General features: G+C 73.1%; 204 protein-coding genes, 3 tRNA genes, 1 pseudogene and 1 riboswitch (1 of these 209 cut by a window edge). Of the genes and pseudogenes, 147 read left to right on the forward strand and 61 right to left on the reverse strand.

The annotated features are described in order from the left end of the window. Positions 1-107 precede the first annotated feature (107 nt). Positions 108-845: an aminoglycoside 3'-phosphotransferase gene (locus tag FS793_RS00005; RefSeq protein ID WP_144717328.1), complete on the reverse strand. Its 738-nt coding sequence runs from the start codon at positions 843-845 to the stop codon at positions 108-110. A 96-nt stretch (positions 846-941) separates the two neighbouring features. Here FS793_RS00005 and FS793_RS00010 point away from each other — a divergent pair, with 96 nt between their 5' ends. From FS793_RS00010 to xerD, 9 genes are all read left to right on the forward strand, one after another. Next, positions 942-1,910: an NAD-dependent epimerase/dehydratase family protein gene (locus FS793_RS00010; RefSeq protein ID WP_144717330.1), complete on the forward strand. Its 969-nt coding sequence runs from the start codon at positions 942-944 to the stop codon at positions 1,908-1,910. A gap of 71 nt (positions 1,911-1,981) precedes the next feature. After that, positions 1,982-2,758, forward strand: a complete 777-nt coding sequence (locus FS793_RS00015) for an isocitrate lyase/PEP mutase family protein (RefSeq protein WP_144717332.1) — start codon at positions 1,982-1,984, stop codon at positions 2,756-2,758. Between the two features lie 58 nt (positions 2,759-2,816). Beyond that, on the forward strand, positions 2,817-2,945 hold the full coding sequence (locus FS793_RS16485; RefSeq protein WP_260979943.1) for a hypothetical protein: 129 nt from the start codon (positions 2,817-2,819) through the stop codon (positions 2,943-2,945). Next, positions 2,942-3,754: a TlyA family RNA methyltransferase gene (locus FS793_RS00020; protein ID WP_144717334.1), complete on the forward strand. Its 813-nt coding sequence runs from the start codon at positions 2,942-2,944 to the stop codon at positions 3,752-3,754. Before FS793_RS16485 ends, FS793_RS00020 begins: the two co-directional genes overlap by 4 nt. Positions 3,755-3,783: 29 nt before the next feature. Continuing rightward, positions 3,784-4,695 carry an NAD kinase gene (locus FS793_RS00025; protein WP_144717336.1) on the forward strand — a complete coding sequence of 304 codons (912 nt, stop codon included), beginning with the start codon at positions 3,784-3,786 and terminating at the stop codon, positions 4,693-4,695. Next, on the forward strand, positions 4,692-6,386 hold the full coding sequence (gene recN / locus FS793_RS00030) for a DNA repair protein RecN (protein WP_313959356.1): 1,695 nt from the start codon (positions 4,692-4,694) through the stop codon (positions 6,384-6,386). The genes FS793_RS00025 and recN overlap by 4 nt, the downstream gene beginning before the upstream one ends. A 54-nt stretch (positions 6,387-6,440) precedes the next feature. Continuing rightward, a complete protein-coding gene (locus FS793_RS00035) occupies positions 6,441-8,111 on the forward strand; it encodes a CTP synthase (protein ID WP_186329246.1) in 1,671 nt (556 codons plus the stop codon). Beyond that, positions 8,108-8,731, forward strand: coding sequence for an NUDIX domain-containing protein (locus tag FS793_RS00040; RefSeq protein WP_144717341.1), 624 nt, complete (start codon positions 8,108-8,110; stop codon positions 8,729-8,731). Before FS793_RS00035 ends, FS793_RS00040 begins: the two co-directional genes overlap by 4 nt. Positions 8,732-8,738: 7 nt before the next feature. Beyond that, the gene (xerD, locus tag FS793_RS00045) at positions 8,739-9,632 is read left to right on the forward strand and encodes a site-specific tyrosine recombinase XerD (protein ID WP_144717343.1); all 894 of its coding nucleotides are present in this window, start codon (positions 8,739-8,741) and stop codon (positions 9,630-9,632) included. 1 nt (position 9,633) lies between these two features. On the opposite strand, the gene FS793_RS00050 is transcribed toward xerD, so the two are convergent. Continuing rightward, entirely contained in the window at positions 9,634-10,230 is a 597-nt protein-coding gene (locus tag FS793_RS00050; RefSeq protein WP_144717345.1) for a DedA family protein, read from the reverse strand. A gap of 67 nt (positions 10,231-10,297) precedes the next feature. Then, a complete protein-coding gene (locus FS793_RS00055) occupies positions 10,298-10,771 on the reverse strand; it encodes a GNAT family N-acetyltransferase (RefSeq protein WP_144717347.1) in 474 nt (157 codons plus the stop codon). 57 nt (positions 10,772-10,828) lie between these two features. Between FS793_RS00055 and FS793_RS00060 the strand changes: the two genes are divergently transcribed. Continuing rightward, positions 10,829-14,305, forward strand: coding sequence for a TM0106 family RecB-like putative nuclease (locus FS793_RS00060; RefSeq protein WP_144717349.1), 3,477 nt, complete (start codon positions 10,829-10,831; stop codon positions 14,303-14,305). Between the two features lie 195 nt (positions 14,306-14,500). Here the strand turns inward: FS793_RS00060 and FS793_RS00065 are convergent, their stop codons facing one another. Then, a complete protein-coding gene (locus FS793_RS00065) occupies positions 14,501-14,752 on the reverse strand; it encodes a DUF3253 domain-containing protein (RefSeq protein ID WP_260979944.1) in 252 nt (83 codons plus the stop codon). Between the two features lie 144 nt (positions 14,753-14,896). Here FS793_RS00065 and FS793_RS00070 point away from each other — a divergent pair, with 144 nt between their 5' ends. The 7 genes from FS793_RS00070 to der all read left to right on the forward strand — a co-directional run bounded on the left by FS793_RS00070 (position 14,897) and on the right by der (position 21,501). Continuing rightward, positions 14,897-15,784, forward strand: coding sequence for a ParA family protein (locus FS793_RS00070; protein WP_144717353.1), 888 nt, complete (start codon positions 14,897-14,899; stop codon positions 15,782-15,784). 20 nt (positions 15,785-15,804) lie between these two features. Next, a complete protein-coding gene (locus FS793_RS00075) occupies positions 15,805-16,674 on the forward strand; it encodes a segregation/condensation protein A (RefSeq protein ID WP_144719688.1) in 870 nt (289 codons plus the stop codon). Then, positions 16,664-17,296 (forward strand): SMC-Scp complex subunit ScpB, encoded by a 633-nt coding sequence (gene scpB, locus FS793_RS00080; protein WP_144717355.1) that lies wholly within the window; start codon positions 16,664-16,666, stop codon positions 17,294-17,296. Before FS793_RS00075 ends, scpB begins: the two co-directional genes overlap by 11 nt. Beyond that, positions 17,296-18,036 carry a pseudouridine synthase gene (locus FS793_RS00085; protein WP_144717357.1) on the forward strand — a complete coding sequence of 247 codons (741 nt, stop codon included), beginning with the start codon at positions 17,296-17,298 and terminating at the stop codon, positions 18,034-18,036. Before scpB ends, FS793_RS00085 begins: the two co-directional genes overlap by 1 nt. A gap of 269 nt (positions 18,037-18,305) precedes the next feature. Continuing rightward, complete coding sequence (locus FS793_RS00090; RefSeq protein WP_440130449.1) at positions 18,306-19,319, forward strand: prephenate dehydrogenase; 1,014 nt, start codon at positions 18,306-18,308, stop codon at positions 19,317-19,319. Beyond that, entirely contained in the window at positions 19,301-19,969 is a 669-nt protein-coding gene (cmk, locus tag FS793_RS00095; RefSeq protein ID WP_144717361.1) for a (d)CMP kinase, read from the forward strand. The genes FS793_RS00090 and cmk overlap by 19 nt, the downstream gene beginning before the upstream one ends. Positions 19,970-20,049: 80 nt before the next feature. After that, entirely contained in the window at positions 20,050-21,501 is a 1,452-nt protein-coding gene (der, locus tag FS793_RS00100) for a ribosome biogenesis GTPase Der (protein ID WP_144719689.1), read from the forward strand. Positions 21,502-21,505: 4 nt separating this feature from the next. On the opposite strand, the gene FS793_RS00105 is transcribed toward der, so the two are convergent. Genes FS793_RS00105 through pdxY form a run of 3 tightly spaced genes read right to left on the reverse strand, consistent with a single transcriptional unit; the run spans position 21,506 to position 24,129 of the window. Next, positions 21,506-22,300, reverse strand: a complete 795-nt coding sequence (locus FS793_RS00105) for a DNA/RNA non-specific endonuclease (protein ID WP_186329247.1) — start codon at positions 22,298-22,300, stop codon at positions 21,506-21,508. A gap of 43 nt (positions 22,301-22,343) precedes the next feature. Continuing rightward, positions 22,344-23,273 carry a GTP pyrophosphokinase gene (locus FS793_RS00110; protein WP_144717365.1) on the reverse strand — a complete coding sequence of 310 codons (930 nt, stop codon included), beginning with the start codon at positions 23,271-23,273 and terminating at the stop codon, positions 22,344-22,346. Positions 23,274-23,277: 4 nt separating this feature from the next. Beyond that, entirely contained in the window at positions 23,278-24,129 is an 852-nt protein-coding gene (gene pdxY / locus FS793_RS00115; protein WP_144717367.1) for a pyridoxal kinase PdxY, read from the reverse strand. 68 nt (positions 24,130-24,197) lie between these two features. On the opposite strand from pdxY, the gene FS793_RS00120 reads away from it, so the two are divergent. After that, complete coding sequence (locus FS793_RS00120) at positions 24,198-24,656, forward strand: VOC family protein (protein ID WP_144717369.1); 459 nt, start codon at positions 24,198-24,200, stop codon at positions 24,654-24,656. 2 nt (positions 24,657-24,658) lie between these two features. Here FS793_RS00120 and FS793_RS00125 read toward each other — a convergent pair whose 3' ends face one another. The 3 genes from FS793_RS00125 to FS793_RS00135 form a co-directional block, all read right to left on the reverse strand. After that, positions 24,659-25,159, reverse strand: coding sequence for a DUF2017 family protein (locus FS793_RS00125; RefSeq protein ID WP_144717371.1), 501 nt, complete (start codon positions 25,157-25,159; stop codon positions 24,659-24,661). After that, positions 25,156-25,449 carry an ATP-dependent Clp protease adapter ClpS gene (clpS, locus tag FS793_RS00130; protein ID WP_144717373.1) on the reverse strand — a complete coding sequence of 98 codons (294 nt, stop codon included), beginning with the start codon at positions 25,447-25,449 and terminating at the stop codon, positions 25,156-25,158. Before clpS ends, FS793_RS00125 begins: the two co-directional genes overlap by 4 nt. Before the next feature lie 82 nt (positions 25,450-25,531). Then, positions 25,532-26,779 (reverse strand): MFS transporter, encoded by a 1,248-nt coding sequence (locus tag FS793_RS00135; RefSeq protein ID WP_144717375.1) that lies wholly within the window; start codon positions 26,777-26,779, stop codon positions 25,532-25,534. 195 nt (positions 26,780-26,974) lie between these two features. On the opposite strand from FS793_RS00135, the gene FS793_RS00140 reads away from it, so the two are divergent. From FS793_RS00140 to FS793_RS00175, 8 genes are all read left to right on the forward strand, one after another. After that, positions 26,975-27,772 (forward strand): siderophore-interacting protein, encoded by a 798-nt coding sequence (locus tag FS793_RS00140; protein ID WP_144717377.1) that lies wholly within the window; start codon positions 26,975-26,977, stop codon positions 27,770-27,772. Positions 27,773-28,011: 239 nt separating this feature from the next. Then, positions 28,012-29,439: a glyceraldehyde-3-phosphate dehydrogenase gene (locus FS793_RS00145; RefSeq protein WP_440130450.1), complete on the forward strand. Its 1,428-nt coding sequence runs from the start codon at positions 28,012-28,014 to the stop codon at positions 29,437-29,439. 167 nt (positions 29,440-29,606) lie between these two features. Then, positions 29,607-29,831, forward strand: coding sequence for a hypothetical protein (locus FS793_RS00150; RefSeq protein WP_144717381.1), 225 nt, complete (start codon positions 29,607-29,609; stop codon positions 29,829-29,831). An 80-nt stretch (positions 29,832-29,911) separates the two neighbouring features. After that, complete coding sequence (locus FS793_RS00155) at positions 29,912-40,300, forward strand: non-ribosomal peptide synthetase (RefSeq protein ID WP_144717383.1); 10,389 nt, start codon at positions 29,912-29,914, stop codon at positions 40,298-40,300. A 93-nt stretch (positions 40,301-40,393) separates the two neighbouring features. Beyond that, on the forward strand, positions 40,394-40,603 hold the full coding sequence (locus FS793_RS00160; protein WP_144717385.1) for an MbtH family protein: 210 nt from the start codon (positions 40,394-40,396) through the stop codon (positions 40,601-40,603). Beyond that, a complete protein-coding gene (locus tag FS793_RS00165) occupies positions 40,600-41,598 on the forward strand; it encodes an ATP-binding cassette domain-containing protein (RefSeq protein WP_144717387.1) in 999 nt (332 codons plus the stop codon). The genes FS793_RS00160 and FS793_RS00165 overlap by 4 nt, the downstream gene beginning before the upstream one ends. Beyond that, positions 41,595-42,392: an ABC transporter permease gene (locus FS793_RS00170; protein ID WP_144717389.1), complete on the forward strand. Its 798-nt coding sequence runs from the start codon at positions 41,595-41,597 to the stop codon at positions 42,390-42,392. Before FS793_RS00165 ends, FS793_RS00170 begins: the two co-directional genes overlap by 4 nt. Continuing rightward, positions 42,389-43,174 (forward strand): 4'-phosphopantetheinyl transferase family protein, encoded by a 786-nt coding sequence (locus FS793_RS00175; RefSeq protein WP_144717391.1) that lies wholly within the window; start codon positions 42,389-42,391, stop codon positions 43,172-43,174. The genes FS793_RS00170 and FS793_RS00175 overlap by 4 nt, the downstream gene beginning before the upstream one ends. Positions 43,175-43,191: 17 nt before the next feature. On the opposite strand, the gene FS793_RS00180 is transcribed toward FS793_RS00175, so the two are convergent. After that, positions 43,192-43,755, reverse strand: coding sequence for a hypothetical protein (locus FS793_RS00180; protein ID WP_144717393.1), 564 nt, complete (start codon positions 43,753-43,755; stop codon positions 43,192-43,194). A 43-nt stretch (positions 43,756-43,798) separates the two neighbouring features. On the opposite strand from FS793_RS00180, the gene FS793_RS00185 reads away from it, so the two are divergent. The 4 genes from FS793_RS00185 (at position 43,799) to FS793_RS00200 (ending at position 47,287) form a co-directional block, all read left to right on the forward strand. Further along, positions 43,799-45,301, forward strand: a complete 1,503-nt coding sequence (locus FS793_RS00185; protein ID WP_144717395.1) for a S10 family peptidase — start codon at positions 43,799-43,801, stop codon at positions 45,299-45,301. Between the two features lie 205 nt (positions 45,302-45,506). After that, the gene (locus FS793_RS00190; RefSeq protein ID WP_144717397.1) at positions 45,507-46,019 is read left to right on the forward strand and encodes an NUDIX domain-containing protein; all 513 of its coding nucleotides are present in this window, start codon (positions 45,507-45,509) and stop codon (positions 46,017-46,019) included. Between the two features lie 158 nt (positions 46,020-46,177). Further along, positions 46,178-46,251 (forward strand) — tRNA-Pro (locus tag FS793_RS00195). A gap of 124 nt (positions 46,252-46,375) precedes the next feature. Continuing rightward, positions 46,376-47,287, forward strand: a complete 912-nt coding sequence (locus FS793_RS00200; RefSeq protein WP_144717399.1) for an oxygenase MpaB family protein — start codon at positions 46,376-46,378, stop codon at positions 47,285-47,287. 20 nt (positions 47,288-47,307) lie between these two features. Here the strand turns inward: FS793_RS00200 and FS793_RS00205 are convergent, their stop codons facing one another. The 8 genes from FS793_RS00205 to otnK all read right to left on the reverse strand — a co-directional run bounded on the left by FS793_RS00205 (position 47,308) and on the right by otnK (position 55,698). After that, positions 47,308-48,276, reverse strand: coding sequence for an NAD-dependent epimerase/dehydratase family protein (locus tag FS793_RS00205; protein WP_144717400.1), 969 nt, complete (start codon positions 48,274-48,276; stop codon positions 47,308-47,310). Further along, positions 48,273-50,948, reverse strand: coding sequence for an alpha/beta fold hydrolase (locus tag FS793_RS00210; RefSeq protein WP_144717403.1), 2,676 nt, complete (start codon positions 50,946-50,948; stop codon positions 48,273-48,275). Before FS793_RS00210 ends, FS793_RS00205 begins: the two co-directional genes overlap by 4 nt. Before the next feature lie 31 nt (positions 50,949-50,979). Continuing rightward, positions 50,980-52,002 carry a 3-oxoacyl-ACP synthase III gene (locus tag FS793_RS00215; protein WP_440130430.1) on the reverse strand — a complete coding sequence of 341 codons (1,023 nt, stop codon included), beginning with the start codon at positions 52,000-52,002 and terminating at the stop codon, positions 50,980-50,982. Between the two features lie 102 nt (positions 52,003-52,104). Continuing rightward, positions 52,105-52,434 carry a glutaredoxin family protein gene (locus FS793_RS00220; protein WP_144717407.1) on the reverse strand — a complete coding sequence of 110 codons (330 nt, stop codon included), beginning with the start codon at positions 52,432-52,434 and terminating at the stop codon, positions 52,105-52,107. Positions 52,435-52,472: 38 nt separating this feature from the next. Further along, the gene (locus FS793_RS00225) at positions 52,473-52,832 is read right to left on the reverse strand and encodes a DUF6804 family protein (RefSeq protein ID WP_144717409.1); all 360 of its coding nucleotides are present in this window, start codon (positions 52,830-52,832) and stop codon (positions 52,473-52,475) included. A 133-nt stretch (positions 52,833-52,965) separates the two neighbouring features. Continuing rightward, entirely contained in the window at positions 52,966-53,748 is a 783-nt protein-coding gene (locus FS793_RS00230) for a DeoR/GlpR family DNA-binding transcription regulator (RefSeq protein ID WP_144717411.1), read from the reverse strand. A gap of 37 nt (positions 53,749-53,785) precedes the next feature. Next, positions 53,786-54,466 (reverse strand): class II aldolase/adducin family protein, encoded by a 681-nt coding sequence (locus FS793_RS00235; protein WP_260979945.1) that lies wholly within the window; start codon positions 54,464-54,466, stop codon positions 53,786-53,788. Continuing rightward, on the reverse strand, positions 54,463-55,698 hold the full coding sequence (gene otnK / locus FS793_RS00240; protein WP_144717415.1) for a 3-oxo-tetronate kinase: 1,236 nt from the start codon (positions 55,696-55,698) through the stop codon (positions 54,463-54,465). The genes FS793_RS00235 and otnK overlap by 4 nt, the downstream gene beginning before the upstream one ends. A gap of 170 nt (positions 55,699-55,868) precedes the next feature. Here otnK and FS793_RS00245 point away from each other — a divergent pair, with 170 nt between their 5' ends. Both FS793_RS00245 and FS793_RS00250 read left to right on the forward strand, forming a co-directional pair. Then, positions 55,869-57,230 carry a homoserine dehydrogenase gene (locus tag FS793_RS00245; RefSeq protein WP_260979946.1) on the forward strand — a complete coding sequence of 454 codons (1,362 nt, stop codon included), beginning with the start codon at positions 55,869-55,871 and terminating at the stop codon, positions 57,228-57,230. A 102-nt stretch (positions 57,231-57,332) separates the two neighbouring features. After that, positions 57,333-58,649: an SLC13 family permease gene (locus tag FS793_RS00250; protein WP_144717419.1), complete on the forward strand. Its 1,317-nt coding sequence runs from the start codon at positions 57,333-57,335 to the stop codon at positions 58,647-58,649. A gap of 66 nt (positions 58,650-58,715) precedes the next feature. Here FS793_RS00250 and FS793_RS00255 read toward each other — a convergent pair whose 3' ends face one another. Next, complete coding sequence (locus tag FS793_RS00255; protein ID WP_144717421.1) at positions 58,716-59,240, reverse strand: hypothetical protein; 525 nt, start codon at positions 59,238-59,240, stop codon at positions 58,716-58,718. A 75-nt stretch (positions 59,241-59,315) separates the two neighbouring features. On the opposite strand from FS793_RS00255, the gene FS793_RS00260 reads away from it, so the two are divergent. Continuing rightward, the gene (locus FS793_RS00260; protein WP_144717422.1) at positions 59,316-59,774 is read left to right on the forward strand and encodes a GNAT family N-acetyltransferase; all 459 of its coding nucleotides are present in this window, start codon (positions 59,316-59,318) and stop codon (positions 59,772-59,774) included. A 183-nt stretch (positions 59,775-59,957) separates the two neighbouring features. Next, positions 59,958-60,584 carry a TetR/AcrR family transcriptional regulator gene (locus tag FS793_RS00265; protein WP_186329248.1) on the forward strand — a complete coding sequence of 209 codons (627 nt, stop codon included), beginning with the start codon at positions 59,958-59,960 and terminating at the stop codon, positions 60,582-60,584. Positions 60,585-60,663: 79 nt separating this feature from the next. Here the strand turns inward: FS793_RS00265 and FS793_RS00270 are convergent, their stop codons facing one another. Continuing rightward, positions 60,664-62,409, reverse strand: a complete 1,746-nt coding sequence (locus FS793_RS00270) for an ABC transporter ATP-binding protein (RefSeq protein WP_186329249.1) — start codon at positions 62,407-62,409, stop codon at positions 60,664-60,666. Then, positions 62,406-64,112, reverse strand: a complete 1,707-nt coding sequence (locus tag FS793_RS00275) for an ABC transporter transmembrane domain-containing protein (RefSeq protein ID WP_144717428.1) — start codon at positions 64,110-64,112, stop codon at positions 62,406-62,408. Before FS793_RS00275 ends, FS793_RS00270 begins: the two co-directional genes overlap by 4 nt. A gap of 102 nt (positions 64,113-64,214) precedes the next feature. After that, positions 64,215-64,309: riboswitch (TPP riboswitch) on the forward strand. On the opposite strand from FS793_RS00275, the gene thiM reads away from it, so the two are divergent. The 3 genes from thiM to thiD all read left to right on the forward strand — a co-directional run bounded on the left by thiM (position 64,292) and on the right by thiD (position 67,217). Then, positions 64,292-65,113, forward strand: coding sequence for a hydroxyethylthiazole kinase (gene thiM, locus FS793_RS00280; RefSeq protein ID WP_440130431.1), 822 nt, complete (start codon positions 64,292-64,294; stop codon positions 65,111-65,113). Its footprint overlaps the riboswitch before it by 18 nt. Continuing rightward, positions 65,110-65,766 (forward strand): thiamine phosphate synthase, encoded by a 657-nt coding sequence (thiE, locus tag FS793_RS00285; protein ID WP_144717432.1) that lies wholly within the window; start codon positions 65,110-65,112, stop codon positions 65,764-65,766. The genes thiM and thiE overlap by 4 nt, the downstream gene beginning before the upstream one ends. Beyond that, entirely contained in the window at positions 65,763-67,217 is a 1,455-nt protein-coding gene (thiD, locus tag FS793_RS00290) for a bifunctional hydroxymethylpyrimidine kinase/phosphomethylpyrimidine kinase (protein WP_144717434.1), read from the forward strand. Before thiE ends, thiD begins: the two co-directional genes overlap by 4 nt. A gap of 92 nt (positions 67,218-67,309) precedes the next feature. Here thiD and FS793_RS00295 read toward each other — a convergent pair whose 3' ends face one another. Together FS793_RS00295 and FS793_RS00300 are read right to left on the reverse strand one after the other, a co-directional pair. Continuing rightward, on the reverse strand, positions 67,310-69,343 hold the full coding sequence (locus tag FS793_RS00295; protein ID WP_144719690.1) for a 5'-nucleotidase C-terminal domain-containing protein: 2,034 nt from the start codon (positions 69,341-69,343) through the stop codon (positions 67,310-67,312). 126 nt (positions 69,344-69,469) lie between these two features. Continuing rightward, a complete protein-coding gene (locus FS793_RS00300; RefSeq protein WP_144717436.1) occupies positions 69,470-70,033 on the reverse strand; it encodes a helix-turn-helix domain-containing protein in 564 nt (187 codons plus the stop codon). Between the two features lie 88 nt (positions 70,034-70,121). Here FS793_RS00300 and FS793_RS00305 point away from each other — a divergent pair, with 88 nt between their 5' ends. Next, positions 70,122-71,690, forward strand: coding sequence for an FAD-dependent oxidoreductase (locus FS793_RS00305; protein WP_144717438.1), 1,569 nt, complete (start codon positions 70,122-70,124; stop codon positions 71,688-71,690). Between the two features lie 67 nt (positions 71,691-71,757). On the opposite strand, the gene FS793_RS00310 is transcribed toward FS793_RS00305, so the two are convergent. From FS793_RS00310 to FS793_RS00345, 8 genes are all read right to left on the reverse strand, one after another. Next, on the reverse strand, positions 71,758-71,961 hold the full coding sequence (locus FS793_RS00310; protein WP_144717440.1) for a cold-shock protein: 204 nt from the start codon (positions 71,959-71,961) through the stop codon (positions 71,758-71,760). A 254-nt stretch (positions 71,962-72,215) separates the two neighbouring features. After that, positions 72,216-73,097 carry an SDR family NAD(P)-dependent oxidoreductase gene (locus FS793_RS00315; RefSeq protein WP_144717442.1) on the reverse strand — a complete coding sequence of 294 codons (882 nt, stop codon included), beginning with the start codon at positions 73,095-73,097 and terminating at the stop codon, positions 72,216-72,218. Beyond that, positions 73,094-73,819, reverse strand: a complete 726-nt coding sequence (locus FS793_RS00320) for a response regulator (RefSeq protein ID WP_144717444.1) — start codon at positions 73,817-73,819, stop codon at positions 73,094-73,096. Before FS793_RS00320 ends, FS793_RS00315 begins: the two co-directional genes overlap by 4 nt. Next, positions 73,816-76,335 (reverse strand): sensor histidine kinase, encoded by a 2,520-nt coding sequence (locus FS793_RS00325; RefSeq protein ID WP_144717446.1) that lies wholly within the window; start codon positions 76,333-76,335, stop codon positions 73,816-73,818. Before FS793_RS00325 ends, FS793_RS00320 begins: the two co-directional genes overlap by 4 nt. Before the next feature lie 108 nt (positions 76,336-76,443). Further along, a complete protein-coding gene (gene kdpC, locus FS793_RS00330; protein WP_144717448.1) occupies positions 76,444-77,055 on the reverse strand; it encodes a potassium-transporting ATPase subunit KdpC in 612 nt (203 codons plus the stop codon). Between the two features lie 9 nt (positions 77,056-77,064). Further along, complete coding sequence (gene kdpB, locus FS793_RS00335) at positions 77,065-79,218, reverse strand: potassium-transporting ATPase subunit KdpB (RefSeq protein ID WP_144717450.1); 2,154 nt, start codon at positions 79,216-79,218, stop codon at positions 77,065-77,067. Beyond that, complete coding sequence (gene kdpA, locus FS793_RS00340; protein ID WP_144717452.1) at positions 79,215-80,906, reverse strand: potassium-transporting ATPase subunit KdpA; 1,692 nt, start codon at positions 80,904-80,906, stop codon at positions 79,215-79,217. The genes kdpB and kdpA overlap by 4 nt, the downstream gene beginning before the upstream one ends. Next, positions 80,906-80,995, reverse strand: coding sequence for a potassium-transporting ATPase subunit F (locus tag FS793_RS00345; RefSeq protein ID WP_144717453.1), 90 nt, complete (start codon positions 80,993-80,995; stop codon positions 80,906-80,908). The genes kdpA and FS793_RS00345 overlap by 1 nt, the downstream gene beginning before the upstream one ends. A gap of 247 nt (positions 80,996-81,242) precedes the next feature. Between FS793_RS00345 and FS793_RS00350 the strand changes: the two genes are divergently transcribed. The 5 genes from FS793_RS00350 (at position 81,243) to FS793_RS00370 (ending at position 85,385) form a co-directional block, all read left to right on the forward strand. Continuing rightward, on the forward strand, positions 81,243-82,601 hold the full coding sequence (locus FS793_RS00350) for a TrkH family potassium uptake protein (RefSeq protein WP_144717455.1): 1,359 nt from the start codon (positions 81,243-81,245) through the stop codon (positions 82,599-82,601). Next, positions 82,594-83,289, forward strand: coding sequence for a potassium channel family protein (locus tag FS793_RS00355; protein WP_144717457.1), 696 nt, complete (start codon positions 82,594-82,596; stop codon positions 83,287-83,289). The genes FS793_RS00350 and FS793_RS00355 overlap by 8 nt, the downstream gene beginning before the upstream one ends. A gap of 108 nt (positions 83,290-83,397) precedes the next feature. Continuing rightward, positions 83,398-84,699: a Na+/H+ antiporter NhaA gene (gene nhaA / locus FS793_RS00360; protein ID WP_144717459.1), complete on the forward strand. Its 1,302-nt coding sequence runs from the start codon at positions 83,398-83,400 to the stop codon at positions 84,697-84,699. 24 nt (positions 84,700-84,723) lie between these two features. After that, positions 84,724-85,008 (forward strand): hypothetical protein, encoded by a 285-nt coding sequence (locus FS793_RS00365; RefSeq protein ID WP_144717461.1) that lies wholly within the window; start codon positions 84,724-84,726, stop codon positions 85,006-85,008. Positions 85,009-85,049: 41 nt separating this feature from the next. Continuing rightward, on the forward strand, positions 85,050-85,385 hold the full coding sequence (locus FS793_RS00370; protein ID WP_144717463.1) for a DUF7882 family protein: 336 nt from the start codon (positions 85,050-85,052) through the stop codon (positions 85,383-85,385). Between the two features lie 31 nt (positions 85,386-85,416). Here FS793_RS00370 and FS793_RS00375 read toward each other — a convergent pair whose 3' ends face one another. Further along, positions 85,417-85,758: a GIY-YIG nuclease family protein gene (locus tag FS793_RS00375; RefSeq protein WP_144717465.1), complete on the reverse strand. Its 342-nt coding sequence runs from the start codon at positions 85,756-85,758 to the stop codon at positions 85,417-85,419. A gap of 634 nt (positions 85,759-86,392) precedes the next feature. On the opposite strand from FS793_RS00375, the gene FS793_RS00380 reads away from it, so the two are divergent. From FS793_RS00380 to FS793_RS00390, 3 genes are read left to right on the forward strand one after another with little or no spacing between them, the layout of a single operon-like run. Next, entirely contained in the window at positions 86,393-86,806 is a 414-nt protein-coding gene (locus tag FS793_RS00380; protein ID WP_144717467.1) for a VOC family protein, read from the forward strand. A gap of 43 nt (positions 86,807-86,849) precedes the next feature. Next, on the forward strand, positions 86,850-88,031 hold the full coding sequence (locus FS793_RS00385; protein ID WP_144717469.1) for an acetyl-CoA C-acyltransferase: 1,182 nt from the start codon (positions 86,850-86,852) through the stop codon (positions 88,029-88,031). A 21-nt stretch (positions 88,032-88,052) separates the two neighbouring features. Beyond that, positions 88,053-89,087 carry an LLM class flavin-dependent oxidoreductase gene (locus FS793_RS00390; protein WP_144717471.1) on the forward strand — a complete coding sequence of 345 codons (1,035 nt, stop codon included), beginning with the start codon at positions 88,053-88,055 and terminating at the stop codon, positions 89,085-89,087. On the opposite strand, the gene FS793_RS00395 is transcribed toward FS793_RS00390, so the two are convergent. Next, positions 89,084-89,614, reverse strand: a complete 531-nt coding sequence (locus FS793_RS00395) for a DUF4395 domain-containing protein (RefSeq protein ID WP_144717473.1) — start codon at positions 89,612-89,614, stop codon at positions 89,084-89,086. The genes FS793_RS00390 and FS793_RS00395 overlap by 4 nt on opposite strands. An 86-nt stretch (positions 89,615-89,700) precedes the next feature. After that, positions 89,701-90,291 carry a DNA-3-methyladenine glycosylase I gene (locus FS793_RS00400; protein ID WP_144717475.1) on the reverse strand — a complete coding sequence of 197 codons (591 nt, stop codon included), beginning with the start codon at positions 90,289-90,291 and terminating at the stop codon, positions 89,701-89,703. A gap of 40 nt (positions 90,292-90,331) precedes the next feature. Here FS793_RS00400 and FS793_RS00405 point away from each other — a divergent pair, with 40 nt between their 5' ends. From FS793_RS00405 to FS793_RS00425, 5 genes are all read left to right on the forward strand, one after another. After that, positions 90,332-91,069: an AzlC family ABC transporter permease gene (locus FS793_RS00405; protein WP_144717477.1), complete on the forward strand. Its 738-nt coding sequence runs from the start codon at positions 90,332-90,334 to the stop codon at positions 91,067-91,069. Beyond that, positions 91,066-91,380 (forward strand): AzlD domain-containing protein, encoded by a 315-nt coding sequence (locus tag FS793_RS00410; RefSeq protein WP_144717479.1) that lies wholly within the window; start codon positions 91,066-91,068, stop codon positions 91,378-91,380. Before FS793_RS00405 ends, FS793_RS00410 begins: the two co-directional genes overlap by 4 nt. A 172-nt stretch (positions 91,381-91,552) precedes the next feature. Further along, positions 91,553-92,002, forward strand: a complete 450-nt coding sequence (locus FS793_RS00415) for an FHA domain-containing protein (protein ID WP_144717480.1) — start codon at positions 91,553-91,555, stop codon at positions 92,000-92,002. Beyond that, positions 91,999-92,700, forward strand: a complete 702-nt coding sequence (gene ftsR / locus FS793_RS00420) for a transcriptional regulator FtsR (RefSeq protein WP_144717482.1) — start codon at positions 91,999-92,001, stop codon at positions 92,698-92,700. Before FS793_RS00415 ends, ftsR begins: the two co-directional genes overlap by 4 nt. 167 nt (positions 92,701-92,867) lie before the next feature. Further along, positions 92,868-93,416, forward strand: coding sequence for a MerR family transcriptional regulator (locus tag FS793_RS00425; protein WP_144717484.1), 549 nt, complete (start codon positions 92,868-92,870; stop codon positions 93,414-93,416). Between the two features lie 79 nt (positions 93,417-93,495). Here the strand turns inward: FS793_RS00425 and FS793_RS00430 are convergent, their stop codons facing one another. Further along, positions 93,496-94,413, reverse strand: a complete 918-nt coding sequence (locus FS793_RS00430; protein ID WP_144717486.1) for a ParA family protein — start codon at positions 94,411-94,413, stop codon at positions 93,496-93,498. Between the two features lie 75 nt (positions 94,414-94,488). On the opposite strand from FS793_RS00430, the gene FS793_RS00435 reads away from it, so the two are divergent. The 3 genes from FS793_RS00435 (at position 94,489) to FS793_RS00445 (ending at position 99,795) form a co-directional block, all read left to right on the forward strand. Continuing rightward, positions 94,489-97,887: a pyruvate carboxylase gene (locus FS793_RS00435; protein WP_144717488.1), complete on the forward strand. Its 3,399-nt coding sequence runs from the start codon at positions 94,489-94,491 to the stop codon at positions 97,885-97,887. Then, entirely contained in the window at positions 97,884-99,242 is a 1,359-nt protein-coding gene (locus FS793_RS00440; RefSeq protein ID WP_144717490.1) for an FAD-dependent oxidoreductase, read from the forward strand. Before FS793_RS00435 ends, FS793_RS00440 begins: the two co-directional genes overlap by 4 nt. A gap of 61 nt (positions 99,243-99,303) precedes the next feature. Beyond that, a complete protein-coding gene (locus FS793_RS00445) occupies positions 99,304-99,795 on the forward strand; it encodes a peptide deformylase (protein ID WP_144717492.1) in 492 nt (163 codons plus the stop codon). 68 nt (positions 99,796-99,863) lie between these two features. Here FS793_RS00445 and FS793_RS00450 read toward each other — a convergent pair whose 3' ends face one another. Then, positions 99,864-101,684 (reverse strand): AMP-dependent synthetase/ligase, encoded by a 1,821-nt coding sequence (locus tag FS793_RS00450; RefSeq protein WP_260979947.1) that lies wholly within the window; start codon positions 101,682-101,684, stop codon positions 99,864-99,866. A 159-nt stretch (positions 101,685-101,843) separates the two neighbouring features. On the opposite strand from FS793_RS00450, the gene FS793_RS00455 reads away from it, so the two are divergent. Beyond that, the gene (locus FS793_RS00455) at positions 101,844-102,581 is read left to right on the forward strand and encodes a lysophospholipid acyltransferase family protein (protein WP_144717495.1); all 738 of its coding nucleotides are present in this window, start codon (positions 101,844-101,846) and stop codon (positions 102,579-102,581) included. Then, positions 102,538-104,028 carry a class II 3-deoxy-7-phosphoheptulonate synthase gene (locus FS793_RS00460; protein ID WP_144717497.1) on the forward strand — a complete coding sequence of 497 codons (1,491 nt, stop codon included), beginning with the start codon at positions 102,538-102,540 and terminating at the stop codon, positions 104,026-104,028. Before FS793_RS00455 ends, FS793_RS00460 begins: the two co-directional genes overlap by 44 nt. A gap of 68 nt (positions 104,029-104,096) precedes the next feature. Here the strand turns inward: FS793_RS00460 and pknB are convergent, their stop codons facing one another. After that, complete coding sequence (gene pknB / locus FS793_RS00465; protein ID WP_186329250.1) at positions 104,097-106,046, reverse strand: Stk1 family PASTA domain-containing Ser/Thr kinase; 1,950 nt, start codon at positions 106,044-106,046, stop codon at positions 104,097-104,099. A gap of 68 nt (positions 106,047-106,114) precedes the next feature. Here pknB and FS793_RS00470 point away from each other — a divergent pair, with 68 nt between their 5' ends. After that, positions 106,115-106,441: an Rv2175c family DNA-binding protein gene (locus FS793_RS00470; RefSeq protein WP_369008502.1), complete on the forward strand. Its 327-nt coding sequence runs from the start codon at positions 106,115-106,117 to the stop codon at positions 106,439-106,441. A gap of 28 nt (positions 106,442-106,469) precedes the next feature. Here the strand turns inward: FS793_RS00470 and FS793_RS00475 are convergent, their stop codons facing one another. Then, positions 106,470-107,588, reverse strand: coding sequence for a polyprenyl synthetase family protein (locus FS793_RS00475; protein WP_260979949.1), 1,119 nt, complete (start codon positions 107,586-107,588; stop codon positions 106,470-106,472). 80 nt (positions 107,589-107,668) lie between these two features. Between FS793_RS00475 and FS793_RS00480 the strand changes: the two genes are divergently transcribed. The 24 genes from FS793_RS00480 (at position 107,669) to FS793_RS00595 (ending at position 134,073) form a co-directional block, all read left to right on the forward strand. Further along, on the forward strand, positions 107,669-108,049 hold the full coding sequence (locus FS793_RS00480; protein WP_144717503.1) for a DUF3040 domain-containing protein: 381 nt from the start codon (positions 107,669-107,671) through the stop codon (positions 108,047-108,049). A gap of 315 nt (positions 108,050-108,364) precedes the next feature. Continuing rightward, positions 108,365-108,796, forward strand: coding sequence for a division/cell wall cluster transcriptional repressor MraZ (gene mraZ, locus FS793_RS00485; RefSeq protein ID WP_144717505.1), 432 nt, complete (start codon positions 108,365-108,367; stop codon positions 108,794-108,796). Between the two features lie 94 nt (positions 108,797-108,890). Next, on the forward strand, positions 108,891-109,841 hold the full coding sequence (gene rsmH / locus FS793_RS00490; protein ID WP_144717507.1) for a 16S rRNA (cytosine(1402)-N(4))-methyltransferase RsmH: 951 nt from the start codon (positions 108,891-108,893) through the stop codon (positions 109,839-109,841). Further along, positions 109,838-110,419 carry a hypothetical protein gene (locus FS793_RS00495; RefSeq protein ID WP_144717509.1) on the forward strand — a complete coding sequence of 194 codons (582 nt, stop codon included), beginning with the start codon at positions 109,838-109,840 and terminating at the stop codon, positions 110,417-110,419. The genes rsmH and FS793_RS00495 overlap by 4 nt, the downstream gene beginning before the upstream one ends. Before the next feature lie 82 nt (positions 110,420-110,501). After that, the gene (locus tag FS793_RS00500; RefSeq protein ID WP_186329251.1) at positions 110,502-112,280 is read left to right on the forward strand and encodes a peptidoglycan D,D-transpeptidase FtsI family protein; all 1,779 of its coding nucleotides are present in this window, start codon (positions 110,502-110,504) and stop codon (positions 112,278-112,280) included. A 16-nt stretch (positions 112,281-112,296) separates the two neighbouring features. Further along, positions 112,297-113,835, forward strand: coding sequence for a Mur ligase family protein (locus FS793_RS00505; protein ID WP_260979950.1), 1,539 nt, complete (start codon positions 112,297-112,299; stop codon positions 113,833-113,835). Then, the gene (locus tag FS793_RS00510; protein ID WP_144717515.1) at positions 113,832-115,232 is read left to right on the forward strand and encodes a UDP-N-acetylmuramoyl-tripeptide--D-alanyl-D-alanine ligase; all 1,401 of its coding nucleotides are present in this window, start codon (positions 113,832-113,834) and stop codon (positions 115,230-115,232) included. The genes FS793_RS00505 and FS793_RS00510 overlap by 4 nt, the downstream gene beginning before the upstream one ends. Further along, entirely contained in the window at positions 115,229-116,374 is a 1,146-nt protein-coding gene (gene mraY, locus FS793_RS00515; protein WP_144717517.1) for a phospho-N-acetylmuramoyl-pentapeptide-transferase, read from the forward strand. The genes FS793_RS00510 and mraY overlap by 4 nt, the downstream gene beginning before the upstream one ends. After that, positions 116,364-117,899, forward strand: a complete 1,536-nt coding sequence (gene murD, locus FS793_RS00520) for a UDP-N-acetylmuramoyl-L-alanine--D-glutamate ligase (RefSeq protein ID WP_144717518.1) — start codon at positions 116,364-116,366, stop codon at positions 117,897-117,899. The genes mraY and murD overlap by 11 nt, the downstream gene beginning before the upstream one ends. Next, the gene (ftsW, locus tag FS793_RS00525; RefSeq protein ID WP_186329252.1) at positions 117,844-119,055 is read left to right on the forward strand and encodes a putative lipid II flippase FtsW; all 1,212 of its coding nucleotides are present in this window, start codon (positions 117,844-117,846) and stop codon (positions 119,053-119,055) included. The genes murD and ftsW overlap by 56 nt, the downstream gene beginning before the upstream one ends. Further along, a complete protein-coding gene (locus tag FS793_RS00530; protein ID WP_144717521.1) occupies positions 119,055-120,134 on the forward strand; it encodes a UDP-N-acetylglucosamine--N-acetylmuramyl-(pentapeptide) pyrophosphoryl-undecaprenol N-acetylglucosamine transferase in 1,080 nt (359 codons plus the stop codon). The genes ftsW and FS793_RS00530 overlap by 1 nt, the downstream gene beginning before the upstream one ends. After that, positions 120,131-121,537: a UDP-N-acetylmuramate--L-alanine ligase gene (murC, locus tag FS793_RS00535; protein WP_144717523.1), complete on the forward strand. Its 1,407-nt coding sequence runs from the start codon at positions 120,131-120,133 to the stop codon at positions 121,535-121,537. Before FS793_RS00530 ends, murC begins: the two co-directional genes overlap by 4 nt. Then, the gene (locus FS793_RS00540) at positions 121,534-122,541 is read left to right on the forward strand and encodes an FtsQ-type POTRA domain-containing protein (protein ID WP_144717525.1); all 1,008 of its coding nucleotides are present in this window, start codon (positions 121,534-121,536) and stop codon (positions 122,539-122,541) included. The genes murC and FS793_RS00540 overlap by 4 nt, the downstream gene beginning before the upstream one ends. Before the next feature lie 194 nt (positions 122,542-122,735). After that, positions 122,736-123,926: a cell division protein FtsZ gene (gene ftsZ / locus FS793_RS00545; protein ID WP_144717527.1), complete on the forward strand. Its 1,191-nt coding sequence runs from the start codon at positions 122,736-122,738 to the stop codon at positions 123,924-123,926. An 11-nt stretch (positions 123,927-123,937) separates the two neighbouring features. Next, the gene (locus FS793_RS00550) at positions 123,938-124,609 is read left to right on the forward strand and encodes a YggS family pyridoxal phosphate-dependent enzyme (RefSeq protein WP_144717529.1); all 672 of its coding nucleotides are present in this window, start codon (positions 123,938-123,940) and stop codon (positions 124,607-124,609) included. Positions 124,610-124,634: 25 nt separating this feature from the next. Next, positions 124,635-125,102 (forward strand): cell division protein SepF, encoded by a 468-nt coding sequence (locus FS793_RS00555; protein ID WP_144717531.1) that lies wholly within the window; start codon positions 124,635-124,637, stop codon positions 125,100-125,102. Position 125,103: 1 nt separating this feature from the next. Next, a complete protein-coding gene (locus FS793_RS00560) occupies positions 125,104-125,394 on the forward strand; it encodes a YggT family protein (RefSeq protein WP_144717533.1) in 291 nt (96 codons plus the stop codon). Between the two features lie 108 nt (positions 125,395-125,502). Continuing rightward, the gene (locus FS793_RS00565; protein ID WP_144717535.1) at positions 125,503-126,132 is read left to right on the forward strand and encodes a DivIVA domain-containing protein; all 630 of its coding nucleotides are present in this window, start codon (positions 125,503-125,505) and stop codon (positions 126,130-126,132) included. Next, entirely contained in the window at positions 126,133-126,717 is a 585-nt protein-coding gene (gene lspA, locus FS793_RS00570) for a signal peptidase II (protein ID WP_144717537.1), read from the forward strand. After that, the gene (locus tag FS793_RS00575) at positions 126,717-127,634 is read left to right on the forward strand and encodes an RluA family pseudouridine synthase (RefSeq protein ID WP_144717539.1); all 918 of its coding nucleotides are present in this window, start codon (positions 126,717-126,719) and stop codon (positions 127,632-127,634) included. The genes lspA and FS793_RS00575 overlap by 1 nt, the downstream gene beginning before the upstream one ends. Before the next feature lie 96 nt (positions 127,635-127,730). Further along, positions 127,731-131,231, forward strand: coding sequence for a DNA polymerase III subunit alpha (gene dnaE / locus FS793_RS00580; protein WP_144717541.1), 3,501 nt, complete (start codon positions 127,731-127,733; stop codon positions 131,229-131,231). 73 nt (positions 131,232-131,304) lie between these two features. Continuing rightward, positions 131,305-132,588: a histidinol dehydrogenase gene (hisD, locus tag FS793_RS00585; RefSeq protein ID WP_144717542.1), complete on the forward strand. Its 1,284-nt coding sequence runs from the start codon at positions 131,305-131,307 to the stop codon at positions 132,586-132,588. 1 nt (position 132,589) lies between these two features. Next, positions 132,590-133,057 carry a transcriptional regulator NrdR gene (gene nrdR / locus FS793_RS00590; RefSeq protein ID WP_144717544.1) on the forward strand — a complete coding sequence of 156 codons (468 nt, stop codon included), beginning with the start codon at positions 132,590-132,592 and terminating at the stop codon, positions 133,055-133,057. After that, positions 133,054-134,073, forward strand: coding sequence for a quinone-dependent dihydroorotate dehydrogenase (locus FS793_RS00595; RefSeq protein WP_144717546.1), 1,020 nt, complete (start codon positions 133,054-133,056; stop codon positions 134,071-134,073). The genes nrdR and FS793_RS00595 overlap by 4 nt, the downstream gene beginning before the upstream one ends. 28 nt (positions 134,074-134,101) lie before the next feature. Here FS793_RS00595 and FS793_RS16025 read toward each other — a convergent pair whose 3' ends face one another. The 4 genes from FS793_RS16025 to ku all read right to left on the reverse strand — a co-directional run bounded on the left by FS793_RS16025 (position 134,102) and on the right by ku (position 139,144). Continuing rightward, a complete protein-coding gene (locus FS793_RS16025) occupies positions 134,102-134,260 on the reverse strand; it encodes a hypothetical protein (protein WP_186329253.1) in 159 nt (52 codons plus the stop codon). Between the two features lie 26 nt (positions 134,261-134,286). Then, complete coding sequence (locus FS793_RS00600; protein WP_144717548.1) at positions 134,287-135,243, reverse strand: methyltransferase family protein; 957 nt, start codon at positions 135,241-135,243, stop codon at positions 134,287-134,289. A gap of 708 nt (positions 135,244-135,951) precedes the next feature. After that, a complete protein-coding gene (gene ligD / locus FS793_RS00610; protein ID WP_260979952.1) occupies positions 135,952-138,303 on the reverse strand; it encodes a non-homologous end-joining DNA ligase in 2,352 nt (783 codons plus the stop codon). A gap of 10 nt (positions 138,304-138,313) precedes the next feature. Then, positions 138,314-139,144 carry a non-homologous end joining protein Ku gene (ku, locus tag FS793_RS00615; RefSeq protein ID WP_144717550.1) on the reverse strand — a complete coding sequence of 277 codons (831 nt, stop codon included), beginning with the start codon at positions 139,142-139,144 and terminating at the stop codon, positions 138,314-138,316. A gap of 108 nt (positions 139,145-139,252) precedes the next feature. On the opposite strand from ku, the gene FS793_RS00620 reads away from it, so the two are divergent. Both FS793_RS00620 and FS793_RS00625 read left to right on the forward strand, forming a co-directional pair. Beyond that, positions 139,253-141,232 (forward strand): hypothetical protein, encoded by a 1,980-nt coding sequence (locus tag FS793_RS00620; protein WP_144717552.1) that lies wholly within the window; start codon positions 139,253-139,255, stop codon positions 141,230-141,232. Next, complete coding sequence (locus FS793_RS00625; protein WP_144717554.1) at positions 141,229-142,689, forward strand: MFS transporter; 1,461 nt, start codon at positions 141,229-141,231, stop codon at positions 142,687-142,689. The genes FS793_RS00620 and FS793_RS00625 overlap by 4 nt, the downstream gene beginning before the upstream one ends. Positions 142,690-142,708: 19 nt before the next feature. Here the strand turns inward: FS793_RS00625 and FS793_RS00630 are convergent, their stop codons facing one another. Together FS793_RS00630 and FS793_RS00635 are read right to left on the reverse strand one after the other, a co-directional pair. Further along, positions 142,709-142,966 (reverse strand): Rho termination factor N-terminal domain-containing protein, encoded by a 258-nt coding sequence (locus FS793_RS00630; protein WP_144717556.1) that lies wholly within the window; start codon positions 142,964-142,966, stop codon positions 142,709-142,711. Positions 142,967-143,031: 65 nt separating this feature from the next. Then, positions 143,032-143,946: a DMT family transporter gene (locus FS793_RS00635; RefSeq protein WP_144717558.1), complete on the reverse strand. Its 915-nt coding sequence runs from the start codon at positions 143,944-143,946 to the stop codon at positions 143,032-143,034. Between the two features lie 72 nt (positions 143,947-144,018). Here FS793_RS00635 and FS793_RS00640 point away from each other — a divergent pair, with 72 nt between their 5' ends. The 7 genes from FS793_RS00640 (at position 144,019) to FS793_RS00665 (ending at position 151,001) form a co-directional block, all read left to right on the forward strand. Continuing rightward, a complete protein-coding gene (locus tag FS793_RS00640; RefSeq protein WP_144717560.1) occupies positions 144,019-144,852 on the forward strand; it encodes an EI24 domain-containing protein in 834 nt (277 codons plus the stop codon). A gap of 10 nt (positions 144,853-144,862) precedes the next feature. After that, positions 144,863-145,918 carry a lipid II:glycine glycyltransferase FemX gene (locus FS793_RS00645; RefSeq protein ID WP_144717562.1) on the forward strand — a complete coding sequence of 352 codons (1,056 nt, stop codon included), beginning with the start codon at positions 144,863-144,865 and terminating at the stop codon, positions 145,916-145,918. After that, positions 145,915-146,976 carry a lipid II:glycine glycyltransferase FemX gene (locus FS793_RS16030; protein ID WP_186329254.1) on the forward strand — a complete coding sequence of 354 codons (1,062 nt, stop codon included), beginning with the start codon at positions 145,915-145,917 and terminating at the stop codon, positions 146,974-146,976. Before FS793_RS00645 ends, FS793_RS16030 begins: the two co-directional genes overlap by 4 nt. A gap of 17 nt (positions 146,977-146,993) precedes the next feature. Continuing rightward, a complete protein-coding gene (locus FS793_RS16035) occupies positions 146,994-148,064 on the forward strand; it encodes a lipid II:glycine glycyltransferase FemX (RefSeq protein WP_186329255.1) in 1,071 nt (356 codons plus the stop codon). A gap of 60 nt (positions 148,065-148,124) precedes the next feature. Further along, positions 148,125-149,210 (forward strand): lipid II:glycine glycyltransferase FemX, encoded by a 1,086-nt coding sequence (locus tag FS793_RS16040; RefSeq protein WP_186329256.1) that lies wholly within the window; start codon positions 148,125-148,127, stop codon positions 149,208-149,210. Positions 149,211-149,278: 68 nt separating this feature from the next. Then, positions 149,279-149,788: a hypothetical protein gene (locus FS793_RS00660; protein WP_144717564.1), complete on the forward strand. Its 510-nt coding sequence runs from the start codon at positions 149,279-149,281 to the stop codon at positions 149,786-149,788. A 19-nt stretch (positions 149,789-149,807) separates the two neighbouring features. Further along, the gene (locus tag FS793_RS00665) at positions 149,808-151,001 is read left to right on the forward strand and encodes a phosphotransferase family protein (RefSeq protein ID WP_186329257.1); all 1,194 of its coding nucleotides are present in this window, start codon (positions 149,808-149,810) and stop codon (positions 150,999-151,001) included. A gap of 40 nt (positions 151,002-151,041) precedes the next feature. Here the strand turns inward: FS793_RS00665 and FS793_RS00670 are convergent, their stop codons facing one another. Further along, positions 151,042-152,076, reverse strand: coding sequence for an App1 family protein (locus FS793_RS00670; protein WP_260979953.1), 1,035 nt, complete (start codon positions 152,074-152,076; stop codon positions 151,042-151,044). 23 nt (positions 152,077-152,099) lie between these two features. Beyond that, positions 152,100-152,843, reverse strand: a complete 744-nt coding sequence (locus FS793_RS00675) for an SOS response-associated peptidase (RefSeq protein ID WP_144717567.1) — start codon at positions 152,841-152,843, stop codon at positions 152,100-152,102. Between the two features lie 143 nt (positions 152,844-152,986). On the opposite strand from FS793_RS00675, the gene FS793_RS00680 reads away from it, so the two are divergent. From FS793_RS00680 to FS793_RS00725, 11 genes and pseudogenes are all read left to right on the forward strand, one after another. Beyond that, positions 152,987-153,628 carry a TetR/AcrR family transcriptional regulator gene (locus FS793_RS00680; protein ID WP_144717569.1) on the forward strand — a complete coding sequence of 214 codons (642 nt, stop codon included), beginning with the start codon at positions 152,987-152,989 and terminating at the stop codon, positions 153,626-153,628. Next, positions 153,625-154,437, forward strand: a complete 813-nt coding sequence (locus FS793_RS00685; protein WP_144717571.1) for an ABC transporter ATP-binding protein — start codon at positions 153,625-153,627, stop codon at positions 154,435-154,437. Before FS793_RS00680 ends, FS793_RS00685 begins: the two co-directional genes overlap by 4 nt. 11 nt (positions 154,438-154,448) lie before the next feature. Then, positions 154,449-155,078, forward strand: coding sequence for an ABC transporter permease (locus FS793_RS00690; RefSeq protein ID WP_144717573.1), 630 nt, complete (start codon positions 154,449-154,451; stop codon positions 155,076-155,078). After that, positions 155,078-155,677: pseudogene (locus tag FS793_RS16490) on the forward strand (ABC transporter permease); the annotation flags it as partial. The gene FS793_RS00690 and the pseudogene FS793_RS16490, both read left to right, overlap by 1 nt. A 212-nt stretch (positions 155,678-155,889) precedes the next feature. Next, positions 155,890-156,813 (forward strand): ABC transporter substrate-binding protein, encoded by a 924-nt coding sequence (locus FS793_RS16495; protein WP_144717575.1) that lies wholly within the window; start codon positions 155,890-155,892, stop codon positions 156,811-156,813. A 134-nt stretch (positions 156,814-156,947) separates the two neighbouring features. Then, positions 156,948-158,357, forward strand: coding sequence for a cytochrome ubiquinol oxidase subunit I (locus tag FS793_RS00705; RefSeq protein WP_260979954.1), 1,410 nt, complete (start codon positions 156,948-156,950; stop codon positions 158,355-158,357). Beyond that, positions 158,357-159,391 (forward strand): cytochrome d ubiquinol oxidase subunit II, encoded by a 1,035-nt coding sequence (cydB, locus tag FS793_RS00710; protein WP_144717579.1) that lies wholly within the window; start codon positions 158,357-158,359, stop codon positions 159,389-159,391. Before FS793_RS00705 ends, cydB begins: the two co-directional genes overlap by 1 nt. 97 nt (positions 159,392-159,488) lie before the next feature. Beyond that, the gene (locus FS793_RS16500) at positions 159,489-160,478 is read left to right on the forward strand and encodes a siderophore ABC transporter substrate-binding protein (protein ID WP_260979955.1); all 990 of its coding nucleotides are present in this window, start codon (positions 159,489-159,491) and stop codon (positions 160,476-160,478) included. 56 nt (positions 160,479-160,534) lie between these two features. Continuing rightward, positions 160,535-161,479, forward strand: coding sequence for an iron chelate uptake ABC transporter family permease subunit (locus FS793_RS16505; protein WP_260979956.1), 945 nt, complete (start codon positions 160,535-160,537; stop codon positions 161,477-161,479). Then, positions 161,472-162,479 carry an iron chelate uptake ABC transporter family permease subunit gene (locus tag FS793_RS00720; protein ID WP_260979957.1) on the forward strand — a complete coding sequence of 336 codons (1,008 nt, stop codon included), beginning with the start codon at positions 161,472-161,474 and terminating at the stop codon, positions 162,477-162,479. Before FS793_RS16505 ends, FS793_RS00720 begins: the two co-directional genes overlap by 8 nt. Continuing rightward, positions 162,476-163,273, forward strand: coding sequence for an iron ABC transporter ATP-binding protein (locus FS793_RS00725; RefSeq protein ID WP_144717581.1), 798 nt, complete (start codon positions 162,476-162,478; stop codon positions 163,271-163,273). Before FS793_RS00720 ends, FS793_RS00725 begins: the two co-directional genes overlap by 4 nt. On the opposite strand, the gene FS793_RS00730 is transcribed toward FS793_RS00725, so the two are convergent. Continuing rightward, positions 163,263-165,362: an acyltransferase family protein gene (locus FS793_RS00730; RefSeq protein WP_186329260.1), complete on the reverse strand. Its 2,100-nt coding sequence runs from the start codon at positions 165,360-165,362 to the stop codon at positions 163,263-163,265. The two genes, FS793_RS00725 and FS793_RS00730, sit on opposite strands and share 11 nt — an antisense overlap. A 173-nt stretch (positions 165,363-165,535) precedes the next feature. On the opposite strand from FS793_RS00730, the gene FS793_RS00735 reads away from it, so the two are divergent. Beyond that, complete coding sequence (locus FS793_RS00735; protein ID WP_186329261.1) at positions 165,536-167,131, forward strand: ABC transporter ATP-binding protein/permease; 1,596 nt, start codon at positions 165,536-165,538, stop codon at positions 167,129-167,131. After that, a complete protein-coding gene (cydC, locus tag FS793_RS00740) occupies positions 167,128-168,756 on the forward strand; it encodes a thiol reductant ABC exporter subunit CydC (RefSeq protein ID WP_144717586.1) in 1,629 nt (542 codons plus the stop codon). Before FS793_RS00735 ends, cydC begins: the two co-directional genes overlap by 4 nt. A 6-nt stretch (positions 168,757-168,762) precedes the next feature. Here cydC and FS793_RS00745 read toward each other — a convergent pair whose 3' ends face one another. Further along, a complete protein-coding gene (locus FS793_RS00745; RefSeq protein ID WP_144719699.1) occupies positions 168,763-169,401 on the reverse strand; it encodes a DedA family protein in 639 nt (212 codons plus the stop codon). Beyond that, positions 169,398-170,216, reverse strand: a complete 819-nt coding sequence (locus tag FS793_RS00750) for an aminotransferase class IV (protein ID WP_186329262.1) — start codon at positions 170,214-170,216, stop codon at positions 169,398-169,400. Before FS793_RS00750 ends, FS793_RS00745 begins: the two co-directional genes overlap by 4 nt. 12 nt (positions 170,217-170,228) lie before the next feature. Here FS793_RS00750 and FS793_RS00755 point away from each other — a divergent pair, with 12 nt between their 5' ends. Beyond that, positions 170,229-171,563 (forward strand): anthranilate synthase component I family protein, encoded by a 1,335-nt coding sequence (locus FS793_RS00755; protein ID WP_260979958.1) that lies wholly within the window; start codon positions 170,229-170,231, stop codon positions 171,561-171,563. Here FS793_RS00755 and FS793_RS00760 read toward each other — a convergent pair. After that, positions 171,539-172,009: an SRPBCC domain-containing protein gene (locus FS793_RS00760; RefSeq protein WP_186329263.1), complete on the reverse strand. Its 471-nt coding sequence runs from the start codon at positions 172,007-172,009 to the stop codon at positions 171,539-171,541. The genes FS793_RS00755 and FS793_RS00760 overlap by 25 nt on opposite strands. Before the next feature lie 80 nt (positions 172,010-172,089). Between FS793_RS00760 and leuS the strand changes: the two genes are divergently transcribed. From leuS to holA, 5 genes are all read left to right on the forward strand, one after another. Continuing rightward, the gene (gene leuS, locus FS793_RS00765) at positions 172,090-174,693 is read left to right on the forward strand and encodes a leucine--tRNA ligase (protein ID WP_144717594.1); all 2,604 of its coding nucleotides are present in this window, start codon (positions 172,090-172,092) and stop codon (positions 174,691-174,693) included. Between the two features lie 104 nt (positions 174,694-174,797). Then, the gene (locus tag FS793_RS00770; RefSeq protein WP_144717596.1) at positions 174,798-175,355 is read left to right on the forward strand and encodes a KH domain-containing protein; all 558 of its coding nucleotides are present in this window, start codon (positions 174,798-174,800) and stop codon (positions 175,353-175,355) included. 109 nt (positions 175,356-175,464) lie between these two features. Then, on the forward strand, positions 175,465-176,016 hold the full coding sequence (locus FS793_RS00775) for a ComEA family DNA-binding protein (RefSeq protein ID WP_144717598.1): 552 nt from the start codon (positions 175,465-175,467) through the stop codon (positions 176,014-176,016). A 3-nt stretch (positions 176,017-176,019) separates the two neighbouring features. Beyond that, complete coding sequence (locus tag FS793_RS00780) at positions 176,020-178,209, forward strand: ComEC/Rec2 family competence protein (protein WP_144717600.1); 2,190 nt, start codon at positions 176,020-176,022, stop codon at positions 178,207-178,209. A 35-nt stretch (positions 178,210-178,244) separates the two neighbouring features. After that, a complete protein-coding gene (holA, locus tag FS793_RS00785; RefSeq protein ID WP_144717602.1) occupies positions 178,245-179,210 on the forward strand; it encodes a DNA polymerase III subunit delta in 966 nt (321 codons plus the stop codon). Between the two features lie 67 nt (positions 179,211-179,277). Here holA and rpsT read toward each other — a convergent pair whose 3' ends face one another. Next, positions 179,278-179,538, reverse strand: coding sequence for a 30S ribosomal protein S20 (gene rpsT / locus FS793_RS00790; RefSeq protein WP_144717604.1), 261 nt, complete (start codon positions 179,536-179,538; stop codon positions 179,278-179,280). Between the two features lie 276 nt (positions 179,539-179,814). Here rpsT and lepA point away from each other — a divergent pair, with 276 nt between their 5' ends. From lepA to hemW, 3 genes are read left to right on the forward strand one after another with little or no spacing between them, the layout of a single operon-like run. Further along, positions 179,815-181,656, forward strand: coding sequence for a translation elongation factor 4 (lepA, locus tag FS793_RS00795; RefSeq protein ID WP_260979960.1), 1,842 nt, complete (start codon positions 179,815-179,817; stop codon positions 181,654-181,656). A 10-nt stretch (positions 181,657-181,666) separates the two neighbouring features. After that, on the forward strand, positions 181,667-182,302 hold the full coding sequence (locus tag FS793_RS00800; RefSeq protein ID WP_144717608.1) for a DUF1990 family protein: 636 nt from the start codon (positions 181,667-181,669) through the stop codon (positions 182,300-182,302). Further along, entirely contained in the window at positions 182,302-183,537 is a 1,236-nt protein-coding gene (gene hemW / locus FS793_RS00805) for a radical SAM family heme chaperone HemW (RefSeq protein WP_440130432.1), read from the forward strand. Before FS793_RS00800 ends, hemW begins: the two co-directional genes overlap by 1 nt. Before the next feature lie 48 nt (positions 183,538-183,585). Here hemW and FS793_RS16510 read toward each other — a convergent pair whose 3' ends face one another. Continuing rightward, positions 183,586-184,263 (reverse strand): DUF4870 domain-containing protein, encoded by a 678-nt coding sequence (locus FS793_RS16510; protein ID WP_144717610.1) that lies wholly within the window; start codon positions 184,261-184,263, stop codon positions 183,586-183,588. A 152-nt stretch (positions 184,264-184,415) separates the two neighbouring features. Between FS793_RS16510 and hrcA the strand changes: the two genes are divergently transcribed. The 24 genes from hrcA to FS793_RS00930 all read left to right on the forward strand — a co-directional run bounded on the left by hrcA (position 184,416) and on the right by FS793_RS00930 (position 210,786). Next, a complete protein-coding gene (gene hrcA / locus FS793_RS00815) occupies positions 184,416-185,441 on the forward strand; it encodes a heat-inducible transcriptional repressor HrcA (RefSeq protein WP_144717612.1) in 1,026 nt (341 codons plus the stop codon). Beyond that, on the forward strand, positions 185,438-186,523 hold the full coding sequence (locus tag FS793_RS00820) for a DnaJ C-terminal domain-containing protein (protein ID WP_144717614.1): 1,086 nt from the start codon (positions 185,438-185,440) through the stop codon (positions 186,521-186,523). The genes hrcA and FS793_RS00820 overlap by 4 nt, the downstream gene beginning before the upstream one ends. After that, positions 186,523-187,233, forward strand: a complete 711-nt coding sequence (locus FS793_RS00825; RefSeq protein ID WP_144717616.1) for a 16S rRNA (uracil(1498)-N(3))-methyltransferase — start codon at positions 186,523-186,525, stop codon at positions 187,231-187,233. Before FS793_RS00820 ends, FS793_RS00825 begins: the two co-directional genes overlap by 1 nt. 20 nt (positions 187,234-187,253) lie before the next feature. After that, positions 187,254-187,601, forward strand: a complete 348-nt coding sequence (locus FS793_RS00830) for a histidine triad nucleotide-binding protein (RefSeq protein ID WP_144717618.1) — start codon at positions 187,254-187,256, stop codon at positions 187,599-187,601. Further along, positions 187,552-188,613: a PhoH family protein gene (locus FS793_RS00835; RefSeq protein ID WP_144717620.1), complete on the forward strand. Its 1,062-nt coding sequence runs from the start codon at positions 187,552-187,554 to the stop codon at positions 188,611-188,613. Before FS793_RS00830 ends, FS793_RS00835 begins: the two co-directional genes overlap by 50 nt. Next, positions 188,610-189,065 (forward strand): rRNA maturation RNase YbeY, encoded by a 456-nt coding sequence (ybeY, locus tag FS793_RS00840; RefSeq protein WP_144717622.1) that lies wholly within the window; start codon positions 188,610-188,612, stop codon positions 189,063-189,065. Before FS793_RS00835 ends, ybeY begins: the two co-directional genes overlap by 4 nt. Then, a complete protein-coding gene (locus FS793_RS00845; protein WP_144717624.1) occupies positions 189,058-190,323 on the forward strand; it encodes a hemolysin family protein in 1,266 nt (421 codons plus the stop codon). The genes ybeY and FS793_RS00845 overlap by 8 nt, the downstream gene beginning before the upstream one ends. Then, positions 190,320-191,207, forward strand: a complete 888-nt coding sequence (gene era / locus FS793_RS00850) for a GTPase Era (RefSeq protein WP_144717627.1) — start codon at positions 190,320-190,322, stop codon at positions 191,205-191,207. Before FS793_RS00845 ends, era begins: the two co-directional genes overlap by 4 nt. 311 nt (positions 191,208-191,518) lie before the next feature. Continuing rightward, positions 191,519-192,457 carry a trypsin-like serine peptidase gene (locus tag FS793_RS00855; RefSeq protein ID WP_144717629.1) on the forward strand — a complete coding sequence of 313 codons (939 nt, stop codon included), beginning with the start codon at positions 191,519-191,521 and terminating at the stop codon, positions 192,455-192,457. A gap of 150 nt (positions 192,458-192,607) precedes the next feature. Beyond that, positions 192,608-193,756 (forward strand): sensor histidine kinase, encoded by a 1,149-nt coding sequence (locus tag FS793_RS00860; protein ID WP_144717631.1) that lies wholly within the window; start codon positions 192,608-192,610, stop codon positions 193,754-193,756. A 19-nt stretch (positions 193,757-193,775) separates the two neighbouring features. Continuing rightward, positions 193,776-194,411: a response regulator gene (locus FS793_RS00865; RefSeq protein ID WP_144717633.1), complete on the forward strand. Its 636-nt coding sequence runs from the start codon at positions 193,776-193,778 to the stop codon at positions 194,409-194,411. A gap of 79 nt (positions 194,412-194,490) precedes the next feature. Next, positions 194,491-195,231: an ABC transporter ATP-binding protein gene (locus FS793_RS00870; RefSeq protein WP_144717635.1), complete on the forward strand. Its 741-nt coding sequence runs from the start codon at positions 194,491-194,493 to the stop codon at positions 195,229-195,231. Next, a complete protein-coding gene (locus tag FS793_RS00875) occupies positions 195,228-196,592 on the forward strand; it encodes an ABC transporter permease (RefSeq protein WP_144717637.1) in 1,365 nt (454 codons plus the stop codon). Before FS793_RS00870 ends, FS793_RS00875 begins: the two co-directional genes overlap by 4 nt. A gap of 175 nt (positions 196,593-196,767) precedes the next feature. Further along, the gene (gene leuA, locus FS793_RS00880) at positions 196,768-198,537 is read left to right on the forward strand and encodes a 2-isopropylmalate synthase (protein WP_144717639.1); all 1,770 of its coding nucleotides are present in this window, start codon (positions 196,768-196,770) and stop codon (positions 198,535-198,537) included. Between the two features lie 11 nt (positions 198,538-198,548). Next, entirely contained in the window at positions 198,549-199,301 is a 753-nt protein-coding gene (gene recO, locus FS793_RS00885; protein ID WP_144717641.1) for a DNA repair protein RecO, read from the forward strand. An 11-nt stretch (positions 199,302-199,312) separates the two neighbouring features. Then, complete coding sequence (locus FS793_RS00890) at positions 199,313-200,119, forward strand: isoprenyl transferase (protein WP_144717643.1); 807 nt, start codon at positions 199,313-199,315, stop codon at positions 200,117-200,119. Positions 200,120-200,250: 131 nt separating this feature from the next. Continuing rightward, complete coding sequence (locus FS793_RS00895) at positions 200,251-201,648, forward strand: putative Ig domain-containing protein (RefSeq protein ID WP_144717645.1); 1,398 nt, start codon at positions 200,251-200,253, stop codon at positions 201,646-201,648. A 129-nt stretch (positions 201,649-201,777) separates the two neighbouring features. Continuing rightward, entirely contained in the window at positions 201,778-203,262 is a 1,485-nt protein-coding gene (locus FS793_RS00900; protein ID WP_144717647.1) for an LPXTG cell wall anchor domain-containing protein, read from the forward strand. Positions 203,263-203,357: 95 nt separating this feature from the next. After that, complete coding sequence (locus tag FS793_RS00905) at positions 203,358-204,194, forward strand: endo alpha-1,4 polygalactosaminidase (protein WP_144717649.1); 837 nt, start codon at positions 203,358-203,360, stop codon at positions 204,192-204,194. A 124-nt stretch (positions 204,195-204,318) separates the two neighbouring features. After that, on the forward strand, positions 204,319-205,701 hold the full coding sequence (locus tag FS793_RS00910; RefSeq protein WP_144717651.1) for a glycine--tRNA ligase: 1,383 nt from the start codon (positions 204,319-204,321) through the stop codon (positions 205,699-205,701). Between the two features lies 1 nt (position 205,702). Continuing rightward, positions 205,703-206,866 (forward strand): tRNA dihydrouridine synthase DusB, encoded by a 1,164-nt coding sequence (dusB, locus tag FS793_RS00915; protein WP_260979961.1) that lies wholly within the window; start codon positions 205,703-205,705, stop codon positions 206,864-206,866. After that, positions 206,856-208,088 (forward strand): deoxyguanosinetriphosphate triphosphohydrolase, encoded by a 1,233-nt coding sequence (locus FS793_RS00920; RefSeq protein ID WP_260979962.1) that lies wholly within the window; start codon positions 206,856-206,858, stop codon positions 208,086-208,088. Before dusB ends, FS793_RS00920 begins: the two co-directional genes overlap by 11 nt. Further along, positions 208,088-210,001, forward strand: a complete 1,914-nt coding sequence (gene dnaG, locus FS793_RS00925; protein WP_144717655.1) for a DNA primase — start codon at positions 208,088-208,090, stop codon at positions 209,999-210,001. Before FS793_RS00920 ends, dnaG begins: the two co-directional genes overlap by 1 nt. After that, positions 209,998-210,786, forward strand: a complete 789-nt coding sequence (locus tag FS793_RS00930; protein WP_144717657.1) for an ATP-binding cassette domain-containing protein — start codon at positions 209,998-210,000, stop codon at positions 210,784-210,786. The genes dnaG and FS793_RS00930 overlap by 4 nt, the downstream gene beginning before the upstream one ends. A 270-nt stretch (positions 210,787-211,056) precedes the next feature. Here the strand turns inward: FS793_RS00930 and FS793_RS00935 are convergent. Together FS793_RS00935 and def are read right to left on the reverse strand one after the other, a co-directional pair. Next, positions 211,057-211,129: transfer RNA gene (locus FS793_RS00935), tRNA-Asn, on the reverse strand. Positions 211,130-211,197: 68 nt separating this feature from the next. After that, positions 211,198-211,761, reverse strand: coding sequence for a peptide deformylase (gene def, locus FS793_RS00940; RefSeq protein WP_144717659.1), 564 nt, complete (start codon positions 211,759-211,761; stop codon positions 211,198-211,200). A gap of 43 nt (positions 211,762-211,804) precedes the next feature. On the opposite strand from def, the gene FS793_RS00945 reads away from it, so the two are divergent. The 3 genes from FS793_RS00945 to FS793_RS00955 all read left to right on the forward strand — a co-directional run bounded on the left by FS793_RS00945 (position 211,805) and on the right by FS793_RS00955 (position 214,090). Further along, complete coding sequence (locus FS793_RS00945) at positions 211,805-212,746, forward strand: multidrug DMT transporter permease (RefSeq protein WP_260979963.1); 942 nt, start codon at positions 211,805-211,807, stop codon at positions 212,744-212,746. Beyond that, on the forward strand, positions 212,743-213,993 hold the full coding sequence (locus FS793_RS00950) for a glycosyltransferase (protein WP_260979964.1): 1,251 nt from the start codon (positions 212,743-212,745) through the stop codon (positions 213,991-213,993). The genes FS793_RS00945 and FS793_RS00950 overlap by 4 nt, the downstream gene beginning before the upstream one ends. Before the next feature lie 23 nt (positions 213,994-214,016). Then, a tRNA-Ile gene (locus FS793_RS00955) sits at positions 214,017-214,090 on the forward strand. A gap of 549 nt (positions 214,091-214,639) precedes the next feature. Here FS793_RS00955 and FS793_RS16045 read toward each other — a convergent pair. Next, positions 214,640-214,825 carry a hypothetical protein gene (locus FS793_RS16045; protein WP_186329264.1) on the reverse strand — a complete coding sequence of 62 codons (186 nt, stop codon included), beginning with the start codon at positions 214,823-214,825 and terminating at the stop codon, positions 214,640-214,642. A 112-nt stretch (positions 214,826-214,937) separates the two neighbouring features. On the opposite strand from FS793_RS16045, the gene FS793_RS00965 reads away from it, so the two are divergent. Continuing rightward, on the forward strand, positions 214,938-215,510 hold the full coding sequence (locus FS793_RS00965; protein WP_144717665.1) for a hypothetical protein: 573 nt from the start codon (positions 214,938-214,940) through the stop codon (positions 215,508-215,510). A gap of 492 nt (positions 215,511-216,002) precedes the next feature. Here the strand turns inward: FS793_RS00965 and FS793_RS00970 are convergent, their stop codons facing one another. The 3 genes from FS793_RS00970 to FS793_RS00980 form a co-directional block, all read right to left on the reverse strand. Then, positions 216,003-217,175: a hypothetical protein gene (locus FS793_RS00970; RefSeq protein WP_144717667.1), complete on the reverse strand. Its 1,173-nt coding sequence runs from the start codon at positions 217,173-217,175 to the stop codon at positions 216,003-216,005. A gap of 61 nt (positions 217,176-217,236) precedes the next feature. Continuing rightward, on the reverse strand, positions 217,237-218,625 hold the full coding sequence (locus FS793_RS00975; protein ID WP_144717669.1) for a dihydrolipoyl dehydrogenase family protein: 1,389 nt from the start codon (positions 218,623-218,625) through the stop codon (positions 217,237-217,239). Positions 218,626-218,743: 118 nt separating this feature from the next. Next, positions 218,744-219,334 (reverse strand): hypothetical protein, encoded by a 591-nt coding sequence (locus tag FS793_RS00980; RefSeq protein ID WP_144717671.1) that lies wholly within the window; start codon positions 219,332-219,334, stop codon positions 218,744-218,746. A gap of 107 nt (positions 219,335-219,441) precedes the next feature. Here FS793_RS00980 and FS793_RS00985 point away from each other — a divergent pair, with 107 nt between their 5' ends. The 5 genes from FS793_RS00985 (at position 219,442) to FS793_RS01005 (ending at position 224,564) form a co-directional block, all read left to right on the forward strand. Further along, positions 219,442-219,954: a hypothetical protein gene (locus tag FS793_RS00985; protein ID WP_144717673.1), complete on the forward strand. Its 513-nt coding sequence runs from the start codon at positions 219,442-219,444 to the stop codon at positions 219,952-219,954. A gap of 19 nt (positions 219,955-219,973) precedes the next feature. After that, positions 219,974-220,591 carry a TetR/AcrR family transcriptional regulator gene (locus tag FS793_RS00990; RefSeq protein ID WP_144717675.1) on the forward strand — a complete coding sequence of 206 codons (618 nt, stop codon included), beginning with the start codon at positions 219,974-219,976 and terminating at the stop codon, positions 220,589-220,591. 76 nt (positions 220,592-220,667) lie between these two features. Continuing rightward, a complete protein-coding gene (locus FS793_RS00995; RefSeq protein ID WP_144717677.1) occupies positions 220,668-221,714 on the forward strand; it encodes an agmatine deiminase family protein in 1,047 nt (348 codons plus the stop codon). Further along, entirely contained in the window at positions 221,711-223,420 is a 1,710-nt protein-coding gene (locus FS793_RS01000; RefSeq protein ID WP_144717679.1) for an amidase, read from the forward strand. The genes FS793_RS00995 and FS793_RS01000 overlap by 4 nt, the downstream gene beginning before the upstream one ends. Positions 223,421-223,451: 31 nt before the next feature. After that, the gene (locus FS793_RS01005) at positions 223,452-224,564 is read left to right on the forward strand and encodes an alcohol dehydrogenase catalytic domain-containing protein (protein ID WP_144717681.1); all 1,113 of its coding nucleotides are present in this window, start codon (positions 223,452-223,454) and stop codon (positions 224,562-224,564) included. On the opposite strand, the gene FS793_RS01010 is transcribed toward FS793_RS01005, so the two are convergent. Together FS793_RS01010 and alr are read right to left on the reverse strand one after the other, a co-directional pair. Next, positions 224,561-225,499 carry a D-alanine--D-alanine ligase family protein gene (locus FS793_RS01010; protein ID WP_144717683.1) on the reverse strand — a complete coding sequence of 313 codons (939 nt, stop codon included), beginning with the start codon at positions 225,497-225,499 and terminating at the stop codon, positions 224,561-224,563. The genes FS793_RS01005 and FS793_RS01010 overlap by 4 nt on opposite strands. After that, positions 225,490-226,608 carry an alanine racemase gene (gene alr, locus FS793_RS01015; RefSeq protein WP_144717685.1) on the reverse strand — a complete coding sequence of 373 codons (1,119 nt, stop codon included), beginning with the start codon at positions 226,606-226,608 and terminating at the stop codon, positions 225,490-225,492. Before alr ends, FS793_RS01010 begins: the two co-directional genes overlap by 10 nt. Before the next feature lie 122 nt (positions 226,609-226,730). On the opposite strand from alr, the gene FS793_RS01020 reads away from it, so the two are divergent. Further along, on the forward strand, positions 226,731-227,207 hold the full coding sequence (locus FS793_RS01020) for a T6SS immunity protein Tdi1 domain-containing protein (protein ID WP_144717687.1): 477 nt from the start codon (positions 226,731-226,733) through the stop codon (positions 227,205-227,207). Positions 227,208-227,255: 48 nt separating this feature from the next. After that, positions 227,256-228,019, forward strand: the 5' portion of a protein-coding gene (locus FS793_RS01025) for a M24 family metallopeptidase (RefSeq protein WP_144717689.1). The gene runs 403 nt beyond the window's last position; the window shows 764 of its 1,167 coding nt (coding positions 1-764); it begins with the start codon at positions 227,256-227,258; the stop codon falls past the right edge of the window.

Consider the following 228,019-nt stretch of genomic DNA (forward strand, 5'->3'; position numbering starts at 1 on the left):
ACACCGCCGGACTTCTTTTCGAAAGGGGCCCCAGCCATGACGCTGGGGCCCCTTTTCGCTTTTCCCCGTAGAGACGTTTCTACGCGGACGCTCGCACGGATGCGGCATCAGTCGGCGACGTCCCAGAGCGCGCGGTAGTACGCGACGCGCTCGGCGTCGGGCTCGATGCCGTAGGAGTGCCAGAAGAGCGGCTCGTAGCCGCGGCCGTAGTTCCACTCGAGCGACATCGTCGCGACGGCGAGGTCCGACCATCGGTCTGCGAGTCCGAGCGAGCCGACGTCGACGGTCGCGAGGAACGCACCGGTGTCGCCGAGCAGGGTGTTCGGAGCGCACGCGTCGCCATGACCGACCACGAGGCGGTCGACGCTCGGCGCACGCTCGAGCGAGGGCGACACCACCCCGCCGAGCGCGCGAGCGGCTCGGATGCGGTCGGCGGGCAGCCAGGACCACGGGCAGTCGTCGACGGGCAGCGCATGCAGACGACGCAGGCCGTCGGCGATGGCGCGCACGGCCGTCTCGGGCTCGGCGAGCCACCGCTGCGAGACCGCTCCCTCGCCCAGGAGCGCCTCCATGACGAGCGCCTCGCCGTCGTCGTCGCGGGCATGCGCGCGCACGACGGGCACGGGATGGCGTGCTGCGAGCCACCGCATCCGCTCGGCCTCGTCGGCGAGGGCAGGACCACCGGGCGGACTCCACTTCACGACGAGCGGGTCGTCGCCGTCGATCGCGACGGTGAGGCCGCCGAGCTCGTTGCGCCACAGCATGCGCGTGGCACGCCCGCCGGCGATCTCGAGCACCGAGGCGGGCACGGGTGCGTCGTCGGGCGGTGCGCTCGCGAGCTCCATGGGTCGACGCTAGCTGGCGTCGACGCAGCGTAGGCCATCGGTTCGCCCGTCGCGAAGGCCGCGCGATCCTCGCCACAGCGGTGCCATGCTCGCAGCATGCGCGTCCTCGTCCTCGGTGGCACGGCCTGGCTCGGCCACGCGATCGCTGCCTCGCACCTCGCGGCCGGCCACGACGTCACGTGCGCGGCGCGGGGCACGCGCGTGCCCGACGGCGCGACGCTCGTGCAGGTCGATCGCGACGGGGGAGCGGATGCGCTCGCCGCGGTGTCGGGCGAGTGGGACGCGGTCGTCGACGTGACGCGCATCCCCGCGCACGCTGCCGCAGCGGCGCAGGCGCTCGCCGATCGAGCGCGGCACTGGACCCTGGTCTCGACCGTCTCGGTCTACCGCGACGTCGACCGCCCCGGCGACGACGAGTCGGCGCCGCTGCTCGAGCCCGCCTTCGATCCCGACGACTACGGCCGCGCCAAGGTGCACGTCGAGCAGACGATGCGGACGGCGCTCGGCGACCGTCTGCTCGTGCTGCGTCCCGGCCTCATCGTCGGCCCCGGCGACCCCAGCGACCGGTACGGGTCGTGGGCGGCGCGCGCCGCGCTCGCGGGCGATGGCCCCGTGCTCGTGCCCGAGCGCGACGTCGCAGCGCAGGTCGTCGACGTGCGCGACCTCGCCGCCGCGATCGTCGACCTCGGCGCTCGAGGCGTCGTCGGGGTGCGCGACGCCGTCGGCGACGTCACGACGATGCACGCGCTCGTCGACGAGATCCGGCGGGCCGCCGGGCACACCGGTCCCGTCGTGCTCGCGTCGGACGCCGACCTCGAGCGACTCGACGTGCAGCCGTGGGGTGGCCCGCGCTCGCTCGCGCTCTGGCTGCCCGTCGGCCACGACGGCCTCGGCGCTCGCGCGAACGCGGCGCTGCTCTCCGACGGCGTGCAGCTGCGCCCCAGCGCCGAGACTGCGCGCGACGTCGTCGCCGACGAGCGCGCGCGAGGGCTCGAACGCCCCCGAGCCAGCGGCATCTCGCGTGCCGACGAGTTGGCCGTGCTCGCGGCACTCGCCGACGACTGACCGATCCGACCCATCCGCTCGGCGTCGCGCATCCGGACGACGCCCGGCCCACCACGACAGAAGGAGCCACCATGAGCACCACCGCCGACCGCGCATCCGAGCTGCTGCGCCTGCACCGCGACCCCGCCCTGCTGAAGGTCGTCAACGTCTGGGACCCGATCTCGACGTCCGCCGTCGTCGGAGCCCAGGGCACCGTCGCGCTCGCCACGGCGAGCCACTCGATCGCCGCGACCCTCGGCTACGAGGACGGCGAGCAGATCCCCGTCGACGAGATGCTCGACATGATCCGCCGCATCCTCGCCGTCACCGACCTGCCCGTCTCGGCGGACCTCGAGGGCGGCTACGGCGACGCCCCCGAGACCGTGCGCCGTGCGATCGAGCTCGGCGTCGTCGGCGCCAACATCGAGGACCAGCTGAAGCCGCTCGACGAGGCGGCGAGCCAGGTCGAGGCCATCATGCGCGCCGCACGGGATGCGGGCGTGCCCGACTTCGTGCTCAACGCGCGCACCGACGCGTTCCCCGTCGGCGGCGACCGCGACCGCGACGTCGTGATCGCCGACGCGCTCGAGCGCGGCCGCGCCTACCTCGACGCCGGGGCGCCCGTCGTGTTCGTGCCGGGGCCGCTCACGAGCGACGAGGTGCGCACGCTCGTCGACGCCTTCGGGAAGCAGCGCCTCACGACCATCGCCCTGCCGGGGACGCCGTCGTTCGACGAGCTGCAGGAGCTCGGCGTCGCCCGTGTCTCGTTCGGGCCGATCTCGCAGCGCGTCGCGCTCACGGCGCTGCAGGAGCTCGCCGAGACCGCGCTCGCGCACGGCGAGCTGCCCGGCTTCCGTCCGCTGAACTGACCGTGATCGCGGCGTCGCCTCCGGCCGGAGGCGACGCCGCGGCGGTAGCGTGGATGCCGTGACCGACGACACCAGCGCAGGCCTCCTCGACGAGATCGAGGTCATCGAGGAGCAGCCGCTCGAGCGTCGCGCCGAGGCGTTCGCCGCGTTGCACGACCGCCTCGAGGCGGCGCTCGCCGGCTCGTGACCGATCCGTCGTCCGCGCGTCTCGACCAAGCGCTCGCCGCACGCGGCCTCGCGCGCAGCCGCACGCACGCCGCCCGACTCGTCGCCGCGGGCGCCGTGCGCATCGACGGCGTCGTCGCCACGAAGGCGTCCGCGCACGTGCCGCCGGATGCGCGCATCCAGGTCGACGACGACGGCTGGGTGTCGCGCGCGGCAGGCAAGCTGCTCGCGGCGCTCGACGCGTTCGGCGTCGACCCCGCGGGCCGCGACGCGCTCGACGTCGGCGCCTCGACGGGCGGCTTCACGCAGGTGCTCCTCGCGCGCGGCGCGCGCCACGTCACGGCGCTCGACGTCGGCCACGACCAGTTCCAGGTGCCCCTCGACGATCGCATCACGCTGCTCGAGGGCGTCAACGTGCGCGACCTGCGCCCGCCGATGCATCCGCAGCCGTCGCTCGTCGTCGCCGACGTCTCGTTCATCTCGCTCGCGCTCGTGCTGCCGCCCGTGCACGCCGTCGCGACCGCCGACGCCGACTGGCTCGTGCTCGTGAAGCCGCAGTTCGAGGTCGGCCGCGGTCGCGTGCGCGGCGGCATCGTCGACGACCCCGCCGCGCGCGCCGACGCCATCCGCCAGGTGCTCGACGCCGCGTGGGCGCTGGGCCTCGGCACCGCGGGCCTCGCCGCGAGCCCCGTCGTCGGCACCCACGGCAACCGCGAGTACCTCGCGCACCTGCAGGCGGGCGCCACGGATCCCGAACACCTCGGCGATCTGCCCGACATCCTCGCTCGCAGCGCAACCGCCGACGCCGACGGCACGCATCCGACAGAATGAGGATGCACGTGAGCGCGGACGGAGGGCGAATGAGCGAGCGCCGCTTCCTCGTGGTGTTCCACCCGGGTCGCGACGAGACGCTGCGCACCGCCTCGAGCGTGTGCCGTCGACTCGTCGAGGCCGGCGTCACGCCCGTGCTCGTGCCCGAGGAGCGCACGGCGCTCGTCGCGCACGCCGCCGAGGCCGAGGTCGTCGCGACGTTCGACGCCGACGCGCCCGGCGACATCGAGCTCGTCATCACGCTCGGCGGCGATGGCACGATCCTGCGCGCCGCCGAGCTGCAGCGCCTCACGGGCGCGCCCCTGCTCGGCATCAACATGGGCCACGTCGGCTTCCTCGCCGAGGCGGAGGTCGCCGACGTGCAGGCGGTCGTCGACCACGCCGTCGCCGGCGACTACGAGGTGGAGTCGCGCCTCACGCTCGACGTGCGCGTCTTCATCGACGAGGTCGAGGTCGCCGCGACGTGGGCCGTCAACGAGGCCGCGATCGAGAAGCACGGCGCCGGCCGCATGATCGAGGCGCTGCTCGAGGTTGACGAGCGCCCCATCTCGTCGTTCGGCACGGACGCGGTGCTGCTCGCGACCCCCACGGGCTCCACGGCCTACTCGTTCTCGGCGGGCGGCCCCATCGTGTGGCCCACCGCCCAGGTGATGCTCATGGTGCCGCTCGGCGCCCACGCGCTCTTCACGCGTCCGCTCGTCGTCGGTCCCGAGTCGACGATGTCGGTGACGATCTCGCCGCACTCGACGAGCGACGCCGTGCTGTGGTGCGACTCGCGCCGCTCGGTCGACCTGCCGCAGGGCGCTCGCGTCGAGGCGCGCCGCTCGGAGACGCCGCTGCGGCTCGCGCGCCTCACGCCCGCGCCGTTCGCCGATCGCCTCGTCGCCAAGCTCGACCTGCCCGTGCAGGGATGGCGCGACGCCGCCAGGAGCGCCTCGTGACCCGGACCCGCCTCGAGGAGCTCGCGATCCGCAGCCTCGGCGTCATCGACGACGCCGTGCTCGAGCTCGCGCCCGGCTTCACCGCCATCACCGGCGAGACCGGTGCGGGCAAGACCATGGTCGTGCAGGCCCTCTCGCTGCTGCGCGGCGCCCGCGCCGACGCCGGCCTCATCCGCGCCGGCGACGACCGCGCCGCCGTGCAGGGCGTGTGGATGCTCGACGACGCCACCGACCGCGAGCTCGTCGACGACGCCGGCGGCGTCGTCGAGGACGGCGAGCTGCTCGTCGCGCGCTCCGTGTCGCGCGAGGGCCGTAGCCGTGCCCAGATCGGCGGCGCCAACGTGCCCGCCGCATCGCTGCAGTCGCTCGCCGACTCGCTCGTCGCCGTGCACGGGCAGTCAGACCAGCAGCGGCTGCGCGGCGCGCAGGCGCAGCTCGCGGCGCTCGACCGCGCGGCCGGCGAGGCGCTCGCGGCGCTGCTCGTCGACTACCGCGCCCACCTGCACGCGTGGCGCGACGCCGAGCGCGAGCTCACCACGATCACGACCGAGCGCGATGCGCGCCGCCGCGAGGCCGACGACCTGCGCACCGAGCTCGAGGCGCTCGAGGCGATCGACCCGCAGCCGGGGGAGGACGCCGAGCTCGACGCCCTCGCGCATCGGCTCGAGCACGTCGAGTCGCTGCGCGCCATCGTGGCCGAGGCGCACACGGCCATCACGGGCGAGGACGGCCTCGACGCCACGACGCTCGTCGGCACCGCTCGCCGGCTCGTCGAGCGCGGCGAGCGCGACGACGCCGCGCTCGCGACCGCCCTGTCGCTGCTCGCCGACGCCGAGGCCGCCGTGCAGGAGGCCGCCGCCGAGCTCACGCGCTACGCCGACACGCTCGAGGCACCCGAGCGGCCCATCGACGAGATCCAGGAGCGCCGTGCCGCGCTCGCGCCCGTCGTGCGCCGCTACGACTCCATCGAGGCCGCGCTCGAGCACGGCAGGCTCGGCGCCCTGCGTCTCGTCGAGCTCGACGCCGACGACGAGCGCACGGTCGAGCTCGAGCAGCGCATCGCCGCCGAGCGCGACGCCGCCGACGCCCTCGCCGCACGCATCACCGAGGTGCGCACCGCATCCGCCGCGGAGCTCGAGGAGCGCGTGCAGCACGAGCTGCGTGCGCTCGCGATGCCCGACGCTCGCCTGCGCATCGCCGTGACGCCCGGCGACGAGCACCACGAGCACGGCCGCGACGACGTGGCGATCCTGCTCGCACCGCATCCCGGCGCCGAGCCCCGCCCCGTCGCGAAGGCGGCGTCGGGCGGCGAGCTCTCCCGCGTGATGCTCGCGCTCGAGGTCGCCCTCGCCGCCGACGACGTGCCGACGTTCGTGTTCGACGAGGTCGACGCCGGCGTCGGCGGCGCGTCCGCGATCGAGATCGGGCGCAGGCTCGCGGCGCTCGCCCAGCACGCGCAGGTCATCGTCGTGACGCACCTCGCGCAGGTCGCCGCGTTCGCCGACCGCCACATCACGGTCGTGAAGGCCACCGACGGCTCCGTGACGGCGTCGAGCGTGCACACCGTGCGCGACGACGCGCGGGTCGAGGAGCTCGCCCGCATGCTCGCCGGCACGGCCTCCGACACTGCCCTCGCGCACGCCGCCGAGCTGCTCGCGGATGCGCACGCCGCGCCGAGCACGACTGCCTGACGGCATGACGGCTCGGGTCGGATAGGGTTGGAGTCCGTGGCGAGCGATTCCCGGGTGACCAAGCAGATCTTCGTGACGGGCGGCGTCGTCTCGTCCCTGGGCAAGGGCCTCACGGCCGCTTCCCTCGGCAATCTCCTCACGGCTCGTGGCCTCCACGTCGTGATGCAGAAGCTCGATCCGTACCTCAACGTGGATCCGGGCACGATGAACCCGTTCCAGCACGGCGAGGTCTTCGTGACCGACGACGGTGCCGAGACGGACCTCGACATCGGCCACTACGAGCGCTTCCTCGACATCGAGCTGTCGCAGGCCGCCAACGTCACGACGGGCCAGATCTACTCGCGCGTCATCGAGCGCGAGCGCCGTGGCGAGTACCTCGGCGACACCGTGCAGGTCATCCCGCACATCTCCGACGAGATCAAGCGGCGCATGCGCCTGCAGGCCGACAACGTGCCGCAGCCCGACGTCATCATCACCGAGATCGGTGGCACCGTCGGCGACATCGAGAGCCAGCCGTTCATCGAGGCGGCCCGTCAGGTGCGCCACGAGCTCGGCCGCAAGAACGTGTTCTTCGTGCACGTCTCGCTCGTGCCGTTCCTCGGCGCCTCGGGCGAGCAGAAGACGAAGCCCACGCAGCACTCCGTCGCGACGCTGCGCTCGATCGGCATCCAGCCCGACGCGCTCGTGCTGCGCTCCGACCGCCCCGTGAGCGCGTCGAACCGCACGAAGATCGCGCTCATGTGCGACGTCGACGAGCGGGCCGTGGTCAACGCCATGGACGTCGCGTCGATCTACGAGATCCCCACGATGCTCACGGAGCAGGGGCTCGACGGCTACATCATCGAGCAGCTCGGCCTCGACGCCGGCGACGTGGACTGGAGCCGCTGGCAGCCCGTGCTCGACGCCGTGCAGCACCCGCGTCACGAGGTGACGATCGGCCTCGTCGGCAAGTACATCGACCTGCCCGACGCGTACCTCTCGGTCACCGAGGCGCTCAAGGCGGGCGGGTTCGCGAACCAGACGGCCGTGAAGATCCGCTGGGTCGCCTCCGACCTCTGCGAGACGCCCGAGGGCGCCGCGCAGCAGCTCTCCGACGTCGACGGCATCTGCGTGCCCGGCGGGTTCGGCGTGCGCGGCATCGAGGGCAAGCTCGGCGCCCTGCGCTTCGCGCGCGAGAACGACATCCCCACGCTCGGCCTGTGCCTCGGCCTGCAGTGCATGGTCATCGAGTACGCGCGCAACGTCGCCGGCATCGAGGGCGCGTCGTCGAGCGAGTTCGACGAGGACACCCCGCATCCCGTCATCGCGACGATGGCGGAGCAGGAGGCCCACGTGCACGGCGGCAACCTCGGCGGCACCATGCGGCTCGGCCTGTACGAGGCGGCGCTCGCCCCCGGCTCGCTCGCCGAGCGCGTGTACGGCGCACCCGTCTCGCACGAGCGCCACCGGCACCGCTACGAGGTCAACAACCAGTACCGCGACCAGCTGTCGGAGGCGGGCCTGTCGTTCTCGGGCACGTCGCCCGACGGCCACCTCGTGGAGTACGTCGAGGTGCCCGGCCACCCGTACTACATCGCCACGCAGGCGCACCCCGAGCTGCGCAGCCGTCCGAACCACGCGCATCCGCTGTTCCGCGGCCTCGTCGAGGCGTCGCTCGAGCGCCAGCGCGCGTCGAAGCTGTTCGACGTCGACGCCGAGCAGACGACCGAGGCTGCGACCGCATGATCGAGGACACGCTCGGCAGCCTGCCGGTGACGCACCGCGAGACGGTGTTCCACGGGCGCGTGTGGGACGTCGAGCGGCACACGGTCGACCTGCCCTCGGGCACGACGATCGTGCGCGACCTGCTCGACCATCCCGGCGCCGTCGCCGTGCTCGCCGTGAACGAGCGCGACGAGGTGCTGCTCGTGCATCAGTACCGGCATCCGGTCGGCGCGACGATGTGGGAGCTGCCGGCGGGCCTGCTCGACGTCGAGGGCGAGGATCCGCTCGTCGGCGCGCAGCGCGAGCTCGCCGAGGAGACCGACACCGTCGCCGCCACGTGGGGCGTGCTGTGCGACATCTCGACGTCGGGCGGCGGCTCGAGCGAGATGCTGCGCATCTACCTCGCGACCGATGTGGGTGACGCGCCCGAGACGTTCGCGCGCACCGACGAGGAGGCGGACATGGACGTGCGGTGGGTGCCGCGCGCCGAGGTCGTCGCCGCCGCGCTGTCGAACCGCCTGCACAACGCCACGATGCTCACGGCCGTGCTCGCCTACGAGGCGCTGCGCGCTCGCGACGGCGCGACGCAGCCCGCCGACGTGCCGTTCGACTGGCACCGCCCCGCGCGTCCCGAGCGCTGACGGGCGCATGCGCCCCGCGGATGCCGTCGCCCGCTACCTGCGGCAGCTGACGATCGAGCGCGGGCTCTCGAGGCACACGCTCGCGGCGTACCGCCGCGACCTCGACGGGTACCTCGCGGTGCTCGATGCGCGCGGTCGGGATGCAGTGGCCGCGATCGACGCATCCGACGTGCAGGCCTTCCACGCATCCCTCGCCGATCGCGGCCTCGCCGCGTCGAGCGTCGCGCGCCAGCTCTCGGCGGTGCGCGGGCTGCACCGGTTCCTCATCGACGAGCGCCTCGTCGAGCAGGACGTCGCGCGCGATCACCGGCCCCCCAAGCAGGGCATGCCGTTGCCGAAGGCCGTGACGATCGCGCAGATGCAGCGCATCCTCGAGCACGCGGGCGGCGACGACGCGACGGGCCTGCGCGATCGGGCGCTGCTCGAGCTGCTCTACGCGACGGGCGCGCGCATCTCGGAGGTGTGCGACCTCGACGTCGACGACGCGCACGAGGAGCTGCTGCGCCTCACGGGCAAGGGCGGCAAGCAGCGGCTCGTGCCCGTCGGCTCCTACGCGCGCGACGCGGTCGACGCCTACCTCGTGCGGGCGAGGCCGATGCTGGCGGTGCGCGGGCGCGGCGGGCCGGCGCTGCTGCTCGGTGCGCGCGGCGGCCGCCTCTCGCGGCAGGCGGCATGGTCGATCATCCAGCGCGTCGCCGCCGAGGCCGAGGTGGAGCACGTGTCGCCGCACACCTTCCGCCACTCGTTCGCGACGCATCTGCTCGAGGGCGGCGCCGACGTGCGCGTCGTGCAGGAGCTGCTGGGCCATGCGAGCGTCGCGACCACGCAGATCTACACCCGCGTCACGGCGGACACGCTGCGGGACATGTACACGACGGCGCATCCGCGGGCTCGGCGGTAGCTCACGTCGTCGACGTCACGCCGCGGCGGCGCAGGATCGCGTCGGCCGCGAGGCCCACGCCGAGCCCGACGATCGCGCCGGCGAGCGCGGCGAGCACGGGGGAGTCGCCGAGCGCCCACGCGGCGCCGAGGCCGATGAGCACCGTGATCGTGGCCCACAGCGTCGCGGCGGTCGCGACGAGCGGCACGAAGCGCCGCGCATCCATCCGCACCGCGCCCGCGGTGGCGTTGACCGCGACGCGCAGGCCCGGCACGAAGCGTGCGGCGACGACGATCGAGGCGCCGCGGAGGCGCAGCAGCGTCGACGCCTGGCGTGCGAGCGTGCGCACGCGCCGATGCCGCAGCCATCGCCGCGAGGCGATCGTGCGGCCGAGCACGTAGGCGAGCGAGTCGCCCAGCGTCGCGGCGACCGCGATCGTCGCCCCGATGGCGATGGGATGCGGGGCGTCGCCGGCCGCGCCGAGCGTCACGAGCGCGATGACGACGGCCTCGGTCGGCAGCGGCGGCACGATCGAGTCGACGACGCACAGCGCTGCGACGACGACGAGCGCCCACGGCGACGCTGCCATCGCGACGACCGCGTCGAGCACGCTGTCCATGGGCCTCCCGGCGCGAGGCTACGCGGCGCCGGTGACGGTGGGGTGGCCGGGTGGTGACGGTCGCGCGTCAGCGCTCGGCGACGGCGGCCTCTGCCCACAGCAGGCGCGCGCTGGGCCGGAAGCCGTTGCGCTCGTACATCGCGGGGGACGCGGCGCTCGTGTGCACCGTGACGTGCTCGGCGCCGCGCTCGGTCGCGGTCGCGAGCACCGCCTGCACGAGGCGACCGCCGATGCCCCGTCCGCGCAGCGCCGGCACGACGTAGCAGGACTGCAGGTCGCCGCTCGTGCGGTCGCGGCTGTGCACGGTCGCGACGCGCGGCGTGAGCGCGAGCCAGGCCATCCCCACGACCCTCCCGTCGGCGACGGCGACATGGGGGAGGTGCGAGCCGGCGTGCGCCCTCGCCCAGGCGGCCGCCTCGGCGACGAAGGTCGGCTCGTCGATCGCGACGTCGTCGCCGCGCTCGGCGGTCCACCGCCACCGCAGCGCGACGGTCGCCTCGAGCTCGTGGTCGCGGGCGATGCGGATGTCGACGTCGGTCATGCGGGCAGCCTAGGACGCACGGCGGATGCGTCGGTGGTCGCCGATAGCGTGACGGGCATGTTCGTGCGCGAGGGTCTGCTGCTGCACAGTGCGAGCGACCTCAAGGCCGCGAGCGAGTGCGAGTTCGCGATGCTGCGCGCCCTCGACGCGAAGCTCGGGCGCATCGCCAAGGTCGAGGACGTCGACGACCCCATGCTCGCGCGCGCCGGCCGGCTCGGCGACGCGCACGAGGAGCGCATCCTGCAGGCGTACCGCGATCGCGCGGTGCGCGAGCCCGGCTACCGCGTCGTCGAGATCGCCAGGCCCGAGCCCATGTCGATCGCGGGGCTGGCAGCGGCGCGCGACGCCTCGATGGCCGCGATGCGCGATGGCGTCGACGTCGTGTTCCAGGCGACGTTCCTCGACGAGGCGACCGGCTTCATGGGCTTCGCCGACTTCCTCGTGCGCGAGCAGCGTCGCGACGGATCGTGGGCGTACGCGGTGTACGACGCGAAGCTCGCTCGCAGCGCGAAGACCACCGCGCTGCTGCAGCTCGCCGCGTACGCGATCGAGCTGCAGCGCGAGGGCATCCCCGTGCACGACGACGTGCACCTCATGCTCGGCTCGGGCGAGACGACGACGCACCGGCTCGACGACGTGCTGCCCGTGTTCGAGCGCGCGATGGGTCGCATGCGCACGCTGCTGGCGGAGCGCCGTGCCGCGTCGGAGCCCATCGCATGGGACACGCCGGGCATCCGCCAGTGCGGGCGCTGCGCGACCTGCACGGTCGAGGTCGAGCGCACGCGCGACCTGCTGCTCGTCGCGAGCCTGCGCGTGACGCAGCGCGAGCGGATGCGCGCGGCGGGCATCGCGACGATCGACGACCTCGCCGCGTCGTCGGGCCCCGTGCCCGGCGTCGGCGACGCGACGCTCGCCTCGCTGCGCGTGCAGGCCCGGCTGCAGCTCGCAGCGCCCGAGACCGGCGTGCTGCACGAGGTCTTCGACGCGCGCGCGCTGGGCCGGCTCCCCGAGCCGAGCCTCGGCGACGTGTTCTTCGACTTCGAGGGCGACCCGCTGTGGTGGGACGGCGAGCACTGGGGCATCGACTACCTGTTCGGCGCCACGACGTACGACACCGGCTCCGAGGTCTTCACGCCGTTCTGGGCGCACGACTTCGCCGCAGAGGGGCGCGCGCTCGAGGACTTCCTCGACTGGCTCGCCGCCCGTCGGCAGCGGTGGCCCGATCTGCACGTCTACCACTACGCGCCCTACGAGGTCACGCACCTGCGATCGATCTCCGCGAGCCACGGCATCCGCGAGGACGAGGTGCGCGACCTGCTCGCCGACGACGTGCTCGTCGACCTCTACCCGATCGTGCGCGGCGCGGTGCGCATCTCGGAGTCGTCGTACTCGCTCAAGCGGCTCGAGCCGCTGTTCATGGGGTCGCGGCTGCGCGACAGCGAGGTGAAGGACGGCGGCGCCTCGATCGTCGCCTACCAGCGGGTCGGCGAGCTGCGCGGTGACGGGCGAGCCGACGAGGCGGATGCGCTGCTCGGCGAGATCGGCGACTACAACCGGTACGACTGCGCCGCGACGGCGGGGCTGCGCGACTGGCTCGCCGGGCTGGCCGACGAGGCGGGCGTGCCGCGTCGGCGGCGCATCGTCGTCGAGTCCACGGCGTCGGAGCGGCTCGAGGCGCGCGAGGACGCCGTCGACGCACGCCTGCGCGCGACGATCGCGCACGTGCCCGCCGCGGAGCGCACCGACGACCAGGCCGCCGTCGCCCTCGCCGCAGCGGCGGTCGAGTACCACCGGCGCGAGGACACGGCGTACTGGGGCGAGCACTTCGCGCGACTCGACGGGCACGTGGAGCTGTGGCGCGACCAGCGCGACGTGCTGGCACCGGCCGACGTCGCCATCGAGGTCGTCGACGGCTGGCAGACGCCGCCGCGCGCACGGCAGCCGCGCCGACGGCTGCGCCTCGTCGGGCCGATGGCTGCAGGGTCGCGGCTCGGCACGGGCGACCGGCCGTTCGTCGTCTACGAGTCGCCGGCGCCGTTCGGCGACCTCGACGACGGCGCGACGTACCGTGCGCATGCCGACGTCGAGGTCGTCGAGGCGTCCGAGGACTCCGGCACGTGGACCGTGCTGCTCGACGAACGCGCCGCCGACGGCGTCGGCTGGTCGCAGCTGCCGATCGCGCTCACGCCGCCTCGGCCCATCCCGACGCCGAAGCAGCGTGCCGCGATCCTCGAATGGGGCGAGCAGGTCGCCGCGAGCGCCACCCCGATCGCCGACCCGGCCCTCGACCTGCTGCGCCGCGAGCCTCCGCGCGTGCGCGGCGGGCTGCTCGCCGCCGACGCGGCGACGCCCGCCGAACGCATCGTGCACGCGCTCGAGGGCATGCACCGGTCGTACCTCGCGGTGCAGGGGCCGCCCGGATCGGGCAAGACGTACGTCGGCGCGACGGTGCTGCGCGCGCTCGCCGAGCGCGGGTGGAGGATCGGCGTCGTGGCGCAGTCGCACGACGTCGTCGAGCACCTGCTGCAGCAGGCGATCGATCTCGGCGTGCCCGCAAATCGCGTGGGCAAGCGGCCGAAGAGCGGGGCGACGACCGTGCCGGGCACGGCGCTCGAGACCCGCGACGTCGCGGGCTTCCTCGCGCGCGGCGGCGGTCGCATCGTCGGCGGCACGGCGTGGACCTTCGCGAACGCCGACCAGGTGCCCAGGCACGCGCTCGACCTGCTCGTGATCGACGAGGCCGGCCAGTTCTCCCTCGCGAACACGATCGCCTGCTCGGTCGCCGCCGACCGGCTGCTGCTGCTCGGCGACCCGCAGCAGCTGCCGCAGGTGAGCCAGGGCACGCATCCCGAGCCCATCGACCGCTCGGCCCTCGGCTGGCTCTCGGGCGACGATCACGTGCTGCCCGACCGCTTCGGCGTCTTCCTCGCGCAGTCGTGGCGCATGCATCCCGTGCTGTGCGAGGCGGTGTCGGCGCTGTCGTACGACCGGCAGCTCACCTCGGCGCCCGTCGCCGCGGCGCGCAGGCTCGCCGGATCGCCGGGCGTGCACGCCGTGCCCGTCGACCACGTGGGCAACGGCGTGGAGTCGCCCGAGGAGGCCGTCGAGGTCGTGCGCATCGTGCGCGACCAGCTGGGCCGCGAGTGGCTCGACCCGTCGAGGTCCCACGACCCGAGGCCGCTCACGGCCGCCGACGTCATCGTCGTCGCGCCGTACAACGCGCAGGTCTCGCTGCTGCGCCGCGCGCTCGACGCCGCGGGGCTCGAGGCGACGCGCGTCGGCACCGTCGACCGGTTCCAAGGGCAGGAGGCCGTCGTGGCGATCATGTCGACGACGGCGTCGAGCGCCGACGATGCGCCGCGCGGCCCCGAGTTCGCGCTCGACCGCAACCGCATGAACGTGGCGATCTCGCGTGCGCAATGGTCGTCGTACGTCGTCTTCTCGCCGCGCATCGCCGACGCCCTGCCGTACAAGGCCGATGGCCTGGCGCAGCTGTCGGGCTTCCTGCGGCTCACGGGCTCGGCCGCGTCCTGACGCCCGCGCGAGCCGCGACGGTCCCCAGCCCGGCGGTGAGCGCTCGCGCGGTCCACGGGGCGCGATGGACGGCCGGTCGTCTGCGTCTCGCAGGCGATTCGGCGAGCGGAGGGAAGATTCCCCTTGGCTCGTGGAATCGCCTGCAAGACGCAAAGGCGCGGTTGGTCGCGGGGCGGCTGGCAGCTCGGGCGCAGGTCAGCGCGGGCGTCGGATGCGGACGGGGCCGCGAGCGGTGCGGACGTCGACGACCGAGCCGCGCTGCGTGACCTCGACCTCGCCCGCGTCGGCGAGGCGGGCGGCGACGGCGCGCGTCGCGTCCATGAGCGAGCGCCACGAGTCGGCGTCGCCGACGGCGCGAGCGACGTCGCTCGGGCAGATCGTGCGGTCGGGCGCGCGCTCGTCGACGAGCCGCAGCATCGTCTGCTCGAGCCGGCCATCGCGATCCACGTCTCGACCCTCGCGCATCCACGTCGGCTCCGCGAGGGCCTTGCGGCGCGCGCACGACCCCGCCGGAACCTTCGACCAGAGGTTGAGATACACGCCTGTCCGCGCTGCGAGGAGCGTGCGGGACGCGGACCTAGACTCGAGGACATGACAGGTCGGAGCGAGCAGACGGCAGCGCTGCCGGGCCTCGACGCACCGGTCATGGGCCCCACGGGACGTCCGCTGCAGGAGTTCCCGGTGCCGGCCCCGCTGACGGGACACGGGCCCGCGCGCATCATCGCGATGTGCAACCAGAAGGGCGGCGTCGGCAAGACGACGACGACCATCAACCTCGGCGCCTCGCTCGCCGAGTACGGGCGTCGCGTGCTCGCCGTCGACTTCGACCCGCAGGGCGCGCTGTCGGCCGGTCTCGGCATCGAGAACCACGAGTCGACGACGATCTACGACCTGCTGCTGTCGTCGAAGCGCGACACGCGCGAGGCGATCCAGCACTCGAGCGTCGAGGGCCTCGACGTCATCCCCGCGAACATCGACCTGTCGGCCGCGGAGGTGCACCTCGTGAGCGAGGTCGCCCGCGAGCAGATCCTCGCGCGCGTGCTGCGGCAGGTGTCCGACGACTACGACGTCATCCTCGTGGACTGCCAGCCGTCGCTCGGCCTGCTCACGGTCAACGCGCTCACCGCTGCGCACGGCGTGCTCGTGCCGCTCGAGTGCGAGTACTTCGCGCTGCGCGGCGTCGCGCTGCTGAAGGAGACGATCGACAAGGTGCAGGACCGGCTCAACCCGGCGCTGCGCCTCGACGGCATCCTCGCCACGATGTACGACTCGCGCACGCTCCACTCGCGCGAGGTGCTGCAGCGCGTGGTCGAGGCGTTCGGCCCGTCGGTGCTCGAGACCGTCATCCGCCGCACGGTGAAGTTCCCCGACGCCTCGGTGGCGGGCACGCCCATCACGCAGTACGCACCCGAGCACTCCGCGTCGGCCGCGTACCGCCAGGTCGCGCGCGAGCTCATCGCCCGCGGCGCCGTCGCCTGAGGCGCTCGGTGACGGAGCCCCTGGTCGAGCCCGAGGCGCCGACCGAGCACGATGCCGCGGTCGCGACGGTCGATGGTGACGCGGCAGTCGAGCCGTCCGCCGACGACGCGGGCGGCTTCCGCATCCACCAGGAGCACTTCGACGGCCCGTTCGACCTGCTGCTGACGCTCATCGGCAACCGCAGGCTCGACGTGACCGAGATCGCGCTCGGGCAGGTGACGAACGCGTTCATCGCCTACCTCTCGACGCTCGAGGGCGAGGGGATGCTGGACGAGGCGAGCGAGTTCATCGTCGTCGCCGCGACGCTGCTCGACCTCAAGGTCGCGAGCCTGCTGCCCGCAGGCGAGGTCGTGGATGCCGAGGACGTCGCGCTGCTCGAGGCGCGCGACCTGCTCTTCGCCCGCCTGCTGCAGTACCGCGCGTTCAAGGGCGCTGCCGCCTGGTTCGACGAGCGCCTCACGGCCGAGTCGACGCGGCACGCGCGCTCGGTGCGACTCGAGGAGCGGTTCCGCAGCCGTGCGCCCGAGCTGCGCTGGACGCTGTCGGCCGACGACTTCGCCGCGCTCGCGCTGCTCGCCATGACGCCGCGCGAGATCCCCGTCGTCGGGCTCGCGCACCTGCACGCGCCGCTCGTGTCGATCCGCGAGCAGGCGGCGCACGTCGTGTCGATCCTGCGCGGCAGCGGCACCCGCTCGTTCCGCGAGCTCGTCGCCGGCGCCGAGAGCCGCGGCGTCGTCGTGGCACGCTTCCTGGCCGTGCTCGAGCTGTACCGTCGTGGTGCGCTGGGCTTCGAGCAGGTCGAGCCGCTCGGCGAGCTCTCGATCACGTGGACCGGCCACGACTTCCGCGACGACCAGCTCAGCACCCTGGGAGCCGACTATGACCACTGACGCACGCGTCGCATCCGACGCCGCCACGCCCGACGCTGCCGACGCGCGCACCGAGGAGGAGCAGCGGCCCGATCGCTCGCACCTGCCGCTCGCGCGCAGGCTCGAGGCGATCCTGCTCGTCGCCGACGAGCCGCAAGGCGTCGTGCACCTGGCGAGCGCGCTCGGCGCGCCCGTCGCCGCCGTGCGCGACGCCGTCGAGGGGCTGCGCGCCGACTACGCCGGCGAGGGCGACGGTCCCGAGCGCGGCTTCGAGCTGCGCGAGGTGGCAGGCGGCTGGCGCATGTACGTGCGAGAGCAGTACGACGCCGACGTCGAGGGATTCGTGCTCACGCAGACGCCCACGAGGCTGTCGCAGGCGGCGCTCGAGACCCTCGCCGTCATCGCCTACAAGCAGCCCATCACCCGCGGAGCGATCGCGGCCATCCGCGCCGTCAACGTCGACTCCGTCGTGCGCACGCTGCTGGGCCGCGGCCTCGTCACCGAGGCGTTCACGGATCCCGAGACGGGCGCGATCCACTACGAGACCACCGACCTGCTGCTGCAGCAGATGGGGCTCGGCTCGATCGAGGAGCTGCCGCCCATCTCGCCCCTGCTGCCCGACTCCGACGAGGACGACGCGTGATGGACCACGACCCTTCCACCGAGGGGGAGCGCCTGCAGAAGGTGCTCGCCGCCGCCGGCGTGGCCTCGCGCCGCGTCGTCGAGGACATGATCGTCGACGGCCGCATCGAGGTGGACGGCGAGGTCGTCACCGAGCTCGGCACGCGCATCTCGCCCGAGGCTCGGGTGACGGTCGACGGCACGCCCGTGCAGCTCGACGTGTCGAAGCGGTACGTCATGCTCAACAAGCCCACGGGCGTCGTGTCGTCGATGGCAGACGACCGCGGTCGCGCCGACCTCACGCAGTACACGCGCGACCTCGACGAGCGCGTCTACAACGTCGGTCGCCTCGACTACGACACGTCGGGCCTGCTGCTGCTCACGAACGACGGCGAGCTGGCCAACGTGCTCGCGCATCCGTCGTTCGGCGTCGAGAAGACGTACGTCGCGAAGGTGCAGGGACGCGTGGACTCGCGCATCGTGCGCACGCTGCGCAACGGCTTCGAGCTCGACGACGGCTTCATCCGCGCCGACAAGGCGCGCATCCTCGGCACGCCGGGCAGGCAGGCGTCGATGCTCGAGATCACGCTGCACTCGGGCCGCAACCGCATCGTGCGTCGCATGCTCGAGCACGTCGGGCACCCCGTCGTCGACCTCGTGCGACGCCGGTTCGGGCCGCTGACGCTCGGCACGCTCGCGTCGGGGGCGACGCGGGAGCTGACGAAGGAGGAGCGCGGGGCGATCCTCAAGCTCGCGCGCTGACCAGCTGGTCGAGGAGCGCGCGAGCGCAGCGAGCACGCGTCACGAGACCACGCGACCGCTTCTCCTGCCCAGCCATGCGAATGGTCGCGTCGGGCGGGTCCGTCACGTGGTCTCGTGACGGCTGCAGCCTTCGGCTGCGGCCTCCTCGACCAGCTGGTGGAGGGCGTGCCGGGCGGAGCCCGCCGGTCGCGTACCCTTGACCGGTGACCCATCGACTCCGCGGACCCGTGCGCATCGTCGGCACCGGGCTCCTCGGATCCTCGATCGGGATGGGTCTGACGAGGCTGGGCGTCGACGTGACGCTCGCCGACGTCAGCCCCACGGCCGTGCGCCTCGCCGCCGACTACGGTGCCGGACGCCCCGCGGGCATCGGCGACGCCCCGGCGCTCGTGGTCGTGGCCGTGCCGCCCGACGTCACCGCCGACGTCGTCGCGCGCGAGCTCGACACGCACCGCGACGCCGTCGTCATCGACGTCGCGAGCGTCAAGGCCCCGATCCTCGCCGACCTCCGCAGCGCTGGCGCCGACGTGAGCCGCTACCTCGGCACGCATCCCATGGCCGGCCGCGAGCGCTCGGGGGCCCTCGCAGGCCGCGCCGACCTCTTCGTCGGTCGCCCGTGGGTGATCGCCGACCACGACGCCATCTCGTACGCGCAGGGCAGCGTCGTCGACGACCTCATCCTCGACCTCGGCGCCATCCCGATCGAGATGGATCCCGCCGAGCACGACCGCTCGGTCGCGACCGTGAGCCATGTGCCGCAGCTCGTCTCGACGCTCATGGCCGTGCGCCTGCAGGAGGCCGCCGACGAGGCGCTGCGGCTCGCGGGGCAGGGCGTGCGCGACGTCACGCGCGTCGCAGGCAGCGACCCGGGCCTGTGGGTGCAGATCCTCTCGGCCAACGCCCCCGCCGTCGCCGAGCAGCTGCGCGCGCTGCGCGCCGACCTCGACCGCCTCGTCGACGCGCTCGACGACGTCGATCGCGAGGGCGCGCGCCGCACGATCGCCGACGTGCTCGCCGACGGCCGCGCCGGCGTCGAGCGCCTGCCGGGCAAGCACGGCCAGCGGTCGCGCTTCACGCGCATCGCCGTGCGCGTCGACGACCGCCCGGGCCAGCTCGCCCGCCTCCTCACCGACATCGGAGACGCCAACGTGAACATGGAGGACGTGCGCCTCGAGCACGCCGAGGGCGCCCAGTTCGGCGTCGCCGAGATCCTCATCGCCCCCGAGACCGAGCAGCGACTGCTCGAGGCCCTCGACGCGCGCGGATGGGCGGTGGTCTCGTGACGACCGTCGCCATCGACGGGCCCGCGGGCTCGGGCAAGTCCTCCGTCGCGCGCGTCGCGGCCGAGCAGCTGGGCTTCCACCTGCTCGACACCGGCGCCGCCTACCGCTCGCTCGCGTGGCTCGTGCTCGAGCGGGGCCTCGACCCGTACGTCGAGACCGACGTGCTGAGCTTGCTCGACGACTTCGACTACGCCGTCGACGTCGCAGGCGAGACGCAACGGTTCTCGGTCGGCGGCGTCGACGTGACCGATGCCATCCGCACCGAGCGCATCTCGGGCGCCGTCTCGGGCGTCGCCCGCGTGCCCGCCGTGCGCGAGGCCGTCAACGTGCGCTTCCGCGCCCTCATCGCCGACGCCCGTCCGGGCATCGTCGTCGAGGGGCGCGACATCACCACGGTCGTCGCGCCCGACGCCGACGTGCGCATCCTGCTCACCGCCGACGAGGACGTGCGCATCCGCCGCCGCATCGGCGACGTGGGGGATGCGGCAGGCGTGGCGGAGCGCCTGAGCGCGCGCGACCGATCCGACAACCAGGTGGTCGACTTCATGACGCCCGCACCGGGCGTGACGCTGGTCGACTCCACCCATCTCGACTTCGACGAGACCGTCGCCGCGGTCGTCGAGCTCGTACGAACGCAGGAGCGTGCATGACCACCGACCAGCCCCAGCCCGACGGGTTCGACCCGGCCGACGCCGACGACGTGGAGGTCGTGCAGGCCTACCCGACCGACATGGACGAGGCGCGCGAGCTCGACGAGGCGCGCGTCGCCTCGCTGCGCGCCGGCCTCTCCGACTACGACCTCGACGAGGAGGACGCGGCGCTGCTCGCGGCCGAGCTCGGACCCGACGAGGTCGTCACGCTGCCCGCGCTGCCCGTGCTGGCGATCGTCGGCCGCCCCAACGTGGGCAAGTCGGCGCTCGTGAACCGCATCATCGGCCGTCGCGAGGCCGTCGTCGAGGACACCCCCGGCGTCACGCGCGACCGCGTCACCTACCGTGCCGAGTGGGAGGGCCGTGCGTTCACGGTCGTCGACACCGGCGGGTGGGAGCCGGATGCGCGCGGCATCGACAAGTCGGTCGCGCAGCAGGCGGAGATCGCCGTCGACCTCGCCGACGCCGTGCTGTTCGTCGTCGACGTGACCGTGGGCGCGACGTCGACCGACGAGCACGTCGTGCGCATGCTGCGCTCGTCGTCGAAGCCCGTCATGCTCGTCGCCAACAAGTCCGACGACGCCCGCCGCGACCTCGAGGCCTCGAGCCTGTGGAGCCTCGGCCTCGGCGAGCCGTACCCGGTCTCGGCGCTGCACAGCCGTGGCGTCGCCGACCTGCTCGACGCCGCCATGAAGGTGCTGCCCGACGAGTCGGCCGTCGCGAAGGTCGAGCTCGGCGGACCCCGCCGCGTCGCCCTGCTCGGTCGCCCGAACGTCGGCAAGTCGTCGCTGCTCAACAAGGCCGCCGGCGAGGAGCGCGTCGTCGTCAACGAGATGGCAGGCACGACGCGCGACCCCGTCGACGAGCAGATCGAGCTCGCCGGCCGCGTGTGGCGCTTCGTCGACACCGCAGGCATCCGTCGCCGCGTGCACCTGCAGCAGGGCGCCGACTTCTACGCGACGCTGCGCACGCAGGCCGCGCTCGAGAAGGCCGAGGTGGCGGTCGTGCTGCTCGACGTCACCGAGGTGCTGTCGGAGCAGGACGTGCGCATCGTCGACCTCGTGCTCGAGTCGGGCCGCGCGCTCGTGCTGGCGTTCAACAAGTGGGACCAGCTCGAGGACGAGCGCCGCAAGTACCTCGAGCGCGAGATCGAGAAGGACCTCCACCACGTCGCCTGGGCGCCGCGCGTGAACATCTCGGCCCGCACGGGTCGTCACCTCGAGAAGCTCGTGCCCGCCCTCGAGCTCGCCCTCGACTCGTGGGACACGCGCATCCCCACCGGCAAGCTCAACGCGTTCCTCGCCGAGCTGTCGGCGGCGAACCCGCACCCCGTGCGCAGCGGCAAGCAGCCGCGCATCCTCTTCGCGACGCAGGCGAGCACGCGTCCGCCGACCTTCGTGCTGTTCACGACCGGCTTCCTCGACCCGCAGTACCGCCGCTTCATCACGCGTCGTCTGCGCGAGGAGTTCGGCTTCGAGGGCAGCCCGATCCAGGTCAACGTGCGCGTGCGCGAGCGCCGCGAGCGTCGCTAGCGCCTCACCAGTCGACGTCGTCGACGCTCGCCACGAGGCGCGGCGTCGTCGGCGTCGCCGTGCGGCTGCGCTTGCCGACGGGGATGCGGGACAGGTCGAGTCCGGTGCGCTCGGCGAGATCGTCGAGGGTCACCTCGTACGTCTCGAAGCCGTCGAGGTAGGCGGGCTGCACGGTCGACAGGTCCTGCGCGAGCAGGAACGCGCGAGCGCGGATGGCGTCGCCGAGCCGGTAGACGACGATCTTCCAGTGCTCGCGCGGCAGGCGCACGACGCCGCGGTACTCGGGGTCGTCGGCTGCGAGCACCGGGCCTGCGAAGACGACGACGCGGCGCTCATGCAGGCCGTCGAGGTCGAGCACGGCGTGCTCGAGCTCGCCCCACGCGCCGCCGCGGCCCGACTGGTTGAAGTCGGCATGCTGCGGCGTGATGTTCGTGAAGCAGAACGAGTCGCGGTTCGCGGCACGCGCCTCGGCGAGCGTGCCCCACAGCAGGTCGGCGCGGCGCGCGAGGTGGCCGCGATCGAGGTCGTTGGCCGCGTAGACCTCGTCGGTCGTCTGCTCGTCGAGCGGCAGCCGCTCGTCGGCGAAGAAGTCGCGCTGGCGGGGGATGTCGGGGAAGAGCCGCAGGCCGTCGATCGCCCATGCCACCGACCACGCGAGGCGCCGCTGCCGATGCATCGTCACCGAGAAGTGCGTGTACGGCAGCACCGGTGCGTCCGCGTCGTCGACGGGCGTCGGCGCGGGCACGTCGACGCCGAGGAATCGTGGGTCGTAGCCGGCCGGGGGCTTCGTGTTCGCCATCGTGGGCGATGCTAGGCGCGACGTGCGACGACGCGCGTGGGGATCAGCCCTCGGCGACCTCGGGCAGGGCGACCGGCAGGTAGTAGAGACCGCGCTCGTCCTCGAAGACGCGGGCCTCGAGCGTCGAGCCCTCCGGCACGAACGCATCCACGTCGACGTGCCGGTCGGTGGGTGCGAGCGCCCGCACGGCGAAGGCCGGGATGAGGCCCTGGCGGCCCTCGTCATCGACCGCCAGCGCATAGCGCGGACCTGTCGAGCGCACGACGACCGAGCGGATCGGGATGCGGCCCGCGATCGTCTGCGCACGCTCCGACGCCGGCTCGGCGGTCGCGACGTCGAACTCGCCAGCGAGGTCGTCGGCGAGGCGATCCACCTCGGCCAGCAGGTTCGCCATCGTGCGGCCCACCGACCGGTGGAAGCCGCTCGGCCGCAGCCCACCGCCGGGCTTGTAGAGGTCCTCGTGCGTCAGCTCGCCCCAGGCATCCTGCACGCGCGTCTTGATCTGCACCTCGACGGCCACGACCGTCGTGCCCGCAGGCGTCGTGACGTCGACGTCGAGCAGCGCATGCACGGCGCGGTAGCCGGAGGGCTTGGGCTCGGCGACGTAGTCGCGGATCTCGACGAGGTGGATGCCGTCCTGGTGCGCCGTCGCGACGTCGTCGGCGAGCAGCAGCTGGTCGCGCGTCGACTTGCACAGCACCTTCACGCCGACGACGTCGCGCACGAGCTCCTCGACCTGGTCGACCGTGACGTCGGCGAGGTCCAGCTCGGTCGCAGCACGCGAGAGGCGATCGATCGTGCGCGCCTCGTCCTTGATGCGACCGGGCATGACGACGAGCCGCATGCGGTCGGCGTCGGCGAGCAGCGCATCCGCGCGCTCGTCGAGCCAGCCCTCGACCATGCCCATGGCGGCATCCCATGCGTCGGCGCGCGTCTCGTACGCGCGCCGCACCGCGGTGGTCGGGTCAGTCATGGCGTCAGCGGACCTGTCGGACCTGGAACTGGCGACGCGGGTGCGCGTACGCCTCCTGCGCCTCCACGAGCTGGAGCTCGCGCTCGCCCGAGTCGAGGGTGGTCTGCAGCAGGTCGAACACGCTCGACACCGTCGCCTCGAGCGCATCCCACGCCGATCCCGACGTGCGGTAGTGCGCCGTGAACAGCGCGGCGGTGACGTCGCCGGAGCCGTTGGCCTTGAACGGCAGGAACGGGGTCTGCACGATCCAGGCGCCCTCGTCGTCGACCGCGAGCATCTCGATGGTGCCCTGCGGTCGGTCGGGGCGCTCGACGCTCGTGACGAGCACCGTGCGGGGTCCCATGTCGCGGGCGCGGTCGACGGACTCGAGGGTCTCGTCGAGCGTCGCCGGCTCGGTGCCGGTGAGGAAGCCGAGCTCGAACTGGTTCGGCGCGATGAGGTCGGCGACCGGCACGACGCGCTCGCGGATGAGCGCAGGGATCGCCGGAGCGACGAAGCAGCCGGACTTCGCGTTGCCCATGACGGGATCGCACGTGTACGTCGCGGCCGGGTTGAGCGCCTTCGTGCGCTGCACGGCGTCGACGACGACGTCGACGATCTCCTCGCCGCCGAGGTAGCCCGAGAGCACCGCATCGACCTGGGCGAGCGCGCCGCGCTCCTCGATGCCGAGGATGACGTCGGCGACGTCGGTCGCGGGCAGCAGCGGGCCGCGCCACGCGCCGTACCCGGTGTGGTTCGAGAACACGACGGTCGAGACCGGCCACACCTCGTGCCCCAGCCGCTGCAGCGGGAACACGGCGGCCGAGTTGCCGACGTGGCCGTACGCGACCGACGACTGGATCGAGAGGATCTTCATCCTGCGATCCTCCCACCGGTCGCGAGCGGATGCGGAATCGGCGCGGGCGGGATGCCGTTGCATCCGGCATGAGCGAGGCAGCCCGTCCGACCGTCCGTCAGCTGCGCATCGTCGTCGAGGCCGACGACCACGACGCCGCCGTCGCGTTCTTCCGCGACGCCCTCGGGCTGCCCGAGCAGGCGGCGTACGCGGGGGAGGGCGACGAGCGCGTGGTGATCCTCGAGGCCGGGCGGGCGACCCTGGAGCTCGCGAACCCCTCCCACGTGCGCGCGATCGACGCCGTCGAGACCGACGGCGTGACGAGCCCGCGCATCCGCCTCGCGTTCGAGGTCGACGACGCGGCTGCGGCGACGTCGGCGCTGGAGGCCGCGGGCGGCGAGGTGCTGGCGACGCCGCGCGAGACGCCCTGGCGGTCGCTGAACGCGCGGCTGCAGGCGCCCGCCGACCTGCAGATCACGCTCTTCGAGGAGCTCGAGACGCTGCAGGAGCGCTCGCAGCGCGAGGGCTTCGGGGCCGGGGAGCGCTGAGGTCAGTCCGAGACGACGGCCTCGACGAGGCTGCCCTGCGCGTAGCCGAGCCAGTCGACGACCGCCTGGAACTGGGCGAGGTCGTCGGCCGTGAGGTCGAGGTGGCTCGTGGGGCCCTGCTGCACGCGCGTGTGCAGCACGATGCGGATGTCGCCGATGCCCGCGAGCCACGCATCCGCCGACTCCTCGGGCACCTCGACGCGCACGCGCTCGTCGACGACGGTCGCGTGGGCGGCGAGGTCGCGCGCCATCGCCCGTTGCCGGTCGAGCCGGAGCGCCGCCTGGTCGTCGGAGGTGAGCCTGCGGAACTCGTCGGCGAGCTCCTCGTCCTCGTACGCGGCGGGGAAGAGGCGCTCGACCACGGGATCGGCGCGGTCGGCCTCGCCGTCGCGCACCGCGACGAACACCTGCCGCACCTGGGCGACGAGCCGGGTGAGCATCGTCGCCTCGTCGGCCGTGAGCTCGAGCACGAGCGCGTCGCCGTCGCGCCTCCACGGCTTCACTCGACACGCTCCAGCGTCGCGAGCAGGCCGTAGCCGTGCATGGCAGACACGTGCAGCTCCTGCTGCTCGCGGCCGCCGGCCGACACGATCGCCCGGCCCTTCGTGTGCACCTGCATCATGAGGCGCTCGGCCTTCGCCTCGTCGAAGCCGAAGTACGAGCGGAACACGTAGGTGACGTAGGTCATGAGGTTCACGGGGTCGTCCCACACGATGGTGACCCAGTCGCCGTCGGTCGCCGCCAGGGCGGCGTCGTCGACCGAGAGGTCGACGTCGGTCGCGGTGCCCTGCATGCACCCGAGCCTACGCACGGGATCTGCGTCGCGGAACGGAGGCTGGCGGCATCCGGTCGGATGCGGTAGCGGGGGGTCGGCGCTAGCCGACGCGCTCGACGATGCCCTGCTCGTGCGTCTCGAGACGGCGCAGCGATGCGGAGCGGCGGTCGAGCAGCACGCTGACGACCGCGAGGCCCATGCCGGCCGTCGCGAGCAGCACGCCCACCCATCCGGGCGCGAGGTAGCCGAGGCCGGCGCCGATCACGGCACCGCCGACAGCCGCGCCGAGCGCGTTGCCGACGTTGAACGCCGCGTGGTTCATCGCGGCACCCAGCAGCTCGGCCTCGCCGGCGATCTGGATGATGCGCGACTGGATCGACGGGATGAGCATCGACGTCGACAGGCCGATGAGGAAGGCGAGCACGAACAGCGCCACGGGCTCGCCGCCGAGCACCGAGTAGAGGCCCATGACGGGGATGACGGCGAGGAAGCCGCCGAGCATCGTCGGCACGAGCGCCTTGTCGCCGAGCACGCCGCCGAGGATGTTGCCGATCGTCATGCCGATGCCGAGCGTCGCGAGCACCCACGGCACCGTGCTCTCGCTGAGGACCGCGACGCGCGTGACGGTCTCGGCGATGTACGAGTAGATGGCGAAGAAGCCGCCGAAGCCGACGGCGCCGACCGCGAGCATGAGCCACAGGCGGCCGTCGCGCAGGGCCGAGAGCTCGCGCAGCGGATTGCGCTCAGGATTGCCTGCCACGGTCGGCAGCGTGCGGAACGCGAGCAGCAGCGTGAGCGCGAAGATGCCGGCGATCGCGACGTACGACCAGCGCCATCCGGCGGTCTGGCCGAGGTAGGTGCCGAGCGGCACGCCGATGACGTTCGCGACCGTGAGCCCCGACAGCGCGAGCGCGACGCCCGCGCCCTGACGGCCGGGACCCATGATGCGGGCCGCGAGCAGCGACGCGACGCCGAAGTACGCGCCATGGGGGAGGCCGGAGACGAAGCGCGACAGCATCGTGAGCTCGAACGTGGGCATGAGCGCGCTCGAGAGGTTCGCGATCGTGAAGGCCGCGGCGAGGATGAGCACGAGCCGCGTCTGCGACATCCGTGCCGCGAGCACCGCGATCGCGGGGGCGCCGACGACGACGCCGAGCGCGTACGCCGAGATGAGCCACCCGGCGGTCTGGATGCCGCGCTCGGGGTTGGCCGCGAAGCCCGGCACGAGGTCGTCGCCGATGAGCGGCAGGAGGCCCATCGAGGCGAACTCGGTGGTGCCGATGCCGAAGCCGCCGAGCGCGAGCGCGAAGAGCGCGAGGACGCGACGGACGGGGGTGAGCTGCTGCATGGGGGAGTCTCCGGACGGTGCGTGGGGACAGGGCTGTGCAGCGCTGCGCACCCCCATCGTATTCCCCCGCGCATCGCCCGACGGGGCCGTGGATCGCCGAGCGGGCTCGACGTGCGGATGCGTCGTCGGCTACGGTGAGGGTTGCCTTACCGCACATCCCCTCCCGCAGCGAACGCTGCACGAAGGAGCTCCCGCATGGCCGGACCCGCGCGCGTCGCCGCCGTCGCCCCTCGATTCATCGACCTCGAGGTGCTCGGCAACGAGCAGATCTCCCCGCACCTGCGTCGCGTGACGCTCGGTGGCGAGGACGTCGCGAACATGACGCCGCAGGGCTACGACCAGTGGTTCCGCTTCTTCATGCGCCGCCCGGACCAGGATGCGCTGCAGGTGCCGACGAGCCCGAAGCAGTGGTTCCCGCAGTACCTGCTCATGTCGGAGGCGAAGCGCCCCTTCATCCGCAACTACACGATCCGCTCGTTCCGCCGCGACGTGCAGGAGCTCGACATCGACTTCGTCGTGCACGAGGACCCGGGTCCCGGCGCGCAGTGGTCGATCGACGCCAAGGTCGGCGAGCGCGCCGCGCTGCTCGACGAGGGCCTGCTCTACAACGACGACGGCGTCGAGGGCGACGTGCTCATGGTCGGCGACGAGTCGGTCATCCCCGCCATCGCGGGCGTCTGCAGCTCGATCGACCGCGGGACGCGCGGCATCGCCGTGATCGAGGTCGGCCACATGGACGACGTGCAGGACCTCGGGCAGCCGGACGGCATCGACGTGCACTGGATCCACCGCGGCTCGGAGCGCGAGGGCCAGGCCGGCCTGCGGGCGCTCGCCGACCTCGACCTGCCCGGCGACATCGCCTACGCGTACGCCGCAGGCGAGCAGTCGCTCGCGACCGGCGCGCGCCGCCACCTCGTGAAGCACCGCGGCGTCGACAAGGCCAACGTCACGTTCACGGGCTACTGGCGCCTCGGCAAGGCCTACGTGTCCTGACCCGCTGACGTCCGCCCCGCACGAGAACCCCGGTGAAGAACCGGGGTTCTTGTCGTCTCGGCAAGCGCTCGCAGCCTGACCCGCCCGATCCGCCCCGCATCCTGCGCTGCGGCGAAAGGATGGGGATGCGGCGAGATCCGCCGCGACGGACCCGCGCCCGAGCCGGGCGCACGAGGAGCGAAGAGCGAGTGACGGACGCAGTGCAGCGATCCCAGGACGCATGGTTGGAGCGCGTCGCGATGGCCGAGTCGGCCATCCCCCTCATCGGCAGGCTGTACCGCGAGCGGAACGTCATCCCGCACGTGCACGGCCGCAAGATCATCAACCGCTCGGCGATCGAGGTGCTGCGCGCCCACCGCTGGGCGCGTCGCGTCAGCGACGTCGAGCTCGACGTCGCGCACTCGCTGCTCGCGCTCCAGGTCGCCGACGAGCTGCGCCTGCAGGGCGTCTCGCTCGATCTCGGCCGCCTGCTCGACGGCGCGCCCGACGACGTGTCGGGCCTCGAGGCGTACGTGCGCGACGCGCTCGGCTCGCTGCAGTCGTGGGAGCACCAGGAGCCCACCGACGTCGTGCTCTACGGCTTCGGCCGCATCGGGCGCCTGCTCGCCCGCATCCTCGTCGGTCACGCGGGCAACGGCCTCGGCCTGCGCCTGCGCGCCATCGTCGTGCGCTCGGGCGGCGAGCACGATCTCGAGAAGCGCGCGAACCTGCTGCGCCGCGACTCGGTGCACGGCCCGTTCGACGGCACGATCCAGATCGACCACGAGGCGCAGACGATCCTCGCCAACGGCACGCTCATCCAGGTCATCCACTCCGACGACCCCTCGAGCGTCGACTACGAGGCGCACGGCATCCGCGACGCGATCGTCGTCGACAACACGGGCCGCTGGCGCGACGAGGCGGGCCTGTCGCTGCACCTGCAGTCGAAGGGCGTCTCGCGCGTGCTGCTGACGGCGCCGGGCAAGAGCCCCCTGAAGAACGTCGTGTTCGGCATCAACCAGGACATGATCGACGCCGACGACCGCATCGTCACGGCCGCGTCGTGCACGACGAACGCCATCACGCCCGTGCTCAAGGTGCTGCACGACGCCTACGGCGTCGAGCACGGTCATGTCGAGACCGTGCACTCGTACACGAACGACCAGAACCTCATCGACAACTTCCACAAGGGCGACCGTCGCGGCCGTTCGGCTGCCCTCAACATGGTGCTCACCGAGACCGGTGCGGCGAAGGCCGTCGCGAAGGCGCTGCCGGAGCTCGAGGGACGCCTGACGGGCAACGCGATCCGCGTGCCGACGCCCGACGTGTCGATGGCGATCCTCAACCTCACGCTCGAGACGGCCGTCGAGCGCGACCAGGTCAACGAGCTGCTGCGCCGCGCGTCGCTCAAGGGACGCCTGCGCACGCAGATCGACTTCGTCGACTCGCCCGAGGTCGTCTCGACGGACTTCGTCGGCAACAACCGCGCCGGCATCGTCGACGGCCTCGCGACCATCGCATCCGGCCGCCACCTCGTCGTGTACGTCTGGTACGACAACGAGTACGGCTACTCGTCGCAGGTCGTGCGCGTGCTCGAGCACATGGCCGAGCAGATGCAGGCGGCGCGCGTCGAGCGGCCGCGCGAGCCCGTCGGCGGCGTCGCCGCGGAGGCCGCGGCCCGCGGCTGAGCGCAGATCGACGGCGGGCGACCTCGGTCGCCTGCCGTCGCCTGCACCTGAAGCGTCCTCAGGATCCGCCGCGCCCGAGCCTCGAGCGCATCCAAACTCCTCGACGCGCGGTCCCGAACGACCTCACGTGCCCGATGCGGGCACCACAGGCTCAGGAGGGGAATCCCATGAAGAAGACCACTCGGACCATGAGTGCCGCGGCCGCGACGGCCGCGCTCGCCATCGCCGGCATCGCCGTCGGCGGACCCGCCGCCATGGCGTCGGAGCAGTCGTCGGCCATCGGCTCCGTCTCGTCGCCGCAGGCCGCGCTCATCGAGGGCCCGCTCGTGCAGGGTCCGCTCGTCGACGTGGGCGGCATCCTCAACTTCCTGCAGATCGGCCAGTTCCAGTAGGCACGCGGCCTCAGCGACCGACCACGCAGACCACGAGGCCCCGCGCAGCGCGCGGGGTCTCGTCATGAGGAGCGACACGAGTGACGAGCACGACGCCCGAGACCGACCCGACGAACGACGCCAGCGCCCACGACGGCCGCATCCCGCTCACCGCGGCCCAGCGCGGCATCTGGTACGCGCAGCAGCTCGACGTCGAGAACCCGAGCTACCAGATCGGCCAGTACCTCGACCTGCGCGGTCGGATCGAGCCCCGGCTCATGCGCATCGCCGTGACGAAGATCGTCGCCGACCTCGACGCCGTGAGCCTGCGGCTGCGGGAGGACGGCGACGGTCCGTACGCCATCGCCGCACCGCCGCGGCCGACCGACGACCTCCTCGAGGTGGTCGACCTCCGCACGCTCGACGTCGACGACGCGATCGGGCAGGCCCGCGCGCGCATGGACCGCGAGATGGCGACGCCGCGCGACCTCACGGGCGACGAGCTCTTCGGCGCGATCCTCTTCCGCCTCGCCGGCGACCGCTCGCTCTTCTTCCAGCGGGTCCATCACATCCTGCTCGACGGGTACGGCGCCGTCGTCGCCCTGCGCTACCTCGCAGGGGTCTACTCGCGCCTCGCCCGCTTCACGCCGCCCGGCAGGCTGCTGGGGCTCGTGGACGGCGCCGTCGCCCGCGTCGCCGCCCGCATCCCGTCGCCGCTGCCTGCGCTCGCCGACCTGCACGCGTCGATCGACGCGTACGAGGCCTCCGACCAGCACGTCGCCGACGAGGCCTACTGGACCGAGGCGCTCGCCGACGACGTCGTCGTCGAGGGCCTCGAGGGTGCGACGAGCGGCGTGGCCTCGCAGGTCGTGCGCATCGCCGTGCCCCTCGACGCCTCGCTCGTCGAGCGTCTGCGCGCCCTCGGGCGCGACCTGCCGAAGACGGTCGTCGGCGTCACCGCGCTCTACATGGCGAAGGTGACGGGGGAGCGGCGCGTCTCGGTGGGCCTGCCGGTGACGGCCCGTCGGGGCGCGGTCGCCAAGACGACGCCGTCGATGCTCTCGAGCATCCTGCCGCTGCGGGTCGACGTCGACCCCGCCTCGACCGTCGGCGACGTCGTCGCCCACGCCGGCGACGTCGTGCGCGGCGCCGTGCGGCATCAGCGGTTCCGCACCGAGCGCGTCGACGGCGCCCCGACCTTCGCGGGCCCCTCGATCAACCTGCTGCCCGTCATCGACGCCCTGCGCTTCGGCGATGCGACCGGCGAGGTGCGCATCCTCTCGACGGGCCCCGTGCACGACCTCTCGATCGTGCTCTCCGGCCTCGAGAGCGACGCGGCCGACGCCGTGCTGCAGCTCGAGGGCGACGCCGACGTGCACACCGAGGAGAGCCTCGGCGAGCACGCCGCGCGCCTGCTCGCCCTGCTGTCGGACGCCATCGACGTCCCGGACCGCGCCGTCACCGCTGCGACGATCCTCGCGAGCGACGAGGCGGAAGCGCTGCTCGAGCACGGCGCCGGACGAGCGGTCGCGATCGGGCACGAGACCGTGCTCGAGGCGTTCGCCGCGATCGCCCGTCAGCGTCCGCACGAGCCGGCGGTCGTCGCCGCCGACGGCATGATGACGTTCGCGATGCTCGACGCCGACGCCACGAGGCTCGCCCACCACCTCGTCGCCCAGGGCGTCGGGCCCGGCGCGCGCGTCGCGGTGCGCATCGAGCGCAGCGTCGCGCTGCCGATGCTCGTGCTGGCCGTGCTGCGGGCCGGCGGCGCCTACGTGCCGCTCGACCCCGAGTACCCCATCGACCGCGTCGCGGGGATGGTCGAGGACGCCGCGCCCGTGCTGCTGCTCACGAGCACCGGCCAGCTCGAGCGCGATCGTGCGGCGGGCGCCGACTGGTCCGTGCCCACGCTCGCGATCGACGCGGACACCGCCGTATGGCGTCGCGAGCGCGACGACGCGCGCGCGCTGCCGGCCGCGGCCGACGGCGACCTCGCCTACGTCGTCTTCACCTCCGGCAGCACCGGACGCCCCAAGGGCGTCGGCGTCGACCGCATCGCGCTGCGCAACCTGTTCCAGCAGCACCGGGCCGAGATGTTCGAGCCCGCCGCGGCCCGCCTCGGGCGACCCGTGCGCGTGGCGCACACGGCCGGTCTGTCGTTCGACGCCGCCTGGGATCCGCTGCTGTGGCTGTTCGCGGGCCACGAGCTGCACATGATCGACGACGACGCGCGTCGCGACCCCGAGCGCCTCGTGCGGCTGCTCGGCGACCACAGGATCGACGCGATCGAGACGACGCCGTCGTTCGCCGAGGCGCTCATCGCCGCCGGCATGCTCGACGCCGACCGCCACCCGACCGAGATCGCCCTCGGCGGCGAGGCCGTCGGCCCGGCCCTGTGGGATGCCCTCGCGGCGCGCGACGACATCCACGCCGTCAACCTCTACGGCCCGACGGAGACGACGGTCGACAGCCTCATCGCCGTGATCGAGCCCGGCGTGCAGCCGCACATCGGCGCATCCGTGCGCAACGCCCGCCACTACATCCTCGACGCGAGCCTCACGCCCGTGCCCGATCGCGCCGTCGGCGAGCTGTACCTCGCGGGCGCCAACGTCGCACGCGGCTACGTCGGCCGCCCCGACCTGAGCGCCGAGCGCTTCGTCGCCGACCCGTTCGCCGACGACGGCTCGCGCATGTACCGCACGGGCGACGTCGTGCGCCGCCGCCGCGACGGATCGCTGCGCTTCGTCGGCCGCATCGACGACCAGGTGAAGATCCGCGGCTACCGCGTCGAGCTCGACGAGGTCGAGGCTGCGATGCGTCGGCAGGATCGCGTGACGCGCGCCGCTGCCGTCGTGCACGGCGAGGGGGCCACGGCGCGCATCGTCGGCTACGTCACCGCCGACGGAGAGCTCGACGGGCTCGGCGCCGCCGTGCGCGAGGCCATGCGACGCGGCGTGCCCGACTACATGGTGCCCTCGACGATCATGGCGCTCAGCGACCTGCCGATGACCCCGAACGGCAAGCTCGACCGGCGCGCGCTGCCGACGCCCGAGCGATCGAGCGCCGACCCCGCGCAGCAGCCGCAGACCACGATGCAGCGCATCGTGGCCGAGGCCTTCGCAGCGACCCTCGAGGTCGACGCCGTGGGCATCGACGAGGACTTCTTCGCCGCCGGTGGGCACTCGCTGCTCGCGACGCGGCTCGCGTCGACGCTCTCGCAGCGCCTCGAGCGGCAGATCACGGTGCGCGACGTCTTCGAGCGCCCGACGGTCGCCGCGCTCGCCGAGCGCGCGGGGGACTCGGGGGTCGACGATCGCCCGTCGCGTCTGTCGCGTGCGACGCGTCCCGATCCGCTGCCCGTGTCGCTCGCGCAGCGTCGGCTGTGGTTCCTCAACCGGCTCGAGCCCGACTCGGCCGCCTACTCGATCCCCGTCGTCCTGCACCTCGACGGCCCGCTCGACGTCGCCGCGCTGCGCGCCGCGTTCGTCGACGTCGCCGAGCGGCACGAGCCGCTGCGCACGATCACGCCGCTCGTCGATGGCGAGCCGGTGCAGCGCATCCTCGCAGGCGCCGATGCCCAGCCGTCCTTCACGGCGATCGACGTGCCCGAGGAGCGCGTCGAGGCCGTCGTGCGCCAGGAGGCGATGCGGCCGTTCGACGTGACGGTCGAGACGCCGCTGCGCGCCGTGCTGCTGCGCGTCGCGCCCGAGCGCCACGTGCTCGTCGCGACGATGCACCACATCGCCTCCGACGGCTGGTCGCTCGCGCCCTTCGCACGCGACCTCGGCACCGCCTACGCCGCACGCGCCGCGGGAAAGCAGCCCGCATGGGCGCCGCTCGCGGTCGACTACGCCGACTTCGCCCTGTGGCAGCGCGAGCACCTCGGCTCGGCCGACGACCCCGACAGCGAGCTGTCGACGCAGCTCGCGCATTGGCGCGGCGTGCTCGACGGCGCACCCGACGAGATCTCGCTGCCGCGCGACCGCGCGCGCGGCGCCGCCGACCCGGCCGATCCCGCGCAGCGCGGCGTCGGCGAGGTCGCCCTGACGCTCGACGCCGCCCGCCATGCCGCCGTGCGCGAGCTCGCAGGCGACCACCGCACGAGCCTCTTCATCGTGCTGCACGCCGCCGTCGCCGCCATGCTCGAGCAGCAGGGCGCGGGGGAGGACGTCGTCGTCGGCACGCCCGTCGCCGGTCGCACCGACCCGCAGCTCGACGACCTCGTGGGCTTCTTCGTCAACACGGTCGTGCTGCGCACGTCGCTCGCGGGCGATCCGACGCTCGAGGAGCTGCTCGAGCGCGTCCGCACGAGCAACACCGAGGCCTACGCGCATCAGGACGTGCCGTTCGACGCCGTCGTCGACGCCCTGCGCCCGCCGCGCGTCGCCGGCCGGCCGCCGCTGTTCCAGGTGCTGCTCACGCTGCAGTCGACCGAGCCGGCATCCCTCGACCTCGGCGACGTCGCGGTGACGGTGCCCGGGCAGGTCACGAGCGCCGGCGTCAAGGCCGACCTGCTCATCGACGTCGCGACCCCGGCCGGCGACGACGGCCCGCTCGTCGCGACCCTCGGGTTCGACCGCGCGCTGTTCGACGAGACCACCGTCGAGCGGATGCGCGACGCCCTCGACCGCGTGCTCGCGGGGTTCGTGGATGCGCCGCACCGCCGCGTGTCCGACATCCCCTCGGTCGACGCCGCCACCGTGCGCGTGCTCGACGAGCAGGCGACGGGACGCGCGATGGAGGTCTCGGGCACCGTGCTCGACCGCCTCGCGGCGACCGTCGCGGCGCAGCCCGACGCCGACGCGCTCGTCGACGCCGACGGCGCGACGACCTTCGCCGACCTCGCCGCGCGCATCGACCGGCTCGCTGCGGGGTTCGCGACGCTCGGCGTCGCCCGCGGCGATCGCGTCGCCATCGCGCTGCCGCGCTCGTCCGACGCCATCGCGCTCGTGCTCGCCGCCCTGCGCGCCGGTGCCGTCGCCGTGCCGGTCGACGTCGCCTACCCCGACGCTCGCATCGGGCAGATCCTCGTCGGCGCCGAGCCGACGGTGGTGGTGACCGCCGACGGCGTGCGTGGGACGCGCATCGTCGCCGACGCCGAGCTCGCCGACGCACCGAGCGTCGTCGGGATCGCCGACGTGGCTGCGGCGGGCGTCGATGCCGTCGTGCCCGCGGCGCCCGCGGCCGACGACGCCGCCTACCTCGTCTACACCTCCGGCACCACGGGGGCGCCCAAGGGCGTGCAGGTGTCGCACTCGGCGCTCGCGACCGTGCTCGCGCAGCACGACGACGCCATGATGGGCGCCGTGCGCGACCGCGTCGACGGCGTGCCGCGCATGCTGCATCTGTCGGGGCTCGGCTTCGACGCCGCGTGGGACCCGATCCTGTGGCTCGTGGCCGGCACGACCCTCGAGGTCGCCGACGACGCCACCCGCACCGACGCCGAGGCCGTCGTGCGCGCCATCGCCGACCACGGGGTCGACGTGCTCGAGACGACGCCGTCGTACGCGCAGCAGCTCGTCGCCGTCGGCCTGCTCGACGCCATCGCCGGCCGTCAGGCCCCCCTCACGGTCGCCGTCGGCGGCGAGGCCGTGCCGCAGGCGCTGTGGGACCGGCTCGCGGCAGCCGAGACGATCGACGGCTGGAACCTCTACGGCCCCAGCGAGTCGACGGTCGACGCCGTCGTCGCCCGCATCGCGCCGGGCGCCGTGCACATCGGTGCACCCATCGCCACCGTCACGGCACGCGTGCTCGACCGCTTCCTGCAGCCCGTGCCGCACGGCGTCGAGGGCGAGCTGTACCTCTCGGGCGCGACGCTCGCGCACGGCTACCGCGGTCGCGCCGCCGAGACGGCAGGGCGATTCGTCGCCGACCCGCACGGCGACGGCACCCGCATGTACCGCACGGGCGACGTCGTGCGCCGGCGCGTCACGGGCGAGCTCGAGTTCCTGCGCCGCGACGACGACCAGGTGAAACTGCGCGGCTATCGCATCGAGGTGGGCGACGTGGCGAGCGCCCTCGAGCGCACGCCCGGCGTGCGCGGCGCCGTCGCCCGCGTCGTCGGCGACGCCGAGGCCGCGCGCCTCGTCGCGTGGGTGGCGGGAGACGTCGACGCGGATGCCGCCAGGCGCGCCGCGGCCGCCGAGCTGCCCGAGTACATGGTGCCGACGGCCATCGCCGTCGTCCCCGAGATCCCGCTCACGCCCAACGGCAAGGTCGACGTGGCCGCGCTGCCCGAGCCCTCGGCGACGGGTGGATCGCGCGAGCCCGAGACCGACGACGAGCGCGCGATCTGCCGCATCGTCGGCGACGTGCTCGGCGTGCGCGACGTCGGCCTCGACGACGACTTCTTCGCGCTCGGCGGCCACTCGCTGCTCGCGGTGTCGCTCATGGGCCGCATCCGCGACGAGCTGGGCGCCGCCCTGCCGCTGCGCACCGTGTTCGACGCGCCGACGCCGGCGGGCCTGCTCGCTGCGATCGGCTCGGGACCCGTGGCCGCGGACTCGGCGAGCCGCGCCGAGGTCGCTCCGGCCCTTCGGGCGTGGGCGGCCGAGCACCCGCGCATCGACGGCGAGGAGCTGCCGCTCTCGCCCAACCAGGCGCGTCTGTGGTTCCTCAACCGTCTCGACCCGTCGTCGGCGGAGTACTCCGTCGTGCTGCAGGCGTCGTTCGAGGGCGACCTCGACGTCCGCGCCCTCGGCCACGCGATCGACGACCTCGTCGCTCGACACGAGGTGCTGCGCACGACGTACCCGGAGGTCGACGGTCGTCCGGTGCAGCGCATCCACCCGCCGCGCACGGGCGTGCTCGGCACCGAGGCCGTCGACACGACCGCCGGGTTCGACCTCGCGGTCGACCAGCCGGTGCGCGCCGCGCTCGTCGAGACCGGCGAACGGCAGTGGCGCATCGATCTCGTCATCCACCACATCGCGACCGACGGCGCCTCCCTCGCGCCGCTCGCCCGCGACGTCGCGACCGCGTACGCCGCGCGTGCCGGGGGCACCGCACGCGTGCAGCGCGCGCTGGCGGTGCAGTACGCGGACTTCGCGCGCATGCAGCGCGCGCTCGAGGACGGCGACGACGCACGCCACGACGCCTCGCTCCAGGCCTGGACGGATCGCCTCGCAGGCATCCCCGACGAGCTCGAGCTGCCCGCCGACGGGCGTCGCCCGGAGTCGGCGGCACGGGCGGCGCGCCAGCTGCGCTTCACGATCCCCGCCGACGTCGCATCCGCCGTGCACTCCGCGGCCGGTCAGGCGCAGGCGAGCGGGTTCCACGCGTGGCTCGCAGGGCTCGCCGGCTACCTGCACCGCATCGGCGCCGGCGACGACGTCGTGATCGGCTCGCCGTCGGCGGGCCGCACGGATCCCGACGTCGCCGAGCTCGTCGGCTTCTTCGTCAACACGCTGCCGCTGCGCATCGACCTGGGCGACGCGCCGACGCTCGTCGACGCCATCGAGCGGGCTCGCGCGGCGACGCTGCACGCGATTGAGCACGAGTCGGTGCCGTTCGAGCGCATCGTCGAGGCGATGGCGCCCGAGCGTCGACTCGGCCGGCATCCGCTGTTCCAGACGATGCTCTCGGTCGAGGAGCCCTCCGGCGTCGCGCTCGAGCTGCCGGGCGTCACGACGACGCCCATCGAGCCCGACACGACGGGCGCGGCGAAGGTCGACCTGTCGTTCACGCTGCGACCGCAGCCGTCCGGCGAGGTCGAGGGCGTGCTCGAGCACGATGCCGCGATGTTCAGCGATCGCGCCGCGCGTGGCCTCGTCGATCGGTGGATCGCGTTCCTCGTGGCAGCCGCCGCGGCGCCGCGCGCGCGACTGCGGGATGCCGTGGTCGAGCCGAGCGCCGGCATCCTCGCCGCATGGCCCTCGAGCGAGCAGGAGCGGCCCGCGCTGCTCGACGCGCTCGCCGAGTCGATCGCCGCCCGGCCCGATGCTGCCGCGATCGTCGCCCCCGACGGAGCCGTGGACGGTGCGGCGCTCGCCGACCGCGTCGCGCGCATCGCCGGCGGCCTCGTCGGCGCGGGCGTCGAGCCCGGCGACGTCGTCGCGCTGCGACTGCCGCGATCGGCCGACACGATCGCCGCGCTGCTGGGCGTCTGGCACGCGGGCGCCGTCGTGTCGCCGATCGACGCCGAGCTGCCGCAGGAGCGCGTGGTCTCGATGCTCCGCACCGCGCGAGCACGCCTCGTCGTGCACGCGGGCGCCGACGACGTCTCGGCTGCTGCGGCAGCCGACGCCGGCATCGCCGACGACCGCGTCGTGCTCGTGGACGACCTGGCGTCCGCAGACCCCGTCGACCGGGTCGGCACGGCCCTCGACGCGGCCGCGTACCTCATCTTCACCTCGGGCACGACCGGCGAGCCCAAGGCCGTGCAGGTGCCGCACCGGGCGCTGGCGAGCCTGCTCGCGAGCCACCGGGCGACCCTGCTGCCCGACGCGGACGAGCGACGCATGCGCCTCGCCCATACGACGGGCGTCGGCTTCGACGCCGCGATGGACCCCGTGGTCTGGCTCGCCGCCGGCCACGAGGTGCACGTCGTCGACGACGCGACGCGCCGTGACCCGCAGGCGCTCACGACGCTGCTCGACGAGCGCGGCATCGACGCGTGGGAGACCACGCCGAGCTACGTCGCCGCGCTCGCGGCGCAGACGTCGCTCGCCGACGTGCTCGACCGGCGCGACGCATCCGATCCGTTCACGATGCTGCTCGGCGGCGAGGCCCTCGACGCCGGGCTGTGGACGTGGCTGCGTGCGCGCACGGCCGTCGACGCCTGGAACCTGTACGGCCCGACCGAGGTGGGCGTCGACTCGATGGTCGCCCGCGTCGCGGACGCCGAGCGCCCGGGTCTCGGCGCGACGAGCGTCGACGTCGTGGGCTACGTGCTCGACGATCGGCTGCGGCCGGCGCCCGTCGGCAGCGTCGGCGAGCTGTGGCTCGCCGGGTCGCAGCTCGCGCACGGCTACGCCGGCCGGCCCGACACGACGGCGGACCGCTTCGTCGCCGACCCCTTCGCGGCGGACGGCAGCCGCATGTACCGCACCGGCGACCTCGTCGTCGTGCGTGACGCGGACGCGGGGGAGCTGCCCGACGTCGTCTCGCTCGGGCGCAGCGACGGGCAGGTGAAGATCCGCGGCCACCGCGTCGAGCCAGGCGAGGTGGAGACGCTGCTGCGCGGCGTCGACGGCGTGACCGAGGCCGTCGTGCGCGCGATCGACACCGCGCGCGGCGCAGCGCTGGGGGCATGGATCGTCGTCGACGCCGACGAGGACGGCGACGCCCTCGCCCGTGGCCTCGTCGACCGCGTGCGCGGCCGCGTGCCCGACTACATGGTGCCGGTGGGGGTCGCGGCGATCGACGCCGTGCCGCGCACCCCGAACGGCAAGGTCGACGCCCGCGCGCTGCCCGAGCTGCGCACGGGCGGCGGCGACGGTCGCGCGCCGGAGGGCGACCCGGAGGTGGCGGTCGCCGCCGCCTACGCCGAGGTCCTCGGCGTCGCCGACGTGCGCGCCGACGACTCGTTCTTCGCGCTGGGCGGTCACTCCTTCGTCGCCCAGCCGACGATCCAGGCCGTGAACGCGGCGCTCGGCGCGAGCCTGCCGGTGCAGGCGCTGTTCCAGGCGCCGACGGTCGCGGGGCTCGCAGCGCTCGTCGCCTCCGGCGGCGCGAACGTCGCCGAGAGCCTCCGCACGATCCTCCCGCTGCGGCGCGACGGCGACGGCGAGCCGGTCTTCGCCGTGCACCCCGCGAGCGGCGTGGCGTGGAAGTTCACGTCCTTCGTGTCGAGGCTGCGCACGACGCGGCCCATCCTGGGCGTGCAGATGCCCGGCATCGCCCCCGACGAGGACGAGCCGCCCACCGCCGAGTCCTTCGACGAGCTGCTCGACGTCTACGTCGACGCGATCCGCGCCGAGCAGCCGCACGGGCCGTACCACCTGACGGGCTTCTCGTTCGGTGGCAGGCTCGCGCAGCACATCGCCGCGCGGCTGCAGGCCGACGGCGACGAGGTCGCGCTGCTCGCCGTGCTCGACGCCTATCCGACCGAGGGATCGGCGCTCGACGGCGTCGCGCATCCCGACGACATGTGGCGCGGCTTCCTCGACGCGAACGGCGTCGTGCCGCCCGAGGGCGACCTCGACGTGCACCGCGTGCTCGCGCTGCTCGACGAGGCGGGCAGCCCGCTCGCCGACGTGCCGGCCGAGGCGGTCGAGCGCATGGTGCGCCGCTTCCTGCGGCTCGGCGAGCTGCTCGACGCGGCCGCCGTGCCGACGTTCGACGGCGCGATGCACGTGTTCGCCGCCACCGAGCAGGTGCCGGCCGGCCGGCCCGAGCCGGAGGCGTGGGCGTCGTTCGCGACGGGAGCGGTCACGTCGAGCCTCGTGGGCGTGCGACACCAGGACATGCTGTCGGACCGCGCGCTCGACGACCTCGGTCCCGTGCTCGACGAGCTGCTCGAGCGGGCCGCGACACGCCCAGGCGGGTGAGGTCACTTCGACTTCGAACCATCTGGGGAGGGGGTTCCGAAGCACCGGCGAGGACAGCAGAGACACGACACCGACGTGAGCGAGGAGACTTCGATGACCAATCCATTCGACGATCAGGACGGCACCTTCCGGGTGCTCGTGAACGAGGCGAACCAGCACTCGCTGTGGCCCGAGTTCGCGGACGTGCCCAAGGGCTGGGTGGCCGTGTTCGGGCCGGCCTCGAAGGACGAGAGCCTCGCCTACGTGACGCAGCACTGGCTCGACGTCACGCCGGCCGTCGAGAGCGACCGCGTCGCCTCGTGATCTCGATCCAGGGCATCACCAAGCGATTCGGCGACCACCAGGCGCTCGCCGGCGTGGATCTCGAGGTGCCCGAGGGCTCCGTGCAGGGACTGCTCGGCCCGAACGGCGCGGGCAAGACCACGACGGTGCGCGTGCTGACGACGCTGCTCGACCCCGACGCGGGCGAGGCGATCGTCGCAGGGCACTCGGCCATCACCGAGGGCCACGAGGTGCGTCGTCGGCTCGGCGTCTCGGGGCAGTACGCCGCGGTCGACGAGAAGCTGACCGGGTTCGAGAACCTCACGATGGTGGGCGAGCTCTACGGCATGCGTCGTCGCGAGGCGAAGGCACGGGCGCGCGAGCTGCTGCGCGACTTCCGTCTCGACGACGTGGGCGACGCGCGCCGCGCCGGCCAGTACTCCGGCGGCATGCGCCGTCGGCTCGATCTCGCGGGCGCCATCGTCGCCCGACCTCCCGTCGTGATCCTCGACGAGCCGACGACGGGCCTCGACCCGCGCGGTCGCCGCGACACGTGGGATGCGATCGAGTCGCTCGCCTCAGGCGGCACGACGGTGCTGCTCACGACGCAGTACCTCGAGGAGGCCGACCAGCTGGCCGACTCCATCGCGGTCATCGACGCGGGCCGCATCATCGCGGAGGGCACGGCCACCGAGCTCAAGGCGCAGGCGGGCGGTGCACGCATCGACGTCGTGCTGGCGCCCGGCGCCGACGCGACCGCCGCGCTCGCAGCCGTGCGCTCCACGGGCCACGACGCCGACCTCGACGAGCGCGCCCGCCGCCTCACCGGCGCCGCGGCCGACGGCAGCGACGGCCTCGTCGCCGTGCTGCGCGCACTCGAGCAGGCGGGCGTCGCCGTGTCCGAGGCCGCCCTGCGGCAGCCGACGCTCGACGAGGTGTTCCTGCGGATCACGGGCCTGCCCGCAGTGGAGGAGCCCTCCGAGGCAGGCGGCGCGCCCACCGACCGCGCCGCAGCGTCCGAGGAGGTGGCCGCATGAGCATCGCAGGCGCCATCCGCGATGGCGGCATCGTCGCGCGTCGCAACATCCTCGGCGTACGCCGCACGCCCGGTGCGCTCGTCACGGGCGTCGCGCAGCCCATCATCTTCGTGCTCATCCTCGCCTTCGTGTTCGGCGGGGCGCTCGGCGGCGACGACTACCGCCAGTTCCTCATCGGCGGCATCCTCGCCCAGACGCTGACGTTCAACTCGTCGTTCACCGCGGTGTACCTCGCGAAGGACCTGCAGACGGGGCTCATCGACCGCTTCCGAGCGTTGCCGATGTCGCGCGTCGGCGTGATCCTGGGCCGCACGACCTCCGATCTCGTGACGAGCGTCATCTCGATCCTCGTCATCGTCGCGTGCGGGTTCGCGATCGGCTGGCGGCTCGAGTCGAACGTCCTGCAGATCGTCGTGGTCTTCCTGCTGCTGCTGCTCTACGCGTTCGCGATCTCGTGGATCGGCGCGTTCATCGCCATGACGGCGCGCAGCGTCGAGGTGGCGCAGAGCCTCGGCCTGCTGTGGCTCTTCCCCGTGTGCTTCATCTCGGGCGCGTTCGTGTCGGCCGACATGCTGCCGGGACCGCTGCGCGTCATCGCGGAGTGGAACCCGGTGACGGCGGTCGCGACGGCCGTGCGGCAGGGCTTCGGCAACGAGGCGCCTGCCGGATTCGCGACGGCGGGCGGCTGGCCGGCCGACAACGCGCTGCTGTACGCCTTCCTCTGCTGCGTCGCGATCATCGCGATCTTCGCGCCGATCGCCGTGACCCAGTACCGGAGGATCAGCAAGCGGTGATCGACGTCCTGGCGGCCTCGGTCGACGACGTGCATGCGCTCGCCGACCGGGTCGCGCACGCCCTGCCCGGCTCGGGTCTCGGCGCGCAGCGGCTCGTGTCGGATCGCGATCGGGTCGCCGCCGGAGCACGACTGCGCACGGAGGACTCGCGGCGCACCCTCGCGGGGCGGGCTGCGCTGCGCATGCTCGTCGCAGCGCGCACGGGCCGCCCGGTGCGCGAGGCGGGCGCGCTCGCGATCGACCGTACGTGCTCCCGCTGCGGCGAGCAGCACGGGCAGCCGCGCGTCGAGGGCCTGTCGGTCTCGTCGTCGACGTCGGGGCCGTACGTGCTCGTCGCCGTGGGCGACGCCGACGCCCTCGTCGGCGTCGACGTCGAGGTCGTGCCCGACGAGCTCTGGACGGGCTTCGACGCGTACGCGCTGCATCCCGACGAGCGCGCGTCGATGCCCGACGGCCCCGACGGCGTCTCGCACCGCATCCGCGCGTGGGCGCAGAAGGAGGCGGTGCTCAAGGCCGTCGGCCTCGGGCTGCGTGCCGCTCCGGCGCGCCTGCGCATCTCGGCCGTCGAGACGCCGGGCGCGTGGCCCTCGGGTGCCGGCATGCTCGATCCGGGCGCATGGCGCCCGGTCGCGACCACGCAGGTGCGCGAGGCTGCCGGCTCGTGGGTCACGTCGCTCGACGCGGCCGACGACGCCTGGTGGATGCTCGCGGCGGCGACGCCGCAGCCCATCCGTCGATGGACGCTCGACGACCTGGCTGCCGCGCACCCGTCCGCTGCGTAGCCGGGGCGCCGACGGCCTCAGCCGCCGCTGCAGGCGACGTCGAGGTCGGGGTTGAGGCCCACCTCCACGCGCAGGGTCGCGCTGTCGATGCCATCGAGCGGCGACTGGTCGAGCACGACGGCGGCGAGCGCGTCGCCGTCGACGTCGGCGAGCAGCAGCGCGTCCGCGTAGGCCTGCAGGTCGGTCGAGAGCCGCGTGCGCAGCTCGAGGCTGGCGTCCGACCACTCGATCCAGTCGGCGAGCATGCGCTCCGCAGCGTCGCTCGCGGCTGCCGCAGTGGTCGTGCGCGCCGGCCCGAGGCCCGTGGCGGCGGCGTCGCCGGCGCTGAGGAGCAGCGCATCCTCGAGCACGAGCGTGGGGCAGAAGGCGAGGATGTACTGGGTCGACGCGTCGGGGTCGCGATCCCCGCCCTGCTCGGGCTCGCCGGTGGTGGTCGGGTCGGTGGATGCGACGGGGCTCGGCGACGCGTCGACGGGCGCCGGGTCGGTCGAGGGGCCGGCGTCGCCTGCCGACGTCGCACAGCCCGCGAGGGCGACGCACGAGACGACTGCGACGAGCAGGCCGAGGCGACGAGAGCGCATGCGGCCACGCTAGGTCGAGTCGCTGGGAGTAGCGTTGCAGGGGATGAGCGACGACGCCCCGAAGCCCGAGACCGCATCCGCCACCACCGCATCCGCGCCCTCCGATGCGCCTGCGCCCCCGAAGGTCGTCGACGAGCTCGTCACGACGCAGCACACGCTCTCGACGCCGCACGGCGACCTCGCGTACACGGCGAAGGCCGGTCGCGTCGTGCTGTACGCCGACGAGGTCGAGGACGGCACGCGCAAGGGCCGCGTCGCGAAGGCGCAGGTGGGCGTGACGGCCTACACGCTCGACGGTGCCGACCCGCTGACGCGCCCGGTGACGTTCGCGTTCAACGGCGGCCCGGGCTCGGCGAGCGTGTGGCTGCACATGGGCGTGCTCGGCCCGCGCCGCGTCGTCATGGGCGACGCCGGCGACCTGCACGCGCCGCCCTACGGCATCGCCGACAACGTCGAGACGCTGCTGCACGTCTCCGACCTCGTGCTCATCGACCCCGTGTCGACAGGGCACTCGCGCGTCGTCGACGGCGGTTCGGCGAAGGACTTCCACGGCTTCACCGCCGACGTCGAGTCGGTCGGCGAGATCATCCGCCAGTGGGTCACGGCCGAAGGGCGCTGGCTGTCGCCGAAGCTGCTCGCGGGGGAGTCGTACGGCACCACGCGGGCGTCGGCGCTCGCCGAGCACCTGCAGGGCTCGGGCATGTACCTCAACGGGCTCATGCTCATCTCGGCGGTGCTGAACTTCGCGGTGCACGACTTCAAGCCCGGCAACGACGCCGCGTACCCGCGGTTCCTGTCGTTCTACGCGGCGACGGCGCACTTCCACGGCAAGCACCCCGGGCGCACGCTGCAGGAGGTCGTGGCGGAGGCCGAGGCGTATGCCGAGCGCGACTACCCGTACGTGCTCGCGCGGGGCTCGCGGCTGTCCGCGTCGGAGCGTGCGGAGGCCGTCGCGACGCTCGCTCGGCTCACGGGGGTGTCGGAGGACTACGTGTCGCGCGCCGACCTGCGCCTCGAGCACTGGCGGTACTTCGGCGAGCTGCGTCGCGACGAGGGCCTCACGGTGGGCCGCATCGACTCGCGCTTCACGGACTACGCCGCGTCGGGCATCGCCGAGCACCAGGATGCCGACCCGTCGATCGACGCGATCCTCGGCCCGTACTCGGCGACGTACCAGCACTACCTCCGCGCCGAGCTGGGCGTCGAGGACGCATCCCCGTTCCACGTGTTCGGGCCGGGCGTGAACCAGGAGTGGTCGTACAAGGAGTTCGAGAACACGTCGGTGACGGTGCTCGACCGCCTGTCGCGGGCGATGCGGCAGAACCCGCACCTCAAGGTGCACGTGGCGTTCGGCTACTACGACGGCGCGACGCCGTTCGGCTGCGCCGAGGACGACCTGGCGCACCTGCAGATCCCCGAGGCGCTGCGCGAGAACGTCGAGCGGCGCTACTACGAGGCCGGCCACATGATGTACGTGCACGAGCCCTCGCGCGTGCAGCAGGCGGCGGATCTCGCAGCGTTCGTACGGTCGGCGACGGCGCGCTGAGGCCCGCTGCGCCGATTGGCCACTTCGTGCGCCGATTGGCCACTTCCCGCGGTGATTGGCCACCTTCTGCGATCGAGTGGTCGCCTTCTGCGATCAGACCTCATCGACTGGCGCCAATGAGCGCCAATCGATCGGAGGCAATCGCAGAAGGTGGCCAATCGACGCGCGGGGTCACCGCGGGCGCGCTGGGCGATAGCGTCGGAGGATGACCGACCGCCCGCTGCCGCCCGCGCATCTGCGCGATCCGGCGAACCGCGATCCCGCGGATGCGTGGGTCGAGCTGCCCGACGGTCGTCGCTTCTGGGGGCTGGCCGGCGCTGCAGGCCTGCTCGTGTGGCTGCCCGACGAGGATGCGGTGCTGCTGCAGCTGCGCGCCGCGTGGGGCCACCACGGCGGCACGTGGGGGCTGCCGGGCGGCGCGCGCCACTTCGGCGAGCCCGCGCTCGACGGCGCGCTGCGCGAGGCGGCCGAGGAGGCGTCCGTTCCGCGCGACGCCCTCGAGGTGCTCTTCGACCACGTGCTCGACCTCGACGTGTGGTCGTACACGACCGTCGTCACCCGTGCGACGCGCCGGTTCGAGCCGGTGATCGGTGACGCGGAGTCGGATGCCCTGCGCTGGGTGCCCATCGCCGAGCTCGATGCGCTCGAGCTGCACCCCGGATTCGCCGCCGCGTGGCCGGGGCTGCTCGCCGACCTGCGCGCTCGCACGGCTGCGTGACCCTCTTCGCGTCACCCGGCCCCGGAGATCCGCCACTCCTGACCCGTTCGACGCCACTCCTGACCCGATCGACGCCACTCCCGGCCCGCTCCGTGTCACGGGCGACCCTCGGAAGCCGCTAGACTCACCAAGGCCCGATCGCGAGATGGGGCAAGCCACGGGCTGTGGCGCAGCTTGGTAGCGCACTTGACTGGGGGTCAAGGGGTCGCAGGTTCAAATCCTGTCAGCCCGACGGTGGAAGCCCCGATGCGGATCGCATCGGGGCTTCGTCGTGTCCGGGCTCGGCGCGGGCGAACGGCCCGAACGCGCGTGCCACCCGTGGCGACGTCGCACCGCATCGGTGGCAGGCTGCAGGAGTGACGTCCGCCCCAGACCCGGCCCCCTCCTTCCTGCTGCGGATCCGTGCTCGCCTGCTCACCGCCCTCGCGGGCGACCCGACCGGGATGGCGCCCTACGTGCGAGCGATCGCGGAGGGCGACGACGGCGGCCACTTCGCCGAGGACGGCCCGGCGTGGACCGTGCACGCGGGGATGGGCACCCTGGTCGCCGGCATCCGTGCGCTGCTCCTCCAGGCGCTCCACCCGGGCGCGCTCGCCGGCGTCCATGACTGGTCGCGCTACCGCGAGGAGCCGATCGCGCGCCTCACGGGCACCGTCCGCTGGGTCATCACGCTCACGTACGGATCGAGGGCGCAGGCCGATGCCGAGACCGCCCGGGTCGGCCGGTACCACGGGCGGGTGCGGGGCGAGTACGTCGCCGGCGACGGCGCCGCACGCGCCTACAGCGCCGACGCCCCCGACCTCGTGCGATGGGTGCATCTCGCCTTCACGGACGCGTTCCTGCGCAGCCACGAGGCGTACGGGGGTGCGATCCCGGGCGGCCCCGACGCGTACGTCGCCGACTGGGCGACCGCCGGGCGTCTCATGCGCGTGACCGACCCGCCCGTCACCGAGGCCGCGCTGCGCGCCGAGATCGACGGCTTCTTCGATCGCGGCGAGCTGCGGCGCGACGAACGCGTCGACGACGTCGTGCGCTTCCTGCGCAAGCCCCCGTTCACGGGGCTCATGGGCGTCGCCTACCGCGTGCTGTTCGCCGCCGCCGTCGCGACGCTCCCGCCGCGCACGCGACGCATGCTCGGGCTGCGTCGGTCGTGGCTGCCGGTGCGGACGGCGACCCGCGTCATCCTCCGCGTGGCGGAACGGGCCCTGGGCTCCGGCCCTCGCGCGCAGGACATGGCGCGGCTCCGCCTGCGGCGGCTGGGGCTCTAGCGCCCGCGGATCGAGGCGGTTCAGCGCGCGCATGCCGCCGCGAGCCGCGCGAGGCCCTCGTCGAGCGACACGGTCGGCGTCCAGTCGAGCGCCTCGCGGATGGGGCGCTGGTCGAACCAGTGCGCCGTCGAGAGCTGCTCGGCGAGGAAGCGCGTCATCGGCGGCTCGTCGGCGCCCGGGCGCACGGCCCAGACGCGCTCGACGAGCGAGCCCGCCGCGCGACCGAGGCCGGCCGGGATGCTCCAGCGCGGCTCGCGCACGCCCGCGGCACGGCAGATGCCGGCCATGAGGTCGCCGACCGGCCGCGGCTCGCCGTTCGTGAGCACGAACGCGCGGCCGTGCGCGACGTCCGCTCGACGCAGCGCCGCCGCGATGCCCGAGGCGGCGTTGTCGACGTACGTCGAGTCGATGAGCGCCGTGCCGCCGTTCAGCAGGGGCAGGCGGCCGCGGCGTGCACGGTCGACGATGCGCTCGGTGAGCTGCGCATCCCCTGGCCCCCACACGAGATGCGGGCGGATGGCGACGACCGCCATCGAGGCGGAGTCGCGCGCGAGGGCGAGCAGCTCGGCCTCGGCCTTGGTGCGTGCGTAGTCGCCGCGCGCCTGCTCGGGGGAGGCGGGCTCTGCGCCCACGCCGACGAGCGCGGCACCCGCGTGCGCGACCGACGGCGACGAGACCTGCACGAATCGCGCGACCCCAGCGGCCGCGGCCGCGTCGAGCAGCGCACGCGTGCCCTCGACGTTCACGGCGCGGAACTCGGCCGGATCGCCCGCGAGCGACACCTTCGCCGCGAGATGCACGACGCCCTCGACGCCGTCGACGGCGCGGGCGATCGTCGCGGCATCCGTGAGCGACCCGAGCACGTCGGAGGCGCCCGCCACGCCCGAGCGGCGTCGCTGCAGCGTGCGGACCTCATGGCCGCCTGCGACGAGCTCGGCGGCGACCGCGCGGCCCAGGAATCCCGAGGCGCCCGTGACGAGCACGATCACGGCGCACCCACCCGCTCGCCCGCCAGCAACCGATCCGCCCACGCCGACAAGCGCGTGCGGTCGATCTTCGAGTTGTGGCGGATGTCGGTCGGCAGGCTCGGCACGGCGAGCACCGCGACGAGCGGCAGCGCCGTGCTCGCGCGCACGTCGGCGGCGACCGCCGCATCCGCGAGCCCGGCGCGGCGGGTGCCGGCCGTCGTCTCGACGACGGCGACCGCCTGCTGCAGCCCGTGCGGGCCGACGCCCACGACGGCGGCTCGGCGCACGCCGTCGACGCGCTCGACGTCCTGCTCGGCGCCCACGGGCGCGACGGGGCCGTCGGCGGTCACGAGCACGTGCGGCAGGCGTCCCTCGACCCAGAGCCGGCCCTCGGCGTCGAGGTGGCCCACGTCGCCGGTGCGGTGCCACCGTGCGCCGTCCGCCTCCGGGAGCGCATCCGTCGCGCGGGTCGCCGCACGATCGGTGAGCGCGAGCCGGTCGTAGCGCTGCTTCAGGTGCGGCGCCGACACGACGATCTCGCCGAGCACGCCCGGCTCGGCGCTCGGCGCACCCGACGCGATGCCGGCCGCGTCGAGCGCGCTCACGAGCACCCGATTCGTGCCGATCGGCAGGCCCACGCACACGCCCGCGTCGGGCTGCGACGCCGCGGCGCGGATGCCCTCGAGCGTCACGTCGGTCACGAGCAGGCACTCCGTCATGCCGTACGGCGTGTGCGGCGTCGCGTTCGGCATGAGCGCGCGCGCGGATGCGAGCAGATCGGGGGAGACGGGTGCGCCGGTGGAGAGGAACGTGCGGACGCCCGCGAGGTCCGAGCGGTCCGCAGCGGTGAGCGCGTCCGCCGTCGCGACGACGTTGAGGATCGCGGCGGGGGAGAGGAAGACGATCGACCCCCGCGATGCGCGCACCGCGGCCGCGACGGCACGCGCCGTGAGGGTGCGCGGCGACGAGACGTCCATGTCGGGCGTCGCCGAGCGGGTGCCCAGCGCGGGACCGAGCAGCGCGAACGGCGCGAATCCGGTGACGAGGCCCGAGTCCTCGTCGATCGCGAAGTGCTCGGCGAGCACGTCGCGCAGCGCCGAGAGCTGCCGATGCCGGTAGACGACGCCCTTCGCGGGGCCGGTCGAGCCCGAGGTGAAGAGGATCGCCGCCTCGTCGTCGGCTGCGGGCTCGGCGGGCAGCGGCGCATCCGCGCCGAGCGCGGCGACCTCGCCGAGCGAGTGCGAGACGCCGAGGGCGGCAGCGGCTGCGGCGGGCAGCCGGCGCGCCGAGATGCGCAGGCCCGGCCAGCCGAGCGCGCGCGCTGCCGCGAGGCCGGGGACCTCGCCGATGACGACGTCGGGCCACGCGCCGCGCACGGCGCGTGTCAGCCCGCGCACCCCGAGCCCCGCATCCGCCACGACGACGACGGCGCCGATGCGCAGGCACGCGTACAGCACGGCCGTGAGGGTCGGGCCGGGCGGCACGAGCAGCGAGACGCGATCGCCGCGACCCACGCCGATGCGGGCGAGCCCGGCGGCGATGCGGCGCACGCGGTCGTCGAGCTGCCGCCACGTCACCTCGCGCGGCGCGCTGCCGCCGCTCGTCGCCATGTCGATGACGGCGACGGCGTCGTCGTCGCGGCGCGCGTCGAGGCCGTGCCAGATGGGCACGAACGCGTCGGCCGAGCCCGCAGGCGCGTCCGCGCGGGCATCCGGGGCCGGTGCAGCATCCGCACCTTCGCCGAGGCGCTCCGCGAGCCAGTCGACGATCGCCGTCGCGACGGGCCGATCCTCGGCCACGAGGTGGCTCGCACCCTCGAAGCGATGCACGTCGGCGTGCGGCAGACGGTCGACGAGATCGTCGAGGTACCGGTCGGAGAAGATCGGGTCGCGCGGCCCCCACAGCATGAGCGCAGGCACGTCGAGCCGTGCGACGCCCGCGGCGATGCGATCGAGCTCGGCGCGCGACTCGTGGCGCTCGTCGGCCGGGATGTCGGCGACGAAGCCGCCGATGCCGCCGCGTCGCGCGGCCGTCGCGTACGGCGCCCGGTAGGCGGCGCGCACGTCGGGGGAGAGGGTCGGCGACGCGAGCGCGAGCGTCGTGTCGAGGAACGCCGTCGTGCCCACCGTCGAGGCGGCGAGCATGCCGCGGGCGCCCGCGAGTCGCAGCGGCGCCGGGATCGGCACGCCGCCCGGGTGGTGGATCGCGGTGTTCAGCAGCATGAGCCCGACGAGCGAGTCCGGGTGGTCGACGGCCCATGCCATCGACACGACGCCGCCCCAGTCGTGGCCGAGCGTCACGACGGGGCCGTCGAGGCCGATCGCGTCGGTGAGCGCCGCGAGGTCGGCGACGCGCTGCTCGAGCGGTCGGTGCAGGCCCGTGCGCTCCGACCAGCCCATGTCGAGCTGGTCGACCGCGACGACGCGCCACGCCGGCGCTCCCGCCTCGGCCGCGCGCACGGTCGCGGCGGCGACGTGGCGCCACAGGTACGACCACGTCGGGTTGCCGTGCACGGCGAGGATGGTGCCGACGATGTCGACTCGGCTCTCCTCGAGCACCGCGGCCGTGTCGAGGCAGTGCCACGAACGGGCCGTGCCGGCGTCGATGCCGCGACCGGGCACCTCCACGATGCGGCTCCAGCGCGGGTCGAGGCCCGGCAGGTCGGTCGGTGGACGCGAGGCGGCCTCCGTCATGCCGCGAGCCCGCGCCCGGTCGGCTGCCTCGTCACCACGCGAGCTCCAGCATCGCCGTGTTGAGCCCCGAGCCCACGCCCATGAGCAGCACGCGGTCGCCCTTCGCGAGCGTCGCCTGCTCCTCGACGAGCGTGATGGGGATGGATGCGGGGCCGACGTTGCCGAGGCGCTCGTACGTCGTGGGCACGCGCGAGCGGTCGAGCCCGGCGGCCTTCACGATCGCGTTCGTGTGCACCGACGACACCTGGTGGGTGATGTAGCGGTCCATGCGCGACCAGTCCCACTCGCTCGCCGCCTCCCTCCAGGCGGAGACGACGAGGTCGAGCCCGCCCTTCAGCAGCGCCTTGGCGTCGGTGAACATGCCGTCGACGCTGCCGACGCACAGCTCGTGGAACTGCGTCGCGGCGCGCGTGACGCCGCCGAGGATGCGGTGGGCGTCGGGGTGCTCGTCGCTGCGACCGAGCACGGCCGCCGCCGCGCCCGAACCGAGCGTGAGCGAGGCGAACTCGCTCATGAACGCCTCGCGGTCGCCGTCGGCGTCGACGAGTCGACGGATCGTGTTCGTCTGGATCTCGTCGGCGTCCTCGCCGTTCACGATCATCGCGTAGCGGATCTGGCCCGACTCGATCATCGTCGCGGCGAGGCTCAGGCCGCTCACGAAGCCGAGGCACGCGTTCGCGACGTCGAAGTTGATCGCCGACGACGGCAGCCCGAGACCGTGGTGCAGGCGGACCGCGACCGACGGCTCGAGGTGCGGCCTGGACACCGAGGTGTTGATGATGAGGCCGATCTGCGACGGATCGACGCCCGCCTCGGCGAGCGCTCGCCGACCCGCGTCGATGGTCGCGTCGTCGGAGGTCTCGCCCTCCGACCAGTTGCGTCGCTCGAGCACGCCGGCGACGCGTCGCAGCAGGCCCTTGCGCAGCCGCAGGCGCGTGAGCGCGGCCGCCAGTCGTCCCTCGATGTCGTCGGACGTGGTCACCCTGCTGGGCAGGGTGCTGGCGACGGACAGCAGGGAGACGTTGTCGAATCGGGTGGTGGCATTGCCGGCCACGGGACCTCCGTCGCGCGAGCGCGGCTCGCTCGCATGGTCAAGACCGACCATTTTACGCCTGTCCTCGTAGTCGTCTGCGCGCATGTGCCCTGTGCGAGGCCGTCATCGTCGCCGACGGGCGGGATGCTCGCTCGGCGCGAGCGCGCCGTCGACCGCGACGAGCACCTGCGGCACCGTCGGCACGCCCGCGGCGCGCAGCAGCTCGCGGCCGTCGGCGGCGCGCACGATCGTCGTCGGCGACTGCGTGATGACGTTGGCGTCGCCGAGCTCCGGCTCGAGCGCGAGGTCGTGCTCGACGACCGTCGCGCCGGGCACGAGGGCCGCCGCGCGGTCGAGCACCGCGCGCGTCTGGCGGCACGCACCGCAGAACGACGTCGAGAAGAGCTCGAGGCGCACGCCTGCGCCGAGCCGAGGCGAGGCGGGGGCATCCATGTCGGATGCAACCGCGCCGTGCCCGATGCGATTCCGCGTCACTCCTCGACGCGCTCCTTCACGAGCACGCCGATGGTGAGGAAGAGGAAGCCGGCGACGACGTGCGCGCCGATCCACCACGGCCCCTCCATCGGGAACGGGTAGAGCGGGTTCCACGCCACCGCGATCGCGGCGAGGAACGGGATCCACCACCACTGGCCCGCGCGACTCGCGAACACGGCGACGATGAGCGCGAGGATCGCCATCGCGAACAGCACGACGACGTGGATGCCCTGCCCCAGCAGGGCGGGGCCGACGAACGCCGCGACCGCACCGAGGATGCCAGGCGCGAGCGCGTTGCGCTGGAAGGCGGGAGCAGCGTCGCGGCCGCGAGCTGGGCGCGGGCGGGATGCGGGCATGGGTCCAGTCTCGCGCATGCGGTGTGGAGCTGGCGTCCTCGGCGGTGCTCCCTTCGAGGCTCGCTTCGCTCGCACCTCGAGGAGCGTTCCTGGGAGCGGTGATGCCCACGCGGAGGAGAGGGAGAGGACTTAGTCAGCCGGCGATGCGCAGGTCGACGCCCGCGTCGCGCAGGGCGGCGGCGTCCTCGGCGGCGAGCGACGCATCCGTCACGACCGAGTCGAGCTCGTCGAGCCGCAGCGCGCGGTACTTCGCGAACCGGCCGTACTTCGACGCGTCGGCGACGAGCACCGAGCGGTCGGCGACCGCGACGGCGGCGCGCTTCGCCTCGACCTTCGCCTCCACGGGCGTCGTGACGCCGTGCTGCAGGTCCCACGACGACGACGAGACGAAGGCCACGTCGATCGACAGCTCCTGCAGCACGAGCCGCGCGAGGCGTCCCATGGTCGAGAGGTTGGCGGTCACGACGCGGCCGCCCACCGAGATGAGGTCGATCGAGGGGTGGTCGAGGAACGCCTCGACCGTCACGAGGTCGTTCGTCACGACCGTGAGGTCGCGCACGTCCTGCAGGTGCGGGCGCATCGCCTGCATCGTCGTGCCCGCGTCGAGGTAGATCGTCATCGTGTCGTGCACGAGCGAGGCGGCCGCCGTGGCGACGGCATCCTTCGCCGCCACGTCGACGCCCGCCTTCACGGCGCGGCTCGGCTCGGCGAGCAGCCGTGGCGCGAGCTTCGCGCCACCGGGCGTCGCAGCGACGACACCCTGCTCCTCGAGCACGGCGACGTCGCGGCGCACCGTCATGTGGCTCACGCCCAGCAGCTCCGTGAGCTGCCGGAACGACAGCACGCGCTCGCGCTGCAGATGCTGCACGATCGTCTCGCGTCGCTGCTCGGGGATGAGCGGAGCGATCTCGGTCACCTGGCCACCCTTCGTCGGACGCACGCCGAGCCCCAGCCTACGAGCGGGAGGCGACGGCGTCGTCGCGCGACGCGGCGCCGTACGCGCCGGTCCACGGCATGCCCCAGCGGTCGGCGATCGCGCGCACGTGCTCGGGTGCGATGAGCGTGCGCTCGGCGCTCGCGGTGAGCAGGGCGATGCGGCACGCCTCCTCGAGCTCGATCGCGGCGCCGACGGCTGTCGGCAGGTCCTCGGCCGCCACGACGGCGCCGTGGTTCGCCAGCAGCGCGCCGCGGAACGGATGCGGGCACGCGGCCACGAGGTCGCCGAGCGCGGGGTCGCCGGGTGCGGCGAACGGCAGCAGCGGCACCTGGCCGACGCGCATGAGCACGTAGGGCGTGAGCGGCGGGATCGCGGACTCGTCGGACCACGGGGCGAGGCACGAGGCGGCGACGGCGTACGGGGAGTGCACGTGCACGATCGCCTGGAACGCCGCGTCGCGCGCGTACGTCGCGAGATGCAGCGGCACCTCCTTCGACGCCTTCGCGCCGCCGACGTGGGCGCCCGAGGCGTCGAGGATCGCCATCGACGACGCGTCGAGCGCGCCGAGGCTCGTGCCCGTGCCGGTCATGAGGATGCGGTCGCCGTCGCGCATCGACAGGTTGCCGGACGAGCCGGGGGAGAGGCCCGCCTCGACGAGCGCGCGGCCCGCGTCGATCAGCTGCTGCAGGGCGCTCACGCGAGGGCCTCCCATGCGGTCGAGAACAGGTCGGGGCCGCCGAAGTTGCCGCTCTTCAGCACGACGGCGACCTCGCGGCCGTCGGGCGTCGTGACGCCGCTCCAGCACACGCCGGGCGCGAGCTGCGGGCCGATGCGCAGCAGCCCGGCCTCGAGCGCCTGCACGACGGCGCCGCTCGTCTCGCCGCCGGCGACCACGATGCGGTCGACGTCGCCGGAGCGCACGACGCGGGCGACGAGGCCCGCGAGCACGTGCTCGACGGCGGCGGCAGATGCGCCGGTCGGGTCGGGGCGCACGTCGGCGAGCTCGCCGACGGAGTAGACGACCGGGAGCGCGGCGGCGGGGAGCGCACGCATCCATGCGGCGATGCGGTCGGCCTCGGCGTCGGCATCGGTCAGGGCCGCGTCGACGTCGACCTGCTGCATGGCGTGGCCTGCGGCCGCGGCCGCGGCGACCTGGCCGCGCGTCGCCTCGGAGGCCGAGCCGGCGACGACGAGCCGCCCGCCTGCGTACGCGGGCAACGGCGTGACGCCGTGCGCGCCGGTGGCGTCGATGCCGGCGCCGAGCGCCGCACCGCCCGAGAGCATGCGCAGGTGGCCGGTCGCGGCCGCGATCGTGCGCACGTCGTCGTCGGTCACGGCGTCGACGACGAGGTAGCCGGGGTCGGCGGCATCGATCGCGTCGCGCAGCATCGCGGCACCCTGGCGCACGACGTCGAGGCCGATCTCGCCCACGCGCGTCGGCGTCTGCGGCTGCAGCAGGTCGCGGATGCGCGACCGGGTCATGGGCGTGAGCGGGTGGTGCCGCATGGGGGAGTCCTCGAGCAGCGTGCCGTGCACGCGCAGCACGCCATCCGAGACCGTGCGGCCGTTGGCGGGGAACGACGGCACGACGACGGTGCGGTCGACGCCGAGGCGATCGCGCACGGCGTCGAGCACGGGGCCGATGTTGCCGCGATCGGTGGAGTCGAACGTCGAGCAGTACTTCACGTAGACGCGCTCGGCGCCCCAACCCAGCAGCCGATCGAGCGCCGCGGTGGAGTCGGCGACGGCCTGGTCGACGGGAGCGGTGCGCGACTTGAGCGCCACGACGACGGCGTCGACGCCCGCGAGCTCGGCGGCGTCGACGGGGCGGTCCTCGACGACGACGGCTGCGCGCAACCCGCGCGCCTGCAGCGTCGTGGCGAGGTCGGTCGCGCCGGTGAAGTCGTCGGCGACGGCTCCGATGTGCATGGGGCTCCTGCGGTCGGTGGCGGATGCGGCATCGACGCATCGCCGATGACCGAGCACCACTCTACGTGATGATCTGTGACGATTGTTGACAGGTTGTGAATCTGCGATACGGTTGGCGACGCTCGCCCTCGACGGCGACGCGAACGCTCGACGACGAATCAGGAACGATGGTGATCCGAAGCACAGCGCCACGGCGCAGCACGCCCATCCGCGTGGCCCTCACGGGTGCGAACGGCGGCTACGGCCGCACGCTGCTCGACCAGCTGCGGCGCCTGCCCGACATGGAGGCCGTGCAGCTCGTCGACCCCAACGTCGCAGGCGTCGGCCGCATGCTCGCCGACCTCGGCGTCGACCCCGCGCGCATCGCGACGCCCGCGACCGCCGACGAGACGGCCACGGCTGTCGCCGCCGGCCGCATCGCCGTGCTCGCGGACGGCGCCGCGATCGACTTCGCCTCGATCGACGTGCTCGTCGAGGCCACCGGCCGCATCGAGGCCGGCCACGGGTACGCCGACGCCGCGCTCGAGCACGACACCCACGTCGTCATGGTCTCGAAGGAGATCGAGTCGGTGGCCGGCGTCGCGCTCGCCGCGAAGGCCCGTGCGAAGGGCCTGCGATACCTGCCCGGCGACGGCGACCAGCCCGCCGACCTGCTGCGCCTCGTCGACTGGGTGCTCGCGGTCGGCTTCGAGATCGTCGCGCTCGGCAAGTCGAGCGAGTACGACCTGCGCTTCGACCCCGCGACGGGCGTCGTCGACCAGAACGGCGTGACGATCGACGCGCCCGGCCTCGCCGACCACCTGCTGCTCGGGCCCGACCTCCACGCCACGCTCGACGCTCGCGCGGTGCAGGTCGCGAGCCTCAAGCGCTCCGCCGCCGCCGACGCGTGCGAGATGAACGTCGTCTCGCTCTACACGGGCGCCGTCGCCGACGTCGAGTCCATGCACTACCCCGTCGTGCGTCCCGACGAGCTCGCCGACGTCTACGCGACGCGCGAGGCCGGCGGACTCGTCGGCCGCACCGGCGCCATCGACGTCTTCTCGATGCTGCGCCTGCCCGGCGAGGCCTCCTTCGCCGGCGGCGTGTTCGTCATCGTGCGCACCGGCGACCCCGTCACGTGGGACATCCTGCGCGGCAAGGGCCACGTCGTCTCGCGTACGGGCGACTTCGCCGCGATCTACTGGCCGTACCACTACATGGGCATCGAGACGCCGCTCTCGCTCGCCGCGGCCGTCGACGACACGTCGACGCTGCGCGAGCCGCGCCAGCACACGATCATGGCCGCGCGCTCGACCGGCGCGCTCGCGGCGGGCACGACCTTCCGCGTCGAGGGCCACCACCACGAGATCGCCGGCGTCGCGCCCGTGATCGTCGACCCGGATGCGGGCGAGATCGCGCCGTACTACCTGCTCTCGGGCGCGCACCTGGTGCGCGACGTCGCCGCTGGCGAGCTCGTGCAGCTCGCCGACCTCGACGACGTGCCGCAGGCCGCTCTCGAGGCGTATCGCGCCGGCCTCGCGCTCGGCGTCTAGCCCGCACCGCATCCACCCCATCCGCACCACCAGCACCGCACCGAGGAGATCGACGACGATGCACCTGCCCACCACCCCCGCGCACGAGACCGAGGCGACCGCATGATCGAGGTCATCGCCCTCGTCGTCCTCGTCGCCGTCTTCGCCGTCTCGGCCATCCGCGGCGTGCACATGGGCGCGCTCGCCTTCGTCGCCGCGCTGCTCGTCGGCGTCATCGTCGTCGGCGAGCCCCTCGACGACGTGCTCGGCGGATTCCCCGTCGACGCGCTGCTCATCCTGCTCGGCATCACCTACCTGTTCGGCATCGCCCGCACGGTGGGGGCCGTCGACTGGCTCGTCGACCGCTCGGTGCGCCTCATCGGCGATCGCGTCGCGCTCATCCCGTGGGCGATGCTGCTCGTCGGCACGCTCGTGGCCTGCCTCGGCACCTCGCACGCCGCGTTCACGATCGTGCCGATCGCGATGTCGCTCGCGCACAAGCACCGCATCCACTCGACGATGATGGGCATCTTCATGTCGTCGGCGATCGTCGGTGGCGCGCTCGCCCCGACGAGCATCGTCGGCATCACGGTCATGACGGTCGCGAGCACGGCGGACATCGCCTACAACCCGGCGCTCATGTTCGGCCTGTCGATCGGCATCAACCTGCTCGTGTCGACCGTCGCGTTCTTCATGTTCGGCGGCCGCGAGCTCATCGCCCGCAGCCGCGCCGCGAAGGCGGCCGCTGCCGACGACGCCCCGCTCGGCGCGGGCGGCGGCACCGCGGTGCAGACGCTCGTCGACACCGAGGCACCCGTGCTCACGCGCTACGGCGTGCTGACGCTCGTCGCGATCCCCGTGCTCATCGTCGGCTTCGTCGCCGTCACGATGCTCGACATCGACCTCAACCTCGGCGCCGTCGCGCTGACGCTCGCCGTGCTGCTCGCGTTCGTCGACCCCAAGGTCGGCAAGCAGGCGCTCGGCAAGATCGACTGGAACACGATCCTGCTGCTGGGCGGCATCATCACGTACGTCGGCGTGCTCACGCGCCTCGGCGCCATCGACCAGCTCGGCGAGGTCGCCCGCTCGGTGAGCATCCCGCTCGTCGCGGCGTTCGTCATGTGCGTCATCGCCGCCCTGGTGTCGGCATTCGCCTCCACGATCGGCATCATCGGCGCGCTCATCCCGCTCGCCGTGCCGCTGCTCGTGCCCGGTGGCGGCCTCGAGATGACGGGCTTCATCTACGCCCTCGCCATCTCGGCGTCGCTCGTCGACTGCGCCCCCTTCGGCACGACGGGGGCGACGATCGTCGCCTCGGGTCACGAGGACGACCGGCCGCGTCTCTACCGGCATCTCGCGACGTGGGGCCTGTCGATGGTGATCATCGGCCCGGCCGTCACGCTGCTGCTGTTCGTGGTGCCGTTCCTCGGATTCGGCTGACGCACGACACGTGCGACGCGGCGGTGCCCCTCGGGGTGCCGCCGCGTCGTCGTTCGCGTCGGCGGGTCAGTCGATCTCGACGGAGCCGAGCCACCGATCGAAGGTCGCCGCGTCGACCCCTCGGGTCAGCAGCATGATCGCGACGTCGTCGACGGCCGCCACCAGCACCTCGCGCGTCATGGTGCTGCACGAGTTCGTGCACTCCGTGTACGAGCTCGCGAAGCGATGCGCCTCCACGGCGCCCTCGACGTCGACGGGCACGGCGTCCACTGGCAGCGGGTCCTCGGGCCCCCATGTCGGCACGCGTCCGTTGAGCGCCTCCTCGTCGGGGCACGATGCCTCCGCCGTCGTCGTCATCGCCACGATGCGGCCGCGCGTCTCGTCGCCGAGGCTCACGGAGACCGACGAGGTCGCGCAGTCGACCTGCGTCGCCGGGTCGCCCACCTCGGCGGTCGGCGGCAGGTCCATGCGCACGACGTGCCCGTCGAGCTCGATCGTCACCTCGCGGTCGGGGATGGGCGGCGGCGCGACGATGCATCCGCCGAGCGCCAGCGCGAGGACGGCGGCGAGCAGGGCGGATGCGCGGCGCATGCCGTGCACGGTAGTCGCCGTGCCTGGATGCGCGACCCCTGCCGCGGGCCGGTGCGCCGGGCGTATGGTCGCCCCATGGTCGATGCGGATCCGCGCCTCGCGACCGTCGCCGATGCGCGCGACGTCGCTCGGCTGCTGCATGCGTTCAACGTCGAGTTCGACACCCCGACGCCGCGCGCCGAGGTGCTCGCCGAGCGGATCGCGTCGCTCGTCGAGCGCGACGACACGTTCGTGGTCGTCGCCGGCTCGCCGCCGAACGCCATCGGGCTCGTGACCCTGCGTCCCAACGTCTGGTCGGGCACCGTCGCGCTGCTCGACGAGCTGTACGTCGAGCCGGGTGCGCGCGGCCGCGGCATCGGTGCGCGCGTGCTCGCCCTCGTCGTCGAGGAGGCCGCCGGACGCGGTGCGACCGAGCTCGAGGTCGAGGTCGACGAGCCCGACGTCGATGCGCAGCGCTTCTACGAGCGCGAGGGTCTGCCGCTCGCCGACGCCGAGACCGGCGACCGAGCGTTCGTGGTGCGCCGAACGCTCTGACCAGGGGACGGCGTCCGTCCCCCGAACGAGCGCGACGGGGTGTCGCGATGCGACGATCGATCCGTGCTGCTCGACGACGACGATCTCGACGACGAGCTCGGTACGGATCCCGCCGGGGGACGGTTGACGGATGCGGCGTCACGCATGGCATCCACCGCTCGTCTCGGGTACGGAGGTCACACCGTGCCACGAACCATCACCATGACGCCCGACGTCGCCAGCGCCCCGCGCGCACCGCAGACCGCGGTCGCGGCCAGACGCGTCGCGCAGATCGTCGACGCCGCAGCAGGCATCGTCGCCGAGCGGGGCGCCGAGCGCCTCACGACCGCTGCGATCGCCCACGAGACGGGTCTCGCGATCGGCAGCGTCTACCGCTACTTCCCCGACCGCGTCGCGATCCTGGTCGAGCTGGGCCGCCGCAGCCGCGAGCGGCTGCACGAGCGTCTGCTCGTCGGCACGGTCATGGAGCAGCCGACGTTCGAGCAGGCGATCGACGCCTTCGTCGACACCGTCGCGCAGCACTACCGTGCCGAGCCCTCGGTGCGTTCGATCGGCATGGGCGACCGCATCGACCTCGGCGCCGATCGCGAGCACGTGCAGTGGACCGAGGTCGCATCGCCCGTCGTCGAGGCGCTCGTCCGCGACCACGGCGTGCCCGAGGCCCTCGCCGTCGTCGCGATCGACACCGCGGCGCCCATGGTCGACGCGCTCGTCGAGCTCGCGTTCCGCGACCACGCCGCGGGCGAGCCGACGTTCCTGCAGCATGCGCGCCTGGTCGCGCGCGGGTGCATCCGCCGCGTCGTCGGCTGACGCCACGCGCACGCCGGGCCCGAGGGATCGCCTCCCACGGGCCTGTCCGGCGTGCGCGCCGGGGCGAGCGTCGAGGGGATCAGCCGCGCTGCGACGACCATGCCGCCCACAGCGCGGCGTACGGACCGCCCGCGTGCGCGAGGTCGTCGTGCGCACCGTCCTCGACGATGCGACCGGCGTCGAGCACGAGGATGCGGTCGGCGTCGCGTGCCTGCGACAGGCGGTGCGCGACGGTGAGCACCGTGCGCCCTGCGAAGGCTCGCCTCGCGGCGAGCTCGAGCGCTCGCGCGTCGTGCGTGTCGGCGTCGGCGGTCGCCTCGTCGAGCACGACGATCGACGCGGGCGACAGCAGCACGCGCGCGAGCGCGATGCGCTGCGCGTCGACGGGCTCGACGTGCGCGTGGCCGTCGCCCACGAGCGCGTCGAGGTCGCCGATGCGCGTGCGCCACGCGGCGCCTGCGACGGCATCCATCGCGTCGACGAGCGCGGCGTCGTCGGCCCTCGGTGCCGCGACGAGCAGGTTGTCGCGCACCGAGCCCGAGAACACGTGCACGTCCTGCCCGACCATGACGACGCGCTCGGCGCGCGACGCCTCATCGAGCGTCGCGGGGTCGTGCCCCGCGACGGACACCGAGCCGGCTCGCGCGTCGAGCAGGCCGACGATCGCTCGCGCGAGCGTCGTCTTGCCCGCGCCCGACGAGCCGACGATCGCGACCCACTGGCCCTGCGGCACGTGCAGGTCGATCGCATGGAGCGCGTCCGGCCGGTCGGGGTAGCCGGCGCGCAGTCCCGCGACCGCGATGGCGGCGTCCGCGTCGGAGCCCTCGTCGACGGCGCGACCCCGGTCGGAGCGCGCCGAGCGCACGACGCCCACGATGCGTGCGAGCGCTGACGCCGCTGCCTGCAGGTCGTCGACGAGCATGACGAGCACCGCGAGGGGCCCGAAGAGCGCGAGGAAGAGCAGCGACGCCGTCGTGACCTCGCCGACGGTCACGGTGCCCGAGCCCGCGAGCCAGCCGCCCACCGCCAGGATCGACGCGAGCCCAGCAGCCTCGGCCATGTTCATGCCGAACCCGAGCCGTGCCTGCACGAGACGCGTGCGCAGCGCCCAGCGCAGCACCGTCCACGAGCGGTGGCCGATGCGCTCGCCTGCGGTCTCGGTCCATCCGTACGCCTGCAGCGTGGGCAGCGACCGCATCGCCGCGAGCATCTCGCGCGACCTGGCCGACACCGCGGCGCGCTCGGCGGCGTAGACCCGCGGTGCGCGGCGGATGTAGTGCCGCAACGCGATGGCGTGCACGGGCACGACGGCGAGCATCGCGACGAGCAGCAGCGGATGCAGCGCGGCGAGCCCGATGCCGGTCGCGACGACGGCGAGCAGCGAGCCGGCGAACGCGGGGATCGCCTCGGTCGTCACCTCGCCGACGGCCTCGACGTCGTGCGTCGTGCGAGCCACGAGCTCGCCGTCGGGGATCGTGTCGACGACGGCGGGGGAGAGCGACAGCGCCGCGTCGACGACGTCCTCGCGCAGGCGCGCGAGCGCGGTCTCGAGCACGAGGGCGAGCACGATCGCGCCCGCGGCGCCGAGCAGCGAGCCGCCGACGACGCCGATGACGATCAGGGCGATCGCCAGCACGGGATCGCCGCCGTCGACGACGACGTCGACGAGCATGCCGAGCCCCGTCGGCACGGCGAGGCCCGCCGTCGCGGTGCCGGCGAGCAGCACGAGCGCGCCCGCGAGCGTCCACGGGCGGCGGCACAGGATGCCCCACGCGAGCCGCGCGGTGTCGCGGCCGGAGGCGATCGGCAGGGTCGGCGCGCTCACGAGACGGCCTCGACGTAGGTCGTGCTCGACGCCATGAGCGCCTCGTGCCGGTCGGTGGCGGCGACGCGACCGTGCTCGAGCACGACGACGCGATCCGCGCGGGCGAGCAGCTGCGGCGTCGAGCACACGACGACGACGGCGCGGCCGGCGACGGCCTCGCGCATCCGCTCGGCGATGCGCAGCTCGGTGACGGCGTCGACGGCCGTCGTGGGGTCGTGCAGCACGAGCGCCGCCGCGGGCGCCGCGTACGCCCGGGCGAGCGCGAGGCGCTGGCGCTGGCCGCCCGAGAGCGCGCGACCGGACGGGCCGACGTCGGTCGCGGTGCCGCTCGGCAGGGCACGGAGGGCGTCGTCGAACGCCGACGCGGCGAGGGCCGGATGCGGGTCGCCCGTCGAGCGGCCGAGCACGTTGCGCGCGACGGAGCCCGCGATCGCGTGCGCGGCATGCGGTGCGGCGACGACGTGCTCGTGCCGGCGGCTCGCGGGCAGCGCCGCGAGGTCGTGACCGTCGACGTGCACGGAGCCGGCCGCGGGTGCGCGGGTGCCGCCGAGCAGCGCGACGAGCTCCGCCGCGGTCGGCGCGTCGGCGACGACGCCGACGACCTCGCCGGGCGCGACGTCGAGCGAGACGCCGCGCACGTGGTCGCCGACGACGTCGCGCAGGCGGATGCCGGTGCCGCGCGGCTCGACGGTGGCGTCGTCGGCCTCGTGCGCCGGCGGCGCGTGCAGCAGCGACAGCACGCGCGTCGCGGAGGCCGTCGCCCGCGCCCAGGTCGCGCCGACGTTGACGGCGAGCGCCTGCAGGGGACCCATGACGACCTGCACGACGCCGACGACCGTGATGAGCTGCCCGACGGAGATCGAGCCGCCGATCGCCATGACGACGGCGGCGATGCCGATGCCGGCGACGAACGCGCCCGTGGCGATGCGGGAGAGCGCGACGAACCACGCCTCCGTGCGGCGCGCGGCGATGGCGGCGTCGAGCGCACGGCTGCTCGCGGCGCGATAGCGCGCGCTCGCCTGCGCCGTCGCGCCGAGCGCCGAGAGCGTGCGGAAGCCGCCGATGACGTCGGCGGCGAGCGTCGCGGCATCGGCCGTCACCTGCTGCTCGGCCTCCGCCCGACGGCGCAGCGCGCGGCCCACGCGGTCGAGCAGCAGCAGGAAGATCGGTCCGCCCGCGATCACGGCGACGCCGAGCGGCCACGAGATGCCCACGAGCACGATGCCCGCGACGATCACGGCGGCGAGCTCGGCGATGGGGAAGACGAGCAGCATGACGCCGCCCGACACCGTCTGCACGTCGGTGCCGCCGATGCCGAGCAGCTCGCCGGCCGAGCGCGGTCGATCGCCGAAGCCGCGGGGGTCGAGCATGCGCCACGTCGTCCGCATGCGCAGGCCGTGATGCGCCTCCTCCATGCCTCGCAGGCCGAAGAAGATGCCGACCTGGAAGGCGAGCGCGAGCGTGAGGAACACGCCCACGAGCACGCCGATCCACGTCCACAGGGCTACCGGGTCGTGCGCCACGATGCCGCGATCGATGACGAGGCCCACGACCACCGGCACGGCGATCTCGCACACCTGGTGCACCGCGATGCCCGCGAGGCCGGGCAGCACGCGCCGCCAGGCGCCCACGGCGGTGCCGGCGACGAGTCGACGAGGTCCCGCGGAGCGCGATGGCGGGGATGCGGCGGCGCGCGCGGACATGACGGGACCTTCCGGGATGGGGGTGGGCCTGTGCGCGGGGCGCGACCGGGCCGTGGAAAGGGTACCCTTACCTGCTCCCTCCGCGCACCGTGCTAGCGTCGCCTCCACGACACGGGGTGCCCCGCCCAGGGGCTGAGATCACACCCGGCGAACCTGATCGAGCTCGTACTCGCGGAGGGATGTCATCCATGGCACGCGTCCACCCTGCCCACCTCGCACCCGGGGAGGCCCTGAGCGCGCTGCGCGCCGCGGCGCCGCTCACGCAGTGCATCACGAACCACGTCGTCACGGGGTTCACGGCCAACGTGCTGCTCGCCCTCGGCGCGAGCGCCGCGATGGTCGACATCCCCGACGAGGCGGGTGCCTTCGCGGGCGTCGCCGACGGCGTGCTCGTGAACCTCGGCACGCCGACGGGCGAGCAGCGCGCGGCGGCGCGCGAGGCCGTCGCCGCGAGCGATCGCTGGGTGCTCGACCCCGTCGCCGTCGGGGCGCTGCCCGTGCGCACGGCCCTCGCCCACGAGCTGCTGGCGCACGGCCCCGCGATCGTGCGCGGCAACGCCTCCGAGATCCTCGGGCTCGCGGGTGCGGGCGGTGGCGGTCGGGGCGTCGATGCGACGGACGGCCCGGATGCGGCCGCCGAGACCGCCATCGGGCTCGCGGCCGAGACCGGCGCCGTCGTGGCGGTCTCGGGCGTCGTCGACCTCGTGACCGACGGCCGCGAGGTCGTGCGCGTGCCCGGCGGCTCGCCGCTGCTCACGCAGGTGACGGGCGGCGGCTGCTCGCTCGGCGCGACGATGGCGGCGTTCCTCGGCGTGTGCGCGCCACTGTCCGCCGCCGTCGCGGCGTCGCTCGTGCACGCCCGCGCGGCCGAGGCCGCCGCGGCCGGCGCCGACGGCCCGGGCTCGTTCGCAGTGCGCTTCCTCGACGCCCTCGCGGCGCTCGATCCCACCGACCTCGACGAGGCGCGACTCGAGCGGCACGTCGTGGAGGTCGCGCGGTGAGCGTCGTGGGCATCCACCTGGTCACCGACGAGCGGCTTCCGGTCGCGAGGCTCCTCACGGTCGTCGACGCTGCGGTCGACGCAGGCGTGCGCGTCGTGCAGCTGCGTGCCAAGGGCGCGACGGCGCGCGACCTCGTCGATCAGGCCGTGGCACTCGACCGCGTCGTCGCGGGCCGCGCGCTGCTGCTCGTCGACGATCGGCTCGACGTGGCGCTCGCCGCGCGCGACGCCGGCGCACGCATCGACGGCGTGCATCTGGGCCAGTCGGACGTGCCGCCGCAGACCGCGCGGCGTCACCTCGGCGTCGATGCGATCGTCGGATGGACGGCATCGACGCCCGAGCACCTCGCCGCCGCAGCGGCGATGCCTCCGGGCACGATCGACTACCTCGGCGTCGGCGTGCTGCGCGCCACGGCCACGAAGCCCGACCATCCGCCCGCGCTCGGCGTCGCAGGCATCCGCGCCATCGCCGCCGCCACCGACCTGCCGTGCATCGCCATCGGCGGCGTCGACGTGCGCGACGTGCCGGGCCTCGCCGACGCGGGCGTCGCCGGCATCGCCGTCGTCTCGGCCGTGAGCGCCGCCGACGACCCGCGCGCCGCCGCCGCGTCGCTCGTCGCCGCGTGGGTGGCCGCCGCGGGGGTGCGCGCATGAGCCGCATCCCACGCGTGCTGTCGATCGCGGGCAGCGACCCCTCGGGCGGCGCCGGCATCCAGGCGGACCTCAAGGCCATCGCGGCGCACGGCGGCTACGGCATGGCCGTCGTCACGGCGCTCACCGCGCAGTCGACGCGCGGCGTCGTCGACGTGCACGTGCCGCCGCTGCCGTTCCTCGACGCGCAGCTGCGCACGCTGAGCGACGACGTGGCGATCGACGCCGTGAAGATCGGCATGCTCGCGTCGGCCCCCGTCGTCGCCGTCGTCGAGCGCTGGCTCGCCGACGTGCGTCCACCGCTCGTCGTGCTCGATCCCGTCATGGTCGCGACGAGCGGCGACCGGCTGCTGGCATCCGACGCCGAGGACGCCATCCGTCGCCTGTGCGCCGCCGCCGACCTCGTGACGCCGAACGTGCCCGAGCTCGCGGTGCTCGTCGGCGAGCCCGTCGCGGCGACGTGGGACGCGGCGCTCGCGCAGGCGCGCACGCTGCAGCAGCGCACGGGTGCGGCGGTGCTGCTGAAGGGCGGGCACCTCGACGGCGCGACGTGCCTCGACGCGGTCGTCGACGTCGAGGGCGTGCACGTCGTCGACGGGCCGCGGCTCGCGGCGACGTCGACGCACGGCACCGGCTGCACGCTGTCGTCGACCATGGCGACGTTCGCCGCCGGCGGCGCGACGTGGCGGACGGCGCTCGACGTGGCGAAGCCGTGGCTCGCCGCGGCGATCGCGGCGGGGGAGTCGCTCGAGGTCGGCCACGGTGCCGGCCCCGTCGACCACCTGCACGCGCTGCGTGGCGCGATGCCGACGTCCTCGTGGACGTCGGCCGCGTGGGATCGCACCGCCGACGTGCGCGCCGACGTCGACGCGTGCGCGTTCGTGCGCGGCCTCGGCGACGGCTCGCTCGAGCCCGAGCGGTTCCGCTGGTACCTGGCGCAGGATGCGCTCTACCTCGGCGAGTACGCGCGGGTGCTCGCCCGGGCGAGCGCCCTCGCACCGACGGGCGACGAGCAGGCGTTCTGGGCGCGGTCGGCGGCCAGCGCGATCGAGGAGGAGGCGTCGCTGCACCGCAGCCACGTCGACGTGGTGCCCGACCCCGCTGCGGACACGCGGGCGTACGTCGACCACCTGCAGGCGTCGGCGCACGGCGCCTACGCCGAGGTCGTCGCCGCCGTGCTGCCGTGCTTCTGGCTCTACGCCGACGTCGGCGCGCGGCTCGCGGCGCTCGACGACGCTGCGCATCCGTTCCACGACTGGCTCGTCGCGTACGGCGACGCGGCCTTCGCCGAGGCGACCAGGCGGGCGATCGCGATCGCGGATGCCGCGGCGCGGGACGCGGGTCCGACGCTGCGCGCACGCATGGATGCGGCCTTCGACCGCTCGATGGCGCTCGAGCTCGCGTTCTTCGAGGCGCCGGTGCGCGTCTCGCTGCACGAGCCCGTCCTGGGGTGACGGCGTCCCGTCCGCTGGTCGAGGAGCGCGCCGCCGTCGGCGACGCGCTCCTCGCCAGCTGGAGGGGAGCGCCTCGCCGACGGGTGCGTGCCTCAGCCGCGCAGCGCGCGACGCCGCGCGAGCAGCGCGCCGCCGAGCAGCAGCGCGAGCGCGGCTGCCACGAGTGCGACCGTCGGGCCCTCGGCACCCGTCTGCGGCAGCGAGCCCTGGCCGCCTGCGCCGGGCGCGACGTCGTCGCCGACGCCGCCGGTCGGTGCCGGCGACGTGGGCGCCGGGTCGGTCGGCGCCGGGTCGGTCGGCTCGGGCGAGACCGGCGGATCCGTCGGCTCGACCTGCGCATCCGTCGTCAGCGACCAGTTCTCGACGAAGAAGTCCGCCGGGTCGATCGTGCCGCTCGCGCTCGCCGAGTCGATGAGCAGCTGGCGGATCTCGAGGCGCTCGTCGTAGACGACGGGAGCCGCCGCGACGTGCGGGTAGGCGCCGCCACCCGACTGGCGATAGTTGTTCACCGCCATGACGAACGTCTCGTCGTCGGTCACGGCCGTGCCGTCGGGGTGCGACAGCCCGACGATGCGCGACCCGACGGGCTGCGACACGTCGATGACGTAGTCGAGGCCCGAGATGACGTCGTAGTTGTAGTCCGGCACGCCCTCGGGGCGGTCGGGGTAGGCGGCGTTCGTGCCCGTCGCCGGGTCGAACGTCGCGCCGACCCCGGTCTGCACGAAGTAGCGGGCCGAGAACTCGAGGTAGTCGCGCAGCTGCGCGCCCGTGAGCTCGACGCCCGTCAGCGTGTTCTCGTAGATGTAGAGCCCGGCGATGTCGCGGATCGTGACCTGCCCCTGCGGGAACCGCGCGGTGCGCGAGAACGGCGACGCCTGCGAGATGACCGTCGTGTCGGCCCACTCGGTGCCCTCGAGCGCCGCATCCACCGTGTCGAGCTGGATCTGGTTGATGAAGTCGATGATCGCGGTGTCCTCGTAGCGCGACGTCGCCGCCGGCAGCTCCTCGAGGGACTCGGCGACGGGGGTGTTCACGTAGTCGACGGCCGCCTGGTGCTCGTCGCCGATCGCGTCGAGCACCGTCTGCGACTCCACCGGGATGTCGCGGCCGTAGTGGGGCGTCACGACGGGCGCGAAACCCTCGTCCCACGAGACCTCGAAGCCCTCGGGCGTCGGTGCGAGCTCGAGCGTGACCTCGCTGGCCGACGTGCCCCAGTAGGCGGGCTGCGTGATGAGCACCTGCTCGCCCACGGCGTTCGTCACGACGGTCTCGGGCAGGTCCTGGTGGCTGTGGCCGGCGACGAGCACGTCGATGCCGGGCACCATGCGGGCGATGTTGCCCGCGACGTCCTCGGGCAGCGCGCTCGGGTCGTAGGCCGCGTCCTCGACGGTGCCCTGGCCGGTGTGCGCGAGCACGACGACGACGTCGGACTCGGCGGCGACCTGCGGCACCCACTGCTGCGCGGCGGTGACCATGTCCTGGAACTCCAGGACGCCCTCGACGTGCTGGCGGTCCCACACGCGCACGCCAGGCGTCACGAGGCCCAGCACGCCCACGCGCACCGTCTGCCCGTCGATGACGCGCTCGATGACCTCGTAGGGCTGGTGGTACGGCTGCCCGGTCGCGACGTCGATGACGTTGGCGCCGAGCAGGGGAGCGTCGAGGTCCTCCTCGTACGCGCTCAGCAGGTCGAGGCCGTAGTTGTACTCGTGGTTGCCCACGGTGCCGGCGTCGAGGCCGATGGCGTCGAACGCCTGCGCCATGGGGTGCTCGACCTCGTTCGCGAGCACGGCGTCGCGCTGGTCGCCGTAGCCGTAGAGGTACGTGAGCGGCGTGCCCTGCAGCGCGTCGCCGTTGTCGACGACGACGACCGACTCCTCGCCCTGCTCGGCGCGCACCTCGTCGATGGCGGTGCCGATGCGGGCGACGCCCAGCGCGTCCTCGGCGGCGTACGGCGCGTCCTGGAAGTAGTCCCAGTCGGTGAGGTGGCCGTGGATGTCGGTCGTCGCCATGAGCGTGAGCGTGACGCCGCCGGGCGGCGGGGCGGCGACGGCTGCCGCGGGAGCGGCGAGGAGGGCTGCGGTGGCGAGCGCCGCGGTGGCGGCAACGCGTCTGCGAGCGGGCATGGAGGGGTCCTCTCGATGGAAGGGGTGCCCTGAGGAGGCCGCGGCGAAGCCGCAGCCGTCTCGAAGGGAGTCCCCCGAACCTACGCATTCGACATGACGGGACGATGAACTCGTCCACACCGGCGGTCAGTCGGCCGACGCCTCGGCCGTGTGCGTCTGCATGCGCGCGCCGGTCTCGTCGAAGATGCTCAGCACCTCGCAGGGCCGTCCGCCCACGGCGGTCATCGAGTGCGGCACCGACGTGTCGAACTCGGCGGCCTCGCCGCGCGTGAGCGTGAGCTCGCGGTCGCCGAGCACGAGCCGCAGCCTCCCGGAGAGCACGTAGAGCCACTCGTAGCCGTCGTGCACGCGCGGCTCGCCGCACTCGTGGTCGGGCGTGTACGTGACCTTGAGCGCCTGCACCTTCGACCGCTCGCGCGACAGGGGAGCGAGCACCATGCCGTCGCGGCGCACGACGGGGCGTCGGACGCGAGGATCGGGCTGCTCGCGCGTCACGAGGTCGTCGATGCGGATGCCCAGCTCGGTCGTGAGCGGCAGCAGCAGCTCGAGCGATGCCTGGCGCTTGCCGGACTCGAGGCGCGAGAGCGTCGAGGCGGACATGCGGGCGCGGCTCGCGAGGTCGTCGAGCGTCCACCCGCGCGCCTGGCGCGCGGCGCGCAGCCTCGGGCCGACCTGGTCGAGCGCATCCATGGATCCTCCGTCCGTCGACCGCGATGCTGCTTGCCGAAACTGCAAGCGCGCTTGCCATTCTCTCATGCCGAGGCCGAGAGTGGGAGGCATGGACCACTACGACGCCCTCGTCATCGGCGGAGGGGCCGCAGGCCTCTCGGCAGCCCTCATGCTCGGCCGCGCTCGTCGCCGCACGCTCGTGCTCGACGCCGGCAGCCCCCGCAATCGCTTCGCCGCCCACATGCACGGCGTGCTCGGCCACGACGGCCTCGACCCCGCCGAGCTGCTGCGTCGCGGCCGCGCCGAGGTCGACGCGTACGGGGTCGAGGTGCGCGCCGCCGACGTGGTCCGCATCGACCGGCACGGCGACGACCTCGTCGCGACGCTCGCCGACGGCTCGACGATCCACGCGCGCGCCGTCGTGCTCGCGACCGGCGTCACCGACGAGCTCCCGCCCATCCCGGGCCTCGCCGAGCGGTGGGGCGTCACGGTGCTGCACTGCCCGTACTGCCACGGCTGGGAGATGCGCGACCGCACGATCGGCGTGCTCGCCACGAGCCCCGCGAGCCTGCACCAGATCGAGCTGCTGCGGCAGTGGAGCGACGACGTCGTCGCGTTCGCCCACGCCGCAGGCGAGCTGCCCGCCGACGCGCTGACGCGCCTGAGCGCCCGCGGCATCCGCGTCGTCGACGCCGAGGTCGCCGAGGTGGTCGGCGACGGCACCGCCATCGAGCACGTGCGCACGGTCGACGGCGCCGAGCACCGCGTCGACGCGATCTTCACCGCGGGCACGCTCGTGCCGCACGACGACGCGGTCGCCCACCTGGGCCTCGCCAGGCAGCAGGGTCCGATGGGCGACCTGCTCGCGGTCGATGCGATGGGTGCGACGAGCCACCCGCGCATCTTCGCCGCCGGCAACGTCGTCGTGCCCTTCGGCACCGTGCCGCTCGCGATGGGCGCCGGATCGATGGCGGGCGGTGGCGCCAACGCCACCCTCGTCGCCGCCGATGCCGCGGCTGCCGTCGCTGCGCAGGCGCAGGAGGGCGAGCCGGCGCCCGAGGTCGATCCCGAGACGTACTGGGAGGAGCGCTACGCGCAGCGCCGCCACTGGTCGGGCCACGCGAACGGCTCGGTGGTCGACGTCGTCGCGACGCTCGAGCCCGGCCAGGCGCTCGACCTCGGCTCGGGCGAGGGCGGCGACCTCGTGTGGCTCGCCGAGCGGGGATGGCACGCCACGGGCGTCGACGTCGCCCCGACGGCCGCGCGGCGTGCGCAGCAGGCCGCCGAGCGCGCCGGCGTCGCCGATCGCGTCACCGCGGTCGCCGCGGACCTCGCCACCTGGGAGTCCGATGGCGACGTGGACCTCGTCACGGCGAGCTTCCTGCAGTCGCCGGTGCTGCTCGATCGCGGGGCGATCGTGCGCAGGCATGCCGAGCGCGTCGTGCCCGGAGGGCACGTGCTCGTCGTCGCGCACGCCGCGGTGCCGCCGTGGGCGCCCGCATCCATGCGCCACGACCACCACGACCTGCCGCAGCCAGTCGACATCGTCGACGAGCTCGCGCTGGGCGCGGGATGGCGCGTCGAGCTCGCCGAGGTGCGCACGCGCGCGGCGACGGCCCCCGACGGCTCGGAGGCGACGCTCGACGACGCCGTGGTGCTGCTGCGCCGCGACGCCTAGGTCGCCCAGGACGCGGAAGAGCCCGCATCCCCGAGGGGATGCGGGCTCGTCCTTCGTGCGGGTTCGCTCAGAGGGCGCGGATGTTCGTCGCCTGCGGGCCGCGCTGGCCCTGCTCGACGTCGAACTCCACGGCCTGGCCGTCGAACAGGTCACGGCGACCATTGCCCTCGATCGCGCTGAAGTGCGCGAAGAGGTCGGCGGAGCCGTCCTCGGGAGCGATGAAGCCGAAGCCCTTCTCGGAGCTGAACCACTTGACGGTGCCCTTGGCCATGCGTCGTTTCCTTCGTTCGGGGCCGACATGATGCCGACCCGGTTGTGCGCAGCGAGATGAATCGATGCGGATCGCGACCCTGTGCAGGTGCACGGGCCGCAGCTGAGGGCGAGGGAGCCGTGAGGCGCCTCGCGCAGATGGGAGGAGGGGATGCGTGTCGCGAGTTTGCAGCGAACAGCCATCGGTGCCGCCGGCGCGAACCCGACGGATGACCCTCGAAGCGGACCCCAGGAGTGCGGGTCCGTAGCACCATGCTACGCGGTCTTGCCGCGATTCGCCTCCATGTCTTCGATCGGGATTCCCGTGGCGGCCGCGCTGGCCCGCCAGACGGCGTCCACGAGCGCCGGATCGTGGGCTGCGCGCGAGGCGCGGCCGACGCGCCGCTGGTCGTAGTAGCCGCCGCTCGTCCACGTCGTCATGGGCGCCCATTCGGCACCTGGCGTGCCGCCGGCGAGCATGGCGAGCGTCTCGCCCGCGTGCTCGTCGGTCGTGAGGAGCCGCCTCGCGAAGCCGCGGTAGACGAGCCGCAGGAGGCTCGTCGAGCCGGAGCCGAACGAGGTGGCGACGACGCCGGGATGCAGGGCGACGGCGTGCAGGTCGTCGAGGTGCGCGGCGACGCCGCGCGCGAAGAGCACGTTCGCGAGCTTCGCGTTCGCGTAGGCGCGCGAGGGGGAGTAGCCCCGGCGCAGCATGAGGTCGGCGCCCGTCGCCGTGACGGGGATGCGTCCCCAGTGGTGCGCGGCGCTCGCGGTCTGCACCACGATGCCCGCGCCGGCGCGCAGCGCGTCGGCGAGCAGGTGCGTGAGCAGGAAGGGCGCGAGGTGGTTGACCTGCATCGTCGCCTCGTTGCCGTCGACGGTGAGGCGACGCGGCCCGAGGATGCCGCCGGCGTTGCTCACGAGCACGTCGAGGTGGCCGTCCGTCGCCGCGAGCACGTCGGCCGCGAGGCCGCGCACGTCGTCGAGGCGAGCCAGGTCGGCGACGAAGCCCGTGCCGCCCACCGCGGCGGCGACGGCCTCGGTGCGCGTGCGGTCGCGACCGGTCACGAGCAGGCGGTGACCGCGCTCGGCGAGTCGGCGCGCGGCGACGGCGCCGATGCCATCGGAGGCACCCGTGATCAGGATCGTGCGGCTCACGCTCCCGAGACTCCCGCATCCTCGCCCGCCGCGTCCACCGTCGTCGGCGAGCCGGGCTCGAATCGGTAGCCCATGCCGGCCTCGGTGAGCAGATGGCGGGGATGCGCGGGCTCGGGCTCGAGCTTCTTGCGCAGCTGCGACACGTACAGCCGGAGGTAGCCGGTGTCGCGCACGTGGTGCGTGCCCCACACCTCCTGCAGCAGCGCCTGGCGCGTCACGAGCCGCGAGGGGCTGCGCAGCAGCATGCCGAGCATCTGCCACTCGGTCGGGGTGAGGCGCACGTGCTCGCCCGCCTTCACGACCGTGCGCGCCGCGAGGTCGACGACGACGTCGGCGAACCGCACCACCGGGTCCGCCTCCTGCGCCGGGATGCGGCGGGTGAGCGCGCGGATGCGGGCGAGCAGCTCGTCGATCTGGAACGGCTTCGTGACGTAGTCGTCGGCGCCGGCGTCGAGCGCCTCCACCTTGTCGGCAGCCCCGGTGCGGCCCGAGACCACGAGGATCGGCGTCGCCGACCAGCCGCGGATCGCCTCGATGACCTCGACGCCGTCGAGCCTGGGCATGCCGAGGTCGAGCATCACGAGGTCGGGGTGCTCGTCGATCGCGACGCGCACGGCCTCGGCGCCGTCGCCCGCCGTGATGACGTCGTAGCCCTTGGCGCCCAGCGTGATGCGCAGCGCCCGCAGCAGCTGCGGGTCGTCGTCGGCGATGAGCACCTTCATGGCGCCTCCTCGGTCGTCGGCTCGGGCGTGTCGGACGGCGAGGGCGCATCGGCGTCGCGCAGCGTCACGACCATCGTGAGCCCGCCGCCGGGCGTGTCCTCCGCCCGGAGCGTGCCGCCCATGCCCTCGACGAAGCCGCGCGAGAGCGCGAGGCCCAGGCCGAGGCCCGTCGTGTTGTCGGTGTCGCCGAGCCGCTGGAACGGCACGAACACGTCGTCGCGGCGCTCTGCCGGGATGCCGGGACCGTGATCGACGACGCGCAGCTCGACGGTGCCGGCGAAGGCGCTCGTCGCGATGCGCACGCACGAGCCCTCGGGCGCATGGCGCTGCGCGTTCGCGACGAGGTTCACGACCACGCGCTGCAGCAGCACGGGATCCGCGACGACGTCGGTCGCGTCGCCGAGGTCGAGCTCGACGTCGTCGGGGCCGAGCGCGAGCTCCTCGAGCGCCGGCAGCACGACGTCGGCGGGATCGACGCGCGTCGCCGAGACCGCGAGCACCCCCGCCTGCAGTCGAGAGACGTCGAGGAGGTCGGTGACGAGCGTCGTGAGCGCGGCGAGCGACTCCTCGGCGGTCTCGAGCAGCTCGGCACGGTCCTCCTCGGACAGCCGAGCGCCCGCGGCGCGCAGGCCGCCGACCGCTGCGCCCGCGGCGGCGAGCGGCCGACGCAGGTCGTGGCTCAGCGCGGCGAGCAGTGCCGAGCGCACCTTGTCGGTCGCGGCGAGCGGCGCCATCTCGCTCGCGGTCTCGGCGAGGTCGTCCCGCTCGAGCGCCGCCTCGAGCTGCGCGACGATCGCGGCGAGCAGGCGCCGCTCGCTCGCGTCGAGGTCGCGCCCGTGGAGGTCGAGCGACGCGTCGTCGCCGACGGGGATGCGGGTCGCGTCGCCGGTCGCGGCGCCGGCGCTCGCGACGGGTGCGCCGTCGTCGACGAGCACGACGCCGTCGAGCGCGAACGCCTCTCGCGCGCGGTCGACGAGCGCCTGCACCGCGCCGGTGCCGCGCAGCACGCTGCCTGCCACGGTCGCGAGCAGCTCGGCCTCGGCGGCGGCGCGGCGGGCGGCGCGCGTCTGCCGCGCGGCGCGGTCGACGACGATGCTCACGAGCACGGCGATGACGACGTAGATCGCGAGCGCCCACGCCTGGGCCGGGTCGGAGATCGTGATCGTGTAGAACGGCGCGACGAACAGCACGTTGAGCGTCAGGCCGCTCATGACCGCCGCGAACACCGCCGGCCACAGGCCGCCCACGAGCGCGACGACGACGACGAGCAGCTGGAACGCCAGCACGTCGGCCGTGATGGAGTCCGGGCTGCGGAACGACCAGAGACTCCAGGCGAGGAGGGGTCCGCCGACGACCGCGACGGCGAACCCCGCGATGCGGCGACGCACCGACAGGGCTCCGCCCAGCCGCGGCAGCCGCGCGCGCAGCCTCCCGCCGGCTGCGGCGTGCGTGACGACGTGCACGTCGATCGTGCCGGCCTTCGCGATGACGGTCTGGCCGATCCCCGCCCCCGTGAGCGCCGTCTGCAGCCGGCCGCGACGGGACGCGCCGATGACGAGCTGCGTCGCGTTCACGGCCCGTGCGAAGCCGACGAGCGTCTCGGGCACGTCGTCGCCGACGACCTGGTGGTAGGTGCCGCCGAGCTCCTCGACGAGCGCGCGCTGCCGTGCGAGCGCGTCGGGGTCGCCCGATCGCAGCCCGTCCTGCGTCGTCACGTGCACCGCGAGCAGGTCGCCGCCCGACGATCGCGCCGCGATCCGGGCGCCGCGGCGCAGCAGGGTGTCGCCCTCGCGCCCGCCCGTGAGCGTCACGACGACGCGCTCGCGCGCCTCCCACGACGTGTCGATGCCCTGCTCGGCGCGGTAGCGCTGCAGCGCCTGGTCGACCTCGTCGGCGAGCCACAGCAGCGCGAGCTCGCGCAGCGCCGTGAGGTTGCCGAGTCGGAAGTAGTTCGACAAGGCGGCGTCGATGCGCTCGGCGGGGTAGACGCGGCCCCCGGAGAGCCGATCGCGCAAGGCCTGGGGGGAGAGGTCGACGACCTCGACGGTGTCGGCCTCGCGCAGCACGTGGTCGGGGATCGTCTCGCGCTGCACGATGCCCGTGATGCGCTGCACGACGTCGTGCAGCGACTCGATGTGCTGGATGTTCACCGTCGAGATGACGTCGATCCCGGCGGCGAGCAGGTCGTGCACGTCCTGCCACCGCTTCTCGTGGCGGCCACCGGGCGCGTTCGTGTGGGCGAGCTCGTCGACGAGGGCGACGTCGGGTGCCCGGCGCAGCACGGCGTCGACGTCCATGTCGTCGAGCACCATGCCGCGATGCGATCGCGTGCGGCGCGGCACGAGCTCGAGCCCCTCCGCCATCTGCGCGGTCGCCGCGCGGCCGTGCGTCTCGACGAGGGCGACGACGACGTCGGAGCCCTCGAGCCCGAGCCGCCTGCCCTCCTCGAGCATCGCGTAGGTCTTGCCGACGCCAGGGGCGGCGCCCAGCAGCACCCGCAGCCGGCCCCGTGCCATCTCAGCCCTCCCGCTCGTCTCGAGACTGGTCGATTCCTAGCACGTCGACGCTCGCCTCGCCGATGGAGCCGGCGTCGAGCATCCCGCGCAGCCCCGACCGTGCCACGGTCAGCCGGCCAGACCGTCGAGCGCGACGTTCAGCTCGACGACGTTCACGACCGGCGACCCGCCGATGCCGGCGGGCGGCACGGTCGTGTGCGCCGCGACGAGATCCTCGACGACGCTCGCGGCGAGGCCGCGCTCCTCGGCGACCCTGTCGACCTGGATGGCCGCGTACTCGGGCGAGATGTGCGGGTCGAGGCCGGAGGCGGAGGCCGTGACGGCGTCGGCGGGGACGTCCTCGACGGCGATGCCCTCGAGGTCCGCGACCTGGGCGCGTCGCTCCTCGATCGCGGCGACGAGCTCCGGGCTCTCGGGTCCGTAGTTCGACCCGGAGGATGCCCCGCCGTCGTAGCCGTCGCCTGCCGCGGACGGGCGGGGCTGGAAGTACGCGGGCAGCGGCTCGCCGTCGGCGTCCACGAACGGCTGGCCGATGAGCGACGAGCCGACGACCTCCCCCTCGTCGTCGCGGATGAGCGAGCCGTTCGCCTGCGACGGGAGGGCGAGCTGCCCGATGCCCGTGACGACGGCCGTGTAGAGCACGCCGGTGATGACCGTGAAGGCGACGACGGCGCGCAGCGACACCCAGAGGGTTCGGGTGGTGGTCCTGGTGGTGGACATGGATGCCTCTCAGAAGCCTGGGATGAGGCGCACGACGAGGTCGATGAGCCAGATGCCGATGAAGGGTGCGACGAGGCCGCCGAGCCCGTACACGAGGAGGTTGCGGCCGAGCAGCGCGGATGCCGCGACCGGCCGGTAGCGCACGCCCTTCAGGGCGAGCGGGATGAGGGCGACGATGACGAGCGCGTTGAAGATCACGGCGGACAGCACCGCCGACGCAGGCGACGACAGGCCCATGACGTTGAGGACGCCGAGCCCGGGGAACACCCCCATGAACATCGCGGGGATGATCGCGAAGTACTTCGCGACGTCGTTCGCGATCGAGAACGTCGTGAGCGCCCCGCGCGTGATGAGCAGCTGCTTGCCGATGCGCACGATGTCGATGAGCTTCGTCGGGTCGGAGTCGAGGTCGACCATGTTGCCGGCCTCCTTCGCCGCCGACGTGCCCGACTGCATCGCGACCCCGACGTCGGCCTGCGCGAGCGCGGGTGCGTCGTTCGTGCCGTCGCCCGTCATCGCCACGAGGTTGCCGCCCTCCTGCTCCTTGCGGATGAGCGCGAGCTTCTGCTCGGGCGTGGCCTCGGCGAGGTAGTCGTCGACGCCGGCCTCCTTCGCGATCGCCGCTGCGGTGAGCGGGTTGTCGCCCGTGATCATCACGGTGCGGATGCCCATGGCTCGCAGCTCGGCGAACCGCTCGGTGAGGCCGTCCTTCACGACGTCCTTGAGGTGCACGACGCCGAGGGCGCGAGCGGCGGAGCCGGGCGCCGAGACCGCGACGACCAGCGGCGTGCCACCGGACGACGAGATCGCGTCGGTCGCCGCCTCGAGCTCGCGCGCATCGGCATCCGACAGCGGCGCGCCCTCGGCCGCCAGCCAGGCCCGCACCGCCGACCCGGCGCCCTTGCGGATGCGGGTGCCATCGGGCTGGTCGAGGCCCGACATGCGGGTCTCGGCCGTGAACGGCACGACCTCGCCGGGGGTGCGCTCGTCGAACGCCGTCCCCTCGATCCGTGCGAGATCGACGATGGACTGTCCCTCGGGGGTGGGATCGGCGAGCGAGGACAGCGCCGCCGCCTGCAGCAGCTCCTCGCGGCCGACGCCCGCGACGGGCACGACGTCGGTCGCGCGACGGTTGCCGTAGGTGATGGTGCCGGTCTTGTCGAGCAGCAGGGTCGTCACGTCGCCGGCCGCCTCGACGGCGCGGCCCGACATCGCGAGCACGCCGCGCTGCACGAGCCGGTCCATGCCGGCGATGCCGATCGCGCTCAGCAGGGCCCCGATCGTCGTGGGGATGAGGCAGACCAGCAGGGCGACGAGCACGGCGAGCGCGACGGGCTCGGCCGCGTACGACGCGATCGGGTTCAGCGTGAGCGTCACGAGCACGAACACGATCGACAGCGAGGCGAGCAGGATGTTCAGCGCGATCTCGTTGGGCGTCTTCTGGCGTGCCGCGCCCTCGACGAGCGCGATCATGCGATCGACGAAGGTCTCGCCGGGCTTCGCGGTGATGCGCACGACGATGCGGTCCGAGAGCACCCGCGTGCCGCCGGTGACCGCGCTTCGATCGCCACCCGACTCGCGGATGACGGGCGCCGACTCGCCGGTGATCGCCGACTCGTCCACCGATGCCACGCCCCAGACGACGTCGCCGTCGCCGGGCACGAGCTCGCCGGCCGTCACGACCACGTGGTCGCCCAGGCGCAGGTCGTTCGACGCGACCTCGCCCGTCGCGGACCGCTCGGCCGAGACGTCGGCATCGGCGTCGTAGGAGTCGACCCGCGTCGCCATCGTGCTCGTGCGCGTCTGGCGCAGCGTGTCGGCCTGCGCCTTGCCGCGGCCCTCGGCGATCGCCTCGGCGAGGTTCGCGAACAGCACGGTGAGCCAGAGCCACACGGCGATGATCGCGGTGAAGGCTCCGGGCACCTGCGTGCCGCCGGAGTCCCCGGAGCCGCCCAGGAAGGGCTCGGCGATCGCGATCGCCGTGGTGAGGACGGCGCCTGCCCAGACGATGAGCATGACGGGGTTCCGCCAGAGGTGTCGCGGCGAGAGGCGGCGGAACGCGCCGGGGATGGCCTGGCGGACCTGATCCCAGCCGATGCCGGCACGCTTGGGCGCGGGGGTGGAGGCGGGTGCCTGCTCGGGCACCTGGGTGACGGTGGTCATGCGACCAGCCCTTCTGCGAGCGGACCGAGCGCGAGCACCGGGAAGTAGGTGAGCGCGGTCACGAGGATGATGACGCCGACGGTGAGGCCGACGAACAGCGGCCTGTGCGTGGGCAGGGTGCCGGCGGTCGCCGGCACATGGTCCTGCGCGGCGAACGAGCCGGCGAGCGCGAGGACGAGGATGATCGGCAGGAACCGGCCGAGCAGCATCGCGACGCCGAGCGCCGAGTTGAACCAGTCGGTGTTCGCGGTGAGCCCTGCGAAAGCGGAGCCGTTGTTGTTCGCGGCCGACGTGAAGGCGTAGAGCACCTCGGTGAGGCCGTGGACGCCGGGGTTCCAGATCGACGTGCCCTCGACGTCCTCGCGCACGGCGGGGATCGCGAACGACAGCGCGGTGCCGATGAGCACGAGCGCGGGCGTGACGAGGATGTACAGGCTCGCGAGCTTGATCTGCGTCGCCGTGATCTTCTTGCCGAGGTACTCGGGCGTACGTCCGACGAGCAGGCCCGCGATGAACACGGCGATGATCGACAGCACGAGGATGCCGTACAGGCCGGCTCCGACGCCGCCGGGGGCGACCTCGCCGAGCATCATGTTCAGCAGCGGCATCATGCCGCCGAGGGCGGTGTACGAGTCGTGCATCGAGTTCACGGCACCGGTGGACGTGCCGGTGGTGGCGATCCCGAACAGCACCGAGCCTGCGATGCCGAAGCGCGCCTCCTTGCCCTCCATCGCAGCACCGGCGAGCTGCGGCGCCGTGCCGGCTCCGCCGATCTCGAACGCCATCGCGGCCGCCCAGATCGCGAGGAACAGGGCGCCCATGACGGCGACGATGGCGTAGCCCTGCCGACTGTCGCCGACCATCGTGCCGAACATGCGCGGCATCGCGGAGGGGATCAGCAGCAGCAGCAGGATCTGCAGCACATTGGTCCACGCCGCCGGGTTCTCGAACGGATGCGCCGAGTTGGCGTTGAAGAACCCGCCGCCGTTCGTGCCGATGAGCCGGATGGCCTCCTGGGATGCGACGGGACCGCCAGGCAGCACCTGCGTGAGGCCGGCGAGGGTGCCGACGTCCTGGAAGCCGGCGAAGTTCTGGATGACGCCGCCCGCGAGCAGCACGAGCGCGCCGAGCAGCGAGATGGGCAGCAGGACGCGGATCGTGCCGCGCGTCAGGTCGACCCAGAAGTTCCCGATGGTGCCGGAGCGGCGGTACGCGAGACCGCGCACGAGCGCGACGGCGACGGCCATGCCGACGGCGGCCGAGACGAAGTTCTGCACGACGAGGCCGGCGAGCTGCACCGTGTAGCCGAGGGTCACGTCCGGCGAGTAGGACTGCCAGTTGGTGTTCGTCGTGAACGACGCCGCCGTGTTGAACGACAGCACCTCCGGGACCGCAGGCAGGTCGAGCGAGTAGGGCAGCACGGTCTGGAGCCGCTGCAGCATGTAGACCGCGAGCATCCCGACGACGGAGAAGCCGAGGATGGCACGCGCATAGGCCTGCCACGTCTGCTCCGATGAGGAGTCGACGCCGATCACCCGGTAGAGGCCGCGCTCGACGCGCAGATCCCGCTTCGACGTGTAGGTGTGCGCGAGGAAGTCGCCGAGGGGGCGGTGCACGAGCGCGAGCGCCACGAGCACCGTGAGGAGGCTGAGGCCGCCGGAGAGCCAGGCGGAGGCGGTCGCGTCCATCAGAACCGCTCCGGGCGGACGAGGGCGGCGACGAGCATGCCGATCGCGGCGACGGCGAGCACGGCGGCGAGGATCTCGAAGACGATCACAGCCGCTCGACCCCCCGCACGGCGAGCCCGAGGAGGGCGAAGATCGCGAGCGTGCTCGCGACGACGATGATGTCGAGCATCGTGGGGTGACTCCGTCACTGTGCTGGTCGCCTCCGAGTCGGGAGGCGGGTGCCTCCGCACCGGATGCGATCCAACGCCCGCCAGCGGGCCGAGTCCGTGATCCTCACGAGATCCTCACGCCTCGGACGCTGCCCTCACGCCCTCCGCACGGCTACAGTCGTCGCTCGTGCGAGACGCGTGGACCACCAGGGTCGCTCGTCGTCGTCCCAACCCGGCCCGCCGCGTCTTCGCGGGGTTCGTCGCGCTGAACCTCGCCGGCTGGGCGCTGCTCGCGCTGCCGATCTCGTCGACGCCCGAGGGCTCGTCGTCGTGGATCGACGCGCTCTTCACCGCCGTCTCCGCGGCATGCGTCACGGGCCTCACGGTCGTCGACACCGCCGTGTACTGGACGCCGTTCGGCCAGGCGGTGATCCTCGCGCTCATCCAGCTCGGCGGCCTGGGCGTCATGGTCTTCACGACGCTCGTCGGCGTGCTCGTGCTGCGCAGGCTCACGATCGGCGCGCGCATCGGCGCAGCCACCGAGACGCACGCGCAGGCCATCGGCGAGGTCGGCGGCATCGTGCGCGCCATCGTCGGCACGTCGCTCGCGGTCGAGGGGGTCGTCGCGCTCGCGATGCTGCCGCGCTTCCTGCTCGGGTACGGCGAGTCCTTCGGCGATGCCGTGTGGCTCAGCGTCTTCCACGCCGTCTCGTCGTACAACAACGCCGGGTTCGCGCTCTACAGCGACAACCTCGTCGGGTTCGTCGACGACCCGTTCGTGTGCATCCCGCTCATGGTCTCGACGGTCGTCGGCGGCCTCGGCCTCCCCGTCATCATGCAGATCCTCAAGCGCGTCTCGGGCCGCACGCGCATGCTCACGCTGCACGCGCTCCTCGTGCTCGCGGGCACCGCGGTGCTGCTGCCGCTCGGCGCGCTCGCGATCGGCGTGCTCGAGTGGTCGAACCCCGGCACGCTCGGCACGCTCGACCCCGGGGCGCGCGTGCTCACGAGCGTCTTCCACTCCGTGCAGACCCGCACGGCAGGCTTCAACGCCGTCGACATCGGCCAGTTGCGTCCCGAGACGCTGCTCGTCATGGACGTGCTCATGCTCATCGGCGGCGGCCCGGCGGGCACGGCGGGCGGCATCAAGCTCACGACCTTCGCGGTGCTGCTGTTCATCATCGTCGCCGAGGTGCGCGGCGACGGCACCGTGCACGCCTTCGGTCGCCGCGTCTCGCGCGCCGTGCACCGCGAGGCCATCACGGTCGCGCTGCTCGCCGTCGGGCTCGTCGTCGGCGCGACCCTCGCGATCCTCGTGCTCACGGACGAGGCGTTCGAGGACGTGCTGTTCGAGGCCGTCAGCGCGTTCGCGACCGTCGGGCTCTCGACGGGCATCACCGCCGACCTCGGCTGGCCCAGCCAGCTCATCCTCGTCGCCCTCATGTTCCTCGGCCGCGTCGGTCCTGCGACCGTCGCGACCGCCATCGCCCTGCGCCGCACGACGCGCGCGTACGAGCTCCCGAAGGAGAGGCCCCTCATTGGCTAGGCAGCAGCGCATCCGTCACGACTCCGCCATCGCCGTCGTCGGCCTCGGCCGCTTCGGCGCCGCGCTCGCGATCGAGCTCGCCGACCACGGCGCCGAGGTGCTGGGCGTGGATGCCGACGAGGCGATCGTGCAGTCGCTCCACGGCACCCTCGCGCACGTCGTGCAGGGCGACTCGACCGATCCCGCACTCGTCGAGCAGCTCGGCCTCGGCGACTACGCCCGCGTCGTCGTCGCGATCGGCTCCGACGTGACGGCGTCGATCCTCACGACGAGCCAGCTGCTGCGCGCAGGCGTCGCCGAGGTCTGGGCGAAGGCCATCTCGCCGCAGCACGCCGTGATCCTCGACCAGCTGGGCGTGCACCACGTCGTGAGCCCCGAGGCCGACATGGGGCGTCGCGTCGCCCACATGGTGCGCGGCTCGTCCGACGACTACCTCGAGGTCGACAGCCGCTACGGCGCCATGCTCGTCACGGTGCCCGAGCAGCTCGCCGGCGTGCCCCTGCGCGAGCTGGCGCTGCAACGGCAGCACGGCGTCACGGTCGTCGCGACGCGGCACGGCGAGGACCTGCAGAACGCGAACCTCGAGACGCGGCTGCGCGCCGGGGGAGCGATGCTCGTCGCCGGGCCGACCCGCGAGGTCGAGGCCTTCGCTGCGCTCGCCGCGACGATGCGCGCGCGGGGGGCGTAGCCCGGGGGATCCCGCGGAGGATCCGGTATCCTGGAGCATGGTGTGCCGGGAAGCCTGGTCGGCTCGCCGCGGCTCGAGTCGCGGCGGATGCGCGATCCGGGGAGCCCCATGACCACCATCACCGTGCCAGGCGCACGCCTGCGCCGCATCCTGCGGCAGGAGACCACGAGCGGAGTGCTGCTGCTCGTCGCCGCGCTCGCCGCCATCGTCTGGGCGAACACGCCGTGGCGCGAGGGCTACGCGGCGCTGTCCGCGACCGTCGTCGGCCCCTCGGCGCTGCATCTCGACCTCTCGCTCGCGACCTGGGCGGCAGACGGCCTGCTGGCCATCTTCTTCTTCGTGGTCGGGGTCGAGCTCAAGCACGAGATCGTCGCGGGCTCGCTGCGCGATCCGCGCCAGGCGGCGGTGCCCGTGCTCGCCGCGATCGGCGGCATGGCGCTGCCGGCCATCATCTTCGCCGTCGTGGTGCTGGGCCTCGGCGACCCGGGCGCGGCATCCGGCTGGGCGATCCCCACCGCGACCGACATCGCCTTCGCGCTCGCGATCCTCGCCGTGTTCGGCCGTGGGCTGCCCGTGCCGCTGCGCACCTTCCTGCTGACGCTCGCCGTCGTCGACGACCTGCTGGCCATCACGGTCATCGCCGTGTTCTACACCGCCTCGATCGACCTGCTCGCGCTCGCCGGGGCGCTCGTCGCCGTCGTCGTCTTCGCGGTGCTCGCACGCATGCGCCGGATGCCGTGGTGGGCGATGCTGCCCGTCGCGCTCGTCGGGTGGTGGCTCATGCACGAGGCTGGCGTGCACGCGACGGTCGCCGGCGTGCTGCTGGGGGCCACGATCCCCGCGCGGGCGATGCACGGCGAGGCCGAGGCGCGCACGCACCGCGTCGAGCACGTCGTGCGCCCGATCTCGTCGGGCCTCGCGCTGCCGATCTTCGCGTTCTTCGCCGCTGGCGTCACGGTCGTGGGTGGGGGTGCCTCGGCCCTGCTGACGCAGCCTGTCGCGCTCGCCATCGTGCTCGGGCTCGTCGTCGGCAAGCTGCTGGGCGTGCTGGGCGTCACGATCCTCGTGACCCGGCTCACGCCGCTGCACCTGCCCGACGGCATCGGCATCCGCGACCTGCGGCCCATCGCGCTGCTCACGGGCATCGGGTTCACGGTGTCGCTCCTCATCGCCGAGCTGTCGTTCCCCGATGCGGTGCACACCGACGCGGCGAAGCTCGCCGTGCTCGTCGCCTCGACGGCGGCGGCGATCCTCGCCGCGGTGGACCTGCGGCGGGATGCGCGGCGAGCGCGGTCGCGCGACATGAACGAGGACGGCGTGCCCGACCGGCCGTGGCCGCTGATCGGCGACCCCGAGCCGACGTCGGCGACGCACGTCAACCCCGACGACACGGCGCGCGGGCGGGCGTAGCGTCCACCACGAGAGGAGGGCGACATGACCGACGAGCACGTGCAGGGCACGCACCACGACAGCGCCACCGAGGGGGTCGCCACGGGCGGCCACCAGGATCGCGCGGAGCAGTGGCAGAAGGACGACGGGGCCGGCAGCACCCACGACGGATCCCGGCAGGACACCGCCGAGCAGTGGGCGAGCGAGGGCGGATCGACGAAGGAATCGCAGGACGCCGCGCACCAGTGGAGCGGCGACGACGCCGACGCCGGCGCGCAGGACACGCCGGCGCAGTGGTACGAGGAGGGCGACCAGCGCGGCGAGCGCTGACATCCCCCGAAGTCCCATCGCTGCCGCTAGCATCGGCGGCGATGGGACATCTCACCTATGCCGGCGCGACCGAGTACCAGATCGAGGATCGGATGCTCGCGCACCTCAAGACCGTGATCGCGTCGAAGCTGCGCCGCCAGGAGTCGTTCCTCGTGTCGTGGACGGTCGAGCCCGACTCCGGGTCGGGGCGCGTGAGCCTGTGGATGTCGCCGTCCGTGCCGCTCGAGTTCCGCTTCGCGGGCTCGCGGCCGCCGCAGCTGAACGGCGTCTGGCTCGAGGTGCTCGCGGAGATGGCCAACACGGCCCGCGGCCTCGTGCTCGTCGGCGAGGCTGAGGCGGAGGCCATCCATCGCGGCGAGGCCCCGCCCGAGCACTGACCTCGGCGCCGGATGCGTCGCGGGCCGTCCGTCACCGCCAGGACTGCGGCGGGTGATCGTCGTCCGCGACGTCGCGCTCGCGGCGGAGCCCTTCGGCGAACGAGCGGCTTCCTGAGCCCGGGAGCTCTGCGTGTCGTCCCTCGATCAGCATCCGCCGCTTCCTGCGGCTCCACCCCTGGACCTTCTTCTCGGCGAGGTACGCCTCCTCGATCGTGGGGAAGGCTTCGGCATAGACGAGCCTCACCGGGAGTCTTCGCTTCGTGTACGCGGCGCCGTCGCCGGCCTGATGCTGAGCGAGTCGGTAGCTCGCGTCGATGGCTGAGCCGACGTAGTACGAGCCGTCGGCGCACTCGAGGATGTACATGTGCGGCATGGCCGTGAGCATGGCCGTCTGCATCGCGACGCCATCGGACCGCGACGCGCCCTGTGGACGTCGCCTGACTGTTCGGGACGCACAGCCCCGGGAGGGACGGCGGTTCTCGTGACGCGTGCTCGCCCTCTGGGCTCGCGCGCTCCTCGACGAGCGGGTGGGGATCGCCCCCTCGCGCCTTCTTCGCCCCCCCGGTTCCGGGACGCCGTCCTTCCAGCTGGTCGAGGAGGCCCCGAGCGCAGCGAGGAGCCGTCACGAGACCGCGCGACGTGCCCGCTCGACGCGAGCACGCGCATGGCTGGGCGGGAACGGCGGTCGCGTGGTCTCGTGACGCGGGCTCGCTGCGCTCGCGCGCTCCTCGACCAGCTGGTGGGCAGGGCGCCGCCCACCCAGCTGGTCGAGGAGGTCCCGAGCGCAGCGAGGAGCCGTCACGAGACCTCGCGACGTGCCCGCTCGACGCGACCATGCGCGTGGCTGCGTGGGAGCGGCAGTCGCGTGGTCTCGTGACGCGGGCTCGCTGCGCTCGCGCGCTCCTCGACCAGCTGCTGGGGGACCCTCCGACCCGTGGGCAGCCGCGACCCTGGCGCGCCCTCGCGACTCGGGTGCACCATGTCGGCATCGACGAGGAGGTCGCACCATGGCCACGACGCTCAACCCCTACCTGGCGTTCCCCGGCACCGCCGCCGAGGCGATGGCGTTCTACCATCACGTGCTCGGCGGCACGCTCGACTCCAGCACCTTCGGCGACACCGGCACGGGCAGCCCCGGTGAGGCGCACAAGATCATGCACGCGCAGCTCGAGACAGAGGCCGGCCACACCCTCATGGGCTCCGACATCCCCGACGGGATGCCGCTCGAGCGCGGCACGCCCCAGGTGTCGCTCTCGGGCGACGACGAGACGCTGCTGCGCCGCTGGTGGGAGGGCCTCTCCGACGGCGCCACCGTCATGGAGGAGCTGCAGCAGGCGCCGTGGGGCGACCTCTTCGGCATGCTGATCGACCGCTACGGCGTGCTGTGGATGGTGAACGTCGTCGCGACGCCGACGGAGTGACCCGGTCGTAGGCTGGCGGCACCGCCACTGCGAAGGAGCAGCCATGACCGACACGATCGTCGCCGGATACGCCCGCACCCCGTTCGCCCGCTACCTCGGGCAGCTCGCCTCCACGTCGTCCACGACGCTCGGCGGTCACGCCGGCGCCGCCGCGCTCGCGCAGGCGGGGGTGTCGCCCGAGTCCGTGCAGTCGGTGATCGTCGGCCAGGTGCTCCCAGCCGCCGTCGGCCAGAACCCGCCGCGACAGGCAGCGGTCGCCGCGGGCGTGCCCATGTCGGTGCCGGCGCTCGGCATCAACGCCGTGTGCCTCTCGGGCACCGAGGCCGTCGTCGCAGGCCACCGCATGATCCAGCTCGGCGAGGCCGACGTCGTGCTCGCCATCGGGCAGGAGTCGATGTCGCTCGCCCCGCACGCGGCGCCCATGCGCACCGGCCAGCGCTTCGGCGCGCTGTCGCTCGTCGACACCATGGAGCACGACGGTCTCACCGACGCCTTCGAGCGGCGTTCCATGGGTGCGTCGACCGAGTCGTTCAACGGACCGCTCGGAGTGACCCGCGAGGAGCAGGACGCGTTCGCCGCCGCCTCGCACCAGCGGCTCGCCGCCGCGCAGGATGCTGGGCTGCTCGACGACGAGATCGCGCCGATCGAGGTGCGCAAGGGCAGGGAGACGGTGACCGTCTCCGCCGACGACGGCGGCCGACCCGACACGACCGCCGAGTCGCTGTCGGCGCTGCGCCCCGCGTTCGACCGCGAGCACGGCACGATCACGGCAGGCAACGCGTCGCAGATCACCGACGGCGCGGCCGCCGTGGTGCTCGTCTCGGATCGCTACGCCGCCGAGCACGGCATCGCAGGCCTCGCGAAGGTGCGTGCCACGGGCTTCGTCGCAGGCCCCGACGTCTCGCTGCACGCGCAGCCGTCGAACGCGATCCTGCAGGCGCTCGGCCGCGCCGGCGCGAGCGCATCCGACCTCGTCGCCATCGAGATCAACGAGGCGTTCGCGGCCGTCGGCATCGTGTCGACGCGCGAGCTGGGCGTCGACCCGGCGATCGTGAACGCCAACGGCGGCGCCATCGCGCTCGGCCACCCCATCGGCGCATCCGGTGCGCGCATCGTCGGCCACCTCGCGCGTCGTCTGCAGCGCGCGGGCTCCGGCTCCCTCGGCGCCGTGGGCATCTGCGGTGGCGGCGGCCAGGGCAGCGCCGTCGTGCTCGAGGCGATCTAGCCGACGACGCGCGGCGCAGGAATGGGGGAGGAGGGCGCCACGTTGGCTCTCGACGTGCGCCTCTCCATCCTCGACCTCGCCCCCGTCAGCCGTCACGAGTCCGTCGCCGACTCCCTCGCAGGCAGCGTCTCGCTGGCGCAGACGGCCGAGCGGCTCGGCTTCGAGCGCGTCTGGTACGCCGAGCACCACAACATGCCAACGATCGCGTCGAGCGCCACGGCGGTGCTCATCGCGCACGTCGCGGCGCACACGTCGACCATCCGGCTCGGCTCGGGCGGCATCATGCTGCCCAACCACTCGCCGCTCGTGATCGCCGAGCAGTTCGGCACGCTCGCGACGCTGCACCCGAATCGCATCGACCTGGGTCTCGGCCGTGCGCCGGGCACCGATCAGCGCACGCTGCAGGCGCTGCGCCGCGACCCGCGCGTCGCGGACCGGTTCCCGCACGACGTGCGCGAGCTGCAGGGCTACCTGTCGGGGGCGTCGATCGTCGACGGCGTGCAGGCCGTGCCGGGCGCCGGCACGAACGTGCCGCTCACGATCCTCGGCTCGAGCCTGTTCGGCGCCGAGCTCGCCGCCGCCTACGGCCTGCCGTACGCGTTCGCGTCGCACTTCGCGCCCGACCTGCTGCTGCAGGCCGTGCGCGTGTACCGCGAGTCGTTCCAGCCGTCGGCGCAGCTCGCCGAGCCCTTCGTCATCGCGGCGTTCAACGCGATCGTCGCGCCGACGCGCGAGGAGGCGGCCGAGATGGATGCGGTCGTGCGCCGCTCGCGCATCCGCTCGTTCCTGCTGCGCGGTGCCGCGGCGGCCGAGTCGCTCTCCGACGAGGACCTCGACGTGCTCGCCGAGTCGCCGCAGGGTCGGCAGGTGCTCGGCATGATGCGCCGCTCCGTCGTCGGCACCGGCGAGGATGCCGCCCTGGCGATCGACGCGTTCGCTGCGGAGGCGTCGGCTGACGAGGTCATGCTCGCGGTGCACGGCACGCGGGCCGACGAGCGCACGCGAGCGCTCGAGCTCCTCGCCGCCGCGCGCGTCGCGGCGCCGCAGCCGGCCTAGGCGGTCGCGCGCTCGGCGGCGAGCGCCGCCGACCGCTGCTGCAACCGGGCCGTGACGTCGGCGCACGCCTCGCACACCGACGCGGGGATGACGCCTGCGGCCATGAGTCGCGCGAAGATCCAGCAGCCGAGGCAGAAGCCCGCGAACGCCTCGGCGGATGCGGCGAGCACGATGACGCCCGCGAGCACCCAGGCGACGATCGGCGCCCCGAGCGTCCACGCGATCGCGGCGCCGCCGGTGACGACGAGGCCGATCGCCTGCGCGAAGCGCTTCGGCGGCCCGGGCACGAGCCTGGGGGCAGCGATGCGCGGCGCGACGACGCGCGTGGCCAGCAGCCCGAACGGCGAGTAGCGGGGTCCCCAGCCGACGCGCAGCGCGAAGCCCGCGGCGACGACCCACAGCGCCCAGCCCGCCTGCGGCAGCACGGTCGCGCCGAGCGCGACGATCGCGACCGTCGTCGCGACGACGAGTCCTGCGACGACACGCGCCGCGACCTCGTTCACGGGGTTCGGGAAGGTGAAGGCCATGCCGTCAGGATGCGGCGACGCCCGCGTCCTCGCGAGGGTGCGCCGTCACATGTCGTCACGCGCGCCGACCCGTGTGGCCGGGCGCGTCACGCCCACACGCCGCTCGAGCCGCGGCGGTGGCTGCCGACGAGATGCGTGTCCACCATGCCGACCGCCTCCATGAGCGCGTACATCGTCGTGGGGCCGACGTGCGCGAACCCGGCCTTCCGCAGCGCCTTCGCGAGGGCGATCGACTCGGGGCTCGACGTCGGCACCTCGGCGAAGGAGCGCGGCACGGGCGTCTCGGCGGGCTGGAACCTCCACAGGAACGCGGGAAGGCCACCCGCATCCCGCAGCGCGATCGTCGCTCGGGCGTTGCCGATCGTCGCGTCGACCTTGCGCCGGTTGCGCACGATGCCGGCGTCGGCCATGAGGCGCGCGACGTCGTCGTCGCCGAAGCGCGCGACCGCGTCGGGATCGAAGTCGGCGAACGCCGCACGGAACGCGGGGCGCTTGGCGAGGATCGTGCGCCACGACAGCCCCGACTGGAACGCCTCGAGCGACAGCCGCTCGAACAGTCCGCGCTCGTCGCACACCGGCATGCCCCACTCGGCGTCGTAGTAGTCGCGCAGCAGCGCGTCGTGCGCAGCCCATGCGGGCCTCACGAGACCGTCGTCGCCCACCACCAGATCCGCCATGCCCTCGACCCTAGGCTGATCGGGTGACGCAGGTGATCGAGTGACGCGCGAGCGGCGCAGCCCCACCGAACGGCAGGCCTGGCGCCAGGGGCTCTCGGTCGCGATCGCCACCGCCGCGTACGGCATCTCGTTCGGAGCGCTGTCGGTCGCGAGCGGCCTCGACGTGTGGCAGACGTGCGCCCTGAGCCTGCTGATGTTCTCGGGCGGCTCGCAGTTCGCGCTCGTCGGCGTCGTCGCGGGCGGCGGCGCCCCGGCGACCGCCATCGCCTCCGCGGCGATCCTCGGCGTGCGCAACACGCTCTACGGGCTCAGCGTGCGGCCGTGGCTCGGCGCGCACGGCGCGACCCGGCTGCCCGCAGCCATCCTGACGATCGACGAGTCGACGGCGGTGGGCCTCGCGCAGCCCGACGAGCGCGCCCGCCGCGTCGGCTTCTGGGTCACGGGCATCGGCATCTACCTCGGCTGGAACGCCACGACGCTCGTCGGCGCCCTCGTGGGCGACGTGCTGGGCGACGTGCGGATGTGGGGGCTGGATGCGGCTGCGGCCGCCGCGTTCGTCGGCCTGCTGTGGCCGCGGCTCGCCTCGCGCCAGGCGGCGGCGGTCGGCGTGGCGAGCGCCGTCGTCGCCGCGGTGCTCGTGCCTGCGCTGCCCGCCGGCGTGCCCGTGCTCGTCGCCGTGGTCGTCGCGATCGTCGTCGGCTGGACGAACTGGCTCGGCCGTCCGACGGCGTCGACGACGGATGCGGCGACCGGCCCCGATGCCCAGGAGCGCGCATGACCACGTGGCACGTCATCCTCGCCGCGTCGATCCTCGTCGTTGGCCTCAAGGTGCTCGGGCATCTGATGCCGGCCGGGCCGCTCGAGGGGCCGCGGCCGCGTCGCATCCTCGAGCTCGTCACGGTGTCGCTGCTCTCGGCGCTCGTCGCGGTGCAGACGCTCGCCGACGGCACGTCGCTCGTCGTCGACGCGCGCGTGCCCGCCGTGCTGCTCGCGGTCGTGCTCTACCGGCTGCGCGTGCCGTTCCTGGTCGTCGTCGTGGCGGCAGCGACGGTCGCGGCGCTGCTGCGGCGCTTCGCGGGCTGGGCATGATGCCGCTCGTGGCGGAGCCGTGGCGGCGCGCCGGGCGCGTGACGTAGAGTTCCGGGAACCCGGAGCCCTCGGCCCCGGCACGCACGGCTCGGCGACGCGGACGATTCGCGTAGTCTGAACCTGCACTCGAACGTGAGGCCCGACGCGGGCCGCCCCCGACCCAGGAGGACGCATGAGCGATCCCGACGGCGCACAGCGCGACGGCGACAGCACGCAGTCCTGGGGGCAGGACTACCAGCAGCAGCTCGCCTCGATGATGACGGGCGTCGGCCAGGACGAGCAGGAGGCCGTGGCAGCGCTGCCGTCGGGCTCCGCGCTGCTCATCGTGCGACGCGGACCCGACGTGGGCGCGCGATTCCTGCTCGACCAGGACGTCACGGTGGCCGGCCGCCACCCCGACGCCGACATCTTCCTCGACGACGTCACGGTCTCGCGTCGTCATGCCGAGTTCACCCGCTCGGGGCGCAGCTTCGAGGTGCGCGACCTCGGCTCGCTCAACGGCACCTACTCGGGCGGCGAGCGCGTCGAGCGCGCGCCGCTGCGCGACGGCACCGAGGTGCAGGTCGGCAAGTTCCGCCTCACGTTCTACGCCTCGCGGCACGACCTCGGCGCCGCCTCGTGAGCGCGCAGGCCGCGCCGCGCAGCGGGGCCTCGCGCACCACCCTCCTGTCGATCGGCCAGGTGCTCGCGCGCCTCACGCCCGAGTTCCCCGACCTCGCGCCGTCGAAGCTGCGCTTCCTCGAGGACCAGGGCCTCGTCGCGCCGGCGCGCACGCCCAGCGGCTATCGCAAGTTCTCGGCGGACGACGTCGACCGCGTGCGCTACATCCTCACGCTGCAGCGCGACCACTACCTGCCGCTCAAGGTCATCCTCGGGCACCTCGAGCAGGTGGATGCGGGCGAGGCGCAGCCGTTCACGGCCGGCAACGTCGTGTCGGAGGGGCCGAGCATCCTGCGCGTCGACCGCCGCCTGTCGCGTCGCGAGCTCGAGTCGAGCTCGGGCGCATCGCGTGCGCTCGTGCAGGAGGCGATCGCCGCGAGCCTCGTGCCGGCGGCCGAGCCGTACGACGAGCACGCGCTGCGCGTCGCCACGGCGCTCGTCGAGCTGCAGCGCTTCGGCATCGAGCCGCGTCACCTGCGCGGCATGCGGGCGTCGGCGGACCGCGAGGCGGCGCTCATCGAGACGGCCGTGCGGCCCGTGCTCGGGCGTCGCGGCGAGGGCAAGCCCAAGGCCGCGGAGGCCGCGCGCGACATCGCGGGGCAGATCGCGTCGATCCGCGAGGTGCTCGGTCGCGAGGCCGTCGAGCGCATCACGCGCTGACGCGGGCGATCCGCGGCGCCGATTCCGGCCGTTCGTCGGACCCCGGGCGTAGACTTCGACGACGAGAGCCCGACACGCCGGTGCGACATGCGCCGAGGCGGGGGTCCCGCTCTCTAGGCTTCGAGATGAAGGTTCAACTCCTGCTTGAAGGTTGAGAAGGGCACACGATGGCCGAGAACGAGACGACACCCCGATACGACTCGGGGTTGCTCTTCACCGACGGCCTGCCCGACGACGACGCCGTGCAGGGCTACCGCGGCGCCGACGCCGTGAAGGCCGCGGGCATCACGTACCGCCAGCTCGACTACTGGGCGCGCACCGACCTCGTCGTGCCCAGCATCCGCTCCGCGACCGGCTCCGGCTCGCAGCGGCTCTACGCCTTCCGCGACATCCTCGTGCTCAAGCTCGTCAAGCGCCTGCTCGACACCGGCATCTCGCTGCAGCAGATCCGCGTCGCCGTCGCGAGCCTGCGCGACGAGGGCGTCGGCGACCTCGCCCAGGTGCGCCTCGTCTCCGACGGCGCGAGCGTCTACCTCGTCACGAGCGCCGACGAGGTCATGGATCTCCTCGACCGCGGCCAGGGCGTGTTCGCCATCGCCGTCGGCACGGTCGTGCGCGAGGTGCAGTCCGAGCTCATCGAGCTCGACACGACGCCCGTCGAGCCGCTCATGGACGAGCTCGCAGCCCGACGCGCGGCGCGCACCCGGGCCTCCTGACCTTCGCCGCGCATCCGCGCGGAACGCGAGAGGCGCCCACCGAACGGTGGGCGCCTCTCGCATTCGCTGGGGGAGCGCGTCAGTCGCGGCGCTCCTCGGGGAGGTCCTCGCCGGTCGCCTCGGCCTCCGCGTCCTCGACGGCGGCAGCGCTCGACGCATCGAGCGCGGCCGTCGGCGCGGGCACGCGGCCGCCTGCGGCAGCCTCCTCGCCGTTCGCGGCGGCGGCGTCGAGCACGCGCTGCAGCAGCTCGTCGAACTGCAGCGCCATCTCCTGTGCGCCCTCGCCCGGCCACACGTGCAGCGGCCTGGCGGCGCCCTGCGCCTGCTGCATCGACGTGCGCTCGGGCAGGATCGTCTCGAGCACGAGCGGCCCGAACATGTCCTTGAGCTCCTGGATGCGGTACTGGTGCTCGAGCGACTGCGGACGCGCGCGGTTCACGACGATGCCGAGCGGCTGGAGGCGCGGGCTCAGGCCTCGGCGGATCTCCTCGATCGCGCGCAGTGCACGGTCGGCGGCGGCGACGGAGAAGAGGCCGGGCTCGGTCACGACCATGACGCGGTCGGATGCGGCCCACGCGGTGCGCGTGAGGGCGTTGAGGCTCGGCGCGCAGTCGATGAGCACGAGGTCGTACTCGGTCTCGAGGGTCGCGAGCGCCGTCTCGAGGCGCCAGATCTCCTTGATCGTGGGATGCGGGCCGTCGAAGTTGATGGCCGACGGGCTGCCGATGAGCACGTCGATCGTGCCGCCGTGGCCCTCGGTCCAGCCCGACGGGGCGATGGCCTGGCGCACGATCTTGTCGCGCGGGTTGCCGAGCACGTCGGCCACGTTCAGGCGGCCCTGCACGTCGATGTCCATGCCGGTCGAGGCGTCCGACTGCGGGTCGAGGTCGACCACGAGGGTGCGCAGTCCCTTCGCGAAGGCCGCCGAGGCGAGGCCGAGGGTGACGGTCGTCTTGCCGACGCCGCCCTTCAGGGAGCTGATGGAGAGGACGTGCACGGTACGCGAGCCTACCCCGACTACTGTGGGATGACGCGCTGGCAGGCCCCTTTCGAACGATCCCTTGGGAGACCCATGTTCCGCAAGCTCCTCGTCGCGAACCGAGGCGAGATCGCCATCCGGGCGTTCCGTGCCGCCAACGAGCTCGGCATCAAGACCGTGGCCGTGTACGCGCACGAGGATCGGAACTCGCTCCACTGCCAGAAGGCCGACGAGGCCTACCAGGTGGGCGAGGCGGGGCATCCGGTGCGTGCATACCTCGACGTCGACGACATCGTGCGCGTCGCGCAGGAGGCCGGCGCCGACGCCATCTACCCCGGCTACGGCTTCCTCTCCGAGAACCCGCGCCTCGCGACCGCGGCGGCCGAGGCCGGCATCACGTTCGTCGGTCCGCCCGCGAAGGTGCTCGCGTCCGCGGGCAACAAGGTCACGGCGAAGGAGCAGGCGATCGCCGCGGGCGTGCCGGTGCTGCGCTCGACGCCCGCGTCGAAGGACCTCGACGAGCTGCTCGCCGGCGCCGACGAGATCGGCTTCCCCGTCTTCTGCAAGGCCGTCGCGGGCGGCGGCGGGCGCGGCATGCGCCTCGTGCAGACGCGCGACGAGCTGCGCCCCGCGCTCGAGGCCGCCATGCGCGAGGCCGACTCGGCGTTCGGCGACCCGACGATGTTCATCGAGCAGGCCGTCGTGCGCCCCCGGCACATCGAGGTGCAGATCCTCGCCGACGCCACGGGGGACACCGTCCACCTGTTCGAGCGCGACTGCTCGGTGCAGCGCCGCCACCAGAAGGTCGTCGAGCTCGCGCCCGCGCCCAACCTCTCGGAGGAGAAGCGCGCCGAGCTGTACCGCGACGCCGTCGCCTTCGCCCGCTCGATCGACTACGTCAACGCGGGCACCGTCGAGTTCCTGCTCGACACCGCGGGCGACCGCGCGGGCGAGCACGTGTTCATCGAGATGAACCCGCGCATCCAGGTCGAGCACACCGTGACCGAGGAGATCACCGACGTCGACCTCGTGCAGTCGCAGATCCGCATCGCCGCGGGCGAGTCGCTCGCCGACCTCGGGCTCACCCAGGACCAGATCTCGATGCACGGCTTCGCGCTGCAGTGCCGCGTGACGACCGAGGACCCGGCCGACGGCTTCCGACCCGACACGGGCCGCATCACCGCCTACCGCTCGCCCGGCGGCGCCGGCGTGCGCCTCGACGGCGGCACGATCAACCCGGGCGCCGAGATCAGCCCGCACTTCGACTCGATGCTCGCGAAGGTCACGTGCCGCGGCCGCGACCTCGCCTCGGCGATCGCGCGCTCCCACCGCGCCGTGAGCGAGTTCCGCATCCGCGGCGTCGCCACGAACATCCCCTTCCTCCTCAACCTGCTCGACGACCCGCAGTTCCGCGCGGGCGACGTCTCGACGCACTTCATCGAGGAGCACCCCGAGCTCACGCGCATCGTGCCCTCGCGCGACCGCGCGTCGAAGGTGCTCTCCTGGCTCGCCGACGTCACGGTGAACAAGCCGAACGGCTCGGCCGACGGCGTCATCCAGCCCTCGCTCAAGCTGCCGGCGGTCGACCTCGAGACGCCCGCGCCCGACGGCGCGCGTCAGCGTCTGCAGACGCTCGGCCCCGTGGGCTTCGCGAAGGCGCTGCGCGACCAGACGGCCCTCGCGGTCACCGACACGACGTTCCGCGACGCGCACCAGTCGCTGCTCGCGACGCGCGTGCGCACCGCCGACCTCGTCGCGGTCGCTCCGCACGTCGCCCGCCTGACGCCGCAGCTGCTGTCGGTCGAGGCGTGGGGAGGGGCGACGTACGACGTCGCGCTGCGCTTCCTCGGCGAGGACCCGTGGGAGCGCCTGGCTGCGCTGCGCGAGGCCATGCCGAACCTGCCCATCCAGATGCTGCTGCGCGGTCGCAACACCGTCGGCTACACGCCGTACCCGACCGAGGTGACGAACGCGTTCGTCGACGAGGCCGCGCGCACGGGCATCGACGTCTTCCGCATCTTCGACGCCCTCAACGACGTCGACCAGATGCGCCCCGCGATCGACGCCGTGCTCGAGACGGGCTCGACGGTCGCCGAGGTGGCGCTGTGCTACTCGGGCGACCTGCTGAACCCCGACGAGGACCTCTACACGCTCGACTACTACCTGCGGCTCGCGGGTCGCATCGTGGATGCGGGCGCGCACGTGCTCGCGATCAAGGACATGGCGGGCCTGCTGCGCGCCGGTGCCGCGACGCAGCTCGTGACGGCGCTGCGCGCCGAGTTCGACGTGCCGGTGCACCTGCACACGCACGACACGGCGGGCGGCCAGCTCGCGACGATCCTCGCCGCCTCCGCGGCGGGCGTCGACGCCGTCGACGTCGCCTCCGCCGCCATGGCGGGCACGACGAGCCAGCCGCCGATGTCGGCGCTCGTCGCCGCCATCGCCCACACGGAGCGCGACACGGGCCTCGACCTGCAGGCCGTGAGCGACCTCGAGCCGTACTGGGAGGCCGTGCGCCGCCTCTACAAGCCGTTCGAGTCGGGCCTGCCGGGTCCCACCGGTCGCGTGTACAAGCACGAGATCCCGGGCGGCCAGCTGTCGAACCTGCGCCAGCAGGCCATCGCGCTCGGCCTCGCCGACGACTTCGAGCGCATCGAGGACTGGTACGCCGAGGCGAGCCGCATCCTGGGGCGCCCGACGAAGGTCACGCCGTCGTCGAAGGTCGTGGGCGACCTCGCGCTGCAGCTCGTGGCGCAGAACGTCGACCCCGCGGACTTCGAGGAGAACCCGGGGAAGTACGACATCCCCGACTCCGTCATCGGATTCATGGCCGGCGAGCTCGGCGACCTGCCGGGCGGATGGCCGGAGCCCTTCCGTACGAAGGTGCTCGAGGGCCGCACCGTCAAGATCGGCGTCACCGACCTCACCGACGAGCAGAAGGCGTCGCTCGTCGAGCCCGGGGTCGACCGGCAGCAGGCGCTCAACGCGCTGCTGTTCCCCGGCCCGACCAAGGACTTCCACGCGACGCGCGACGAGTTCGGCGACCTCTCGGTCGTCGACACGATCGACTTCCTCTACGGCATGCAGCCCGGCGAGGAGCACCGCGTCGGCATCGGCACGGGCGTCACGCTCAACGTGGCGCTCGAGGCGATCGGCAAGCCCGGCGAGGACGGCATGGTCACGGTCATGACGGTGCTGAACGGCCAGCTGCGGCCCGTCTACGTGCGCGACCGCTCGGTGAAGGTCGAGAAGCTCGCGGCCGAGAAGGCCGACTCGTCGCAGGCCGGCCACGTCGCCGCGCCGTTCGCGGGCGCCGTGACCGTGACGGTCGCCGAGGGCGACGCCGTCGCCGTCGGCCAGCCCGTCGCCACGATCGAGGCCATGAAGATGGAGGCCGCCATCACGGCGCAGGTCGCCGGCACGGTGCAGCGGCTCGCGATCCAGGGCACGCGTGCCGTGGAGGCGGGTGACCTGATCGCGGTGATCGCGTGATCGACGTCGAGCTCGCCGTCATCGGCTCCGGCAGCGGCAACGCCGTCGTCGGCCGCGAATGGGCCGGGCGCGCCGTCGCGATCGTCGACGATGCGCCCGCGTTCGGCGGCACGTGCCTCAACCGCGGCTGCATCCCCACGAAGATGCTCGTGCACCCCGCCGACGTCGTCGAGTCGGTGCGCCACGGCGCCCGCATCGGCGTCACGGGTGCCGCGACCGCCGACTGGCACGCCGTGCAGGAGCGCGTCTTCGGCCGCATCGACGCCAACGCGGCCGCGAGCGAGCGCTGGCGCCTCGGGCAGGAGGGCGTGCACGTCGTGCGCGAGCACGTGCACCTCGAGGATGCGCGCACGCTCGTGACGGCGTCGGGGGAGCGGATCCGCGCCGAGCGCCTCGTGATCGCCGTCGGCTCGCGGCCCCGGGCGATCCCGGGCGTCGATCCCGCGCTCGTGCACACGTCCGACACCGTCATGCGCATCCCGACGCTGCCTCCCACCGCGGTCGTCGTCGGCGGCGGGGCCATCGCCGTCGAGCTCGCGCACGTGCTGTCGGCGTTCGGCGTCGCCATCACGATGGTGCTGCGCGGCGACCGCGTGCTCTCGGGCGAGGACGCCGCGGTCTCCGACCTCGCGACGCGCGCCGCGGCCGACCGATTCACGGTGCTCCGCGGCCGCACGGTCGTCGGCGTCGAGGCCGTCGGCGACGACCGCCGCGTGACGCTCGACGACGGCTCCGTGCTCGACACGGGGCTCGTGCTGAACGCGACCGGTCGCATCCCGAACGCCGACGCGCTCGGCGCCGCCGAGCTCTTCGACACGCACCCCGACGGTCGTCTCGTCACCGACGCGCGCCTGCGCGTGCTCGCGGGCGGCGAGCCCGTCGAGGGCGTCTACGCGCTCGGCGACATCACGAGCGCGCACCAGCTGAAGCACGTCGCCAACGAGCAGGCGCGCGTCGTGCGGGCGAACCTGCGCGGCGAGGTCCTGGAGGACACGCTCGCACCGATCCCGCAGGCGATCTTCGGGCATCCCGAGGTCGCGTCGTTCGGCGTGCGCGGCCAGGATGCGCCCGCCGACGCCGTCGTCGTCGATCGCGCCTACTCGTCGACGGCCTACGGCTGGGCGATGGAGGACGAGTCGTCGTTCGCCCGTCTCGTCGTGGCTCGCGACGGGCAGATCCTCGGCGCGCACGTCGCCGGACCGCAGGCTGCCATCCTCATCCAGCCGCTCGTGCTCGCCGCGAGCCAGCGCCAGTCGGTGCGCGGCCTCGCCCGCAGCCTGTACTGGCCGCATCCCGCGTTGACCGAGGTGATCGAGAACGCCTTGCTCGACGCCGAGAAGGAGCTCGCCCGATGATGGATGGCGCCCACCGCCTCGACCTCCGGGGACTGCTCGACGCCGAGAAGGAGCACAAGCCATGACCGTTCGCGAGATCCGCGTGTTCGGCGATCCCGTGCTGCGCACGGCCGGCGACCCCGTCGACCCCGCCGACCCTGCGACGAGGCAGCTCGTCGAGGACCTCGTCGAGACCGTGCGGGTGCCCGGACGCGCGGGCGTGGCCGCCTGCCAGATCGGCGTCGCGGCGCGAGCGTTCAGCTACAACGTCGACGGCGACGTCGGCTACGTGCTCAACCCCGTGCTCGTCGAGGTGCGCGGCGAGGTCGAGCTCGTCGACGAGGGCTGCCTGTCGGTGCCGGGGCTCGGCTACCCGACGCCGAGGCACCCGTGGGCGCGCGTCGAGGGCGTCGACCTCGACGGCGGACGCGTCATCCTCGAGGGGTCGGGCCTCATGGCGCAGATGCTGCAGCACGAGTGCGCCCACCTCGACGGCCGCCTCTACGTGCAGGCGCTCGAGAAGGACGTGCGCGCGCAGGCGATGGCCGACATCCGCGCCTCCTCCTGGTTCTGAGCCGGGCATGACGAACGCCCCGGCGACCGCGAGGTCGCCGGGGCGTTCGTGCGTGCAGCGGGAGCCGGCTACGGCACCGAGACGCCGAACGACTCGTCGGCGTACAGGCGCTCGATCTCGTCGCCGAAGTCCTTGACGATGTTGTGGCGCTTGATCGACATCTTCGGCGTGAGGTGGCCGCCGTCCTCGGTGAACTCGACGGGCAGGATGACGAACTTGCGCACGGCCTCCGCACGCGAGACCTGCGCGTTGCCGTGCTGCACGGCACGCGTGACCTCGGCGACGACCTGCTCGTTCGCGATCGCCTCCTCGACGCGCATCGACTCGTCGAGGCCGTTGTTCTTCAGCCACGTCGGCAGCATCTCGGTGTCGAGCGTGACGAGCGCGCCGACGAACGGGCGCTGGTCGCCGACGGCGACGACCTGGCCCACGACGAGGTTCGAGCGGATCGGGTCCTCGAGCGTCGTCGGGGCGACGTTCTTGCCGCCCGCCGTCACCATGATCTCCTTCTTGCGACCCGTGATCCGCAGGTAGCCGTCGGCGTCGAGCTCGCCGAGGTCGCCGGTCTTGAACCACTCGCCGTCGAAGGCCTCGGCCGTCGCCTCGGGGTTGTTCCAGTACTCCTTGAACACGGCGATGCCGGCGATCTGCACCTCGCCGTCGTCGCCGATGCGCACGCCGTTGCCGGGCAGCACGGGGCCGACGGTGCCGATCTTGAACTTGTCCGGCCGGTTCACCGTCGCGGGCGCCGTCGTCTCGGTGAGGCCGTAGCCCTCGAGGATGCGGATGCCGAGGCTACGGTAGAAGTGGCCGAGGAAGGTCGACAGCGGGGCCGAGCCCGACACGGCGTACCGCACGCGGCCGCCGAGGGCAGCCTTGAGCTTCTTGTAGACGAGGGCGTCGAAGACGCGGAACTGCAGCGCGAGCCCGAGCGGGACCTTGCCCGCGTCGACGGCCTTCGAGTGCGCGACCGCGACGTCGGCGGCCTTGCGGAAGATCTTGCCCTTGCCGCCGGCCTCGGCCTTCTGCTCCGAGACGTTGAACACCTTCTCGAACACGCGCGGCACGGCGAGGAGGAACGTGGGGGAGAAGGAGGTCATCGACTCGACCAGCTTCTTGGTGTCGGGCTGGTGGCCCACCTTGACGCCTGCCGTGACGGCGAGCGCGGCGATGAAGCGCGCGAAGACGTGCGCCGTCGTGATGAACAGCAGCGTCGACGAGCCGGGGGCCACGACCTCGCCGAGGTCGATCGCGGCGTTGCGCGAGAGCTCGACGAAGTTGGCGTTGGTGAGCACGACGCCCTTCGGGCGGCCCGTCGAGCCCGACGTGTAGATGAGCGTCGCGACGTCGTCGGCCTTCGCGATGCGGCTGCGTCGCTCGATCTCCTCGTCGGGCACGTCGACGCCCTGCGCGACGAGCTCGTCGAGGTGGCCGGAGTCGAGGCGCCACACGTCGCCGATCGCGGGCAGGTCGCCCTGCACCTCGTCGAGGCGCGCGAGCATCTCGGCGGTCTCGACGATGACGCGCGTCGCGCCGGAGTCCGACAGGATCCACTGGATCTGGCTGGGTGCGCTCGTCTCGTAGACGGGCACGAGGATGGCGCCGGCGAACCAGACGGCGAAGTCGATGAGCGTCCACTCGTAGCGCACGCGCGACATGATGCCGATGCGGTCGCCGGGCTCGACGCCGGCGGCGACGAGGCCCTTCGCGAGGGCGACGACCTGCGCGTGGAACTCACGCGTCGACACGTCCTTCCACCCCGCTCCGTCTGGCACGGCGAACAGGGGCGCGTCGGGCGACGTCGTCATGCGGTCGCGCAGCAGGTCGCACGTGTTCGCATTCGGATCGCGCTCGACGAGCACGGGTCGGATCTGGCCGGCGTCGGTCACGGTGGCTCCTTCGGCTCCGTACGTGAGGGCTCGTCACGATCCTATGGGGAGAGGCTGTGACCGCGCGGCCCCGCCGAGGCCCCGCAGCGACACCGCGGGGGATGCCGACCCTCGGCACGGGCGTCTGGCTAGAGTGGGGCGCCGGGGGTGGTGCGTTCGATGTTCAACTGGCTACTGAAGCACTGGATCGTGGGGCCGTACATCCTCACGGTGTTCCGTCCGTGGATCAAGGGCATGGAGCACATCCCGGCCACGGGCCCCGTCATCATCGCGGGCAACCACCTGTCGTTCATCGACTCCGTGCTCATGCCGCTCGTGGTGCGCCGACGCGTGTACTTCCTCGCGAAGTCGGAGTACTTCACGGGCCGCGGCCTCAAGGGCGCGCTCGTGCGATGGTTCTTCCTCGCCTCCGGCCAGCTGCCCATCGACCGCTCGGGCGGCAAGGCGAGCGAGGCGAGCCTCGACTCCGGCCTCAAGGTGCTCGCGCGGGGCGACGTGCTCGGCATCTACCCCGAGGGCACGCGCAGCCCTGACGGCAAGCTCTACCGCGGTCGCACGGGCATCGCCCGCATGGTGCTCGAGGGCCAGGTGCCCGTCGTGCCGTGCGTCATGATCGGCACGGAGCAGATCATGCCGACGGGCACGTTCCTGCCGAAGGTCGGCCGCGTCGGCATCGTGTTCGGCGAGCCGCTCGACTTCTCGCGCTACTACGGCCTCGACACCGATCGCTTCGTGCTGCGCTCGGTGACCGACGAGATCATGTACGCCCTCGCTCGCCTGAGCGACCAGGAGTACGTCGACGTCTACGCGTCGAGCGCCAAGGCCAAGCGCCCCGCAGCCGCGAAGCCGGCGGATGCGCCGACGACCGCGTCGGCGACGGAGCCCACGGCCGCCTGACGCTGCGCCCTCGGCGAAGCCCGCCGCCGGCGGCCGGCCGCGGTCGTCATGCGGCACCCGCGCGCGCGTAGACTCGACCCTCGTGACCACCGCAGCCATCAGCCCCGATCCCACCCTCGTCGCCGGGCTCGACGCGTATCGCTCGCTGCCCATCAAGCAGCAGCCCGCGTGGCCGGATGCGGATGCCATCGACGCCGTGCGCGCGGAGCTCGCGACGCTGCCGCCGCTCGTCTTCGCCGGCGAGGTCGACATGCTGCGCGACCGGCTCGCGGCCGCCGCATCCGGCCACGCGTTCGTGCTGCAGGGCGGCGATTGCGCGGAGACCTTCGCAGGTGCGACGGCCGACCAGATCCGCAACCGGGTCAAGACGATCCTGCAGATGTCGGTCGTGCTCACGTACGGCGCCGCCATGCCCGTCGTGAAGATGGGTCGCATGGCCGGCCAGTTCGCCAAGCCCCGCTCGAGCGACCTCGAGACGCGCGAGGGCGTGACGCTGCCGGCGTACCGCGGCGACATCGTGAACGGCTACCCCTTCACCGAGGAGTCGCGCACGGCCGACCCGCAGCGCATCCTGCGCGGCTACCACATGGCCGCGTCGACGCTGAACCTCGTGCGCGCCTTCACGCAGGGTGGCTTCGCCGACCTGCGCGAGGTGCACTCGTGGAACAAGGGCTTCGCGAAGAACCCGGCGAACGCGCGCTACGAGGCGCTCGCGGGCGAGATCGACCGCGCCATCCGCTTCATGGAGGCCGCGGGCGCGAACTTCGACGAGCTGCGCGCCGTGGAGTTCTACACGGGTCACGAGGGCCTGCTCATGGACTACGAGCGGCCGATGACGCGCGTCGACTCGCGCACGGGCCTCGCGTACGACACGTCGAGCCACTTCCAGTGGATCGGCGAGCGCACGCGCGAGATCGACGGCGCGCACGTCGACTTCTTCTCCCGAGTCCGCAACCCGATCGGCGTGAAGCTCGGCCCGTCGACGACGCCCGACGACATGGAGCGCCTCGTCGACCGCCTCGACCCCGAGCGCGAGCCGGGCCGCCTGACGTTCATCACCCGCATGGGTGCCGGCACGATCCGCGACGCGCTGCCCGCGCTGCTCGAGGCGTCGAAGTCGCTGGAGTCGACGCCCGTGTGGATCACCGACCCCATGCACGGCAATGGCATCACGACGCGCAACGGCTACAAGTCGCGCCGCTTCGACGACGTCGTCGACGAGGTGCGCGGCTTCTTCGAGGCGCACCGCGCCGCCGGCACGTTCCCGGGCGGCCTGCACGTGGAGCTCACGGGCGACGACGTCACCGAGTGCCTCGGCGGCTCGGAGCAGATCGACGAGGCGGCGCTCGAGAGCCGCTACGAGTCGCTGTGCGACCCGCGCCTCAACCACATGCAGTCGCTCGAGCTCGCGTTCCTCGTCGCCGAGGAGCTGCGCGCGATCTCCTGATCCATCCAGCACGCACGAAGGGCCGGTCCGCAAGGACCGGCCCTTCGTGCATCCCCTGCGGGGCGGGATCAGTACTGCGCGGTCACGGTGACGGCCGAGCCCTCGTCGATCGACGCGCCCGGCTCGGGGCTGACGGCGGTCGGTCGCGCGACGGACTGCAGCGGCCCTGGCACGTTCGTGTCGAGCGTCACGACGAAGCCGAGCGCCTCGAGGGCCGCGACGGCGTTCGGGATGTTCTGGTCGAGGATGTCGGCGGGGATCTGCACCTGCGGCAGGCCGCTCGAGACGACGACGCCCACCGCGACGCCCGAGCCGTACTGGGCCTCGGCGGGGTAGCTCGCGCGGATGATCTGCCCCTCGGGCACCTCGCGGCTGGCCTCGGGCGTGACGGCGCCGAGCGTGAGGCCCACCGATGCCAGCACCGTCTGCGCGTTCGGCTGGTCGAGGCCCACGAGGTTCGGCTGCTGCCCGCGGGAGACGACGGGGTGGAAGGCCGTGCCGCGCGGCCACGTCTCCTGCGACGTCGCGGCGACGCCGCCGTCGGCCCACGCGTTCACGACCGTGCCGGCCTGCTCGTCCGAGAAGACGTCGATCGTGCTCGTCGCGGCGAATCCCGCGGACTCGAGCGTCGAGGCGGCATCCTGCTCGGCGACGCCCGCGAGCTGCGGTGCAGGCAGCATCTCGATGCCGAGCGACAGCACGAGGGTCACCTCGGTGCCGCGCGGCAGCTCGGCGCCGGGTGCCGGGTCGGTGCGGATGAGGCCGTCGGCGAGCACGTCGGCGCTGTACTCGCCCTGCATGGCGTCGGCGCCCACGAGGCCCGCGGCCTCGAGGGCGGCGCGCGCATCCACCTCGCTCGTGCCGACCGCGATCTCGGGCACGGTCGTCTGCCCGCCCGGGCCGGCGTTGAGCCACCAGCCGGCGCCCGCTGCCACGAGGGCGAGCACGAGCACGAGCACGAGCAGCACGACGCCGCGTCGGCGACGTGCGGCGGCCTTGCGCTGCAGCGCCCGCGCCGCGGGCGGCACGTCGCCCGTGTCGAGCGACGGCAGGTCGCCCGTCGCGATGCCGCCGCGGCGCGGGGCGGCGCGCTCCGGCTCGACGACGGTCGTCTCGGCGTCGGCGACTGCCGTGGCCGCGACGGGCAGCATGCGCGTGTGCGCGCTCGTGGTCGAGCGCTCGCCTGCACGGATGCGCCCGACCTCGTCGAGCATCTCGCTCGCGTCGGCGGGACGCAGGTTGGGATCCTTGTGCGTCGACCAGTGCACGAGCAGGTCGAGCTCGTGGGGGATCGACGGCTCGAGGCTCGACGGCGACGGCACCTGCTCGTGCGCGTGCTGGTATGCGATCTGCAGCGGCTGCTCGCCCGTGTAGGGCTGCTTGCCCGTGAGCATCTCGAACAGCATGATGCCGACGGCGTAGATGTCGCTGCGCGCGTCGGCGATGCCGCGCGTGACGAGCTCGGGGGAGAGGTAGGCGATCGTGCCGAGCAGCGCCTTGCCCGTCGCGGTGTTGGCCGTCGCGGCGCGCGCGAGGCCGAAGTCGGCGATCTTGATGCGGCCGTCGTGCGCCAGCAGCACGTTCTCGGGCTTGATGTCGCGGTGCACGATGCCCGCGCGGTGCGCGGCGGAGAGGCCGGCGAGCACGGCCTCGAGCACCTGCAGCGCCTGCGCCGGGCGGATGCGGCCGCGCTCGAGCAGCAGGTCGCGCAGCGTGATCGAGGGGACGTGCTCCATCGCGAGGTACGCGAGCCCGGGCTCCTCGCCCTGGTCGAGCACGTTGACGACGTTGGGGTGCGCGAGGCGCGCAGCCTGGCGCGCCTCCTGGATGAAGCGCTCGCGGAACTGGTCGTCGTCGGCGAGATGCGGATGCATGACCTTCAGCGCGATGCGCCGGTCGAGTCGCAGGTCGGTCGCGACGTACACGGTGGCCATCCCGCCACGGGCGATGCGGTCGCCCACCTGGTACCTGCCGTCGACGAGACGCCCGGTGAGGGGGTCGTCATGGGTCGCAGGCACGACAGGATCGTAGAGGCTGCACGGCGCTGCGCCGTGCGGGCACGCGGAGGACACGGCAGACTGGAGCCGTGGACACCGCTTGGCTCACGATCCCCGATCTCGTCGACCGCATGGGGCTCGGCCCCTCACGCATCCGCCGCCTCGTCGAGGAGCGCGCCCTGCCGGCGACGCGACGCGACGGCGTGCTCGTCGTCCCCGAGGTCTTCCTCGTCGACGACGCGCCCATGGGCGAGCTCAAGGGCACGGTCATGCTGCTCGGCGACCTCGGCTTCGACGACGACGAGGCCGTCGCATGGCTGCTCGAGTCCGAGCCCTCGCTCGGCACGAGCCCCATCGACGCGCTGCGCGCCGGCCGCAAGGCCGAGGTGCGCCGCGTCGCGCAGGCGCTCGGATAGCGACGCGCGAGCCCTCGGCGAGGGCGCGCTAGCTGTCGCGGTTCGCAGCCGCCGCCGCGAGGCGCTCGAGCTCGAGCACGGCGCCGCGCGAGAGCTCGGCATCGCGCAGGGCCTCGAGCGCGCTGCCGACCGCGCGGTCGATCATGCCCTCGAGGCGCTCGAGCGCGCCGGCGTCCGCAATCGTGCGCTGCAGCATCTGGATCTGCGCGGGCTCGAGCTCGGGGTCGCCGAGCAGCTCGTCGAGCGTCGTGCGCGGGCCGGGCGCCATCTCGCGGCGCGCGAGCTCGACGAGCACGGTGCGCTTGCCCTCGCGCAGGTCGTCGCCTGCGGGCTTGCCCGTGACGGTGGGATCGCCGAAGACGCCGAGGATGTCGTCGCGCATCTGGAACGCGGTGCCGACCGGAACGCCGTAGCCGCTCAGCGCCTCGAGCTGCTGCGCGCTGCCGCCCGCCATCGTGGCGCCCATGAGCAGCGGCGCCTCGACCGAGTACTTCGCCGACTTGTAGACCGCGACCGTGTGCGCGCGCTGCAGGAGGCTCTGCGGCTCCTGCCGCACCCATGCGGCCTCCTCGAGCACGTCGAGGAACTGGCCGAGGCCGACCTCCTCGCGCATGGTCGAGAACACCTGCATGGCGGCGTCGCGGCGATCGGGGACGAGCGCGCCCGCGCCGGCGCGCGCGAGGTCGTCGGCCCAGCCCAGCAGCAGGTCGCCGACGAGGATCGCGCCGTTGATGCCGAACGCGTCCGCGCGGCCGCGCCACTCGCCGCCGCGGTGCACGGCCTCGAGCCTGCGGTGCACGCTGGGGGCGCCGCGACGCGTGTCGGACGAGTCCATGACGTCGTCGTGCACGAGCGCGGCGGCGTGGAAGACCTCGACGGCGGCGGCCATCGAGACGATCGCCTCCCATTCGGGGTCCGACGGGCTGCCGGTCGTGTGGCTCGCGTCGGGTCGCGCCGCGGCCACGGCGTGCCATCCCCAGTGCAGGAAGCCCGCGCGCATGCGCTTGCCGCCGGTCGTGAGCGCCTCGACGGCGTCGAAGATGGGCGAGAGATCCGCGGAGATCGCTGCAGCGGCCGAGCGCCGCTCGACGAGGAACTCGCGGATGCGGTCGTCGACCGCCGTGGGGAAGCGGGAGCCGGGCGACACATCCATAGCCTAGTGACAGTCCCAGGGCGTACACTGACTCGTCCGGGAACACCGACATCCCGGGAGCCCTGGGGGATCACATGCCACTGAGCGAGCAGGAGCAGCGCCTTCTCGACGAGATGGAGCGCAACCTCTACAAGCACGAGGCCGACATCGTGTCGACGTCGTCGGGTCCTCGCACCGTGAACTACACGCGCGTCGCCCTCGGCATCGCGCTCGTCGCGGCCGGACTCGCCGTCGTCGTGATCGGCGTGGTCGTGCAGTTCGCCCTCATCGGCGTCGCGGGCTTCGGCCTCGCCGTCGGTGGTGCGATGCTCGCGCTCACCGCCTCGCGCCCCGCAGAGGCGGACGAGACGGAGTCGGGCGACGCTCCCAAGGGCGGCGCCGCGCCCAAGGCGCGCACGCGCTCCTCGCTCATGGAGCGCCTGAGCGACGAGTGGGACAAGCGCCAGCAGCAGTAGCGCGCGCGGAGCCTCCACTCCGCTCCACATCAGCTTCCAGAAGGCCGGCCCCGCGGGGCCGGCCTTCTGCGTGTCCGCCGTGCCGCCGCCCTCCACGACCCTCCACGGCATCCGCCCCGAGCCCGCATCCGCGGGCTCGGGGCATCGTCATGCCGTGCGACGCGCGAGCGTCCTCCACCGCGCTCCACCGTGCCTTTCCTGGGAAGTTGCGCCATATTCGAGCGAATCTCCGCTCTTGGTGGATGAAAGTGGAGTAGTGTGGAGGAACGTGCAGGACGCACGTCCCAACCACTGGCCGGATGGAGAGGGGGCGCAGTGTTCCTCGGCACCCACGCCCCCAAGCTCGACGACAAGGGCCGCGTCATCCTCCCCGCGAAGTTCCGCCAGGACCTCGAGTCGGGCATCGTGCTGACGCGCGGCCAGGAGCGCTGCATCTACGTGTTCTCGGCCGTCGAGTTCCAGAAGGTGCACGAGCGCATCCGGCAGGCGCCGCTCACGAGCGCCGGCGCCCGCGACTTCCTGCGCCTGTTCCTCTCCGGCGCGTCGAGCGAGTCGCCCGACAGCCAGCACCGCATCACGATCCCGACCTCGCTGCGCGAGTACGCGGGGCTCGAGCGCGACCTCACCGTCATCGGCGTCGGCGACCGCGCGGAGATCTGGGCCACCGACGCCTGGAACGACTACTACTCGGCCAAGGAGGCCGACTTCTCGAGCACCACGGAGGAGGTGATCCCGGGCATCTTCTGACCGAGTCCTCGACCCTCAGCCGAGGCCGTGCTGCACCTTCCCCGGTGGCACGACCGCGGATGAGGATCCGGGATCCGGATCAGGCCCGCACATCATGGACGCCAGCTCCCTCCACACCCCCGTCATGCTCGAGCGCTGCCTCGAGCTGCTCGCACCCGCCGCGTCGCGCGACGGCGCCGTCGTCGCCGACGCGACGCTCGGCATGGGCGGGCACGCCGAGCAGCTGCTCGAGCGCCACCCCGGCATGACCCTCGTCGGCATCGACCGCGACCCCGACGCCATCCGACTCGCAGGCGAGCGTCTCGCGCGCTTCGGCGACCGCGTGCGCATCGTGCGCCACGTCTACGACGAGCTCGAGGAGTCGCTCGCCGACGCCGGCGTCGACCGGCTCGACGGCATCCTCTTCGACCTGGGCGTCTCGAGCCTGCAGCTCGACGACGCCGACCGCGGGTTCGCCTACGCGAAGGACGCGCCGCTCGACATGCGCATGGGGCAGGAGGGGCCGACGGCCGCCGACCTGCTCGCGACGCTCGACGAGCGCGAGCTCGCCCGCATCATGCAGCGGTACGGCGACGAGCGGCTCGCCGGCCGATACGCCCGCGCGATCGTGCGCGAGCGCCAGCAGGAGCCCATCGTCATGAGCTCGCGGCTCGTCGACATCCTCGACCGTGCGACCCCCGCGGCTGCGCGCAAGCCCGGCCACGTCGCCAAGCGCGTCTTCCAGGCGCTGCGGATCGTCGTGAACGACGAGCTCGGCGTGCTCGAGCGGGCGATCCCCGCCGCGCTCGACGCGCTCGAGCCCGGCGGACGCATCGTCGTCATGGCCTACCAGTCGCTCGAGGACCGGATCGTGAAGTCCGCGCTGCGCGAGGCCACGACCGATCGCACGCCGCTCGGCGTGCCGGCGGCACTGCCCGAGCATGCGGCGCCGTACCGCCTCCTGCTGCGCGGCGCCGAGCTCGCCGACGACGACGAGCGAGCCAGGAACCCCAGATCCATCCCCGTGCGGCTGCGAGCCGCCGAGCGCATCGAAGGAGGAGCATGAGCGCGCTGGAGAGCCTCCACACGCTGCCCGAGCGGGCACCGGGACGCAGTCCCGAGCGTGAGTCCGAGCGACGCCGTCGCCTCGTCGCGCTGCCGCGGCCCACGGTGCGCCGCGCGCCGAGCGTCGTGCACGGCGTCGTCGCGCTCGCGGGCCTCGGTGCGATCATCCTCGGCCAGCTGGGCCTCTCGATGGCGCTCGGCGAGGGCGCGTACGAGATCGCGGGCCTGGAGGCGTCGTCGGCGCAGCTGAGCCGCGAGCAGCAGACGCTGCAGGAGCAGCTCGACACGCTCGAGTCGCCCCAGCAGGTCGCGACCGCGGCCGAGTCGCTCGGCATGGTGCAGGGGCAGGCGAGCCAGTTCCTGCAGCTGTCGTCGGGCGCGGTGCTCGGCGGTCCGGACGCGCTGCACATGCAGCAGCCGAGCATCGCCACGAACGGGAACCTGCTGGTCGGCAACGAGCTGCTGCAGTCGTCGACGCCCGCGCCGCAGGCGCCCGTCGTCCAGGAGCCGGTCGAGCCCGAGCCGTATCCCGGCATGCTTCTGCCCGCCGAGGGCGTGGCACCCGGCGTCGGCGGCTGACCGCCGATACCGTCGCAGCCGGATGGTCGACAGGCTGTCGCGAGGAAGGGGAGCCGTGCCGACGAACGAGCGCAGCAGGCGCATGACCCGTGTGCGATCGATCCTCACCGGCATCGTGGTCGTCGCCTTGGTCGGCGCGTGCGTCGTGCGGCTCGTCGACATCCAGCTCGTGCGTGCCGAGGCGCTCAACGCCGAGGCGTCGGGGCGCGTCGGTGCGACGGCACCCATCCACGGCACGCGCGGCGACATCGTCGACGCGAACGGCACCGTGCTCGCAGGCACCGTCGACCGCTGGGACCTCACGATCTCGCCGCAGTTCGTGCACGACCTCACGGAGCGCGACGGCCTCGAGGCCGGCGAGGTCGTGACGGGCGGCGAGATCTTCGAGCGGCTCGCGGCGATCACGGGCGAGGACCCGCTCGTCTACCAGGCGGCGGTCGACGCCGCGCTGCTCGCCAACCCCGAGTCCGACTACCTCGTGCTCGACACGGGCCTCGACGGCACGCAGTACCAGCAGATGCGCGACCTGCAGCAGGAGCTGCCGATCGGCTTCGTCACGCTGCGCTCGAACCCGCAGCGCGTCTACCCGGCGGGGGCCGTCGCGGGCAACCTCGTGGGCTTCATGGGCACCGACGGTCCGCTCGCGGGCCTCGAGATGACGCAGGACCAGTCGTGCCTCGCGCCCGAGCCGGGCGAGCAGACCTTCGAGCGCGGCGCCGACGGCACGCCCATCCCCGGCAGCACCGTCGTCACCGAGCAGTCGGCCGACGGCGGCACCCTGCAGCTCACGATCGACGCCGACGTGCAGTTCCAGGCGCAGCAGCTCGCCGAGCAGTACCGGCAGCAGTACCAGGCGCAGTCGGCCAACGTCATCGTCGCCCGCACCGACGGCTCGCTCGTCGCCGTCGCGCAGACGCCGACGGTCGACCCCAACGACCCCGCCGCGACCGCAGCCTCCGACTACGGCTCCTTCGCGTTCACGCAGGGCCTCGAGCCCGGCTCGATCTTCAAGACCATGGCGATGGCGGCGATGCTCGACCTCGGCCTCGTCGACCCTGGCACCGAGCGCACCGTGCCGTGGCGCTACGACCCCGACGGGCCCGTGCGCGTGTCGGATGCGCACTCGCACCCCGACATGCAGTGGACCGCGACGGGCATCCTCGTGAACTCGTCGAACGTCGGCATGGTCGACCTCGCGCAGGGCATGAGCCGCGACGACTACTTCGACTACCTCGCCGGCTTCGGCTTCGGTGCCGAGACCGTCGGCTTCCCCGGCGAGTCGACCTTCCCCCTCGCGAGCGACCCGTCGGGCCTCGATGCCCAGACGCAGCTCAACGTGCTGTTCGGCCAGGGCATCCAGGTCACGCCGATGCAGATGGTCGGCGCGTACCAGACGATCGCGAACGGCGGCGTGCACTCCGACCTGCAGCTCGTCGACTCGTGCACGCTCGCCGACGGCACCGTCGTGTCGCCCGAGCAGGGGGACGACACGCGCGTGATCGGCGAGGACACCGCCGACACGCTGCTCGGCATGATGGAGCACGTCGTCACCGACTACGGCGCCGTGCAGTTCCCGATCCCGGGCTACCGCGTCGCCGCGAAGACCGGCACGGCCGAGGTCGTGCTCGACCCGTCGGTCGGCTACGACCCGGTGCAGCGCATCGTGACGACGGCCGGCGTCTTCCCCGCGGACGACCCGCAGTTCGTCGTCTACGTGCAGCTCGACCTGCCGCAGACGGAGCGGACGAGCGCGGCAGCCATCCCGCTGTTCCACGATATGGTGAGTCTCCTGATCCGGGAGTACGACATCCCGCCGAGCACCTCGCAGGCGCCTGACCTGCCGCTCGAATGGAACGACTGACATGGACGGGGGAACGGTGGAGGGAGTCGTCCCGCCGATCCTGAGGCCCGAGCATCCGACGCCCAGGCCGCTGAGCGCTCTCGTCGACGAGTTCACGCTCGAGACGGTGGGCGACGCGGATGGCGTCGAGGTCACGGGGATCACGAACGCATCGCAGGACGTGCGGCCAGGCGACATCTTCGCCGCGCTGCCGGGCCTGCGCAGGCACGGCGCCGAGTTCGCCGCCGACGCCGTCGCCCGTGGCGCCGTCGCGGTCGTCACGGACGCCGCCGGCGCCGCCGGCGCCGCCGTCGCGGGCGTCGACGCGCCGATCATCGTGCTCGACGAGCCGCGTGCCGCGCTCGGCGAGATCGCCGCATGGGTCTACCGCACCCGCGAGGACCCGCCGAAGCTCTACGGCATCACCGGCACGAACGGCAAGACGTCGACGGCGTTCATGCTCGAGGGCCTGCTCGCCGACCTCGGCTTCGTCACGGGCCTGTCGACGACGGCCGAGCGCCACGTCGGCGACGAGATCGTCACGTCGAAGCTCACGACGCCCGAGGCGAGCGAGCTGCACGCGCTGCTCGCCCGCATGCGCGAGGCGGGCGTGCGCGCCGCCGTGCTCGAGGTGAGCGCGCAGGCCATCGAGCGCCACCGCATCGACGGCGTCGAGTTCGACGTCGTGTCGTTCACGAACCTCAGCCACGACCATCTCGACGACTACGGCTCGATGGAGGCGTACTTCGCCGTCAAGCTCGAGCTGTTCACGCCCGACCGCGCCGAGCGCGGCGTCGTGTGCGTCGACTCCGAGTGGGGCAGGCGCGTCGCCGAGGAGACCCGCATCCCCGTCACGACCGTCTCGTCGACCGACGCCGAGGCCGACTGGCGCGTCGAGGTGCTCGACGAGCGCGTCGACGGCACGCGCTTCGCCCTCGTGGGCCGCGAGCGCACGATCGAGGTCGACATCCCGTTCATCGGCAGGCACCTCGCCGTCGACGCCGCCATCGCGATCCTCATGCTCGTCGAGGACGGCTTCGAGCTCGACGCCCTCGCCGAGTCCGTCGCGCGCGGCGTGCGCTCGACGCTGCCCGGCCGCATGGAGCGCGTCTCGGGCGACCGCGGGCCTGCGCTCTTCGTCGACTACGGCCACAGCCCCGACGCGTTCCAGGCGACGCTCGAGGCGCTGCGCCGCGTCACGCCCGGCCGCCTCGTCTTCGTCTTCGGCGCCGACGGCGACCGCGACGCCACGAAGCGCGCCGAGATGGGCCGCATCGGCGTCACGTACGCCGACGAGCTCGTCGTCACCGACTTCAACCCGCGCACCGAGGATGCCGCGAGCATCCGCGCGCAGATCCTCGAGGGAGCGCGCGCGGTCGACCCCGCACGCGTGCACGAGGTGAGCCCCGAGGAGGACGCCATCCGCCTGGCAGTCACGATCGCCGGCCCCGGCGACACGATCCTGTGGGCGGGCCCCGGCGACGCCGACTACCGCGACGTGCGCGGCGTGCGCGAGCCCTTCGTCGCCCGCGACGAGGCCGTGCTCGCGCTGCACGAGGCCGGCTGGTCCGAGTGATCGCGCTGCAGGCATCCGTCATCGCGCGCGCCGTCGGAGGCGTGCTCGTCGGCGACGACGCGCTCGTCACGGGCTCGGTGCAGACCGACTCGCGACTCGTCGAGCCCGGCGACGTCTTCGTCGCCATGCCGGGGGAGGTCACCGACGGCCACCGGTTCGTCGGCACCGCCGTCGCGGCCGGGGCTGCGCTCGTCGTGTGCGAGCGAGCCATCGACGACGACGTGCCGCACGTCGTCGTCGACTCGGGCCTCGCCGCGCTGCAGGCCCTCGCCGCCCACGTCGTCGCCGCGGTGCGCGAGCACTGCACCGTCGTGGGCATCACGGGCTCCAACGGCAAGACGACGACGAAGAACATGCTGCAGGCGATCCTCGAGCGCCATGGCGAGACCGTGAGCCCAGTGAAGTCGTTCAACAACGAGGTCGGCGCGCCCATGACGATGCTGCGCGCGACGTCGTCGACGCGCTTCCTCGTGCTCGAGCTCGGCGCGAGCCGCGAGGGCGACATCGCCTCGCTCGTGCGCCTCGCCATGCCCGACGTCTCCGTCGTGCTCAAGGTGGGCCTCGCGCACGCCGGCGAGTTCGGCGGCGTCGAGCGCACGCAGCGCGCCAAGCACGAGATCGTGCGCGACCTGCCGGACACGGCCGTCGCCGTGCTCAACCGCGACGACGACCGAGTGGCGTGGATGGCCGACCGCACCGAGGCGCGCGTGCGCTGGTTCGGCCTCGACGCGGGCGCCGACGCCGCGCCCGACACCGTGTGGGCATCGGGCATCGTCTCGTCGATCGACGGCACCTCGGCGACGATCCACCGCGGCGCCGACGCGTGGCCCATGACCCTGCGCATCCTCGGCGAGCACCACGTCATGAACGCCCTCGCGGCGCTGTCGGTCGCCGACGAGCTCGGCGTCGCGATCCCCGACGCCATCGCCGCGCTCGAGTCGATGGTGCGCGCGGAGCGGTGGCGCATGGAGCTGCTGCGCCCCGAGACGGGCGTCGTCGTGATCAACGACTCGTACAACGCGAGCCCCGACTCGATGGCGGCGGCGCTGCGCACGCTCGCGCACGTCTCGCGCACGTCCGGCGCCCGCTCGGTCGCCGTCATCGGCGCGATGACCGAGCTGGGGGAGACCCAGGTCGAGGAGCACGACCGCGTCGGGCGCCTCGTCGTGCGGCTCGGCATCGAGCGCCTCGTCGTCGTCGGCGAGGGCGCGAAGGCCGTGCACGACGCCGCCGAGCACGAGTCGTCGTTCGGCCAGGAGACCACCTACGTCGAGACGCAGGAGCAGGCGCTCGCGCTGCTGCGCGCGACCCTCGAGCCCGGCGACGTCGTGCTCGTGAAGTCGTCGCTGTCGGCGGGGCTCAAGGACCTCGGCGACGCGATCGGAGGCGTCGCATGATCGTGCTGCTCGTCTCCGCTGCCATCTCGCTCGTGTTCGCGCTCGCCGTGACGCCGCTCTACGCGCGGCTCGCGACCCGTCTCGGGTGGGGCCAGTTCATCCGCGCCGACGGACCGCAGTCGCACCACACGAAGCGCGGCACGCCCCAGATGGGCGGGCTCGTCTTCATCGTCGCGACGATCGTGGGCTACTTCGGCGGCAAGCTCGTCGGCTCGCTCGACGGCGTCGTCAACCTGCCGACCGCGCCCGCGCTGCTCGTGCTGCTGCTCATGGTCGGCCTCGGCGCCGTGGGCTTCGTCGACGACTACCTCAAGGTGCGCAAGCGGCAGTCGCTCGGACTCGGCGGCTGGGCGAAGATCGCCGGCCAGGTGGCGGTGGGCATCGTCTTCGCCGTGCTCGCGCTGCAGCTGCCCGACCAGTACGGGCAGACGCCGGCGTCGACCGCGATCTCCGCGGTCCGCGACATCGAGTGGCTCGACCTCACGCGCCTCGGCCTCGTCGTGGGCATCGGCCTCGCGGTGCTCTGGTTCGTCTTCATCATCGTGGCGACGTCGAACGCCGTGAACGTGCTCGACGGGCTCGACGGCCTCGCGACCGGCTCGACGATCTTCTCGGCCTCGGCGTTCGTGCTCATCGGCTTCTGGCAGAACGGCCAGGCGTGCCTCGGCGGCATCGCCGACGCCGTGCGCCCCGGAGGCGCCGTCGACGCCGACCTCTACCGCTGCTACCCGGTGCAGGCGCCCCTCGACCTCGCGGTCGTCGCCGCCTGCCTCGCCGCAGCGCTCATCGGCTTCCTCTGGTACAACACGAGCCCCGCGCAGCTCTTCATGGGCGACGTCGGCTCGCTCGGCCTCGGCGGCGCCCTCGCGGGCCTCGCGATCCTCACGCACACGCAGCTGCTCCTCGTGCTCATCGCGGGCCTGCCGCTCGTCGTCACCGGCAGCGTCATCCTGCAGCGCATCTACTTCAAGCTGACTCGCGGCAGGCGCATCTTCCTCATGAGCCCGCTGCACCACCACTTCGAGCTCAAGGGATGGGCGGAGATCCGCATCGTCGTGCGGTTCTGGATCGTCTCGGGTCTGTTCGTGGCCGCGGCCGTCGGCCTCTTCTACCTCGATTGGGTGATCCACCCTGCCCCGTGACGCCGGCACCCGCGACCTCTCGACGCTGACGAGCTGGCACGACGACTGGTCGGGCGTCCGTGCCGTCGTGCTCGGCCTCGGCGTCACGGGATTCGCGGCAGCGGACACCCTCGTCGAGCTCGGCGCCCACGTGAGCGTCGTCGCCGAGCGCGGCGACGCCGAACGCGAGCGCATCCTCGCGGTGCTCGGCGTCGAGGCGGTCGTCGCCGACGCGTCCGAGACGCCGCAGGCGCTCGCCGACGCCGAGCTCGTCATCGCCTCGCCCGGCCTACGTCCCACGCATCCGTGGCTCACGGGCGCCGTCGAGCGCGGGCAGACCGTGTGGGGCGACGTCGAGCTGGCGTGGCGCGTGCGCGACAAGGTGCGCGCTGCCGAGTGGCTGCTGGTGACCGGCACGAACGGCAAGACCACGACGACGCAGCTCGCCGCGCACATGCTGCAGGCGGGCGGCCTGCGCGTCGCCCCCGTCGGCAACATCGGCACGCCCGTGCTCGATGCCGTGCGCGACCCGCAGGGCTTCGACGTGCTCGTCGTCGAGCTCTCGTCGTTCCAGCTGCACGCGCTCGGCGAGGTGTGGCCGCACTCCGCCGTCTGCCTCAACCTCGACGACGACCACCTCGACTGGCACGGCGGCGCGCAGGCGTACCGCGACGCCAAGGCCAAGGTGTACCGCAACGCGCGCGTCGCCGCCGTCTACAACGTCGCCGACCCCGCCACGATGACGATGGTCGAGGAGGCCGAGGTCGTCGAGGGCTGCCGCGCCATCGGCTTCGGCCTCGGCATGCCCGGGCTCTCGGAGCTCGGCATCGTCGAGGGCATCGTCGCCGACCGCGCCTTCCTCGACGACCGCCGATCGCAGGCGCTCGAGCTCGCGACGCTCGATGACCTCGAGGTCGCGGGGCTCGCGACGCCCCACATGGCGCAGAACGTGCTCGCCGCCGCCGCCCTCGCGCGCGCCGTCGGGGTCGAGCCGACCGCGATCCGCGACGCCATCCGCTCGTTCCGCCTCGACCACCACCGCACCGAGCTCGTCGGCGAGGTGTCGGGCGTGCGGTTCGTCGACGACTCGAAGGCCACGAACCCGCACGCGGCCAACGGCTCGCTGCAGGCGTTCGGCTCGGTCGTGTGGATCGTCGGCGGCCTGCTGAAGGGCGTCGACGTGGCACCGCTCGTCGAGCGCCACGTCGGCAGGCTGCGCGCCGCCGTGGTGATCGGCGTCGATCGGGCGCCCGTCGTCGCCGCGTTCGCACGACACGCGCCCGGCATCCCGCTCGTCGAGGTCGACGAGCCCGACACTGGAGACGTCATGCGGACGGCCGTCACGGCTGCCCTGGCGCACGCATCCAGCGGCGACACGGTGCTGCTCGCCCCGGCGGCTGCATCGATGGATCAGTTCGAGAGCTACGCCGACCGCGGCCTGCGCTTCCAGCAGGCGGTGCGCGACGAGCAGCAGCGAGATGGAGGTGCCCATGGCCACGACGGTGGTGGACGCACCCCCGATCCCGGCGGTCCGCGGCCGCGGTAGCAGCGCGGTCGTCCGGCTGCGACGACTGTTCCCGACCATCACGGGCAACGAGCTGCTGCTCGTGGGCACGACGATCTTCCTCGTCGTCTTCGGCCTCGTCATGGTGCTGTCGTCGTCGGCGATCGAGAGCCGTGCCGAGTACGGCAGCATGCTGGGCGCCTTCCAGCGCCAGGGCCTCTTCGCGCTCGTGGGCGTGCCGCTCATGCTCATCGCGAGCCGCATGCCGGCGCTCTGGTGGCGCCGCCTCGCGTGGCCGGGCATCCTGCTCGCGATCGCGCTGCAGGCGCTCGTCGTCTTCACGCCGCTCGGCGTCGTCATCAACGGCAATCGCAACTGGCTGTCGATCGCCGGCTTCACGCTGCAGCCCGGCGAGGTCGGCAAGCTCGCCCTGTGCGTGTGGATCGCCGCGATCTTCACGCTCAAGGACGACCTCGGCAGGAGGTTCCTGCACGCGTGGATCCCCGTCGCGCCCGTCGCGGGCGCGTTCATCCTGCTCGTGCTGCGCGGCAACGACTTCGGCACCGTGATCATCCTCGCGATCCTCGTGCTCGGCACGATGTTCTTCGCGGGCGTGAAGTGGTGGCACCTGCTGCTGCCCGCGATCGCGGCGGGCGTCGCCGCCGTGCCCGTGCTGCTGTCGGCCGACTCGCGCGTGCGCCGCCTCGAGTCGTTCATCGTCGGCTGCCAGAACACCGACACCGACTACTACGCCGGATGCTGGCAGCAGCTGCACGGCACGTGGGCGCTGGCCAACGGCGGCCTGTTCGGCGTGGGGCTCGGCAACTCGCGCGCGAAGTGGATGTGGCTCGCCGAGGCCGACAACGACTACATCTTCGCGATCATCGGCGAGGAGCTCGGCCTCGTCGGCGCCGTCGTCGTGCTGCTGCTGTTCGTCGTGCTCGCGGTCGCGCTGCTGCGCATCATCCGCGAGGCGACCCTGCCGATGACGCGGATCGTGACGGGTGGCGTGCTCGTGTGGCTCGTCGGCCAGGCGATCGTGAACATCGCCGTCGTGCTGGGCCTGCTGCCCGTGCTCGGCGTGCCGTTGCCGCTCATCTCGGCAGGCGGCTCGCAGCTCGTCGCCGCGCTCCTCGCGATCGGCATCGTGCTGTCGCTCGCGCGCCACGACGCGCGCCTGCGTCAGACTATGACGTGATGTCGTCCTACCTCTTCGCCGGCGGCGGCACCGCCGGCCATGTGAATCCGCTGCTCGCGACGGCCGATCGGCTGCGGGAGCGGGAGCCCGACGCTCGCATCGTCGTGCTGGGCACGCAGGAGGGACTCGAGCGCGAGCTCGTCCCCGCTGCGGGCTACGAGCTCGTGACGATCCCGAAGCTGCCCTTCCCGCGTCGGCCCGACGCCGCGGCGCTGCGCTTCGCGCGGTCGTGGGCGCCGACGGTGTCGCGCGTGCGGCGGCTGATCGCCGAGCGCGACGTCGACGTCGTCGTGGGCTTCGGCGGGTACGCGTCGGCACCCGCGTACCGGGCCGCGCACCTGGCGCGCACGCCGCTCGCGATCCACGAGGCCAACGCGCGGCCGGGCATGGCGAACCGCCTGGGCGCACGGTGGACGAGCCACGTGGGGCTGACCTACGCGCCGACGACGCTGCAGGGCACGATCGTGGGGATGCCCCTGCGTCGCTCGATCACGACGCTCGACCGCGCAGCGCTGCGCGCCGAGGCGCGCGCCGCGCTCGGCCTCGACGCCGACCGTCCGACGCTGCTCGTGACGGGCGGGTCGCAGGGCGCGCGGTCGATCAACCGCGCCATCGTGGCCGCTGCGCCCGCGATCGTCGCCGCCGGCTGGCAGATCCTGCATCTCTCCGGCGGCAGGCAGACCGACTTCGAGCCGGCCACCGTCGAGCACTACGTCGCGGTCGAGTACCTCGACGGCATGCACCTCGCCTACGCGGCCGCCGATCTCGTCGTGTGCCGCGCAGGCAGCCTGACCGTGAGCGAGCTCATGGCCGTCGGGCTGCCCGCCGTCTACGTGCCGCTGCCGTTCGGCAACGGCGAGCAGGCGCTCAATGCCCACGACCAGGTCGCCGCGGGCGGCGCGCTGCTCGTCGACGACGCGCTGCTCGCCCAGGGATGGGTCGAGGATGCGCTCGTGCCGCTGCTCGCCGACCGCGAGCGGGTCGACGCGATGGCGGCGGCGACGCGCGGCTCGGCGATCGCCGACGGCGACGACCGCATGTGCGACCTGGTGCACACGGCGATGGGAGCACTCCGATGATCGAGCCCGACCTGACCCAGCCGATCCCCGAGGGCATAGAGCGCGTGCACATGATCGGCATCGGCGGCTCGGGCATGTCGGGCATCGCGCACATGCTGCTCGACGAGGGCGTGCGCGTGTCGGGGTCCGACCGCTCGGGGTCCGCGACCGTCGACGCGCTCGTCGCGCACGGCGCGACGGTGTCGGTGGGCCACGACGCCGCGAACCTGCCCGACGACGTCGACGCCGTCGTCGTGACGAGCGCCCTGTGGCCGACGAACCCCGAGCTCGTCGCAGCGCAGGAGCGTGGCGTGCCCGTGCTGCACCGGTCGCAGGCGCTGCACCTGCTCGCGCGCGGCAAGCGGCTCGTGGCCGTCGCGGGTGCGCACGGCAAGACGACCTCGACCGGCATGGTCGTGTGGGCGCTGCATCGCCTGGATGCGGGGGCGAGCTACGTGAACGGCGGCACGATCGCCGGCCTCGGCGGCTCGAGCGGCCACGGCCCCAGCGACCTGTTCGTGCTCGAGGCCGACGAGTCCGACGGCTCGTTCCTGCTGTACGACGTCGCCGTCGCGCTCGTGACGAACGTCGACACCGACCACCTCGACCACTACGGCACGCCGGGCGCGTTCGACGAGGCCTTCGCGCGGTTCGCCGACGCCGCCTCCGAGGCCGTCGTCATCTCGTCCGACGACGCCGGCGCGCGTCGCGTGCGCGGTCTCGTGCAGCACGAGCGCGTCGTGACGTTCGGCGAGCGCGACGATGCCGACGTGCGCGTCGTCGACGTCGAGACCGGCGCGGGCATCCGCTGCGTCGTCGAGCACGCGGGGGAGCGGCACGCGATCGCGATGGACGTCGTGGGGCACCACAACGCCCTCAACGCCGCCGGCGCCTTCGCGGTGCTGCTGCAGCTCGGCATCGCACCGGCGGCCGCAGCCGAGGCGCTCTCGGGGTTCGCGGGCACGGGCAGGCGCTTCGAGTCGCACGGCGAGCGTCGTGGCGTGCGCGTGTACGACGACTACGCCCACCACCCCGCCGAGGTCGAGGCGGCGCTCGCCGGAGCCCGCACGGTGCTGGGCGGGGGCAGGCTCATCGCCGTGCACCAGCCGCACCTCTACTCGCGCACGCGCGACATGGCGACGGAGTTCGCCGCCGCCTACGAGCGACTCGCGGACCACACGATCGTGCTCGACGTCTACGGTGCGCGCGAGGACCCCATCCCCGGCGTCACGGGCGCGCTCGTGTCGAACGCGTTCGACGACGAGGCGAAGGTCGACTTCCTGCCCGACTGGCAGGCGGCGGCGGACCGCGTGGGCGAGATCGCGCAGGACGGCGACCTCGTGATGACGCTGTCGTGCGGTGACGTGTACCGCATCATCCCGCAGCTGCTCGAGTCGCTCGAGGCGACGGACGGCGACGGGTGAGGCGACCGGAGGGCTTCGACGGACCGCCGCGGCCGCCGCGGGAGCCCGAGCCGACGCCGGCTCGGGAGCCGGAGCCCGTCGACGACGACGCGGCGGCGGTCGACGCCGCCGCGGCGACGGAGGACCTCGACGCCGCGATCGTGACGCGCGGCCGTGGACGCCGCCGCAGCGAGTCGCACGCGAGCCGCACGGATCGGCTGCTGCGCGAGGCGGAGCTGCGGCAGCTGCGGCTCGACCGCGTCGACGCGCGCAGGGCGCAGGCGCGCGCGCGGCAGGCCGACCGCGACCGCAAGCGGGCGGAGCGGTCGGAGGTGCGGCGGTTCACCGCCGCGTCGCGACGCCGAGCGCGGCGGTCGCTCATCGTCGTCGGCGCGCTCGTCGCGGCGTTCGCCGTGCTCGTGGGGCTCGTGCACTCGCCGCTCATGGCGGTGCGCGAGATCGAGGTGCAGGGCACGCAGCGGCTCGAGGCGACCGCGCTGCAGGCCGCGCTCGCGGGGCACCTGGGCCAGCCGATCGCGACGGTGACGGACACGGGCGTGCGCGAGGACCTCGAGCGCTTCACGGGCCTCGAGTCGTTCGTCGTCGACGTCGTGCCGCCCGGCACGATCGTCGTGCGCGTCGTCGAGCGGCAGCCCGTCGTCGTCGCGTCGGTCGACGGGCAGGACATGATGCTCGATCCCGCGGGCGTGCAGCTGGGGATGCCGGATGGCACGCCGCTGCCGCGTCTCGCCGACGTCGAGGTGGGATCGGATGCGTTCGCGGCGGTCGCCGCCTCGCTCGTGGCGATGCCGACGGCGCTGCGCGCGCAGATCGCCTCGATCACGGCGACGACGAGCGACGACGTGACGATGACGCTCGCGTCGGGCCAGCAGGTGGTGTGGGGCAGCGCGGACGACGCGCACCTCAAGGCCGACGTGCTGTCGGCGCTCGTCGCGGCGGCCGATCCGGCGACGCCCGTCACATTCGACGTCAGCGCGCCCGAGCATCCCGTCGTCCGGCCCTGACCGACGACGCCGCGCGGCATCGGCCGCACGGTCGCGACACGCGCGGGCTGCGCCGTGAGCGCCTCCTCGCATCCGCGCGGCGTGTCTCGGGGCTGGTGCCTCGCCCCGGCCGTACCGTCGGGATCGACAAAGAACGCTGAGGAAATCTCTAAACCTCTACCTGAGGTTGAAGGTTTCGATCGAGGGGCCGGACCGTGACTTCGAACAACAACTACCTCGCCGTCATCAAGGTGGTCGGCGTCGGCGGCGGCGGCGTGAACGCCGTGAACCGGATGATCGACCTGGGCCTGCGCGGCGTCGAGTTCATCGCGATCAACACCGACGCGCAGGCGCTGCTGCTCAGCGACGCCGACGTCAAGCTCGACGTCGGCCGCGAGCTCACGAAGGGCCTCGGCGCAGGCGCCGACCCCGAGGTGGGTCGTCGCGCGGCGGAGGACCACGCCGAGGAGATCGAGGAGGCCCTCGCGGGCTCCGACATGGTCTTCGTGACCGCGGGCGAGGGCGGCGGCACCGGCACGGGTGGCGCACCCGTCGTCGCACGGATCGCCAAGAGCCTCGGTGCCCTGACGGTCGGCGTCGTGACGAAGCCGTTCTCGTTCGAGGGCAAGCGTCGCCAGGCGCAGGCCGAGGCCGGCGTCGAGGCGCTGAAGAACGAGGTCGACACGCTCATCGTCGTGCCGAACGACCGCCTGCTCGAGATCTCCGACATGGGCATCTCGATGGTCGAGGCCTTCGAGACCGCCGACCAGGTGCTGCTCGCCGGCGTGCAGGGCATCACCGACCTCATCACGACGCCCGGCCTCATCAACGTCGACTTCGCCGACGTGAAGAGCGTCATGCAGGGCGCAGGCTCGGCCCTCATGGGCATCGGCTCGTCGCGCGGCGCCGACCGCGCCATCAAGGCCGCGGAGCTCGCCGTCGCGAGCCCGCTGCTCGAGGCCAAGATCGACGGCGCGCACGGCGTGCTGCTCTCGATCCAGGCGTCGTCGAACCTCGGCATCCACGAGACGTACGACGCGGCGAAGCTCGTGCAGGAGGCAGTGCACCCCGAGGCCAACATCATCTTCGGCACCGTCATCGACGACACGCTCGGCGACGAGGTGCGCGTCACGGTCATCGCGGCCGGCTTCGACGGCGGGGTGCCGATGGTGCGGACCGACGACGAGGTGCTGCGCACCACGCCGGCGCGCGACATGGGCATCGGCGGATTCCTCGGCGGCGCGACCGGCGCCGCCGCGGCCGAGTCGGCGGAGCCCGCGCCCGCGCAGGGTCGCCACGCGGGCCCGACGCCCGAGGTGCCCGAGCACCTCACGGGTCCCGTGCAGCCGCTCGGCGACAGCGACGAGGACGAGGACGAGTTCCTGCCCGACTTCCTGCGCCAGTAGGAGCCCTGCGGATGTCGACGGCAGCCGAACGGCTCGCAGCCGTCCGCGACGAGATCGCGTCGGCGCCCCACGGCGCCGACGCGACGCTCGTCGTGGTCACGAAGTTCCATCCCGCATCGCTCGTGCAGGAGCTCGCAGCCGCGGGCCAGCGCGACATGGGGGAGTCGCGGCATCCCGAGGCGCGCGACAAGGCCGCCGAGCTCGAGTCCTTCGGCCTCACGTGGCACTACGTCGGGCAGCTGCAGCGCAAGAAGGCCCGACAGGTCGCGCGGTACGCGCACGTGCTGCACTCGATCGACTCGACGGCGATCGTCGACGCGCTCGAGGGCGGCGAGCCCGGCGACGAGCTGCCGGTGCGCGACGCGTTCGTGCAGGTCAACCTCACCGACGACCCCGGTCGCGGTGGCGTCGACCCCGCATCGCTCGAGGCGCTCGCCGAGCGCGTCGAGGCATCGCCCGCACTGCGCCTGCTGGGCGTCATGGCCATCGCTCCGCTCGGCGAGGAGCCCGCATCCGCATTCGCACGCCTCGCGACGTACGCCGATCGCGTGCACCGCATCGCGCCGACGGCGCGCTGGCTGTCCGCAGGCATGTCGCAGGACTGGCGCGCGGCGCTCGAGCACGGCGCGACACACCTACGCATCGGCACGGCAATCACGGGAGAACGGCCAAGCACTCCGTAGCCTGGAGTGAGATCGGGAGGATCGCATGAGCAACGCATTGAAGAAGGCGGCCGTGTACTTCGGCTTCGCCGAGGAGGACGAGCTGACGCAGGAGTCGCCCGCCGTGCGCGCCTCCGAGCCGGAGGTCCGCGAGGAGCGCGCCGAGCGCCGCCAGGAGCGTCAGGAGCCGAAGCCGCGCGCCGTCGCGCCGCTGCGCCCCGCAGCCCAGGAGGTCGGATCCATGCACGAGATCCTCACGGTGCACCCGCGCCAGTACAAGGACGCGCAGGAGATCGCCGGTGCGTTCCGCGACGGCACGCCCGTCATCATCAACCTGTCGCAGATGACCGATGGCGACGCGCGTCGCCTCATCGACTTCTCCGCCGGCCTCACGCAGGGCCTGCAGGGTCGCATCGAGCGCGTGACGACGAAGGTCTACCTCCTGACGCCCGAGCACATCGCGGTCGCGGGCGGGCGCATGGAGGTCGGCGAGACCGACGCCTTCGCGCACTGACGTGCAGGTCGTCGCCTTCGCCGTGTACGTCGCGGCGAACATCCTCTTCTACGTGCTCTGGGCCCGTGTGATCCTCGACGTCGTGCGCCAGGTGCGCCGCGACTGGAAGCCCACGGGCCTCTGGCTCGCCGTGTCGGTCACGATCCTCACGCTCACCGACCCGATCCTCCGCGTCGCGCGCCGGGTCGTGAAGCCCGTGCGCGTGGGCGGCGCGATGCTCGACCTGTCGATGCTCGCCGTCATGGCGCTCGTGCTCGTCGTGGTCGTGATCTCGGGAGCCATGGCCTCCTGACCGTCGGTCGCCTCGGCGACCCCCGTCGGGCCGGTAGGCTCGTCACTCGATCCATCCCCCGGAGCCGCGCACTACAGTGGACTCCGATCCTCGAGGAAAGGCTGCACGATGGCACTGACGCCGAACGACATCGTCGAGAGGACGTTCGAGACGACGCGCTTCCGCGACGGCTACGACCAGGATGAGGTCGACAACTTCCTCGACGAGATCGTGACGGAGTTCCGCGCGGTCATCGCCGAGAAGGAGCGTCTCGAGGCCCGCGTCGCCGAGCTCGAGGCCGGCGCTCCCGCAGCCCCCGTCGCCGCACCCGTCGCATCGGCGCCCGCGCCCGAGCCCACGCCGGCTCCCGTCGTCGAGGCCCCCGCCGCCCCCGAGGCCGAGGCCTCCGCGTCGGCCGTGTCGCCCGAGGGTCTCCTCGCCCTCGCGCAGCGCGTGCACGACGAGCACGTCGCCGAGGGCCAGCGCCGCAAGGACGAGCTCGTCGCCGAGGCCGAGGGCCAGGCGAAGGAGATCGAGACGGCCGCGACCAAGCGTCGTGCCGACCTCGAGAAGGAGTTCGAGAAGACGAAGTCGACGCTCGAGCAGGAGAAGTCGGACCTCGAGACGAAGATCGACGAGCTGAAGACGTTCGAGCGCGACTACCGTCTGCGCCTGCGCGGCTACATCGAGAGCCAGCTGCGCGACCTCGACCGCACGTCGTTCGCGTTCGGCGGCTCCTCCGCTCCCGCGCAGCAGTAGGTGTCCGCCACCCGCGGCGTCGCCTGGCGCCTCGTCGCGCTGCTCGTCGGCATCGCCGTCGCGGGCTGGGGCGTCGACCTCCTCGTGAAGGAGTGGGTGCTGGCGACGCTGCCCGAGGGGCGGCAGGTGCAGGTGCTCGGCGAGCTGCTGCAGTGGCACTTCGTGCGCAACCCCGGCGCCGCGTTCTCGCTGGCGGCAGGGATGACGTGGATCTTCACGCTCATCTCGGCCGTCGTCGCCGTGATCATCCTCGTGCAGGCGTTCCGCGTGCGGTCGCTGGCGTGGACGATCGTGCTCGGTGCGCTGCTCGGCGGCGTCGTCGGCAACCTCACCGACCGGATCATCCGCGAGCCCGGCGGCCTGCAGGGTCACGTGATCGACTTCATCCAGGTGTGGGGCTTCCCGGCGATCTTCAACGTCGCCGACATGCTCGTGGTCTGCGCCATGGGTGCGTTCATCGTGCTGGTGCTGCGCGGCGAGGGCCTCGACGGCGTGCGACGCACGGACGAGCCGAGGCCGGCGCCCGAGGCGGAGCCGGAGCGGGCGTCGCGCAGCGAGTCCGAGGCTGCGAGCAGCTCGGACTGATGGAGGAGCGCTCCCTCATCGTGCCGCCCGGCCTCGACGGGCAGCGCGCCGACGCAGGCATCGCCCGCGTGCTCGGCCTCTCGCGCACGGCGGTCGCCGACGCGATCGAGGCCGGTGGCGCCGTGCAGGACGGCCGCGTGCTCGGCAAGTCCGACCGCCTGCGCGGCGAGGCGTGGCTCGAGGTGCGCTGGGAGGCCAGGCGCGAGCCGACCGTCGAGCCCGTCGCGGTGCCCGACCTGCGCATCGTGCACGATGACGACGACCTCGTGGTCGTCGACAAGCCGGCGGGCGTCGCCGCGCATCCGTCGATGGGATGGTCGGGACCGACGGTGCCCGGCGCCCTCGCCGCGGCGGGGTTCCGCATCTCGACGTCGGGCGCCGCCGAGCGGCAGGGCATCGTGCATCGCCTCGACGCGGGCACGAGCGGCCTCATGGTCGTGGCGAAGAGCGAGCGCGCCTACACGTCGCTGAAGGCGCAGTTCCACGATCGCGAGGTCGAGAAGGTGTACCACGCGGCGGTGCAGGGGCGTCCCGATCCGCTGCGCGGCACGATCGACGCGCCCATCGGTCGGCATCCGAGCCACGAGTGGCGCTTCGCGGTCGTGTCGAGCGGCAAGCACGCCGTCACGCACTACGAGACGCTCGAGGCGTTCCGCGACGGCAGCCTCGTCGAGGTGCATCTCGAGACCGGCCGCACGCACCAGATCCGCGTGCACATGGCAGCGCAGCGCCATCCCTGCCTCGGCGACGCCATGTACGGCGCCGACCCCACGCTGTCGGCGCGACTCGGGCTCGAGCGGCAGTGGCTCCACGCGGTGCGCCTCGGCTTCACGCATCCAGCGACGGGGGAGTGGCTCGAGACGACGAGCGAGCCCTCCGACGACCTGCGGCACGCGCTCGAGGTGCTCGAGGGCTGACCTCGTGCGCCCGATGCCGGGCGGCGATCCGAGGCGTCGACGCGGAGCGCGTCGGGATCGTGTCGCGTCGGTGGTCGCTCGTACGATGGAGGTCACATGAGCGATCAGTTCGCGCACCTCCACGTGCACACCGAGTACTCGATGCTCGACGGCGCGGCCCACGTCGGGCCGCTCGTCGAGGCCGCGGTCGAGCAGAGCATGCCCGCGATCGCGATGACCGACCACGGCAACGTCTTCGGCGCGTTCGACTTCTGGTCGAAGGCGACGAACGCCGGCATCAAGCCGATCATCGGCATGGAGGCGTACGTCACGCCCGGCACGCACCGCGGCGACCGCACCCGCGTGCGATGGGGCGACGAGGCAGGCGGCGACGACGTGTCGGGCGGTGGCTCGTACACGCACATGACGCTGCTGGCCGAGACGACGGCGGGCATGCACAACCTCTTCCGCATGGCGTCGCGCGCGTCGATGGAGGGCTTCTACTTCAAGCCGCGCCTCGACCGCGAGCTGCTCGCGGAGTACGCGGACGGCATCATCGCCACGACGGGATGCGTCGGTGGCGAGGTGCAGACGAAGCTGCGCCTCGGCCAGTACGACGAGGCGAAGAAGGCCGCGGGCGAGTTCCGCGACATCTTCGGCAAGGACAACTTCTTCGCCGAGATCATGGATCACGGCATCGACGTCGAGCGTCGCACGATGGGCGACCTCCTGCGCCTCGCGAAGGAGCTCGACCTGCCGCTCGTCGCGACGAACGACCTGCACTACACGCACGCCGCCGACGCCACGGCGCACTCGGCGCTGCTGTGCGTGCAGTCGGGCACGACGCTGCACGACCCGAAGCGCTTCAAGTTCGACGGCGAGGGCTACTACCTGAAGTCCGCCGCCGAGATGCGGCACATCTTCAAGGACCGGCCCGAGGCGTGCGACAACACGCTGCTCATCGCCGAGCGCTGCGACGTGCAGTTCGACACCCAGGCGAACTACATGCCGCGCTTCCCCGTGCCCGAGGGGCACACGGAGGAGTCCTGGTTCCGCCAGGAGGTCGCGTCGGGCCTCGAGCGCCGCTACCCGAACGGCGTCACCGAGAAGGTGCAGGCCCAGGCCGACTACGAGATGGGCGTCATCGCCCAGATGGGCTTCCCCGGCTACTTCCTCGTCGTCGCCGACTTCATCAACTGGGCGAAGGAGAACGGCATCCGCGTCGGTCCGGGCCGTGGCTCGGGCGCCGGCTCGATGGCCGCCTACGCGCTGCGCATCACCGACCTCGACCCGCTCGAGCACGGCCTCATCTTCGAGCGCTTCCTGAACCCCGACCGCGTCTCGATGCCCGACTTCGACGTCGACTTCGACGATCGTCGCCGCTCCGAGGTGATCCGCTACGTCACCGAGAAGTACGGCACGGAGCGCGTCGCGCAGATCGTCACGTACGGCACCATCAAGTCGAAGCAGGCGCTCAAGGACGCGACCCGCGTGCTGGGCCAGCCGTTCGGGCTCGGCGAGCGCCTCACGAAGGCGATGCCCGCGCCGATCATGGCGAAGGACATCCCGCTCTCGGGCATCATCGACCCCGAGCACCCGCGGTACAAGGAGGCGGGCGACTTCCGCGCCATCCTCGACGCCGACCCCGACGCGCGCACCGTCTACGACACCGCGCTCGGCATCGAGAACCTGAAGCGCCAGTGGGGCGTGCACGCCGCCGGCGTCATCATGTCGTCCGACCCGCTGCTCGACATCATCCCCGTGATGAAGCGCGAGCAGGACGGCGCGATCATCACGCAGTTCGACTATCCGACCTGCGAGTCGCTCGGCCTCATCAAGATGGACTTCCTGGGGCTCCGCAACCTCACGATCATCTCCGACGCCCTCGACAACATCACGGCCAACCGTGGCGAGACCCTCGACCTCGAGGGGCTCGCGCTCGACGACCGCGGCGCCTACGAGCTGCTCACCCGCGGCGACTCCCTCGGCGTCTTCCAGCTCGACGGCGGCCCGCTGCGCTCGCTCATGCGCCTCATGCGCCCCGACTCCTTCGAGGACATCTCGGCCCTCATCGCCCTGTACCGTCCGGGGCCCATGGGTGCGAACTCGCACACGAACTACGCGCTGCGCAAGAACGGGCAGCAGCCGATCACGCCCATCCATCCCGAGCTCGAGGCGCCGCTCGCCGACATCCTCGAGGAGTCGTACGGCCTCATCATCTACCAGGAGCAGGTGATGGCGATCGCGCAGAAGGTCGCGGGCTTCACGCTCGGCGAGGCCGACATCCTGCGTCGCGCGATGGGCAAGAAGAAGAAGTCCGAGCTCGACAAGCAGTTCGCGGGCTTCTCGCAGGGCATGCAGGATCGCGGCTACTCGATGTCGGCCGTCGAGAAGCTGTGGGAGATCCTGCTGCCGTTCTCGGACTACGCCTTCAACAAGGCGCACTCCGCCGCGTACGGCGTCATCTCGTACTGGACCGCGTACCTGAAGGCGCACTACGCGCCCGAGTACATGGCCGCGCTGCTCACGAGCGTCGGCGACTCGAAGGACAAGATGGCGCTCTACCTCTCGGAGTGCCGGCGCATGGGCATCACGGTGCTGCCGCCCGACGTCAACTCCTCGTCGCTGCGCTTCACGGCCGTCGGCGACGACATCCGCTTCGGCCTGGGCGCCGTGCGCAACGTCGGCGCGAACGTCGTCGACGCCATCGTCGCCGCGCGCTCGCCCGAGCCGTACGACTCGTTCCACGACTACCTGCAGAAGGTGCCGGTCGCGGCGGCGAACAAGCGCACGGTCGAGTCGCTCATCAAGGCGGGTGCGTTCGACTCGATGGGCTCGACGCGTCGTGCGCTGCTCGAGGTGCACGAGGACGCCGTCGACCAGGCCGTCACCGACAAGAAGCGCGCCGAGCACGGCGCCATCGGCTTCGACTTCGACTCGCTGTGGGACGAGCCCGAGCATCAGCAGAAGGTGCCCGACCGCCCCGAGTGGGCCAAGCGCGACAAGCTGGCGTTCGAGCGCGAGATGCTCGGCCTCTACGTCTCCGACCATCCGCTCGCGGGCCTCGACCTCGAGCTCGCGAAGCACGCGAGCCACCAGATCCAGACGCTCGGCGACGACGCGGAGGATGGCGACACCGTGACGGTCGCCGGCCTCATCACGACGGCGCAGCATCGCGTCGCGCGCCAGTCGGGCAACCCGTACGGCATCCTCACGATCGAGGACTTCGGCGGCGAGGTCGACGTCATGGTGCTCGGCAAGTCGTACACGGCCTTCCAGCACGACCTGCAGGCAGACCGCATCGCCGTCGTGCGGGGTCGGTTCCGCACGCGCGACGAGGGCTTCACGCTGCACGCGAACCACCTCGAGTTCCCCGACCTGCTTCCCGTCGACGAGACGAAGCCGCTCGAGCTGCGGCTCGTCGAGCGGCGGGCGACGCTCGCGGTCACGCGCGACCTGCGCGCGGTACTCGAGCGGCATCAGGGGCCGACCGAGGTGCGGATGCGGCTCGAGCGGCCGGGCGCGGCCCGGGTGTTCCGACTGCAGCACCAGGTGCAGATCTCGTCGGCGCTGTTCGGGGAGCTCAAGAGCCTGCTGGGGCCGTCGGCGCTCGTGTGACGTCGCGCCGCGCGGTGCGACGCTGAGCGCCTCCCGGTTCGAGCGGGCATCCCGGGCGCAATACCCTGGAGGCATGCTGCGACGCCTCGATCTGTCCGCGCGCGCCGACGTCCCCGACCTGCCTCGCGCAGCGAACGACGTCGACCGCGTGCTCGACGCCGCGCGCGAGCTCGTGGAGGCCGTGCGCACCGACGGCGCGGAGGCGCTCATCGCGCAGGCCGTGCGCTTCGATCGCGTGCACCCGCCGACGCTGCGCGTGCCGCAGGAGGCGCTCGACGCCGCGCTGGCCGCGCTCGACTCGTCGGTGCGGGCCGCGCTCGAGACGGCCATCGAGCGCGTGCGCCTCGCGACGGCGGCGCAGGTGCCCGCCGGCGCCACGACGACGCTCGGCGCGGGCGCCATCGTCGAGCAGCGCTGGGTGCCCGTCGCTCGCGCTGGCGTGTACGTGCCCGGCGGCAAGGCGGTCTACCCGTCGAGCGTCGTCATGAACGTCGTCGCGGCGCAGGTCGCGGGCGTCGAGCGCATCGTGCTCGCATCGCCGGCGCAGGCGGACCACGGCGGCCTGCCGCATCCCACGATCCTCGCCGCCGCGGCGATGCTCGGCGTCGACGAGGTGCTCGCCGCCGGCGGCGCCGGTGCGATCGGTGCCCTCGCGTACGGCGTGCCAGGCATCGTCGACGCCGTCGACGTCGTCACCGGCCCGGGCAACGTGTTCGTCGCCGCCGCGAAGCGCGTCGTCGGCGGCCACGTGCGCGTCGACTCGGAGGCCGGCCCCACCGAGATCCTCGTCATCGCCGATGCGTCGGCCGACGCCGATCTCGTGGCCGCCGACCTCGTGAGCCAGGCCGAGCACGACGAGCTCGCCGCCGCGGTGCTCGTGACCGACTCCGTCGCGCTCGCCGACGCGGTCGACGCCGCGCTCGAGGTGCGCGTCGCCGCGACGCCGCACGCCGAGCGCGTGCGCGTCTCGCTCGCAGCGGAGCAGTCGGCGACGATCCTCGTCGCCGACCTCGACCACGCGATCGCGGTGTCGGATGCGTACGCGCCCGAGCACCTCGAGATCATGACGGCCGACGACGACGCCGTCGTGGCGCGCATCCGCAACGCCGGGGCGATCTTCGTCGGGGCCGCGAGCCCCGTGAGCCTCGGCGACTACGCCGCGGGCTCCAACCACGTGCTGCCGACGGGCGGCCAGGCGGCGCGCGTCTCGGGCCTCGGCGCCGCGACGTTCCTGCGTCCGCAGCAGCTCGTGCGCTACGACCTCGAGGGTCTGCGCGGCGTGGCCGACGCCGTCGTCGCGCTCGCCGAGAGCGAGGACCTGCCCGCGCACGCCGAGGCGATCCGAGCGAGGCTCTGACATGCACTGCCCCTTCTGCCGGCACCCCGACTCGCGCGTCGTCGACACGCGGTCGTCGGACGACGGCCTCTCCATCCGCCGCCGCCGGCAGTGCCCGAGGTGCGACCGTCGCTTCACGACGACCGAGTCGGCGAGCCTCCTCGTCGTGAAGCGCTCGGGCGTCGTCGAGCCCTTCAGTCGCGACAAGGTCATCGAGGGCGTCAAGAAGGCGTGCCAGGGGCGACCCGTGACGGATGCGGACCTCGCGACCGTCGCGCAGAGCGTCGAGGAGGCGATCCGCGCCACGGGCGTGAGCCAGATCGACGCGAACGACATCGGCCTCGCCGTGCTGCCGCCGCTGCGCGAGCTCGACGAGGTCGCGTACCTGCGCTTCGCGAGCGTCTACCAGGCGTTCGAGTCGCTCGAGGACTTCGAGTCGGCCATCGAGGGCCTGCGCCGCGACCACGAGACGCAGGGAGCAGCCGAGTGAGGGCCTACGACGCGCTGTACGACCGCGTGCTGACGAGGATCGACGCCGAGCGTGCGCACCACATGGGAGCCATGGTCGTGCGGGCAGCAGGTCGACTGCGGCCCGGCGTGCGCACGGATCCGTCCCTGCGCGTGCACGCCCTCGGCCGCGAGTTCCCGACGCCGTTCGGCCTCGCTGCCGGCTTCGACAAGGACGCGTCGATGATCGCCGGCCTCGGTGCCCTCGGGTTCGGGCACGTCGAGGTGGGCACGCTCACCGCGATCCCGCAGCCGGGCAACGACCGGCCGCGCCTGTTCCGCCTGCTCGCCGACAAGGCGCTCGTCAACCGCATGGGCTTCAACAACGGGGGAGCGGCGGCGGCTGCCGAGCGCCTGCGCGCCGCCCGTGCCGCTCGGTCGCGCCCCGTGATCGGCGTGAACATCGGCAAGAGCCGCGTCGTCGAGGTCGACGACGCCATCGACGACTACCTCGTGTCGACGCGGCTGCTCGCGCCGCTCGCCGACTACCTCGCCGTCAACGTGTCGTCGCCGAACACGCCGGGCCTGCGCGGCCTGCAGGACGAGGAGCGCCTCGCGCCGCTGCTCGAGGCGGTGCGCGACGCGGCGGGCACGACGCCCGTGCTCGTGAAGATCGCGCCCGACCTCGACGACGACGCGATCGAGGGCGTCGCCGCGCTCGTGCAGCGACTCGGGCTCGCGGGCGTCATCGCCACGAACACGACGATCTCGCGCGACGGGCTGCGCACGGATGCCGCGACCGTCGAGGCTGCCGGTGCGGGCGGCCTGTCGGGCGCGCCGCTCGCCGGGCGCTCGCTCGCCGTGCTGCGCGTGCTGCGACGCGTGCTGCCCGCCGACGTGTGCGTGATCTCGGTCGGCGGCGTCACGACCGCCGAGGACGTCGCCGAGCGGCTGGCCGCGGGTGCGACGCTCGTGCAGGGCTACTCGGCGTTCGTGTACGAGGGCCCCGGCTGGGCAGCGCGCATCAATCGCGAGCTGCCGGCGCTGCTCGCACGCTGATCCGATCGGCCCCCGCGGACTGCGGACGCTAGAGCCCGGACTCGTCCTCCGTGGTCGCGTCGGGCACGGGCGTCGGACGCTCGTGGGTGATGGGATCGTCGTGGATCCACTCGGTGTCGGGCAGCGGCGCGGCGGACTGCGCCCCGCTCACCAGGCGACCGAACTCGTCGACGGACTTGTCTGTCATGGCGACTCCCTTCGTGAACGTGGACGCTACGCCTGCTCGTCCGTCGAGGGAAGGGGCTGGCGCGGCAGCCAGCAGCGCACCAGGTCGCGGTAGGCGGCGTAGTCGGCGCCGAACCGGGCGAGCAGGTCGGCCTCCTCCTCGGGGCGCACGGCCTGGTTCCACACGAGCGAGCCTGCGGCGGCCCAGACGACGACCATCCACGAGCCGATCGCGAGGCCTACGGCCATGCCCTGCACGATGCCCGCGATGGCCATCGGGTTGCGCACCCACCGGTAGGGCCCGGCGACGACGAGCCTGCGGGTCTGCGTCGACGGCAGCGGCGTGCCCTCGCCGAGCACCGCGAGCGAGCGTGCCGACCAGACGCCGAGCACCGAGGCGGCGACGAGCAGCAGGATGCCGAGGGCCTGCACGACCGGCGGTGGCTCGATGCGCAGCAGCCAGCGTGCCTCGACGAGCGCGATGATCGCGGGCAGCACGACGAGGAAGGTGCCCCAGAACACGACGGTCTGTCGCGCGGTGCGGGCGACGTTGGTGCGGGCGGCGGCGACGGGCGCGACGGCGAAGGCGAAGGCGCCACGGGTCACGAGCTCGCCGGGGATGCGGCCCAGCAGCACGAGCAACGCCGCGGCGATGCTCGCGGCTGCGGCGGCGAGCATGAGCACGGCGCCGAGGCCTGCGAGCTGCGTGACGGTGGCGTAGCCGGCCATGCCGACGGCGACGAGCGTCGTCCAGGCGGTCGCGATCCACGTCGCCCATCGGATGCCGGCCGCGGCGAGTGCGGAGGCTGCGACGAAGAGCGGCAGGTCGACGGCGGCGACGGCGACGGGCGGCAATGCGCCGAGGGTCGCGTGCTGCACGGCGGGACTCAGGAAGACGCTGAGCCACCAGGCGGCGCCCGCGATCGCCTGCACGCCGAAGTAGGCGCGCCCGAGCGCACGGAGGCGCGGGTCGGGTGCGTGGAGGGCAGCCCGACTCGAGTCCATGCGGCGAGCGTAGCCAGGGCCAGCGGGGAGGCGGCTGGTGTCAGGACGGCGCGTCGGCGAGCGGCGCAGCGCCCATGACCCGAGGCGCCGTCGTCGGTTGGCGGGATGCTCGCTCACCGCACCGCTGCCTCGACGAACCGCGGTCCGACGGGTGGTGGTCGGTCGACCTCGTCGTGGCCGAGCGGTGAGCGGTGAGCACCGGTGAAGGACGCCAGTGGTCGGTTGCCTGACCGTCCAGGCGGTGGCGCGTTCGAGGGGGTGGTGTCTGCGGCCGAGGTGGGCGCGGCTGCCCAGCCTGATCGTGCCGCCGTCCTTGCACATCGACGCCGTCGTTCGCGGGCTGGGTTGGGAAGGTCGGGTGCCCCGTTCGAGGCTCGCTCCGCTCGCACCTCGAGGAGCGGTTGGGAGGGTGCGCTCGACGTGCGCCGATCGAAGCTCAGGACGGTTCCCCATCAGCTGGTCGAGGAGCGGGCGAGCCCGAAGGGCGAGCACGCGTCACGAGACCACGCGACCGCCGCTCCCACGCAGCCGCGCGCATGGTCGCGACCAGCGGGCTCGTCGCGTGGTCTCGTGACGGCTCCTCGCTGCGCTCGGGGCCTCCGCGACCGGCTGCGAGGTGGGCGTCTCGTCTGGGCCGAGGTCGGCGCGAGCTCGGCTCCTCGACCGTCTGGAGCACGCGATCCCGTGGACTCCCGACCAGCGCCTCGCCTACCGGTCGGGGAGGGGCTCCAGGTCGTCGAGGGACTTGTCGGGGCGCAGGCCGCGCCAGACGGGCTGGCGGAACGCGCCTGCCTCCGTCACCGACGTGAAGCGCACCTCGCCGACGGCGGCGCGCATCCACGTCATCCGCTCGGCCACGTCGGCCGGCACGTCGTCGACGGCGCGGGATGCGCGCGACTGGTCGGGCAGGCGCTCGCGGATCGCAGCGCGATCCCGCGCCGAGAACCCGGTGCCGACCCGCCCCGCGTAGCGCAGGCTCCCATCGGTGGAGGGCGCCGCCAGCACGAGCGACCCGAACGTGCGCCCGAGCGACCCCTCGCCGGGCAGCCACCCCACGACGGCGACCTCGTGGGTGCGCACGTGCACGACCTTGCGCCAGTCGTCGCTGCGCACGCCGGGCTGGTACGTCGACGACAGCCGCTTCGCGACGAGCCCCTCGATGCCCAGTCGCTGCGAGGCCTCGACGATCGCCGACGCGCGCCCCGTCAGCTGCTCGGTGATGGCCACATGCGGCGAGGCCATGACGACGCGCTCGAGCTCCTCGCGCCGCTCGGACAGCGGCAGCCGCAGCAGCGACCGACCATCGACCTCGAGCGCGTCGAACAGCACGAGCGTCACCGGCTCGCCGCGATCGACCGCCCGACCGCGAGCGCGAGGATCGCCCAGCCGCCCCTGCAGCGACGAGAAGTCGCCGCCGCCCGAGCCGGCGACGAGCTCGCCGTCGAGCGTCGCCCGCTCAGCCGTCACGGCCTGGCGGATGGGTGCGAGCAGCTCCGAGAACCCGTCGGTGAGCGACTGCCCCGAGCGCGACTGCAGGCGCACGTCGTCGCCGTCGATGGTGACGAGCGCACGCCATCCGTCCCACTTCGGCTCGAACACCCAGCCGTCGCCGACGTCGGCGAGCGTGCGCGTGGATGCGAGCATCGGCGTGAGGGTGCGCGGCACGGCGGCACCCCGCGAGCGCGACTGCCGCTCGGCCGACGCCGTGGGCAGCTGCATGCGGTGGCACAGCCACTGGTCGCCATCGGTCTGCACGAGCGCGATGCGCACGGGCGAGCCGCCGAGGCCGCCGTCGGCGCGGCCGTGCAGCGTCACCGCCTTCAGCGCCGGATCCCAGTCCTTCACGGTGTAGTCGCCCGCGTCCCAGATGCGGATCTCGCCGGCGCCGTACTCGCCCTTCGGGATCACGCCCTCGAAGCGGCCGTACTCGAGCGGGTGGTCCTCGGTGCGCACCGCGAGGCGGTCCTTCGCGCCCGAGGTGGGGATGCCCTTCGGGATCGCCCACGACATGAGCACGCCGTCGTGCTCGAGGCGCAGATCCCAGTGCAGGCTCGACGCGTGGTGCTCGTGGATGACGAACGAGCGCCCGTAGGTCGGCTGCGGCGCCTCCTCGGGGATGGGCTCGGGCGTCTTGTCGGCCGAGCGCTTCTGCCGGTACACCGCGAGCCGGTCGACCATGGGCGGAGGCGCGAGGGATGCCAGCAGGTCGCCGTCGCGGGCGACGCGCTCGAGCACCTCGAGGTACGTCAGCTGCGCGAGGCCGTCGGACTCGATCTCGCGCCACGTGCGCGGCGCCGCGACGGTCGGCTGCGGCCGCCCGCGCAGGGAGTACGGCGCGACGGTCGTCTTGGCGCCGGAGTTCTGGCTCCAGTCGACGAGCACCTTGCCGACGCGGCTCGCCTTGCGCTGCGACGACACCACGAGGTCCGGATGCAGCTCCTCGAGCGACAGCGCGATGGCCTTCGCGAGCGCCGACGCCCGCTCCGACGAGAGCCCGTCGATGCGGGCGTAGAGGTGGATGCCCTTCGATCCGCTCGTGACGGGCAGCGGCCGCAGCCCCATGTCCTCCAGCAGGTCCTTCGCGAGCAGCGCGACCTCCTGGCACTCGGGCAGCCCCGCACCCTCGCCGGGGTCGAGGTCGAGCACGAGGCGATCGGGGTCGCGGCGCGCGCCGTCGGGGCCGAAGCGCCACTGCGGCACGTGCAGCTCGAGCGCCGCCATCTGCGCGAGCCACGCGAGCGTCGCGGCGTCCTCGACGAGCGGGTAGTCCTTGGGCCCCTCCTTGTGCTCGATGGGGCGGCGCGGGATCCACGAGGGCGCGCCCTGCTCGAGCGCCTTGACGAAGAAGACCTCGCCGGGATCGGACGCCGTGCCGACGCCGTGCACCCACCGCTTGCGCGTGACGGGGCGATCGCGCACGTGGGGGAGCATGACGGGCGCGACCTCCTGCAGGTACGCCATCACGTCGGCCTTCGTCGTGCCCGCGTCGGGGTAGAGCACCTTGTCGAGGTTCGAGACGCCGAGGGTGCGACCGCCGACGCGCACGCTCTGCTCGGCCACGCGCGCGTCCCTAGGCGGACTTCGAGCGCTTCGAGCCCGAGTCCTTCGCGTCCTTCTTCGCGCCTGCCTTGCGCCGCTCGACCGAGCGCTGCAGCGCCTCCATGAGGTCGAGCACCTCGGCCTCCTCGGCCGGCTCGCCGAACGTCGCGGCCGTGTCGATCGCATCGCCCTGCTCGAGCTTCGCGTCGACGAGCTGTCGGAGCTGCACCTGGTAGTCGTCCTCGTACTCGTCGGGCGCGAAGTCGCCGGAGAGCTGGTCGACGATCGCCTTCGCGAGGTCGAGCTCCTTCGACGGGATGCGCGGCCTCTCGTCGAGGCTCGCGAACTCGGCGGCGCGGATCTCGTCGTCCCACAGCATCGTCTGCACCATGAGCACGTCGTCGTGCACGCGCAGCACCGCGAGGCGCTGCCGCTGGCGGATCGAGATGCGCACGATCGCCGTGCGGGCGGTCTCGTCGAGCACGCGGCGGAGCAGCGTGTACGCCTTGAGCGCCGAGCCCGTGGGCTCGAGGTAGTACGACTTCTCGAGGCGGATGGGGTCGATCTGCTTCGACGGCACGAACTGCACGACCTCGATCTCGCGCGACCGCTCGACCGGCAGCGCCGCCAGGTCGTCGTCGCGCAGCACGACGGTCTTGCCGTCCTCCTCGTACGCCTTGTCGATGTTCGCGTAGGCCACGACCTCGCCGCACACCTCGCACTTGCGCTGGTACCGGATGCGCCCGCCGTCCTCGTCGTGCACCTGGTGCAGGCGCACGTCGTGCGTCTCGGTGGCCGAGTACAGCTTCACGGGCACGTTGACGAGCCCGAAGGCGATGGAACCCTTCCACATGGCGCGCATGTGCCCACTCTGGACCGTGCCCGAACCTTCGACAAGCCCTTGAGAGCGCGGGTGTGCAGGAGGGGCACGGCGACCCGATGCCAGCATGGCCTGGGCGAGGGGAGCGGCATGGCGAGGCGGGAGCGACCGGGAGCACGTCGCCGGCGCGCTCGCGATGCAGCCCGAGCCGCCGAGCAGACCAGGCTGCCCGGACCCGAGCGCTGGCGCAGGCCGAGCGGCGCGGAGCCACGAGCCGAGGCGACCGTCGCGCCGCCGCCGCCCGTGCGGCGTCTGCTCGTCGACGCCGACGGCGCCGCCGTCGAGGTGGAGGGCATGCGCGTCGAGGGCTCGCCCTCGGCCGAGGAGCTGCGCGGCTCGCTCGCCACGCTCGGACTCGACGACGTCGACGATGCCGTGCGTTCGGCCCACGCCGCGTTCGTCGCATCCGTGCGGGCGCGAGGGCCGGCGGACGCCGCGCGACGGGCGCTCGCGGTGCTGCACGCGATCGCGTCGTGGCGGTACTGGGGCGGGATCGTCGCGCTCGCGGGGTTCGCGGCAGCCATCCTGCTCTTCGGTGCGCCGATCTGGCTCGCGTCCCGACCCGACGAGGACCTGCGCGGCGAGCTCGGGGCGTCGGCGCTGTGGACGGGTGCGAGTGCGCTCACGCTCGTCGTGATGCTGGTGACGCTCGCGATCGAGCCGAAGACGCCGCCGACGGGACGGCCCGACGCGTCGTCGCAGGCGCAGCCGCAGGGACCGCGGACGCCGCATCGCCCCGGGGTCGGGCCGGGCGGCGTCGTCGCGATGATCGTGCTGCTGCTGTGGCTGCTGCTCGTCGTCGTGCTGCTCGTCGTGCGGACGTCGCTGCTCTCGGGCTGGTCGGGTGCCGTCGTCGGGGGCCTCATCCTCCACGCGCTGGCCATCGCCGTCTGGATCCCGCTGCTCGTCCTCCTCCGCCGAGGTCCGGGCGCCGGGATCCTGCCCGGCGTCGCGGATCCGCTCGACGACCTCCCCGAGGCTCGCCTCGCCGCGCTCGAGCGCATCTTCGGCGATCGCATCGGCGCGCTCGACCGGGGCACATGGACGGCGCTGCGGTCGGCGATGGAGTCGCAGGCCGATCGGCTGCTCGCCGCGGGAGCGATCGATGCGGGCACGCGCGCCGCGATGCTGCGCGTCGGTCCCATGGCGGGTCGCTTCGACGCCGCGCTCGCGGCGCGGCTCGCGCACGACCCCGACGGTGCGATCGTGCTGCGACCGCACGTGCCGCTGCCGGTCGTCGCCGCGATCCTGCGCGGTCGCGCGCACAGCGCGGGGCTCGTGCGCCGGGTCGTGGCGGCGGTCGCGGGGGATCGCCAGGACCGGGGCGCGCCGTTCGACGCCGCGGTGCTCGTCGACCTCGTCGCTGCCGCGCGCGTGCCCTCGCTCGCTCGAGACGCCACGCACCTCGTCGCCCTCTCGCGACTCTGGTCAGGCACGGTCGTCGCTGCGTGGGCTGCAGCGCTGGGCGCCGTGCTCGCGACGCTCCTGTGGCTGCCGACGGCATCCGACTTCCGCACGCCGACGTCGCCGACGGCCGCGGTCGCGCTCGCCGTCGTCGCCGTCGTGCTGCTGGCTGGCGCCGAGCTGCGCGAGCGGCTCGGTCGCCTGCGCGCCCTGCCCACGACGATCGCCTGGATCGGCGTGGCCGCGAGCGCGGCGCTCGCCGCGGCGCTCATCGACAGGGCGAACGCGTCCTCGCCGTACCTGCAGAGCGTGCGCGCCGGCGAGGTGATGGGCCTCGTCGTGATCGCGCTCGTGGCGTCCGCAGCCGCGGCCTGGCGCATCGCCGAGGTGCTGCGCGGCCGGCGGCACGACGCCGTGCACGCGAACTCCTCCGAGTGGCCGCTGTCGCAGGCGCGCGTCGCCGAGGTCGAGGCGCTTCGTCGCCGCAGGGCCGGGGCGACGGGTGCGGCGCTCGACGACGTCGCCGCCGAGGTCGAGGTGGCGCTGCGCCTCGCCGCGGAGCTCGGCAGGCTCGACCCGCAGGTCGCGGAGTCGGTCGCGACCGGTCCACGACGCGCCACGTGGCCGGAATGCGACGGGCCGATCTGGGGTTCGCCCTCTCGATGAGCACCCCCAGCGCAGCACCTCGCACCGCCGTCGGTCTCCGCTCGGAGCGCGGCCCGCTGCTGCTGGCGATGATGCTGTCGACGGGGCTCGTGGCGATCGACGCGACGATCCTCTCCACCGCGGTCCCGACCATCGTCGACGACCTCGGCGGCTTCGCGTCGTTCCCGTGGCTCTTCTCGATCTACCTGCTCGCGTCGTCGGTCACGACGCCCATCTACGCGAAGCTCGCCGACACCATCGGCCGCAAGCCCGTCATGCTGTTCGGCATCGCCGCGTTCCTCGTCGGCTCGCTGCTGTGCGGCGTCGCATGGGACATGCCCTCGCTCATCGCCTTCCGCGCCGTGCAGGGCATCGGCGCCGGCGCGATCCTGCCGGTGTCGATGACGATCGTCGGCGACGTGTACACGCTCGAGGAGCGCGCCCGCGTGCAGGGCTACCTCGCGTCGGTGTGGGCCATCTCGGCCGTCGTCGGTCCCACCCTCGGCGGCATCTTCGCGCAGCTGGACGCGTGGCGCTGGATCTTCCTCGTCAACGTGCCGCTGTGCATCCTCGCGGGCTGGCTCGTCATCACCCGATTCCGCGAGCGGGTCGAGCGCACCCACCATCGTCTCGACTGGCTGGGAGCGCTGCTGCTCACGGCGTCGCTCTCGTTGCTCATCCTCGGCGTGCTCGAGGGCGGGCGCGCGTGGGCGTGGGCGTCGCCGCTGTCGATCGGCATCCTCGGCGCCGGCGCCGTGCTGCTCGCGCTCTTCGTCGTCGTCGAGCGTCGCGCCGCCGAGCCGATCCTGCCGCCGCTGCTGCTCACGCGGCCGCTGCTGCGCACGACGGCGCTCATGGGCCTCGCGATCGGCGGCGGCCTCATCGGCCTCACCGCCTACGTGCCGACGTACCTCGAGGGCTCGATCGGCCTCGCGCCCATCTGGGCGGGCCTCGCCCTCGCCACGCTCACGCTCGGCTGGCCCATCGCTGCGTCGCTGTCGGGCCGTCTGTACCTGCGCATCGGATTCCGCGCCACGACGATCGTCGGCGGCACGATCCTCGTCGCGGCGGCCGTCGCGCTCGCAGCGCTCGCGGGCATCCCGTCGCCGTGGATCGTCGGCGCGCTCTGCCTGCTCATCGGCCTCGGCTTCGGCTTCACCGCCGTGCCGAGCGTCGTCGCGGCGCAGGCGAGCGTCGACTGGTCGGAGCGCGGCGTCGTGACGGGCGCGCAGATGTTCGCCCGCTCGATCGGCCAGGCGATCGGTGCTGCGGTGCTCGGGGCGCTCGCGAACGCGACGGTAGATGCGGTCGGCGGCGACGCCACCGATCCCGCCACGATCGTGTCGGCATCCCAGGTGGTGTTCATCGGCACCGCGGCCCTCACGGCGCTCGTGCTCGTCGCGGCCCTCGCGATGCCGCGCGACCGCGGCGTGCACGCACCGGCCCAGCCCGCCGAGACGAGCGCCGCGACCGAGTAGGCGCGCGACGCGCCGGCGATCAGTGCGAGCGGATGCGGTCGATCAGCTCCTGCTTGCGGAGCCCGGAGTACCCGGTGATGCCGAGCTCCTTCGCACGGGCGCGCAGCTCGGGCACCGTGCGGTCGTCGAGGTCCTCGGCCCTGCCGCCGCGGCGGCCGACGGCCTTCCGGCCGTCGCGCGCAGCGGCGTTCGCGATCCGCGCGGCCTTCTCGGAGCTCGCGCCGTCGGCCTTGAGCTCGCGGTAGAGCTCCTCGTCCTTGATCGATGGGTTCGGCATGCGGACAGGCTGCCTCGTGCGATCCGCGGCGGCGAACCCCTTGACGCGCGTGCGTCGTCGCCGCGTCAGGCGGGCGGTCGAGCGCGCGCGAGGCGCCCGCCGCGTCGCGCGGGCAGGCTCACGAGCACGATGCCGACGGCCACGGCGCCCAGGCCCACCCACGCGAGCGTCGAGAGCCGCTCGTGCAGCACGAGCACCGCGAGCAGCGTCGCCACGACGGGCTCGGCGAGCGCGAGCGTCGTCGCCGTCGACGCAGTGAGGGCGCGCAGGGCGAAGCCGAACAGCAGGTACGACGCCGCCATCGGCACGAGCGCGAGGTACGCGAGGGTCAGCGCGCCGTGGCCTGACGCGAGGGGGCCTGGGCCGAGCACGACGAAGAGCGGCACCATGACGACGCTGCCGACGAGGAAGATCGATGCCATCGACCCCTGCGACGAGCGACCACCGGCGATGAGGCGGGCCCCCGCGTACGAGTACAGCGCGTAGCCGACGCCCGCCGCGAGGCCGAGCGCGATGCCGAGGATCGGGTTCGAGCCGGTGGTCGACTCGCCGGAGCCGACGGCGAGCAGCGCCACGCCGACGGCGGCGATCGCGGTCGCGAGCCCCCAGCGCGCCGTCGGGCGACGACCATCGAGGATCCACTCGAGCGCCGCTGCGAAGATCGGGCCGGAGCCGAGCGCGAGCACGTTGCCCACCGCGACGCCCGCGAGGTCCATCGCGGGGTAGTAGGCGGTGGGGTAGAGCACGGCGCCCGCGCCGCCCGCGAGCAGCCACGGCCATGCCGAGCGGTCGCGCAGCACGCGTGCGACGGCGCGCCACGCGATGACGGCGAGCACGATGCCGCCGAAGCCGAACGTCGCCATGCCGATGAGCAGCGGCGACGAGCCCTCGGGCGCGAAGTGCGCCACGGTGCCGGTCGTGCCCCACAGCACCGCCGCGGCGAGCACGGCGGCCGTGTGGATGGGTCGCGCGTCGCTCACGGATCGAGCCTAGGCGCGGCGAACCTGGCGATTCGCCGCGCACGGCGCAGCGGCGTCGGGGAGGATGGTGCCGTGCGCCGCATCCGAGCCCTCCTGCACGGCATGACGATCCTCGCCGCCGGCTTCCGCATCGGCTGGAGGAACCCCCGACTCGCGATCCTCGGCATGGTGCCGCCGCTCGTGGTCGGCGCGCTGCTCGTCGTCGGCCTCGTCGTGCTCGGCGTCAACGCGACGTCGATCGTCGAGGGGCTGACGCCGTTCGCGGACGGCTGGAGCGACCCGTGGCCCGCCGTGCTGCGGGTCGTGCTGGCCATCGCCCTCGTCGCGGGTGCCGCTGCCGTGGGCGTGCTGCTGTTCGCCGCCGTCACGCTGCTGGTCGGCGCACCGTTCTACGAGCGCGTCTGGCGCGCGGCCGAGGGCGAGCTCGGCGGCGTGCCCGACGAGGTCGAGCTCACGGTGGGCCAGTCGATCGCGAAGGGCCTCGACGACGGCCTGCGGCTCGCCGGCATCGCGATCCTCACGGGCCTCGTGGTGTTCGTGCTGGGTCTCATCCCCGTCGTCGGCCCCGTGGTCGGCTGGATCGGCGGCGCGCTCGTCGGCTCGCGCGCCCTCGCGGTCGAGCTCTCGAGCATGCCGGGCGACGCGCGCGGCATGAGCCTCGACGAGCGGCGCCGACTGCTCGACACGGCCCCCGACGTCGCGCGAGGCTTCGGCCTCGCCGTCTACCTGCTGTTCCTCGTGCCCGGCGGCGCCGTGCTGTGCACGCCGGCCGCGACGGTCGGCGGCATGCTGCTCGTGCGCGAGCTGCGGGGCGAGCCGACGACGCCCACGACCGTGCACGATCCCGGTGCCGACGAGGTACCACCCGTGCCACCGGCGCCCTCGACCCTGCCGCCGCTCGCGTAGGCTGTCACGAATGTCCGGCTCCACCTTCGTGCGCGCAGCCACGGCCGACGAGATCGCCCGCTGGGACGACCTCCTCCTCACGAACCCCGACGGCGGGCACATGGTGCAGTCGACGGCGTTCGCAGAGGTCAAGCGGGGAGACGGCCTCGAGCCGCGCTTCCTCGTCGTCGAGGGCGCGCAGACCATCCACGTGCTCGTGCTCGAGGGCCGCGTCTGGCTCGGCCGCTACTGGTACGTGCCGCTCGGCCCCACCGGCGACGACCTCGAGGGCATCGTCGCTGCGCTGCGCGCCTACGCGGCCGAGCAGCCCGGCCTGCTCGTCGTGAAGGTCGAGCCGCGCCTCGAGCGCACGCCCGAGCTCGTCGCGCGGCTCGAGGCCGCGGGCCTCGAGGTCAGCCGTGACATGCAGGTGCAGACCCACACGGTCGTGCTCGACCTCGAGCAGGGGGCGGAGGCGCTGCTCGCCTCGTTCTCGCAGTCGACGAGGCGGCACATCCGCAAGGCGGAGCGCGACGGCTACCGCGTCGAGCGCGTCGACGTCACGCCCGAGACCCGAGCGCGCATGCACGCCATGATGCAGACCGTCGCGGGCGGCAAGGGCATGGACGGCATGCGCGAGCGCGCCTACTACGACCGGTTCTGGCAGGCGTTCGCCGACCACGGCACGGGGCAGCTCTACCTCGGCTTCGACGACGACGGCGACGAGCCGCAGGCGGGCGTCTTCGTGACCTTCGCCGGCCGCACCGCCGTGTACAAGGACGGTGGCTCGCGCCCCGACCGGCGCATCGCCGGCGGCGCACCGCTGCTGCTCTACACGGCGATGCAGGACGCCATCGCGCGCGGCTGCACCGGCTTCGACCTCGCGGGCACCCCGCCGGTCGATCGGCTCGACGACCCGACGCATCCGTTCCACGGGCTCGGCCAGTTCAAGACGCGCTTCGGCCCCGTCACGAGCTTCCTGCCCTCGTTCGACCTCGTGCTGCATCCCGTGCGGCACCGACTGTGGGAGCGCGTGCTGCGCAGGATCGAGTGGCGCCTGAAGCCCGGACCGGACACGCTGCGATGACGGGGGAGACGGTGCACGAGCTGCGCGAGGCGACGGCGGCCGAGATCGCCGAGTGGGACGCCCTCGTGGCGCAGAACCCCGACGGCGGCCAGTTCACGCAGACGCTGGCGTTCGCCGCGGTGAAGCGATGGGACGGCTTCCGCACCCACCACATGGTCTACGACGGCGCCGAGCCCGTGCACGCGCTCGTGCTCGAGCGCCACGGCGTCGTCGGGCGCTTCTGGTACGTGCCGTCGGGCCCGTGGCATCCGCGCTTCGACTCGATCGTCGCCGCCACGCGGGCGTACGTCGAGCGGCACCGCCCAGATCTCGTGTCGGTGAAGCTCGAGCCGCGCCTGCGCCGCACCGACGAGCACATGCAGCTGCTGCGCGACGCGGGCCTCGTCGAGGCCGACGACGTGCAGATCCACACGCACACGGTCATCGCCGACCTCGCGCAGGGCCCCGACGCCCTGCTGGCGAGCTTCTCGAAGGCCGTGCGCAAGAACATCCGCCACGCCGAGCGCGAGGGCTACACGGTCGAGCGCGTCGAGCCGACGCCCGCGCTCATGGACCAGATGTGGGCGCGCATGCAGACGATCGCGGGCGGCGGCGGCCTCAGCGGCATGCGCGGCGAGGAGTACTACCGCACGGTGTGGAAGGCGTTCACCGACCACGGCATGGCCGACTGGTGGGTGGGCGACGACGGCGGCGACGGCCCCCAGACCATCACCTTCACGATCCCGTTCGGCCGCGACGTCATCGACAAGGACGAGGGCTCGCGTCCCGACCGCCGCATCAACGGCGGCGCCCACCTGGGCCGCTGGACGCGCATGCAGCACTACGCCGAGCGCGGGTTCGAGGGCTTCGACATGATGGGCGCCCCGCCGTCGTGGCGCAAGGACGACGACACGCACTTCATGCACTCGCTCGCGCGCTTCAAGACGCAGTTCGCACCGATCGCCGACTTCGTGCCGTCGTTCGACCTCGAGCTGAAGCCCGGCACGCAGCGGCTGTGGGACCGGTACGTGCGACCGATCGAATGGCGCGCGAAGCGCCGGTACACGGGACTGTGGTGATGGAGGTGGCGGACACGGTGGCGACGCTGAGGACGGCGACGGCGACGGAGGTCGCCGATTGGGACGCGCTCGTGCAGGCGAACCCCGACGGCGGCCAGTGGGCGCAGGGCGAGGCGTACGCGGCGCTCAAGCAGCACGAGGACGGCCTGCACCCCGTGCACCTCGTGCTCGAGGGCGCTCCGGGCGTCGACGGCGCCGTGGCGATGCTCGCGCTCGAGCACCGCTCGATCGTCGGTCGCCAGTGGTACCTGCCGCAGGGGCCGAGCCTGCCCGTCGAGGCCGTGCCGGCGTTCACCGCGGCGCTGCGCGCGTTCGCGCAGACGGTGCCGCATCTGTACGCCGTGCGCATCGAGCCCTTCGTCGTCGACGTGCCCGAGGTGCGCTCGACGCTCGCGGATGCCGGATGGGTCGCCTCCGACCGCATGCAGCAGAACCAGCACACCGTGCTCGTCGACCTCGAGCCCGAGACCGACGCGATCTTCGCCGCGTTCTCGAAGAACCTGCGCAACCACATCCGCAAGGCCGGCCGCGAGGGCTACCGCGTCGAGAAGGTCGAGCCGACCGACGCGAACCTCGAGACCATGTACCGCCTCATGCAGACGGTGTCCGGCGGCAAGGGCGTCGCGGGCATGAAGCCGTACCGCTACTACCGCCGGCTCTGGACCGAGCTGCGCGATCGTGGCCAGGGGCACCTGTGGTTCGGCTACGACGGCGCGCACGAGGGCCCGCAGGCGTCGTCGTTCATGATCGGCTACGGCCGCTACGCGCTGGCGAAGGACGGCGGCTCGGTGCCCGACCGTGCGATCCGCGGCGGTGCGCACCTCATGCGCTGGACCGCGATGCAGTGGTTCAAGGAGCACGACGGGCGCACGATCTACGACGCGTACGCGACGCCGCCGTCGTGGAAGGCCGACGACCGCAGCGAGCAGCTGTGGGGTCCCGGCCAGTTCAAGCTGCTGTTCGGACCGATCACCGATCACGTGCCGAGCCACCTGCTGCTGCTCGAGCCGCGTCGCTGGCGGCTGTTCTCGCGCCTCGTGCTCCCGGTCGAGTGGCGCCTCCGGAAGCGGCCCTACGGCATCTGGTAGTCCGCTGTACGTGAGGCGTCCTCACCGCCGATAGTCTCCCCGCGGGGGACGAGGATGACGATGGCAGGGGAGTGGTCGCTGCGCGCGGCCACGCCGACGGAACGGCGCGACTGGGATGCCGGCGTCGAGGGGAATCCCGACGGCGGGCAGTGGACGCAGGGCGCGGCGTTCGCAGCCCTCAAGGCGCCCGACCGCCTCACGCCGCGCTTCCTCGTGCTCGAGCGCGACGGCGAGACCGGGCTCGAGCGCATCCACGTGCTCGCCCTCGAGCACCGCAGCGTCGCCGGCCGATTCTGGTACCTGCCCACGGGCCCTGGCGTCGCGTCGATCCACGACCTCCCCGGCGTCGTCGAGGCCTTCCGCGCCGAGCGGCACGGCCTGCTGCGCGGGGTCTTCGCGCTCAAGGTCGAGCCGTTCGTCGTCGACACGCCCGAGCATCGTGCCGTGCTGCAGGGCGCCGGGCTGCGCGCATCCGCCGTGATCCAGAAGAACACGCACACGGTGCTCGTGCCGCTCGACCGCGAGCCCGACGCGATCTTCGCCGGCTTCTCGAAGAGCCTGCGCAACCACATCCGATCCGCGGACCGGGGTGGATACCGCGTCGAGAAGGTCGAGCCCGGCGAGGACACGTACCGCACGATGTACCGCCTCATGCAGACGATCTCGGGCGGGCGCGGCAGCGACCTCACGCGGCCGTACGAGTACTACCACCGGCTCTGGAGCGAGCTGTGCGCGCGTGGCCAGGGGCACTTCTGGTTCGGCTACGACGGCGCGCACGAGGGCCCGCAGGCCTCGGCGTTCATGATCGGCTACGGCCGCACCGCGATCGCGAAGGACGGCGGATCCGTGCCCGACCGCGCCATCCGCGGGGGCGCGGCGCTCATGCGCTGGACGGCGATGCAGTGGTTCCGCTCCCGCGACGGGCGCACGATCTACGACGCGTACGTCACGCCGCCGTCGTGGCTCGCGCACGATCCCGAGCAGCCCATGCACGGGCCCGGCATCTTCAAGCTGCAGTTCGGACCGATCGTCGACCACCTCCCGAGCCACGACCTCGTGCTCGACGAGCGACGCTTCCAGCTGTTCGTGCGGCTGCTGCTGCCGATCGAGTGGCGCGTGCGGCGGCGACCCGGCGGCATCTGGTAGCCGTCGCGCGGTGCGGCACGCCGCGAGCGTGGAGCGAACGGTGGGGGACAGGCGGCTACGCTGGCTGCATGGCGCGCGTCGGGGATCCAGCCGAGCTGGCCCGCATCCTGCGCGGCGAGTGGGCGGTGCGAGCGACGACGTTCCCGTACTGGCTCTCGCCGAACCGCCGCAACACGCGCGTGACGATCGACGTCGTCGAGGGCTCGCCGCTCAAGCTGCGCGAGACCTACGAGTACCACCGCCCCGACAAGGGCGACCGGGAGCTCGTGGCCGAGATGCGCTGGAAGGGCGACCACTTCGCGTGGAAGGCGCTCGGGGCGTCGAAGCTCATCCGCACGGCATGCGTCGTGAGCGACACGCCCGCGACCGCCGACATCGTGAGCGTGCACTTCGGCCGCAGCGCCATGCTGCGCCAGCCGGCCGTGACGCTGCTCGCGAGGCCGCACCTCGACCCCGACCACGTGCGCGCGATGGTGTCGCGCGACACGCATTCGTTCGAGCTGTCGGCGACCGAGTTCTGGCGCCTGCAGTGGCTGCCCGTCCACCCGATCGTGTCGTCGGAGCCGCAGCCCACCTGAGTCGTGTTGGATGGGGTCCATGCTCGACGACGCCGCAGGCATCCTCCGGCGCCTCGCCGCGAGCACGGGCCGTGAGCTGCTGTCGTTCCGGCAGCAGGACCTCGAGCCGGTGTCCGACGGCATCATCCTCGGCTACGCGTGCACGCTCCGCGCCCCCGACGACCAGGTCGAGCACGTCACGATCTACGTGAACACGTCGCCCGACGCGCCCGTCGGCGAGCACACGGTGCAGCTCGTCGACCGCGCGACGGGCGATCGGCTCACGGCGTGGACGTACCCGCAGGATCCGTCGCTGCCGTCGCTGCCCGCCGTGTCGTATCCGGAGGCCGCGGGCGTCGTGCTCGCGAAGTTCGGCATCGAGGCCGCGGGCGCCACGCTCACGATGGAGTCGTACCGGCCGGGCAAGCGCGCGGTGCTGCGCGTCGACACCGGCGGCACGCAGCACTTCGCGAAGGTCGTGCAGCCGTCGCTCGCCGCGACGATCCACGACCTCCACGTGGCCCTGCACGCCGCGGGCCTCCCCGTGCCGCGCAGCCTCGGCTACTCGGAGGCCGGCCTGCTGCTGCTCGAGCGCATGCCGGGCGACCCCGCGCTCGAGCACGTCGCGCGCATCGCCGACGACCCGCGGTTCCTGCAGGGCGTCGAGCACGTCGTCGCGCAGCTCGCGAGCGTGCGCGTCGGCGTCGCAGCCCGCGAGTCGCTCGCGCGCCGGGCTGACTGGTACGCCGCCCGCATGGCCGAGACGTCGCCCGTGCTCGCACCGCGCGCCGCCGACATCGTCGCCCGCGTGCGCACGCTGTACGCGTCGACGGCGGTGCCGACGCCCGTGACGGTGCACGGCGACCTCCACCTCGGCCAGCTGCTCGTCGACCGCCGCGAGCCGTGGCGCATCACGGGGCTCATCGACATCGACACCGCGGGTCTCGGCGACCCTGCCGACGACGCGGCAGCCCTCGCGGCGCACGTCGTGGTCACGGCGTTCGAGTCGGCGTCCGCGGGCGCCCGCACCGACGCCGAGGCGCTGCGCAGGCTCGCGGCGACGCTGCGATCGCGCTGGGACGACGGGGGCCGCACCGCGGCGATCGCCGCGATCCACCTCACGGGCCACGCCCTCGCGGTGGCCGGGCGCGGCGACGACCACCTGCCCGTCGCGGCGCGTCTGCTCGACGAGGCCGACCTGGCCCTCGCGACGACCCTGCATCCGCAGCGCTGACGCGCGCCGCGATCGGCGCGCCGACGACCGCGGCGTCCGGTCAGTCGAGCGGGATGCCGTCCTCGCGCAGGCTGCGCACGAGGCCGCCGCCGTTCGGGGCGAAGTGCCACGGCACGGCCGTGTCCTGGCGCTCGTGCTTGCGTCCGCCGGCGAGCACGGCCTCCTGCGGCGACAGCTGCCGGATGGCGACGGCCGCGACGGACTCGGGGTGCTCCTCGGCGAAGGCGGCGTAGATGGCCTCGTCGTGCTGCCCGTCGTCGCCGACGAGCAGCCAGCGGATGTCGGGGAAGTCGCGGGCGAGCCTGCGCAGCTGCGTGCGCTTGTGCACCTGGCCCGAGCGGAAGATGCGATCGTGCGTCGGTCCCCAGTCGGTGAGGATGAGCGGACCCGGCGGGTACAGGTTGCGGGACAGGAACCTGCGCAGGGCGGGCGCGACGTTCCACGCGCCGGTCGAGAGGTAGATGAACGGCGCCGTCGGGTTGGCGCGGCGCACGCGATCGTAGAAGACGGCCATGCCTGGCACGGGGCGGCGGGCGTGCTCGTCGAGCACGAACGCGTTCCACGCTGCGAGCATCGGGCGCGGGAGCAGCGTGACCATGACGGTGTCGTCGACGTCGGAGACGACGCCGACCCTCGTGGCGGGGTCGACGACGAAGATGGGCGCCTGCACGGGCTCGGACCCCGGCACCGTCAGCGTGACCTCGCCCCATCCGGGCTCGAGCGACACGGGCACGACGGCGTCGACGACGCCGCCGCGGTCGGCCGTGACGGTCGCGGTCGTGCCTCCCGACGAGACGGTGACCTCGGCCGAGGCGAGGCTGATCGACGTGAACGTGCGCCAGCCGCGCATGTTCTCGTACAGCGCCCGCTGCTCGTCGCCGGGGGTGACGAGCAGGACGCGGCACAGCACGCGCACCCACCCGTCGCCGCCGTAGCCGGCGTAGGGGATGACGGCGGGGCGACGGCCGCCGCGCAGCGCGCGGGCCTCGCGGCGCTCCTGCACCCAGTCCTCGATGCGCGCGGCGCGGTGGAGGATCGGGTCGGGCACGTGGGCCAGGGGGTCGAGCTCAGCCACGTCGATGCCTCATCGATCCCACGCTACCGGTGGGCGTCAGTCGACGACGCGTCGGCCGCGGGAGCGTCGGTCGCGTCCTCGGCCGCCGGCGCGACGAGCTCGGGGCCGTCGGCGCGCACGTTGCCGACGGCTCGGCCGACCTCGCGCACCGCGAGCGCCTCGACCTGCTCCGCCGCGGCCTCGACCACGGCGTCGACGAGGTGCTGGTCGCCCTCGGTCTCGGCGTCGAGCCACGTGTCCCACAGCTCGGGGCCGAGCACGACGGGCATGCGGTCGTGCAGGTCGGCGAGGTGCCCCGTGGCGTCGGCGGTGAGGATCGTCGACGACAGCACCCACGCGCCCTCGGGGCTCTTCCACCACGCGTAGAGGCCCGCGAAGGCGATGGGGCGCTCGTCGGCCGCGTGCACGTAGAAGGGCGTGCGCTCGGGCTTGCGCCACTCGTACCAGCCGCTCGCGGGCACGAGCGCGCGCCGCATCCCGAGCGAGGCGGAGAACATGCGGCGCTCCGCCACGGTCTCGCTGCGCGCGTTGATGGCCTTGACGCCGCCCGTGAGGTCCTTCGCCCACGTGGGCACGAGGCCCCACCGTGCTGCCTCGAGCCTGCGCGTCGGCGGCGTGCCGTCGCGCGACGGTGGCTCGACGACCACGGGAGCGAGGTCGGTCGGCGCGACGTTCCACGACCGTTCGGGGAGGTCGCCCATCTCGTCGACCTCGAACAGGGCGACGAGATCGCTGGGATCCGCAGCCATGACGTAGCGTCCGCACACGCGGCCATCGTGCCACGTCGGGTCGGGTCTCCACAGGTGGGCGCGTCCGACGCGTGCGCGTGACGAAGCGGGAGTAGAGTCTTGCGAACTGAGCGTCGCTCGAGGATCCATGCGCGACGCTCCAGCAGGACGGAGCGAACCCCATGCCCATGACGGTGCACCCGGACGCCGCATCGGTGGCGGTCCGCAGCGAGCCGGTGCAGCCGCGGGCTGCCGCGCGCATCGAGGCCCTGCTCGACGCGGCAGCGCACTGCGTCGACGACGTCGGCTCGGAGCTGCTCACGACCGCGATGGTCGCGAAGTCGGCAGGCGCGTCGATCGGCACGGTCTACCGGTACTTCCCCGACCGCATCGCCGTGCTCGTGGCCCTCGCGGGCCGCAACCTCGAGCGCCTGCGCGCTCGCTTCGAGCGCACGCTGTCCGACAACGACCACGCCACGTGGGAGGACGCGGTCACGGCGCTGCTGCGCGACTTCATCGGCGCGTACCGCGAGATCCCCTCGTTCCGGTCGGTGCGCACGGGCGACTGGCTCGACGTGGGCGCCGAGCGCCCCGCCGACTCGACGGAGCTCATCGCGGCGGAGACCCTCGCGGTGCTCGTGGCCCGCTTCGGCGTGCCCGACGACGACGAGGCCCGCTCGGCCCTGCGCCGTGGCTTCCGCGTCGCCGACGCCCTCGTGATGTTCGCCTTCCAGCGCGACCGGTTCGGCGACGAGGAGATCCTCGAGATGTCGCTCGAGCACGGGCTCGCCGAGGCCAAGCTCGGACTCGCCCCGCGATCGTGATCACCTTCGAGGAGGTCTCGAAGCGGTACGGCGACGCCGTCGCCGTGCGCGCATGCTCGCTCGAGGTGGCGCCGCGCACCTGCACGGTGCTCGTGGGCTCGTCGGGCTCCGGCAAGACCACGCTCATGCGCATGGTCAACCGCATGGTCGACCCGACGTCGGGCCGCGTGCTCATCGACGGCGAGGACGTCGCGACGAAGGATCCCGTGCGTCTGCGCCGCGGCATCGGCTACGTGCTGCAGGCGGCGGGCCTGCTGCCGCACCGCACCGTGTGGCAGAACGTCGCGACCGTGCCCATGCTCGACGGCACGTCCAAGGGCGACGCCCGAGCCCGCGCGCTCGAGCTGCTCGCGACCGTCGGCCTCGACGCGGACCTCGCGAATCGCTACCCCCATCAGCTCTCGGGCGGGCAGCAGCAGCGCGTCGGCGTCGCGAGGGCCCTCGCCGCCGACCCGAACATCCTGCTCATGGACGAGCCCTTCGGCGCCGTCGACCCCATCGTGCGCCTCGAGCTGCAGCGCGAGACGCGCAGGCTGCAGCGCGAGCTGGGCAAGACCGTGCTCTTCGTGACCCACGACATCCAGGAGGCCTTCGCCCTCGCCGACCAGGTCGTCGTGCTCGAGAAGGAGGGCGTGATCGCGCAGGCCGGCACGCCCGCCGAGATCGTCGCCGAGCCCGCCAACGACTTCGTGCGCGAGTTCATCGGCGCGAGCGCGGGGGAGCGCTCGCTGCACGTCGAGGAGGTCGACGGCCGTCAGGTCGTCGTCGACCGCGACGGCACGCCCCTCGGCACGCTCGACGCCGCCTGAGGCCTCCCGGCATGGACTGGGTGATCGCGAACTGGGACCAGGTGTGGTCCCTCACCCTCAATCACGCGCGCCTGTCGATCGCACCGATCGTCGTCGGCTTCCTCATCGCCGTGCCGCTCGGGCGCCTCGCCGCCGGCAGCAGGGTGGCGCGCGGCATCATCCTGTCGAGCGGCAGCCTGCTGTACGCGATCCCCTCGCTGCCGCTGTTCCTGATCCTGCCGCTCGTGCTCGCGACCCGCACGCTCGACGAGATCAACCTCACGGTCGCGCTCACCCTCTACGCCGTGGCGATCATGGTGCGCAGCGCGACCGACGGCTTCGTGTCGCTGCCGCCCGCGACGATCTCGGCGGCGACGGCGATCGGCTACGGCCGCGCAGGGCGCTTCCTGCGCGTCGAGCTGCCGCTCGCAGCGCCCGTGCTGCTCGCCGGCCTGCGCGTCGTGTCGGTGTCGACCGTCGCGATGGTGACGGTCGGTGCGCTCATCGGCAGCGACAACCTCGGCTACCTGTTCACGAACGGCCGCGCGACGAACAACGTCGACTCCGTCGTCGCGGGCCTCGTCGGCACGCTCGTGCTCGCCGCCGTCTTCGACCTCGTGCTGCAGCTCGTCGGCCGCATCTCGATGCCCTGGAGGCGATGATGGACTTCCTCGTCAGCGCCGTCCTCTGGCTCCTCTCGCCCGATCGCTACGCGCCGAACGCGCTCTACTCGATCCCCGAGCGGCTCGGGCAGCACCTGCAGATCACGACGTTGTGCGTGGTGATCGCCGTGGCGATCGCGCTCCCGCTCGGCAGCTGGATCGGCCACACGGGTCGCGGCAGGCAGCTCGTGATCGGCATCACGAGCGTCGCGCGCGCGGCGCCGGCACTCGGCCTGCTCATCCTGCTCGTCATGGTGCTGACGGAGCCGCTCGGCTCGCGTCAGGCATCGCTCGTCGGCTGCACCGTGGCGCTCGTCGTGCTCGCGATCCCGTCGATCCTCGCCGGCACCTACGCCGGCATCGAGTCGGTCGATCGCGTCACGGTCGACGCCGCGCGGGCCTCGGGCATGACCGAGTGGCAGATCCTCACGAAGGTCGAGCTGCCGCTCGCCGCGCCCGTGATCATCGGCGGACTGCGCGCCGGCGTGCTCATGGTGGTCGCCACCGCGACGATCGCCTCGTTCGCGGGCTTCGGCGGACTCGGCGCGATCATTGCCTCGGGCATCGGGCTCAACGACTACGACCTCATGCTCGGAGCGTCGATCCTCGTCGCGCTGCTCGCGCTCCTGCTCGACGGCATCCTCGCGCTCGCGCAGCGCTCCGCGCAGCGCGCGCCACCTCGGCTGAACCCGGCATGCGGCGAACGCATGCATGCCGCGCGCGTCACATTCCGTCAAGGGGGAGTGGCGAGCGTGCGTTCGTCGGTGGCTCCTGGTTCCATGGAGTCCCCTTCACCCCCTGAGGAGCTCCCATGCAGCGTCCCCTTCGCGCCATCGCGGCCACGATCGTCGCGGGCGTCGCCCTCGCCGGCTGCGCCACGTCCGATCCCGCAGGCTCGGGCGGAGGCGAGGCTGCCGGCGACGGCGAGATCGTCATCGGCTCGAACGCCTTCCCCGAGGCCGAGATCCTCGCGTACCTCTACGGCGTCGCCCTCGAGGACGCCGGGCTCGACGTGAGCTACAACCTCTCGATCGGTGCACGGCAGCAGACGTTCCCCGCGCTCGAGGACGGCTCGATCACCCTCCAGCCCGAGTACACCGGCAACCTCCTGAACTACCTCGACGAGTCGAACGAGCTCACCGATCCCGAGGAGGTCGGCGACGCGCTCGACGACGCCCTCGAGGGCACGGGCCTCGTCGCGTACGACTACGCCGAGGCGCAGGACCAGGACGCCTACGTCGTCACCCGCGAGTACGCGGACGCCAACGGGCTCGAGTCCATCGCCGACCTGGAGGGCGTCCAGCCCTTCACCCTCGGCTCGAACCCGCAGTTCGCCGAGCTGCCGTACGGCATCCCCGGCCTCGAGCGCGCCTACGGCATCACCGACGTCGAGTTCGTGCAGTTCGAGGACTACGGCGGGCCCGCCACGGTGCAGGCGCTGCTCGATGGCACGGTCGACGTCGCCGACATCTACACGACGAGCCCCGCGATCACCGAGAACGACCTCGTCGTGCTCGACGACCCCGAGCAGATCATCGCGGCGCAGAACATCGTGCCCGTGCTGTCGGAGTCGATCGCGTCCGACCAGATCGAGGAGATCCTGAACGGGATCTCGGAGGAGCTCACGACCGAGGACCTCATCGCGCTGCGTACGCGCGTCGAGGGCGAGGAGACCGCGACGCCCGAGACGGCGGCGCGCGACTGGCTCGTCGAGCGGGGCCTCATCGAGGGCTGACCCTCTCCCACCTGCAGCGGGGGCTGTGCGTCGCATCGGCGGCGCACAGCCCCCGCTTCCGTGTCGCACAGGTGCGAGCCGTGTGCCATGGGGAGGATGATGGAGGGACATCCTGGCCATTGCAGAGGTGGACCTTGGCAGACGATCTGCTCGACCCCCTGTCGCTGGCGCGTTGGCAGTTCGCGCTCACGACGATCTACCACTTCCTCTTCGTGCCGATCACGCTCGGCACCGTGTGGCTCGTCGCCGCATTCCAGACGGTGTGGCTGAAGACCGGCAAGCTCGCGTGGCTTCGGCTGACGCACCTGTTCGGCAGGCTCTTCCTCATCAACTTCGCCATCGGCGTCGCGACGGGCATCGTGCAGGAGTTCCAGTTCGGCATGAACTGGTCGGACTACTCGCGCTTCGTCGGCGACGTGTTCGGCGCCCCGCTCGCGTTCGAGGGCCTCATCGCCTTCGCGTTCGAGGCGACCTTCATCGGGCTGTGGATCTTCGGCTGGGACAAGCTGCCGCCGAAGGTGCACCTCGCGTGCATCTACATGACGGGCATCGGCACCGCCGCATCGGCGTACTTCATCCTCGCCGCCAACGCGTTCATGCAGAACCCCGTCGGATTCGAGATGAACGACGAGCTGCAGCGTGCGCAGCTCACCGACATCGGCGCGGTGCTCACGAACCCCGTCGCCGTCGCGGCCTTCCCGCACACGATGTTCGGCGCGTTCATGGTCGCCGGCACGGTCGCGGTCGCCGTCGCGGCGTGGCACCTCAAGCGCGGCCAGCACGTCGACACCATGCGCAAGGCGCTGCGGGTGGGGCTCTGGACGACCCTCGTCGCGACGGGGCTCACGTTCGTCGCCGGCGACGCCGTCTCGCTCGCGATGGTCGAGGCGCAGCCGATGAAGATGGCCGCCGCCGAGGCCCTCTACGCGACGTCGACCGGCGCGGATGCGTCGTTCTCGGTCTTCTCGATCGGCACGCCCGACGGCTCCGACGAGATCTTCTCGTTCCGCATCCCGTACCTCCTCGCGCTGCTGTCGACGCACGATCCGAACGGCACGGTCGAGGGCATCAACGACCTGCAGGCCGAGTACGTCGCGGCGTTCGGCCCCGGGGACTACACCCCGACGATCTGGATCACGTACTGGTCGTTCCGCTGGATGATCGGCCTCGGCGCCGTGACGGGCCTCGTCGCGCTCGTCGGGCTGTGGATCACGCGCAAGGGCCGCGAGGTGCCGCGCTGGACGTGGAACGTCGCGATCTGGACGCTGCCGCTGCCGCTGCTGGCGATGATCGTCGGCTGGATCTTCACCGAGATGGGCAGGCAGCCCTGGCTCGTGTTCTCGCTGCTGCGCACCGAGGACGGCGTGAGCCCCGGCACGACGGCGGGCGAGGTGCTGCTGTCGCTCGTCGCCTTCACCGTCGTCTACGGCGTGCTGGGCGTCATCAACTTCACCCTCATGCGCAAGACCGCCCAGGCCGGGCCGCCCGAGGCGCCCGCGCTCGACGAGGACGGCCGCCCCGAGCAGCCGGTCACGGTGTACTGATGGACCTGCAGCTCGTCTGGTTCTGCATCGTCGGCGTGATGTTCGTCGCCTACTTCGTGCTCGACGGCTTCGACTTCGGCGTCGGCATGGCGATGCCCGTGCTGTCGAGGGACGACGTCGACCGCCGCCACATGATCAACACGATCGCGCCCGTCTGGGACCTCAACGAGACGTGGCTCATCATCGGCGGCGCCGCGCTCTTCGCGGCCTTCCCCGAGTGGTACGCGACGATGTTCTCGGGCTTCTACGTGCCGCTGCTGCTCATCCTGCTCGCGCTCATCGTGCGCGCCGTGTCGTTCGAGTGGCGGCACCAGCACGAGGACACCCGCTGGAAGCGGGCGTGGGACACGTGCATCGTCGTCGGGTCGGTGCTGCCGCCGCTGCTGTGGGGCGTCGCGTTCGCGAACCTCGCGCACGGCGTGGCGCTCGAGCCGCACCTCGGCGGCGCCCTCATGACCGACGGACTGCTGGGCGTGCTGCATCCGTACGCGCTGCTCGGCGGCCTCGCGCTCGTCGCGCTGTGCTTCGCGCACGGCACGGTGTTCACGGCGCTCAAGACCGACGGCGACCTGCAGCAGCGGGCGATCCGCCTGTCGCGGCTCGCGCTGCCCGCGGCGATCGTCGTCGGGGGAGCGTTCCTCGTGTGGACGGTCGTGCTCGTGCCCGCCGCCGGCGTCGTCGCGGCGGCCGCGGTCGCGGCGATCGCGCTCGTCGTCGCGCTGCTCGCGGCGCTGCGGACGCGCGAGGGCGTCGCGTTCGCGGCGACGGCAGTCGCCATCGCCGCCGCGGTCGCGACGATCCTGCTGTCGCTCGCGCTGCGCGATGGCGGCCCGTACGTCATGCCGGCGACGAACCCCGTCGGCGACTTCGTGGGCCTCACGATCCGCAACGCGTCGAGCTCCGAGTACACGCTGCAGGTCATGACGTGGGCGGCGGTCGCAGCGATGCCGCTCGTCGCGGCGTACCAGATCTGGACGTACTGGGTCTTCCGCAAGCGCGTGCTGCGGCAGACGATCGCGGCAGCGGCGCACTGAGCGTCGCGCTCCGACTTGCCACTTAGGCAAGGCTAACCTACGTTGGAGGGGCGCGCCGATGCGCATCTCCCTCCACACGAAGGCGGAACGCTCCACCATGTCCAGAACTCGCGCCACCACGACGATCGCCGCGCTCGCGGCGGTCGCTGCCATGACCCTCGCCGCATGCTCCTCGACCGAGGCGGCGCCGGAGGAGTCCGCCGACGCGGCACCTGCGACCGTGACGATCGAGGACAACCACGGCTCCGTCGAGGTGCCCGTGAACCCCGAGACGGTCGTCGCGCTCGACAACCACGTCTTCGAGACCCTGTCGTCGTGGGACATCCCGCTCGCCGCCGCGCCCAAGGGCGTCATGGGCGAGGGCCTGTGGCCCGAGTACATGGAGGAGTCGGTGCTCGACGTCGGCAACCACCGCGAGCCGAACCTCGAGATGATCGTCGCGGCGCAGCCCGACCTCATCATCGCCGGCTACCGCTTCTCGGAGTCGTACGACGACATCGTGGCGCAGAACCCCGACGCCGTCGTGATCGAGCTCGCGCCCCGCGAGGGCGAGGAGATCGGCTCCGAGCTCGTGCGCCTCACCGAGGCGCTCGGCCAGATCTTCGACCGCGAGGACGAGGCTGCGGAGATCGTCGCCGACTACGAGGACAGCCTCGCGGCGGCGAGCGGGGCCTACGACGGCTCCTCGACCGTCATGACGCTCATGGCGTCGGGCGGCGAGCTCTCGTACATCGCCCCCGTGAACGGCCGCTCGCTCGGCATGCTCTACCCGACGCTCGACCTCGTGCCGGCCATCGAGCAGGACGGCTCGACCGACCACATGGGCGACGACATCAACGTCGAGGCCATCGTCGCGGCGAACCCCGACTGGATCGTGCTCATGGACCGCGAGGGCGCCATGCAGTCGACCGCAGAGGGCTACGTGCCGCCCGCCGAGCTCGTCGAGGGCTCGGAGGCGCTGCAGAGCGTCACGGCCGTGCAGGAGGGCAACGTGATCTACACGAGCCCGTCGTTCTACCTCACCGAGGACATCCAGACGTACACGGCGACCTACCAGCAGCTCGCCGACGCGTTCGCAGGCGCCTGATCGACGCCGCCGAGGCGACGCGCCGCGTCGCGACGCCGGAGGCGCGCCCTGCGCGGGTGCGCCTCCGGCGCCTCGCGCTGCCCGGCGCGATCCTCGGCCTCCTCCTGCTCGTCGCCGCCTCGCTGGCCGTCGGCGTCTACGACGTGACGCAGGACGAGGTGGGTGCGGCGCTCGTCGGCATCACGCGCATCCCGCGCACGATCGCGCTGCTGCTGTCTGGCTGCGCCATGGCGGCCTGCGGACTCGTGATGCAGATGCTCACGCAGAATCGCTTCGTCGACGCCACGACCGCGGGCACCGCCGAGTGGGCCGCCCTCGGCCTGCTCGTGACCGTGCTGCTGTGGCCGGACTCGAGCCTCGCGATGCGCATCGTGACGGCATCCGCGACCGCGTTCCTCGGCACCCTCGTGTTCATGGCGGTGCTGCGCCGCGTCATGGACCGGTCGACGCTCGTCGTGCCGATCGTCGGCATCATGCTCGGCGCCGTCGTGAGCGCCGTCACCACCTTCCTCGCCGTGTCCACGAACGCGCTGCAGCTCATCTCCACGTGGTTCACGGGATCCTTCACGAGCGTCGTGCGCGGGCGGTACGAGGTGCTGTGGATCGTGCTCGCCGTGCTCGTCGTCGTGTTCGTCGTCGCCGACCGCCTCACGGCCGCCGGCCTCGGCAAGGACGTCGCGACGACGCTCGGCATCCGGTACGAGCACGTCATCCTGCTCGGAACGGCCCTCGTCGCCGTCGCGGCCGCCGTCACGACCGTCGTCGTCGGCTTCCTGCCGTTCCTGGGCATCATCGTGCCGAACCTCGTCTCGATGGTGCGCGGCGACGACCTGCGCGGCAACCTGCCGTGGGTGTGCGTCGTCGGCGCGGGCCTCGTCATCCTGTGCGACATCGTCGGCCGCACCATCGTCATGCCGTTCGAGGTGCCCGTCGCCCTCGTGCTCGGCGTCGTCGGCGCCGTCGCCTTCGTCACCCTGCTGCTGCGGACGAGTCGTGGCTGACCTCGCCATCGCAGCGCCGACGGCCATGCGCACGCGCCTCCGCCGACCGTGGGTGGCGCCCGTCGCCGTGGGCGGCGTCGCCGTCGTCGCCGCGATCGGCGTGCTCGCCTACGGCATCCCCGTGCCCGTCGGGCATCCGGGGTTCTGGATCATCGTGCAGAGCCGCGTCGGCGCCGTCGCCACGATCGCGCTCGTCGCGACGTGCCAGGCCGTCGCGACCGTGCTGTTCCACACCGCGACGGGCAACCGCATCCTCACACCCTCGGTGCTCGGCTTCGACGCCCTCTACACGCTCATGCAGACGGCGCTCGTGTACGTGCTCGGCACCGCGGCCACGCAGGTCGAGGGCGTCGGGAAGATCGTGGCGCAGAGCCTGCTGATGATCGTCTTCGCGACGCTGCTGTACGGCTGGCTGTTCTCGGGCAGGCGACGCAACCTCCACGTGCTGCTGCTCGTCGGCCTCGTGCTGGGCATCGGCTTCGGCTCGATCTCGACGTTCATGCAACGGCTGCTGACGCCCGGGCAGTTCGACGTGCTGTCGGCGAGGCTCATCGGGTCGATCGGCAACGGCAACCCCGACTACCTGCCGTGGGCGCTCGTCGTCGTCGCCGCCGCGTGCGCCGTCGTGTGGCGGCGGCGGCACGTGCTCGACGTCGTCGCGCTCGGTCACGACGCCGCGACGAGCCTCGGGCTGCGCTTCCGCCGCGAGATCGTGGCGCTGCTCGTGCTCGTCGCCGCCCTCGTCTCGATCTCGACGACCATGGTCGGCCCCATGACGTTCTTCGGCTTCCTCGTCGCGACCATGACGTACCAGCTCGTCGACTCGGATCGTCACGCGCGCGTGCTCCCGATGGCGGTGCTCGCCGGGATGGCGACGCTGCTGGGCGCGTACTTCGTGCTGCAGCACGTCTTCTACGCCGCCGGCCTCGTCTCGATCGTCATCGAGTTCGTCGGCGGCCTGCTGTTCCTCGCCGTCATCCTGAAGAAGGGCCTTCGATGATCACCCTCGACGCCGTCGAGAAGCAGTACGCGGGCACGCGCGCGCTCGGCCCCATCGACCTCGAGATCGCCGCGGGCGGCATCACGGCCCTCGTCGGACCGAACGGCGCCGGCAAGTCGACGATGCTCACGATCGTCGGCCGTCTCCTGCACGCCGACAGCGGGCGCGTGACCGTGGGCGATCTCGACGTCGTGACGACGAAGCCGCGCGAGCTCGCGAAGGTCGTGTCGATCCTCAAGCAGGAGAACCACTTCGTCGCGCGCCTCACGGTGCGGCAGCTCGTGGCCTTCGGACGGTTCCCGCATTCGCAGGGCAGGCTCGCGGCCGCCGACCACGAGGCGATCGACCAGGCGATCGCGTTCCTCGACCTCGACGGGCTGCAGGAGCGGTTCATCGACGAGCTCTCGGGCGGGCAGCGCCAGCGGGCGTTCGTGGCGATGGTGCTCGCGCAGGACACCGACTACGTGCTGCTCGACGAGCCGCTCGCGAGCCTCGACATGCGCCACGCAGCCGCCATGATGCGCCAGCTGCGCGAGGCGGCGGATGCGCTGGGCCGCACGATCGTCATCGTCATCCATGACGTCAACTTCGCATCCACGTACGCCGACCGCATCGTCGCGCTCGCCGACGGCGAGATCGTCGCGTCGGGCACGCCCGCCGAGATCATGCGCCCCGAGGTGCTCGAGCGCGTGTTCGGCACGCCCGTCGAGGTCATCGAGCACCGGGGCCAGCTGCTCGCGGCGTACTACCGCCCCGAGGACCTGCCGACCTCGCGTGGCGCCGTCAGCTCGTGAGGCTGCGGATCGTGTCGACCCAGAACGGCTGCAGCATGCGCGAGTAGGTGCCGGTGATGTGCGAGGCCGGCGTGTCCATGTAGACCACGACGTTGCCGACTGTGCCGTGGCATCCGGCGTCGTCGCACAACGGCACGGCGAGGTCGACGTACGGCACGTCGTGCTCGATGGCGTAGGGCGTGATCCGCTCGGGCAGCTCGTCGAGCGCCTCGTCGAGCGGGGTGACGCAGGAGGCTGCCGCGGCGGGATCGCCGCCCGACGCATCCACGCACGCGAACGCATCCGCCGAGTGCTGCGGCGGTCCCGCGACGAGCAGCAGCGGCACGCCGGCATCGCGCAGCAGGTCCCAGAACCCGTGCAGCTCGTCGTCGTCGTGCGTGGAGATGCGCGCGGACGTCGCGATCACGAGGTCGTAGTCGGCGGCGAGGAGACGCTCGACCATCTCCTCGCCGCCGGCGCACTGCCCCTCGAGGGGCGAGTCGCACAGGATGCCGAGGTAGGTCGTGAGGGTGCCGCCGAGCTGCTCGAGCGCATGCGACATCCCGGGGACGAGATGGGCGCCGTGCGAGTCGCCGACGAGCGCGACCTCGATCGTGGGGTCGGTCGCGGTGCCGTACGGGCAGATGTACGGGCCCGTGCCGTTCAGGTCGAAGCAGTCGTACATGCCCGCGAAGTCGCTGCTGCGTGCCCCGACGGTGGGCACGAGCGGCTGGGAGGGATCCGGCGGCGCGACCGGCGTCGGGGACGGGCCGCTCGGCGCCGGCGCCGCCGACGGCAGCGGCGCGGAGGCGGCCTGCTCGAGCAGCGCCTCCGCGAGGGCGTCCGAGCGCTCCCGCTCGACCTGCACGGCGACGAGTCCCGAGCCCGCGAGCGCGAGCACGAGCACGCTGCCGACGGCCGCGACCGCGAAGCCGCGCCATGCGCGAGCGCGCCAGAACGCGCCGAATCGGATCGGGTCCTCGACGAGCCGCTTCGAGACGGCGGCGAGCGCGAGCGACGCGGCGGCGATGCCGACCTTCGCCGCATCCGTGAGCTCGCCGATGGCGCCGGGCAGCAGCACGATGAGGGGCCAGTGCCACAGGTAGACGCCGTACGAGACGTCGCCGAGCCAGACGAGCGGCCGCACGCGCGCGAGCCCGCCGGGCGCGAACCAGCGATCGACCGCGCCGCCGGCGAGCAGCAGCACCGTGCCGGCGACGGGCACGAGCGCGGCGACGCCGGGGTAGGGGGTCGCGCCGGTGATGACGAGGGCGCCGCCGACGACGAGCGCGAGGCCGACCCAGGCGCCTGCCGTGCGCAGCACGAGGCCGCGCCGCGAGGCGGGCGCGCGCCCGATGGCGTCGAACGCGAGCGCGAGCAGGCCGCCCGCGGCGAACTGCCACGCGCGCGTCGTCGTGGCGAAGTAGGCGAGCCCGGGCTCCGTCCAGGTCGCGACGAGCGCGTGGGCGAGCGAGGCGACGAGCACGACGGCGAGGGCGACGGCCACGACGCGCCGCACCGCGCGGGCGCGGTCGCCGCGGCGACGGCGCGCCGCCCTGCGCGTGCCGAGCCATGCCGCGGCGAGCACGATGAGCGGCCAGGCGAGGTAGAGCTGCTCCTCGGTGGAGAGCGACCAGAAGTGCTGCGTCGGCAGGGGAGCCTGCTCGGCGGCGAGGTAGTCGACGGCGTCGGAGGCGAGCAGCCAGTTCTCGACGTAGAGGGTCGACGCGACCACGTGGCGCAGGATGGCGTCGAGCTGCGACGGCGGCGCGAGGAACCACGCGCCGACCGCCGTCGCCGCGAGCACCGCGAAGGCGAGGGGCAGCAGGCGACGGGCACGCGTCGCCCAGAAGCGCGCGAGGCGGACGCGACCGGTCGACTCGGCCTCGCGCAGCAGGTGCGCCGTGATGAGCGTGCCCGAGATGACGAAGAAGACGTCGACGCCGATGAAGCCGCCTGGCAGCGCCGTGGGCCACAGGTGGTAGACGAGCACGAGCGCGACGGCGATGGCGCGCAGCACCTGGATGTCCAGTCGCGGCGCGCGTGCGTCGAGCGCGCCGCTCGCGGCCGGGGCCGTGCGCGGCGCGGTCACGGGTCGCCGCTCGGCCATGCGCCGATGGTAGGCAGAGGGTTCCTGGGAAGACGCCCGACACGATGTCTCGATGCCGTCGGCGCCGCGCGCGATGCGCGATGCGACCGCCTCGCCGCCCGATGCGCGCCGGTAGCATGGAGCGGACCGCGCGCCACGTCGCCATCGGCGCGCAGGCAGGGGATGGAGAGCACGTGAGGCCGCTCGATCCCCGCCTCCTCCGAGCGGCGTCGGCGGCCAGGACGCTGCTCGCCGGCACGGGCGCCATCGCCCTCGTGCAGGCCGTCGCGATCGTGGCCTTCGCATGGTCGGCGGGGCTCGCCATCGCCATCGCGATCGGCGGCGCGGAGGGCGAGCTGTGGCAGCCGCTCGCGATCGCCGCGGGGTCCATCGTCGCGCGCGGCGTGCTCGGGTGGCTGGATCAGGCCGTGGCGACGCGCGGCTCCGTGCGGGTGCGATCGCAGCTGCGGTCGCGGGCCCTGGCACGCATCGGCGAGGTCGGCGTGGTGGATCCGGTCGTCGCGGCGACGGGCCTCGGCCGCGGCCTCGACGCGCTCGACGGCTACCTCGCGGGCTTCGTGCCGCAGCTCGCCCGCACGGTCGTCGCGGTGCCGATCGTGCTCGTCGCCCTGGTCGTGCAGGATCCCTTCTCGGGCATCGCCGCGGCGGCGTGCCTGCCGCTCATCCCCGTCTTCATGGTGCTCATCGGCCTCGCGACGCAGCGCGTGCAGCGCGCGCAGTGGCGCGAGACGGAGCGCCTCGCGGCCGCGACGCTCGACACGCTCGAGGGGCTCGCCACGCTCAAGCTCTTCCGTCGCGACCGCCGAGCCCGCGCGCTCGTCGAGGCCCGCAGCGCCGAGCACGGCACCCGCACGATGTCGGTGCTGCGCATCTCGTTCCTGTCGAGCCTCGTGCTCGAGCTCGCCGGATCCATCGCCATCGCGATCGTCGCGGTGTCGGTGGGCGTGCGGCTGCTCGAGGGCGACATCCCGCTCGCCGTCGCGTTCAGCGTGCTGATCCTCGTGCCCGACGCCTTCCTGCCCGTGCGCCTCGTGGGCACGGCGTTCCATGCATCGACCGAGGGCGTGGAGGCCACGTCGCGCGTGCTCGACCTGCTCGAGCGCGAGCCGGCGGAGGCGCCGACGGTCGCGGCTGCGCGAGCGGACGCAGGCCTGGCGCTGACGGGCCTGCGAGCGCGCCACGGCGGCGGCGCCGTGACGGCGACGCTGCAGCGCGGCACGCTCGCGTGCCTGCACGGACCCTCGGGCGTGGGCAAGTCCAGCGTGCTCGCCGCGCTGCTCGGGCTCGTCGACGCGCATGGCGCTGCGAGCCTCGACGGGCGCGCCGTCGCACGCGCCGATCTCGCGTGGGCGCCGCAGCGCTCGGCCGACGCGCTCGTGTCGGGCACGGTGCGCTCGAACGTCGCGCTCGGCGGCGACGACCAGCGCGTCGACGAGGCGATGGCCCTCGCGGGCGTCGACCTCGACCCCGACCTGCCCGTCGACCCGGCGACGGGCGGCGTGCACGGCGCCTCGGGCGGCCAGGTGCAGCGCGTCGTGCTGGCCCGCGCCATCCGCAGGCACCTCGACGGCGCACCGGTGCTGCTCGTCGACGAGCCGACCTCGGCGCTCGACGCCGAGCACGAGCGGCACGTCATCGCGAGCCTGCGCGCGCTGGCCGACGCCGGGGCCGTCGTCGTCGTCGCGAGCCATCGCGGCGCCGTGGTGGCCGCTGCCGACGTCGTCGTCGAGCCCGTGCCCGTCGACGCGACGGCGGAGGTGTCGGCGTGAGGCCCGTCCGCGAGTGGAGCGTGCGCAGCGCGCGCGGCTTCGGCTACGCGGTCGCGGCCGCGACGGGGCTCGCGTCGATCGCGCTCATGGCGACGGCGGGCTGGCTGCTCGCGTCGGCGTGGGAGCAGCCGTCGATCCTGCACCTGCAGATCGCGATCGTGGGCGTGCGCGCCTTCGCGATCGGTCGTGCAGCGCTGCGGTACCTCGAGCGGCTCGTGTCGCACGACGCCGCCTTCCGCGACCTCACCCGCGAGCGCGTCGCCCTCTTCGATCGCCTGCGCCCCGTGCTGCCCGTCGGCGTCGGCGCGCGGTCGTCGCAGCTGCTCGCGCGCGTCGTCGCCGACGTCGACCGCCTGCAGGATCGACCGCTGCGCGCCGTCGGCCCGCTCGTCACCGCCGGCGTGTGCGCCGTCGTGACGGTCGCGGTCGTCGCCACGATCGACCTGGCTGCCGCGGGCGCGCTGCTCGTGGCGCTCGTCGCGAGCGGGGCGCTGGCGACGTGGCTCGCCGTGCGCGTCGCCGCCCGCGCGGAGCAGGAGGTCGCGCCGCTCGCCGCCGAGCTCGACGCCGCGCTGCTCGAGGCGATGCGCGCCCGCGACCTGCTCGTGGCGTTCGACGCCTGGGAGGCCGAGGCTGCGCGCATCCTCGCCCTCGAGCGCAGGCTGGGGGAGCGCAGCCGCCGCCTGGCGATCGCCGCCGGCGCCGGCTCCGCCGTCATCGTGGCCGCGGGCGGGCTCGCGGTCGTCGCGGCGGTCGCCCTGCTCGACGGATCGGCGATCGCCGACGGCGGGTGGCTCGCGCCCGGCCTCGTGGCGCTCGTCGCGCTCGTGCCGCTCGCGCTCTTCGAGGTGTGGGGTGCGGTGCCCGCCGCCGCGCTCGTGCTGCGCGAGTCGCGCATCCGCCGCGCGCGCGTCGACGCAGCGGTCGCCGACGCGACCGTGCCCGCCGAGCTCGGCGACGCGACGCCGCCCTCGGGCGCGCTGCGGCTCGCGGGCGTCACGGCGTCGTGGCCGGGCGCCGAGGCCGCGTTCGCACCGGTCGACCTCGTCGCCGAGCCGGGCGACGTCGTCGCGATCCGTGGCGCCTCGGGCGTCGGCAAGTCGACGCTCGCGGCCGCGCTCGTGCGCTTCCTCGACCACGAGGGCACCGCGACGGTCGGCGGCGTCGACCTGCGCACGCTGCATCCGGATGCCGTGCGCACGTCGATCGTGCTCGTGGAGCAGCTGCCGCACCTGCTCGACACGAGCGTGCGCGAGAACCTGCGGTTCGCGCGCGAGGGCGCGACCGACGACGACCTCTGGGCCGTGCTCGACGAGGTCGGGCTCGCCGACTGGGCGCGCGGCCGCGACGGGCTCGACACGATGCCTGGCGACCGCGCCGCGCTCGTGTCGGGCGGGCAGGCGCAGCGCCTCGCGCTCGCCCGCGCGCTGCTCGCGGCACCGCCGATCCTCGTGCTCGACGAGCCCACCGCCAACGTCGACGACGAGGTGGCGCTGCCGCTCGTGCGGCACATGCTCGAGGCGGCCCGCGCATCCGGCCGCATCGTGCTCGTCACGAGCCACACGTCGCTGCCGGCCGACCTCGTGACCCGCACGGTCGAGCTGCAGCCGGCCGTCGGCGCCTGACGCGCGTCAGTCCATGTGCTGCGCCTCGCGGCGCACGAGCCAGCGCTTCGCGAGCCAGACGACGGCGAGGAAGGCCGCGATGATGGCGACGAAGACGTACCCGGCACCGTGCAGGCTCTCCGACAGCTCGCGGAACGACCCGGCGGCGAGCCAGCCGACGCTGCCGTACGCGAGCGCCCACAGGACGCACGCCGGCACGGTCCAGGCGATGAAGCGCCGGTAGCGCATGCCGCTGGCACCGACGACGAGCGGCACGAGCGAGTGGGCGACGGGCAGGAAGCGCGACAGGAAGATCGCCGGGCCGCCTCGGCGCTGCAGGTAGCGCTCGATGCGCGCCCAGCGCTCCGCAGCGCGCGGCCAGCGGCGGCCGAGCCAGCCGTCGATGCGCGGCCCGAGCCAGCGCCCGATGGCGAAGCCGAACGACTCGCCCAGCAGCGCGCCCGCGATGCACGCGGCGACGAGCGCCGCCCACTGCCCCACGTCCTCGATGCCCGTCGCGGCGACGAGCACGACGGTGTCGCCGGGCACGAGGAGGCCGAGCAGCACGCTCGTCTCGAGCATGATCGCGACGCCGGCGATGAGCGTGCGCAACCAGGGCTCCACCGACTGCACGACGTCGAGGAAGCCGGTGATCCAGGCGTTCAGGTCCACGGCCGCCGCAACCGCTCGAGCGCCGCATGCCACGCATCGGCGCGCTCGGGCGACGCGAGCTCGTGATGCGTGCCGTCGGGCTCGGCCCACGCCGTGACGCCGCGGATGCCGTGCAGCGCGTTGACGATCCAGACCTCGGCGCCGGCGAGGGATGCGGGCGTCGCCCGCCGCTCGAGCACCCGCACGCCGCGCGCTGCGGCGAGGGCGAGCACCTGGCGCGCCGTGACGGAGTCGACGCGCGGCAGGTCGCCGCTCGGCACGTGCAGCACGTCGTCGCGCCACCACACGACGGCGCTCGTCGCACCGTCGACGATCGCGTCGCCGACGACGATCGCCGCCTCGTCCGCGCCCTCCGCGCGTGCGTCCTCGCGCAGCGCGGCGAGCGCCGTGAGGTCGGGGCCCTTCACGCCGGGCGTCGACCGCGGGTCGGCCTCGGCGGTGCGCACGCGTGCTCGGCGGACGCGCGTCGGGGCGGGGCGCACGTGCAGCACGGGCCCGTCGGCGTCGTCGGCGTGCGGCCAGTCGAGGCGCGGGAACCACGCGCCCGATCGCGGCACGGCATCCGGCGCCGCGGCGGCAGCGCGCGCGGCGACGTCGGGGTCGCCGCCCTGCCGCTCGACCGAGGCGACGAAGCGCTCGACGTGCATGGCCCAGCCGACCGCGCCGCCGTCGACGACGAGCAGCGAGTCGGCGACGAGCGGGTCGCGCGTCGGCGTCGCGACGTGCGCGAAGCGCGTGCCGTCGAAGCCGACGGATCGTGCGGCCGAGGCCGTCGTCGCCGTCACCCCGCTCGCCGCCGCCCCGCTCATAGGATGCAGGGTATGGCACCAGCCCATGGGCTCCTCATGCCCTGGCTCGGCGCAGCGTCGTGGCAGGACATCCCGTACGTCGACCCCGCGGGGCTGGCGACGGCGCTCTGGGACGCGGGCGACGGCACGCGCGACGTCGTCTGGCTCGACTCCGCGTCGGGTGGCCGGCACGTGCTCGGCGTCGGCGACGCGACGCTCGTCGTGCGCGAGGGGGCCGCGACGCGCGACGGCGAGCCCGTGGCGGGCGACGCGCTCGACGCGCTCGAGGCTGCGACCGCCGACGGCGGCGCGTGGGTCGGCTGGCTCGGCTACGAGGCCGGCGTGCGACTGCTGGGGCTGGCACCCGCGCCCTCGCCGCATCCCGACGCCGCCTGGATGCGCCTGTCGACGTGGATCGTCATCGACGACGACACGCGCACGGCGCAGCTGCAGTCGCGTCGTGCGACACCCGAGCCGCTGCCCGCGGCCGTGCTGCCTCCCTGGTACGCCGACGCCCCGCCCGCGACCGTGCGCTGGCGCGACGAGCCCGAGGCGTACCTCGCCGCCATCGCCGCCTGCCAGCGCGCGATCCGCGAGGGCGACTCGTACCTGCTGTGCCTCACCACGGCGGTCGAGACCGGCCCGATCGACCCCCTCGCCACCTACCTGCGACTGCGCGCCACGGCTCGGGCGCATCACGGTGGCCTGCTGCGCATCGCCGGCACGACCCTCGCCTCCGCGAGCCCCGAGCGCTTCCTGCGCCTCGAGGACGGCCGCGTGCAGACGAGCCCCATCAAGGGCACGAGGAGGCGGGGGACCGGCGCCGACGACGCCGCGCTCGCCGAGGAGCTGCGCACGAGCGAGAAGGAGCGCGCCGAGAACGTCATGATCGTCGACCTCTGCCGCAACGACCTGCAGCGGGTGTGCGAGCCGGGCAGCGTCGCCGTGACGAGCCTCCTCGCCGTCGAGACCTACCCGACGGTGCATCAGCTCGTCTCGACGATCGCCGGCACCGTGCGCGAGGGCGTCGGCCCCGTCGACGTGCTGCGCGCCACCTTCCCGGCGGGCTCGATGACGGGCGCGCCGAAGCGCCGCACCGTCGAGCTGCTGCAGGCGCTCGAGACGGGGCCGCGCGGCGTGTACGCCGGCTGCTTCGGCGCGATCACGGCCGACGCGTGCGACGTCGCCATGGTCATCCGCTCGATCGTCGCCGACGCGCATGGCGCGACGATCGGCATCGGAGGCGGCATCACGGCGCTCTCGGTGCCCGAGGAGGAGGTCGACGAGGTCGCGCTCAAGGCAGAGGCGCTCGTGCGCGCCCTCGTGCCGCTCGGCGGCAGCGGTCAGGCGGCGCGCGACTCCGCGTAGGCGACGAGCTCGTCGAGCTCGACGGTCCAGCCCTGCGCCAGCGCGCGGAGGGATGCGCGCACCTGCGACTGCGATCCGCCCAGCTGGAAGCCGCGCTCCTCGAAGTGCACGAGCGTGCCGCCCTCGGTGGGCTTGATCGCGAACGTCACCTGCGTGGCGTTCTGGTCGACGAAGCCCTCGGACCACTCGAACGACAGGCGCTCGGCAGGCACGACGTCGAGCACGCGTGCGGCGAGCACGACCTCGCCCGTCCACGCGAAGCGTCCCTGCGCTCCGGCGACGAGGCCCTCGGGGAAGGCGGCGATGTCGCCGAGCCACCGCGCGAGATGCTCGGGCTCCGTGATGCAGGTCCAGACCGCATCCGGGGTCGCGTCGACCGTGACGATCCTCGTGACGCGATGGTCATGGAGGTCGATCGTCGCAGGCGGATTGTCGAACCCGGGCACCACGCTCCCTTCCGAGGGATCAGTCTGCCACCGGTCGGCGCTCGACGCACGGCAGCCTCCGCCGCGGGTCGTAGGATCGGATGCGGTGCTCGCGCGCGTCCTACGCGTGCGTCCGCACGTGCAGGAGACCCAGGAGACGACCGGTGAGCGAAGAGTACGACGTCCACGCCATGCAGGAGCGGTGGCTGCAGGAGTGGGATCGACTTCGCCCGTTCGCGACCGACGACGACGGCGACACGCGCCCCCGCAAGTACGTGCTCGACATGTTCCCGTACCCCTCGGGCGACCTGCACATGGGTCACGCCGAGTCGTACGCGTACGGCGACGTGCTCGCGCGCTACTGGCGCCAGCAGGGCTTCAACGTGCTGCATCCCATCGGCTGGGACTCCTTCGGCCTGCCCGCCGAGAACGCGGCCATCCGCCGCGGCGTGGATCCGGCTGGCTGGACCAACGAGAACATCGAGCAGCACAAGCGCTCGATGCGCCGCTACGCCACGGCGTTCGACTGGGACCGCATCCTGCACACGTCGGACCCCGGCTACTACAAGTGGAACCAGTGGCTGTTCCTCGAGCTGTTCAAGGCCGGCCTGGCGTACCGCAAGCCCGCGAACGTCAACTGGTGCCCCAACGACCAGACGGTGCTGGCGAACGAGCAGGTCATCGACGGCCACTGCGAGCGCTGCGACGCGCTCGTCGAGAAGAAGCAGCTGACGCAGTGGTTCTTCAAGATCACCGACTACGCCGACCGCCTGCTCGACGACCTCAACCAGCTCGAGGGTCGCTGGCCCGAGAAGGTGCTGCGCATGCAGCGCAACTGGATCGGCCGCTCCGAGGGCGCCGACGTCGACTTCGCGATCGAGGGCCGCGACGAGCCCGTGCGCGTCTTCACGACGCGCCCCGACACCCTGTTCGGCGTGACCTTCATGGTCGTCGCGCCCGACTCCGACCTGGCCTCCGAGCTCGTCGCGGGCGCCGACGAGGCGACGCAGGCGGCCTTCGCCGAGTACCTGCAGCGCACGCAGCGCATGACCGACATCGACCGCCAGTCGACCGAGCGCGAGAAGACCGGCGTGCCCCTCGGGCGCGACGCGATCCACCCGTTCACGGGCGAGCGCCTCGCGATCTGGGCCGCCGACTACGTGCTGGCCGACTACGGCCACGGCGCCGTGATGGCCGTGCCCGCGCACGACCAGCGCGACCTCGACTTCGCGCGCGCCTTCGACCTGCCGGTCAAGGTGGTGCTCGACACGAACGCGCCCGTCACGGGCGTCATGCCCATGATCCCCATCGACGACGACGGCAACGCCATCGAGCCCGAGTCGTACGAGCCCGTCGACCCCGCCGTCACGGGCGAGGCGCTCACGGGCTCCGGCCGCATGATCCAGTCGGGACCGCTCGACGGGCTGTCGAAGCAGAACGCCATCGCCCGCGCCATCGCGATGCTCGAGGAGCGCGGCATCGGCGGCGCCGCCAAGACGTACCGACTGCGCGACTGGCTCATCTCGCGCCAGCGCTACTGGGGCACGCCCATCCCGATCGTGCACACCGCCGACGGCGAGATGGTGCCCGTGCCGCTCGAGCAGCTGCCCGTGACGCTGCCGGATGCCTCGGGCCTCGATCTCAAGCCCAAGGGCTCGAGCCCGCTGGGCGCGGCGACGGAGTGGATGCAGGTGCCGTCGCCGATCGACGGCAGCCCCGCGCAGCGCGACCCCGACACGATGGACACGTTCGTCGACTCGTCGTGGTACTACCTGCGCTTCCTGTCGCCGAACGACGACACGAAGGCGTTCGACCCGAAGCAGGCCGAGCGCTGGGCACCCGTCGACCGCTACGTCGGCGGCGTCGAGCACGCCATCCTGCACCTGCTCTACGCGCGCTTCATCACGAAGGTGCTGTTCGACCTGGGCCACGTGTCGTTCACCGAGCCGTTCGAGTCGCTGCTGAACCAGGGCATGGTCATCCTCGACGGCGCGAAGATGTCGAAGTCGAAGGGCAACCTCGTGACGCTGTCCGAGGAGCTCGACCGCTTCGGCGTCGACGCCATCCGCGTCACGATGTCGTTCGCCGGCCCGCCCGAGGACGACATCGACTGGAAGGACGTCAGCCCCGCCGGTGCGCAGAAGTTCCTGGCGCGCGCGTGGCGACTGTCGGGCGAGGTCAAGGCGCCCAAGGGCGCGGATGCGAAGGGCGGCGACGCCGCGCTGCGCCGCGAGACGCACAGGTTCTGGCGCGACGCCCCCGGGCTCATCGAGGCGCTGAAGTTCAACGTCGTCGTCGCGCGCCTCATGGAGCTGACGAACGCTGCCCGCAAGGCCGTCGACGGCGCTGCCGGCGCGGCGGACCCCGCCGTGCGCGAGGCCGTCGAGGCCATCGCGCTCGGCCTGTCGCTCTACGCGCCGTACACGGCCGAGGACATGTGGGCCAGGCTCGGCCACGAGCCGTCGATCGCGAACGCCGGCTGGCGCAAGCCCGACGCGACGCTGCTCGTGGAGCAGTCGACGACCGCGATCGTGCAGGTCAACGGCAAGGTGCGCGACCGCGTCGAGGTCCCGGCCTCGATCGGCGCCGACGAGCTCGAGGCGCTCGCGCGCGAGCTGCCCGGCGTCGTGCGCTCGGTCGGCGACGGCCAGATCGTGAAGGCGATCGTGCGTGCGCCCCAGCTCGTGAACCTCGTGGTGCGCTGACCGCCTGACCCGCTGAGCTTGCGTTCTGCAGGCGATTCCGGGTCCTGAGGGAGCATTCCCCTCAGCACCCGGAATCGCCTGCGAGACGGAATCGGAGGAGCGCCATGGACGTGCCCGTCATCGCCATCGCGCTCGGCGCGCTGCTGCTCGTCGTCGTCGCGGGGCTGCTGCTGCGCGGGCTGCGTCGGCGCCCGTCCCGCGCTCGGGAGCGCGTCGTCGCGCTGCCGTCGACGACGCCCGTGCGGCTCACGACGCATGCGCGCGAGCGGATGGCGCAGCGCGGCGTGCTCGAGCGCGACGTCGCGCTGGTGGCGCGAGCACCGCATCGTGCGACGCCGGATGCCGAGGAGGGCAGCGTGGCGCTTGAGCGCGACCTCGACGGCGACGTGCTCAAGGTCTGGGTCGTCGCGCCCTGGCCGCCGGCCGCGGAGGTCGTCGTGAAGTCGACGGCGTGGCAGCGCGTCGCGCTCGGTCGCATCCCGCGCGACGCGATCGGCGCCGTCGTCGGGCAGGGCGGCGCGACGATCCAGGCGCTCGAGCGCTCGACGGGCGCACGCATCGCCATCGACCGCGCGACGGGCGAGGTGCGCGCGACGGCGTCCGACCGACGCACGGCCGAGGATGCGCTGCGCCAGGTGGAGGCCGTCGCGCGCTGCGCCTGACCGCCGTGCCCGGGGTCGCGCGCTCGTCGCTCCCTCACAGGCAGGCCGCATCCACAGGTCCCCGACGTGACGACGGGCTCGGCGTCTCGCGCCCCTAGCGTCGCTCGGCATGGAGCAGTCCCTGCGGTGGCGCATCGGCGTGGGCGCGGCCGCGGTGCTCGTCGGTGGCGCGGTCGTGGGCGCCGTCGTGACGCAGGCGGCCGTGCCGCAGGTCGCGCCGGCGGTCGTCGAGGAGCAGGCGGGTGCGTCGGCCGCGACGATCCTCGTCGACGTGCAGGGCGCCGTGGCGCGGCCCGGCGTCTACGCGCTGGCCGACGGCGCACGGGTGGTCGACGCCATCGCTCGCGCGGGCGGCGCGACGGCAGAGGCGGACTCGTCGGCGCTCAACCTGGCGCAGCCGCTCACCGACGGGTCGCAGGTGCGCGTGCCGGTCGTGGGGGAGGCGCCGCCCGGCGCGATCGATGCGAGCGGCCTCGTGGACGTGAACCAGGCGACGGTCGACGAGCTCGACACCCTGCCGCGCATCGGCCCGACGCTCGCGAGCGCGATCGTCGCGTACCGCGAGGAGCAGGGCCCCTTCGCGTCGATCGACGACCTCGACGCCGTCTCGGGCATCGGGCCCGCGATGCTCGCAGCGCTCGAGCCGCTCGTGTCGTTCTGACGCATGCGGCTCGTCGCGTCGACGGATGCGCGCCTCGTCGTGCCGGCGGGGATCGCGTGGGCGGCGATGGCGCTCGCTTGGGGCAGCGAGGTGCAGCGTCTCGTCGCGATCGCAGCCCTCGTCCTGGCCGTGGTGGGCGTGGTGCTCGCGCACCGCGTCGCGCGCATCCGCGCCGTCGCGACGCTCGTCGCCGTCGGCGCGGGGCTCGCGGGGCTGCTGCTGAGCGTGCCGACCCTCGAGCGCGACCTGTGGGCGTGCGAGGCGATGACGCTCGAGCTCGGCGGCCACGCCGCGCCGATGCCGGCTCGCATCGTCGAGGCGGCGTGCGGCGACGAGGTGGTGCGCGATGCCCGCGTCGTCGTGGTGGTGCTCGACGCGACGGGCGCCGACGTCGCGCTCGGCGACACCGTGACGGCGACGTGCGACGCGTGGCCGGGCGATGCGGGACCCGCGGATGCCTGGCGACTCGCGTGCGAGGACGTCGAACGCGTCGACCGCGCATGGTGGGCGGGATGGTCGGCCGACGTGCGCGACGGGCTGCGGCGGTCGACGGCGCACCTGCCCGGCGACGGCGGCGCGCTGCTGCCGGGCCTCGCGATCGGCGACACGTCGCTCGTGTCCCCGGCGCTCGACGCCGCGATGCTGCAGGCGGGCCTCACGCACCTCACGGCGGTGTCGGGGGCGAACTGTGCGATCGTCGTGGCGCTCGCACTCGGCTGCGCCATGGCGGCCGGGCTGCGGCGCTGGCTGCGCGTCGCGGTCGCGGGTGCTGCGCTCGCGGGCTTCGTCGTGCTCGTCGGCCCCGAGCCGAGCGTGGTGCGCGCGTCGATCATGGCGGGGCTCGCGCTCGTCGCGCTGCACCGCGGCGTGCGCCGGGTGGGCATCGCCCTGCTCGCCCTCGCGGTGCTCGTGGCGCTCGCCGTCGACCCGACGCTCGCGCGGTCGGCGGGCTTCGCGCTGTCGGTGCTCGCGACGGCGGGGCTGCTCGTGCACGCGCAGCCGCTCGCGGAGGCGCTCGTGCGGTGGATGCCGATGCCGGTCGCGGCGGCGATCGGCGTGCCGCTCGCGGCGCAGCTGTGGTGCCTGCCGGTGCTCGTCGTGCTCGACCCGCGCATCGCGCTCGTCGCCGTGCCCGTCAACGTGCTCGCGGCGCCGGCCGCACCCGTCGCGACGGTGCTGGGGCTCGTCGTGTGCGCCGTCGCCGTCGTCGCGCCCGCGCTCGCCGCCGCCGTCGCGTGGATCGCGTGGCTGCCCTCGGCGTGGATCGCGGGGCTCGCGCACGCGTCGACGCTGCTGCCGGCCGGGCCGCCGTGGCCGGCCGGATGGGCCGGCGTCGTGCTCGCAGTCGCCGTCGTGGCCGCGGTCGGCGCCGGTATCGCCGCGCGTCGCATCGGCCGAGGCGCGATCGCCGCCGTGTGCGTCGTCCTGCTCGCGACGGGCACCGTGCAGGTGCCGACGCTCGTCGCGCGGGCGACGCTGCCCGACTGGACCATCGCGCAGTGCGACGTCGGGCAGGGCGCGGCGACGGTGCTGCGCCTCGGCGACGCCACGGTGCTCGTCGACACGGGTCGGGAGCCGGAGCCCGTCGCCGCGTGCATCGACCTGCTCGGCATCGACCGGCTCGACGTCGTCGTGCTCACGCACTTCGACGCCGACCACGTCGGTGGCGTCGACGCGATCGCCGGCCGTGCCGACCTCGTCGTGCACGGGCCGCCCGACGACGACGCGCCATCGCTGCTCGACGACCTCGCCGCCCGCGGCGCGCGCCTGCACCTCGGCACGGCGGGGGAGTCGGTGCGCGTCGGCGACGGCGCCCTCGACCTGCTGCGGCCCGAGGATGCCGACGCGGAGCCCGGCAACGACGCCTCGATCGTCGTCGCCGCGACGGTCGGCGGCCAGCGGGTGCTCGTGCTCGGCGACCTGGGCGCGGAGGCCCAGCGCGCGCTCCTCGCCGACGGCGTGCCCGTCTCCGACGTCGTCGTGGTCGCGCATCACGGATCGCCCGACCAGCACCTGCCGCTCTACGACGCCATCGGCGCCGACGTCGCGCTCGTGCCCGTCGGCCCGAACGACTACGGCCATCCGGCACCCGACCTCATGGCCGAGCTCGAGCGCCGCGGCATGCTCGTGCTGCGCACCGACGAGCACGGCACGATCGCCCTCGACGGCGAGGTCGCCTGGACGCAGCGGTGACCGCCCGCGTCACCCGTCGGCCCTACGCTGGAGGCATGCCGAGGCAGATGACGTGGGACGCCGCAGCGCCAGCACCCGTCGTGCTCGTCTCGGGCAAGGAGGAGTACCTCGCGCAGCGCGCGACCCAGCGCATCCGCTCGATCCTCGCGCACGAGGATCCGTCGCTCGAGATCAGCGACATCGAGGCCGACCAGTACGTGCCCGGCACCCTCATCCAGCTCGCGAGCCCCTCGCTCTTCGGCGAGCCGCGCCTCATCCGCGTCTCGCGCGTGCAGGCCACGAGCGACGCCTTCCTCGAGGAGGCGCTCGCCTACGTCGCCGACCCCGTGCCCGACACGACGCTCGTGCTGCGCCACGACGGCTCGAGCGTGCGCGGCAAGCGCCTGCTGGATGCGGTGAGGAAGGCGCACGTCGAGGTGCCGTGCCTGCCGATCACGAAGGATGATGCGCGCATCGCCTTCGCGCGCGCCGAGATCCAGGCCCAGGGCCGCACCGTGACGCAGGGAGCGCTGCGCGCGCTCGCCGGCGCCTTCGCGAAGGACCTCGGCGAGCTCGCCTCCGCGTGCACGCAGCTCGTGCAGGACACGCAGGGCGAGATCACCGACGACACGGTGCGCGAGTACTACGCCGGGCACGTCGAGACGACGGCGTTCGACGTCGCCGACGCCGTCGTCGCCGGCGACGCCGCCGCGGCGCTCGTGCGTCTGCGCCACGCGATCGCGTCGGGCGCCGACCCCGTGCCCGTCGTCGCCGCCTTCGCCATGCGGTTCCGCCAGCTCGCGAAGGTGTCGACGAACCACGGCCCCGAGGGCCAGGCGGCGAAGGCGCTCGGCATGGCGCCGTGGCAGGTGCGCAACGCGCGCCGGGACCTGCAGCGCTACTCCGACGACCGGCTCGGCCGCGCGATCGCGCTCATCGCCGAGACCGACCACGCCGTCAAGGGCGCGCAGCGCAGCCCGATGCACGCGCTCGAGCGCATGGTGCGCATCCTCGCGTCCTAGCCGACGCGCGCACGAACGACGAAGGGCCCGTCCTCGCGGACGGGCCCTTCGCTCGATGCGTGCTCGATCAGAGCGCGGCGACCTGCTTGGCGAGCGACGACTTGCGGTTCGCAGCCTGGTTCTCGTGGATGACGCCCTTCGAGACGGCCTTGTCGAGCTTGCGCACGGCCTGCTTGAGCGCGGTCTCGGCGGCGGCCTTGTCGCCGGCCGTGATCGCGGACTTCGTGGCGCGCACGTGCGTGCGGAGCTCGCTCTTGACGGCGCGGTTGCGCTGCGTCGCCTTCTCGTTGGTGAGGATGCGCTTGATCTGCGACTTGATGTTCGCCATGGGTGATTCCTTCGGTCGTGATTGCCTGTGGGGCTGGCGGCCTCGCGAGTGTGGGACTCGGCTCGGCTCGTGGCCCCGGACACGCGATCGCGAAGAGGGCGCGACGCATGGAAGCCAACAGAGGACTTTACCAGGGTCGCGGATGCGACGCCAACGCGCTGGGCGGTGCGTCGCGGGCGCCATCGACCGGGATCGTGCCCCGTCGGCGCAGGCGGACGGGGCGTGCGGCGTGAGAGGATGGAGGGTCCGCCTCTCGAAGTGACCCTCAGGAGCACCGTGCCCCGCTCGTCCACCGCCCTCGAGCCCGCCTCGACCGCGCCCGAGCGCATCCGCAACTTCTGCATCATCGCGCACATCGACCACGGCAAGTCCACGCTCGCCGACCGCATGCTGCAGCTCACGGGCGTCGTCGACGCCCGTGCGATGCGTGCGCAGTACCTCGACCGCATGGACATCGAGCGCGAGCGCGGCATCACGATCAAGTCCCAGGCCGTGCGCATGCCGTGGGACGTCGACGGCACGACGTTCGCGCTCAACATGATCGACACCCCCGGCCACGTCGACTTCACGTACGAGGTCTCGCGCTCGCTCGCGGCGTGCGAGGGCGCGATCCTGCTCGTCGACGCGGCGCAGGGCATCGAGGCGCAGACGCTCGCGAACCTCTACCTCGCGATGTCGAACGACCTCGAGATCATCCCCGTGCTCAACAAGATCGACCTGCCGGCGGCCGACCCCGAGAAGTACGCGGCCGAGATCGCCGGCCTCATCGGCGGCGACCCGGCCGACGTGCTGCGCGTCTCCGGCAAGACGGGCGAGGGCGTCGAGGCGCTCCTCGACCGCGTCGTCGGCACGATCCCCGCACCCAAGGGCCAGGTCGACGCGCCCGCCCGCGCCATGATCTTCGACTCCGTCTACGACTCGTACCGCGGCGTCGTCACGTACGTCCGCATGGTCGACGGCACGCTGAGCCCTCGCGAGAAGATCCAGATGATGTCGACGGGCTCGACGCACGAGCTGCTCGAGATCGGCGTCTCGAGCCCCGAGCCCATCGCGTCGAAGGGCCTGTCGGTCGGCGAGGTCGGCTACCTCATCACGGGCGTGAAGGACGTGCGCCAGTCGAAGGTCGGCGACACGGTCACGACGTTCCGGAAGCCTGCTACCGAGGCGCTCCAGGGCTACGCCGACCCGAAGCCCATGGTGTTCTCGGGCCTGTACCCGATCGACGGCTCCGACTACCCCGACCTGCGCGAGGCGCTCGACAAGCTCAAGCTGTCGGATGCGGCGCTCGTGTACGAGCCCGAGACTTCGGTGGCGCTCGGCTTCGGCTTCCGCGTCGGCTTCCTCGGCCTCCTGCACCTCGAGATCATCTCCGAGCGACTCTCGCGCGAGTTCGGCCTCGACCTCATCGCGACGGCGCCGAGCGTCGTCTACGAGGTGCGCACGGAGTCGAAGGACGCGGTCATCGTCACGAACCCGTCGGAGTTCCCCGAGGGCAAGATCGACGGCGTCGTCGAGCCCGTCGTCAACGCGACGGTGCTCGCACCCAAGGACTACGTCGGCACGATCATGGACCTCTGCCAGACGCGCCGCGGCACGCTGCAGGGCATGGAGTACCTGTCGGAGGACCGCGTCGAGCTGCGCTACCGGCTGCCGCTGGGCGAGATCGTCTTCGACTTCTTCGACCAGCTGAAGTCCCGCACGCAGGGCTACGCCTCGCTCGACTACGAGGTCGACGGCACGCAGGAGGCCGACCTCGTGAAGGTCGACATCCTGCTGCAGGGCGAGCAGGTCGACGCGTTCAGCGCCATCGTGCACCGCGAGAAGGCCTACGCCTACGGCACCCTCATGGCCGGCAAGCTGCGCGAGCTCATCCCGCGTCAGCAGTTCGAGGTGCCGATCCAGGCCGCCATCGGCGCGCGCATCATCGCGCGCGAGACGATCCGCGCCATCCGCAAGGACGTGCTCGCCAAGTGCTACGGCGGCGACATCACCCGCAAGCGCAAGCTCCTCGAGAAGCAGAAGGAGGGCAAGAAGCGCATGAAGATGGTCGGTCGCGTCGAGGTCCCCCAGGAGGCGTTCATCGCCGCGCTCTCGACGGGCGAGCGCAAGGAGTCGTAGCGTGGCTCGCATGCGCGACCTCGCAGAGCGGCCCGCCAACTACGGCATCATCGGCGCCACCGCCCACTTCGACTTCGACCGCTTCCCGCCGAAGGGCTACGAGCTCGTCTCGCAGCGCTCCCGCATCGGGCACGGACGTGCCCGCTACGACGCGGCCGTCGCAGGCCTGCGCACCTGGCGCGTGCAGCGCCTCAGCGGCATCGAGGTCGACGTGCAGCCCACGACCGACCACTCCACGTACCGACCCGTCGGGTTCGACGGCAAGGATCCCGCGCGCGCAGCGTCGACCGAGGCGCAGCAGGTGTTCGCCGCCGACGGCGAGCCGTTCCTGCAGCCGGGCGACTCGGCGATGCAGCGCATCCGCGTGGGCCCGCTGCAGATCCACGCGCCGGTCCGCGTCATCGCGGTCGAGGACGAGGCGACGACGCACGCCGTGATCTTCGGCACGCTCGAGGGCCACCCGGAGGCGGGCGAGGAGCGCATGCTCGTCGAGCTCGCCGACGACGACTCCGTGTTCTTCCACCTGCGCGTGCTCTCGCGGCCGCAAGCGTGGTGGGCGCGGCTCGGCGGCCCCGTGACGCAGCGCATCCAGCGCAGCTACCACGCGCGCTACCTCGACGCGCTGCGCCGCATCCGCGTCGACTGATGGGGCAGCTGCCCGACGGCGATGCCGCGCCGGTCGACGGCGCACTGCCCGCATCCGCGGCGGTCGGCGCTGCCGAGCGCGGGTTCGGCGCATACCTGCACGTGCCGTTCTGCCGCGTGCGCTGCGGCTACTGCGACTTCAACACGTACACGTCGACCGAGCTGCGCGGCGCGAAGCAGTCGGACTACGCCGACCAGGCGATCGCCGAGGTCCGGCTCGCCGGTGGCGTGCTCGAGGCGCTCGCGGCCCACGACGACGCCGTGCGGCGTCCGCTCTCGACGGTGTTCGTCGGTGGCGGCACGCCCACGCTGCTGCCGCCAGGCGACCTCGGGCGCATGCTCGCGGCCGTGCGCGACGAATGGGGGCTCGCCGACGGCGCCGAGGTGACGACGGAGGCGAACCCCGACTCCGTCGACGCCGACGACCTGCGCGCCCTCGCCGACGCGGGCTTCACGCGGGTGAGCTTCGGCATGCAGTCGGCGGTGCCGCACGTGCTCGCGACGCTCGACCGCACCCACGATCCGGCGCGCGTGCCGCTCGTCGTGCAGTGGGCGAAGGATGCGGGGCTCGACGTCAGCGTCGACCTCATCTACGGCACGCCCGGCGAGTCGCTCGACGACTGGCAGCGCTCGCTCGACGCCGCGCTGTCGTACGACGTCGACCACCTGTCGGCGTACGCGCTCATCGTCGAGGACGGCACGGCGCTCGCCCGTCGCATCCGGCGCGGCGAGATCGCGCCCGTCGACGACGACCTGCACGCCGCGATGTACGAGACGGCGGACGCCGCGCTGCGCGCCGCGGGCTACGAGTGGTACGAGGTGTCGAACTGGGCGCGCGGCGGCGCCGTCTCGCGCCACAACCTGTCGTACTGGCTCGGCCACGACTGGTGGGGCATCGGCCCGGGCGCGCACAGCCACGTCGGCGGCGTGCGCTGGTGGAACGTGAAGCATCCCGCCGCGTACGCGCAGCGCCTCGCGGCGGGGGAGTCGCCGGCGCTCGCGCGCGAGGTGCTCGACGACGACACGCGCCGCGTCGAGCGCGTGCTGCTCGAGACGCGCATCCGCGCCGGGCTGCCGATCGACGTGCTCGACGACGACGGGCGCGCCGCCGTGGCGGGGCTCATCGCCGAGGGACTCGTGGAGGGCGTCGCCGCGTTGCGCGGCCGCGTCGTGCCGACGGACCGGGGCCGTCTGCTGGCGGACACGGTCGTACGGCGCCTCACCGCCTCGACATGACGATGGGCACCCCTCGCGGGGTGCCCATCGTGCTCGTGCCGACGTCGTCTACTTGACGATGCGCCAGTTGAACGGGTAGCGGTACGAGCCGCCGCCGTTGACGCGCACGGCGCCGATGATCGCGAAGATGATGCCGAGGAGCGGCGGGACGCCGACCAGGAAGTACAGCAGGCCGGCGATGCCGAACGTGATCGCGGTGAGGATCGAGATGACGATCGCACCACCCACGGTGAGGATCGTCATGAAGAGCTGGAAGTTCAGCGCCTCCTTGGCCTCCTGACGCACGAACGCGCTGCGGTCCTTGTACATGAGGAACACGATGAGCGGGCCGAGCCAGCCGAGGTAGATGATCCAGGCGATGCCGCCGAGGTGGCCGAGCATCGCCCACTGCTTCTCGTCCTGCGGCGACAGCGCGGCGCCGGCGGGGGCGCCGTACTGCGGCTGGCCGGGGGCGCCGTACTGGGGCGCGCCGTAGGGCTGCTGCGGCGGGGTCTGCTGGCCGGGAGCGCCGTACGGGGGCGCGGCCGGCGGCTGCTGCGGCGGCACCTGCTGGCCGGGCGCGCCGTAGGCCGGGGCGGCCGGCGGCACGGCGCCGGGAGCGGGGGCGGGGCTGGAGAAGGGCTGCGCGGGCTGGCCGGGCGCCGGGGCTGCGCCAGGGGCGGGGGAGCCGAACTGCGGAGCCTGCGGCTCGTCCGGCGCGGCCGCGGGGCCGTTGGGGTCGGTCATGGTCGAACCTCTCGATCACGGGTGCCGGAACTGGCTGGATCCATCATGCTCGCAGGAGGCTGAGAACGCACCCATGGCATGGCGGGGCCGACCCCCGTCGAGCGCGGTACGATTGGCAGTCACGAACGACGAGTGCCAGACGAGGGGGAACGATGGTCACGGATCGCGGCCTCGAGGTCCTGCGGGCGATCGTGCGGGACTACGTGGCCTCGAGCGAGCCGGTCGGATCGAAGTCGATCGTCGAGCGCCACTCCTTCGGGGTGAGCGCGGCGACGATCCGCGGCGACATGGCGCAGCTCGAGGAGGCCGAGCTCATCGTCGCGCCCCACACGTCGTCGGGTCGCATCCCGACCGACAAGGGGTACCGCGTCTTCGTCGACCGCCTGCAGGGCATGCAGCCGCTCTCGCCGGCGCAGCGCCAGGCGATCGCGCGCTTCCTCGACGAGGCAGCCGATCTCGACGACGTCATGGCCCGGTCGGTGCGCCTGCTGTCGCAGCTCACGAACCAGGTGGCGCTCGCGCAGTACCCCTCGGTCGCGAAGGCGCGCGTGCGCCGCGTCGAGGTGGTGCAGCTCGCCGAGTCGCGCCTGCTGCTCGTCGTCATCCTCGACTCGGGTCGCGTCGAGCAGCGCATGGTCGACGCCGGTCAGCAGATCGGCGCGGAGGCGGCGCAGGCGATCGGACGCGCGCTCGACGTCGCCGTCGCGGGCAAGCCCACGACCGACGCCGAGGAGGCGCTGGGCGCCGTCGTCGACGCCGCCCAGCCCATCGTCGCGACCGCGACCGCGAGGCTCGTCGTCGTGCTCGGCGACGTGCTGGCCCCGACCGCGGGCGACCGCCTGGTCATCGCGGGCGCCTCGCACCTCGTGCGCGGCGGCGCCGACCTGTCGGGCTCGGTGACGATGGTGCTCGAGGCCATCGAGGAGCAGGTGACCCTGCTGCGCCTGTTCGGCGAGATGGATGCCGAGGCGACGGCCGTCGCGACCCGCATCGGGCGCGAGATGGCCGACGGGCTCGAGCAGACGTCGATCGTGACGGGCGCCTACGGCGCCGGCGGGCACGAGGCGGGCCGCGTCGGCGTGCTCGGCCCCACCCGCATGGACTACGCATCGAACATGGCAGCCGTCCGCGCCGTCGCGCGGTACCTGACGCGGCTGCTCGACGACGAGGAGCGATGAGCGATCACTACGAGGTCCTGGGCGTGCCCCGCGAGGCCAGCCAGGACGACATCAAGCGTGCCTACCGCAAGCTCGCGAGGCAGCTGCATCCCGACGTGAACCCGTCCGCGGAGGCCTCCGACCGCTTCAAGGAGGTCACGCACGCCTACGACGTGCTGTCCGACCCGCAGTCGCGCGCCGACTACGACCGCGGTCCCCAGCAGGCCGGCTTCGGGCTCGGCGACATCTTCGAGCAGTTCTTCGGCGGTGCAGGCAGGCAGCAGGGGCCGAGGCCCAGGCGTCGGCCAGGCCAGGACTCGCTGCTGCGCATCGACCTCGACCTGCACGACGTCGTCTTCGGCGTGCACCGTGACCTGCGCGTGCAGACCGCGGTGCTCTGCGAGACGTGCGACGGCCGCTGCACGGCACCGGGCACGCGCGAGGAGACCTGCGACATCTGCCAGGGCTCCGGCCACGTGCAGCGCCAGGTGCGCTCGCTGCTCGGCAACATGGTGACGAGCCAGCCGTGCGGCTCGTGCCAGGGTCACGGCACCGTCATCCCCTTCCCGTGCCCGACGTGCGCCGGCCACGGTCGCGTGCGCGCCGAGCGCACCATCCCGGTCGACGTGCCCGCGGGCGTCGACACGGGCCTGCGCATCCAGCTGCCCGGCCAGGGCGAGGTCGGCGAGGCCGGCGGCGAGCCCGGCACGCTCTTCCTCGAGGTGCACGTCACGCACCACGACGTCTTCAGCCGCGACGGCGACGACCTGCTCGGCACCCTCGAGGTGTCGATGATCGACGCGGCGCTCGGCGCCGAGGCGACGATCGAGTCGATCGACGGCCCCGTGACGGTGACGATCGAGCCGGGCGCGCAGAGCGCCGACGTGCTCACGGTCGTCGGCCGCGGCGTCGGCAGGCTGCGCGGCTCCGGACGCGGCGACCTCAAGCTCGGCGTGCAGGTGGCGACGCCCACGAGGCTCGACCGCAAGGCGCAGGATCTGCTCGAGCAGCTGCGCGCCCGCACGAAGCCGCCGGCACCGCGCATGACGCAGTTCCAGCAGGGGCTCTTCTCGAAGCTCCGTGATCGGTTCCTGCGCTTCTGATGGCGCACTGCTACTACGTCGACGACCTCGACGTCGAGGCGGGGGACCGCGTGGTGCTGGGACCCGAGGATGCGCGGCACGCCGCGACGGTCAGCCGGGCCCGGGTGGGCGAGCGCGTGCTCGTGGCCGACGGCCGCGGCACGCTCTGCCACGCGGAGTTCGCCGAGGTGCGGCCCGAGGTCGTGCTCGTCGTGCGGACGGTGCGGCACGAGCCGGCGCCGACGCCCCGCATCGGCCTCGCGCAGGCGCTCGCGAAGGGCGATCGCGCCGAGCTCGCGATCCAGGCGGCGACCGAGCTCGGCGTCGATGCGATCGTGCCGTGGCAGGCGTCGCGGTCGATCGTCGCCTGGAAGGGCGACAAGAGCGCGAAGGCGCTCGCGCGCTGGCGCACGATCGTGCGCGAGGCGGGCAAGCAGTCGCTGCGCGCCCACGTGCCCGAGGTGCTCGAGGTCGTCGACACCGCCTCGCTCGCGGCGCTCGCGTCGACGTGGCGCCTCGTCGTGCTCGACCCGACGGGCGACGCGACGCTGTCGACGCTCGAGCCCGATGGCCGTGACATGCTGCTCGTCGTCGGCCCCGAGGGCGGCATCGCGCCCGACGAGCTCGAGCGCCTCGGTGGCGAGCGCGTGCGCATGGGCCCGCACGTCGTGCGCACCTCGACCGCGGGCCCCGCGGCGATCGCGGCGCTCGCCGCCCGGTGGCGCTGGTGACCCGCGAGTACGCTGGAGCCATGGCAGAGCCCACCATCTTCGAGCGCATCATCGCGCGTGAGATCCCCGCAGAGATCGTGCTCGAGGACGACCAGGTCATCGCGTTCGCCGACATCGCGCCCAAGGCCGAGCTGCACGTGCTCGTCGTGCCGAAGACGGCGCGCTACCGCGACGTCGTCGAGCTCGCCGCCGGCGACCCCGACCTGCTCGCGGCCATGGTGCGCGCCGCGAAGGCCATCGCGCTCGAGCGCGCCGACGGCGACTTCCGCCTCGTGTTCAACACGGGCGAGCTCGCCGGCCAGACCGTCTTCCACGTCCATGCCCACGTGCTCGCGGGCGCCGACCTCACCGAGGAGTCCCTTGCCTGACGCACATGCCGAGATCCAGATCGACGGCATCCAGATGGTGCGGCTGCTCGGGCCGCAGGATCGGCTGCTCACGCGGCTCGAGCGCGAGTACCCCGACGTCACCGTCGCCGTGCGCGGCAACCAGGTGACGCTCGACGGCGACGCCGACCAGGTCGAGCAGTCGGAGCGGCTCGTGCGCGAGCTCGTCGACCTCGTCGCGAACGGCGCCGACCTCGGGCAGTCCGAGGTGGGCGAGGGCGCGCGCCTCATCCGCGAGGACTCGCCGAAGACGCTCGCCGACGTCGCCGGCGACGCGATCCTCACGACGGGCCGCAAGAGCATCCGCGCGAAGACCGAGGGCCAGCGCGCGTACGTCGACGCCATCGGCGAGCACACGATCGTCTTCGGCATCGGCCCCGCGGGCACAGGCAAGACGTACCTCGCGATGGCGATGGCCGTGCAGGCGCTGCAGCGCCGCGAGGTGCAGCGCATCATCCTCACGCGCCCCGCGGTCGAGGCCGGCGAGCGCCTCGGCTTCCTGCCGGGCACGCTCACCGACAAGATCGACCCGTACCTGCGCCCGCTGTACGACGCGCTCAACGAGATGATGGATCCCGAGCTCGTGCCGAAGCTGCTCGCGACCGGCGTCGTCGAGGTGGCGCCGCTCGCCTACATGCGCGGACGCACGCTCAACGACGCGTTCGTCGTGCTCGACGAGGCGCAGAACACGACGCCCGAGCAGATGAAGATGTTCCTCACGCGCCTCGGCTTCGGCTCGCGCATGGTCGTGACGGGCGACATCACGCAGATCGACCTGCCGGAGGGCACGAGCGGCCTGCAGGTCGCGAGCCGCGTGCTCGGCGGCATCGACGACATCCACTTCGCGCAGCTCACGAGCGCCGACGTCGTGCGGCACACGCTCGTGGGTCGCATCGTCGACGCCTACACGGCGCACGAGGCGAGGACCATGGCGCAGGAGGGCGGCACGCGCGAGCAGCGCCGCGAGCACCTGCAGCGGAAGGGCCGACGATGAGCGTCGACGTGCTGAACGAGTCGGGCGTCGCCGTCGACGAGGCGAGGCTCGCGCGCCTCGTCGCGTTCGACCTCGAGGCGCTGTTCGTGCACTCGGAGGCCGAGGTGAGCGTCGTGCTCGTCGAGGTCGCAGCGATGGAGCAGCTGCACGTGCAGTGGATGGACGAGCCCGGTCCGACCGACGTGCTCTCGTTCCCCATGGACGAGCTGCGCCCCGGCACCTCCGAGAAGCCGACGCCCGCCGGCCTGCTCGGCGACATCGTGCTGTGCCCCGCCGTCGCCGAGGCGCAGGCCGCGGAGGCCGGGCACTCGCTCATGGCCGAGCTCGAGCTCCTCACGACCCACGGCATGCTGCACCTGCTCGGGTTCGACCACGCCGACCCCGCCGAGCGCGACGAGATGTTCGCGCTGCAGGACGAGCTGCTGGTGCGCTTCCGAGCCGCCGATGCTTGAGCTCTCGCTCTTCGCGGTCGCGGCGGTGCTCGTCGTCGTCGGCGCCTGGCTCGCCGCGTGCGACGCCGCGCTGTCGGTCACGAGCACGCGCGACCTGCAGGAGATGGCGGGGGAGACGCGCACCCCGGGCTCGCTCGAGGGCATCGCGCACGACCTCACGGGTCACGTCATGGTCGTGCAGTTCGGCCGCATCCTCTTCGAGACGACCGCGGCCGTGCTGCTCACGATCGGCCTCACGCGCCTGCTCGACTGGTGGTGGGCGCTCGTCGTCGCGGTCGCGATCATGGCCGTGACGTCGTTCGTGCTCGTCGGCACGAGCCCCCGCGCCGTCGGCCGCGCGCACGCGCGGACGCTGCTGCGGCTCTCCGCGGGCCCCATCCGCGCCCTGCGCGTGATCTTCGGTCCCATCGCGACGCTCGTCGTGACGGTCGGCGATCGCGTGACGCCCGGCAGGCAGCGCGAGACGGCGTTCACGAGCGAGGAGCAGCTGCTGTCGATGGTCGACGAGGCCACGACGCGCGCCGTGCTCGAGGAGGACGACCGCGAGCTCATCCACTCGATCTTCGAGTTCAACGAGACGTTCGTGCGCGAGGTCATGGTGCCGCGCACCGACATGATCGTCGCGGAGCACGACATGACGGCCGACGAGGCGCTGCGCCGCTTCCTCGACTCCGGCCTGTCGCGCATGCCCGTCGCGGGGGAGTCGCTCGACGAGATCGAGGGCATCCTCTACCTGCGCGACGTGGTGCGCAGCCGCACGATGCGTCCCGACGAGCACGAGACGGCGCGGTCGCTCGCGCGCGTCGCGCTGTTCGTGCCCGAGTCGAAGAAGGCGGACGACACGCTCGCGCACATGCAGACCGAGCGCGTGCACGTGGCCATGGTCGTCGACGAGTACGGCGGCATCGCCGGCCTCGTCACGCTCGAGGACCTCATCGAGGAGCTCATCGGCGACATCCACGACGAGCACGACCGCGTCGGCGCCGAGGCCGTCGCCCTCGCGGACGGCACGTACGTCGTGTCGGCGCGCCTGCAGATCGACGAGCTCGGCGACCTGTTCGACCTGACGCTCGACGACGACGACGTCGACTCGGTCGGCGGACTGCTGCAGAAGGAGCTCGGCCGCATCGCCGAGGTCGGCGACGTCGTCGAGGCGCACGGGCTGCGCCTCGCGGTCGAGCGGCTCGACGGCCGAGGACGCGAGGCGGGCCGCGTGCGCGTCGAGCGACTGGCCCCGGCGGAGGTGGAGGCGGAATGACGCATCGCAGTGGATTCGTGACGTTCGTCGGCCGGCCGAACGCGGGCAAGTCGACCCTCATGAACGCCCTGGTGGGCGAGAAGGTCGCGATCACGTCGTCGAAGCCGCAGACGACGCGGCGGGCGATCCGCGGCATCGTGCACCTCGACGAGGCGCAGATCGTGATCGTCGACACCCCCGGCATGCACAAGCCGCGCACGCTGCTCGGCAAGCGGCTCAACGCCGTCGTGCAGACGACGCTCGGCGACGTCGACGTCATCTGCCTGTGCGTGCCGGCGAACGAGCGCCTCGGCCCCGGCGACCGCTACATCGACCAGCAGCTCGAGGGCTTCCCGAACGCGCGCAAGGTCGCGATCGTGACGAAGGTCGACGCGACCTCGAAGGAGCGCGTCGCCGAGCAGCTGCTCGAGGTCGCCGCCCTGCGCGAGTGGGATGCGGTCATCCCGCTGTCGGCGGTGACGGGGAGGCAGCTCGACGTGCTGCTCGACGAGCTCGCGCAGCTGCTGCCGGAGGCGCCGCCGCTGTACGACGCCGAGACGTCGACCGAGGAGCGCTTGAGCGATCGCGTCGCCGAGCTCATCCGCGAGGCGGCGCTCGAGGACGTGCGCGACGAGCTGCCGCACTCGATCATCGTCACGATCGACGACATCGTGGCGCGCGAGGACAAGCCCATCACCGACGTGTACGCGAACCTGTGGGTCGAGCGCGACAGCCAGAAGGGCATCGTCATCGGTCGCGGCGGCGAGCGCCTGCGACGCATCGGCAAGGATGCGCGCGGCGAGATCGAGGCCCTCGTGGGTCAGCAGGTGCACCTGGACCTCCGCGTGAAGATCGCGAAGGAGTGGCAGGGCGACCCGAAGCTGCTCGGACGCTTCGGCCTCTGATCGTCGCGGTCGGCGGCGTACCTCGCGTCGTGACCTCGTCGGTGCGCGCCCGCAGGCGCTGGCCACGTGCCGGGATCGCGACATGACGTCCAGCAGACACTCGATGATCCCTCGGTGAACTGTGAGATTCGCTCAACCCGTTGCGACGTCCCTCTCATCATAGGGGCGCTCCCGGGGCGGTGGCAGGGATTCCTCGGTGCGCACGGAGTGCTCGTCGGATCCCACGAAACCGTGCTCGCTGGGGAATGCCGCCGCCCAGGATCGACGGAACCGGCGCTCCGCCGGACCAGTCACGGAAGGACACGATCCCCATGAGACGAAGCATCCAGGCCCTCACGACTGCAGCGCTCGCAGGAGCGATGCTCGCATTCGGCAGCGGCATGGCGGTCGCAGCACCCGCCCCGGCCGACGCCGACGTCGACACGTTCAGCGTGCCCGCGGCGGAGACGGCGGCGGCGACGACCGCCTGGACGCCCGAGCGCATGGAGGCTGCGATCCCCGCCGACACGCTCGTGCTCGACCAGATCGCCGAGCTCGACACGGCCCCGGCGCCCGATGGCGCGGCCACGACCTACGCGGCCGACCAGCCCGTGCTGCAGGCCACGCGCGTCAGCCCCGTCTCCCACATCGGCAAGGTCTTCTTCACGCTCGGCGGCCTCGACTACGTGTGCTCCGCGAACTCCGTGACGTCGGCGAACGGCAACACCGTCTCGACCGCAGGCCACTGCCTCAACGAGGGCCCCGGCGACTTCGCGTCGGAGTTCGTCTTCGTGCCGGCGTACGAGAACGGCTCCGCACCCTACGGCCAGTGGCCCGCGGTCGAGCTCGTCGCTCCCACGCAGTGGACCGACGGCGGCGACATCAACTACGACACGGGCTTCGCGGTCGTCGCGAGCCAGGGCGGCCGGACGCTCGCAGCGACCGTCGGTGCCTCGGGCGTCTCGTTCAACCAGTCGACGGGCCTCTCGTACACGCTCTACGGCTACCCGGCGGCGAGCCCCTTCGACGGTGAGACGCTGCAGCAGTGCGCAGGCACCGCGTCGCGCGACCGCATCGGCGGCACGACCTCGCAGGGCGTCTCGTGCGACATGACCGGCGGCTCGTCGGGCGGCCCGTGGTTCATCGGCTCGGGCTCGGGCGGCGTGCAGAACTCCGTCAACAGCTTCGGCTACAACACGCAGCCCGGCGTGATGTACGGCCCCTACTGGGGCTCCGTCATCCAGGGCGCGTACCAGTCCGCGCAGGGCTGACGCGCAGCACGCGAAGGGGGTCGGCGGTCGCCGGCCCCCTTCGGCGTGCGCGGAGCATGCGGGCCGACGGACGCGGGCGCGGATCGTCCGAGCGGATGATTCCGACCATCGGATGCGCGCGCGGACGCACGCCCGACGTAGCGTGAGGACGTGATCCGATCCCTCACGCGCGCGCAGCTGACGTTCGACGTCGTCGTCGCGCTCGTGCTCGGCATCCTGCTCGGCGGACCGTCGCTGCTCGTCAGCCTCTCGACGCCCGAGCTGCCGTGGGTCGTGCTCGTGGGCCTCGGCTTCGGGGTGCTCGTGGCGCTGCGCCGCGTCGCGCCCATGCTGACGCTCCTCGCGGCCCTCGGCATGGGCGCCGCGTTCGTCGGCGCCGAGCTCACGGCGCTCACCCCGCTGTGGTTCCAGATCCTCGTGCTGCTCTACACGGTGGGACGCTGGTGCGACGGCCTGCAGCGCGGCCTCGGCGCGGTCGTCGCCGTGCTGGGGGCGACGCTCGTGGGCCTGTGGTTCGTGCGCTTCGGCTACGGCGTCGGCACGTCGGGCTCCATCGTCGAGATCCTGCTGCCGTTCGGCCTCGGCACCTTCGGCTTCGCCCTGCTCTTCGGGCTCGCGCTCGTCTCGGGCATCCTCGTCGGCGAGATCGTGCGCAGCCAGGGGCTCGCGAAGGAGACGCGGCTCGAGCGCGAGCGCGCCGAGGTCGAGCAGGAGCGCACGGGCATCGCGCGCGACATGCACGACGTCGTCGCGCACTCGCTCGCCGTCGTCATCGCGCAGGCGAACGGCGCCCGCTACGCCGACTCGATCGACACGAAGGACGAGAGCCTGCAGCAGATCGCGCAGACGGCCTCGGCCGCGCTCGGCGACGTGCGCGGCCTGCTCGAGCGACTGCGGCACGCGCAGGCCGCCGACCCCGACGCGTCGCTCGCCGCGCTGCCGACGCTCGTGCAGCGCGTGCGCGCCGCCGGCCTCGACGTCGAGGTGCGCGAGCACGGCATCCCGGGGCCGCTCCCTCGCGACGCCGACATCGCCGCGTACCGCATCGTGCAGGAGGCGCTCACGAACGCGCTGCGGCACGGCGACCGCACGCATCCCGTGCTCGTGTCGATCGTGCACGGCGAGCACGTGGAGCTGACGGTGCGCAACGCGCTGCGGCAGATGCCGGGGGAGTCGGGGCACGGGCTCGTGGGCATGCGCGAGCGTGCGAGGATCGCCGGTGGGCACGTCGACGTCGGACCCTCCGGCGGCGCCTGGATCGTCAGGGCCGTGCTGCCGCGCTGGGAGGCCGTCGCATGATCTGCTCGCAGGTGCGCTCGTGATCCGCGTGCTGCTCGTCGACGACCAGGCCCTGTTCCGCAGCGGCATGCGCATGCTCGTCGACTCGCAGCGAGACCTCGAGGTCGTGGGCGAGGCGGCCGACGGCCGCGAGGCCGTGCGCGAGACGTTGCGGCTGCAGCCCGACATCGTGCTCATGGACGTGCGCATGCCCGTGCTCGACGGCATCGATGCGACCGCGGAGATCGTCGCGGCGTCGAGCGCCGCCCGCATCGTCGTGCTCACGACGTTCGACCTCGACGAGGCCGTCGCCCGCGCGCTGCGCGCCGGTGCGAGCGGCTTCCTGCTGAAGGATGCGCACCCCGAGCTCGTGCTCGCGACGGTGCGCGCCGTGCACGGCGGCAGCGAGGTCGTCGCCGCGTCCGCGACCCGCACGCTGCTCGCACGCCATGCGGAGGCGCCGGCGGCACCCCCCGCATCCCTCGCCACCCTCACGCCTCGCGAGCACGAGATCCTGCTGCAGGTGGCGCGCGGCCTGTCGAACTCGGAGATCGCGCAGTCGGAGTTCGTCTCCGAGACGACCGTGAAGACCCACGTGTCGCGCATGCTGCAGAAGCTGGGCCTCCGCGATCGCGTGCAGGCCGTCGTCTTCGCGCACGCGCACGGCCTCGTCTGACCCGTCTCATCCGCTCGGAGGACGAGGACGGGACGCCCGGACGACGCGGCAGGAGGCGCCGCCGACGGAGGCTGGGAGCATGCAGACCTCCCCGGCACTCCAGCTCACCGACGTCACGCGGCGCTACGGCGTCGGCGACGCCGCCGTCGTCGCCCTCGACGGCGTCTCGCTCGCGATCGATCCCGGCGAGTTCGTCGCCATCATGGGGCCCTCCGGCTCGGGCAAGTCCACGCTCATGCACCTCGCCGCAGGGCTCGACGCCCCGACGACCGGCTCGGTGCGGATCGGCGACGCCGAGCTCGTCGGGCTCGACGACGCGTCGCTCACGCGGCTGCGCCGCGACCGCGTCGGCTTCGTGTTCCAGGCGTTCAACCTCGTGCCGACGCTCTCGGCGCGCGACAACATCCGCCTGCCGTTCGACCTCGCGGGTCGTCGAGCCGACGACGCCCTCATCGACCTGCTCGTGTCGTGGCTCGGGCTCGCGGGCCGCATCGACCACCGGCCTGGCGAGCTCTCGGGCGGGCAGCAGCAGCGCGTCGCCATCGCCCGCGCCCTCGCGACGCGGCCCACGATCGTCTTCGCCGACGAGCCGACCGGCAACCTCGACTCCCGCACGGCGGCCGACGTGCTCGCGATCCTGCAGCAGGCGGCGCGCGAGCACGGGCAGGCGATCTGCATGGTGACGCACGACCCCATCGCGGCCGAGGCCGCCGATCGCGTGGTGCTGCTGGCCGACGGCCGCATCCGCGGCGACGAGCGCGGGCTCGACCGCGCCGCGATCGCCTCGCGCATGCTGCAGCTGCAGGAGCGTGCGGCATGAGCCGCGCGCACATGCCCACCGTCGCCGTGACGGCGGTCGCAGCCTGCTTCGCCGTGCTGCTCACGAGCCTCACCGAGATGCTCTTCACGCTCGTCCTCGACTCGCAGCTGCTCGCCTCCGGGGCAGCGCCGCTGCTCGCCGCCATCGCCGTCGTGTGCCTCACCGTCGTCGCGGTGCTCGTGAGCGCCATCGTCACGCGCACGACGGTGCAGCACGTCGTCGAGGAGCAGCGATCGCTCATCGCGCTGCGGCGCCTGCTGGGCGCCTCGAGCGTGCAGGAGCGTTCGCGCGTGCTGCGCTCCTCGCTCGCCGCCGGCATCGCCGGCACCCTCGCGGGCGCCGTCGTCGGCCTCGCGCTCGGGGCCGCGACGCAGCTCGCGCTGGCGTCGTCCGGCATGGTCGAGGGCGCCGACGTCGTGCTGCTGCCGCCGACCGCGATCGCACCCGTCGTCGGCATCGCGATCGCCGTCGCGGCCGTCACGAGGTCGGGCACGCGTGGCGTGCTCGACGTGACGCCCATCGAGGCGCTCGGCGCGTCGGCAGCGCAGCCGCGCCGCCCGCGCCGGCCCCTGGCATCCATCGTGGTGCTCGGCGTCGCCGCCGTGGTGCTCGGCGGCTCGATCGTCCTCGCGCCCTGGAGCCCGCTGGCGATCCTCGTCGCCGTCGTCGGCGGCGTGCTGCTGTCGATCGGCATCATCGGCATTGCCCCAGCGGTGCTCGTGCCCGTGCTCGGCGTCGTCGGGCGCCTGCTCGGCACCTCGGTGCCCGCCCGCGCCGCCGTGCGCGCCGCGCAGGACGCGCGGGATCGCTCGAGCGGCCTCGTGCTCGCCCTCATGGTCGGCGTCGCCACGGTCCTGCTGCTGGCGACCGCGGGATCCACGATGCGCGGCGCCCTCGTCGCGATCGAGCGCGACCCCGTCTACGTCGAGGAGATCACGCGCATCGTCGACGGCGTCGTGCTCGCGCTGGGCGTGCTGGTGGGCTCGTCGGCAATCGTCGCCGTGCTGGGCTTCGTCACGAGCATGCTCACGGCCGTGCGGCAGCGCACCCGCGAGATCGGCCTGCTGCGCGCGCTCGGCATGACGAGCACGCAGGTGCGATGGATGGTGACGGCGGAGACCGCCGCGATCGCCGCCGTCGCCGTCGTGGGCGGGGTCGTGCTGGGCGTGTCGCTCGGCTGGGTCGCCGTGTGGACCCTCTTCGCCTCGTCGTACGGCATCGGTCCCGTCGTCGTGTCCGTCTCGCCGTGGCTGCTCGCCGGCACCCTCGTCGCCGCCGTGCTCGTGGCGCTCGCCGCCGCGGCGCCCGCGACGGCGAAGGCGCGGCGCATCGCCCCCATCGAGGCGCTGCGCGTCGCCTGAGCGTGAGACCGGTCCTGGAGGGGCGCGCGGAGCGAGCCGCGAAAGGGGAGTAGGGTGGCGGCATGCGCTCCTCGCTGCTCCTCCTTCGCCGCCGCGGCGAGGCCTAGACACCGGGCCTCCTCGCCGCGGAGTGAGCACGCAGCCCGGAGTCGATCCGACCCCAGGAGCATCCAGCATGAAGAGCATGCAGCAGCCGTCGGGCATGCCGGCGCATCGCTACGTCCCGTACCACGAGCAGATCCGGGTGGAGCTGCCCGATCGCACCTGGCCGTCCCAGCGCATCGAGAAGGCCCCGCTGTGGTGCGCCGTCGACCTGCGCGACGGCAACCAGGCCCTCATCGAGCCCATGACCCCCGAGCGCAAGCGGATCATGTTCCAGCTGCTCGTCGACATGGGCTACAAGGAGATCGAGGTCGGCTTCCCCTCGGCGAGCCAGACCGACTTCGACTTCGTGCGCCAGCTCATCGACGACGGGCTCATCCCCGACGACGTGACGATCCAGGTGCTGACGCAGTGCCGCGACCACCTCATCCGCCGCACGTTCGAGGCCATCGATGGCGCGAAGCAGGCGATCGTGCACATCTACAACTCCACGAGCGTGCTGCAGCGCGACGTCGTCTTCCGCTCCGACCGCGAGGGCGTCAAGCAGATCGCCGTCGACGGCGCGCGGCTGTGCCTCGAGCTCGAGGGCATGCTGCAGCACACGCAGGTGCGCTACGAGTACAGCCCCGAGTCGTACACGGGCACGGAGCTCGACTACGCGCTCGACGTCTGCAACGCGATCATCGAGGTGCTCGACGCCCGCCCCGAGCGTCCCGTCATCATCAACCTGCCCGCGACGGTCGAGATGGCCACGCCCAACGTGTACGCCGACTCGATCGAGTGGATGCACCGCCACCTGGCGCGGCGCGAGTCGGTCATCCTGTCGCTGCACCCGCACAACGACCGCGGCACGGGCATCGCGGCTGCCGAGCTCGGCTACATGGCCGGCGCCGACCGCATCGAGGGCTGCCTGTTCGGCAACGGCGAGCGCACGGGCAACGTCGACCTCGTCGCGCTGGGCCTCAACCTGCTGACGCAGGGCATCGACCCCGAGATCGACTTCTCGGACCTCGACCACATCCGCCGCACCGCCGAGCACTGCAACCAGCTGCGCGTGCCCGAGCGCTCGCCCTGGGCGGGCGACCTCGTGTACACGGCCTTCTCGGGCTCGCACCAGGATGCGATCAAGAAGGGCTTCGAGCGCATGGCCGCCGATGCGGCCGCCGCCGGCACGAGCGTCGACGAGATGCCGTGGGCCGTGCCCTACCTGCCCATCGACCCGAAGGACGTCGGCCGCTCGTACGAGGCCGTCATCCGCGTGAACTCGCAGTCGGGCAAGGGCGGCGTCGCGTACCTGCTGAAGACCGACCACGGGCTCGACCTGCCGCGCCGCCTGCAGGTGGAGTTCTCGAACATCGTGCAGGCCCGCACCGACTCCGAGGGCGGCGAGGTGTCGAGCGGCACGATCTGGCAGATCTTCGGCGACGAGTACCTGCCGAACCCGTCGCGCGAGGCCGAGGATCAGTGGGGCCGGTTCGAGCTGCGCGAGGTGGCGTCGCAGTCGTCGCTCGGTGGCGAGACGCGCCTCACGGTCGTGCTGCGCGACGAGCAGACGCTGCGCGACGCCGAGGCGTCGGGCAACGGTCCGATCGACGCGCTGCTGTCGCTGCTGAAGGCCGAGGGCGTCGAGGTGTCGCTCCTGGACTACGTCGAGCACACGCTCGCCGCCGGCCAGGATGCGCAGGCCGCGTCGTACGTCGAGCTCGAGCTCGGCGGCGAGCGCTTCTGGGGCGTCGGCATCGACCACTCCACGTCGCACGCGTCGCTGCGGGCCATCGTGTCGGCCGTGAACCGCGGGCTGCGCATGCGCGTCGCCGCGGGCGCGGGCTCCGCGACGGCCTGAGCCGCCGAACGATGCCGGTCTACCGCGACGAGGGCGTCGTGCTCACGACGCACCACCTCGGCGAGGCCGACCGCATCGTCGTGCTGCTCACGCGCGAGCACGGCAAGGTGCGCGCCGTGGCGAAGGGCGTGCGCCGGACCTCGTCGAGGTTCGGCGCACGCCTCGAGCCGTTCATGGTCGCCGACCTGCAGCTCGCCGTGGGCCGCAGCCTCGACATCGTGACCCAGGCGGAGACCCTCGGCTCGTACGCCGACCAGATCATGGTCGACTATCCGCGCTACACGGCGGCGGCGGCGATGGTCGAGACCGCCGACAGGCTCACCGACCATGACGCGTCGGTGCAGCAGTACCTGCTGCTCGTCGGCGCGCTGCGGTCGCTGTCGCGCGCCGAGCACGACCCCGGGCTCACCCTCGACTCGTACCTGCTGCGCGCCATGGCGATCGCCGGATGGGCGCCGACGTTCGGCGACTGCGCGGTGTCGGGGGAGTCCGGCCCGCACACCGCGTTCGTGCCGCAGCTCGGCGGCATGGTCGCCGACGCCTACGCCCCGCCGGGCGTCGCGCGCCTCGATCCCGAGACGGTCGGCCTGCTCGGGGCGCTGCTCGCGGGCGACTGGGCCGTCGCCGACGCGACGGGCGAGCGCGCCCGCGGCCGCGCGTCCGGCATCGTCGGCGCGTGGGTGCAGTGGCACCTCGAGCGCGGCCTGCGCTCGCTCGAGCACGTCGACCGCTCGCGCGCGCCCGACGCATCCGCGCAGCAGTAGCCTCGTCTTCGATGAGCGAGCGACGCATCCCGAGGCACCCCGACGCCATCGCGTCGAAGCCGATCGACTGGACGGGCCAGCAGCCGCCCGCCTACGAGCCGGGCACGGTGCCCGCCCACGTCGCCGTGATCATGGACGGCAACGGACGCTGGGCGAACCGGCAGGGCAAGACGCGCATCGAGGGTCATCAGGCAGGCGAGGAGGTGCTGCTCGACGTCGTCGCCGGCGCCCTGCAGGCCGGCGTGCAGCACCTGTCGGTGTACGCGTTCTCGACCGAGAACTGGAAGCGCGACCCCGCCGAGGTGCGCTTCCTCATGGGCTTCAACCGCAAGGTGCTGCATCGTCGCCGCGACCAGCTGCACGACTGGGGGGTGCGCATCCGCTGGGCCGGGCGGCGTCCGCGTCTGTGGCGATCGGTCATCGACGAGCTGCGCATCGCCGAGCGGCTCACGGCCGAGAACACGCGCATGACGCTGACGATGTGCATCAACTACGGCGGCACGGTCGAGATCGCGGATGCCGTGCGCTCGATCGCCGAGGACGTCGCGGCGGGCAGGCTGAAGCCGTCGGGCGTGACGGAGCGCCTCATCCGCTCGCGCATGTACCTGCCCGACATCCCCGACGTCGACCTGTACGTGCGCTCGTCCGGCGAGCAGCGCATCTCGAACTTCCTCACCTGGCAGGGCGCGTACGCCGAGATGGTGTTCCTCGACACGCTCTGGCCCGACTTCTCGCGCACCGACCTGTGGCGCGCGATCGACGTCTACACGGGCCGCGAGCGCCGCTTCGGCGGCGCGATCGACGCGCCGACGGTCTGACGCGGATCGCGACGACGCACCCACCGCACCGCACGCCCGCGCGCGGCCGACCGGGAGGGACGCCTCTCCGTCGCGTGCACGGATCCGGGGTGCCTGCTGACAGGAGCCTGGACGTGTCGTACATTGAGCCCATGCGTCGCATCGCACCCATCGGGCTCCTCGCCGCAGCCTTCGTGCTGCTCGGCGTCGCCGCGCCCGCATCCGCCGTCTCCTACGACGACGGCGACGCCACGTTCGCCGAGATCGACGCCACGGGCGACCCCGAGGCGGGCATCGTCGTGCCGACGACCATCGAGCGCGTCCTCTCGGTCGCCGGAGGCGGTCGCGTCGGCCGCGTCGAGGTCGCGCTCAGGTTCACCCAGGCGCAGTACACGTGCACGGGCGGCGGCGACGACTTCGAGACCAACGGCATCTACTTCTCGGACATCCAGTACACGCTGACCTCGCCGCAGGGCACGACCGTGACCCTCATCGCAGGCGACGCGAGCGGCGGCATGGCCGCCTCGGCGTCGTACCAGGGATGGATCGACCCCGTCGGCGACGACGTCGACCTGCCGACGCCCCAGGCGGTCGACGTGCTGCTGGCCGACGACCCCGCCGCCCCGCCCGTCGGCTCGACGAACGAGGGCCGGCCCGAGAGCGGCACGTTCCAGCCCGCGGAGTCGCTCGACGCCTTCGACGGCGAGGTCGCGACGGGCGACTGGAGGCTCGCGATCTCCGACGTCTACCCGCGATCCCCGCACTGCTACTCGGCGGCCTCGTTCGAGGTCGGCGTCCTGCCCGAGCTGCCGGGTGCCGCGCTCCCGTACGGCGTCGTCGGTCGCGGCTACGAGACGCAGATCCCCGGCATCCCCGAGGGCTCGACGCTCGCCGTCGTCGACGCGGCCGACCTGCCCGCCGGCCTCGCGGTCGACGCGCAGGGCGTCGTGACCGGCCTCCCCGAGCAGACGGGGTCGTACGCCTTCGAGGCGACCGTGACCGACGAGGAGGGCACGTCGGAGCCCGCGACCTTCACGCTCGACGTCCTCGCCCTGCCGACGCTCGACGGTCCTGCGACGGCCGACGCCACGATCGGCGAGGCCTTCTCGTACGCGCCGACCTTCTTCCGCGGCGTACCCGCAGCCGATGCCGTCGCGACGGGCCTGCCGGCCGGACTCGAGGTCGACCCCGCCACGGCCGCCATCACGGGGACGCCCGAGGGCCCGGCGGGCGAGTACGTCGTCGACTACGTGGCCGACAACGGCCTCGAGCCCGCCGCGACCCATCGCGTGACGATCACGATCGCCGAGGCCGATGCACCGCCGACCGACGCGCCGCCGACCGACGCACCGCCCACGACCACGCCGCCGACGGCACCTGCGCCGTCGACGCCCGTGCCCGCCGCGCCCGGGCCCTCGACGCCTGCGCCCTCGGAGCCACCGACCGCCTCGTCGCTGCCGCCCACCGGTGCCATCGTCGGCTGGGGTCTCGTCGCTGTCGCCGCCGCGGCGATCGGCGCCGGCGCGGTCCTGCGCCGACGTCGCCACTGACGGGCGCACGCCGCGCATCTGCGCGACGCACGTCCACGGGGGACGGGCAACCCCGTGTCCGCCCCCTCGGCGACGGCGCGTCTCGCCATCCGTGCCGTCCGGCACCTGTTGCTGACATATGCTCAGCCTGTGCGTCGTCTCCTCATCGCTCCCGCCGCCCTCGTGGCCGCCGCAGCGCTCGTCATCGGCTCCGCGCCGACCATCGCCTCCGCGGCGACCCTCACGGGCTCCAACACCATCCCTGCCCAGGTCGACGGCGGGGAGCAGACCCGCACGATCCCGATCGTCGGCGACGGTGCCGTCGACGACGTCACGATCACGGTGGACTTCAGCAAGACGGATGGCTCGTGCGCGGCACCGGCTTCCGGCAACGCCTTCCACCAAGAGATCCGCCTCGCGCTCGTCTCGCCCGGCGGCACCACCGTCGACCTCGTGTCCTACGGCTCCTACACGTACGAGAGCGGAGTGTCGGGCCGCTCGGCGAGCATCACGTTCGACGACGATGCTGCGACGCAGGTCGGTGGGACCGAGCCCGTATCCGGCACCTTCCGGCCGGCACAGTCGCTGTCCGCCTTCGACGGCCAGCCCGCCGCCGGCGACTGGACCGTCATCCTCGGCGACGGCTTCCCCGCAGACCCGCTGTGCTTCACGCAGGCCGCGCTGACGGTCGTGACCGGGGTGCCGACCCTCGCCGACGCGACGCTCCCGTCGGGCATCGTCGGCGACGCCTACTCGACCGTCATCGCGGCGACGGACGGCGACCAGCCGATCACCTACGCGCTCGCGGAGGGCAGCAGCGCGCCCGCCGGCCTGACGCTCGCCGCGGATGGCACGCTGAGCGGCACGCCCTCGGTCTCGGGCGACCTCGCGCTCGACGTCGTCGCGTCGAACGCGGACGGCGACTCCGCGCCGGCGACGTTCACGGTGCGCATCGACCAGCGCGCCGCGATCGACGGCGCTGCGACGGCCGCGGCGCAGATCGCCGTGCCCTTCTCCTACCTGCCCGAGCTCGAGCCCGGCGATCCGGCAGCGACCGTGACCGCCACCGGGCTCCCCGAGGGCCTCGAGGTCGACGCCGCGACCGGTGAGATCTCCGGCACGCCGACCGGCGCGCTCGGCACGTTCGCCGTCGTGCTCACGGCCGACAACGGCGTCGAGCCCGCCGACACGCTCCAGCTCCAGCTCGCCGTCGTCGCGGGTCCGGCCGTCAGCATCGCGCTCACGCCCGAGACGCTCGCGATCGGCACCGGATCCAGCCAGGCGTTCGTCGTCAGCGGCGTCGACGCGGAGGGCAACGCCGCCGACGTGTCGGCCGCGACGCTGACGTCCTCCGACGCCTCCGACGTCGTCGACGGCCTGACCGTGACGTTCGGCACGCCGGGTTCGCGCACGATCACGGCGACGCTGGGCGAGCTCGCCGATGCCGCCATCGTCGAGGTCGCCGCAGCGCCCGTGCCCTCGGCGCCGGCACCGTCGGCGCCCGCTCCCTCGGCACCGCCCGTCGCAGGGCCGTCGCTGCCGCAGACCGGTGGCGCGATCGCGGGCTGGCTCGCCCTCGTCGCCGGCCTCCTCGTCGCGGGCGGCGTCGTCGTGCGACGCCGGTCGCGCGCCTGATCCCAGCCATCCCGGGCGCCTCGCAGCGAGGCGCCCGCGGTCGGCGGCACTGGCACGCCTCGGCGTCCGCATCGTCCGGCGTGCGACCATCGGGCATGCGCTCCGGCCACCTCCTCGCCCTCGCGCTCGTGCTGGTGACCGCGTCGCTCGCGGGATGCGCGGGACCGGTGCCCGTCGCGGACGGCGGCGATCCGGCCGCGCGCTGGGAGGCCGCCTCGCAGGGCGCGATCGACTACCAGCTCGGCGGCGCGTACGACCCGGCGCAGGGCACGACGATCGTCGCGCGCGACGCCTCCGACCCGCCCGCCGAGGGCACGTTCTCGATCTGCTACCTCAACGGCTTCCAGACGCAGCCCGCCGACGGCGAGTGGTGGCTGTCGGAGCATCCCGACCTCGTGGTGCGCGACTCGGCGGGGGAGCCCGCGATCGACCCCGGCTGGCCCGACGAGATGGGCCTCGACACCTCGACGCCCGAGCGGCGCGAGCAGCTCGCCGCGATCATCTCGCCGTGGATCGCCGGATGCGCGGACGACGGCTACGACGCCGTCGAGCTCGACAACCTCGACTCCTGGACCCGCTTCGACGGGCTCACGATGGCGGGCAACCTGGCCCTCGCGGCGCTGCTCGTCGACGTCGCGCACGAGCACGGGCTCTGGGCGGCGCAGAAGAACGCGCTCGACGCCGGCGAGGCGGGTCCGGGCGCGGGCTTCGACCTCGTGGTCTCGGAGGAGTGCGGGCAGTACGACGAGTGCGCGGGCTACGCCGAGCTCTACGGCGACCGGCACGTCGACGTCGAGTACGTCGAGTCGACCTCCGAGGAGGACTTCGCGGCGATGTGCGAGGCGGGCGACGTGCCCGAGCTCTCGGTGCTGCGCGACCGGCCGCTCTCGGTCGACGGCAGCGACGGCCACGTGCGCGTCTCCTGCCCCTGACGCGCGCCGGGACGCCCGCGCGACGCGGGTGCGACGTGCACCGCCGCGTCGCCCGTCGCCGGTAGGATCGAACGTCCCCACCGAGCCCAGCGCGCACTCCGGCGCGCATGATCCAGGAGCCTCCATGCCCACGAGCCGTCTCGACCAGGTCATCAATCTCGCGAAGCGTCGCGGATTCGTCTTCCAGGCCGGTGAGATCTACGGCGGCTCGCGGTCGTCCTGGGACTACGGACCCCTCGGCGTGGCGCTGAAGGAGAACATCAAGCGCCAGTGGTGGAAGACGTTCGTGCAGGGCCGCGACGACATGGTCGGCCTCGACTCGTCGATCATCCTGCCGCAGAAGGTGTGGCACGCGTCCGGCCACGTCGCGACGTTCACCGACCCGCTCGTCGAGTCGCTGCACACGCACAAGCGCTACCGCGCCGACCACCTCATCGAGGCGTACGAGGCCAAGCACGGCCACCCGCCCGAGAACGGCCTCGCCGACATCAAGGACCCCGAGACCGGCCAGCCCGGCTCGTGGACCGAGCCGCGCTCGTTCTCCGGCCTCATGAAGACCTACCTCGGTCCCGTCGACGACGAGGAGGGCCTGCACTACCTGCGGCCCGAGACGGCCCAGGGCATCTTCGTGAACTTCAACAACGTCGTGACGACCGCGCGCCGCAAGCCGCCGTTCGGCATCGGCCAGGTCGGCAAGTCGTTCCGCAACGAGATCACGCCCGGCAACTTCATCTTCCGCACGCGCGAGTTCGAGCAGATGGAGATCGAGTTCTTCGTGCCGCCCGCCGACGCGCCCGAGTGGTTCGACCGCTGGGTCGCCGACTGCGAGGCGTGGTTCCACGACCTCGGCCTCAGGGCCGAGAACATCCGCCACCTCGACGTGCCCGACGGCGAGCGCGCCCACTACTCGGCGCGCACGATCGACCTCGAGTACCGCTTCGGCTTCCAGGGATCGGAGTGGGGCGAGCTCATGGGCGTCGCCAACCGCACCGACTACGACCTCTCGACGCACTCCGAGGCGTCGGGCAAGAAGCTCGAGTACTTCGACCAGGCGGCCAACGAGCGGTACACGCCCTTCGTCATCGAGCCGTCGTTCGGCCTCACGCGCAGCCTCATGGCCTTCCTCATCGAGGCGTACGACGAGGAGGAGGTGCCGAACGCGAAGGGCGGCACCGACACCCGCACCGTGCTGCGCCTCGACCCGCGCCTCGCGCCGGTCAAGGCGGCCGTGCTGCCGCTGTCGCGCAACGAGCAGCTGTCGCCGCTCGCGCGCGAGGTGGCGCAGGGCCTGCGCAAGCACTGGGCCATCGAGTTCGACGACGCCGGCGCCATCGGCCGCCGCTACCGCCGTCAGGACGAGGTGGGCACGCCGTTCTGCATCACGGTCGACTTCGACTCGCTCGAGGATCAGGCCGTCACGGTGCGCGAGCGGGACACGATGCAGCAGCAGCGCGTGCCGATCGCGGAGCTCGAGGGCTTCCTGGCGCAGGCGCTCGTCGGAGCCTGACGTGACCGGTACGCAGAGCCCCTCCGCGACGCGGGCGCCGGCGCTGCGGATCGGCCCCATCGCGCTCGAGGCCCCCGTGGTGCTCGCGCCGATGGCGGGCATCACGAACACGGCGTTCCGTCGACTGTGCCGCGAGCACGGCGCCGGGCTGTACGTCGCCGAGATGGTGACGTCGCGCGCGCTCGTCGAGCGCGGCGAGGAGACGTTCCGCCTGCTCTCGCACCACGAGTCCGAGACGCCGCGCTCGGTGCAGCTCTACGGCGTCGACCCCGCGACGGTCGAGCGGGCCGTGCAGATCATCGTCGACGAGGATCGTGCCGACCACATCGACCTGAACTTCGGCTGCCCCGTGCCGAAGGTCACGCGTCGCGGGGGCGGCTCGGCGCTGCCGTGGAAGCACGAGCTGTTCCGGGCGATCGTCGAGCGCGCCGTGCGCGCTGCCGGCGACGTCCCGCTGACGGTGAAGATGCGCAAGGGCATCGACGACGACCACCTCACGTACCTCGAGGCCGGCCGCACGGCCGAGGCCGCGGGCGTCGCCGCGGTCGCGCTGCACGGTCGCACGGCGGCGCAGCACTACTCGGGCACCGCCGACTGGGATGCCATCGCGCGTCTCAAGGAGGCCGTGACGACGGTGCCGGTGCTCGGCAACGGCGACATCTGGCAGGCGGAGGACGCCGTGCGCATGATGGACGCGACGGGCTGCGACGGCGTCGTGGTCGGTCGCGGCTGCCTCGGCCGTCCGTGGCTCTTCGGCGACCTCGTGGCTGCGTTCGAGGGGCGCGAGGAGCGTTTCCGCCCGTCGCTGCACGAGGTGTTCGCGGTCTTCCGTCGCCATGCGGAGCTGCTCGTGGAGTTCTTCGGCGACGAGGATCGCGCCTGCCGCGACATCCGCAAGCACGTCGCCTGGTACGGCAAGGGCTACCCGATGGGCGGCGACGTGCGTCGCGCCCTCGCGGCCGTGTCGAGCCTCGCCGAGATCGACGAGCTCGTCGCCACCCTTCCCGATGCCCCGTACGACGCCGCGGGCGTCGAGGGGCAGCGCGGCCGGGCGGGCAGCCCCAAGCGTCCCGCGCTGCCCGACGGCTGGCTCGACAGCCCCGAGCTCACGCCTGCGCAGCGGGCGGCGCTCATCGAGGACGAGAGCGACACGCGTGGCGGCTGACTACGTGGGGCACGACCGCGAGCGGTGGCTCCCCGAGACGCACTCGACGCGGCGCAGCGACTTCGCGCGCGATCGCGCTCGGCTGCTGCACTCGAGCGCCCTGCGCAGGCTCGCGCAGAAGACGCAGGTCGTGTCGCCGACCTCGGGGCTCGACTTCGCTCGCAACCGCCTGACGCACTCGCTCGAGGTCGCGCAGGTCGGCCGCGAGCTCGCCGGCGCGCTCGGGCTCGACCCCGACGTCGTCGACACCGCGTGCCTCGCGCACGACATCGGGCATCCGCCGTTCGGCCACAACGGCGAGCGAGCGCTCAACGAGTGGGCCGCGGCGATCGGCGGCTTCGAGGGCAACGCGCAGACGCTGCGCGTCATCACGCGCCTCGAGCCCAAGATCGTCGCCGACCGCGCCTACGGCCTCAACCTCACGCGCGCGAGCGTCGATGCTGCGACGAAGTATCCGTGGCCCGCCGATCAGGAGGTGCTCGACGCGGGGTCGGGACGCGTGAAGTTCGGCTTCTACGCCGTCGACCGCGACGTGTTCGAATGGGCGCGCCAGGGCGCGCCGGCGGGCCGGCGCTGCATCGAGGCGGAGGTCATGGACCTCGCCGACGACATCGCCTACTCGGTGCACGACTTCGAGGACGCCATCGTCAACGGCTTCATCGACCCGCGGGCGCTCGCCGGTCGCGCCGACCACGACGCGCTCGTCGACCGCATGGAACGGTGGGTCGGCGACGTGCCGCGCGACGAGCTGCTCGCGGCCTTCGACCGGCTCGACGACCTCGACACGTGGCTCGACGCGTTCGACGGCGGGCGCGGCGACCAGGCGCGCCTCAAGAACCTCACGTCTCGGCTCATCGGCCGCTTCGCGACCGCATCCGCCGCAGCGACGCGCGCCGCCTACTCGGGGCCGCTCGCGCGCTTCGGGGGCTCCGTCGTCGTGCCGAGCGACGTGCGCGCCGAGATCGCGGTGCTCAAGGGCACCGTCGCCGCGTTCGTCATGGACGTCGAGCACCGGCAGCCGATCTACGAGCAGCAGCGCGTCATCCTCGGCGAGCTCGCCGACCGCCTGCTCGAGGTGGGGGAGGGCGCGCTCGACGCGACGTTCGCCGAGGACTGGCGCGACGCCTCCGACGACGCGGGACGCATGCGCGTCGTCGTCGACCAGGTCGCGAACCTCTCGGACCAGACCGCCGTGGCGTGGCACGCGCAGCAGGTGGTCTGATGGCCGGCCGCATCCGCAGGGAGGACATCGACGAGGTGCGCAGCCGCATGTCGATCGTCGACATCGTCTCGGATCACGTCACGCTGAAGTCCGCGGGCGTCGGCAGCCTCAAGGGCCTCTGCCCCTTCCACGACGAGCGGTCGCCGTCGTTCCACGTCCGCCCCGCGATCGGCCGGTACCACTGCTTCGGCTGCGGCGAGGACGGCGACGTCATCGGCTTCGTCATGGCGATGGACCACACGTCGTTCACCGAGACCGTCGAGCGCTTCGCCGCCCAGCTCGGCATCACGCTGCGCTACGAGGATGGCGGCGCCCCGCAGGTCGAGGCCGGCTCGCGGCTGCGGCTGCTCGAGGCGTCGAAGGCCGCTGCGGAGTTCTTCCAGGCGCAGCTGCTCACGCCCGCCGCGGAGCCCGGCCAGCGCTTCCTCGGCGAGCGCGGGTTCGACCTCGCGGCGGCGCAGCGATTCGGCGTGGGCTTCGCGCCGCAGTCGTTCGAGGCGCTGCGCACCCACCTCCGCGGCAAGGGCTTCACCGACGACGAGCAGCTGCGCGCCGGCCTGCTCTCCGAGGGCCCGCGCGGGCCGTACGACCGCTTCCGCGGACGGCTCGTGTGGCCCATCCGAGACGTGACCGGCGCGACCGTCGGATTCGGCGCGCGCAAGCTGCTCGACGACGACCCTGGCCCCAAGTACCTCAACACGCCCGAGACCGCGATCTACCACAAGTCGCAGGTGCTCTACGGGCTCGACCTCGCCAAGCGCGACATCTCGAAGCAGCGCGAGGCCGTGATCGTCGAGGGCTACACCGACGTCATGGCGTGCCATCTCGCGGGCGTCACGACCGCGATCGCGACGTGCGGCACGGCGTTCGGCGTCGACCACATCAAGGTGCTGCGGCGTGTGCTCGGCGACGTGTCGACGTCGGACACGACGGCGCTCGGCAAGGTGGTCTTCACCTTCGACCCCGACGAGGCCGGCCAGAAGGCCGCGAGCCGCGCCTTCGCCGAGGAGCAGCGCTTCGCGGCGCAGACGTTCGTCGCCGTCGCACCCGACGGCCTCGACCCGTGCGACCTGCGCCTGCAGCGCGGCGACGACGCCGTGCGCCGACTCATCGAGACGCGCCGCCCCATGTTCGAGTTCATGCTGCGCCGCGTCGTCGACGCCTTCGACCTCGAGACCGTCGAGGGCCGCGTGCAGGCCACGCGTGCCGCGGCACCCGTGCTCGCCACGATCCGCGACCGCGCGCTCGCCGAGGGCTACCAGCGGCAGCTCTCGGGCTGGCTCGGCGTCGAGCCGCGCGACGTGCAGCGCGCGCTGCAGGCGTGGCGCGCGCAGCAGGGGCGGCAGGATGCGCGGCCGCAGGGACGTCCCGGGCAGCAGGGGAGCGGGCAGGGCGCGCCCGGTGCGCACGGCGGGGCTCCCGCCGCGCCGGAGCAGCCGCAGATGACGATGCAGCAGCTGCCGAAGGATCCCGCGACGATCCTCGAGCGCGAGGCCATCGTCGCGATGCTGCAGCAGGGCCAGCACGTGCCCGAGGCGCTGCGCGCCCGCGGCGCATCGGCGCACGTCGGGGACGAGACGCTGCGGATCGTGCGCGACGGCATCCTCGCCGAGCTCGACCACATCGCCGCATCCGGCTTCTCCGAGCGCGTCGCCGCTGCCGTGCCGCCGCCGCTCGCGCCCCTCGTGCGCGAGCTCGCGATCGCGCCGATGATCGCGGGACCCCGTGGCGTCGAGTCGAGCGTGCGCGGCGTGGTCGTGACCCTGATCCTGCGTGACATCCTGAGGGAGAAGGGCGAGCTGCTCGGACAGCTGTATCGGCTTCGCGAGGGCGATCCGGCGGCGGCGAGGCAGCTCGCGACGAGGATCGACGAGCTCGACGCGGAGCGGGCGCGGATGGAGGAGCAGCGATGACGGAGCCGACCCACGCAGCGATCCGGGTGCACGACGCATCCCTCGCCCACGCGGGATCGACGACGCTCGTCGTGCGCGGCGTCTCGTTCGTCGCCGAGCCCGGCGCGCCGGTGACGGTGCTGGGGCCGACGGGTGCCGGCAAGTCGACGCTGCTCGACGCCATCGCGCTGCAGACGCCCAAGGAGCAGGGGCCCGAGCTGCACGGCGGCTCGATCGCGGTGCTCGGCCACGACCTGCGCGGCCTCGGCGCGCGCGCCCGTACGCGGCTGCTCGCGTTCGTGGGGCACGCGGAGCAGCGCGGCTCCGAGCGGCTCGAGGGGACCATGACGGTCGGCGACGTCGTCGCGAGCCCCATCTTCGACCGCGACCCGCGCTTCGACCGCAAGGAGGCCGGCGTCGCCGTGGCGAGCGCGCTCGACGCCGTGCGCCTGCCGCTCGGCATGCTCGACCGCCACGTGTTCGAGCTCTCGCGCGGCCAGCGCCAGCGCGTCTCGCTCGCGCGGGCGCTCGTGCTCGACCCCAAGGCGCTCATCGTCGACGACCCGATCTCGGGGCTCGACCCCGTCGTCGCGCCCGACGTGCTCGACGGCCTCCGCACGCTCGCCGAGACCCGCGCCGTCGTGGCAGCGGTCCGCACGCCGAAGCAGGCTCGCGCCATCGGCGGCCTCTCGGTCGTGCTGCACCGCGGCCGCGTCGTGGGCGTCGGCGCGATCGACGCGCTGCTGGCCGACCCGCGGCATCCCTACGTCGAGTCCCTCGCCCGCACGGAGCGCCCCGCGGCCTGACGGGTCCCTGCCCGCTCGCCCTCCTGGCCGACTGGTCACTCGTCGCGGCGGCTGGTCACTCGTTGCGGTGACTGGTCACTCGTGGTTGTGACTGGTCGCTCGTTGCAGCTGACCGGTCACTCGTGGTTGTGACTGGTCGCTCGTTGCAGCTGACTGGTCACTCGTGGTCGAGATCGGTCACTCGTGGGAACCACGAGCGACCAGTCACCAGGGGAGGTCGGGACCCTGCAACGACGAAGGCCCCACCGCGAACGATGGGGCCTCCTGCTGCTCCCCGAGATGGACTCGAACCATCAACCTGCCGGTTAACAGCCGGCTGCTCTGCCAATTGAGCTATCGAGGAATGCTGGGAACAGCCCCGCTAGCCTAGCACCGATCCGAGGCCCGCTCGAACCACGGTGGGCTCGTGCGTCAGGCGTCGACGTCGTCGACGCCGGGCGTCCACGACAGCCCCGGGCGGCCGTAGCGGGCCTTCTTGATGGCCTTCTCGATCGACTTCCACTCGCGGTGATCGAGGCGGTCGGCGTAGAGGATGCCGTCGAGGTGGTCGTACTCGTGCTGGAAGATTCTGGCGAGCCAGCCGGTCGCCTCGATGCGGAAGCGCTCGCCGTCGAGGTCCGTCGCCTCGAGGATCGCCGACTGCGATCGGATGAGCGCCTCGCGCGGTCCGGGGATCGACAGGCAGCCCTCCTCGTCGTCCTCCGTGACCTCGTCGATGGGCAGGGGAGCGATCCACAGCGTGGGGTTGATCGCCACGCCCGACGACTCCACGCCATCCGCATCGGTCCACGACCACACGAACAGGCGCTTGCCGACGCCGACCTGCGGGGCGGCGAGCCCCACGCCGGGCGCCGCGTGCATCGTCTCGACCATGTCGGCGACGAGGGTGCGCAGCTCGTCGTCGACGGTCGACACCTCGGTCGCGGCGGTGTGGAGCACCGGCTCGCCGGTGATGCAGATGGGGAGCACGGCCATGTCGCCAAGGGTATCGACGGTTCGAGGCCGGTACTGTCGGATGGTGCGGCTGGCTGACATCACCGATCTGACCGAGCAGATCTCGCTGACGCCACTGCAGGCGCTCGGCATCCCGATTGCGATCGTGGGTGCCGTCGTGCTGTCGCTCGGCACGCAGTTCCAGCACCGCGGCGTCTCGCTCGTCGAGGGATCGGCGGGCCACTCGGGCGCGAAGCTCGACCTGCGACAGCTGGGGCTGCTCATCCGTCGCCCGTCGTGGGTCGTGGGCACGTCGATGCTGGGTCTCGCGGCGCTCATGCAGCTGTGGGCGCTCTCGCTCGCGCCGCTCATCGTCGTGCAGCCGCTGGGCGCCGTCGCGCTCGTGGTCACGGCCGTCGTGAACGCGCGCGTCGCGCGCCATCGCCTCGACTCGCCCACGATCAACTCCATCCTCTTCTGCCTGCTCGGCATCGGCATCTTCGTCTCGGTCGCCGCGGTGTTCGCCGTCGAGCACCCCATCCGCGACCAGCAGCTGCTCACGGTGCTGTGCCTGCTGCTCGTCGTCGGCATCGGCCTGGGGCTCGCGTGGTGGCGCTGGCGCGACAAGGCGAGCGCGATCTTCTACGTCATCGCGGCCGGCGTGCTGTACGGCTTCGTCGTCACGCTCATGAAGGTCGTGCTGAACCGCATCACGACCGGCAACTTCGAGTGGCTCACGATCCTGTGCCTGCTCGGCGTCGCCGCCGCGCTCGCGTTCGGCGGCTACTTCGTGCAGCTCGCGCACGCGTCGGGCCCGCCCGACCTCGTGATCGCGGGCCTCACGGTCGTCGACCCCCTCATCGCCGTGCTCATCGGCGTGACGGTGCTCGGCGAGGCGGCGCAGACGCCCCCGTGGGCGCTCATCGTCTTCGTGCTCGCGGGTGGGCTCGCCGTGTTCGGCGTGTTCCAGCTCGCGAGGCACCATCCCCAGCTGCAAGCCAAGACCCTCGTGGAGGACGACGAGTGACGGATCCGCTCCGCATCCTCATCACCGGCGACACGTTCGCGCCCGACGTCAACGGCGCGGCCACGTTCGCGACGCAGCTCGCGGCGGGCCTCGCGCGGCGCGGCCACGAGGTGCACGTCGTCGCCTCGGCGACGGCGCGCGGCCGCCAGGGCACGCGCGTCGAGGAGCATGAGGGGGTGCGCTTCACCGTGCACCGTCTGCGCTCGCTCGGCTACCCGGGCCACGACTGGCTGCGCTTCGCCGAGCCGTGGCGCATCGTGCAGAACGCCGGCTCGCTGCTCGACGCGCTCAAGCCCGACGTCGTGCACTTCCAGTCGCACCTCGTCGTGGGGCGCGGCTTCGCGTCGGCGGCGCGGGCGCGCGGCATCCGCCTCATCGGCACGAACCACATCATGTTCGAGAACCTCATGGACCACTCGAACATCCCGAAGGTCGCGCAGGGGCGCATCACGAATGCGCTGTGGGCGGATGCGGGGCGCGTGTTCGGCCGCTGCGACGCCGTGACGACGCCGACGCGGCGCAGCGCCGACTACCTCGAGCGCATGACGGGCCTGCACCACGTGCACGCCGTCTCGTGCGGGCTGCGCGCATCCGACTACACGGTCTCGCCGACGCGCAACCACGGCACGATCGTGTTCGTGGGTCGCGTGACGAGCGAGAAGCGCATCGACACGGCCGTGCGCGCCCTCGCACGCCTGCCGAAGGAGCTGGACGCGCGGCTGCAGATCGTGGGCGGCGGCGATCTCGTCGACGAGCTGCGGGCCCTCGCGGTCGAGCTGGGCGTCGGCGATCGCGTCGAGCTCACGGGCTTCGTGTCGGCGGAGGAGCTGCGTGCGCGCCTGACGGGCGGCGAGGTGTTCGTCATGCCGTCGACGGCCGAGCTGCAGTCGATCGCGACGATGGAGGCCATGGCGTCGGGCCTGCCCGTCGTCGCGGCCGACGCCATGGCGCTGCCGCACCTCGTCGACGGCAACGGCTACCTCTTCCGCCCCGACGACGACGCCGACCTCGCGGTGCAGCTCGAGCGGGTGCTGCGCGCGAGCGACGACGAGTGGCAGGCGCTGCGGCACCGGTCGCTCGAGCTCGTGTCGGTGCATGACATCGAGACGACGCTCGACGTGTTCGAGGCGCTGTACCGCGGCGAGGACGTGGTCGATCCCGTCACGGAGCTGCCGCACCTCGAGCCGTCGGGCGACGGTGCGGATGCGCTCGACCCGGACGCCGAGCCGGCCGACGAGACGCGGTAGCGCGCGTCGGTAGGCTCCTTCGCGGGGCGGTAGCTCAGCTGGTCAGAGCAGCGGACTCATAATCCGTCGGTCACGGGTTCAAGTCCCGTCCGCCCTACTGGACCTGGTCGTGACCGGGTGATTCGTCGGTACGAACCTGGCTGACGAGGAGGCGCGGTATCTGGCTGGCTAGTCCGCAGTCGCTCGAGCGTCCCTGGGGTCCCGGGACGACCGCCCCGTTGTCGGGGGTGGAGCCCACGATCCTTGGCGGTCTCGGTGTCGAGGTTTCGCCAGAGCGATGCCCGAGGGCACTCCAGGGGTGAATGCTGTCTCGATCGTCTTCGACTTCAGCGCTGCGGCCCGCGTCGTCTCGACGTGTTCGCGCTGCTCCGCAAGGGCGTCAGGCTCCGGCGCGAGCGCATCGGCGATGCCGACCGGGTTCTTGATCTTCTTCGACGTGAACTGCACGAACAGCTGGTAGCAGTTGTAGAGCGTGACCTTGCCCCACATGTCGTCCAGCTGCCGCTCGAGCCAGGCCCGGTCGATGGAGGAATCGTCAGAGCCGGCGCTCGACGGTGCGCAGCGGGAAGGGAGAAGCCCGAAGGTCGTGTCAACTGACCTTCGGGCTTCAGGGCGGGATGCGCTCGAGGGGGAGGGGCGTGCCTGTCTACCGGCTGGACGGGGCGCGGGCCTTCCGTCGCCGGTCGAGCAGGGCTCCTCCGCCGATGAAGACGATGAGGCCGGCGACTGTCGCCAAGGCGGTTGCAAGCGCTGAGTCGGCCGCGCCGGCGAAGAGATAGGGGTTCACGAACGCCCAGACGATGGCGATGACGAATCCGATCGCAGAGAACATTCCGCCACGCTACCTCCCCTGCGCCTGCAGTCCGCAACCCCTCTTGACGTCCCCCATTTCGGCACATAGGGTCGCTACACGATTCGAGCCGATGTGAAAGCGAGATTGACTGATGAAGCGTGCACTCACCACCAGTTTGACCGCCATCGTCGCGGCAGGCGCCATCTTCGGATTCGGGTCGGCAGCCTCAGCGTCGACCACAGCCCCTGCCCAAGCGGCCTCACCCGAGGTCTCCACGCCCCTGGTCACGGAGGCCGAGCTGCAGGCCTCGTTGGCAAGCGTCGGCGAGCGTGCCACGCCTGTCGAGGTCCGCGTGACCGAGGCCGGGATCGAGAGCGACTACGCGTTCGGCGCGGGCTCGATCTTCACCGTGACGGAGACGACCGTCCCTGCAGACGCTGGCGGCGATGACACGCTGTCCCCGATGGTCGGTGTGGGCGCCGATGCCTACGGGTACTACATCGAGCTGTCTCCGGAGGACCAACAGGCCTGGATCAACGGCGGAAGCACCTTCATCTTGGGTGCCCTCGGTCTCCTGATGGGTCCGGCTGGTGCGCTCATCCTTGGCTCCATCGGAGCGGCGATGGGGCCGTATCTCTCTGCGAACACCTGCGGGGCCAAGGGCCAGACCGCGCGGTTCTACTACACGCTCGATGGGGCGGTGCAGAGCGTGCAGTGCGTCTGAGCGAAGCGCGTACTCCGGGGGCCGGTCCACGTGACCGGCCCCTCTGCGCATCTGAGCGGTATGCGCTGACCTCGATCCGCGCTTTCGAATCGAGCAGCTGCTTGTCCTCGCTCTTGAACGTCCCGACGACGTCGACGCGGATGCGCCGCTTGAGCGGGTGGGCGTTGATGAACGCGGCGACCCCGACCGTCACCTCGGCGCCGAGCTTCGCCTCCGCGCGGCGCGCGCCACCGTCGTCGGAGCCGGTCTGACCCTGTACTCGACGAGAACTGAGCACTCCGGGTGGCGGCGAGTTGCCCACAGACGCGTGCGCGCCCATGTTCTCGGATGTACTCGTGCAGTCCTTCGCCGAGGGTTCATCGCCAGTCATGGCGTGGAAGTCGTCGGCGATCAGGGATCGCTGAACCCCTGACCTCGTGACTCCCTCGGTCATCGCTGTGAGACAAAGGGATGCCCGCGCTCACTTGAAGAGCGACCATTCCGGTCGTGGGGTCAGTCGTCACTCCATCGCTCGCCCTGTGGCCAGTCATCTGCCAATCCGAAGAACGACCGCGCTTCAAGGCCGTCGCGCTCTGAGGTGGTCTCGCCATCCCACTCATGGATGACGCCCGGAAACATGGCTCGGTCGGGCAGAGGGAAGAGTGCGTCCGGATGGGTCCAGAGCGAGACGCGAGCTCGTGTGGGGTCGTGGAGCGAGAGTTGGTTGACGACCAAGACCGCAGACACTCGTCGGTTCCTCCATGCACCGGGCGAGCCGAAGTAGCCATCGCGATTGCGCACGGGGCGGGCAACGTTCTCGCCGGAAGGACTCATCCTGGGGATCAACCAGGAGACTGAGCCGTACAGGGCGTTGAAGACGTCTTCGTCTTCTTCATCGAACGTGTGCGTCCCAACGGCAATCACGAAGGGTGCGTCAAGTCCTCCGTACCGCCCGGACTTCGATCTGAGGGCGCGCACCAACGTCGCGCCATCATCGATGAGCTCGGCCTCGGAGTGTGCATAGACCCCGATCGACCGCTGGATGCTCCCGCGGCGCTCTCGCCGTACGGGCACTGCCGCGACCGTGACGCTCCAGTCATCGAGTTCGAAAGTTCGGATCGGGAAGTCCTCGGTCGAGACGGAGTCGGGGTCCAGGGTGAGCAGCCACTCTCGAACGGACTTCCTGAAGCCGGCAGTTGGCGCGCTGTGACGTGCAGGCACGATCGACCTCGTCATGAGGTAGAAGTTGTCATCGCGAACTTGATCGAGCGCGGCGAGCAAGTCGTTCAGCCGCGCCGTGCGCGACGCCGCTTCTCTCGATGTTCCTGGTGCGATCGCTTCGACGTACACACCCGATCCGGCTCGCTGAGCAAAGAAGTCTGGTCGATGCGTCGAGCGCGGGACGACCGGGTGGACGACGACCTGATGGCCGCTGCGAATCAGGGACTCGTGGACGTAGAGCTCCAAGAAGGCACTTCTAGCCTGAGCGTCGTTCGAGCGCAGCGCCGACCGCACGTCGACATACTCTCGGTCGTCCAGTCGATCGGCCCAGTCCTGGTGGAGCTTGCGACTGTGCCGCCACAACGACCCACCCGCTCGATTGAAGAACTCGAAGGAGCTCTCACCGTTTCGCTGAGGACTCATGTCGATGCGGTCTCGGTCGTCGTAGATGGGCGCGCGCGTCATCCGACGAGTCTTTCGACACGCAGGGTCCGCTCGGTGCAGGGCACGCTCGGCGTCTTGTCTCTCACCGCGCCGCGAGCACCGCCCGTGCCGCCATGCCGATGATCGCCGAGTACGTCGGGTAGGCGAAGCGCACCTCCGCGAGCGTCTGCACCCGCACGCCTGCCGCCATCGCGGTCGTGAGGGCCTGCACGACCTCGACGGCACTCTCGCCAACGGCGTGCGCGCCGAGCACCGTCGAGCGGGAGCGGTCGACGACGAGCTTGAGGAAGCCGGCGTCGCGGTCGTCGATCACGGCGCGGTCGACGGCGTCGTAGTGCACGGTGGCGACGACGCACTGCGCATCCCGCTCACGCGCCTCGGCCTCCGTGAATCCCACGCCTGCGTAGTCGGGGTCCGTGAAGCCGCCGGCGGGCAGCAGCCGATGGGGCGCACGCACCGAGGCGCCGAGCACCGCGTTCTCCGCAGCCGCCTCGCCCTCGAACTGCGCCGCCTGCACGAGCATGTCGCGGCCGTTGGCGTCGCCGACGGCGAAGATGTGCGGCACGGCCGTGCGCAGGTAGTCGTCGGCGGGGATCGCGCCGCGCTCCACCTGCAGCCCGGCGTGCTCGAGGCCGAGGTCGGCGACGTCGGCGGGCCAGCCCGTCGCCATGATGACGCCGTCGACCTCGAGCGTGCGCTCCTCGCCGTCCTCCACGAGCACGAGGTCGATCGCGCCGGAGTCCGATCGCTCGAGCCTCGAGACGCCCTCGATGCCGCATCGCACGTCGACGCCGCGCTCGACGAACGAGCGGGCGATCTCGGCCGAGATCTCGGCATCCGAGGGCATGAGGATGCGCGGGGCGAGATCGAGCAGCGTCACGTGGGCGCCGAAGGCCGCGAGCACCGTCGCGAGCTGCGCGCCCGTGTTGCCGCCGCCGATCACGGCGACGCGATCGGGGAGCGCGGGCAGGTCGAGCACCTCGTCGGGGAGCACCGCGAGCTCGGCGCCCGGGATCGGCAGCCGTCTGGCGTGCCCGCCGACGCACACGAGGATGCTGTCGCCGGCGATGCGGCGGCCGCTGTCGAGCTCGAGCGTGTGCTGGTCGACGAACCGGGCGCGGCCCTCCTGCACGAGGTCCACGCCGGCGGCTGCGAAGCGCTCGGCCTCGCGCTTCATCGCGCGCACCTCGTCGACGCGCGCGTGCACCCGATCGACCATGGCGCGCCAGTCGAGCGACACGTCGCCCACGACCACGCCGTGCTCGTGCGCGGACCGCGCGTCGCGGATGAGCCGCGCGGCACGCGCGAGCACGCGCGTCGGCACGCATCCCGAGTTCACGCACGTGCCGCCGAGCCGGGCGGCCTCGAGCACGACGACGCGGGCTCCGAGGTCGGCTGCGCGCAGCGCCGCCGCGGTGCCGCCCGGTCCTGCGCCGATCACGACGACGTCGTAGCGGTCGATGTCGGCCATGGATGGTCTCCTCACGCGGGCGGTGGCTCCATCCTCGTCGCCTGGCGGGCGCCGGGGAAGGGGTCAGCCGTGGCGTCGGGCCTCGGCGCGGCAACGGACGACGGAGGCGGGCCAGTCGTCAGCCGTGGCGGCGAGCCTCGGCGCGACGGCTGACGACGGAGGCGGGCCGGTCGACGCGCACGAGGACGGCGAAGATGCCGGCGAGCAGCGCCAATGCGATGCCCAGTCCGAGACCGAACGGCCATGGCGACACGATGCCGAGCACGACGAGCACCAGGCCAGCGGCGCCGACGGAGGAGCCGACCCCGACGGCGAGACGTCGACGAGCCGCAGGCTCGTCACGAGGCTCGCGCGTCGCGGGATCGACGGGCCCTCGCCGCCATGCCACAACGCCGACGGCGATCATGAGCGTCACGACGGCCGCGCCGATCGGCAACGCCCAGAGGCTGGTGGGCGGGCCATCGAGCGAGAGGAGGATGGCTGCGCCGCCGGATCCGGCGCCGAGCGATGCTGCATGCACGAGCGTCGCCCGGCGCATGAGGCGCCAGCCCGCCGTCGACCAGTCGTGCCCGCTCGCCCGGGTGACCAGCATCGTCATGGAGCCGACGAGCGTGCCGAGCGAGAGCACGATCATCGCGAGTCCGAGGAAGGTGGGCATGGCTCCACCTTCGCGGTCGACCGCCTCGCCGTCGAGGGCTTGCGTCGTCACGTCGCATCCACGTCAGGGCGACCCTGACGCTGAACCGCCCCGAGGTCGGGCCGCTGCGCCCCGACCGCTGACGCCCTCGAGCGGCGCGACCGGCGTAGCGTGATCGCATGCGCGCACGCGACGAGTCGCCCGCCGGCCGCGAGGAGCGGGCGGCGGTGCTCAAGGAGCGGATCTACCTGACGTTCGCGGCGCTCGCGGTGGTGCTCGCGCTCGCCGGCCACGGGCATCCGACGGCGGGCGAGGCGCTCACGACGCTCGGGGTGACGCTCGCCGGCACCGTGCTCGCCGTGTTCACGGCCGACGTCGTGTCGCACATCGTCGTGCACGAGTCGCTGCCGAGCCGGGCCGAGATGCGACACATCGTCGGCACCCTCGTCGGTGCCCTCGGCGGCGTCGCGGTGCCGTTCGTCTTCCTCGGACTCTCGGCCGCCGGCGCGTGGGAGCCCGATCGGGCGCTGCACGCCTCGGCGGTCGCGCTCATCGTCGCGCTCATCGTCATCGGCTGGCTCGCCGTGCGCCGGGCACGCATCACGTGGTGGCAGCGGCTCGTCGTGCTCGGCGCGGAGGCCGTGCTGGGCCTCGCGGTCATCGGGCTGCAGCTCGTCGCGCACGGCGGCTGAGCACGTAGGCTCGCGAGCGATGTCGACCGAGGCCCGCCCCGCGCGCACGCGCAAGCCGCCCACCGAGCGCGCCGCCGAGATCCTCGCATCGGCGACCGACCTCGCCCGCGGCGAGGGGCTCGCAGCCGTCACGGTGCGCTCGGTCGCCGACCGCGCTGGCGTCACGCAGGGCCTCGTCGCGCACTACTTCCCGTCGATGCCCGACCTCGTCGCTCGCATCTACCGCGACCTCGTGGGCGCAGAGGTCGAGGAGGTGCGCGCCGTCGTCGCGGCTGCGGGCGACTCGGGTGGCCTTCGTGCCCTGCTCGAGACGGTGCTCGACGGCTCGCGCGACGACGTCACGGTGCTGTGGGTCGAGGGGTGGGCGCTCGGGCGTCGCAATCCCGAGCTCGCTGCCGCGGTGCGCGAGCAGATGGGCGCGTGGCACGCGCTCGTCTCCGAGACGATCGCCGCCGGCGTCGCTGCGGGCGCGCTGCGCGTCGACGACGTCGATCGTGCGGCATGGCGCGTGCTCGCCTTCGTCGATGGCCTGGGGGCGCAGTCGCTCGTGCGCGATGCGCCGATGCCGCCGTCGGTGGCGGATGCCGTGCGCGCGGTGGAGTCGTGGCTGGGCGTCGGGGCCGTCGAGCATCGTTGACGGCGGGGCCTTCGCCGCGTAGCCTCGCCCATTGGGCGCACGTTCAATAACGAGCGGCGCATCGGACGGAGGAACCATGGCCTGGCGGATGCCCTCGGAGACCGCACCCCACGAGCGCACCTGGATGGCGTTCCCGTGCGAGGGCGTGACCCTCGGCGAGACCGACGCGGAGCGCGAGGCCGGCTACCGCGCCTGGACCGACGTCGCCATCGCGACGGCGGAGTTCGAGCCCGTCACGATGGTCGTCGACCCGTCGGAGACCGCACGCGCCCATCGCATGCTCGGCTCGGCGGTCGAGATCGTCGAGGCACCGCTCGACGAGTTCTGGATGCGCGACTTCGGCCCGACCTTCGTCGTCGACGACGCTCGCCCGGGCACCCTCGGCGCCGTCGACTGGATCTTCAACGGCTGGGGCTCGCCCGACTGGGCCAACGCCGAGCACTCGAACGAGATCGCCCGCACCGTCGCAGGTCTCGTCGGGGCCGAGGTCGTCTCGTCGGTGCTCGTGAACGAGGGCGGCGGCATCCACGTCGACGGCGAGGGCACCGTGCTGCTCACCGAGACCGTCCAGCTGGGCGCCGAGCGCAACCCGTACGCCGACAGGGCGCGCGTCGAGGCCGAGATGCTGCGCACCATCGGCGCAACGACCGCGATCTGGCTGCCGCGCGGCCTCACGCGCGACTACGACCGCTTCGGCACGAAGGGGCACGTCGACATCGTCGCGACCATCCCGTCGCCCGGCCGGCTGCTGCTGCATGCGCAGCGCGACGCCGCGCATCCCGACCACGCCGTGAGCGCCGAGCTGCGCGCGCTGCTCGCCGAGCAGACCGACGCCGCGGGCCGCCGGCTCGAGATCGTCGACCTCCCGGCGCCCGAGACGCTGCGCGACGACGAGGGCTTCGTCGACTGGAGCTACGTGAACCACCTCGTCGTGAACGGCGGCGTCATCGCGTGCGGCTTCGGCGAGGAGCGCGCGGATGCGCAGGCGCGCGCGATCCTCGAGGACGCGTATCCGGGCCGCCGGGTCGTGACCGTGGATGCGCGCGAGATCTTCGCGCGCGGCGGCGGCATCCACTGCATCACGCAGCAGCAGCCCGCGCTCGAGCCGACGGTCGCGCGATGAGCATCGACGTCGTCGAGGCGTCGATCGCCGACCTCGCTGCGGCGCTCACGGCGGGGGAGACGACCGCCGTCGAGCTCGTGCGCGCCTACTCGGCGCGCATCGATGCGTACGACGGCCCCGAGACCGAGACGCGCCTGAACGCCGTCGTCGTGCGGAACCCGGACGCGCTGGCCGAGGCCGAGGCGTCGGATGCGCGGCGCGCGGCCGGCGAGGCGCGAGGACCGCTCGACGGCATCCCGTACACCGCGAAGGACTCGTACCTCGTGCGCGGCCTGACCGCGGCGGCGGGCAGCCCGGCGTTCGCGCACCTCGTCGCGCAGCGCGACGCGTTCACGATCGAGCGCCTGCGTGCCGCGGGCGCCATCTGCCTCGGCCTCACGAACATGCCGCCCATGGCCAACGGCGGCATGCAGCGGGGCGTGTACGGCCGCGCCGAGTCGCCGTACTCGGCCGACTGGCTCACGGCGCCGTTCGGCTCGGGCTCGTCGAACGGCTCGGGCACGGCCACGGCGGCGAGCATGGCGGCGTTCGGCCTCGGCGAGGAGACCTGGTCGAGCGGCCGAGGCCCCGCCTCGAACAACGGCCTGTGCGCCTACACGCCCTCGCGCGGCGTCATCTCGACGCGCGGCAACTGGCCGCTCGTGCCCACGATGGACGTCGTCGTGCCGCACGCACGCACGATGGCCGACCTCCTCGCGGTGCTCGACGTCGTCGTCGCCGACGATGCCGAGACGCGCGGCGACCTGTGGCGCTCGCAGCCGTGGGTGGCCATCCCCGCCGCCTCCGACGTGCGCCCCGCCTCCTACGCTGGGCTCGTCGCCGAGGCCGTGGGCGCCCTGCACGGCGTGCGCCTCGGCGTGCCGCGCATGTACCTCGGCACCGACGCCGAGGCGGGCACGAACCCCGACGGCGGCATCGGCGGTCCGACGGGGCGGGCGATCCACCCGCGGCCGTCGTCGCTCGAGGTCTGGGAGGCGGCGCGCGCCGATCTGGAGGCCGCGGGAGCGACGATCGTCGAGGTCGACCTCCCCGTCGTGTCGAACTACGAGGGCGACCGCCCCGGTGCCCCCACGATCGCGACACGCGGCCTCGTGAGCCCCGCCTACCTGCACCGCGAGATCGTCGACCTGTCCGCGTGGTCGTGGGACGACTTCCTCGCCGCGAACGGCGATCCCGCGCTCGACACGCTCGCGGGCGTCGACGGCGCCGCGATCTTCCCGCACCCGCCGGGCGCGCTGCCCGACCGCTACGACGGCTTCGACGACGACCTGCCGCACTACCCGGGCTGGGTCGCCGCGAACCCCGGCGTCACGTGGCGCGACATGCCCGAGCTCGAGGAGGGGATGCGCGGCCTGGAGGAGACGCGCCGCGTCGACCTCGAGCAGTGGATGGACGAGCTGGGCCTCGACGCCGTCGTGTTCCCCGCCGTCGCCGACGTCGGCCCCGCCGACATGGACGCGAATCCCGAGTCGGCGGATGCGGGTTGGGCCAACGGCGTGTGGGTCGCGAACGGCAACCTCGCCATCCGCCATCTCGGCATCCCGACCGTGACGGTGCCGATGGGCACCATGGCCGACATCGGCATGCCGATCGGCCTGACGTTCGCGGGGCGCGCGTACGACGACGCGGCGCTGCTGCGCCTCGGCGCGGCGTTCGAGGCGACGGGCGAGCGCCGCACCGAGCCGCCTCGCACGCCGAGGCTGTGACGCGGCGAGCCCGCGCTGCCAGACTCGGGGCATGACGACGACGTCCATCCGCGGTGCCGTGCTGCACGAGATCGGTGCCGAGCAGCCCTACGCCGAGTCGAGGCCGCTGCGCGTCGAGACGCTCGAGCTCGCGGGCCCCGGTGCGACGGAGGTGCTCGTGCGCATCGAGTGCGCGGGTCTGTGCCACTCCGACCTCTCGGTCGTCGACGGCAACCGCGCCCGCCCCGTGCCGATGCTGCTCGGCCACGAGGCCGCCGGCATCGTCGAGGAGGTCGGCGGGTCGGTGCCGGCGCTCGCGGTCGGCGACCGCGTCGTGATGACGTTCCTGCCGCGCTGCGGCGAGTGCCGCGGCTGCGCGTCGAACGGCGCGAGCCCGTGCGAGCGCGGCTCGGCGTCGAACGCGGCCGGCACGCTGCTCTCGGGCGAGCGCCGACTCACGATGGCGGGGGAGCCCATCCACCACCACCTCGGCGTCTCGGGCTTCGCGACGCACGCGGTCGTCGACCATCGCTCGGTCGTGCGCGTCGACGCCGACGTGCCCGCCGACGTGGCGTCGCTGCTGGGCTGCGCCGTGCTCACGGGCGGCGGCGCCGTGCTCAACGCCGCGCGGCCGGAGCCCGGATCGACCATCGGCATCGTGGGGCTCGGCGGCGTCGGCATGGCCGCGGTGCTCGTGGCGCTCGGCGTGCCCGACGTGCGCGTCGTCGCGATCGACCCCGTGCCCGAGAAGCGTGCGCTCGCCGAGCGGCTCGGAGCGCGCTCGGCGACGGCCGACGAGCTCGCCGATGCGGGGGAGCGCTTCGCGACCGTGGTCGAGGCCGCGGGCGCCATCCCGGCGCTCGAGGCCGCCGTCGCGCTCACCGCGCCGGGCGGTCGCACCGTCACGGTCGGCCTGCCGCATCCCGACGCGCGGCTCTCGCTGTCGCCGACGGCGCTCGTCGGCGAGGGACGCGCGCTCGTCGGCAGCTACCTCGGCTCGGCGGTGCCATCGCGCGACATCCCGCTGTACGCGCAGATGTGGCGCGAGGGCAGGCTCGACGTCGACGTGCTCGTGTCGAGCCGCATCGGCCTCGACGACGTCGCGGCCGGCATGGATGCGCTCGCGTCGGGTGCGGCGCTGCGGCAGATCGTCGAGCTCGACTAGACGGTCTCGAACGCGCGCACCGCGCCGCGCACGAGGCCGTCGACGAGGTCGTCGAACGGCACGCCTGCATCGAGGAGCATGCGCGGCACCTGGCTCAGCCGCGTCATGCCCGGCATCGTGTTGACCTCGTTGCACACGAGCGAGTCACCCTGGACGAACCAGTCGACGCGAGCGAGCCCGCGGCAGCCGAGCGCCGCGAAGACGCGCATCGACTCCTCCTCGAGGCGGGCGCCCAGCTCGGGCGACAGCCGCGCGGGCACGACGAAGGGCGGCTCGCCGCCGTACTTCGCCGAGGCATCGAACACGCCACCCGGCTCGCGCACGATCTCGAGCGGCGAGCCCACGCGCACGCTGCCGTCGAGCTCCACGACCGCGACGTCGACCTCCATGCCGCCCGCGTAGCGCTCGACGAGCATCGGCTGCTCGGCGCACGCCTCGGCGACCTCGGCCGCCGTGCGTGCGACGAGCAGGCCGACGCTCGACCCGTCGGCGAGCGGCTTCACGACCACCGGCGCGCCGAGCGCGGTCACGGCAGCGGCCGCATCCGCCGCCGACGCCACGACGCGGCCCTCGACGGTCGCGACCCCGTGCGCAGCCAGCACGGCCTTCGTGACGTCCTTGCGCATGCACACGGCGCTCGCCTCGACGCCGCAGCCGACGAAGGGCACGCCGAGCGTCGTCAGGAAGCCCTGCAGCGTGCCGTCCTCGCCGCCCACGCCGTGCAGCGCGGGGAAGACGACGTCGACGTCCGCGAGCGCCGCCACGAGCGCGGGATGCGCGAGCGCGTCGCCGCCGACGGTCCACGACCCGTCGCGTGCGATCGTCGCCCGCGCGACCTCGTGGCGCGTCGCGAGCGCATCCGCGACCGCCGTGGCGCTCGCGAGCGACACGTCGTGCTCGTTCGACACGCCACCACCGACGACCATCACGCGCATGCCGCACCTCCCGTGAACGATCGCCGCCACCGCGAGCCGAGATGCGTGACGATGTCGTGCGCGATCGTGCCCGACCATCCTGCCCACTCGCCGAGCGTCGGCGCACCGGGCTCGGTGCCGACGAGCGTGATGGGCTCGCCGGGCTCGACGCCCGCGTCGCCCACGTCGACGACGACCTGGTCCATCGAGACGGCGCCGACGACGCGCGCGCGGCGACCCCGCACGAGCACCTCGGCGCGACCGGAGGCGACGCGCGGGATGCCGTCGGCGTAGCCGACGGGCATGGTCGCGAGCCGCGTGCGCCGGTCAGCGACCCACGCGTGGTCGTAGCCGACGCCCGTGCCCGCTGCCACGTCGCGCACGACGACCGCGGGTGCAGCGAGGCCGATGACGGGCGCGAGGGCGTCGCCGCCCGCGGGGTCGATGCCGTAGAGCCCGGCCCCGACGCGCACGAGCTCGTACTCGGTGCCGACGCCCCGCAGCGCCGACGCCGTCGCCGCGACGTGCCGCACCTGCGGCACGAAGCCGCGGCGCTCCGCCGTGCGCACGGCGTTGTCGAAGAGCATCCGCTCGGTGCGGTTGCGCGGGTCGTCGGGATGGGCCGCGTGGCTCAGGTGCCCCATGACGCCGACGGGCTCGACGACGCCCATGCGCGCGAGGCCGCCCGCGAACGTCACGAGCTCGCGCCACGCCTCGCGCGGCGCGCCGTCGCGTGCGATGCCGAGGTCGACGTGCAGATGCACCCTCGCGCGTTCGCCGGTCGCCCGCGCCGCGGCGACGACGGCGCGCAGGTGCGCGAGCGACGGCACGGCCACGTCGACGCCCGCCGCGACGGCGGGATCGAAGTCGGCTGCGGGGGAGGCGAGCCATGCGAGGGTGCGCGCGCCCGTGCGCTGCCGCAGCGCGACGGCCTCGTCGAGCGACGTCGTGCCGAGCCAGTCGGCGCCGTGCGCGAGCAGATGCTGCGCCACGTCGCCGTGACCGAACGCATCCGCCTTCACGACCGCGACGAGCCCGCGCGAGCGCTGGCGGAAGGTACGCGCGTTGGCGCCGAGCGCGTCGAGGTCGACGTGCAGCTCGGGGCCGGCGAGCAGGGTGGTGGTGGGCATGCTCCCACCCTCGCCGCGGGAGCCGGTCGACGGCGTCCGCCGCGAGGTCGGGCCGCCTCATCCCAGCGGATGATCCATGGGACCGCACCCCGCATCCAGTCGGCGCCCGTAGCGTCGCACGTATGACCCAGCAGTGGCTCGCCGACCTGCCCGGATGGGCGCCGTTCACCTTCGCCTCCGAGCCCGCCCCGACGGCCGAGATGCTGCCGACCTGGCCGAGGCTGCACGAGCCCTACCCGCTCGTGCACGGCTTCTCGCGGCTCGGGCACGTCGTGCTCTCCGACGAGGCGCAGCGCCGCTTCTGCGTGCTCTACCCGCTCGAGGGCGGCTCGAAGGGCTACGAGGCTGCCTCGCTCGACGAGCTCCGGCGCACGGTGATCGACGACCGGGGATTCCAGAGCTGGATCTTCCCCGAGGCGCTCGTGCGGCCGATCGTCGAGCGCCTCGGGCCCATCGACGCCGGCGCCGTCTACTACCCGGTGCCGTACCCGATGATCGGCGGCTCGGGCGCCCCCGAGACCTACTCGTCGGGCGACGTGTGGGTGTTCCTCGACATCGTCGGCCAGCTGTGGATGCAGGGGCCGCCCCCGCGAGTGTGACCTGCCGGGCCGGTAGCGTGGCTCGAACCCCGTCGAACGGAGTTCCGCATGCCCTTCGCCGAGCCTGAGCTCGCCGCCCGCCTCGATGCCGTGCGGCAGCGCATGGCCGCGAGCGACCTCGACGCGCTCATCGTCGCCGACCCGGCGAACATCCACTACCTCACGGGCTACGACGCGTGGTCGTTCTACATGCCGCAGCTCGTGCTCGTGACGCACGACGAGGATCCCGTGCTCGCCCTGCGCTCCATGGACGCGAACGGCGCGCATCGCACGGCGCAGCTGCCGGCCGACCGCATCCTCGGCTACCCCGAGTCGTGGGTGCACCAGCCCGATCGACACCCGTTCGCGTGGATCGTGGATGCGCTGCGCGAGCGCGGACTCGTGCGGCCTGGCCGCGTGGGCGTCGAGTCGGAGGCGCACTTCCTCACGGTGCGGTCGTACCTGACGCTGCAGGCGGCTGCGCCCGAGTGGACGCTCGTCGACGACCGCCAGCTCGTGAACTGGGTGCGGCTCGTGAAGAGCCCCGCGGAGCTCGAGCGGATGCGCGAGGCGGGCCGCGTCTGCTCGGCCGCGATGCTCGCGGGATTCGAGGCCATCCGACCCGGGATGGGGCAGCACGAGCTCGCCGCCGTGGTGGCGCACGCGCAGGCGATGGGCGTCGAGGGCGTCGCGGGCGACTACCCGGCGATCGTGCCGATGCTGCCGACGGGGGAGTCGGCCGACACGCCCCACATGACGTACTCGGGCCGCGTGCTCGAGGCGGGCGAGGCGGTGTCGTTCGAGATCGCCGGCGTCTCGCAGCGCTATCACGC

Source organism: Agrococcus jejuensis, assembly GCF_007679035.1.
In the GTDB taxonomy this organism is placed as follows: Bacteria; Actinomycetota; Actinomycetes; order Actinomycetales; family Microbacteriaceae; genus Agrococcus; species Agrococcus jejuensis_A.

What these genes read in the sequence shown, in the direction of transcription:
- FS793_RS00005 (WP_144717328.1), bottom strand. Translation starts at nt 845, where the DNA reads ATGGAGCTCGCGAGCGCACCGCCCGACGACGCACCCGTGCCCGCCTCG.
- FS793_RS00010 (WP_144717330.1), top strand. Translation starts at nt 942, where the DNA reads ATGCGCGTCCTCGTCCTCGGTGGCACGGCCTGGCTCGGCCACGCGATC.
- FS793_RS00015 (WP_144717332.1), top strand. Translation starts at nt 1,982, where the DNA reads ATGAGCACCACCGCCGACCGCGCATCCGAGCTGCTGCGCCTGCACCGC.
- FS793_RS00025 (WP_144717336.1), top strand. Translation starts at nt 3,784, where the DNA reads ATGAGCGAGCGCCGCTTCCTCGTGGTGTTCCACCCGGGTCGCGACGAG.
- FS793_RS00040 (WP_144717341.1), top strand. Translation starts at nt 8,108, where the DNA reads ATGATCGAGGACACGCTCGGCAGCCTGCCGGTGACGCACCGCGAGACG.
- xerD (WP_144717343.1), top strand. Translation starts at nt 8,739, where the DNA reads ATGCGCCCCGCGGATGCCGTCGCCCGCTACCTGCGGCAGCTGACGATC.
- FS793_RS00050 (WP_144717345.1), bottom strand. Translation starts at nt 10,230, where the DNA reads ATGGACAGCGTGCTCGACGCGGTCGTCGCGATGGCAGCGTCGCCGTGG.
- FS793_RS00055 (WP_144717347.1), bottom strand. Translation starts at nt 10,771, where the DNA reads ATGACCGACGTCGACATCCGCATCGCCCGCGACCACGAGCTCGAGGCG.
- FS793_RS00060 (WP_144717349.1), top strand. Translation starts at nt 10,829, where the DNA reads ATGTTCGTGCGCGAGGGTCTGCTGCTGCACAGTGCGAGCGACCTCAAG.
- FS793_RS00070 (WP_144717353.1), top strand. Translation starts at nt 14,897, where the DNA reads ATGACAGGTCGGAGCGAGCAGACGGCAGCGCTGCCGGGCCTCGACGCA.
- scpB (WP_144717355.1), top strand. Translation starts at nt 16,664, where the DNA reads ATGACCACTGACGCACGCGTCGCATCCGACGCCGCCACGCCCGACGCT.
- FS793_RS00085 (WP_144717357.1), top strand. Translation starts at nt 17,296, where the DNA reads ATGGACCACGACCCTTCCACCGAGGGGGAGCGCCTGCAGAAGGTGCTC.
- FS793_RS00090 (WP_440130449.1), top strand. Translation starts at nt 18,306, where the DNA reads ATGGGTCTGACGAGGCTGGGCGTCGACGTGACGCTCGCCGACGTCAGC.
- cmk (WP_144717361.1), top strand. Translation starts at nt 19,301, where the DNA reads ATGGGCGGTGGTCTCGTGACGACCGTCGCCATCGACGGGCCCGCGGGC.
- der (WP_144719689.1), top strand. Translation starts at nt 20,050, where the DNA reads ATGGACGAGGCGCGCGAGCTCGACGAGGCGCGCGTCGCCTCGCTGCGC.
- FS793_RS00105 (WP_186329247.1), bottom strand. Translation starts at nt 22,300, where the DNA reads ATGGCGAACACGAAGCCCCCGGCCGGCTACGACCCACGATTCCTCGGC.
- FS793_RS00110 (WP_144717365.1), bottom strand. Translation starts at nt 23,273, where the DNA reads ATGACTGACCCGACCACCGCGGTGCGGCGCGCGTACGAGACGCGCGCC.
- pdxY (WP_144717367.1), bottom strand. Translation starts at nt 24,129, where the DNA reads ATGAAGATCCTCTCGATCCAGTCGTCGGTCGCGTACGGCCACGTCGGC.
- FS793_RS00120 (WP_144717369.1), top strand. Translation starts at nt 24,198, where the DNA reads ATGAGCGAGGCAGCCCGTCCGACCGTCCGTCAGCTGCGCATCGTCGTC.
- clpS (WP_144717373.1), bottom strand. Translation starts at nt 25,449, where the DNA reads ATGCAGGGCACCGCGACCGACGTCGACCTCTCGGTCGACGACGCCGCC.
- FS793_RS00135 (WP_144717375.1), bottom strand. Translation starts at nt 26,779, where the DNA reads ATGCAGCAGCTCACCCCCGTCCGTCGCGTCCTCGCGCTCTTCGCGCTC.
- FS793_RS00140 (WP_144717377.1), top strand. Translation starts at nt 26,975, where the DNA reads ATGGCCGGACCCGCGCGCGTCGCCGCCGTCGCCCCTCGATTCATCGAC.
- FS793_RS00145 (WP_440130450.1), top strand. Translation starts at nt 28,012, where the DNA reads ATGGCCGAGTCGGCCATCCCCCTCATCGGCAGGCTGTACCGCGAGCGG.
- FS793_RS00150 (WP_144717381.1), top strand. Translation starts at nt 29,607, where the DNA reads ATGAAGAAGACCACTCGGACCATGAGTGCCGCGGCCGCGACGGCCGCG.
- FS793_RS00160 (WP_144717385.1), top strand. Translation starts at nt 40,394, where the DNA reads ATGACCAATCCATTCGACGATCAGGACGGCACCTTCCGGGTGCTCGTG.
- FS793_RS00170 (WP_144717389.1), top strand. Translation starts at nt 41,595, where the DNA reads ATGAGCATCGCAGGCGCCATCCGCGATGGCGGCATCGTCGCGCGTCGC.
- FS793_RS00180 (WP_144717393.1), bottom strand. Translation starts at nt 43,755, where the DNA reads ATGCGCTCTCGTCGCCTCGGCCTGCTCGTCGCAGTCGTCTCGTGCGTC.
- FS793_RS00185 (WP_144717395.1), top strand. Translation starts at nt 43,799, where the DNA reads ATGAGCGACGACGCCCCGAAGCCCGAGACCGCATCCGCCACCACCGCA.
- FS793_RS00190 (WP_144717397.1), top strand. Translation starts at nt 45,507, where the DNA reads ATGACCGACCGCCCGCTGCCGCCCGCGCATCTGCGCGATCCGGCGAAC.
- FS793_RS00210 (WP_144717403.1), bottom strand. Translation starts at nt 50,948, where the DNA reads ATGACGGAGGCCGCCTCGCGTCCACCGACCGACCTGCCGGGCCTCGAC.
- FS793_RS00220 (WP_144717407.1), bottom strand. Translation starts at nt 52,434, where the DNA reads ATGGATGCCCCCGCCTCGCCTCGGCTCGGCGCAGGCGTGCGCCTCGAG.
- FS793_RS00225 (WP_144717409.1), bottom strand. Translation starts at nt 52,832, where the DNA reads ATGCCCGCATCCCGCCCGCGCCCAGCTCGCGGCCGCGACGCTGCTCCC.
- otnK (WP_144717415.1), bottom strand. Translation starts at nt 55,698, where the DNA reads ATGCACATCGGAGCCGTCGCCGACGACTTCACCGGCGCGACCGACCTC.
- FS793_RS00250 (WP_144717419.1), top strand. Translation starts at nt 57,333, where the DNA reads ATGATCGAGGTCATCGCCCTCGTCGTCCTCGTCGCCGTCTTCGCCGTC.
- FS793_RS00255 (WP_144717421.1), bottom strand. Translation starts at nt 59,240, where the DNA reads ATGCGCCGCGCATCCGCCCTGCTCGCCGCCGTCCTCGCGCTGGCGCTC.
- FS793_RS00260 (WP_144717422.1), top strand. Translation starts at nt 59,316, where the DNA reads ATGGTCGATGCGGATCCGCGCCTCGCGACCGTCGCCGATGCGCGCGAC.
- FS793_RS00275 (WP_144717428.1), bottom strand. Translation starts at nt 64,112, where the DNA reads ATGTCCGCGCGCGCCGCCGCATCCCCGCCATCGCGCTCCGCGGGACCT.
- thiM (WP_440130431.1), top strand. Translation starts at nt 64,292, where the DNA reads ATGTCATCCATGGCACGCGTCCACCCTGCCCACCTCGCACCCGGGGAG.
- thiD (WP_144717434.1), top strand. Translation starts at nt 65,763, where the DNA reads ATGAGCCGCATCCCACGCGTGCTGTCGATCGCGGGCAGCGACCCCTCG.
- FS793_RS00295 (WP_144719690.1), bottom strand. Translation starts at nt 69,343, where the DNA reads ATGCCCGCTCGCAGACGCGTTGCCGCCACCGCGGCGCTCGCCACCGCA.
- FS793_RS00300 (WP_144717436.1), bottom strand. Translation starts at nt 70,033, where the DNA reads ATGGATGCGCTCGACCAGGTCGGCCCGAGGCTGCGCGCCGCGCGCCAG.
- FS793_RS00305 (WP_144717438.1), top strand. Translation starts at nt 70,122, where the DNA reads ATGGACCACTACGACGCCCTCGTCATCGGCGGAGGGGCCGCAGGCCTC.
- FS793_RS00310 (WP_144717440.1), bottom strand. Translation starts at nt 71,961, where the DNA reads ATGGCCAAGGGCACCGTCAAGTGGTTCAGCTCCGAGAAGGGCTTCGGC.
- FS793_RS00320 (WP_144717444.1), bottom strand. Translation starts at nt 73,819, where the DNA reads ATGAAGGTGCTCATCGCCGACGACGACCCGCAGCTGCTGCGGGCGCTG.
- FS793_RS00325 (WP_144717446.1), bottom strand. Translation starts at nt 76,335, where the DNA reads ATGGCACGGGGCCGGCTGCGGGTGCTGCTGGGCGCCGCCCCTGGCGTC.
- kdpC (WP_144717448.1), bottom strand. Translation starts at nt 77,055, where the DNA reads ATGTCCACCACCAGGACCACCACCCGAACCCTCTGGGTGTCGCTGCGC.
- kdpB (WP_144717450.1), bottom strand. Translation starts at nt 79,218, where the DNA reads ATGACCACCGTCACCCAGGTGCCCGAGCAGGCACCCGCCTCCACCCCC.
- kdpA (WP_144717452.1), bottom strand. Translation starts at nt 80,906, where the DNA reads ATGGACGCGACCGCCTCCGCCTGGCTCTCCGGCGGCCTCAGCCTCCTC.
- nhaA (WP_144717459.1), top strand. Translation starts at nt 83,398, where the DNA reads ATGACCACCATCACCGTGCCAGGCGCACGCCTGCGCCGCATCCTGCGG.
- FS793_RS00365 (WP_144717461.1), top strand. Translation starts at nt 84,724, where the DNA reads ATGACCGACGAGCACGTGCAGGGCACGCACCACGACAGCGCCACCGAG.
- FS793_RS00370 (WP_144717463.1), top strand. Translation starts at nt 85,050, where the DNA reads ATGGGACATCTCACCTATGCCGGCGCGACCGAGTACCAGATCGAGGAT.
- FS793_RS00375 (WP_144717465.1), bottom strand. Translation starts at nt 85,758, where the DNA reads ATGCCGCACATGTACATCCTCGAGTGCGCCGACGGCTCGTACTACGTC.
- FS793_RS00380 (WP_144717467.1), top strand. Translation starts at nt 86,393, where the DNA reads ATGGCCACGACGCTCAACCCCTACCTGGCGTTCCCCGGCACCGCCGCC.
- FS793_RS00385 (WP_144717469.1), top strand. Translation starts at nt 86,850, where the DNA reads ATGACCGACACGATCGTCGCCGGATACGCCCGCACCCCGTTCGCCCGC.
- FS793_RS00390 (WP_144717471.1), top strand. Translation starts at nt 88,053, where the DNA reads ATGGGGGAGGAGGGCGCCACGTTGGCTCTCGACGTGCGCCTCTCCATC.
- FS793_RS00395 (WP_144717473.1), bottom strand. Translation starts at nt 89,614, where the DNA reads ATGGCCTTCACCTTCCCGAACCCCGTGAACGAGGTCGCGGCGCGTGTC.
- FS793_RS00400 (WP_144717475.1), bottom strand. Translation starts at nt 90,291, where the DNA reads ATGGCGGATCTGGTGGTGGGCGACGACGGTCTCGTGAGGCCCGCATGG.
- FS793_RS00410 (WP_144717479.1), top strand. Translation starts at nt 91,066, where the DNA reads ATGACCACGTGGCACGTCATCCTCGCCGCGTCGATCCTCGTCGTTGGC.
- FS793_RS00415 (WP_144717480.1), top strand. Translation starts at nt 91,553, where the DNA reads ATGAGCGATCCCGACGGCGCACAGCGCGACGGCGACAGCACGCAGTCC.
- FS793_RS00425 (WP_144717484.1), top strand. Translation starts at nt 92,868, where the DNA reads ATGGCCGAGAACGAGACGACACCCCGATACGACTCGGGGTTGCTCTTC.
- FS793_RS00435 (WP_144717488.1), top strand. Translation starts at nt 94,489, where the DNA reads ATGTTCCGCAAGCTCCTCGTCGCGAACCGAGGCGAGATCGCCATCCGG.
- FS793_RS00445 (WP_144717492.1), top strand. Translation starts at nt 99,304, where the DNA reads ATGACCGTTCGCGAGATCCGCGTGTTCGGCGATCCCGTGCTGCGCACG.
- FS793_RS00455 (WP_144717495.1), top strand. Translation starts at nt 101,844, where the DNA reads ATGTTCAACTGGCTACTGAAGCACTGGATCGTGGGGCCGTACATCCTC.
- FS793_RS00460 (WP_144717497.1), top strand. Translation starts at nt 102,538, where the DNA reads ATGCGCCGACGACCGCGTCGGCGACGGAGCCCACGGCCGCCTGACGCT.
- FS793_RS00480 (WP_144717503.1), top strand. Translation starts at nt 107,669, where the DNA reads ATGCCACTGAGCGAGCAGGAGCAGCGCCTTCTCGACGAGATGGAGCGC.
- rsmH (WP_144717507.1), top strand. Translation starts at nt 108,891, where the DNA reads ATGGACGCCAGCTCCCTCCACACCCCCGTCATGCTCGAGCGCTGCCTC.
- FS793_RS00495 (WP_144717509.1), top strand. Translation starts at nt 109,838, where the DNA reads ATGAGCGCGCTGGAGAGCCTCCACACGCTGCCCGAGCGGGCACCGGGA.
- FS793_RS00500 (WP_186329251.1), top strand. Translation starts at nt 110,502, where the DNA reads ATGACCCGTGTGCGATCGATCCTCACCGGCATCGTGGTCGTCGCCTTG.
- mraY (WP_144717517.1), top strand. Translation starts at nt 115,229, where the DNA reads ATGATCGTGCTGCTCGTCTCCGCTGCCATCTCGCTCGTGTTCGCGCTC.
- ftsW (WP_186329252.1), top strand. Translation starts at nt 117,844, where the DNA reads ATGGCCACGACGGTGGTGGACGCACCCCCGATCCCGGCGGTCCGCGGC.
- FS793_RS00530 (WP_144717521.1), top strand. Translation starts at nt 119,055, where the DNA reads ATGTCGTCCTACCTCTTCGCCGGCGGCGGCACCGCCGGCCATGTGAAT.
- murC (WP_144717523.1), top strand. Translation starts at nt 120,131, where the DNA reads ATGATCGAGCCCGACCTGACCCAGCCGATCCCCGAGGGCATAGAGCGC.
- FS793_RS00550 (WP_144717529.1), top strand. Translation starts at nt 123,938, where the DNA reads ATGTCGACGGCAGCCGAACGGCTCGCAGCCGTCCGCGACGAGATCGCG.
- FS793_RS00555 (WP_144717531.1), top strand. Translation starts at nt 124,635, where the DNA reads ATGAGCAACGCATTGAAGAAGGCGGCCGTGTACTTCGGCTTCGCCGAG.
- FS793_RS00565 (WP_144717535.1), top strand. Translation starts at nt 125,503, where the DNA reads ATGGCACTGACGCCGAACGACATCGTCGAGAGGACGTTCGAGACGACG.
- FS793_RS00575 (WP_144717539.1), top strand. Translation starts at nt 126,717, where the DNA reads ATGGAGGAGCGCTCCCTCATCGTGCCGCCCGGCCTCGACGGGCAGCGC.
- dnaE (WP_144717541.1), top strand. Translation starts at nt 127,731, where the DNA reads ATGAGCGATCAGTTCGCGCACCTCCACGTGCACACCGAGTACTCGATG.
- hisD (WP_144717542.1), top strand. Translation starts at nt 131,305, where the DNA reads ATGCTGCGACGCCTCGATCTGTCCGCGCGCGCCGACGTCCCCGACCTG.
- nrdR (WP_144717544.1), top strand. Translation starts at nt 132,590, where the DNA reads ATGCACTGCCCCTTCTGCCGGCACCCCGACTCGCGCGTCGTCGACACG.
- FS793_RS16025 (WP_186329253.1), bottom strand. Translation starts at nt 134,260, where the DNA reads ATGACAGACAAGTCCGTCGACGAGTTCGGTCGCCTGGTGAGCGGGGCG.
- FS793_RS00600 (WP_144717548.1), bottom strand. Translation starts at nt 135,243, where the DNA reads ATGGACTCGAGTCGGGCTGCCCTCCACGCACCCGACCCGCGCCTCCGT.
- ku (WP_144717550.1), bottom strand. Translation starts at nt 139,144, where the DNA reads ATGCGCGCCATGTGGAAGGGTTCCATCGCCTTCGGGCTCGTCAACGTG.
- FS793_RS00620 (WP_144717552.1), top strand. Translation starts at nt 139,253, where the DNA reads ATGGCGAGGCGGGAGCGACCGGGAGCACGTCGCCGGCGCGCTCGCGAT.
- FS793_RS00625 (WP_144717554.1), top strand. Translation starts at nt 141,229, where the DNA reads ATGAGCACCCCCAGCGCAGCACCTCGCACCGCCGTCGGTCTCCGCTCG.
- FS793_RS00630 (WP_144717556.1), bottom strand. Translation starts at nt 142,966, where the DNA reads ATGCCGAACCCATCGATCAAGGACGAGGAGCTCTACCGCGAGCTCAAG.
- FS793_RS00645 (WP_144717562.1), top strand. Translation starts at nt 144,863, where the DNA reads ATGTCCGGCTCCACCTTCGTGCGCGCAGCCACGGCCGACGAGATCGCC.
- FS793_RS16030 (WP_186329254.1), top strand. Translation starts at nt 145,915, where the DNA reads ATGACGGGGGAGACGGTGCACGAGCTGCGCGAGGCGACGGCGGCCGAG.
- FS793_RS16040 (WP_186329256.1), top strand. Translation starts at nt 148,125, where the DNA reads ATGGCAGGGGAGTGGTCGCTGCGCGCGGCCACGCCGACGGAACGGCGC.
- FS793_RS00660 (WP_144717564.1), top strand. Translation starts at nt 149,279, where the DNA reads ATGGCGCGCGTCGGGGATCCAGCCGAGCTGGCCCGCATCCTGCGCGGC.
- FS793_RS00665 (WP_186329257.1), top strand. Translation starts at nt 149,808, where the DNA reads ATGCTCGACGACGCCGCAGGCATCCTCCGGCGCCTCGCCGCGAGCACG.
- FS793_RS00680 (WP_144717569.1), top strand. Translation starts at nt 152,987, where the DNA reads ATGCCCATGACGGTGCACCCGGACGCCGCATCGGTGGCGGTCCGCAGC.
- FS793_RS00690 (WP_144717573.1), top strand. Translation starts at nt 154,449, where the DNA reads ATGGACTGGGTGATCGCGAACTGGGACCAGGTGTGGTCCCTCACCCTC.
- FS793_RS16495 (WP_144717575.1), top strand. Translation starts at nt 155,890, where the DNA reads ATGCAGCGTCCCCTTCGCGCCATCGCGGCCACGATCGTCGCGGGCGTC.
- cydB (WP_144717579.1), top strand. Translation starts at nt 158,357, where the DNA reads ATGGACCTGCAGCTCGTCTGGTTCTGCATCGTCGGCGTGATGTTCGTC.
- FS793_RS16500 (WP_260979955.1), top strand. Translation starts at nt 159,489, where the DNA reads ATGTCCAGAACTCGCGCCACCACGACGATCGCCGCGCTCGCGGCGGTC.
- FS793_RS00725 (WP_144717581.1), top strand. Translation starts at nt 162,476, where the DNA reads ATGATCACCCTCGACGCCGTCGAGAAGCAGTACGCGGGCACGCGCGCG.
- FS793_RS00730 (WP_186329260.1), bottom strand. Translation starts at nt 165,362, where the DNA reads ATGGCCGAGCGGCGACCCGTGACCGCGCCGCGCACGGCCCCGGCCGCG.
- FS793_RS00750 (WP_186329262.1), bottom strand. Translation starts at nt 170,216, where the DNA reads ATGAGCGGGGCGGCGGCGAGCGGGGTGACGGCGACGACGGCCTCGGCC.
- FS793_RS00755 (WP_260979958.1), top strand. Translation starts at nt 170,229, where the DNA reads ATGGCACCAGCCCATGGGCTCCTCATGCCCTGGCTCGGCGCAGCGTCG.
- leuS (WP_144717594.1), top strand. Translation starts at nt 172,090, where the DNA reads ATGCGGTGCTCGCGCGCGTCCTACGCGTGCGTCCGCACGTGCAGGAGA.
- FS793_RS00770 (WP_144717596.1), top strand. Translation starts at nt 174,798, where the DNA reads ATGGACGTGCCCGTCATCGCCATCGCGCTCGGCGCGCTGCTGCTCGTC.
- FS793_RS00775 (WP_144717598.1), top strand. Translation starts at nt 175,465, where the DNA reads ATGGAGCAGTCCCTGCGGTGGCGCATCGGCGTGGGCGCGGCCGCGGTG.
- FS793_RS00780 (WP_144717600.1), top strand. Translation starts at nt 176,020, where the DNA reads ATGCGGCTCGTCGCGTCGACGGATGCGCGCCTCGTCGTGCCGGCGGGG.
- holA (WP_144717602.1), top strand. Translation starts at nt 178,245, where the DNA reads ATGCCGAGGCAGATGACGTGGGACGCCGCAGCGCCAGCACCCGTCGTG.
- rpsT (WP_144717604.1), bottom strand. Translation starts at nt 179,538, where the DNA reads ATGGCGAACATCAAGTCGCAGATCAAGCGCATCCTCACCAACGAGAAG.
- FS793_RS00800 (WP_144717608.1), top strand. Translation starts at nt 181,667, where the DNA reads ATGCGCGACCTCGCAGAGCGGCCCGCCAACTACGGCATCATCGGCGCC.
- hemW (WP_440130432.1), top strand. Translation starts at nt 182,302, where the DNA reads ATGGGGCAGCTGCCCGACGGCGATGCCGCGCCGGTCGACGGCGCACTG.
- FS793_RS16510 (WP_144717610.1), bottom strand. Translation starts at nt 184,263, where the DNA reads ATGACCGACCCCAACGGCCCCGCGGCCGCGCCGGACGAGCCGCAGGCT.
- hrcA (WP_144717612.1), top strand. Translation starts at nt 184,416, where the DNA reads ATGGTCACGGATCGCGGCCTCGAGGTCCTGCGGGCGATCGTGCGGGAC.
- FS793_RS00820 (WP_144717614.1), top strand. Translation starts at nt 185,438, where the DNA reads ATGAGCGATCACTACGAGGTCCTGGGCGTGCCCCGCGAGGCCAGCCAG.
- FS793_RS00825 (WP_144717616.1), top strand. Translation starts at nt 186,523, where the DNA reads ATGGCGCACTGCTACTACGTCGACGACCTCGACGTCGAGGCGGGGGAC.
- FS793_RS00830 (WP_144717618.1), top strand. Translation starts at nt 187,254, where the DNA reads ATGGCAGAGCCCACCATCTTCGAGCGCATCATCGCGCGTGAGATCCCC.
- FS793_RS00835 (WP_144717620.1), top strand. Translation starts at nt 187,552, where the DNA reads ATGCCCACGTGCTCGCGGGCGCCGACCTCACCGAGGAGTCCCTTGCCT.
- ybeY (WP_144717622.1), top strand. Translation starts at nt 188,610, where the DNA reads ATGAGCGTCGACGTGCTGAACGAGTCGGGCGTCGCCGTCGACGAGGCG.
- FS793_RS00845 (WP_144717624.1), top strand. Translation starts at nt 189,058, where the DNA reads ATGCTTGAGCTCTCGCTCTTCGCGGTCGCGGCGGTGCTCGTCGTCGTC.
- era (WP_144717627.1), top strand. Translation starts at nt 190,320, where the DNA reads ATGACGCATCGCAGTGGATTCGTGACGTTCGTCGGCCGGCCGAACGCG.
- FS793_RS00855 (WP_144717629.1), top strand. Translation starts at nt 191,519, where the DNA reads ATGAGACGAAGCATCCAGGCCCTCACGACTGCAGCGCTCGCAGGAGCG.
- FS793_RS00870 (WP_144717635.1), top strand. Translation starts at nt 194,491, where the DNA reads ATGCAGACCTCCCCGGCACTCCAGCTCACCGACGTCACGCGGCGCTAC.
- FS793_RS00875 (WP_144717637.1), top strand. Translation starts at nt 195,228, where the DNA reads ATGAGCCGCGCGCACATGCCCACCGTCGCCGTGACGGCGGTCGCAGCC.
- leuA (WP_144717639.1), top strand. Translation starts at nt 196,768, where the DNA reads ATGAAGAGCATGCAGCAGCCGTCGGGCATGCCGGCGCATCGCTACGTC.
- recO (WP_144717641.1), top strand. Translation starts at nt 198,549, where the DNA reads ATGCCGGTCTACCGCGACGAGGGCGTCGTGCTCACGACGCACCACCTC.
- FS793_RS00890 (WP_144717643.1), top strand. Translation starts at nt 199,313, where the DNA reads ATGAGCGAGCGACGCATCCCGAGGCACCCCGACGCCATCGCGTCGAAG.
- FS793_RS00895 (WP_144717645.1), top strand. Translation starts at nt 200,251, where the DNA reads ATGCGTCGCATCGCACCCATCGGGCTCCTCGCCGCAGCCTTCGTGCTG.
- FS793_RS00905 (WP_144717649.1), top strand. Translation starts at nt 203,358, where the DNA reads ATGCGCTCCGGCCACCTCCTCGCCCTCGCGCTCGTGCTGGTGACCGCG.
- FS793_RS00910 (WP_144717651.1), top strand. Translation starts at nt 204,319, where the DNA reads ATGCCCACGAGCCGTCTCGACCAGGTCATCAATCTCGCGAAGCGTCGC.
- dnaG (WP_144717655.1), top strand. Translation starts at nt 208,088, where the DNA reads ATGGCCGGCCGCATCCGCAGGGAGGACATCGACGAGGTGCGCAGCCGC.
- FS793_RS00930 (WP_144717657.1), top strand. Translation starts at nt 209,998, where the DNA reads ATGACGGAGCCGACCCACGCAGCGATCCGGGTGCACGACGCATCCCTC.
- def (WP_144717659.1), bottom strand. Translation starts at nt 211,761, where the DNA reads ATGGCCGTGCTCCCCATCTGCATCACCGGCGAGCCGGTGCTCCACACC.
- FS793_RS16045 (WP_186329264.1), bottom strand. Translation starts at nt 214,825, where the DNA reads ATGTTCTCTGCGATCGGATTCGTCATCGCCATCGTCTGGGCGTTCGTG.
- FS793_RS00965 (WP_144717665.1), top strand. Translation starts at nt 214,938, where the DNA reads ATGAAGCGTGCACTCACCACCAGTTTGACCGCCATCGTCGCGGCAGGC.
- FS793_RS00970 (WP_144717667.1), bottom strand. Translation starts at nt 217,175, where the DNA reads ATGACGCGCGCGCCCATCTACGACGACCGAGACCGCATCGACATGAGT.
- FS793_RS00975 (WP_144717669.1), bottom strand. Translation starts at nt 218,625, where the DNA reads ATGGCCGACATCGACCGCTACGACGTCGTCGTGATCGGCGCAGGACCG.
- FS793_RS00985 (WP_144717673.1), top strand. Translation starts at nt 219,442, where the DNA reads ATGCGCGCACGCGACGAGTCGCCCGCCGGCCGCGAGGAGCGGGCGGCG.
- FS793_RS00990 (WP_144717675.1), top strand. Translation starts at nt 219,974, where the DNA reads ATGTCGACCGAGGCCCGCCCCGCGCGCACGCGCAAGCCGCCCACCGAG.
- FS793_RS00995 (WP_144717677.1), top strand. Translation starts at nt 220,668, where the DNA reads ATGGCCTGGCGGATGCCCTCGGAGACCGCACCCCACGAGCGCACCTGG.
- FS793_RS01000 (WP_144717679.1), top strand. Translation starts at nt 221,711, where the DNA reads ATGAGCATCGACGTCGTCGAGGCGTCGATCGCCGACCTCGCTGCGGCG.
- FS793_RS01005 (WP_144717681.1), top strand. Translation starts at nt 223,452, where the DNA reads ATGACGACGACGTCCATCCGCGGTGCCGTGCTGCACGAGATCGGTGCC.
- FS793_RS01010 (WP_144717683.1), bottom strand. Translation starts at nt 225,499, where the DNA reads ATGCGCGTGATGGTCGTCGGTGGTGGCGTGTCGAACGAGCACGACGTG.
- alr (WP_144717685.1), bottom strand. Translation starts at nt 226,608, where the DNA reads ATGCCCACCACCACCCTGCTCGCCGGCCCCGAGCTGCACGTCGACCTC.
- FS793_RS01020 (WP_144717687.1), top strand. Translation starts at nt 226,731, where the DNA reads ATGACCCAGCAGTGGCTCGCCGACCTGCCCGGATGGGCGCCGTTCACC.